The sequence below is a fragment of the Mitsuaria sp. 7 genome (genome assembly GCF_001653795.1).
Classification (GTDB): domain Bacteria; phylum Pseudomonadota; class Gammaproteobacteria; order Burkholderiales; family Burkholderiaceae_C; genus Roseateles.
On sequence record NZ_CP011514.1, the window covers coordinates 2,042,052 to 2,266,753 of the forward strand.

General features: G+C 68.3%; 208 protein-coding genes and 2 pseudogenes (2 of these 210 cut by a window edge). 114 read left to right on the top strand and 96 right to left on the bottom strand.

Annotated features, from left to right (window positions below):
* The 3 genes in view from ABE85_RS09005 to ABE85_RS09015 are tightly spaced (each overlapping or abutting the next) and all read left to right on the top strand, a layout consistent with a single transcriptional unit that may run on beyond the window.
* Positions 1 to 153 carry the final stretch of an efflux transporter outer membrane subunit gene (locus ABE85_RS09005; protein WP_067272891.1) on the top strand. The gene continues 1,338 nt to the left of window position 1, outside the view, so the window shows 153 of its 1,491 coding nt (coding positions 1,339–1,491); its start codon lies beyond the left edge, outside the window; it ends in the stop codon at positions 151 to 153.
* Positions 150 to 1,262: an efflux RND transporter periplasmic adaptor subunit gene (locus tag ABE85_RS09010; RefSeq protein WP_067272892.1), complete on the top strand. Its 1,113-nt coding sequence runs from the start codon at positions 150 to 152 to the stop codon at positions 1,260 to 1,262. Before ABE85_RS09005 ends, ABE85_RS09010 begins: the two co-directional genes overlap by 4 nt.
* On the top strand, positions 1,259 to 4,480 hold the full coding sequence (locus ABE85_RS09015) for an efflux RND transporter permease subunit (protein WP_197507270.1): 3,222 nt from the start codon (positions 1,259 to 1,261) through the stop codon (positions 4,478 to 4,480). Before ABE85_RS09010 ends, ABE85_RS09015 begins: the two co-directional genes overlap by 4 nt.
* Here the strand turns inward: ABE85_RS09015 and ABE85_RS09020 are convergent.
* Positions 4,452 to 5,192, bottom strand: coding sequence for an SDR family NAD(P)-dependent oxidoreductase (locus ABE85_RS09020; protein WP_067272895.1), 741 nt, complete (start codon positions 5,190 to 5,192; stop codon positions 4,452 to 4,454). The genes ABE85_RS09015 and ABE85_RS09020 overlap by 29 nt on opposite strands.
* A 174-nt stretch (positions 5,193 to 5,366) precedes the next feature.
* Here ABE85_RS09020 and ABE85_RS09025 point away from each other — a divergent pair, with 174 nt between their 5' ends.
* On the top strand, positions 5,367 to 5,969 hold the full coding sequence (locus tag ABE85_RS09025) for a TetR/AcrR family transcriptional regulator (RefSeq protein WP_231993266.1): 603 nt from the start codon (positions 5,367 to 5,369) through the stop codon (positions 5,967 to 5,969).
* Between the two features lie 4 nt (positions 5,970 to 5,973).
* Here the strand turns inward: ABE85_RS09025 and ABE85_RS09030 are convergent, their stop codons facing one another.
* From ABE85_RS09030 to ABE85_RS09040, 3 genes are read right to left on the bottom strand one after another with little or no spacing between them, the layout of a single operon-like run.
* Entirely contained in the window at positions 5,974 to 7,308 is a 1,335-nt protein-coding gene (locus ABE85_RS09030; protein WP_067272900.1) for a HAMP domain-containing sensor histidine kinase, read from the bottom strand.
* 2 nt (positions 7,309 to 7,310) lie between these two features.
* Complete coding sequence (locus tag ABE85_RS09035) at positions 7,311 to 8,003, bottom strand: response regulator transcription factor (protein ID WP_067272903.1); 693 nt, start codon at positions 8,001 to 8,003, stop codon at positions 7,311 to 7,313.
* 24 nt (positions 8,004 to 8,027) lie between these two features.
* Entirely contained in the window at positions 8,028 to 8,795 is a 768-nt protein-coding gene (locus tag ABE85_RS09040) for a MipA/OmpV family protein (RefSeq protein ID WP_067272906.1), read from the bottom strand.
* A gap of 220 nt (positions 8,796 to 9,015) precedes the next feature.
* On the opposite strand from ABE85_RS09040, the gene ABE85_RS09045 reads away from it, so the two are divergent.
* Both ABE85_RS09045 and ABE85_RS09050 read left to right on the top strand, forming a co-directional pair.
* On the top strand, positions 9,016 to 10,203 hold the full coding sequence (locus ABE85_RS09045; protein ID WP_082938467.1) for a fumarylacetoacetate hydrolase family protein: 1,188 nt from the start codon (positions 9,016 to 9,018) through the stop codon (positions 10,201 to 10,203).
* Between the two features lie 59 nt (positions 10,204 to 10,262).
* Positions 10,263 to 10,568, top strand: a complete 306-nt coding sequence (locus ABE85_RS09050) for a hypothetical protein (RefSeq protein WP_067272913.1) — start codon at positions 10,263 to 10,265, stop codon at positions 10,566 to 10,568.
* Positions 10,569 to 10,765: 197 nt separating this feature from the next.
* On the opposite strand, the gene ABE85_RS09055 is transcribed toward ABE85_RS09050, so the two are convergent.
* From ABE85_RS09055 to ABE85_RS09080, 6 genes are all read right to left on the bottom strand, one after another.
* Positions 10,766 to 11,527, bottom strand: a complete 762-nt coding sequence (locus ABE85_RS09055; RefSeq protein ID WP_067272916.1) for a VacJ family lipoprotein — start codon at positions 11,525 to 11,527, stop codon at positions 10,766 to 10,768.
* A gap of 64 nt (positions 11,528 to 11,591) precedes the next feature.
* Positions 11,592 to 12,023 carry a hypothetical protein gene (locus tag ABE85_RS09060; RefSeq protein ID WP_157522135.1) on the bottom strand — a complete coding sequence of 144 codons (432 nt, stop codon included), beginning with the start codon at positions 12,021 to 12,023 and terminating at the stop codon, positions 11,592 to 11,594.
* Positions 12,024 to 12,145: 122 nt separating this feature from the next.
* Positions 12,146 to 12,718: a flavin reductase family protein gene (locus ABE85_RS09065; protein ID WP_082938468.1), complete on the bottom strand. Its 573-nt coding sequence runs from the start codon at positions 12,716 to 12,718 to the stop codon at positions 12,146 to 12,148.
* 54 nt (positions 12,719 to 12,772) lie between these two features.
* A complete protein-coding gene (locus ABE85_RS09070; RefSeq protein ID WP_067272920.1) occupies positions 12,773 to 13,078 on the bottom strand; it encodes a cyclic-phosphate processing receiver domain-containing protein in 306 nt (101 codons plus the stop codon).
* 39 nt (positions 13,079 to 13,117) lie between these two features.
* Positions 13,118 to 13,372 (bottom strand): hypothetical protein, encoded by a 255-nt coding sequence (locus ABE85_RS09075; RefSeq protein ID WP_067272923.1) that lies wholly within the window; start codon positions 13,370 to 13,372, stop codon positions 13,118 to 13,120.
* 71 nt (positions 13,373 to 13,443) lie between these two features.
* Complete coding sequence (locus tag ABE85_RS09080) at positions 13,444 to 13,857, bottom strand: Imm1 family immunity protein (RefSeq protein ID WP_082938469.1); 414 nt, start codon at positions 13,855 to 13,857, stop codon at positions 13,444 to 13,446.
* Between the two features lie 363 nt (positions 13,858 to 14,220).
* Between ABE85_RS09080 and ABE85_RS09085 the strand changes: the two genes are divergently transcribed.
* Positions 14,221 to 15,465 (top strand): hypothetical protein, encoded by a 1,245-nt coding sequence (locus ABE85_RS09085; RefSeq protein ID WP_157522138.1) that lies wholly within the window; start codon positions 14,221 to 14,223, stop codon positions 15,463 to 15,465.
* 87 nt (positions 15,466 to 15,552) lie between these two features.
* Here the strand turns inward: ABE85_RS09085 and ABE85_RS09090 are convergent, their stop codons facing one another.
* Positions 15,553 to 15,954, bottom strand: coding sequence for a hypothetical protein (locus ABE85_RS09090; protein ID WP_067272928.1), 402 nt, complete (start codon positions 15,952 to 15,954; stop codon positions 15,553 to 15,555).
* 310 nt (positions 15,955 to 16,264) lie between these two features.
* On the opposite strand from ABE85_RS09090, the gene ABE85_RS09095 reads away from it, so the two are divergent.
* A complete protein-coding gene (locus ABE85_RS09095) occupies positions 16,265 to 16,960 on the top strand; it encodes a PEP-CTERM sorting domain-containing protein (protein ID WP_197507272.1) in 696 nt (231 codons plus the stop codon).
* Between the two features lie 8 nt (positions 16,961 to 16,968).
* On the opposite strand, the gene ABE85_RS09100 is transcribed toward ABE85_RS09095, so the two are convergent.
* On the bottom strand, positions 16,969 to 17,358 hold the full coding sequence (locus tag ABE85_RS09100; protein WP_067272934.1) for a DUF2845 domain-containing protein: 390 nt from the start codon (positions 17,356 to 17,358) through the stop codon (positions 16,969 to 16,971).
* A gap of 249 nt (positions 17,359 to 17,607) precedes the next feature.
* Here ABE85_RS09100 and ABE85_RS09105 point away from each other — a divergent pair, with 249 nt between their 5' ends.
* Complete coding sequence (locus ABE85_RS09105; protein ID WP_067272937.1) at positions 17,608 to 19,080, top strand: hypothetical protein; 1,473 nt, start codon at positions 17,608 to 17,610, stop codon at positions 19,078 to 19,080.
* Between the two features lie 16 nt (positions 19,081 to 19,096).
* On the opposite strand, the gene ABE85_RS09110 is transcribed toward ABE85_RS09105, so the two are convergent.
* From ABE85_RS09110 to ABE85_RS09165, 12 genes are all read right to left on the bottom strand, one after another.
* Positions 19,097 to 19,654: a DUF805 domain-containing protein gene (locus ABE85_RS09110; RefSeq protein WP_067272940.1), complete on the bottom strand. Its 558-nt coding sequence runs from the start codon at positions 19,652 to 19,654 to the stop codon at positions 19,097 to 19,099.
* 30 nt (positions 19,655 to 19,684) lie between these two features.
* On the bottom strand, positions 19,685 to 21,055 hold the full coding sequence (locus tag ABE85_RS09115; RefSeq protein ID WP_231993267.1) for a DUF58 domain-containing protein: 1,371 nt from the start codon (positions 21,053 to 21,055) through the stop codon (positions 19,685 to 19,687).
* Positions 21,055 to 22,035: a MoxR family ATPase gene (locus tag ABE85_RS09120; protein ID WP_067272943.1), complete on the bottom strand. Its 981-nt coding sequence runs from the start codon at positions 22,033 to 22,035 to the stop codon at positions 21,055 to 21,057. Before ABE85_RS09120 ends, ABE85_RS09115 begins: the two co-directional genes overlap by 1 nt.
* Positions 22,032 to 23,339 (bottom strand): DUF4350 domain-containing protein, encoded by a 1,308-nt coding sequence (locus tag ABE85_RS09125; protein WP_067272945.1) that lies wholly within the window; start codon positions 23,337 to 23,339, stop codon positions 22,032 to 22,034. The genes ABE85_RS09120 and ABE85_RS09125 overlap by 4 nt, the downstream gene beginning before the upstream one ends.
* A complete protein-coding gene (locus ABE85_RS09130; protein WP_231993268.1) occupies positions 23,336 to 24,193 on the bottom strand; it encodes a DUF4129 domain-containing protein in 858 nt (285 codons plus the stop codon). The genes ABE85_RS09125 and ABE85_RS09130 overlap by 4 nt, the downstream gene beginning before the upstream one ends.
* The gene (locus ABE85_RS09135) at positions 24,180 to 24,926 is read right to left on the bottom strand and encodes a hypothetical protein (protein ID WP_067272949.1); all 747 of its coding nucleotides are present in this window, start codon (positions 24,924 to 24,926) and stop codon (positions 24,180 to 24,182) included. The genes ABE85_RS09130 and ABE85_RS09135 overlap by 14 nt, the downstream gene beginning before the upstream one ends.
* Positions 24,916 to 25,896 carry a stage II sporulation protein M gene (locus tag ABE85_RS09140; RefSeq protein ID WP_067272951.1) on the bottom strand — a complete coding sequence of 327 codons (981 nt, stop codon included), beginning with the start codon at positions 25,894 to 25,896 and terminating at the stop codon, positions 24,916 to 24,918. Before ABE85_RS09140 ends, ABE85_RS09135 begins: the two co-directional genes overlap by 11 nt.
* A complete protein-coding gene (locus tag ABE85_RS09145) occupies positions 25,893 to 26,630 on the bottom strand; it encodes an RDD family protein (protein ID WP_067272954.1) in 738 nt (245 codons plus the stop codon). Before ABE85_RS09145 ends, ABE85_RS09140 begins: the two co-directional genes overlap by 4 nt.
* Positions 26,627 to 27,145, bottom strand: a complete 519-nt coding sequence (locus ABE85_RS09150; protein WP_067272958.1) for an RDD family protein — start codon at positions 27,143 to 27,145, stop codon at positions 26,627 to 26,629. The genes ABE85_RS09145 and ABE85_RS09150 overlap by 4 nt, the downstream gene beginning before the upstream one ends.
* A gap of 13 nt (positions 27,146 to 27,158) precedes the next feature.
* Entirely contained in the window at positions 27,159 to 27,377 is a 219-nt protein-coding gene (locus ABE85_RS09155; protein WP_067272961.1) for a hypothetical protein, read from the bottom strand.
* Positions 27,374 to 27,853 carry a hypothetical protein gene (locus ABE85_RS09160; RefSeq protein ID WP_157522141.1) on the bottom strand — a complete coding sequence of 160 codons (480 nt, stop codon included), beginning with the start codon at positions 27,851 to 27,853 and terminating at the stop codon, positions 27,374 to 27,376. Before ABE85_RS09160 ends, ABE85_RS09155 begins: the two co-directional genes overlap by 4 nt.
* A 166-nt stretch (positions 27,854 to 28,019) precedes the next feature.
* A complete protein-coding gene (locus ABE85_RS09165) occupies positions 28,020 to 28,424 on the bottom strand; it encodes a hypothetical protein (protein WP_067272969.1) in 405 nt (134 codons plus the stop codon).
* Positions 28,425 to 28,651: 227 nt separating this feature from the next.
* Here ABE85_RS09165 and ABE85_RS09170 point away from each other — a divergent pair, with 227 nt between their 5' ends.
* Entirely contained in the window at positions 28,652 to 30,808 is a 2,157-nt protein-coding gene (locus ABE85_RS09170; RefSeq protein WP_067272973.1) for an ATP-binding protein, read from the top strand.
* A gap of 81 nt (positions 30,809 to 30,889) precedes the next feature.
* Here ABE85_RS09170 and ABE85_RS26880 read toward each other — a convergent pair whose 3' ends face one another.
* Positions 30,890 to 32,512, bottom strand: a complete 1,623-nt coding sequence (locus ABE85_RS26880; protein WP_197507276.1) for a glycoside hydrolase family 25 protein — start codon at positions 32,510 to 32,512, stop codon at positions 30,890 to 30,892.
* Between the two features lie 82 nt (positions 32,513 to 32,594).
* A complete protein-coding gene (locus ABE85_RS09185; protein WP_067272984.1) occupies positions 32,595 to 34,085 on the bottom strand; it encodes a hypothetical protein in 1,491 nt (496 codons plus the stop codon).
* 226 nt (positions 34,086 to 34,311) lie between these two features.
* Between ABE85_RS09185 and ABE85_RS27465 the strand changes: the two genes are divergently transcribed.
* Complete coding sequence (locus tag ABE85_RS27465) at positions 34,312 to 34,959, top strand: hypothetical protein (RefSeq protein WP_157522143.1); 648 nt, start codon at positions 34,312 to 34,314, stop codon at positions 34,957 to 34,959.
* 137 nt (positions 34,960 to 35,096) lie between these two features.
* On the opposite strand, the gene ABE85_RS09195 is transcribed toward ABE85_RS27465, so the two are convergent.
* Positions 35,097 to 35,747 carry a response regulator transcription factor gene (locus ABE85_RS09195; RefSeq protein ID WP_197507279.1) on the bottom strand — a complete coding sequence of 217 codons (651 nt, stop codon included), beginning with the start codon at positions 35,745 to 35,747 and terminating at the stop codon, positions 35,097 to 35,099.
* A 272-nt stretch (positions 35,748 to 36,019) separates the two neighbouring features.
* Between ABE85_RS09195 and ABE85_RS28860 the strand changes: the two genes are divergently transcribed.
* From ABE85_RS28860 to ABE85_RS09200, 3 genes and pseudogenes are all read left to right on the top strand, one after another.
* Complete coding sequence (locus ABE85_RS28860; RefSeq protein WP_082938472.1) at positions 36,020 to 36,280, top strand: LuxR C-terminal-related transcriptional regulator; 261 nt, start codon at positions 36,020 to 36,022, stop codon at positions 36,278 to 36,280.
* A pseudogene (locus tag ABE85_RS26890) lies at positions 36,240 to 36,515 on the top strand (response regulator transcription factor); the annotation flags it as partial. The gene ABE85_RS28860 and the pseudogene ABE85_RS26890, both read left to right, overlap by 41 nt.
* A gap of 49 nt (positions 36,516 to 36,564) precedes the next feature.
* Positions 36,565 to 38,082, top strand: a complete 1,518-nt coding sequence (locus ABE85_RS09200) for a winged helix-turn-helix domain-containing protein (RefSeq protein ID WP_082938474.1) — start codon at positions 36,565 to 36,567, stop codon at positions 38,080 to 38,082.
* Between the two features lie 72 nt (positions 38,083 to 38,154).
* On the opposite strand, the gene ABE85_RS09205 is transcribed toward ABE85_RS09200, so the two are convergent.
* Entirely contained in the window at positions 38,155 to 39,150 is a 996-nt protein-coding gene (locus ABE85_RS09205) for a 2-hydroxyacid dehydrogenase (RefSeq protein WP_067272995.1), read from the bottom strand.
* Between the two features lie 19 nt (positions 39,151 to 39,169).
* Positions 39,170 to 40,675, bottom strand: coding sequence for a DASS family sodium-coupled anion symporter (locus ABE85_RS09210; protein WP_067272999.1), 1,506 nt, complete (start codon positions 40,673 to 40,675; stop codon positions 39,170 to 39,172).
* A gap of 148 nt (positions 40,676 to 40,823) precedes the next feature.
* On the opposite strand from ABE85_RS09210, the gene ABE85_RS09215 reads away from it, so the two are divergent.
* Both ABE85_RS09215 and ABE85_RS09220 read left to right on the top strand, forming a co-directional pair.
* On the top strand, positions 40,824 to 42,422 hold the full coding sequence (locus ABE85_RS09215; RefSeq protein ID WP_067273002.1) for an aspartate:alanine exchanger family transporter: 1,599 nt from the start codon (positions 40,824 to 40,826) through the stop codon (positions 42,420 to 42,422).
* A gap of 130 nt (positions 42,423 to 42,552) precedes the next feature.
* A complete protein-coding gene (locus tag ABE85_RS09220) occupies positions 42,553 to 45,624 on the top strand; it encodes an RICIN domain-containing protein (protein WP_067273005.1) in 3,072 nt (1,023 codons plus the stop codon).
* A gap of 27 nt (positions 45,625 to 45,651) precedes the next feature.
* On the opposite strand, the gene ABE85_RS09225 is transcribed toward ABE85_RS09220, so the two are convergent.
* Positions 45,652 to 46,524 (bottom strand): YihY/virulence factor BrkB family protein, encoded by an 873-nt coding sequence (locus tag ABE85_RS09225; protein WP_067273008.1) that lies wholly within the window; start codon positions 46,522 to 46,524, stop codon positions 45,652 to 45,654.
* Between the two features lie 86 nt (positions 46,525 to 46,610).
* On the opposite strand from ABE85_RS09225, the gene ABE85_RS09230 reads away from it, so the two are divergent.
* Positions 46,611 to 48,005, top strand: coding sequence for a HipA domain-containing protein (locus ABE85_RS09230; protein WP_157522146.1), 1,395 nt, complete (start codon positions 46,611 to 46,613; stop codon positions 48,003 to 48,005).
* A 19-nt stretch (positions 48,006 to 48,024) separates the two neighbouring features.
* Complete coding sequence (locus ABE85_RS09235) at positions 48,025 to 48,870, top strand: PA4780 family RIO1-like protein kinase (protein WP_067273014.1); 846 nt, start codon at positions 48,025 to 48,027, stop codon at positions 48,868 to 48,870.
* Here the strand turns inward: ABE85_RS09235 and ABE85_RS27925 are convergent.
* The 4 genes from ABE85_RS27925 to ABE85_RS09255 form a co-directional block, all read right to left on the bottom strand.
* Positions 48,860 to 50,065, bottom strand: coding sequence for a serine hydrolase (locus ABE85_RS27925; protein WP_067273016.1), 1,206 nt, complete (start codon positions 50,063 to 50,065; stop codon positions 48,860 to 48,862). The genes ABE85_RS09235 and ABE85_RS27925 overlap by 11 nt on opposite strands.
* Positions 50,062 to 51,585, bottom strand: coding sequence for a hypothetical protein (locus ABE85_RS27930; RefSeq protein WP_067273018.1), 1,524 nt, complete (start codon positions 51,583 to 51,585; stop codon positions 50,062 to 50,064). Before ABE85_RS27930 ends, ABE85_RS27925 begins: the two co-directional genes overlap by 4 nt.
* Positions 51,586 to 51,882: 297 nt before the next feature.
* Positions 51,883 to 52,350, bottom strand: a complete 468-nt coding sequence (locus ABE85_RS09250) for an OsmC family protein (RefSeq protein WP_067273021.1) — start codon at positions 52,348 to 52,350, stop codon at positions 51,883 to 51,885.
* Positions 52,314 to 54,356: a tetratricopeptide repeat protein gene (locus ABE85_RS09255; RefSeq protein ID WP_067273024.1), complete on the bottom strand. Its 2,043-nt coding sequence runs from the start codon at positions 54,354 to 54,356 to the stop codon at positions 52,314 to 52,316. Before ABE85_RS09255 ends, ABE85_RS09250 begins: the two co-directional genes overlap by 37 nt.
* A 214-nt stretch (positions 54,357 to 54,570) precedes the next feature.
* Between ABE85_RS09255 and ABE85_RS09260 the strand changes: the two genes are divergently transcribed.
* Positions 54,571 to 55,371, top strand: a complete 801-nt coding sequence (locus ABE85_RS09260) for a MetQ/NlpA family ABC transporter substrate-binding protein (RefSeq protein WP_067273027.1) — start codon at positions 54,571 to 54,573, stop codon at positions 55,369 to 55,371.
* Positions 55,372 to 55,375: 4 nt separating this feature from the next.
* On the opposite strand, the gene ABE85_RS09265 is transcribed toward ABE85_RS09260, so the two are convergent.
* Positions 55,376 to 56,704: an MFS transporter gene (locus tag ABE85_RS09265; RefSeq protein WP_067273030.1), complete on the bottom strand. Its 1,329-nt coding sequence runs from the start codon at positions 56,702 to 56,704 to the stop codon at positions 55,376 to 55,378.
* Between the two features lie 453 nt (positions 56,705 to 57,157).
* Between ABE85_RS09265 and ABE85_RS09270 the strand changes: the two genes are divergently transcribed.
* From ABE85_RS09270 to ABE85_RS09285, 4 genes and pseudogenes are all read left to right on the top strand, one after another.
* Positions 57,158 to 58,378 (top strand): arabinose transporter, encoded by a 1,221-nt coding sequence (locus ABE85_RS09270; RefSeq protein WP_067273033.1) that lies wholly within the window; start codon positions 57,158 to 57,160, stop codon positions 58,376 to 58,378.
* Positions 58,371 to 59,624, top strand: a complete 1,254-nt coding sequence (locus ABE85_RS09275) for an efflux RND transporter periplasmic adaptor subunit (protein ID WP_197507280.1) — start codon at positions 58,371 to 58,373, stop codon at positions 59,622 to 59,624. The genes ABE85_RS09270 and ABE85_RS09275 overlap by 8 nt, the downstream gene beginning before the upstream one ends.
* A 9-nt stretch (positions 59,625 to 59,633) precedes the next feature.
* The gene (locus ABE85_RS09280) at positions 59,634 to 62,732 is read left to right on the top strand and encodes an efflux RND transporter permease subunit (RefSeq protein WP_067273036.1); all 3,099 of its coding nucleotides are present in this window, start codon (positions 59,634 to 59,636) and stop codon (positions 62,730 to 62,732) included.
* Positions 62,725 to 64,077: pseudogene (locus ABE85_RS09285) on the top strand (efflux transporter outer membrane subunit); the annotation flags it as partial. The gene ABE85_RS09280 and the pseudogene ABE85_RS09285, both read left to right, overlap by 8 nt.
* A 40-nt stretch (positions 64,078 to 64,117) precedes the next feature.
* Here the strand turns inward: ABE85_RS09285 and ABE85_RS28360 are convergent.
* Positions 64,118 to 64,927 carry a TetR family transcriptional regulator gene (locus ABE85_RS28360; protein WP_082938476.1) on the bottom strand — a complete coding sequence of 270 codons (810 nt, stop codon included), beginning with the start codon at positions 64,925 to 64,927 and terminating at the stop codon, positions 64,118 to 64,120.
* A gap of 125 nt (positions 64,928 to 65,052) precedes the next feature.
* Between ABE85_RS28360 and ABE85_RS09295 the strand changes: the two genes are divergently transcribed.
* The 3 genes from ABE85_RS09295 to ABE85_RS09305 are packed head-to-tail and all read left to right on the top strand — an operon-like array spanning position 65,053 to position 67,506.
* Complete coding sequence (locus ABE85_RS09295; protein ID WP_067273051.1) at positions 65,053 to 65,709, top strand: O-methyltransferase; 657 nt, start codon at positions 65,053 to 65,055, stop codon at positions 65,707 to 65,709.
* 13 nt (positions 65,710 to 65,722) lie between these two features.
* Positions 65,723 to 66,592, top strand: a complete 870-nt coding sequence (locus ABE85_RS09300) for an SDR family oxidoreductase (RefSeq protein WP_067273054.1) — start codon at positions 65,723 to 65,725, stop codon at positions 66,590 to 66,592.
* Complete coding sequence (locus ABE85_RS09305) at positions 66,589 to 67,506, top strand: MBL fold metallo-hydrolase (RefSeq protein ID WP_067273056.1); 918 nt, start codon at positions 66,589 to 66,591, stop codon at positions 67,504 to 67,506. Before ABE85_RS09300 ends, ABE85_RS09305 begins: the two co-directional genes overlap by 4 nt.
* An 86-nt stretch (positions 67,507 to 67,592) precedes the next feature.
* Here ABE85_RS09305 and ABE85_RS09310 read toward each other — a convergent pair whose 3' ends face one another.
* From ABE85_RS09310 to ABE85_RS09325, 4 genes are all read right to left on the bottom strand, one after another.
* Positions 67,593 to 68,771, bottom strand: coding sequence for a hypothetical protein (locus ABE85_RS09310; protein WP_067273059.1), 1,179 nt, complete (start codon positions 68,769 to 68,771; stop codon positions 67,593 to 67,595).
* Positions 68,772 to 68,814: 43 nt separating this feature from the next.
* Positions 68,815 to 69,468, bottom strand: coding sequence for a helix-turn-helix domain-containing protein (locus ABE85_RS09315; RefSeq protein ID WP_067273062.1), 654 nt, complete (start codon positions 69,466 to 69,468; stop codon positions 68,815 to 68,817).
* On the bottom strand, positions 69,465 to 69,821 hold the full coding sequence (locus ABE85_RS09320) for an antibiotic biosynthesis monooxygenase (RefSeq protein WP_067273065.1): 357 nt from the start codon (positions 69,819 to 69,821) through the stop codon (positions 69,465 to 69,467). Before ABE85_RS09320 ends, ABE85_RS09315 begins: the two co-directional genes overlap by 4 nt.
* Positions 69,822 to 69,888: 67 nt before the next feature.
* Positions 69,889 to 70,260, bottom strand: coding sequence for a DUF5071 domain-containing protein (locus tag ABE85_RS09325; protein ID WP_067273069.1), 372 nt, complete (start codon positions 70,258 to 70,260; stop codon positions 69,889 to 69,891).
* Between the two features lie 160 nt (positions 70,261 to 70,420).
* Here ABE85_RS09325 and ABE85_RS09330 point away from each other — a divergent pair, with 160 nt between their 5' ends.
* Positions 70,421 to 70,762 carry a YciI family protein gene (locus ABE85_RS09330; protein ID WP_067273072.1) on the top strand — a complete coding sequence of 114 codons (342 nt, stop codon included), beginning with the start codon at positions 70,421 to 70,423 and terminating at the stop codon, positions 70,760 to 70,762.
* Positions 70,763 to 70,850: 88 nt separating this feature from the next.
* Here the strand turns inward: ABE85_RS09330 and ABE85_RS09335 are convergent, their stop codons facing one another.
* The 4 genes from ABE85_RS09335 to ABE85_RS09350 all read right to left on the bottom strand — a co-directional run bounded on the left by ABE85_RS09335 (position 70,851) and on the right by ABE85_RS09350 (position 76,651).
* Positions 70,851 to 72,509 (bottom strand): response regulator, encoded by a 1,659-nt coding sequence (locus tag ABE85_RS09335; RefSeq protein WP_067273076.1) that lies wholly within the window; start codon positions 72,507 to 72,509, stop codon positions 70,851 to 70,853.
* Positions 72,506 to 73,990, bottom strand: a complete 1,485-nt coding sequence (locus ABE85_RS09340) for an ATPase domain-containing protein (RefSeq protein ID WP_067273079.1) — start codon at positions 73,988 to 73,990, stop codon at positions 72,506 to 72,508. Before ABE85_RS09340 ends, ABE85_RS09335 begins: the two co-directional genes overlap by 4 nt.
* A gap of 132 nt (positions 73,991 to 74,122) precedes the next feature.
* Positions 74,123 to 74,683, bottom strand: a complete 561-nt coding sequence (locus tag ABE85_RS09345; protein ID WP_082938477.1) for a DUF2878 domain-containing protein — start codon at positions 74,681 to 74,683, stop codon at positions 74,123 to 74,125.
* A 42-nt stretch (positions 74,684 to 74,725) separates the two neighbouring features.
* Positions 74,726 to 76,651: a diguanylate cyclase domain-containing protein gene (locus ABE85_RS09350; protein ID WP_067273082.1), complete on the bottom strand. Its 1,926-nt coding sequence runs from the start codon at positions 76,649 to 76,651 to the stop codon at positions 74,726 to 74,728.
* A 233-nt stretch (positions 76,652 to 76,884) separates the two neighbouring features.
* Here ABE85_RS09350 and ABE85_RS09355 point away from each other — a divergent pair, with 233 nt between their 5' ends.
* From ABE85_RS09355 to ABE85_RS09380, 6 genes are all read left to right on the top strand, one after another.
* Positions 76,885 to 77,982: a pirin family protein gene (locus tag ABE85_RS09355; RefSeq protein ID WP_067273084.1), complete on the top strand. Its 1,098-nt coding sequence runs from the start codon at positions 76,885 to 76,887 to the stop codon at positions 77,980 to 77,982.
* A 321-nt stretch (positions 77,983 to 78,303) separates the two neighbouring features.
* Entirely contained in the window at positions 78,304 to 82,158 is a 3,855-nt protein-coding gene (locus tag ABE85_RS09360) for an autotransporter outer membrane beta-barrel domain-containing protein (RefSeq protein WP_157522149.1), read from the top strand.
* 195 nt (positions 82,159 to 82,353) lie between these two features.
* Positions 82,354 to 83,697: an ethanolamine ammonia-lyase subunit EutB gene (locus tag ABE85_RS09365; RefSeq protein ID WP_409072596.1), complete on the top strand. Its 1,344-nt coding sequence runs from the start codon at positions 82,354 to 82,356 to the stop codon at positions 83,695 to 83,697.
* An 8-nt stretch (positions 83,698 to 83,705) separates the two neighbouring features.
* Entirely contained in the window at positions 83,706 to 84,512 is an 807-nt protein-coding gene (gene eutC, locus ABE85_RS09370; RefSeq protein WP_067273091.1) for an ethanolamine ammonia-lyase subunit EutC, read from the top strand.
* An 87-nt stretch (positions 84,513 to 84,599) separates the two neighbouring features.
* Positions 84,600 to 85,196 (top strand): DUF6088 family protein, encoded by a 597-nt coding sequence (locus ABE85_RS09375; RefSeq protein ID WP_067273092.1) that lies wholly within the window; start codon positions 84,600 to 84,602, stop codon positions 85,194 to 85,196.
* Positions 85,189 to 86,214 carry a nucleotidyl transferase AbiEii/AbiGii toxin family protein gene (locus tag ABE85_RS09380; protein ID WP_067273096.1) on the top strand — a complete coding sequence of 342 codons (1,026 nt, stop codon included), beginning with the start codon at positions 85,189 to 85,191 and terminating at the stop codon, positions 86,212 to 86,214. Before ABE85_RS09375 ends, ABE85_RS09380 begins: the two co-directional genes overlap by 8 nt.
* 47 nt (positions 86,215 to 86,261) lie before the next feature.
* On the opposite strand, the gene ABE85_RS09385 is transcribed toward ABE85_RS09380, so the two are convergent.
* Both ABE85_RS09385 and ABE85_RS09390 read right to left on the bottom strand, forming a co-directional pair.
* The gene (locus ABE85_RS09385; RefSeq protein WP_067273100.1) at positions 86,262 to 86,768 is read right to left on the bottom strand and encodes a hypothetical protein; all 507 of its coding nucleotides are present in this window, start codon (positions 86,766 to 86,768) and stop codon (positions 86,262 to 86,264) included.
* Positions 86,765 to 87,565 (bottom strand): DUF4198 domain-containing protein, encoded by an 801-nt coding sequence (locus ABE85_RS09390; protein WP_067273103.1) that lies wholly within the window; start codon positions 87,563 to 87,565, stop codon positions 86,765 to 86,767. Before ABE85_RS09390 ends, ABE85_RS09385 begins: the two co-directional genes overlap by 4 nt.
* Positions 87,566 to 87,675: 110 nt before the next feature.
* Here ABE85_RS09390 and ABE85_RS09395 point away from each other — a divergent pair, with 110 nt between their 5' ends.
* Complete coding sequence (locus ABE85_RS09395) at positions 87,676 to 87,951, top strand: hypothetical protein (RefSeq protein WP_157522152.1); 276 nt, start codon at positions 87,676 to 87,678, stop codon at positions 87,949 to 87,951.
* Between the two features lie 184 nt (positions 87,952 to 88,135).
* Here the strand turns inward: ABE85_RS09395 and ubiG are convergent, their stop codons facing one another.
* The gene (gene ubiG / locus ABE85_RS09400; protein ID WP_067273110.1) at positions 88,136 to 88,840 is read right to left on the bottom strand and encodes a bifunctional 2-polyprenyl-6-hydroxyphenol methylase/3-demethylubiquinol 3-O-methyltransferase UbiG; all 705 of its coding nucleotides are present in this window, start codon (positions 88,838 to 88,840) and stop codon (positions 88,136 to 88,138) included.
* A 24-nt stretch (positions 88,841 to 88,864) separates the two neighbouring features.
* Positions 88,865 to 89,275: a thiol-disulfide oxidoreductase DCC family protein gene (locus ABE85_RS09405; protein WP_067273113.1), complete on the bottom strand. Its 411-nt coding sequence runs from the start codon at positions 89,273 to 89,275 to the stop codon at positions 88,865 to 88,867.
* Between the two features lie 98 nt (positions 89,276 to 89,373).
* On the opposite strand from ABE85_RS09405, the gene ABE85_RS09410 reads away from it, so the two are divergent.
* Positions 89,374 to 89,682: a metalloregulator ArsR/SmtB family transcription factor gene (locus ABE85_RS09410; RefSeq protein ID WP_067273116.1), complete on the top strand. Its 309-nt coding sequence runs from the start codon at positions 89,374 to 89,376 to the stop codon at positions 89,680 to 89,682.
* Positions 89,683 to 89,693: 11 nt separating this feature from the next.
* On the opposite strand, the gene ABE85_RS09415 is transcribed toward ABE85_RS09410, so the two are convergent.
* The gene (locus tag ABE85_RS09415) at positions 89,694 to 89,927 is read right to left on the bottom strand and encodes a hypothetical protein (protein WP_067273119.1); all 234 of its coding nucleotides are present in this window, start codon (positions 89,925 to 89,927) and stop codon (positions 89,694 to 89,696) included.
* A 147-nt stretch (positions 89,928 to 90,074) separates the two neighbouring features.
* Between ABE85_RS09415 and ABE85_RS27935 the strand changes: the two genes are divergently transcribed.
* The 12 genes from ABE85_RS27935 to ABE85_RS09475 all read left to right on the top strand — a co-directional run bounded on the left by ABE85_RS27935 (position 90,075) and on the right by ABE85_RS09475 (position 102,463).
* Positions 90,075 to 90,473 (top strand): hypothetical protein, encoded by a 399-nt coding sequence (locus tag ABE85_RS27935; RefSeq protein WP_067273122.1) that lies wholly within the window; start codon positions 90,075 to 90,077, stop codon positions 90,471 to 90,473.
* A 2-nt stretch (positions 90,474 to 90,475) separates the two neighbouring features.
* Positions 90,476 to 90,949: a DUF4259 domain-containing protein gene (locus ABE85_RS27940; RefSeq protein WP_067273124.1), complete on the top strand. Its 474-nt coding sequence runs from the start codon at positions 90,476 to 90,478 to the stop codon at positions 90,947 to 90,949.
* Between the two features lie 362 nt (positions 90,950 to 91,311).
* Entirely contained in the window at positions 91,312 to 92,460 is a 1,149-nt protein-coding gene (dgoD, locus tag ABE85_RS09430; RefSeq protein WP_067273126.1) for a galactonate dehydratase, read from the top strand.
* The gene (locus ABE85_RS09435) at positions 92,460 to 93,398 is read left to right on the top strand and encodes a 2-dehydro-3-deoxygalactonokinase (RefSeq protein WP_067273128.1); all 939 of its coding nucleotides are present in this window, start codon (positions 92,460 to 92,462) and stop codon (positions 93,396 to 93,398) included. Before dgoD ends, ABE85_RS09435 begins: the two co-directional genes overlap by 1 nt.
* A complete protein-coding gene (locus tag ABE85_RS09440) occupies positions 93,398 to 94,015 on the top strand; it encodes a 2-dehydro-3-deoxy-6-phosphogalactonate aldolase (RefSeq protein ID WP_067273131.1) in 618 nt (205 codons plus the stop codon). The genes ABE85_RS09435 and ABE85_RS09440 overlap by 1 nt, the downstream gene beginning before the upstream one ends.
* Before the next feature lies 1 nt (position 94,016).
* Positions 94,017 to 95,012, top strand: coding sequence for an SMP-30/gluconolactonase/LRE family protein (locus tag ABE85_RS09445; RefSeq protein WP_082938479.1), 996 nt, complete (start codon positions 94,017 to 94,019; stop codon positions 95,010 to 95,012).
* A gap of 125 nt (positions 95,013 to 95,137) precedes the next feature.
* Positions 95,138 to 96,130 (top strand): arabinose ABC transporter substrate-binding protein, encoded by a 993-nt coding sequence (locus ABE85_RS09450; protein WP_067282277.1) that lies wholly within the window; start codon positions 95,138 to 95,140, stop codon positions 96,128 to 96,130.
* 1 nt (position 96,131) lies between these two features.
* On the top strand, positions 96,132 to 97,643 hold the full coding sequence (araG, locus tag ABE85_RS09455) for an L-arabinose ABC transporter ATP-binding protein AraG (RefSeq protein ID WP_067273134.1): 1,512 nt from the start codon (positions 96,132 to 96,134) through the stop codon (positions 97,641 to 97,643).
* Positions 97,644 to 97,762: 119 nt separating this feature from the next.
* Positions 97,763 to 98,710 (top strand): L-arabinose ABC transporter permease AraH, encoded by a 948-nt coding sequence (araH, locus tag ABE85_RS09460; RefSeq protein WP_067273137.1) that lies wholly within the window; start codon positions 97,763 to 97,765, stop codon positions 98,708 to 98,710.
* 4 nt (positions 98,711 to 98,714) lie between these two features.
* Positions 98,715 to 99,482: an SDR family oxidoreductase gene (locus ABE85_RS09465; RefSeq protein ID WP_067282279.1), complete on the top strand. Its 768-nt coding sequence runs from the start codon at positions 98,715 to 98,717 to the stop codon at positions 99,480 to 99,482.
* A gap of 2 nt (positions 99,483 to 99,484) precedes the next feature.
* Complete coding sequence (locus ABE85_RS09470; RefSeq protein WP_067273139.1) at positions 99,485 to 100,429, top strand: LysR substrate-binding domain-containing protein; 945 nt, start codon at positions 99,485 to 99,487, stop codon at positions 100,427 to 100,429.
* 141 nt (positions 100,430 to 100,570) lie between these two features.
* Positions 100,571 to 102,463 (top strand): NPCBM/NEW2 domain-containing protein, encoded by a 1,893-nt coding sequence (locus tag ABE85_RS09475; protein WP_067273142.1) that lies wholly within the window; start codon positions 100,571 to 100,573, stop codon positions 102,461 to 102,463.
* A 46-nt stretch (positions 102,464 to 102,509) separates the two neighbouring features.
* Here the strand turns inward: ABE85_RS09475 and ABE85_RS09480 are convergent, their stop codons facing one another.
* The 4 genes from ABE85_RS09480 to ABE85_RS09495 all read right to left on the bottom strand — a co-directional run bounded on the left by ABE85_RS09480 (position 102,510) and on the right by ABE85_RS09495 (position 105,222).
* Positions 102,510 to 103,598, bottom strand: a complete 1,089-nt coding sequence (locus ABE85_RS09480; RefSeq protein ID WP_231993269.1) for an alpha/beta fold hydrolase — start codon at positions 103,596 to 103,598, stop codon at positions 102,510 to 102,512.
* Between the two features lie 56 nt (positions 103,599 to 103,654).
* The gene (locus ABE85_RS09485; RefSeq protein WP_067273145.1) at positions 103,655 to 104,266 is read right to left on the bottom strand and encodes a TetR/AcrR family transcriptional regulator; all 612 of its coding nucleotides are present in this window, start codon (positions 104,264 to 104,266) and stop codon (positions 103,655 to 103,657) included.
* A gap of 97 nt (positions 104,267 to 104,363) precedes the next feature.
* Entirely contained in the window at positions 104,364 to 104,657 is a 294-nt protein-coding gene (locus ABE85_RS09490) for a hypothetical protein (RefSeq protein ID WP_067273147.1), read from the bottom strand.
* A gap of 283 nt (positions 104,658 to 104,940) precedes the next feature.
* The gene (locus ABE85_RS09495) at positions 104,941 to 105,222 is read right to left on the bottom strand and encodes a hypothetical protein (RefSeq protein ID WP_067273150.1); all 282 of its coding nucleotides are present in this window, start codon (positions 105,220 to 105,222) and stop codon (positions 104,941 to 104,943) included.
* Between the two features lie 213 nt (positions 105,223 to 105,435).
* Here ABE85_RS09495 and ABE85_RS09500 point away from each other — a divergent pair, with 213 nt between their 5' ends.
* Positions 105,436 to 105,834: a carboxypeptidase-like regulatory domain-containing protein gene (locus ABE85_RS09500; RefSeq protein WP_067273152.1), complete on the top strand. Its 399-nt coding sequence runs from the start codon at positions 105,436 to 105,438 to the stop codon at positions 105,832 to 105,834.
* Positions 105,835 to 105,890: 56 nt separating this feature from the next.
* Here the strand turns inward: ABE85_RS09500 and ABE85_RS09505 are convergent, their stop codons facing one another.
* Positions 105,891 to 106,934, bottom strand: a complete 1,044-nt coding sequence (locus ABE85_RS09505; RefSeq protein ID WP_067273155.1) for a PEP-CTERM sorting domain-containing protein — start codon at positions 106,932 to 106,934, stop codon at positions 105,891 to 105,893.
* Positions 106,935 to 107,529: 595 nt separating this feature from the next.
* Here ABE85_RS09505 and ABE85_RS09515 point away from each other — a divergent pair.
* From ABE85_RS09515 to ABE85_RS09530, 4 genes are all read left to right on the top strand, one after another.
* Positions 107,530 to 107,814, top strand: a complete 285-nt coding sequence (locus tag ABE85_RS09515) for a hypothetical protein (protein WP_157522154.1) — start codon at positions 107,530 to 107,532, stop codon at positions 107,812 to 107,814.
* 348 nt (positions 107,815 to 108,162) lie between these two features.
* Complete coding sequence (locus ABE85_RS09520; protein ID WP_082938482.1) at positions 108,163 to 108,642, top strand: response regulator; 480 nt, start codon at positions 108,163 to 108,165, stop codon at positions 108,640 to 108,642.
* A gap of 6 nt (positions 108,643 to 108,648) precedes the next feature.
* Entirely contained in the window at positions 108,649 to 110,061 is a 1,413-nt protein-coding gene (locus tag ABE85_RS09525) for an ATPase domain-containing protein (protein ID WP_067273160.1), read from the top strand.
* 1 nt (position 110,062) lies between these two features.
* The gene (locus ABE85_RS09530; protein WP_067273163.1) at positions 110,063 to 111,211 is read left to right on the top strand and encodes an ATP-binding protein; all 1,149 of its coding nucleotides are present in this window, start codon (positions 110,063 to 110,065) and stop codon (positions 111,209 to 111,211) included.
* Positions 111,212 to 111,322: 111 nt separating this feature from the next.
* On the opposite strand, the gene ABE85_RS09535 is transcribed toward ABE85_RS09530, so the two are convergent.
* Positions 111,323 to 111,706 (bottom strand): hypothetical protein, encoded by a 384-nt coding sequence (locus tag ABE85_RS09535; protein ID WP_067273166.1) that lies wholly within the window; start codon positions 111,704 to 111,706, stop codon positions 111,323 to 111,325.
* Between the two features lie 443 nt (positions 111,707 to 112,149).
* Here ABE85_RS09535 and ABE85_RS27470 point away from each other — a divergent pair, with 443 nt between their 5' ends.
* Positions 112,150 to 112,353: a hypothetical protein gene (locus ABE85_RS27470; RefSeq protein WP_157522157.1), complete on the top strand. Its 204-nt coding sequence runs from the start codon at positions 112,150 to 112,152 to the stop codon at positions 112,351 to 112,353.
* Between the two features lie 44 nt (positions 112,354 to 112,397).
* On the opposite strand, the gene ABE85_RS09540 is transcribed toward ABE85_RS27470, so the two are convergent.
* Positions 112,398 to 113,768, bottom strand: a complete 1,371-nt coding sequence (locus ABE85_RS09540) for an MFS transporter (RefSeq protein WP_067273169.1) — start codon at positions 113,766 to 113,768, stop codon at positions 112,398 to 112,400.
* A 526-nt stretch (positions 113,769 to 114,294) separates the two neighbouring features.
* On the opposite strand from ABE85_RS09540, the gene ABE85_RS09545 reads away from it, so the two are divergent.
* Complete coding sequence (locus tag ABE85_RS09545; RefSeq protein WP_082938484.1) at positions 114,295 to 114,729, top strand: hypothetical protein; 435 nt, start codon at positions 114,295 to 114,297, stop codon at positions 114,727 to 114,729.
* 187 nt (positions 114,730 to 114,916) lie between these two features.
* Here the strand turns inward: ABE85_RS09545 and ABE85_RS09550 are convergent, their stop codons facing one another.
* From ABE85_RS09550 to ABE85_RS09590, 9 genes are all read right to left on the bottom strand, one after another.
* Entirely contained in the window at positions 114,917 to 115,228 is a 312-nt protein-coding gene (locus ABE85_RS09550; protein ID WP_157522160.1) for a hypothetical protein, read from the bottom strand.
* 277 nt (positions 115,229 to 115,505) lie between these two features.
* Positions 115,506 to 115,793: a hypothetical protein gene (locus tag ABE85_RS09555; protein WP_067273173.1), complete on the bottom strand. Its 288-nt coding sequence runs from the start codon at positions 115,791 to 115,793 to the stop codon at positions 115,506 to 115,508.
* Positions 115,775 to 119,623 carry an ATP-binding protein gene (locus ABE85_RS09560; RefSeq protein ID WP_067273175.1) on the bottom strand — a complete coding sequence of 1,283 codons (3,849 nt, stop codon included), beginning with the start codon at positions 119,621 to 119,623 and terminating at the stop codon, positions 115,775 to 115,777. The genes ABE85_RS09555 and ABE85_RS09560 overlap by 19 nt, the downstream gene beginning before the upstream one ends.
* Before the next feature lie 91 nt (positions 119,624 to 119,714).
* Entirely contained in the window at positions 119,715 to 121,505 is a 1,791-nt protein-coding gene (locus tag ABE85_RS09565; RefSeq protein ID WP_157522163.1) for a hypothetical protein, read from the bottom strand.
* Positions 121,506 to 121,710: 205 nt separating this feature from the next.
* Entirely contained in the window at positions 121,711 to 121,944 is a 234-nt protein-coding gene (locus tag ABE85_RS09570; RefSeq protein ID WP_067273181.1) for a hypothetical protein, read from the bottom strand.
* Positions 121,941 to 122,318, bottom strand: a complete 378-nt coding sequence (locus ABE85_RS09575) for a hypothetical protein (RefSeq protein WP_067273184.1) — start codon at positions 122,316 to 122,318, stop codon at positions 121,941 to 121,943. The genes ABE85_RS09570 and ABE85_RS09575 overlap by 4 nt, the downstream gene beginning before the upstream one ends.
* A 71-nt stretch (positions 122,319 to 122,389) precedes the next feature.
* A complete protein-coding gene (locus ABE85_RS28740; RefSeq protein ID WP_082938485.1) occupies positions 122,390 to 123,937 on the bottom strand; it encodes a methyl-accepting chemotaxis protein in 1,548 nt (515 codons plus the stop codon).
* Positions 123,938 to 124,047: 110 nt separating this feature from the next.
* The gene (locus tag ABE85_RS09585; protein ID WP_067273189.1) at positions 124,048 to 124,908 is read right to left on the bottom strand and encodes a LysR substrate-binding domain-containing protein; all 861 of its coding nucleotides are present in this window, start codon (positions 124,906 to 124,908) and stop codon (positions 124,048 to 124,050) included.
* Complete coding sequence (locus tag ABE85_RS09590; protein WP_067273193.1) at positions 124,905 to 125,945, bottom strand: Gfo/Idh/MocA family protein; 1,041 nt, start codon at positions 125,943 to 125,945, stop codon at positions 124,905 to 124,907. The genes ABE85_RS09585 and ABE85_RS09590 overlap by 4 nt, the downstream gene beginning before the upstream one ends.
* Positions 125,946 to 126,178: 233 nt before the next feature.
* Between ABE85_RS09590 and ABE85_RS09595 the strand changes: the two genes are divergently transcribed.
* The 14 genes from ABE85_RS09595 to ABE85_RS09660 all read left to right on the top strand — a co-directional run bounded on the left by ABE85_RS09595 (position 126,179) and on the right by ABE85_RS09660 (position 148,340).
* Positions 126,179 to 126,823, top strand: a complete 645-nt coding sequence (locus tag ABE85_RS09595) for a nitroreductase family protein (RefSeq protein ID WP_082938486.1) — start codon at positions 126,179 to 126,181, stop codon at positions 126,821 to 126,823.
* Positions 126,824 to 126,988: 165 nt separating this feature from the next.
* Positions 126,989 to 128,797: an ABC transporter ATP-binding protein gene (locus tag ABE85_RS09600; protein WP_067273196.1), complete on the top strand. Its 1,809-nt coding sequence runs from the start codon at positions 126,989 to 126,991 to the stop codon at positions 128,795 to 128,797.
* A complete protein-coding gene (locus ABE85_RS09605; protein WP_067273198.1) occupies positions 128,797 to 130,665 on the top strand; it encodes an ABC transporter ATP-binding protein in 1,869 nt (622 codons plus the stop codon). Before ABE85_RS09600 ends, ABE85_RS09605 begins: the two co-directional genes overlap by 1 nt.
* A gap of 132 nt (positions 130,666 to 130,797) precedes the next feature.
* Entirely contained in the window at positions 130,798 to 132,030 is a 1,233-nt protein-coding gene (locus ABE85_RS09610; RefSeq protein WP_067273201.1) for an ABC transporter substrate-binding protein, read from the top strand.
* 12 nt (positions 132,031 to 132,042) lie between these two features.
* A complete protein-coding gene (locus ABE85_RS09615) occupies positions 132,043 to 133,200 on the top strand; it encodes an LLM class flavin-dependent oxidoreductase (RefSeq protein WP_067273204.1) in 1,158 nt (385 codons plus the stop codon).
* A 392-nt stretch (positions 133,201 to 133,592) separates the two neighbouring features.
* Entirely contained in the window at positions 133,593 to 135,245 is a 1,653-nt protein-coding gene (locus ABE85_RS09620; protein WP_067273206.1) for an ABC transporter substrate-binding protein, read from the top strand.
* Positions 135,242 to 136,426, top strand: a complete 1,185-nt coding sequence (locus ABE85_RS09625) for an ABC transporter permease (RefSeq protein WP_082938487.1) — start codon at positions 135,242 to 135,244, stop codon at positions 136,424 to 136,426. Before ABE85_RS09620 ends, ABE85_RS09625 begins: the two co-directional genes overlap by 4 nt.
* Complete coding sequence (locus ABE85_RS09630; protein WP_067273209.1) at positions 136,423 to 137,271, top strand: ABC transporter permease; 849 nt, start codon at positions 136,423 to 136,425, stop codon at positions 137,269 to 137,271. The genes ABE85_RS09625 and ABE85_RS09630 overlap by 4 nt, the downstream gene beginning before the upstream one ends.
* Position 137,272: 1 nt before the next feature.
* Positions 137,273 to 139,246, top strand: coding sequence for an ABC transporter ATP-binding protein (locus ABE85_RS09635; protein ID WP_082938488.1), 1,974 nt, complete (start codon positions 137,273 to 137,275; stop codon positions 139,244 to 139,246).
* A gap of 37 nt (positions 139,247 to 139,283) precedes the next feature.
* Positions 139,284 to 140,528: an acyl-CoA dehydrogenase family protein gene (locus ABE85_RS09640; RefSeq protein ID WP_067273212.1), complete on the top strand. Its 1,245-nt coding sequence runs from the start codon at positions 139,284 to 139,286 to the stop codon at positions 140,526 to 140,528.
* A 303-nt stretch (positions 140,529 to 140,831) separates the two neighbouring features.
* Positions 140,832 to 143,183, top strand: coding sequence for a TonB-dependent siderophore receptor (locus ABE85_RS09645; RefSeq protein WP_197507281.1), 2,352 nt, complete (start codon positions 140,832 to 140,834; stop codon positions 143,181 to 143,183).
* Between the two features lie 26 nt (positions 143,184 to 143,209).
* Positions 143,210 to 144,472, top strand: a complete 1,263-nt coding sequence (locus ABE85_RS09650) for a lipase family protein (protein WP_067273215.1) — start codon at positions 143,210 to 143,212, stop codon at positions 144,470 to 144,472.
* Between the two features lie 51 nt (positions 144,473 to 144,523).
* Entirely contained in the window at positions 144,524 to 147,181 is a 2,658-nt protein-coding gene (locus ABE85_RS09655) for a TonB-dependent siderophore receptor (protein WP_082938490.1), read from the top strand.
* A 73-nt stretch (positions 147,182 to 147,254) separates the two neighbouring features.
* On the top strand, positions 147,255 to 148,340 hold the full coding sequence (locus ABE85_RS09660; RefSeq protein ID WP_067273221.1) for an LLM class flavin-dependent oxidoreductase: 1,086 nt from the start codon (positions 147,255 to 147,257) through the stop codon (positions 148,338 to 148,340).
* Between the two features lie 285 nt (positions 148,341 to 148,625).
* Here the strand turns inward: ABE85_RS09660 and ABE85_RS09665 are convergent, their stop codons facing one another.
* A complete protein-coding gene (locus ABE85_RS09665) occupies positions 148,626 to 149,852 on the bottom strand; it encodes an LLM class flavin-dependent oxidoreductase (protein ID WP_067273224.1) in 1,227 nt (408 codons plus the stop codon).
* Between the two features lie 339 nt (positions 149,853 to 150,191).
* Here ABE85_RS09665 and ABE85_RS09670 point away from each other — a divergent pair, with 339 nt between their 5' ends.
* The 11 genes from ABE85_RS09670 to ABE85_RS09720 all read left to right on the top strand — a co-directional run bounded on the left by ABE85_RS09670 (position 150,192) and on the right by ABE85_RS09720 (position 163,450).
* Positions 150,192 to 152,855: a TonB-dependent siderophore receptor gene (locus tag ABE85_RS09670; protein ID WP_197507282.1), complete on the top strand. Its 2,664-nt coding sequence runs from the start codon at positions 150,192 to 150,194 to the stop codon at positions 152,853 to 152,855.
* Positions 152,856 to 152,865: 10 nt separating this feature from the next.
* Positions 152,866 to 154,518 (top strand): ABC transporter substrate-binding protein, encoded by a 1,653-nt coding sequence (locus ABE85_RS09675; protein ID WP_067273226.1) that lies wholly within the window; start codon positions 152,866 to 152,868, stop codon positions 154,516 to 154,518.
* A 70-nt stretch (positions 154,519 to 154,588) separates the two neighbouring features.
* The gene (locus ABE85_RS09680) at positions 154,589 to 155,170 is read left to right on the top strand and encodes an NAD(P)H-dependent oxidoreductase (RefSeq protein WP_067273230.1); all 582 of its coding nucleotides are present in this window, start codon (positions 154,589 to 154,591) and stop codon (positions 155,168 to 155,170) included.
* 25 nt (positions 155,171 to 155,195) lie between these two features.
* On the top strand, positions 155,196 to 156,050 hold the full coding sequence (locus tag ABE85_RS09685; RefSeq protein ID WP_231993270.1) for a class II aldolase/adducin family protein: 855 nt from the start codon (positions 155,196 to 155,198) through the stop codon (positions 156,048 to 156,050).
* Between the two features lie 180 nt (positions 156,051 to 156,230).
* Positions 156,231 to 157,496 (top strand): sigma-54-dependent Fis family transcriptional regulator, encoded by a 1,266-nt coding sequence (locus ABE85_RS09690; protein WP_082938492.1) that lies wholly within the window; start codon positions 156,231 to 156,233, stop codon positions 157,494 to 157,496.
* A gap of 91 nt (positions 157,497 to 157,587) precedes the next feature.
* Positions 157,588 to 158,661, top strand: a complete 1,074-nt coding sequence (locus ABE85_RS09695) for an ABC transporter substrate-binding protein (protein ID WP_067273231.1) — start codon at positions 157,588 to 157,590, stop codon at positions 158,659 to 158,661.
* 709 nt (positions 158,662 to 159,370) lie between these two features.
* The gene (locus ABE85_RS09700) at positions 159,371 to 160,288 is read left to right on the top strand and encodes a DUF2272 domain-containing protein (protein ID WP_157522164.1); all 918 of its coding nucleotides are present in this window, start codon (positions 159,371 to 159,373) and stop codon (positions 160,286 to 160,288) included.
* The gene (locus tag ABE85_RS09705; RefSeq protein ID WP_067273237.1) at positions 160,285 to 160,923 is read left to right on the top strand and encodes a hypothetical protein; all 639 of its coding nucleotides are present in this window, start codon (positions 160,285 to 160,287) and stop codon (positions 160,921 to 160,923) included. The genes ABE85_RS09700 and ABE85_RS09705 overlap by 4 nt, the downstream gene beginning before the upstream one ends.
* A gap of 217 nt (positions 160,924 to 161,140) precedes the next feature.
* Entirely contained in the window at positions 161,141 to 161,914 is a 774-nt protein-coding gene (locus ABE85_RS28745) for an ATP-binding protein (RefSeq protein ID WP_157522167.1), read from the top strand.
* 64 nt (positions 161,915 to 161,978) lie between these two features.
* The gene (locus ABE85_RS09715; protein ID WP_067273242.1) at positions 161,979 to 162,653 is read left to right on the top strand and encodes a response regulator transcription factor; all 675 of its coding nucleotides are present in this window, start codon (positions 161,979 to 161,981) and stop codon (positions 162,651 to 162,653) included.
* Positions 162,644 to 163,450 carry a DUF4239 domain-containing protein gene (locus ABE85_RS09720; protein WP_067273245.1) on the top strand — a complete coding sequence of 269 codons (807 nt, stop codon included), beginning with the start codon at positions 162,644 to 162,646 and terminating at the stop codon, positions 163,448 to 163,450. Before ABE85_RS09715 ends, ABE85_RS09720 begins: the two co-directional genes overlap by 10 nt.
* 144 nt (positions 163,451 to 163,594) lie before the next feature.
* On the opposite strand, the gene ABE85_RS09725 is transcribed toward ABE85_RS09720, so the two are convergent.
* Positions 163,595 to 164,452 (bottom strand): hypothetical protein, encoded by an 858-nt coding sequence (locus tag ABE85_RS09725; RefSeq protein ID WP_157522169.1) that lies wholly within the window; start codon positions 164,450 to 164,452, stop codon positions 163,595 to 163,597.
* Between the two features lie 399 nt (positions 164,453 to 164,851).
* Between ABE85_RS09725 and ABE85_RS09730 the strand changes: the two genes are divergently transcribed.
* Positions 164,852 to 165,706 (top strand): LysR family transcriptional regulator, encoded by an 855-nt coding sequence (locus ABE85_RS09730; RefSeq protein WP_067273251.1) that lies wholly within the window; start codon positions 164,852 to 164,854, stop codon positions 165,704 to 165,706.
* 184 nt (positions 165,707 to 165,890) lie between these two features.
* The gene (locus ABE85_RS09735) at positions 165,891 to 167,186 is read left to right on the top strand and encodes an aspartate aminotransferase family protein (protein ID WP_067273254.1); all 1,296 of its coding nucleotides are present in this window, start codon (positions 165,891 to 165,893) and stop codon (positions 167,184 to 167,186) included.
* A gap of 47 nt (positions 167,187 to 167,233) precedes the next feature.
* Here ABE85_RS09735 and ABE85_RS09740 read toward each other — a convergent pair whose 3' ends face one another.
* Positions 167,234 to 167,941, bottom strand: coding sequence for a DJ-1/PfpI family protein (locus ABE85_RS09740; RefSeq protein ID WP_067273262.1), 708 nt, complete (start codon positions 167,939 to 167,941; stop codon positions 167,234 to 167,236).
* Between the two features lie 50 nt (positions 167,942 to 167,991).
* Here ABE85_RS09740 and ABE85_RS09745 point away from each other — a divergent pair, with 50 nt between their 5' ends.
* The gene (locus ABE85_RS09745; protein ID WP_231993271.1) at positions 167,992 to 168,852 is read left to right on the top strand and encodes a GlxA family transcriptional regulator; all 861 of its coding nucleotides are present in this window, start codon (positions 167,992 to 167,994) and stop codon (positions 168,850 to 168,852) included.
* Positions 168,853 to 168,882: 30 nt separating this feature from the next.
* Here ABE85_RS09745 and ABE85_RS27475 read toward each other — a convergent pair whose 3' ends face one another.
* Positions 168,883 to 169,029, bottom strand: a complete 147-nt coding sequence (locus tag ABE85_RS27475; RefSeq protein WP_157522172.1) for a hypothetical protein — start codon at positions 169,027 to 169,029, stop codon at positions 168,883 to 168,885.
* 272 nt (positions 169,030 to 169,301) lie between these two features.
* On the opposite strand from ABE85_RS27475, the gene ABE85_RS09755 reads away from it, so the two are divergent.
* From ABE85_RS09755 to ABE85_RS09780, 6 genes are all read left to right on the top strand, one after another.
* A complete protein-coding gene (locus tag ABE85_RS09755) occupies positions 169,302 to 169,763 on the top strand; it encodes a hypothetical protein (protein ID WP_067273268.1) in 462 nt (153 codons plus the stop codon).
* 39 nt (positions 169,764 to 169,802) lie between these two features.
* Entirely contained in the window at positions 169,803 to 170,471 is a 669-nt protein-coding gene (locus ABE85_RS09760) for a DUF2625 family protein (RefSeq protein ID WP_067273270.1), read from the top strand.
* Positions 170,472 to 170,539: 68 nt separating this feature from the next.
* A complete protein-coding gene (locus ABE85_RS09765; RefSeq protein ID WP_067273272.1) occupies positions 170,540 to 171,799 on the top strand; it encodes a hypothetical protein in 1,260 nt (419 codons plus the stop codon).
* A gap of 83 nt (positions 171,800 to 171,882) precedes the next feature.
* Complete coding sequence (locus ABE85_RS09770; RefSeq protein WP_067273274.1) at positions 171,883 to 172,371, top strand: YfbM family protein; 489 nt, start codon at positions 171,883 to 171,885, stop codon at positions 172,369 to 172,371.
* 179 nt (positions 172,372 to 172,550) lie between these two features.
* On the top strand, positions 172,551 to 172,754 hold the full coding sequence (locus ABE85_RS09775; protein WP_082938494.1) for a hypothetical protein: 204 nt from the start codon (positions 172,551 to 172,553) through the stop codon (positions 172,752 to 172,754).
* A 33-nt stretch (positions 172,755 to 172,787) separates the two neighbouring features.
* Complete coding sequence (locus tag ABE85_RS09780) at positions 172,788 to 173,438, top strand: hypothetical protein (protein ID WP_157522174.1); 651 nt, start codon at positions 172,788 to 172,790, stop codon at positions 173,436 to 173,438.
* A gap of 33 nt (positions 173,439 to 173,471) precedes the next feature.
* On the opposite strand, the gene ABE85_RS09785 is transcribed toward ABE85_RS09780, so the two are convergent.
* Positions 173,472 to 173,783 (bottom strand): ArsR/SmtB family transcription factor, encoded by a 312-nt coding sequence (locus ABE85_RS09785; RefSeq protein WP_377154525.1) that lies wholly within the window; start codon positions 173,781 to 173,783, stop codon positions 173,472 to 173,474.
* 224 nt (positions 173,784 to 174,007) lie between these two features.
* On the opposite strand from ABE85_RS09785, the gene ABE85_RS09790 reads away from it, so the two are divergent.
* Complete coding sequence (locus ABE85_RS09790; RefSeq protein ID WP_067273283.1) at positions 174,008 to 174,979, top strand: zinc-dependent alcohol dehydrogenase family protein; 972 nt, start codon at positions 174,008 to 174,010, stop codon at positions 174,977 to 174,979.
* Positions 174,980 to 175,007: 28 nt separating this feature from the next.
* Here ABE85_RS09790 and ABE85_RS09795 read toward each other — a convergent pair whose 3' ends face one another.
* The gene (locus ABE85_RS09795; protein WP_157522177.1) at positions 175,008 to 177,005 is read right to left on the bottom strand and encodes a hypothetical protein; all 1,998 of its coding nucleotides are present in this window, start codon (positions 177,003 to 177,005) and stop codon (positions 175,008 to 175,010) included.
* Between the two features lie 256 nt (positions 177,006 to 177,261).
* On the opposite strand from ABE85_RS09795, the gene ABE85_RS09800 reads away from it, so the two are divergent.
* Entirely contained in the window at positions 177,262 to 177,834 is a 573-nt protein-coding gene (locus ABE85_RS09800) for a YceI family protein (RefSeq protein ID WP_067273290.1), read from the top strand.
* 6 nt (positions 177,835 to 177,840) lie between these two features.
* Positions 177,841 to 178,989 (top strand): hypothetical protein, encoded by a 1,149-nt coding sequence (locus ABE85_RS09805; RefSeq protein WP_067273294.1) that lies wholly within the window; start codon positions 177,841 to 177,843, stop codon positions 178,987 to 178,989.
* A gap of 66 nt (positions 178,990 to 179,055) precedes the next feature.
* On the opposite strand, the gene ABE85_RS09810 is transcribed toward ABE85_RS09805, so the two are convergent.
* Positions 179,056 to 179,607, bottom strand: coding sequence for a TetR/AcrR family transcriptional regulator (locus tag ABE85_RS09810; protein ID WP_067273297.1), 552 nt, complete (start codon positions 179,605 to 179,607; stop codon positions 179,056 to 179,058).
* Positions 179,608 to 179,694: 87 nt separating this feature from the next.
* Here ABE85_RS09810 and ABE85_RS09815 point away from each other — a divergent pair, with 87 nt between their 5' ends.
* The 3 genes from ABE85_RS09815 to ABE85_RS09825 all read left to right on the top strand — a co-directional run bounded on the left by ABE85_RS09815 (position 179,695) and on the right by ABE85_RS09825 (position 181,596).
* Positions 179,695 to 180,669: an NAD(P)-dependent oxidoreductase gene (locus tag ABE85_RS09815; protein ID WP_067273300.1), complete on the top strand. Its 975-nt coding sequence runs from the start codon at positions 179,695 to 179,697 to the stop codon at positions 180,667 to 180,669.
* Between the two features lie 91 nt (positions 180,670 to 180,760).
* Positions 180,761 to 181,021 carry a hypothetical protein gene (locus tag ABE85_RS09820; protein ID WP_067273304.1) on the top strand — a complete coding sequence of 87 codons (261 nt, stop codon included), beginning with the start codon at positions 180,761 to 180,763 and terminating at the stop codon, positions 181,019 to 181,021.
* Positions 181,022 to 181,032: 11 nt separating this feature from the next.
* Positions 181,033 to 181,596 (top strand): hypothetical protein, encoded by a 564-nt coding sequence (locus ABE85_RS09825; protein ID WP_067273306.1) that lies wholly within the window; start codon positions 181,033 to 181,035, stop codon positions 181,594 to 181,596.
* A 10-nt stretch (positions 181,597 to 181,606) separates the two neighbouring features.
* On the opposite strand, the gene ABE85_RS09830 is transcribed toward ABE85_RS09825, so the two are convergent.
* Positions 181,607 to 182,365: a DUF72 domain-containing protein gene (locus ABE85_RS09830; protein ID WP_067273309.1), complete on the bottom strand. Its 759-nt coding sequence runs from the start codon at positions 182,363 to 182,365 to the stop codon at positions 181,607 to 181,609.
* 144 nt (positions 182,366 to 182,509) lie between these two features.
* On the opposite strand from ABE85_RS09830, the gene ABE85_RS09835 reads away from it, so the two are divergent.
* The 8 genes from ABE85_RS09835 to ABE85_RS09870 all read left to right on the top strand — a co-directional run bounded on the left by ABE85_RS09835 (position 182,510) and on the right by ABE85_RS09870 (position 188,031).
* Positions 182,510 to 182,809, top strand: a complete 300-nt coding sequence (locus ABE85_RS09835) for a hypothetical protein (protein ID WP_067273313.1) — start codon at positions 182,510 to 182,512, stop codon at positions 182,807 to 182,809.
* 184 nt (positions 182,810 to 182,993) lie between these two features.
* Complete coding sequence (locus tag ABE85_RS09840) at positions 182,994 to 183,263, top strand: hypothetical protein (RefSeq protein WP_067273315.1); 270 nt, start codon at positions 182,994 to 182,996, stop codon at positions 183,261 to 183,263.
* Positions 183,260 to 184,393, top strand: a complete 1,134-nt coding sequence (locus ABE85_RS09845; RefSeq protein ID WP_067273319.1) for an acyl-CoA dehydrogenase family protein — start codon at positions 183,260 to 183,262, stop codon at positions 184,391 to 184,393. The genes ABE85_RS09840 and ABE85_RS09845 overlap by 4 nt, the downstream gene beginning before the upstream one ends.
* Positions 184,381 to 185,244: a PIG-L deacetylase family protein gene (locus tag ABE85_RS09850; RefSeq protein ID WP_082938495.1), complete on the top strand. Its 864-nt coding sequence runs from the start codon at positions 184,381 to 184,383 to the stop codon at positions 185,242 to 185,244. The genes ABE85_RS09845 and ABE85_RS09850 overlap by 13 nt, the downstream gene beginning before the upstream one ends.
* The gene (locus ABE85_RS09855) at positions 185,241 to 185,879 is read left to right on the top strand and encodes an SAM-dependent methyltransferase (protein WP_067273322.1); all 639 of its coding nucleotides are present in this window, start codon (positions 185,241 to 185,243) and stop codon (positions 185,877 to 185,879) included. Before ABE85_RS09850 ends, ABE85_RS09855 begins: the two co-directional genes overlap by 4 nt.
* Entirely contained in the window at positions 185,876 to 186,529 is a 654-nt protein-coding gene (locus tag ABE85_RS09860; protein ID WP_067273324.1) for a glycosyltransferase family 2 protein, read from the top strand. Before ABE85_RS09855 ends, ABE85_RS09860 begins: the two co-directional genes overlap by 4 nt.
* Positions 186,474 to 187,403, top strand: a complete 930-nt coding sequence (locus tag ABE85_RS09865) for an SDR family oxidoreductase (RefSeq protein ID WP_067273332.1) — start codon at positions 186,474 to 186,476, stop codon at positions 187,401 to 187,403. Before ABE85_RS09860 ends, ABE85_RS09865 begins: the two co-directional genes overlap by 56 nt.
* Before the next feature lie 88 nt (positions 187,404 to 187,491).
* On the top strand, positions 187,492 to 188,031 hold the full coding sequence (locus ABE85_RS09870; protein ID WP_231993272.1) for a cysteine hydrolase family protein: 540 nt from the start codon (positions 187,492 to 187,494) through the stop codon (positions 188,029 to 188,031).
* Here the strand turns inward: ABE85_RS09870 and ABE85_RS09875 are convergent.
* Together ABE85_RS09875 and ABE85_RS09880 are read right to left on the bottom strand one after the other, a co-directional pair.
* Complete coding sequence (locus tag ABE85_RS09875; protein WP_067273334.1) at positions 188,018 to 188,479, bottom strand: DUF421 domain-containing protein; 462 nt, start codon at positions 188,477 to 188,479, stop codon at positions 188,018 to 188,020. The two genes, ABE85_RS09870 and ABE85_RS09875, sit on opposite strands and share 14 nt — an antisense overlap.
* A 107-nt stretch (positions 188,480 to 188,586) precedes the next feature.
* Positions 188,587 to 189,042, bottom strand: a complete 456-nt coding sequence (locus ABE85_RS09880; RefSeq protein ID WP_157522180.1) for a biopolymer transporter ExbD — start codon at positions 189,040 to 189,042, stop codon at positions 188,587 to 188,589.
* A 151-nt stretch (positions 189,043 to 189,193) separates the two neighbouring features.
* Between ABE85_RS09880 and ABE85_RS09885 the strand changes: the two genes are divergently transcribed.
* Positions 189,194 to 189,913 (top strand): hypothetical protein, encoded by a 720-nt coding sequence (locus ABE85_RS09885; RefSeq protein ID WP_067273341.1) that lies wholly within the window; start codon positions 189,194 to 189,196, stop codon positions 189,911 to 189,913.
* Between the two features lie 25 nt (positions 189,914 to 189,938).
* Positions 189,939 to 190,145, top strand: a complete 207-nt coding sequence (locus ABE85_RS27480) for a hypothetical protein (protein ID WP_157522182.1) — start codon at positions 189,939 to 189,941, stop codon at positions 190,143 to 190,145.
* 187 nt (positions 190,146 to 190,332) lie between these two features.
* Here ABE85_RS27480 and ABE85_RS09895 read toward each other — a convergent pair whose 3' ends face one another.
* Entirely contained in the window at positions 190,333 to 190,638 is a 306-nt protein-coding gene (locus tag ABE85_RS09895) for a hypothetical protein (protein WP_067273347.1), read from the bottom strand.
* Positions 190,639 to 190,899: 261 nt separating this feature from the next.
* Complete coding sequence (locus tag ABE85_RS09905) at positions 190,900 to 191,838, bottom strand: DUF6597 domain-containing transcriptional factor (protein ID WP_082938496.1); 939 nt, start codon at positions 191,836 to 191,838, stop codon at positions 190,900 to 190,902.
* A gap of 107 nt (positions 191,839 to 191,945) precedes the next feature.
* Between ABE85_RS09905 and ABE85_RS09910 the strand changes: the two genes are divergently transcribed.
* On the top strand, positions 191,946 to 192,353 hold the full coding sequence (locus tag ABE85_RS09910; protein WP_067273360.1) for a DUF3224 domain-containing protein: 408 nt from the start codon (positions 191,946 to 191,948) through the stop codon (positions 192,351 to 192,353).
* 81 nt (positions 192,354 to 192,434) lie between these two features.
* Positions 192,435 to 192,905 carry a MarR family winged helix-turn-helix transcriptional regulator gene (locus ABE85_RS09915; protein WP_067273363.1) on the top strand — a complete coding sequence of 157 codons (471 nt, stop codon included), beginning with the start codon at positions 192,435 to 192,437 and terminating at the stop codon, positions 192,903 to 192,905.
* A gap of 82 nt (positions 192,906 to 192,987) precedes the next feature.
* Here ABE85_RS09915 and ABE85_RS09920 read toward each other — a convergent pair whose 3' ends face one another.
* Entirely contained in the window at positions 192,988 to 193,371 is a 384-nt protein-coding gene (locus ABE85_RS09920) for a DUF427 domain-containing protein (protein WP_067273366.1), read from the bottom strand.
* A 113-nt stretch (positions 193,372 to 193,484) separates the two neighbouring features.
* Complete coding sequence (locus ABE85_RS09925; protein ID WP_067273369.1) at positions 193,485 to 195,707, bottom strand: diguanylate cyclase domain-containing protein; 2,223 nt, start codon at positions 195,705 to 195,707, stop codon at positions 193,485 to 193,487.
* A 154-nt stretch (positions 195,708 to 195,861) separates the two neighbouring features.
* Between ABE85_RS09925 and ABE85_RS09930 the strand changes: the two genes are divergently transcribed.
* Positions 195,862 to 197,787 (top strand): DUF2235 domain-containing protein, encoded by a 1,926-nt coding sequence (locus tag ABE85_RS09930; protein ID WP_197507285.1) that lies wholly within the window; start codon positions 195,862 to 195,864, stop codon positions 197,785 to 197,787.
* Between the two features lie 72 nt (positions 197,788 to 197,859).
* On the opposite strand, the gene ABE85_RS09935 is transcribed toward ABE85_RS09930, so the two are convergent.
* Complete coding sequence (locus tag ABE85_RS09935) at positions 197,860 to 198,291, bottom strand: hypothetical protein (protein WP_067273379.1); 432 nt, start codon at positions 198,289 to 198,291, stop codon at positions 197,860 to 197,862.
* Between the two features lie 212 nt (positions 198,292 to 198,503).
* On the opposite strand from ABE85_RS09935, the gene ABE85_RS09940 reads away from it, so the two are divergent.
* Both ABE85_RS09940 and ampC read left to right on the top strand, forming a co-directional pair.
* Positions 198,504 to 199,670 carry an esterase-like activity of phytase family protein gene (locus ABE85_RS09940; protein ID WP_067273382.1) on the top strand — a complete coding sequence of 389 codons (1,167 nt, stop codon included), beginning with the start codon at positions 198,504 to 198,506 and terminating at the stop codon, positions 199,668 to 199,670.
* Between the two features lie 144 nt (positions 199,671 to 199,814).
* Positions 199,815 to 201,011 (top strand): class C beta-lactamase, encoded by a 1,197-nt coding sequence (gene ampC, locus ABE85_RS09945; RefSeq protein ID WP_067282326.1) that lies wholly within the window; start codon positions 199,815 to 199,817, stop codon positions 201,009 to 201,011.
* Positions 201,012 to 201,018: 7 nt separating this feature from the next.
* Here ampC and ABE85_RS09950 read toward each other — a convergent pair whose 3' ends face one another.
* Both ABE85_RS09950 and ABE85_RS09955 read right to left on the bottom strand, forming a co-directional pair.
* Positions 201,019 to 201,396: a DUF5329 domain-containing protein gene (locus ABE85_RS09950; RefSeq protein ID WP_067273385.1), complete on the bottom strand. Its 378-nt coding sequence runs from the start codon at positions 201,394 to 201,396 to the stop codon at positions 201,019 to 201,021.
* A 101-nt stretch (positions 201,397 to 201,497) separates the two neighbouring features.
* The gene (locus ABE85_RS09955) at positions 201,498 to 201,923 is read right to left on the bottom strand and encodes a MerR family transcriptional regulator (RefSeq protein WP_067273388.1); all 426 of its coding nucleotides are present in this window, start codon (positions 201,921 to 201,923) and stop codon (positions 201,498 to 201,500) included.
* An 81-nt stretch (positions 201,924 to 202,004) separates the two neighbouring features.
* On the opposite strand from ABE85_RS09955, the gene ABE85_RS09960 reads away from it, so the two are divergent.
* Both ABE85_RS09960 and ABE85_RS09965 read left to right on the top strand, forming a co-directional pair.
* Positions 202,005 to 203,264, top strand: a complete 1,260-nt coding sequence (locus tag ABE85_RS09960; protein ID WP_067273392.1) for a 2,4-dienoyl-CoA reductase — start codon at positions 202,005 to 202,007, stop codon at positions 203,262 to 203,264.
* A gap of 36 nt (positions 203,265 to 203,300) precedes the next feature.
* Positions 203,301 to 204,914, top strand: a complete 1,614-nt coding sequence (locus tag ABE85_RS09965; protein WP_067273395.1) for a hypothetical protein — start codon at positions 203,301 to 203,303, stop codon at positions 204,912 to 204,914.
* Here ABE85_RS09965 and ABE85_RS09970 read toward each other — a convergent pair.
* Positions 204,874 to 205,875, bottom strand: coding sequence for a ketopantoate reductase family protein (locus ABE85_RS09970; protein WP_067282329.1), 1,002 nt, complete (start codon positions 205,873 to 205,875; stop codon positions 204,874 to 204,876). The genes ABE85_RS09965 and ABE85_RS09970 overlap by 41 nt on opposite strands.
* A 246-nt stretch (positions 205,876 to 206,121) precedes the next feature.
* Positions 206,122 to 209,121 (bottom strand): P-loop NTPase fold protein, encoded by a 3,000-nt coding sequence (locus tag ABE85_RS09975; RefSeq protein WP_067273397.1) that lies wholly within the window; start codon positions 209,119 to 209,121, stop codon positions 206,122 to 206,124.
* Positions 209,122 to 209,243: 122 nt separating this feature from the next.
* On the opposite strand from ABE85_RS09975, the gene ABE85_RS09980 reads away from it, so the two are divergent.
* Positions 209,244 to 210,170 carry a 5'-nucleotidase, lipoprotein e(P4) family gene (locus ABE85_RS09980; RefSeq protein WP_067273399.1) on the top strand — a complete coding sequence of 309 codons (927 nt, stop codon included), beginning with the start codon at positions 209,244 to 209,246 and terminating at the stop codon, positions 210,168 to 210,170.
* Between the two features lie 14 nt (positions 210,171 to 210,184).
* Entirely contained in the window at positions 210,185 to 210,691 is a 507-nt protein-coding gene (locus ABE85_RS09985) for a hypothetical protein (RefSeq protein ID WP_067273401.1), read from the top strand.
* A 62-nt stretch (positions 210,692 to 210,753) separates the two neighbouring features.
* Here ABE85_RS09985 and ggt read toward each other — a convergent pair whose 3' ends face one another.
* On the bottom strand, positions 210,754 to 212,373 hold the full coding sequence (ggt, locus tag ABE85_RS09990) for a gamma-glutamyltransferase (protein WP_231993369.1): 1,620 nt from the start codon (positions 212,371 to 212,373) through the stop codon (positions 210,754 to 210,756).
* Positions 212,374 to 212,485: 112 nt separating this feature from the next.
* Here ggt and ABE85_RS26920 point away from each other — a divergent pair, with 112 nt between their 5' ends.
* Complete coding sequence (locus tag ABE85_RS26920) at positions 212,486 to 214,960, top strand: hypothetical protein (protein ID WP_157522188.1); 2,475 nt, start codon at positions 212,486 to 212,488, stop codon at positions 214,958 to 214,960.
* Here ABE85_RS26920 and ABE85_RS09995 read toward each other — a convergent pair.
* The 11 genes from ABE85_RS09995 to nuoG form a co-directional block, all read right to left on the bottom strand.
* Complete coding sequence (locus ABE85_RS09995) at positions 214,941 to 215,459, bottom strand: DUF1178 family protein (protein ID WP_067273406.1); 519 nt, start codon at positions 215,457 to 215,459, stop codon at positions 214,941 to 214,943. The genes ABE85_RS26920 and ABE85_RS09995 overlap by 20 nt on opposite strands.
* A gap of 12 nt (positions 215,460 to 215,471) precedes the next feature.
* The gene (locus tag ABE85_RS10000) at positions 215,472 to 216,137 is read right to left on the bottom strand and encodes an NUDIX domain-containing protein (protein ID WP_082938501.1); all 666 of its coding nucleotides are present in this window, start codon (positions 216,135 to 216,137) and stop codon (positions 215,472 to 215,474) included.
* The gene (locus ABE85_RS10005; protein WP_067273410.1) at positions 216,118 to 216,453 is read right to left on the bottom strand and encodes a DUF2818 family protein; all 336 of its coding nucleotides are present in this window, start codon (positions 216,451 to 216,453) and stop codon (positions 216,118 to 216,120) included. The genes ABE85_RS10000 and ABE85_RS10005 overlap by 20 nt, the downstream gene beginning before the upstream one ends.
* Before the next feature lie 22 nt (positions 216,454 to 216,475).
* A complete protein-coding gene (gene nuoN, locus ABE85_RS10010; RefSeq protein WP_067273412.1) occupies positions 216,476 to 217,957 on the bottom strand; it encodes an NADH-quinone oxidoreductase subunit NuoN in 1,482 nt (493 codons plus the stop codon).
* Between the two features lie 12 nt (positions 217,958 to 217,969).
* The gene (locus tag ABE85_RS10015; RefSeq protein WP_067273413.1) at positions 217,970 to 219,439 is read right to left on the bottom strand and encodes an NADH-quinone oxidoreductase subunit M; all 1,470 of its coding nucleotides are present in this window, start codon (positions 219,437 to 219,439) and stop codon (positions 217,970 to 217,972) included.
* A gap of 18 nt (positions 219,440 to 219,457) precedes the next feature.
* Positions 219,458 to 221,518 carry an NADH-quinone oxidoreductase subunit L gene (nuoL, locus tag ABE85_RS10020; protein ID WP_082938502.1) on the bottom strand — a complete coding sequence of 687 codons (2,061 nt, stop codon included), beginning with the start codon at positions 221,516 to 221,518 and terminating at the stop codon, positions 219,458 to 219,460.
* A gap of 25 nt (positions 221,519 to 221,543) precedes the next feature.
* Positions 221,544 to 221,855 carry an NADH-quinone oxidoreductase subunit NuoK gene (gene nuoK / locus ABE85_RS10025; RefSeq protein WP_067273420.1) on the bottom strand — a complete coding sequence of 104 codons (312 nt, stop codon included), beginning with the start codon at positions 221,853 to 221,855 and terminating at the stop codon, positions 221,544 to 221,546.
* Positions 221,855 to 222,496, bottom strand: coding sequence for an NADH-quinone oxidoreductase subunit J (locus ABE85_RS10030; protein WP_067273424.1), 642 nt, complete (start codon positions 222,494 to 222,496; stop codon positions 221,855 to 221,857). Before ABE85_RS10030 ends, nuoK begins: the two co-directional genes overlap by 1 nt.
* A gap of 79 nt (positions 222,497 to 222,575) precedes the next feature.
* Positions 222,576 to 223,058 carry an NADH-quinone oxidoreductase subunit NuoI gene (gene nuoI / locus ABE85_RS10035; protein WP_255362648.1) on the bottom strand — a complete coding sequence of 161 codons (483 nt, stop codon included), beginning with the start codon at positions 223,056 to 223,058 and terminating at the stop codon, positions 222,576 to 222,578.
* 15 nt (positions 223,059 to 223,073) lie between these two features.
* Positions 223,074 to 224,171, bottom strand: coding sequence for an NADH-quinone oxidoreductase subunit NuoH (gene nuoH / locus ABE85_RS10040; RefSeq protein WP_067273426.1), 1,098 nt, complete (start codon positions 224,169 to 224,171; stop codon positions 223,074 to 223,076).
* A gap of 13 nt (positions 224,172 to 224,184) precedes the next feature.
* Positions 224,185 to 224,702: the end of an NADH-quinone oxidoreductase subunit NuoG gene (nuoG, locus tag ABE85_RS10045; RefSeq protein ID WP_067273428.1), read on the bottom strand. 1,825 nt of this gene lie beyond the right edge of the window; only the last 518 of its 2,343 coding nucleotides appear in the window; its start codon lies beyond the right edge, outside the window; the stop codon is at positions 224,185 to 224,187.

Sequence of the window (224,702 nt, forward strand, 5' to 3'; positions counted from 1 at the left end):
GAGCGGCTGCTCGCCTGGATCTCGCTGTATCGCGCCGTCGGCGGCGGCTGGGCCTCGCCCGCGCCGGACGACGGCGCGGCAACGCCCCGCCGGCCGGCGCCCGAGACGACGGCTTCCGCCTCCCCCTTCCCCTCCGACCTGCTCCGCCCATGATGACTCCCTCCCTCAAGCTCACCCTGACCGTGGCGGGCGCGGCCCTGCTCTGCGCCGCCCTCGCCGTCAAGTTCGTCGGGACGTCCGCCGCGGCCAGCGATCCCGCCGCCGCGCACAAGGAGACGCCCGCGCTCGCGGTCGCCGTCGCGCGGCTGCGACCCGCGACGCTCCCGATCCGCCTGTCCGCCAACGGCAACGTGACGGCCTGGCAGGAGGCGCTGATCGGCTCCGAGGCCAGCGGCCTGCGCCTCACCGAGGTGACGGTGAACGTCGGCGACGAAGTCCGTCGCGGCCAGGTCCTGGCGACCTTCTCCGCCGACACGGTGAACGCCGAACTCGCGCAGCGTCGCGCGGAAGTCGCGCAGGCGGCCGTGGCGCTCAGCGAAGCCTCGGCCAATGCGCAGCGCGCGCAGGCGCTGCAGGAAAGCGGCGCGATGTCGACGCAGCAGATCCAGCAGTACGACGCCGCCGCGCGGTCCGCGAAGGCGAAGCTCGACGCCGCGCGCGCCATCGAGGAGAGCCAGGCGCTGAAGCTCAAGCACACCCGGGTGCTCGCGCCCGACGACGGCGTCATCTCCGCCCGCGCGGCGACGGTGGGATCGGTGGTGCCGGCCGGCCAGGAGCTGTTCCGCATGATCCGCGGCGGCCGCGTCGAATGGCGCGCGGAGATCGCCGCGCCCGACCTCGCCCACCTCAAGCCGGGGCAACGCGTGCGCGTCACGCTGGTCAACGGCGACGCGGTCGACGGCCGCGTGCGCATGATCGCGCCGTCGGTCGACACGCTCACGCGCAACGGCCTGGTGTATGTCGACCTGCCGCGCCATCCCGCAGCGCGCGCCGGCACCTACGCGCACGGCGACTTCGACCTGGGCAGCAGCGCCGCGATGGTCCTGCCGCGCAGCGCCGTGCAGATGCGCGACGGCCTGCACCAGGTGATGCGGATCGACGCCAAGGACCGGGTCACCCAGGCCCGCGTGAAGGTTGGCCGCCAGTCCGGCGACCTGATGGAGATCCTCGACGGACTCGATCGCACCGATCGCGTCGTCGCCTCGGGCGGCGCCTTCCTGGGCGACAACGACCTGGTCCGCGTGGTGGAAGGGACCAAATGAACATCAATGTCTCCTCGTGGTCGATCCGAAATCCTTCGCCCGCGATCCTGCTCTTCGTCCTGCTGACCGTGCTCGGCCTGATGGCCTTCTCCGCGCTGTCGGTGCAGAACTTCCCCGACATCGACGTGCCGCGCGTCTCGGTCTCCGCCTCGCTGCCCGGCGCCTCGCCGTCGCAGATGGAGACGGAGGTCGCGCGCAAGATCGAGAACTCGCTGGCGACAGTCCAGGGCGTCAAGCACATGAACACGACGCTGACCGACGGCGCCGCCGACATCGCGATCGAGTTCCGCCTGGAGAAGCCCACGGACCAGGCGATCGACGACGTCCGCGACGCGGTGGCGCGGGTGCGCGCCGACCTCCCGGCAGACCTGCGCGATCCGGTCATCAAGAAGGTCGAGATCGTCGGCTCGGCGATCCTGACCTTCACCGTGGGCTCGCCGCGGCAGGACCTCGAGGCGGTGTCCTGGTACATCGACAACGAGGTGAGCCGGGCGCTGCTCGCCGTGCCCGGCGTCGGCGCGGTCAACCGCGTCGGCGGCATCGAGCGCGAAGTGCGCGTGGAACTCGACCCGCGCCGCCTGCTTGCGCTGAACACGACGGCGGCGGAGATCTCGCGCCAGCTGCGCGAGGTGCAGCAGGAAGCCTCGGGCGGCCGTGTCGACCTGGGCGGCATCGAGCAGTCCGTGCGCACCATCGCGACGGTGCAGACGGCCGAGGACATCGCCGCCATCGAGCTGTCCTTGACCGACGGCCGCCGCATCCGCATCGGCCAGGTCGCCACGGTGACCGACACCGCCGCGGAGCCCCGCGCCGCCGCCTTGCTCGACGGCTCGCCGGTCGTGGGCTTCGAGATCGTCCGCGCGCGCGGCTTCGGCGAGTTGGACGTGGCCGAGGGCGTGCGGCGCGCTGTCGCCGGCCTGCAGAAGCGCCGGCCGGACCTGCGCTTCGTCGAGGCGGTCGACTTCACCGGCGAGATCGTCGAGAACTACGACGGCTCGATGCGCCTGCTGGTCGAGGGCGCGGCGCTCGCCGTGCTGGTGGTGTTCCTGTTCCTGCGGGACTGGCGCGCGACCTTCGTCGCCGCGGTCGCGCTGCCGATGTCGGTGATCCCGACCTTCGCGCTGATGCACTGGATGGGCTTCACGCTGAACACGGTGACGCTGCTGTCGCTATCGCTGGTGGTGGGTGTGCTGGTCGACGACGCCATCGTCGAGATCGAGAACATCGAGCGCCACCTGCTGATGGGCAAGTCCGCGTACGAGGCGGCCATGGAAGCCGCGGACGAGATCGGCCTGGCCGTGATCGCGACCACCTTCACGCTGGTCGCCGTGTTCCTGCCGACGGCCTTCATGAGCGGCACGGTCGGCAAGTTCTTCGTCCAGTTCGGCTGGACGGCGGCGGGCGCGGTGCTGTTCTCGCTGGTGGTGGCGCGGCTGCTGACGCCGATGATGGCGGCCTACCTGCTGCGTGCGCCCAGACAAGCGGACAAGGATGGCCTCAAAGACGGACACAAGGACGGGCACGAGGACGGACATAAGGACGGGCACAAGGATGGGCACAAGGATGGGCACAAGGCCGAGCCGCGCTGGGTTCGCGTGTACCTCGGCGGGGCGCGCTGGTGCCTGCGCCATCGCGCGATCACGGTCGGTGTGGCGACGGCGTTCTTCCTGGGCGGCATCGGCCTGGCCTTCCTGCTGCCGACCACCTTCATCCCGCCGGACGACGGCGTGAAGACGCAGGTCACGCTGACGCTGCCGCCGGGCAGCAAGCTGCCCGCGACGATGGCGATGGCCGAGCGCGCCCGCGTGCTCCTGGCCAAGCATCGCCACGTGCATGGCGTGTTCACGGTGATCGGGGTCGCGGGTTCCGGCGGCAGCGGTCCGGGGGGCGATGATGGCGGTGCCGCCAACGTGCGCACGGCCGTGCTGACCTTGCAGCTCACGCACCGGTCGGACCGCGAGGACGGCCTCAAGCAGCAGCAGATCGAGGCGCAGCTGCGCGAGCGCCTGGCCGTGCTGCCCGGCGTGCGCGTGAAGGTGGGCGAAGGCGGCTCCGGCGCCGACTACCAGCTGACGCTGGCCGGCGACGACGCCGAACGGCTGGAGCGCCACGCCGCGCAGGTCGAACGCGAGCTGCGCACCCTGTCCGGCGTCGGCGCGGTCAGCTCGACGGCCAGTGTCTCGCGGCCGGAGCTGCGCGTGCGGCCCGACTTCGCACGGGCGGGCGACCTCGGCGTGACCTCGGCGGCCATCGCCGAGACCCTGCGGGTGGCGACGATGGGCGACTACGCGCAGTCGCTCGCCAAGCTGAACCTGAGCGAACGGCAGGTGCCGGTGATGGTGCGCCTGAGCGACGCCGCCCGCGAGGACCTGGACACCATCCGCCGTCTGCCGGTGCCCGGCGCGCGCGGCCCGGTGCCCTTGGAGCATGTCGCCGCGCTGGACTTCGGCAGCGGTCCGTCGGAGATCCAGCGGCAGGACCGGCAGCGCACGATCACCCTCAGTGTCGAGGCCAACGGACGTCCGCTCGGCGACATCGAGAACGAGGTGCTGGCGCTGCCGGCGCTCAAGCAGCTGCCGCGCGGCATCACGCTGGGCGCGCTAGGCGACGCGGAGGACATGGACGAGATGGCGTCCGGTTTCGGCATGGCGATGCTGACGGGCGTGCTCTGCATCTACATGGTGCTGGCGCTGCTGCTGAACAACTTCGTCCAGCCGCTGACCATCCTGATCGCGCTGGTGCTGTCGGTGCCGGGGGCGATGCTGGCGCTGTTCCTGGCCGGCTCCACGCTGTCGATGCCGTCGATGATCGGGCTGATCATGCTGATGGGCGTGGCGACGAAGAACTCCATCCTGCTGATCGACTACATCGTCATCGCGCGCCGAGATCACGGCCTGGGCCGCATGGAGGCGATCGTCGACGCCTGCCGCAAGCGCGCGCGGCCCATCGTCATGACGACGATCGCGATGGGCGCGGGGATGCTGCCCGTGGCGCTGGGCTATGTGGGCGATCCCAGCTTCCGGTCGCCGATGGCCATCGTCGTCATCGGCGGGCTGATCACGTCCACCTTCCTGAGCCTGCTGGTCATCCCGGTCGTCTACAGCTTGGTGGACGACGTCATCGAGCGCATCAAGCGCGTCAAGCGGATCAAGCTTGACGGCAGGACCGCCTCCGACACGGTCGACGAACTCAGGTCAGCAGTCCGCCGTCCACCGTGATGATCGTGCCGGTGACATGTCTTGCCCCCGGGCTCGCGAGGAAGGTCACCGCCGCGGCGATATCCGCCGGCGCGGCGAAGCGCCCCAGCGGCGTGAGGCCGCGCTGGTAGTCCGCGCTCTCGCCGTTGGCGGGATTCATGTCGGTGTCGGTCGAGCCCGGTTGCACGAGGTTGGCGGTGATGTCCTTGGGGCCCAGCTCCTGCGCCAGTCCTCGGTTGAACGACTGCAGCGCCGACTTGGTCATGTAGTAGACCGTGCCCGGCGATCCGACGATGCGGTCCGCCCCGGCCGAGCCGATGGTGATCACGCGGCCGCCCACACCGAGGTGCGGAATCGCCGCCTGCGTCGCCAGCACGGGCCCGCGGACGTTGACCGCGAGCAGCGCATCGATGTCCTCCACGCCGATGTCCGCGATCGCGCTGTACCGCGCGATGCCGGCGTTGTTGACGAGGATGTCCAGCCCACCCAGGGCCCCGACGGCCTCGTCGACCGAGCGCTTGATGGCGGCGGGATCCGCGCTGTCGGCCTGGATGGCCACGGCGCGGCGGCCGAGCTGCTCGATGGATGCCACGACCGCCTGGGCCCGCTCGGGCGAGTTCTGATAGGTCAGCGCGACATCCGCGCCGTCTTCCGCCAGCGCGACGGCGATGGCCGCTCCGATGCCGCGGGAACCGCCGGTGACCAGGGCGCGTTTTCCAGTGAGGGTGCTCATGATTCGTCCTTTATGCAGTGATCGATGCATTAATCGTAGAATGGTGGCAACGATGGGGTCAAGCTATTTATGAATCGATCACTGCAAAAAGAGATTCCGGGGCCGGTTGAGCCCGTGAGCGCCGCGCCGCGCAGCCGCGGGCGGCCACGTGCATTCGACCGCGAGGACGCCTTGATGAAGGCCATGAAGCTCTTCTGGGTCAAGGGCTATGAGGCGACGTCGATCGCCGATCTGACGGCGGTGCTGGGCATCGGCTCGACCAGCCTGTATGCCGCTTTCGGCTCGAAGGACGACCTGTATGCGGAGACGCTCCGGCTGTACGCCGCCACCTTCGAGGACCTCGTCCTGGGCCGCTTCCGCGAGGCGGCCACGGCGCGCGACGCGGCGTTCGCCTATCTGTGGGACTCGGCGGCCGCGATGACGGGATCGGACTTCGATCTCCCCCACGGCTGCCTGGTCACGCTGGGCGTGGTCGGCAGCGAGGGCCATGAGGAACTCGCCGACCTGATGAAGAGCGCCCGGGGCGGCGCGTTCGAGGTGCTCTCCGCGCGCCTGGCGCAGGCGGTCGCCGACGGCGAGCTGCCGGCCTCCCTCGACATCGTCCACCTCGCGAGGTACTTGCAGACCGTGCAGAGCGGGATGTCGATCCGCGCGCGCGACGGCGCCGAACGGACCGAACTCCAGACCGTGGCGGAGATCGCCATGGCCGGCTGGGATGGCATCGTGGGCGGGTCGCACAAGAAGGCCAAGGACGGCGCACGCGTGAAGCGCCGGTGAGGCTTCAGCGCCCCGACGTCGACGAAGGCTCGGCCTGTGCGCGGGCGACGGCCGCGTCTTCACCGATGGTCAGGGTGAACCGCCAGCCGAGCCGTTCGCAGATCCGGCGCACGATCTGCGTGCCGATGCCGTAGCCGCGCGCGGAGGGGTGCGCGGGCAGCGAGTTGCGGACCTCGATCGCATCGCCGTGGATGCGTACCGCGATGGGCCCGGGGCCGCCGTGGAACAGCGCGTTCTTCAGGAGATTGGCGACCAGGACATGCGCCATCGTCGGCGAGGCCTGCAGCAGCAGCACGTCCCGCAGGTCGACCCGGAGCTCGCGCTCCGTCGAGCCGCTGGTGACGTGCTCGAACAGGGCCGTCACCCACTCCTCGTCGATGCACGTGACGACCTCCGGTCGCACGTCCGACGGTTCGGACGCCTCGGACGGGTCGGACGACAGCTGCAGGAAGGTGTCGATGAGCGCCTGCATGTCGAGCAAGCCGCGGCGTGCCCGCGCGATGGGCCGGGTCTGCTCCGCGCAGGCGTTGGCCTCGATGCGCTCCAGGGCCGCCTGGATGATCGCGGCGGGCGTGCGCAGCTCATGGCTGGCGAACTGCGTGAAGCTGCGTTCCCGGTCGAGCACCTCAGCCGTCCGTTCGAGCGCGCCGTTGATCTGTCCCACCAGCGCTTCCAGCTCCAGCGACGAGCCGGGCGGCAACGGGACCGGCTCCAGACTTCCCGGGTCGCGCGAAACGACCAGCCGCCCGACCTCCTGCATCGGGGACGTCACGCGGGCCGTGATGCGCTTGCAGACCCAGAGCAGCAGCAGGCACAGCGGCGTGAGGCCGATGAGGTACCAGACGAAGACCTCGTTCTCGATGGACTCGTTGGGCTTGACCTCGTAGTGGAACTCGACCACGTAGAACACGCCGCCGTCAGGGCGTGACTGCGTGAGGACGAAGTAGTCCTCCGCCCGGTTGCCGAGCTCGAAGATACCGCGCGCGTCGGGCGCCAGCATCTTCCGGATGTTGGCCGGCAGCCTGCCGTAGTGCGGGTACACCACCGTGACCGGATCCAGCCCCAGGGGTTCCTGCAACGGCTCCTGCAGGCTCCAGTACTCGCCGATGCGGGCCAGGCGGCGTTTGGTCTGCGCCTCCGCGCCCAGTTGCAATGACGCGGCGACGAGGAAGGCGTGCACGACGAAGGTGGTCAGCAGGATCAGCAGCACGGACCGCCACATCTTGGCCAGCAGCGTCCTGGGACGGATGAGCGAGTTCAGCGCTTTCATCGGGTTCGTCGGGTTCGTCGGGTTCGTCGGGTTCGTCGGGTTCGTCGGGTTCGTCGCGTTCGATGCCACGGTCAGGCCTCCAGGCAGAAGCCCTGCTTGCCGCGGGTCTGGATGACCGCCGGCCCGCCGGCGTTCTGGATCAGCTTGCGCAGCTGGTACAGGTGGGCCCTGAGCGCGTCGCTGCCCGGCCGTTCCTCGTCGCCCCACAAGGCGCTCTCGAGTTCCTCCCTCGACACGACCCGCGGCGCATGGCGCATGAGCGTCTGGAGCAGGCGCGTCTGCAGCGGCGTGAGCGTGCAGCTGCCGCCGGACGGCAGCGACAGCCGGCACTGGTTGATGTCGAGCGAGAGCCCCGCGCCATGCACGATGCCAGCGCCGTTCGGGATGGTGAGGAAGCGCCGTATCGCGGCCCGGACCCGGGCCACCAGGACTCTGGAATCGAAGGGCTTGATGATGTAGTCGTCAGCGCCCCGCTCCAGACCGTCCACGACCTGCTCCGGCGAGCCTTGCGCGGTCAGGATCAGGATGGGCGCGCGGAAGCCGTCCGCCCGCAGCCGGGAACAGACGTCGAGACCACTCACGCGCGGAAGCCCGATGTCCAGGACGATCGCGTCGAAAGGCGGCGACGTGGTCTCCACCAGGGCGAGAGCCTGGGCCCCGTCGCTGGCGTAGTCCGGCTCGAAGCCGGCTTCCTCCAGCGTCTCGAGGATGGAGGCGGCCAGGTCGCGGCTGTCCTCGACCAGCAGTACACGTTCGGAATCCATGCCTGATTCTCGCGGCGGATCCGGTCAGAACAGGTACAGGTAGGCGAAGCGCACGCCGCTCTGGCTGGACTTGTCGACGAGCGGGCTGTCCTTGATCTTCGATCCCAGCCCCGTGGTGCTCAGGTCGAGCGACAGCTTGTGGCTGGCCGCCAGCGAGTAGCCGATGCGCAGCCCCGCCTCGATGTTGGTCGTGGACTTGCCGGTGTAGGCCGACCGCGCGGCGGTGGCCTCCGCGGCGCGGACGCCGTAGTAGTAGTCGACGTACTTCTTGTCGAAGGCATGCACGCCCAGGCGCGGCGTGAAGTCGAAGTCCCCGGCCGCGAAGCGTCGCTCGATGCCCAGGCTCATGCGCGTGCCCTTGCTCTGGCCCGCGGCGCCCAGCACCTCCGCCGTGAGCGTCGCGACGCTCGTCGTCCAGCTGGCGCTGCCGCCCAGCCAGAAGCCGCCCTTGCGTTCCGCCATGCCGGCGAGGAACGGCGAGTCGTCGGCCTCGTAGCCGTCGCCGGCATACCGTGCGCGCAGCCCGACGGTGAAGTCCCCGTCGGACACCACCTTCAGGTCGGCCGTGGGGCCCACGACGCGGAACCAGCGGCTCTCATAGAGCAGGAAAGGCAGGACCTCCGCCTTGTCGTCGAAGTCCCGATAGGGCTTCTTGTCGAACATGACGATGCTGCCGAGTCCCCATTGGGAACCGCGCCCGCCGGGGCGCTCGCCTTGCGCCTGCGCGCCGGTCAGGGTCAGCAGTCCGAGCGTGAGCGCGACTGAGCGGACGATGTGTTGGGAGGTAGGCATCGAGGGACTCCGATTGGTTGATGACGCGACCGACGGCTCGCGGTCTGCGGCGGGATTGGGGCATCCGCGTCGTGAAGCAACCGTGAGTGAGCACGGTGGGCGCCGACCGGGAGTGATCACCGGGACTGTTCACCGGGAGTGAGCGTCGTGATCGATGCGCCTCACGGTCACTTCACGCGCTGCTTGATCGAATGGCCGCTTCTCAACGCCGGAGCGCTCCATGCCACTCCTCAAGACCGTTGCCGTCCGGACTGCCGTGGCAGTCGTCGTCGGCACCGCCCTCGCCTACGCCGTCGCCGTCAACATGACCGAGCCGGCCCCGGTCTCGCCGTATGCGGCGCAGAGCTCGACGCCGCCCAGGACGGACGGCGTCCACATCGCGCCGAGGAGCGAGGCGCTCACCTTCGCCCGCTTCCACGTGAACCGCGAGCTGCGACTGATGCGCGTGGACCGCTACGACAACGGCGTGGTCTCGGGCGTCGACATCACCGCGCTGCAGACGTCCGGGGAAGCCGATCCGATCACGATGTGGCAGCAATCCAGCTACGACGCCATCGCGGCCGCCACGGGCGCCGTCGTCAGCGTCCGGGCGGAGGAACTCGCCGTGCCTTTCGCTTCGACCGGCGCGCAGATCGGCATGGGCGGCACCTATCCGGATCACGCGAAGGAGACGCGCATGTCGCGGCCCTTCGCGTTTCCGAAACTGCTGCCCGCGCAGCGCTGGAACATGGACGTGCCCACGCGGTCCTTCCTGCTCGACTACGAGGTGGAGCTCGGCATCGTGGCGCTGGCGCCCCTGAAGGCCGGCGAGAAGGCGCCGTCCTTCGGCCTCGTCCTGGCGTCCGACTACACCGACCGGGACCGGCTGCTGCGCGACATCGGCACGAGCGACGTCAACACCGGACTGCCCTTCTCCGCCGCCAAGTCCATCGTGCCCGCGCTGCCGGTCGGCGCGCTGTTCGTCATCCCCCGCGACATCCGGACCTTCTACAAGACGCTGGACCTGCGACTGCACGTCAACGACCGGCTGCGCCAGATCGCCCGTCCGAAGGACCTGACCTGGGACATCGACCGCATCGTGGACGAGAGCATCGCCCGCGCGAAGCTGGACTTCCCGATGGGCCGCAACACCGTGAAGCTGCCGATCGCCGCCGACAACACCATTCCGGCGCGGACCCTCATCCTCTCGGGGACCACCGACGGCGTGGTCGTCCGTCCGCCGTCCGGCCGCCAGCTCTTCATCGGCATCGTCCAGTGGCTGGTCAGCCTGCGCTGGACCACGCCCGGCCTGATCGTCGAGCCCACGGTGCGAGAGGGCCATGCCAACGGCCACTTCCTCCAGCCCGGCGATCACGTCGTGATGCGCGCCGAGTACCTCGGCGTGATCGACAACAGGATCACGCCGTGAGGCGCGACGCCCTCCACCCAGCCGCTCCCTTTTTCTCCCGCCCCTTCAAAGGATTCACCATGAGCTTCAAGCCCACCGCGAGCCGCGGCTTCGCCTCGCTGATCTTCGCGCTGTCGACTTTCGGCGCCTTCCCTCCGGCGGCGGAGGCCAACGCGGCCACTGAACCGCCGCCGATCTCACGCGCCGAAGTGCTCGCCGAGCTGGCGATCTATCAGGAGTCTGGTCTGGCCCTCGAAGAGCGCGTCGCGGCTGAAGTCGGTCATGAGACCGCCGCGACGGTGGCCGCTCGTGAGCGCCATGCCCAACTGCGACGAGGAGAACGACACGCGGAACTCATCGCGAAGTTCTCGACCGTACGCAAGTGAGAGAGGCGGTGAAAGTCCTCAGCACTTCCACCGCCGCTGGCCCTCACCCCCACCCTCTCCCGCAAGCAGGAGAGGGAGCAAGAAGCGCGCCGATATGACTCTCCTGCCAAGCGGAGCAAGAGAACGACGGACACCGGTCGAACTCCCTCTCCCGCTTGCGGGAGAGGGCGGGGGTGAGGGCCGGGGTCGGTGCAGTATCAGAGTTTCTGCGTCTCACGCTCCGTCACATCGGACTTCGGCGCATCGATCTCGACGCGCGGCGCTCCCGACCGATCCATCTCCCGCTGCGTCCGCCGCTGCAGATAGGCATCCCGCACGAACAGGTACTTGTCGAGCGCCACGTCGTCCACCATCTTCGTCACGTCGAGCAGGTTGGCACGCTTGTCGACGATACCGACGATCGTGAACGCGTTGCGCGCGCCGGCGTCTTCCAACTGCCCGGTCAGGCTGCCGTAGCTGTTGACGGGAATGGACGCGGTGCCGCGCAGGTCGGACGGTCCGAACAGCGGCAGCACCACATAGGCGCCGCCGCCGACGCCCCACACGCCCAACGTGTCGCTGAAGCCGTCGCCGTGGCGCGGCATGCCCCAACCGGTCGCGACGTCCATGAAGCCCAGCAGGCCCACGGTCGTGTTGGTGCCGAAGCGGGCGAAGTCGGACAGGCCGTCCTTGAAACGCCCCTGCAGCAGCAGGTTGGCGCCGGACCACGGGTCGGCCAGGTTGGAGAAGAAGTTGGTCACGCCGCTGCGCACGGGCGTGGGCAGGACCGTCTTGTAGACGGTGGCCACCGGCTTGAGCACGACCTTGTCGAGCCCTTCATTGAAGGCGAAGGTCGCGCGGTTCACGGGCTCGATGGGATCGGGGTTCTGCGGCGTGGCGCAGCCCGACAGCAGCGCGCCTGACACGAGGAGGAGAGCCGGTACGCGGGCAACGCCGGCAGGCAAGGGGAAAGTCGACATGAAAATGCTCCCGCTCCGGAAATGGAGCCGGGAGCATGGTCGGCGCGGTGGTCTTTCTGGAGACTTACCCGTTGAAAGACAGGATCGCCCAGCCCAGGCGGGGAATGACGATGTAGCCCTTCTCGTGGCCCAGCGAGTAGAAGGCACCAGGCGCGCGCAGCGCGGCGTCGACCTGGGAATCCATCTCTTCCGGCAGATGGCCGCAGCCCTCGCTCATGCCGGTCATCCAGCTGTCCGCTGTACCTCCCCCAGGGAGATAGGGTGTCTCCCGCCATCCTTCGCCGAGGAAGTCCACGCCCTCCTCTTCGATCCGCTTCCGGACCGCGTCACTGAGCCTGAAGATCGCCGCGCCGCATCCCTCGCGGAACCCGCTGGCGCTGTTGATCAGGACGACCTCGCCCGCCTCCAGCGACGCGGGCATGCAACTGCGGTACCAGTCCGCTTCGGCGAGTTGACAGCCGCGATGGAGCAGCAGGACGACGAGCAGAGCACTCAAACCACCCACGACAGGAAACGCAAACCTCATTGGACTCACCGATGCAAAGGAAGACGCGGAGTCTCCGTGGCATCGGTGAGGTCAGCATGAAGTGGCGCGATGCGGAACGATCCCGCGTCGACTTACAGCATGCCCGGCCGGAACAGCGACCGACGGCTGATCACCTCACCCGCGACGACGAACGTGCCGTCCCCGGTGTAGTGCAGCGTCTCGGGATGCTTTGGCCGTGCCGCCACGTGGGCCTTCAAGACTTCGAAGACGAACAGGTCATAGCGCTTGATCATCCGGGTGTCATGTAGGCGGCATTCAAAGCTCGCGTGGCACTCGCCGATCAGCGGCGCCTGGACTTGGGCAGCGGGCTGCTTCGTCAAGCCGAACGCCTCGAACTTGTCGACTTCCGCGCCGCTGCAATTGCCGATGCGCACGACGGTATCGGTCAGCGCGGTGGTCGGCAGGTTGATCACGCATTCACGGCTGCGCCGGATCATGTCGTGGCTGTGATTCGCCGACGAGATCACGCAGCCGATCAGCGACGGCGAGAACTCCATGACCAGGTGCCAGCCCATCGTCATCACGTTGTCCCGGCCGCGCCAGTGCGAGCTGACCAGGACGATCGGGCCGGGCTCCAGATAACGGCGGATGTGCTCGACGGGGAAGTCGCGCTTCTTGACGGGACGGGGATTACGCATGGTCATGAAAGATCTCCGGGGAGATCGATCACGGCAGACGGGGCGCCCGGACTTGTCGGCTCATGGCTTCGACTTCTCTGCGCTCAGTCGCTCGATGGACCGGATCCCCGCTTCCATCTTCTCGCGAGCCGACGAATTGGCGGAATGCACCCGCATCCGCGGCGGGACGAAGCCGTGAAGCGCCACGGCCTCCTCGACCCACAGCACCACGTCGTACCCGGTCCCGCGTTCGTCATCGCCCAGGTCGTGATCGAGGCTGATTTCCTCGACGCCGCCGGCCTTCAGCAGCTTGATGACCTCGTCTGGCCAGTACGCGCGCGTCCAGCCTTCGGGGGTGGTCCGTTCATCATCCAGATAGATTCGCATGGGGTGGTCAGTTCACGTCCGTCGGCGTCGTTTCTCGTTTCACGCTTCCTCGTAGCAGGCCACGCACACGATCGCCATCCGATTGAACGCCTTGAAGGCGTCGGTCATGCCGTCTTCCTGCTCGAACTTCTCCTCGCAGGCGTGGCACCAGGCCTGGAAATCGTGCGGATCGCTGCTGTTCTCGATGAAGCCAGCCGGCGCCGAGCCTGACGGCAGCAGGTGTCCGCAGACGACGGCGGAGATGCGGTCCCCATGCGAGCCGCAATTGATCATCATGGGGTCAGTCGTTGTCATGTCTTGTCCGGCTCACAGGGGTTGTCCTGGATCCCGCACAGGGTAGTCCTGGGCATGTCGACCGCCGCTCCTCAAGCAGCACGGCTCGCGTCAACTGACGTATCGCCGTCGTCGCGGCGCCACGCGATCAGATCCGGGCGTTCCCCACCGTTGACGAAGAACTGCGCGACGGCCTTGCAACACAGGTCGACATCGATGCACCAGGCGCGCGGGTACTCGTCCACCTGACCGTTGCCGAGACGGAATTGGGCGGTGCCTTCGGCGCCAGCATCCCCTCCGGAAACGAACCCGTCATCGCCCGGAAATCGCAGGAACATCAGGAACGCCGCGCGCCCGCCCTTCAGCATGCAGAGCGATGGGCCGTCCTCGACATTGATCCACAGTTCGAGCCATTCCCGCGTGGGGACGCCATCGAGCTGCTGTGTGAGCTGCTCGATCGCATCAACATCCAAGTCCTGCCCATTCAACGAGAGCGTCATCGTCATGGGCGGCAAGCATAGCCTCCGCGAATGATCACCGCGGAGAAGCGCTCAGCCCGGCGACACCGTCCCCATCGCCTTCAACGCCGCGATCGTGCCCGCATGCGCATTCACCGGCACGATCGTGCCGGGCTCCAGATAGCGGCTGCGGATGTGCTCGACGGGAAAGTCGCGCTTCTTGGTCGGATGGAGATGGGAGGCAGCCCTCCCCGATCACGGCATGCGGCGTTCCCCGGCCATTCGCCTGCGCCAGCGCCCATCAGGAATTCGGAGGATCGATCTCCGCAATCGACGGATGGTGCGAGGCAAGCACCCGTACTAGCGTGGAACGCGGGACGGACGTCTCTGCCGAAGGGGAGAACAGCACCTATGACCGCCTTCATGAAGAGCCACGACAGGGCCACCGATACGCCACTTTGCGTGCCGTCCGCGTTGCGTGACACGCAGGGAGTCCAGGCGTTGTCTCCCGGCCAGTCACGACGCGACACGTTGCAGGCAGTCGTCGACCGTTCGCCGCGCATGCAGGCGCAGCGTCGGCTCCTCTCAGCCACCGTCGGTGGCGCGCAGCGGCATAGTCCCGTCGCAGCGGAAACAGGAGAGCCTCCGCGGGCCCTCGTGACCACGACGCGGCCGTCCGGCCCGCCGGTACAGCGCGCCGTGATCCCGGTCTATCACCGACGCCCGGCCGACGACACCGCACGACAGAAGGACCAGGCGGAGGTGGACAAATTCGCGCAGGACTCGTCGCTCGGACCCGATGCAGGCACCGTGCGCGCCGAGTTCGCGACGGGAGGATCTATCGCGGCCCTGCAGGCGCCCGAGCGTCTGATCGTCACGGGTCACGGCAACGTGGGCACCCTCAATGGATATTCGGGTGCCGAGATCGCCTCCGGATTGAAGACGCGTTGGGGCCTGTCCAAGCCGTACAACGGCGAGATCGTTCTCAGTTCCTGCAAGGCAGGTGACTCCACGTGGTTCTCGAGCAGTCTGGTGGCGGAGGTCTCCGACAATCTGTTCGGCTACCAGGCGGTCGTCGCGGGCATGAAGGGCAACGTGGTGGCCGGCGGCGCCAACAGCACCGCTCCCGGTGTGGATCGTTCTGTGGGAAGCGATGCCGCCTTGGCCAACTACCGGGCACTCGAGCAGGACTACCGCGACCTCGTCAAGCGCAAGGACGATGAATTCAAGGCCTCGGAAGCCTGGCACGCTGATCTGAGCGCGCGCATCCTGACGCTGACCTTGCACGACATGGAGAAGCGGTTGGCCGAGCTGCCTCAGGAATGGTTGGTGGTGGAAGTGTTCAACGCTGTGCGCGGGTCCAAAACGAAAACAGAGCAACTTGCCGAAGACATCGCGGATCAGAAACGGAAGATCGCGGCCGACGAGTTGACCGCAGACGCAGGCCGACAACGCATCGCTGCGAAGTATCAGGGCGCCATTGACGACATCCTGCAGCGAATCGATGCCACCGGCGTGCCCTTCGGCACGGCTGGAGTGACGGTGCGCCACGGCCCGGCAGACCGTAGCACCCTGTCCAACCATTGGATCGCGTTCTTGCAGAGCGAGGCGGGGGACGGCGAGTCGGGTGACGCCGCCGGGGTGGGAATCGTCTGACGGTGTCGCGATGCGTCACCCTTGCATCCGCTCATCGCGAGCCCTGCCTGAGCGCGCTCAGCCGATCGGTCGCCCAGGGCGTGACACTCACGCCTGCGGCGACACCGTCCCCATCGCCTTCAACGCCGCGATCGTGCCCGCATGCGCATTCACCAGCTCCGGCGATTGGTCGAATCGCTCCGCATACCGCTTCATGAACGGATCCGCGCTATCGCGGTCCAGGCTGAGCAAGCCGCGCAGGCGCTGCGCCACCGGCAGCGGCGTCTGCGTCGCATCCGCGGCGCCTTCGATCGCCTCGTCCAGCATCGTGATCAGCCGGCTCAGCGGCTCCAGCCACTTCATCTCCTCGCCGAAGGCCATGACCTGGAGGAACTCGCCCGCGCTCTGCGGGCCGTGGGCCTTCTGGTAATCGCCGCGCTCCAGCTCGACCAGCGCGCGGTGGAGGTCGAGCAGGCTTGTGCGGAGCTGGTGGCAGTGGTCGGTGGTCATGGCGGGCTTGCGACGGTTGAAATTCGTGGGCCCACAGGGTAGCCGCACACGCCGCGCCACGCATGCCCCATCGGGGTCAGACGGCGGCCTCGCAGGGCGGCGCAAAGAGGCCGGGCAAGGCGCTCCGCGCGGTCCAGCGCCGGGCCCGGCACGCGCCATGCCCGCCCTGCCCCGTTTTTGGATGACGCCGGACGCCTCCGCCGGGTTCCGGCGTCCATGAATCGAGGGGCGTCGCCGCGGCGTCGCAGCCCCGCGCAGGACTAGTGTTGCATCGGTCCCCGAGACCGAGATGACATTCAAGGAGAACCCCATGCGCCTCATCCCGATGGCGAAGGTCCCGCTCGCCGCCGCCCTGGGCGTCGCCGCGCTGCTCACGCTGGCGTCGGCCCCGGCCGCCGCCGAGTACTACCAGTACACCTACACCGGCAACCTCTTCACGAGGACCTACGAGGACCCCTGGGCGCCGATCGGCGATCCGAACGGCGGGCGCACGTTCAGCCTGGTGTCCATCAACGCCGTCGTCACCACGAACGCCCCGCTGGGCAGCACCGTGACGCTGGCGGACGTGCTCAGCTTCAGCATCTCGATGACCAGCCCGGACCCCTTCGGTCCCCACGCCACGCTGAGCTATCCCTTCCCGCCCCCGATCGACTGCGGCGGCGGCAGCTGCCCCAGTCCGAGCTACTCGGGCAGCCTCACGATGTCCGACTTCAACTTCCTGAACCAGCCCACCAGCTGGGACCTGTCGATCGGCACCCAGACCTTCTATCCCACCGGACGCATGGGCTGGCTCACGCTGTCGACGTCGCGGGGTCGCGACATGCTCGATGGCGGCTATGAAACCGCCTATGCCGAATACGGCGGATTGATCACCTCCCCCGGCGTCTGGGCGATGTCCGTCGTCGTGCCGGAACCCGCCACCTATGCGTCGATGCTGGCCGGCGTCGCGCTGCTGGCAGGCCTCTCGCGCTGGCGGAGGACGCGTCGTGACAGGACGCCCGGCTGATCACGCCGTCAGCGCGGCTCCGACTTGCCCTGCTCGCCGAAGCGGATCGAGATGATCCGCCCCTCGCGGAGCCGGATCACGGCGGGCAGGTAGCCCTCGCCGCGCTCGTAGAGCCACTCGTCCGTCATCACGCATTGCACCTGCGGGACCGGCTGCACCAGCGTCTGGCCCTGGAAATACGGGACGGGCGGCGGCGCGTTCGTCAACACCCGTGCGCAGTAGGAATCGGCGATGGCGGGCTGTCCGCAGGCGCGCAACAGGAAGACCTTGGAGTCGCCCTCACGCACGCCGCCCTCGGTGCAGCGCAGCGATTGGGCCTGGGTCGCGCTCCCGGCGACCAGCAGCGCGCCCGCGGCCAGGGCCCGGAGGGCCCAGCCGTGTCGATCGGATCTTGTCATTTCATGCTCCCGCGGAGGTCCCGCTCGCGGGACAGGTCAACCTGGAATGGACAACGGGCGCGCCCTGCCCGTCGTTGACCGACTGCGGGGAATCCCGGCATGCCCCGTACGGAGGTCGCGCACCACCATCGCATGAAATCCGACTTTTGCTGATTTGCCCCGCCAGACCCTGAGCCTACGCTCAGCCACTGAAAGAGGCGTGAACAGCGGCCGGACGCATGCACCGACGGCATCCGCAGGAGTCCCCCGATGAAAGACCGATCCCGGCCGGCCACCGCCGCGCAATGCGAGGCCATTCCCGCAGCCGATCGAACCGAATCCGCTGCCCGGACGCGCGACAACGCGTCGAGCCACGATGCATCGCCGCACGCGGCGGCGCAGCGACGGCTCATCACCGCCACCTTCGGGCCGACCCGCCAGTACAGGCGCGCCCAGACGACGACCGCGACCCCGCCCGGCGCCACGGTGCAGCGCAACGAAGACTCCGCCGAACTGCTGACCGCGATGGCCAAGCCGCAGGTCTTTCCCGGCCCGGACGTCGAGGTGCAGGATCAGATCGTCGAGCGGCTTGAAAGGAAGATCACGCTCGAGGCGGGGAGCGACCAGGAGAGCAGCAAGCTCACCTTCGGCATCAACGGCCTGGGGGGCATCGTGTTGCACGACAAACCGGACGCCGATGTCGAGACCCTGATCAAGCGGTCGCAGCTCGTGGAACTCGACGATGGCGCCGTGAGCAACCGCCACCTGAGGCTCACCGGCGACGACCCGGAACTCCGCGCCATGATCGTCAGAAACACCCTGAAAACGATGGAGCAGGCCGGGCAACTCGCGTACCTCAGGACCAGCGGACTCATCGACGACGAGTTCAAGGTCGTCGTCGAGGTCCACTACTACCGTCAGCGCGATCCGAATGCACGCCAGTTCCACAAGGACACCTTGGGGCAGACGCTGTTCGTCAATCTCAATTTCCTGAACGAAGAACCGATCGCCGGCCCTGAATACATCGTCAATCCACCCACGTCCGAGGAACACGACCGGGACCTGGAGGAAACGATGCCCTTGGAGTTCCGCAAAGACCTGAAGGTCACCCGCGAGCGCCTGGGCCGGACCGACAAGGTCGAGATCGCGGAGGTGATGCCCAAGGGCGTGGTGGCCTTTGTGGACGAGGCGGTCCACCACAAGTCCCCGACCACGGAGCACCGCGCGGCGACCGCGGCTCAGGTCCGCAGCTATCTGCAGCAGCACTTCGCCGTGGACTTCAAGGCATACCTGGATGCCTTCGAAAAGCGAAAGGCGTCGTTCTCCTTCTGGCGCAAGGAGATCGGCTACTACCTGGAGGACTCACGCTCGCAGAACACCGACACGGACAATCTCTGGCAGAAGATCCTGAGCTCCACCGACGATCCGCACGCGAAGCTGGATCGGGTCAAGCTCGTGGCGCTCGATCCCGGGTCTCGACTTCTGAACCCCGACGAACTGGCCGACATCGGCGGCGAGGACCACTTCGGACAAGCGAGCATCCCCGGCCTCCGACGTCAGTTGCCCGAGCAGGACTACCTGACCTCAGACCCGTCGCGCAACGTGACGACGAAACACGAGGGGATGCCGCTCTTGAAGCGGACCATGAGCGACAAGCTGCTGGCCAAGCAATCGCCTCAGCCGATGGCGGGCCGCCGCGCCTTCTTCCGCACCTGGGTGCGTGCGGTGCGCAAGCAGAAGTGAGCGCGCGGCCCGCCGATCAGGGCTGCTGGGCAGGCTGCACCTGCTGCGCCGCCTGCGCCGCGCGCGCCCGGTCGGTGTAGCCCTTGTACGCCGGCAGCGCGATCGCCGCGACGACGCCGATCATGGCGATCACCGGCAGCGCCAGACCCAGGATGCGCACGCCCCAGTTGTTGGCCGGCGGCGGCGGGCCGAAGCGGTTGGCGCCCTTGCTGCCGGGCACGAAGATCCACACCAGCGCGATCAGCGGGATGATGAGCGTGACCGTCCACCAGCCGCTGATGTCCAGGTCGTGACAGCGCTTGATGCCCGTGATGACGCTGAACCAGATCGCGACCGCGAAGAGCGCGATGGTGCCCACGCTCACCGCCACCATGCTGCTCGCCAGCGCGAACAGCAGGCCCAGCGACACCACGTAATGGATCAGCGAGGCGCCCGTCGCATACGCCAGGTAACGCAGCCGGCCGATGCGGCCCTGGGACGAGAAGAGCTTGAGCTCCCCCGGCCCCTCGGACTGGGCCACGTCGGCCACATGCGCCCGCGGCGCCGCGTATTGATTCAAGGTCTGTTCAGTCATGGTTTCCCTCCGTCGATGAAATGGATGTGTTCAGAGCAGCCCCGCCCGCTTGACCTCGTGGTACCGGTTGACCAGCGTGGACGCGAGCTGGCGCGGCTCGACGTCGATGGACAGCCGGTCGTGATCGACCACGCGGGCGAAGGCGTCGTGGCGGGCCTGGGACAGCAGGTGCGCGCTGGCGACCGCGACGGCGTCCTCCGGCCCCGCGATCGGCTGCCCGGCGATGCGGCCCAGCGCCGTCTCGCGCAGGCTGGCCAGCAGCACGAGATGCCGGCGGCGCAGCAGGCGCAGCGCAGGCTGCAGCTCGGGCGAGTCCTCGTCCCGGAAGTTGGTCAGCACGATGACCAGCGAGCGCCGGCGCAGCCGGTGCGACAGCGTCTGCGCCGCGGCCGGGTAGTCCGAATGGTGCCCGCCCGGCTGCAGGTCGTGCATCTTGTTCATCAGCACGTTGAGCGTGCCCATGCCCTTGCGCGGCGCGCAGTCCCGGCTCTGGCCGGCCTCGTTGCCGAAGGTCATCGCGCCGACCTCGTCGCCCTCCGACAGCGCGACGTAGGCCAGCAGCATCAGCGCGTCCAGCGCGTCGTCGAAGTGGCTGGTCTCGCCCACGCCGGCCGACTGCTCGTCCGCGCGCATGCGACGCCCGCAGTCGAGCAGGAACATCACGCACTGGTCGCGCTCGTCCTGGAACTCGCGCACCACCGGCTTGCGATGCCGCAGCGAGGCCTTCACGTCCAGGTGCCGCAGCGGATCGCCGCGCTTGTATTCGGCGAGCTGGCGGAAGTCCGTGCCCTGCCCCCGCTGCACGAAGGTCTTGATGCCGATCTGCGCCAGCCGCCGGTCACCGGACAGCCAGGCATACCGCGCCAGCGCCGCGAAGTTCGGATAGACGCGCAGGTCGCTGGTGTCGCCGACGAGGTCGCGCACCTCGAAGCAGCCCGCGCGCGTGCGCCACAGCAGTTGCGTGCGGCCCAGCCGCGCGACGCCGCGCTGGCGCGCCTTGACGCGGAAGCTCACGCGGCTGCGGCTCTGCGCCGCGAGTTCCAGCGACCGCGGCAGGCCCTCGAAATCGAAGAGCGGATCGAGCTCATCGAAGACCTTCATCCGCCACGCCTGCTCGCTGGCGTTGACGAGGTCCAGCGTCAGCTCGGTCGACGCGCCGATGGCGAAGGCGGCCGGCAGGCGGCGCTCGATGCGCACGCCGCTGCGGCGCCACAGGCGCAGGCTGCGCCACAGGTCGACGCCGGCCACGATCAGCAGCACGCCCGACAGCGCGCCGCCCGCCGGCGCCACGAACGCCAGCGGCGCCCCCGCCGCCAGCGCGACGGCGGCGGCCAGGGCCAGGCCGGCCAGCACCACGATGCTGGCCCGGGTGGGCAGGACGACGCGACGCAAGGTGTTCATCAGAGCCGCGGCGCCTCCACGCTCTCCAGCGCGGCGGCCAGGATCTCGTCGAGGTCGCGTCCTTCGATCTGCGCGTCCGGCGCCATCGTCACGCGATGGCGCAGCACCGCCAGCGCCTGCCTGGCGACGTCGTCCGGGGTCGCGAAGTCGCGGCCCTCGATCAGCGCCACGGCCCGCGCGGCGCGGATCAGCGCCACGCTCGCACGCGGTCCCGCGCCGAACTCCAGACCCGGCCAGTTGCGCGTCACCCGCACCACGCGCACCGCGTAGTCGATGACCTTCGCGTCCACGTGCACGTGGCTCGCCAGGCGCTGGAGCTCCAGCACCTGCACGTCGTCGAGCACCGGCTGCACGGCCTCCAGCGGCAGCTCGTGACCGGCGCGGTCGGCCGTCACCAGCTGCACGATGGCCGTCTCCTCGTCATGCGTCGGATAGCCGATGCGGATCTGCAGCAGGAAGCGGTCGAGCTGCGCCTCGGGCAGCGGATAGGTGCCCTCGGTGTCCACCGGGTTCTGCGTGGCCATCACGATGAAGGGCCGCGGCAGCGCCAGGCTTTCGCCTTCCAGCGTGGCTTGGTACTCCTGCATCACTTCCAGCAGCGCGCTCTGTGTCTTGGCCGGCGCGCGGTTGATTTCATCGGCCAGCAGCAGGTGGGTGAACACGGGGCCCTTGCGCACGCGCAGCTGTCCCAGGCCGGCGCCGGTGTCGTCCAGCACGCTGTGGCCGATGACGTCCGCCGGCATCAGGTCCGGCGTGAACTGCACCCGCGCGTACTTCAGCTGCAGGGCCTGCGCCAGCGTGCGCGCCAGCAGCGTCTTGCCCAGTCCGGGCACGCCTTCGACCAGCACGTGGCCGGAGGCCACGACGGCGACGAGCATCTGCTCCACCGCCTCCGGCTGGCCGACCACGGCCTTGCCGACTTCTTGGCGCAGCACCTGCAGCCAGTGCGCGGCGAGCTTGAGTTCCTCGGGCTTGATCATTGCGAAGGTCTTTCGTCGTGGGGGCGGTGCAAGTTCGGATGCGGATGCTTGTGCGCAGGGCTCAGCAGGAGCCGCCGCGCGGTCTCCAGCAGATGCAGGCGCCCGGGCAGCTCCGCCCGGGTGCAGAACTTCGAGGCCATCGCCGCGTACAGGTCGTCCCGGGCCACGCCGGTCGCGGTCGCGACGGCATGCGCGCGGTCGGCCATCGGCAGGCGGGCATAACCGCGCACATGGCGGATCGCCGCGTCGTCGAGCGCCCGCTGCTGCGCGGCGAGCAAGGCGTCGCGGCCATGGCGATGGAGGTAGGCGCCCATCCCGCGCACCTGCTCCGAGATCGAGCGGCGCAAGCGCGGCGGCGCGGCCAGGCGCGGACCGAAGCGCACCGCGGCGCGCCACAGCGCGGCCGCCAGCGCCAGCGCGCCCAGCACGATGGCGATCCACCCGGAATGCCACAGCCAGGGCGTCAGGGCCTCGCGCTTCTCGTTCAGATAGATCCAGACGGTGGCGCCGGGGTCGGCCTGCACGGTGGCGGCCAGCAGCAGCGCGTTGTCGCAGCCCAAAGGCGACTGGCGCTGGAAGAGCCACGGACTGGCGTTGAGCACGGTCACGCTGCCGCGGCCCTGGATCACGCGGATCAGTTGCTGACCGTGTTCCTGCGTGAGCGTCCAGACCGCCTCGCGACCCGGCTTGACGCGCAGCCGCTTGTTCCAGTTGAACGAGTGGCAGAGATCCAGCGAGTCGATGTCGCCGAAGACCGGCGGCTCGGAGTCCGCCTCGTCGCGGTTCTCGTCTTCGTCTTCGTCGTCCTTGTGGTTCCCGCCTCCAGCCGCCGAAGCCCCGTGCCCGGGTGCCGGGGTCGGCTTGGCCGCGCGGGCCGCGGCGGCGGCGCGGGCCTGCTCGCCCTGACGTCTGACCTTCTCGCTGATGTCGAAGGCAAAGACCGGCACCCAACTCTCGAGCCGCGTGTCGTCCCAGTCCGCGCCCTGCAACAGCACCAGGTGACCGCCACGCTCGACCCACGCGCGCAGCTGCGCGGCGCGTTCGGGCACCAGCTCCCAGTTGGGCGACAGCAGTACCAGCCGCGCGCCTTCCGGCGGCATGCGGTCGAGCTGCTCATGGTGCTCCGCGTGCATGCCGAGCTTGCGCATGATCTGCTCGAACGCGTAGACCGGGTTGTCGCGGGCCTCGCCGGTGGCCGGCCGGGGCACGTCCTCTTCCACCCACTCGGTGTTGTCGGACAGCCACCAGCCGCCGGCGATCAGCACCAGCGCGGCCAGCAGCAGGAACAGGCGTTCACGCGTCATGTCGCGCTCCCCTGCGCCATCCGCGCGTCGAAGTCGGCGCACAGCGCCTCGAAGCGATCGGCGGGCAGCTCGCGCTGCGCATAGGCCACCGTCTGCCAGCCCGAGACCAGGCGCGACAGGAAGTCCAGCGAGGCGGGCGACACCCGCGCCGCGGCCAGGACCAGGCATTCGCGCTCGGTGCTGGCCGAGCGGATCGGCACGCCGTGCCCGTGCACCAGCCGCGAGAGCGCGCCGCGGTACAGCAAGGACAGCGCGGCGCGCTGCTCGCCGCGCTGCCAGAGCGCGCGCGCCGCGGCGCCGATGTCGTCGGGCAGGCTCTCGGGGCGGATGTCCAGCGAGCCCACGTGCGTCGGCGGCGCGGCCTTCAGCGCGCGTCCGCCCTCCTGTCCCTTGAGCCAGTCCCGCAGGCGCAGCAGCACCCAGATCAGCGCCGCGGCGACTATCAGCCACAGCGCCACGCGCAGGCCCGACGAGAGGTTCTTGAACAGCTCGATCCACCAGAGACTGTCGTCAGGCGTCTGGGCCTTCTTCTCCGGCTCCTGGTCCTTGGACTTCTTCTTGAAGCGCAGGACCTTCTTTTTCTCGTCGCCGGCCCACAGCGGATCGGCGCGGACCTCGCCTTCGGCGGTCCACACGGCGTCGGCGTCGATCGCCGAGGCGGCGACCTTCACCGGCACGGGAGCGACGACCGGCGCAGAGGCAGAGGCAGAGGCAGACTCAGAAGCAGACGGCTGCGCCCGCACGCCCGCGCATGCCAGCATCGCAACGGCCAGCAGCAGCGCATGCAGCAGCGTCAGCGGCAGCGCATGCAGCCCATCCCGCAGCGGCTCACGCAACGGTTCAGGTGAACGCACGGCGGAACTCCTGCTCGATGTCCCAGGCCTCGAGGACCACGCGGCGGTTCAGGTACATGGCGAAACCCGCCGCGACGTAGAACGGCTCCAGGAACAGCACCACCAGCGCGTAGGCCGAGGCGGTCGCGATGTCCAGCCCCAGCTGTCCGGCCGCGTGCGCGTCGGGATGGAAGAACCAGTCCCACACGCCGGCGTTGCGGTTCTCCGGCGCGAACCACCAGACCAGCGCGATCAGCGCGTAGCCGAGCACGGCTTCCGCATGCGCGAAGGTGACCTGCAGCGCCGTGGCCGCGCCGCGGTTGTCGTTGAGCATCAGCTTGACGCGCTTGCGCCGCGCGGCGCCGCGCTGGCCTTCGAGCTGCTCGACGGGCTGCGTGTACGCGCGCCACGGCGAGAAGCGCCGCCACAGCAGCGTGCGCAGGAACTGTCCGCCGAAGACCTGGCGCCGGGCGCGCCACAGGTCGCTCCAGCGCGTCGCCTCGCCGAAGACGGCGCGCGACATCACGAACAGCAGGCTGCGGTCCAGCCAGGGCTTGAGCCAGAAGAGGATCAGGATGGGCACGATGCCGCCGAGCTCCACCGTGCACATCGCGAGCACCGCGACGACCAGCAGCAGCAGCGTGAAGCAGCGCCAGATCGACGCCGCCTGCGAACGCACCAGCGCCAGCCCGAGGTCGCAGGCTTCCCCCTGGCTGCGCGGACGCAGGACGATGGCCAGGCCGTCAACGCGCATGGTTGGTCTCCCGGCCCGTATGTCTGCCCATCAGGCCCAGCCACGCCACCACCAGCGCCCAGCACACGGCGGCCACGCCGTACTTGACGTTCGGGGCGACCCAGGCCGCGGAGGACCAGAAGGCCTCGAAGGCGGCGGCGACCAGCAGCAGGAAGAAGGCCGCGTAGACGATGGGCACGGCGGCGCGCGCGGACGCGGCCAGCGCCTCGATGCGGCCCAGGCGTCCGGGCGCCAGCCAGCCCAGGCCCATGCGCAATCCCGCCGCGCCGCAGAGCACGATGCCGGTCAGTTCGAAGGCCGAGTGCGTGGCCACGAAGGGCCAGAAGTTGTGGCCGAGTCCGACGCGCGTCAGATGCCCGGCGACCGCACCGATCACCAGCCCGTTGTAGAGCAGCATGAAGGCGCTGCCCACGCCCGCCAGGATGCCGGCGCCGAAGCAGCGGAAGCCGATGCCGACGTTGTGGAAGATGTAGACGCCGAACATCTGCCAGTCGTCGCCGGCCTCGCGCAGGCGGCCGAGCACGTTCTTGCCGTCGCCGTACATGGCCTCGAAGTCGCGCAGCTGGCTCGCGTCCAGCATCCGCAGCGCGAAGTCCGGACCGGACCAGGCGAGCAGGAAGGCCGCGACCAGCGGCACGGCGAACAGCAGCAGCGCCGCCAGCACGAAGCGCCCTTGCGCGCGCACGGCGCGCGGCAGATCGGCGCGCAGCAGGCGCGAGAGCTGCCGCAGGCCGTAGTCCTGGCGGCGGTAGATGAGCTGGTGCGCGTCCTGCGTCAGCGCTTCCAGCCGCGCCACCAGGTGGATCGGATAGGCGCGCGACTGCGCCAGCGCGAGGTGCTCGCAGACGCGGCGGTACTGCGACGCGAGCAGCGCGCCGTCGGCGCTCTTGCCCAGCTTCGCGAGCGCGAGTTCCGCGGCGAAGGCCTCCCACAGCGGGCCGTAGGTCGCCTCGAAATGCATCGGGGTCATGTGCGTTTCCCCATCAACCATTGCGCCACGCCGAGCAGGCGCTCGGACGCGCCGCGCGGCTTCTCGCCCGGCACCTCCGCCGGCAGCGCGGGCGCGGCCAGCTTCGCCAGTTCCTCGAAGCGTTCCGGCGTCAGCCGTTTCGCGCGACCGGCCCAGGACCGGATGGCGGCCTGCTCGCCCTGGCTCAGCGGGCGCGCCGGCGCGAGCGGGGGCGCATCGGGCGGCGCGTCGTGCAGGACCACGGGCTGGGCGTACACGACGAGCGTGCCGGCGGCCAGGTCGCCCAGGCGCTTGCAATCACGGTTCAGCAGCATGGTCACGATGCCGAAGGCATAGGCCAGCGGCAGGAAGTCCGCGACCCGCAGCAGGTTGCGGGTCACCGAGGCCGCCGGGGTGACGGGCAGTCCGGTGTCCATGACGACGCGCAGGCCCACCGCCTGCTTGCCGGGCGTGGCGCCGGAGCGGCCCAGTTCGAAGGCGATCGGGTACAGCCACTCGATGAGGAACATCCCGATCAGCATCAGGCCGAAGCCCAGGCCGCCCAGGCCGCCGAAGGCGCCCAGCGACATCACCAGGACCAGGTCGAGGATGAGCCGGATGAACAGGTCAAGCAGGAAGGCCATGGTCCGTGACACGAGCCCGGCGGGCCGCAGGGACAGGACGATGCCTTCCGGGGTCTCGGCCGGCGACAGCGTGTCGATGCGCGGCGCGGGCGTGGCGGGATGCGAGCTCAGAGCTTGATCACCTTCGTGTCGGCGATCGTGTCATGCAGGCACTGGCGCGACTCGCGGAAGATGAGCAGGCAGTCGAGGAGCGAATAGATCGCCGCGCTGGCGGCGAAACAGTTCATCAGGATCCCGACCCCGTAGCGAAGGCCGAGCAGGCGCCAGGCGTCCGGCGTCGATCCGTCGGAGCGCACGATACGCACCCGGCAGATCATCTTCCCGACGGTCTGGCCGCGCTTGAGCAGGGGCCACGCTTGCACGATCAGGAAAAGTGGCACGCCGATGATCACGGACGGCAGGTTGAACGCCGTAAGAGACATGCTGTCGAAGTTCTTGAACAGTTCGTCCGCCGCGGGGATCAGCTTCAGGACTGCGGTCATCAACGTCCAGAGGATCAGGGCATCCAGCAGCGCGGCAGCGAGACGGGTGCCACGCCCGGCCAGGACGTCACCGGACTCCGACGTCGCCACGTCGGCCACCACGGCCTGGGGCGGCGCGAAACGGTCTTCGGTGGAAACTGACATGCTTCCCTCCCTCTCAGAATTTTGGAGGGGATTGTGTCAGTGCTTCTAGGGGTTGGTCGATGGGGGCTTCACCGACCTGGGCGGGATCCGCCACACCCTCTGGGGGGATTGCCGCCTCAGGGTTGTCACGCAGGGGCCGGGTCTTGCTCCTCAACATCTCGACCTCCGAATCGGCTTCAGAAGGCTCCATGAAGCCGCGCAGTTCCTGGAACTCGAGATCGGAAAGCTTCATTGCTGGAGAAAGGCTGAGTCGGCCAACTCCAGTACTCGCTCCGAGCGTCCTTGTTCGATGGCTTGTCGGGGGGTCACTCCTTCGAGCCCACCCAGGGGGGTTTCGAGGAAGCTCAGGATCGCCCAGCCGCCGGTGACGCCCAGCGCCTTGGAAAGTGCGGGCAGCAGCTCCCAGAGGGCTGGTTCAAACTGCCAACGTGGCAGGCGATAGCCTCGACGCGTCTGGCTCAGGCCGATGGCGCGCCCCTTCGCGATCCAGGCGTTGATGGTCACCCGTGAGGTGCCTGCGAGAACCGCGGCCTCCTCCGTCGACAACATGTCGTCCGCATTGAGTCGCGCCTGTCGCCACTCTTGGCTTGCGGCGAGCAGCGCCTTGGTCTCTGCCACCGACACGTATGACGACGGCGCGCGCGGGCGCGTCGCCGCGGCGACCTTGGTTCGACGGCGTGGAGGGACAGGTGTTGACGACGGCTTCATGGGCGCTCCGGAGACGTAACGAAAGACTACCTGCGCCGGGGCAGGCTGGACAAGTTCGTTAAGTACGGAAAGCTCGATAAGAGTTCCAGCCGAACGGTCGCCGATGTGCGGCTCGGGTGGCTGCCGTCACTCGAAACTGGGAGAAGCTGGAAATCGCAATGGACGATCAGTTCCGGTCCGGCCTGACCGGAAGTCCGCCAGAGGAACCATCCGCCTCGGTCACGCGGCCGCTCGCCCGCCGGCTGGCGCGGCTGCCGGTAGCGGGCTTGGCGGTTTCAGCCGGCGCGGTGGTCACAGGCGACGACGTGTCGGGAGAATCGACCTCGGGCGCCGGAGCAGGCGTCTGCGTGGCGGCCGGCGCTGGCACTGCCGGAGATACCGTCTGCGCAGCCGGACGCGTCGACGACGCCGCCGGCTGATTCATCGAGGCCGCATCCAGCGGAGGCCCCACAGTCCCGGACTGGCGCCGGCTGGCGTTGGTCGACACCGGCGGTTCGGTCGTCTGCGCGATGGCGGCGGCCGCAAGCAGGGTCACGCAGAACGCGCTCAGGAAGATGCTGAATTGCTTCATCGCCTGTCCTCCAGGGAAACGGAGTTCCGGGGTGGGCGCGGAACTTCGGCGCCGGACGGACCAAGTGGCAATCCGCGCTCCCAGCCAGACCCAGCCCCTCTGAGACCCTGCCGGAAATCCTTCAAGGCCCCTCCACGGCCCCTTCAAGACCCCCATCCCCGGGTCCGCGCGAGGTCGGGCGACAACCCCCTGAAGGTACAGTGCGGGACCCCTTTCCCCCAGTCCCCATGGAACGTCTCGAGCCTTCGTTTCCGACGCTGCAGTCCTGCGCCGACGAGCCCATCCACATCCCCGGATCCATCCAGCCGCACGGCCTGCTGCTCGCGCTGCGCGAGGGCCGCATCGCCGCCTGGAGCGACAACGTGCCGGCGCTGCTCGGCTTCCAGCCGGCGCTGGGCCTTCCGTGGCAAGAGCTGGCCCTGCCCGGCACGGTCCACAGCGAGCTCACCCTGCTCGCCGACGAAGCCGCGCTGACGCCCGGCATGCCGGCCTTCTGCGAGGTCGAGCTCGGCGGACGGCCGCATGACGCCGTCGTCCACGTCCACGACCACCACACGCTGATCGAGATCGAGCCCCGCACCCAGCCGCTGGCGCCGCTCAGCTCGCAGGCGCGGGTCTACGACCGCGTGCGCCGCGCCGGATCGATGGAGGCCGTGCTGCAGGTCGCCGTCGACGCGATCCGCGCGTGGACCGGCTTCGACCGGGTGATGGCCTACCGCTTCCGCCATGACGACAGCGGCGAGGTCGAGGCGGAAGCCAAGTCGGACGCCCTCTCCTCCTACCGCGGCCTGCGTTATCCGGCCAGCGACATCCCGGCGCAGGCGCGCCGGCTCTACCTGCTCAACACGCTGCGGCTGATCCCGCACGTCAGCTACCGCGCGGTCGCGCTGGTCGGCCATCCGGACGCGCCGCCGCTGGACCTGACGCACTCGGTGCTGCGCAGCGTCTCGCCCATCCACGTCGAGTACCTGCACAACATGGGCGTGGGCGCGTCGATGAGCGTCTCCATCGTCGTCAACGACAAGCTCTGGGGCCTGATCGCCTGCCACCACATGAGCTCGCTGCAGGTGCCGTATCCGGTGCGCTCGGACTGCGACGTGCTGGCCAACATCCTGTCGTCGGCGATCGCGACGATCGAGGCGCGCGAGTTTGCGCGTCGTCAGGCCGACACGGCCTCGCTGATCGGCGAACTGGCGGGCGATCTCTCGATCGCGGACGACGCCATCACCGCCCTGCTCGGCCAGTCGCCGCGCCTGCGCGAGGTGCTGCGCGCCGACACGCTGGTGCTGGCGCAGCAGAGCAAGGTGGTCTCGGACGGCGACCTGCCGCAGGAACTGGCGGTGGCCATCGCGACGGTGCCCTGGACCGGCGACATGCCGGCCCTGCGGTCCTGCAGCGACGACTGGCCGCAGGAATTGCGACCGCTGCTCGGCCAATGGGTCGGCGCGATGTGCATCCCCTTTGACGCCAGCAACGGCGGCCGCCTGATCGCGCTGCGCAAGGAGCAGCGCGAGACGGTCCGCTGGGCCGGCCAGCCCGACAAGGTCGTGGCGCGCGGCCCCAACGGTCCGCGGCTGACGCCGCGCGGCTCGTTCACCGAGTGGCGCGAGCAGGTCAAGGACTGCGCCGAGCCATGGACGGAGACGGATGTGCGTTTCGGCAAGCAGTTGATGCTGGAGCTGCAGCGCACGGCCGCGGCGCGGCATGCCGAGGTGGAGCAGGCGCGTCGCAATCTGCTGGCCATGCTCGGTCACGACCTGCGCGATCCGCTGCAGGCGATCCAGATGGTGGCGGGCGTGCTCAAGCGCGAGCCCGATCCGGCGCAGACGGGCCGGCTGGGCGCACGGCTGGACGCGTCGAGCGGACGGATGCACCGGCTCATCACGCAGGTGCTGGACTTCAGCCGGGCGGAAGTCGGGATGCAGCTGCACACCGAGCTGCGCTCACTGGACCTGGAGGCGCTGCTGCTGGACCTGGTCGAGGAAGTACGGATGGGACATCCGGGCTTCGAGATCGTCGCCCGTACGGCGGGGCCGGCCATGGTGAACGGCGACTCCGTGCGGCTGGCGCAGGCGATGTCCAACCTCATCGCGAACGCACGCAACTACGGCGCGCCGGGACGGCCGGTGGCGGTGTCGCTCGAACCGACGGGCGATGGCGGCCAGCGGTTCAGCGTGGCCAACGAGGCCGACGAGATCCCGGCGGTGGTGGCGACCGAGCTGTTCGAGCCGTTCAAGCGCGGCCTCGAGCGCGGCGCCCCGAATCGCAGCGGACTGGGGCTCGGCCTCTACATCACGCGACGCATCGTCGAGGAGCACGGCGGGACGCTGGGCTATCGGTATGAGGCGCCGAATGTGGTGTTCGAGTTCACGGTGGCTGGATGATGACACCCTCCACACGCGTATTGAGCTCGATGCCTGCAACACCGATGCCCTCTCCGGCTCGGGCGGCCTGAACTCGGAGACTCAACGCAGGAGGTCTTCGCGCGCGCCAATGAACCAGTCTAGATCCATCGCCAATTGTCCTTGTTCCGGAAGTTGGTAGTGGTCGGTGCGCTGCCAGAAGCGAAATCCTTGTCTCGCCCACGTTGGAGGCAAACGTGGCTTGTGCTGTGCGGACCAATCCGCGATCCACAGCGGGTACCGTGCAAAGCGATCGTCGTCAAGCCAACGCGTGCCGACGTCCAAGTTGGTGTAGATCAAGGGGATTCGCCCCCCATTGCGTTCGAGGAATTGCAGCGCTCGAAGCAACTCGGCCTGCACCTGTTCCTTTGTGGGCGGATCACCCACCGGAAAGCTGTCGGCCTCGAAGTCCAGTACCGGCGCTATGTCGCTCTTGTCAGCCGTACCCCCCAGCATGTGCAGGTACAGCTGCATCTGACGTTCCACATCAATGCCAACACGAAAAAAGTGATAGCTGCCGCGTACCAAACCATGACGTCGCACGGCGCTCCAGTGGCGATCAAAAGTCGGGTCTGGACTCAATCCGTCGCTGGCGCGCACGAAGACGAAACTGATTCCCGACAAAGGTCCAGTCAAATGATCCACCCAGTCGCCGTTCCATTTTGAGACATCCACACCGTGCAGCGGCAGCACGGGAGCCGGTAGTGGGGACGCCACCTCCGGGTCACTCGGGCCCGCTGCGGACACCGCAGACGCGGCAGAGGTCGCGGCAACTGACGCGATCGCCAGCTCGGACGCCCCATTCGCAGGCTGTGTCGCTACAACTTTCGACAGCACAGGCCAGTGCGCCCGCAGGCATGCGGTGTCGAAGGACAGGAGCCCGCCCAGGTGGAGGCCGGCAAGGGTTGCGCTCAAAAGTCCGACAACCCAGATGCCGATATGCAGATGAACTAAAGCATGCGCGACGCTGGACAGAGCACCCGCCCCTTCGCACAGCGCCCTGCCCCCTTCCAGCAGGCCAAGCACCGACCATCGTCGAGTTGATTGACGTGATGCCGCCGCCGGCTTTCCGGGTGGTGGCGTGCGCGGACTTTCCGACGGCACTTCCGGCGGAACAACGACAGGCATCTGCCCAGGTTCATTGATCTGACGCACGCGGGCGAAGAGCTCTTCCAGCGCACGGGACGCATGCAAGGTTCCGCGCGCCCAGTCGAGCGCCAAGGCAAAGGCATCGCCTTCCAGTCGCACACCTTCGTAGATCACCTCACCTTTCGAGTTTCGCACCTGGTGCGGATCGGCGCTGTATTCGCCCTGTGCGTTGAGGACCAGGCGAGAGCGCTCGGGCTGCACGGCATCGAACGATTCACCGACCACCACCAGCGGCGGAGGTCGATCGCCATCGTCGTACGTCACGGCCAGATAGTTCTCCCGCCTTAGCCAAGCCAGCAACAGCAACAGAGTCATCAGCGCCCGCTGCTCTTCCCGGGCCGCCCCGGCCATCGACAGGCGCGCAGGCCGGACATAGCAATAACCAAAACGGCCAGTCGGCTGCAGAATCAGGGCGCGCCCCGCAGCCCGGCTGAAGAATACCCGCGCGAGAAAATCCGCAGACGGGATTGGGCCCGCGCGAGCCACGAGCACAAGTCGCTCTATCCATTCGATTTCCTGCAACTCAAAGCGACGCATTGACGTTCTCCCTCTTCGCATTCGGATGGCGCCTCAGATGCGCGCGCGCCACGAAGGGCCGCACTTCTACGGGACGTATGCTTCAGCCTCCCGTCGGAGCAGGTGCAGGGCTGTCGGCTGCAGGCTGCGCTGGCGTCGTGTCGTCGCCGGCTATCGCCAGGAAACGACCTGGGAAGTACTTCGCCACCCACATCTGCGCGAGCTGCACTCGAGTGATGGGCTTGGTGTAATACATGATCGGTACGCCAATGCCTCCGCTCAGTGCCTTGTTCACGTAGTCCTCGAAAGCCACCATCATGGAATTGGTATCGATGATGTTGTTTTGAGACTTGTCGATGTCCGCCAGCGCGGAAAGCGCCGCGGTAACGGTCGCATTCTTCATCGCGGCGAGCTGTCCACCGGTGCGTGCTGTATTGGCGGCGTTGTCAACAGAATCCTGATCGCTGGCTGTTGCGTTCTGAAGCTTGGCCAGCGCTGCCATGCTGCTCGCGCCATCGCTGTCCACGAATCCCTTCACGCTCATCTGCACCTGGTTCGACTTGATCGAGGGGATGGATCCCATCGCGTAAAGGGTGCAATGGGAGCTGATGTTCTGGGCGCTCAAAAGATTCTTCGCATCATTCGAGATGCTGCTCTCCACGCCAAAACCACCTTTTTCGCTGGCGATCCAGCTTCCAACCTTGAATGCAGTCTGGAGTTTCGCTGCCATCGAATACATGGCCTCGCTGGACTCCGTGGTCGTGGTATCAAGCACATGCACCATTCCGATGAAGCAGGAGCCATAGACGGCGCCGGACAAGAGTGTGAGTCGCTTGGCTTCATCTTTCTCCGCCTGCTTTGCGATGTCGGCCAGAGAAGTCATGTTGGACGTGTCGATGAACTGGTCCGGGTGGGTGACATTCCAGACTCGGATGGCCTTGTCCACATCGAGGTAAAAGGGCGCGAGGACCTGCGCATTCTTGTGGGTACACGTCGCGCTGATGACCAACGTTCCCGCGATCTCGTGGCGTTGGTGCTGGCTGCTCGCTTGACTCTGCGCGGCCGAGCTAGCGGAGCTGGAGATCGAATCACCCAATTCCTTGGTCTCCTCGCTCACAAAGGCGCCCAGTGTCATCGCATGAGTCTGGCTACTCTGGGAGTTCCTGTCATAGGCGAAGTACTGGACGTTCATCTTGATGGAATCGGCGGAGAGCGGCAGCGACTTGATTTCGGTGCGGTTGTAGTCCACCGGACTTTCCGGTCCAGAGCCGACCGCCTTGATCTGACGCTTGAGAGGCAGGATCTCCTGTTCTGCCTGCATCTTGGCCTTGCTGTACTCCACTGCGGCCGTGGAAAGCTGCTTGTTGATCTCGGCGCGCTGCTTCACCAGATCCGCTGTATCAACGCTCATGTCCATAAGCTCCTGAATGGTCATGTCGAAGCTGCGACGTAGCGTCAACAGGTCATTGAGGTGGTCCTCTGCGTCGTCCGCCGGGCTCTGTTTCTGCGCGATCTGAGCCAGCAAGTCGAGCCGGTCCTGTGTCACCAGGTTTCCGAGCGCGAGAGTCGGGTCGTAAGGAATGGTCGACGGCATCGTGTTCTCCTGAACGGTTGAGAGGTTGGCCTGCGCACGACTCGATGGCCGTGCGGTCGTCAGGAAAAACGCTGTCGATCTCCGTATTGCGTTTGCCGTTCGACGGAGTGAATGCTATGCAGTGTCGGATCCAATGGATCTGAAGACTTCTTAAACATTCGTAATCAATCAATCCAATCAATTCATGGCAATGGCTTCAATGATTCGGAGAAAGCCGAGACTTTTCATGACACGCATCACGGCATTCGACCGATTTCAATTCGTTCTCTGGCACTCGATCATTTCCTGGCGGCACCACATCAAACCGCCGCATTCCATCAACTTTCTACCGGAGATCAACATGCCCGAAGCCAAAGTCTTCGAATCCGCGAATGATCAGTGGTCCAAGCAGACCCAAGGAGGCGGCAATACCATCGAGGTCCGCTATGGATGGTGCGCAGCAGCCAGCGCTCTTTGGACATTGAGCACACTTCAAGGCACACCAGCTGCATCATCCAAGCCGGACCAGAATCGATCCGGAATCCTTCAGGTCAAATATCGGTGGGACGGCAGCCACCAGAGCGACATCAATCTTCTTCAGGGATTGGATCTGAATCCCGAGCACGTCCTCCAGGACAAGAGCCGAGACGAGGCGATCAACTACATGGCGACCACCCCTGGCGTCTACTGGTTCGGCTACACGAAGCGACTGCCCAATGGTCAATGGGAAGGCCATGCGATGGCTGCTGACACTCGAACCCCTGGGCAACCGCTGTTCTACGACATTGAGAGCGGTCTCTATCGATACGCCAGCGTCGCAGAGTTCAAGCAGGGAGTGAGCTCGCGCTATGGTGATGCATCCTGGGAAGTGATCAAGGTCCACTTGACACATTGACGCAGCGCTCGACACGAACCTCAGGTTCGCGTCAACTGTTCGTCGGCAGCCTCGCACTACGGTGTCGAGGCTGAAGTCATTTCAGATGCAGATGCCAAGCAACGCGCACGGCAAGGCGCGACATCACATTCCCACGACTACGGCACCACCAACCCCTCTCGGATCGCATAGCGGGTGATATCCGCAATTCCGCGCGCACCCAGCTTGGCCGAGGCGTGCTCCCGGTGGGCCGCCACAGTTTTGTAGCTCAGTCCCAAATGCAGGGCGGCTTCCTTGGTAGAGAGCCCTTCTGCAAGCAATTGCACGATCTCCCGTTCCTTCGAGGTGAGAAGAACGAACACGCCTGTGGCGGCGGCGCGCCCCGGCCGGTCGATGCAGGCAGCAATCGCCGCGTCGGCCAGTAACGGGCTGAGATAAAGCTGGCGGTTCGTCACCGCCGTGATCGCGCGTAGCAACTCCTCCAAGCCGCAGTTTTTTCCAAGGATGCCTCGCACACCGGCCTCCAGCGCTCTGCGCAGCATCCAGGAAGGCTCTTCGGCAGCGAGGCAGATGATCTGACTGTCCGATGACGTCGCCAAGATGCGCTGAGCCGCGTCCACGCCATGAAGTCCCGGCATCTGCATCTCCATCAGTACGACCTGCGGCATCAGACGAGCGGTCATTCGCACGCCCTCCTGACCGTCAGCAGCTTCGGCGAGCAGCTCGATGTCGGAGCGGGACCCAAGCAACGCGGCCAGCCCCTCACGCAACAGCTGATGGCGAGCCATCACGATCAATTTCGTTCTCACGTCTTCTCCCCTTTGCGGCAGCCTGCGCCACGATCGGCAGGAGGTCGTTTCCGTCGGATGACAGTGTTCCGGTTCGAGCCGAGGAACCATTTGTCTCACGTCATGGGCTGATTCATTCAATGCGGGAACTTCGTTTGCTGAATTGCCCTTAATTTTTCGGGTCCGGAATGAATTACGAGCAGCCGCAGATATCTGAATGACATGAGCCGGACTAACCTTCGAACCAGGAGGAGTTTTCCAATGAGAACGGGCAAGGTGTGAACCCCGCAACGATGACCCTCACGGCACGCGAAACCCAGACCCTTCAATTGACCTCCGATGGCCTGTCTTGCCGAGAAATCGGCAGACAGCTTGAAATCAGCGAAGCCACAGTGCGTAAGCATCGGAGCAACATGTTCGCCAAACTGGGCTGCCGGAACGCCGCACAACTCGTGGCACTCGCGCGCATGCGGGGATGGCTGACTTGCACGCGGAGGCTCTCTTTTCGACGCGCTCTCGGCACGGGAACTGGAGGTAATGCGCCTCGTCGTTGACGGCTACACAAGCAAAGAGATAGGTCGGATTCTGGGAATCAGCGACCTCACGGTGCGAAAACACCGTGAACGCCTGTTACGAAAACTAGGGCTGAGCAGTACCGCTCAATTGGTCGCCCTGATGCCCCATCGAGACTCGTTGCAGGCGCCAGGGAGCGAAGTCCGCGCGCGAAGTCAACTTACGGCATCGGGAGTATTGAGTGACGGCGAGACGGACCACAAGATCGGGTCATAACGCTTCCCGGGTCTAGGGCTCGGGGAACATAGAGATCAAGGGAGTGGAAATGAAAAAGTCGAATGTCGGTGCACCGCAAGCAGGTGAAAAAGTCGAAATGCCCGGCGATGTGCTCCGGTTCGACACCTTCGAAATCCATCCGTTCGAGCGTCGGCTGCTAGTTCGCGGTCAGCGCGCCGCGGTCAGCTCGCGAGCATTTGATCTATTGCTTGTCCTGGCCGAACAGAGCGGCGCGATGGTCGGCAAGGAGCAACTCATCAACCGCGTCTGGCCTGATGTGGTCGTCACCGAGAACAACCTGCACGTCCATGTCTCGGCGCTGAGAAAGCTGTTGGGGCCTCAGGTGATCGGCACCTTGCAAGGCCGCGGGTACAGACTGGTGGCACGCCCCCTGGCCGGCCAGCCCAACGACAACATGACAAGCTGCGATCTTGGCGGAGTTGCTCCCCTGCGGCGCGACAGCCAGATGTTTGGCCGTACCGAGGAACTCACGCTACTCACACAGCTGATGGACAGACATCGCCTGGTGAGCATCGTCGGCCCGGGTGGCGTGGGCAAGACCATGCTGGCCGCCGCAGTGGCTCGATCCAGCCTGGACGATCTCGCACAAGATGTTCGATGGGTGGATCTTCATTCGCTGAGTGAATCGACTCAATTGCCTGCTGCCGTCGGTCGGGCGATCGGTGCTCGTGGTCAACCCCCAACGGACCTCTCCGCCATCGTCCAGGCCTTGCGAGGTCTGACTGTCATCCTGGTACTGGACGGCGCCGAGCACCTCCTGAACGCGGTTGCACAGTTCGCGAGCGCGGTCTTGGATGACTCGCCGGGGATCCGCTTGCTGATAAGCAGTCAATCGGCGCTGCGCTTGGACGGCGAACGCGTACTGCGACTTGCGCCGCTGCCCGTGCCGGCGCCGAACTGCAACATCAATGCCGCCACTGGCAATGCGGCCGTCGCCCTCTTTTCCGGAGAGGCCACGGCCTCGGACCAGCGGTTCGCGCTTGACGATGACAACTTCGAGCTCGTGGTGGATGTGTGCCGCCAGCTCGACGGCCTGCCTTTGGCCATCAAGTTGGCAGCGCAACGAGCCCACGTTTTGGGACTTCCCGCGTTGCGTGCGCATCTTCCCGATCAGTTGCACTTGATGCGCAATGCCAGCCGCGATGCGGTTTGGCGACAGCACACGCTGATGCGATCATTCGAATGGAGTATTAAATTGCTCGACGACATGCAGCGCACCGTCTTATGCAGGCTGGCCAATCTCGAAGGCAGCTTTCTCCTGGAGCAAGCCGTCGAGGCCGCAGTCGGCCAGTCTCTTGAACCGTGGAGTGTCATGGAAGCGCTCGTTACGCTGGTGGACCGGTCTCTGATTCAATTGGAGGGACAGCCGCCGAACCGCTATCGATTACTGGCCATCGTGCGCTGCTTGGCGCGACGCTTGGCAATAGAGAAGGACGGCACCTTGATCTCGCCTTCCTACCCTCCGGCAAGCTCTCCCCCCCTCCTCCTGCCTCTGGACCTCGTGGCACAGGTGCTGCCTACATCTTGTCACGCGATTCGGGCGTGACGCTCAACGCGGGCAAAAGCACACAGGATCGTACGAGGTGACCGGATCGTGACATGTCGCGCGAGTTCCCCCTCAGCACTCCGGAATCCGATTCACCAACGGCTCCCCGCGCTCGAACGCGCTGAGGCTTTCCAGCGTCGTGGCCATGATCTGGCCGATTGCCTCGACGGTGAAGAAGGCCTGGTGCCCCGTGACGATCACGTTCGGGAAGGACACCAGCCGCTGGATCACGTCGTCGTGGATCACCGTGGAGGACAGGTCCTGGAAGAACAGGCTGGCCTCCTGCTCGTAGACGTCGATCGCCAGGCCGCCGAGCTGCCCCGTCTTCAGCGCCTGCGTCGCCGCCTCGGTATCGACCAGTCCGCCGCGGCTGGTGTTCACCAGGATCGCGCCGCGCTTGAGCTGCGCCAGCGAGTTCGCGTCGACGATGTGGCGCGTCTGCTCCGTCAGCGGGCAGTGCAGCGAGATCACGTCCGACTGCGCCATCAACTCGGGCAGCGGCACGTAGCGGCCGCCGAGTTCCTCGAACTCCGGCTTCGGGAAAGCGTCGTGGCCCAGCACCGTGCAGCCGAAGCCCGCCATGATCCGCGCGAAGATCGTGCCGATCTTGCCGGTGCCGATCACGCCCACCGTCTTGCCGTGCAGGTCGAAGCCCATGAGGCCGTCGAGTTTGAAGTTGCCGTCGCGCGTACGCACGCTAGCTCGCACGATCTTGCGGTTGACCGCGAGCAGCAGGCCCACGGCGAACTCGGCGACCGAGTAAGGCGAGTAGTCGGTGACCCGCACGACCTCGATGCCCAGCCGGCGCGCGGCCGCCGCGTCGATGTGGTTGAAGCCGGTCGAGCGCGTCGCCACCAGCAGCGTGCCCTGCGCGGCGAGCCGGGTCAGCACCTCGGCGTCCACGGCGTCGTTGACGAAGACGCACACCGCCTTGCATCCGGCGGCCAGCGCCGCCGTGTCGACGGTCAACCGGTCCTGCACGAACACCAGCTCATGGCCGATCTCCCGGTTGGCCTGCTGCAGCAGGGTCTGGTCGTATCGACGCGTACTGAAGACTGCAGTTTTCATGGTTCCTGCTCCTTGTCTCTCACCACATCCCCAACACCCGCCACCACGCGGTCCCCACGATCGCGAAGATCAGCAGCTCCAGCACGCACATCACCGCGCCCACGCGCCACCACTGCCCCATCGTCACGTAGCCGCTGCCGAAGATGATCGGCGAGGTCCCGGTCGCGTAGTGCGTCAAGGTCATCATGATCGCCGAGCCCGCCGTCATCATCAGCATGAACGGCACCAGGTACGCCCCGGGCACCAGCTGCGCGCCGACCGTCAGGAAGGCCAGCATCATCGCGCTGATATGCGCCGTCGTGCTCGCGAACAGGTAGTGCGAGAACACGAACGCCGCCACCAGCACCGCAGCCACCCAGAACCAGCCCATGCCGCTCGCCACGATCGCGTCGCGCATGCCGATGGAGAACCACGAGATCACGCCGAGCTTGTTCAACTGCTCGGCCAGCATGACCAGCGCGCCGAACCAGATCAGCGTGTCCCAGGCGCTCTTCTCGGACAGCACGTCGTCCCAGTCGATGGTGCCGGTGATGATCAGCGCGAACAGCCCGAGAAACGCCACCACCGTCGGATCCAGCGTCCAGCCCGGGCCGAGGACCATCGCGGGCACGTTCGCCCACAGCAGCAGCATCAGGCCGAAGACGCCGAGCATCACGCGCTCCTTGCCCGACAGCGGCCCCATGCGGGCCAGCTCGCCGCGCGCGTACTCGACGGCATTCGGCGTGGCCTTGAGCTCGGGCGGCGCGAGCAGGAACACCACCAGCGGCATCGTCAGCAGCGCCACCAGCCCCGGCAGCAGCATGCACAGCGCCCAGGTGGTCCAGCTGAGGTGCAGCGACTGCCCGGTGGCCTTGGCGACGTAGTCGACCACCAATGGGTTCGGCGCCGTGGCGGTGAGGAACATCGCCGACGTGATCGGATTGGCGTGGTAGTTGACCAGCGCGAGGTAGGTGCCGACCTTGCCCTGCGTGCCCTTGGCCGGATCGGAGTCGAAGGCGCTCGCGATCGACTTCATGATCGGATGGACGATGCCGCCGCCGCGCGCCGTGTTGCTCGGCGTGAACGGGGCGAGCACGAGCTCGCAGATCGCCAGGCCGTACCCGATGCCCACGGTGCGTCTGCCCATCAGCGCGATGAACATCAGCCCGATGCGGTTGCCCAGTCCCGTCTTCTTGAGCCCGCGCGAGATCAGCACGGCCACGACGATCAGCCAGATCAGCGGGTTGGAGAAGCTGCTCAGCGCGTCGGTGATCGCGCCCTTGGAGGTCGGCGACGTCACCTGCGCCAGCGACAGGATCACGATGGCCATCATCGCCATCACGCCGATGGGCATCACCTTCAGGATGATGGCCACGATGGTGGTCAGGAAGATGGCCACCAGATGCCAGGCCTCGGGCTTGAGCCCGTCCGGGACCGGCACCAGCAGCAGGCCGAACAGCACCCCCGTCGTGATGAACGCCGGAATCAGGCGGAACGGCACCGCCTGCTTGAAATAGCGATAGAGCGCGATCAACCGGGCTGTCATGCGCAGCGTCCTCCCTGGTCCTGTCGGTCGATTGAATCACGAAGGAACGCCCACAGGGTCGATCAACACTGGTGTTGCGTCAAGCTTCGTGCACGAGGCAAGGACTGGCCCCTACACTCGGACGCTCTTCCTCAGGGGGTGGCCATCCATGGATGTCGTCGACCGGTTCGGACTCTTCCTGGCGTCGCAGCCGCTGCTGGCGCTGTTCCTCACGATCGCGGTGGGCTACTGGCTGGGTGCCCGCAGCATCAAGGGTTTCGCGCTGGGATCGGGCGCGGTGCTGTTCGTCGGTCTGGCGATCGGCGCCGCCGCGCCGCAGCTGAAGCTGCCCGCGCTCATCGGCAATCTGGGGCTGATGCTGTTCCTCTACGGCGTCGGCATCGCCTACGGCGCGCAGTTCCTGCGCGGCCTGACCAGCGCGCGCGGCGCCAAGGCGAATGCGGCGGCGCTGCTGGGCGTGCTGGCCGCGCTGGGATTGATGATCGCGGCCGCGCGCCTCTGGCCCGGCGTGGAGCTGCCCAAGGCGCTGGGCGCGTTCTCGGGCGCGGGCACCAGCACGGCCGCGCTGCAGGCGGCGCTCGCGGTGTTCGGGCCGTCGCCGGCGACCGGTTATTCAGTGGCGTATCCGGTCGGCGTGGCGATTCCCATCCTGCTGCTCGGGCTCTACAACGCGTGGCGCAAGCCCCGGCTGGAGCACCCTGCCCCGCCTTCGCTGCACGTGGAGGAAGTCGGCGTCGACGATGTCGCGGTGCTCGGCCGGACGGTGGGCGCCGTCGCGCAGACGTTGCCGGAGGGGGTGGCGATCTCCGCGATCCGTCGCGGCCACCACAACATGGGGGCGACGCCTGAGGTCGAGCTGCAACGCGGCGACGTGCTGCTGCTGAGCGGTACCGATCCGGCCACGCTGAAGAACGCCGCGCTGCGCTTCGGCCACGCCGATCCCGGGCGCATCCTGCGCGACCGCAGCGAATTCGACTACGAACGCTTCTTCGTCTCCAGCCCGCAACTGGCCGGCAAGCGGCTGTCGGAGCTGCAGCTGCCGCCCGAGTGCCGGGCGCGCATCCTGCACCTGCGGCGCAGCGACGTGGACCTCGCGCCGCACGCGGACCGGGTGCTCGAGTTCGGCGACCGCGTCGGCGTGCTGGCGCCGCGCGAGAGCTTCCCGATGCTGAGCCGCTACTTCGGCGACTCGGTGCGCGCCACCGGCGAGGTGAGCTACATCGGCCTGGGCGTCGGCGTCACGCTGGGCCTCGCGGTGGGCGCGATCAGCCTGCCGCTGCCGCTGCTCGGCCATCTCTCCTTGGGATTCGCGGGGCTGCTGCTCGTGGCGCTGCTGCTCGGGTGGCGCCGCCGCACCGGACCGCTGACCTGGGTGATGCCGATCTCGGCCAACCTGGTGCTGCGCAACTTCGGGCTGACGGTCTTCCTCGCGGTGGTGGGGATTTCGTCCGGCTCCACCTTCGCGGCGACGATCGCGGAGAGCGGCTGGCTCTACCTCGCGCTCGGCAGCGCGATCGTCTCGGTGCTGGTGGTGGTCACGCTGCTCGTGGCGACGGTGATCTTCAGACTGCCCTTCGACACGACCGCGGGCATCGTGGCCGGCGCCACCGGCAATCCGGCGATCCTCGCGTTCTCCAACCGCATCGCGCCGACCGACCAGCCCGACATCAGCTACGCGATGATCTTCCCGTCGATGACGATCGTGAAGATCGTGCTGGTGCAGGTCGTGGCGATGTGGGCCCCATAACTCCTGAGAGGTAACACCTCCCTCAACGCTTACCGTTGATTGCAGCTCTTGCCTCTCCCCTGTTGGAAGCGCTTTCATCCTGCGGAAAGAATGGCCTCGATCCCCATTCCAACCTCCGCGAGAGACGAGCATGCATCCTTCTCCCAGCCCGAGCTTCGGCAAGCTCCAGGCCGCGCCGACCGCGATCGCGCTGGCCGTCAGCGTGCTGCTGAGCGCCTGCGGCGGCGCCGACTCCTCCGAGTCGGCGAACGCGTCGGCTGCGGCGACGGACGCCGATCGCGTACGCGCGCAAGCCCTGACCCCCGATCCGGCACCGGTGGTGGCCGCGGGACGCTACGTGCTGATGAACGCGCTGACCGGCAAGTGCGTCGAGGCGGTGCCCGCCGCGGCCGACGGCGGACGCGTCCAGCAGACGACCTGCGGTGACGGCCTGAACCAGGCCTTCGACCTCAGCGTCCAGAGCGACGGCTTCTACAAGCTGACCAGCGCCGCCACGTCGAAGGTGCTCGAGTTGGCCGGGGCCTCGCGCGCCGACGGCGCGGCGATCCAGCAGTCGACCAGCAACGACACCGAGGCGCAGCGCTTCCGCCTGTGGCGCGCCAATGGCAACCGGGTCCGGATCGTCAATGCGTCCAGCGGCAAGTGCCTGACGCTGCCCGGTCGGTCCGGCGCCAACGGGGTACAGATCCAGCAGGCCAGTTGCCTCACCGCGGAGGCCGTGCATCAGTTCTTCCTCTATCCGCGCGACTCGGTGCCGCGCGGCCTGCTGCCGGTGGGGCAGTACAACCTGCGCGGCGTTCAATCGAACCTGTGCGTGGATATCGAAGGCGCAGGCACGGCCGATGGCGTGAAGACGCTTCAAGCGACCTGCGGCAACGCGGCGAGCCAGCGCTTCGAAGTCCGCGCCGCGGCCGACGGCAGCTACGCCTTCCTCAACGTCAACAGCGGCAAGGCGCTCGACGTCAGCGAGATCTCGACCGCCAACGGTGCGCTGATCCATCAATGGAGCTACGTCGCCGGCGCCAACCAGCGCTTCGCCGTCACCGCCAAGGGCGATGCCTTCAACATCGCCGCCAAGCACAGCGGCCGATGCGTGGACGTGAAGGACTTCAGCGTCGCCGTCGGCGGCGTCATCCAGCAATGGGATTGCGGCAACGGCGACAACCAGCGCTGGCGCCTGCAGGCGACCGATGCGCAAGGCCCGGCACCGACGCCCGCCCCGCCTGCGCCTGCGCCGTCACCCACGCCGCCGCCGGCCCCGGCGCCCTCGCCGACACCGCCCCCTCCTCCTCCTCCGCCGCCCCCGCCGCCGGCGCCTCCCCCCGGACCCGCGCCGGCACCGGGCCCAGCGCCGGCCCCTGGTCCCGCACCGGCGCCAGCACCCGTCCCTGGCCGCGGCGCCAACGTGCCCTGGGTCGAGTACCAGGCCGAAGACGGCCAGACCAATGCCCAGGTCCTCGGCCCGAGCCGCCAGAAGTGGGACGCGAACCACATCGAGGCCGAGGCCATCGGCCGCAAGGCGGTGCGCCTGAACCGGACCGGCGACTACGTGTCCTTCAAGACCACCGCGGCCGGCAACGGCGTGGTGGTGCGCTACTCGATCCCCGACGCCCCGAACGGCGGCGGCATCGACGCCACGCTGGGCCTCTACGTGAACGGCGTGCGCGTGAAGTCGCTGCCGCTGACCTCGCGCTACAGCTGGTCCTACCAGGGCGGTCTGATCGGCGATCCGATCGTCGACAAGCCGGCCGGCCAGCCGCACACCTTCTTCGATGAAACGCGCGTCCTGTTGCCCGACAACATCCCCGCCGGCGCGACCGTCATGCTGCGTCGCGACGCGCAGGACACCGCCGGCTTCTACGTGATCGACCTGGTCGACATCGAGCCCGTGCCGCAGGCGCTGACCATGCCGGCGGGCTTCACGTCGGTGACGGCCTTCGGCATCCAGCCCAACGACGGCAAGGACCACGCGGACGACGTGCTGCGCGCCATGCGCTCAACCAGCAAGCTGTGGTTCCCACCCGGCGACTACCTGCTGCAGAAGATCAACGGCGGCAACGTCGGGCTGGACAACCCCGGCATCGAGGTGCGCGGCGCCGGCATGTGGCACACCAACCTGCGCGGTCCGAAGTCGATGTTCTTCTGCTACGGCGCGAGCGCCCGGTGCGTGTTCGGGGACTTCTCCATCCTCGGCGAATCCAAGGCACGCGCCGAGGAATCCGAGGGCGTGCAGAAGGCCTTCGCCGGCCCGATGGGCGCCAACAGCCTGATCGAGAACGTCTGGATCGAGCACGTGGTCGGCGCGATCTGGGTCGGCAACGATCCACCGTACCAGGCCCAGCCGACGCAGAACCTGACGATCCGCAACTGCCGCATCCGCAACACCTACGCGGACGGGATCAACCTGGACAACGGCACGTCCAACTCGCTGGTGGAGAACTGCCACGTGCGCAACACCGGCGACGACGCGCTGGTGGTGTGGTCCATCAAGTGGACCGATTGGGTGAAGGACAAGACCTGGCAGCTGGGCGACGGCTTCATCCCGCCCGCGGGGAAGAATGCGCCGGACCAGGGGCAGGCGGTCAACAACGTGTTCCGCAACAACACGGTGCAGATGCCGTGGCGCGCCAACTGCTTCGCGGCCTACGGCGGCGCGGGCAACGTGTTCAAGGACAGCGTCTGCGAGGACGTGCTGACCTACCCGGGTATCCTGATCGACAACGAGTTCAGCCCCTATCCGTTCGGGCCGGGGACGACGACCTTCAGCAACATCTCGCTGATCCGCGCGGGCGGGCCGATGTTCAACGAGAACACGGGCAACCCGTGGCAGCACGGCGCGCTCAAGTTCTACCTGCGCGAGGGCGACGTGAACGACATCCTGGTGGAGAACGTCGACATCATCGACCCGACCTACTCCGGCATCGAGTTCCGCGGCTTCGGTTCGGCCTTCGTGTCGCCGGGCGAGAAGTTCCACCCGGACCTGCTGCGCGACGCGGACAACGCGAAGTTCCGCAACGTGAGGCTGAAGAACATCCGGATCACGAATCCCGGCCGGTACGGCATCGAGGTGCTCGACAACGGCGGTCGCGGCGCGGTCAACTTCGACGGCGTGGTGGTGACCAATCCGGCGCTCGGTGGGCTGAAGAAGGACAACGCGCCGGAGAGCTTCTTCATTCGCGGGACCGGCAACGCCGGTTGGTGAACGCGGTGCAGTTGATGCTGCGCTGGTTCAGGTGGCGTCCGCGTCGGGGTCGGGGTCTGAGTCCGACTCCGATTCCGCCGTCAACCGCTGCCGCATCACGCCATTCACTTCCGCGCCGTAGATCAGCGTCGTCGCGCTGATGTAGAGGAACACCAGCGTGGCGACCACGCCGGCGAAGCTGCCGTAGAGCAGCGCCAGCTTGCCCGCGCTGCGCAGCGTGTACGAGAGCGTCGCCGCCGATCCCACCCAGAGCGCCGCGCCGACGACGGCGCCGGGAAGCACGGTGCGGATGCGTTGGCGGATGTCGGGCAGCCAGCCGTAGAGCAGCGCGTACAGCACGACCAGCACCGGGAAGGCGACGCCATAGCGCACGCTGTTGCGCAGCCACAGCGTCTCGCGGCCCTTGCCGACGCTCTTCTCCAGAGCTTCCCAGACATAGGGCATGACGATGACGGAGCTGAAGATCGCGAGGATGGCGCCGCCGACGATGAGGGTGAACAGGATGACCTTGAGGCGCGCCCGCCAGAACGGTGCGCCGCGCTCGATCGCGTAGGCGCGGTTCAGCGCGGTGCGCACCGCCTGCATGCCGGAGGACGCCGTCCACAGCGTCACGAAGAGCCCGATGGCCAGCAGCGCCTGGCTGCGCTGGGCCAGCACCTGGTTGACCACAGGCTGCAAGGCGCTGCGCACGAGCGGCGGCGCGTACTCCACGACGCGCCCCGCCAGCGCGGCCGCATCCCCGGGCGAGCCGATGTAGGCCGCACCCGCCGAGAGCAGCAGCAGCAACGGGAACATCGACAGCACCATCGAGAACGCCATGCTGCCCGCCTGGTTGGCGCTCTGGTGCAGCACGTAATTGCGGATGGCCAGGAGCAGGACGCCGAGGACGGGTGTGCGCACGGCAACCCGTCGAACCCAACGCGCCAATCCAGCAAGCCGCGAAACATTCATGTAAAATTCCCTGAACTATTCATGGAGTATTCATCGTGGCCGTTTCAGGCTCTTCCGAGAACGATCTCTCAGCTGCGCTGGAGCGCGCCTTAAGAGAGGGGCCGCGCTCCGGACCGGAGCTTCTCGCAGTGCTCGGAGTCAGCCAGCCAACATTGTCTCGAACTATTCATGGAAGCTCTCTTCCCATCACGAGTTTCCGGATTCGAGGCGTCCGCACGCCGAAGTACGCCCTTCTTCGCCAACTCCCCCAGGGACTCGATCCGCGGCAGCATGTCAACCGGCTGCTGGCCTCTGGCTCCGTCGTGCCTTTTGCGGAGCTGGAGTTCCTCAGCGGCGGCGCGACCTTGGAGCGATCGGCCGATGACAACGGCCGCGTCACGTTCTACGAGGGCCTGCCGCCGTACATCAATTTCGCCTCCCCCTCCGGCTTCCTTGGCAAGCAACTTGCCCAGGAGCTTGCCCGGACGCAGGGCTTTCCGCAGAGCCTGAACGATTGGGGCGACGAGCATCGCATCGCCTACCTGTTCTCGCGAGGCCTCAACCTCCCCGGTAACCTCGTCTTCGGGAACACCTCCCTGCAGATGGAGCTCGAACTCCGCAAGGCCCGGCCCACACCGGTGACCGAGAAGCCGCTTGCCTATCTGGAGATGGCGACAGCCCTGAAGGGCTCGGCCTATGGATCCAGTGCCGGCGGCGAACAGCCCAAGTTCCTCTGGCTCACCGAGGACCTCGGTCATGTGATCGTCAAGTTCGCCAAGCTGGGCAGCCGCATGGCGGAGCTGCTGCCGCTGGAGCACCTGGCCCTCCGATCGCTGGACGAGGTCGGCGTACCGGCCGCTCGTACGCAACTGCTGACGGCCGGCGACTACGTGTTCCTCGAGATCCAACGCTTCGATCGCGTGGGGCTCAACGGCCGCGTGGGGATGCTCTCCGCGGGCGCCGTCGATGACGAGTTCTTCGGCAAGCGCGACAGCTGGTCGGAGTTCGCCGCGCGCTGCGTGGCGTCGAAGTACCTCTCGGCCGAAGACGCCCGCCACGTCCACACGATGGCCGCCTTCAGCGAGCTGATCGGCAACGGCGACCGCCACTTCGAGAACCTCTCGCTGCTCATCGACGAACGCGGCGAGTACCAGGGCATCGCCCCTGCCTACGACATCCTGCCCATGCGATACGCTTCCATCGGCGGCGGCGTGGATCCGGACCTGCGCACTATCGAGCCGAAGGTCGGTCCGATCGGCGCCCGTCCCGAGGTCTGGGAGCGCGCCACCCGCGCGGCGCAGCGCTTCTGGACCGCGGCCCAGACCGAGGTCCTGGCCGCGCCACTGTCGGACGAGATGAAGGCGCTCGCCGCCGAGAACCTGACCGCAGTCTGGGAGTTCGTCGCCCCTCTGGTTCCCGCTCAATCGGCCGCCGCCATCGGCGCCCGATGAGCACACGCTCAAGGCATTCATGAAAGCACCCCCGCGACTCCAATCCCTGATCGAGGAAGGCCTGATCGACACCGTCGTGCGTCAGCTGATGAGCGGCAAGGAAGCGCTGGTCTACGTCGTGCGCTGCGGCGACGAGACGCGCTGCGCCAAGGTCTACAAGGAAGCCACGCAGCGCAGCTTCCGCCAGGCCGTGGACTACACCGAGAACCGCAAGACCAAGAACAGCCGCCAGGCGCGCGCCATGGCCAAGGGCACGAAGTTCGGCCGCCAGGCCCAGGAAGCCGCCTGGCAGAACGCCGAGGTCGACGCGCTGTATCGCCTGGCCGGCGCCGGCGTGCGCGTGCCCCAGCCCTACAACTTCATGGACGGCGTGCTGCTGATGGAACTCGTCGTGGACGAGAACGGCGATGCGGCGCCGCGCCTCAACGACTCGATGTTCACGGCCGAGGAAGCCCGCACCCATCACCGGAGCCTGTTGACGGAAGTCGTGCGCATGCTGGGCGCGGGCGTGGTCCACGGCGACCTGTCCGAGTTCAACATCCTGCTGGCCAGCGACGGCCCGGTGATCATCGACCTGCCGCAGGCCGTGGACGCCGCCGGCAACAACCACGCCAAGCGCATGCTGCTGCGCGACGTCAACAACCTGCGCGACTTCTTCGGCGGCTTCGCGCCGGACCTGCTGAGCACCGACTACGGGCACGAGATCTGGGCGCTCTACGAGAGCGGCGCCCTCACTCCCGACACGCCCTTGACCGGACGCTTCAAGCACGCGACCGGACCGGTCGACCTCGGCGAAGTGATCCGCGAGATCGACGACGCAGCCGACGAGGAAGCCGCGCGGCGCCTGCGGATGCTCAGTTCCTGACGGCCCGTAGCGCGGCCGTGATCGCGTCCCGGATCGGGAACAGGTGGTCGTTGCCGTTGAACTCCGCATCCGGGCTGTTGCCGGTGTGCACGATCACGACCTTCGCGACGGGGTCCACGAAGAGGTTCTGCCCGTTGGTGCCCCAGGCGAAGGAGCGCCCGCCCGCCGCCTGCGGGATCCAGACGTGCAGGCCGTAGAACGGCACGTTCGCGGGCTGGGGCTTGTCCTTGCGCAACGCGCTCATCTGCTCGATCCACGCCCGGGGCACGACCTGGCGCTTGCCCACGCGGCCGAGGTTCATCATCAGCTGCCCCAGCCGGGCGTAGTCCCGCAAGGTCGCGACGAACTGCCCCTGCACGCCCTCCTGCCCCGCCCGGTTCTTGATCCAGTAGGCGGGTGACTCGGCGCCCATCGGCCCCCACAGGCGCGAGGACAGGTAGTCGGTATTGCTCACGCCGGTGCGCGCGCTCAGCATCAGGCCGAGCACGGCCGACACCGCGCCGTTGTAGTTGAAGACCTTGCCGGCCGGATCCTTGTCCTTCTTGCCCGCCAGATAGGCGCGCATGTCGGTGAAGGGCTCGATCATCGGATTCGTGGTCTGGTTGTCCGAAGCCTCGCCGGGCCGGAACGAGTTCTTCAGCGCCACGCCCGAGCTCATGCGCAGCAGGTCCTCGACGCTGTCGTCGGCGAAGGCGCTGCCGCGGAAGTCCGGCAGCACCGCCGAGACCCGCTCGTCCAGCGACAACTTGCCCTCGTCGATCGCGATGCCGATCAGCAGCGCGAGGACGGTCTTGGACATCGACGCGGACAGCAGCGCCGTCGACGGCTTCGCCTGCTGCAGGTAGCGTTCGAACACGACCTGACCCTCGTGCATCACGAGAAAACCGGTGGTGCAGAACTTTCCGAAGTAGTCCTCGAGCGCGACGGCCGTCGCCGAGCCACGCGGCTTGTAGAGCACCGCGCCCAAGGGCGTCCCTGCGGGCAAGACCTGAGGGATGGCGGCGGCGGGCGCCTCGTTGTGGAGAAAGCGCTTCTGGGGATCGAGGTAGACGCCCTGGCAGCCGGAGGGCGCCTGGGCGTGGGCGACACCACCCGGAACCACGATCAGCGCGGCAATCAGCGCAACGAACGGTACCGCGATCACGTGAAGCTGCGCGGGGCCCCGCTGCGGCCGGTAGGGTTGAACCTGCATCATTTGTCGCGATCGTAGCTGCCGGTGCCGATGTACACCGACCGGTTGTCGCCATCGACGGGGAAGCTGAGCAGGCGCTCCTTGTGGCCGTCGTCGTACTCCAGCGAGATCGCGAAGCCGTCCAGCTGATATCTGCCGCGGCGGCTGGCGCCGTCGTCCTTGGCGCGCGTGCCGCTGCTGACCCCGACCGTCCCCAGCCCCGTGCCGACGGTGCTGCTGCCGGTGCTGCTGCTGCCCTTGCCGTCGCCGTGCGACGATCCCGCGACCACCGTGCCCGTGATGGCCTGCAGGCTGCCAGTGCTGGAGAGCGCACTGAAGCTGCGCTCGAAGCGGCCGTCCTTCGTGAAGCGGATGCCGTGCGTGGCCGACGTGCCGCCGGTGATCATGCTGCCGGTGAAGCTGCGCCGGCTGAAGCTGCCCTCCAGCCGTGACTCCTTCGGCCAGGGCCGCACCGCCTCGTGCCCCTCGGGCTTCCAGTCGCCGGCCGGTCGACCGTCGTCGTCCTGCGCCTGCATCGCGTAGCCCTTGCCGGCGCTCCGCCAGCGCCCCCATTGCTGCGGTTCGAGCTGGCGCGACGCGGCGACGTCGAGCTGGTCCGGCGGCATCGCGGTGCGGCGGTAGACGCTGCCGTCCCGCAGCAGGAAGCGGACGTCCTCCTCCCAGCGGGTGCCGTTGATGTTGTTGGCCTCGCCGTGGATCACGACGGCGGCGAGGTCCTTCTCGCTCAAGCCTTTGCCGGGCGCGGTCGACACGCGCTGCAACGCCACTTCCCGGCGCGCCAGCGGCGTCTGCGCCAGCGGCGACGGCGTCAGCCCCGACGGATCGTTGACCAGCGCGGCGTCGGCGAGGTCCATCGACAGGCGGCTCAGCGAGGTGACGACCCCGCGCAGCACCACCTCCTTGCCCAGCCAGGATTCGGCGTTGAACTTCAGGTGGATGAACTGCTCCCCGACCCGGTCGCCCTGCTCCTGCATGAGATAGAAGTTCTCGGGGCGGCGCAGGTCGCGCGCCACGCGCCCCTTGACGTAGACCAGACCGAGCTTGCGCCGGGCGGCCTCCTCGGAGATCACCAGCCAGTTGCCGCGCTGCTCGGTCAGGGCGATCACCTGGCTGGGCAGCAAGACCTGGCCCCGGGCGGGCTCGACGGCCACGGGCAGCGGGGTGATCGGCATCACGAGGTTGGCCTGCACGATCGCGCGCGCTACGGCGCCCGCCTGCGGATAGCGCGCGGCGACGTCCTTGCCGCCGCCCTGCCATTCGCGCGCGAGCGTGGCGCAGGCCTGCGGGTCGCTCAGCACGCGCTGGCGCATGGGCTCGACCAGCTTGTCCCAGGGCGCATCGCCGCTGCGCCGCTGCATCATGCGGGTGAGCACCACGCGCATCGGGGCGATCTGGTAGCGCCCCCGCCAGGCGATCCAGGCGTCCCGCATCGACGGGGCGGCGGTGTCGCCGGTGTCCTGGCACGCGTTGATCGCGGCTTCGGACATCACGTCGAAGCTCACGGCCTCGACGAGCTGGCTCATGGCGGCGGAATCGGTGACCAGGCTCTTCGCGTCAGGCGCGGCGTGGGCAGGACTGGCGATCAGCGCAACGGCACAGGCGGCGGAACAGGCAGCTGAACACGCAGCGCTTGCGGCACGGCCGACACCCGCGGTGTACGCGGTGTACGCGGTACGGGTCGCCCGCGCGGATCGGATGGAGAGGAAACACATGCGATCGGACCCGGAAATTCGGAGGACCGCATCCTGCCCGTCCTTGGCGTTCCGGGCCACAGCCCGGACGGGGAAGCGTCCGTCTGGGACTTGACGAGCCGCCCCGGATTACGCTGTCTGGACCGCCGGCTCGCAGAGCACCGGGAAGTTCAGCGAATTGGCGATGAAGCACTGCCCGTGTGCGTCGTGGTGCAGGCGCCGGGCGAGCTCGACATCGTCGCCCGCCCGCACGGTGACGCGTGGCCGCAGGACGATCTTCGTGAAGCGGCCCTTCTCGCCCTCCACCATCGTGCCCTCGGCCTCGTCCACATAGGCCAGCACGGCGATGCCCGCCTCCGCGCAGAGGTGCAGGTACCAGAGCTTGTGGCAGGCGCTGGTCGACGCCACCAGCAGGTCCTCCGGATTCCAACGGGTCCTGTCGCCGAGGAAGGCCGGATCGGATGAGCCCAGGATGGGCGCCTTGCCCGCCGATTCGATCGCATGGTCGCGGCTGTAGGCCTTGTAGCCGGACGTGCCCGTGCCCTGATTGCCGGTCCACGTCACGGTGACGTGATAGCGGTGTTCCCGATGTGCCATGGTGTGTCGCTCCTGTGGGGCGCGATTGTCTCGCCGACGGCGATGTCACCCTCCTGAGTTCCTGAAAGCGCAGTGAGGTACGCCAGTTCGAGACACCGAGTGAACGCCGGCGTGTCGAACAGCACCGCCGAGTCGCGATTCTCCTGGAGGCGATTCCGAAGTTCGTTGAAACTGTCCCCGTCGGTCGCGAGCGCCACCGCGGTATCGACGTACTCGTCCTGCGTCGCCACCACCAGTTCCGGCAGGCCCACGGCGTGAAGGAGGCTGGACGCCATGCGGCCGGCGAAGGACTGCCCCGCCTGCGTCAGCACCGGCAAGCCCATCCACAACGCGTCGCTGGCCGTCGTGCCGGCGTTGTAGGGCAGCGTGTCGAGGAAGAGATCCGCCGACGCGAGTCGTGCCAGATAGGTCTCGCGATCGCATCGATCCGCGAAGACCAGCCAGGCCGGATCGAGGCCCAGTTCCGCGGCATGGCTGCGGAGGTTCCGGATGGCCTCGTCCTCTTCGGCCAGCAACCAGAGCACCGAGCCGGGCACGCGCCCGAGGATCCGCGCCCACGCCGCGAACATCGATGGCGTCAGCTTCGCGGGGTTGTTGAAGCAGCAGAACACGAACGCATTTTCGGGCAACCCCGCGATGGCGCGCTGATCGCCGCCGGCCGGTCTCGGGCGCTGCCGATCGTTGGCCTGGTACGACGGCAGCACCATCAGCTTCTCATCGACGAAGCCGCGTGTGCGCTCGTCGACGAGGTACCGGTCCGCGACGACGTAGTCGTACAGCGCAGCGCCTGCGGTCCCGAGGTATCCCAGATAGAGCACCTGCACCGGCGCGATCCGGTGCGCGAAGATCGCGCTGCGGGCATGGTCGGTGTAGCCCGTCAGGTCGACGGCGATGTCGATCGACAGCTCGCGGCAGATCTGGACGATCTGCTCGTCGGACGAGTGCTGGACATCGAGGAACGCATCGACGCCGGCGCGCAACCGGCGCTGCATCGGGTCGTCGCTGCCGCTGCCGTAGTTGATGACCGCGACGTCGAAGACCTGCCGGTCGTGCAGCGCCAGCACCTCCGCGATCAGGTAGGCGACAGGGTGGCTGTGGAAGTCGCGGGACACATAGGCGATGCGGATCTTGCGTCCCGCGGGAAAGCCCAAGTGACGCTCGGCGAGCCGGGGTGTCGGCAGCGTCCGCGCAGCCCAGGTCTTCGCCGCGACCTGCTGCAGCGCAGGATCGTCCGTCAGGTGCTGGACGATCAGCGGCTGCGCGACAGGCTCGCCGGCCTCCACGCGCTTGAGAAGCGTCTGCCGCTGCTGCGCATGGCCGCGCCAATCGAAGACATGCATCGCGGCATACAGCCGCAGCCCGGCCAACCATGCCGTCTGCGGCGCCAGCGCGATCGCCGCGTCGAAGTCCGCCACGGCCAGCGAGAACCGCCTGGCGCGGAGATGCAGGTTCGCCCGGTTCTGAAGCGGCGCGGCAAAGCGCGGGTCCGCATCAATCGCGTGGCCGAAGGCGTCGAGCGCGGCGGCCATCGATCCCGTCTTGCGAAGCGCCAGTCCCTTCAGGTTCTGGGCGACGGGGTAGCCCGGATCGTCCCGGTCGAATCGATCCGCCTGCTGCAGGGCGGCGTCCCATTCGCCCGCATGGATCAGCTGATCGATCAGCTCCAGCCGGAAGATGTCGCGCCCGGGGTCGTTCTCCAGGGCGAGCTCGATCGCCATCCGCGCCGAGTCCGCGGCGCCGAGGTCCCGGTAGGCCAGACTCAGTCCGTGGAAGGCCTTCGCATAGGACGGCTTCAGACCGAGGGCCTGTTCGAACGCGGCGATCGCCTCCTGCGGCCGGGCCAGCTCGCGCAGCGTCACGCCCCAGTTGTGGAAGAGCACTTCATCCTGGCTGCCCGCCTCGGCCAAGGCGCGGTAGCTCTCGGCTGCGTCCTGCCAGCGGCCTTGATCGGCCAGCGCATCGGCGGCCGCGCGCTCACGAAACGCCTGTTCGTTCTTCCTGCTCAACGCGAGTCCCCTCCCCGACAGCGGGTCGGGGAATCTTAGAGGGAAGTCATAAGCACCTGCGCATCCCTTCGTAGCCAGCCGGCACCGCCTGGGCGATCCTGACGTCGACCTTTGCCGTGTGCTCTACCGAGCATCTTCAAGCCCGGGAGTCCCGCCTCCCGGGCTCTTTCTCGTTCTCATCGCCCGTTCCGGGATCACTGTTCCACTCATCGACATGGCCACTCGACGTTCCGCCCTCGTCCGCCTCGGCGTCACCGCCGCCGCCGCGCTGCTCTTCTCCGGCGCGAGCCGCGCTGAAGAGATCATCAAGATCGCCGTCACCAACGGCCCGCATGCGCAGATCGCCGAGGTCGCGAAGCAGGTCGCCGCCCGCGACGGCCTCACGCTGCAGATCGTCGAGTTCTCCGACTACGTGCAGCCCAACGCCGCGCTCGACGCCGGCGACGTGCAGGCCAACAGCTATCAGCATCTGCCCTTCCTGCAGTCGCAGATCCAGGCGCGCGGCTACAAGCTCAGCGCGGTCGGCGTCACCGTCACCGCGCCGCTGGGCTTCTACTCGAAGCGCGTCAAGCGGCTCGACCAACTCGCGACCGGCGCCCGCATCGCCATCCCCAACGATCCGACCAACAGCGGCCGCGCGCTGCAACTGCTGCACAAGGCCGGCATCCTCACGCTGAAGTCCGGTGCGGGGATTTCCGCCACGACGCTCGATATCGCGGAGAACCCACGCCAGCTGCGGATCGTCCAGGTCGACGCCGCGCAACTGCCGCGCACGCTGGACGACGTGGACGCCAGCGCGATCAATACCAACTACGCGGTGCAAGCGGGACTCAGCCCCAAGCGCGACGCGATCGCGATCGAGGACGCGAAGAGCCCCTACGCCAACCTCATCGCCGTGAGGACGCAGGACAAGGACCGACCCTGGGTGCCCAAGCTGGTCCGCGCCTTCCAGTCGACCGAGGTCCGGCAGTTCGTCGCGGAGCGCTTCGCGGATTCGCTGGTCGTCGCGTTCTGAACGCCTAGCCGCCTCGGGCATTCATCGGGACGCCGGGCTGGGCGCCGGCAGACGCCGGCGCATCCGCGTGGCGTCCTGCCGATCTCGCCAGACCGAGCGCCGCGATCACGACGAAGGGAACGCCCATCAGCCAGGGCGCCGTCGGTGCCAGCGCGTAGAGCATCGTGCCCAACGCCGGTCCGAGCGAATCCCTGAGATCGACCGCCACGGACGAGGCCGCCAGGTAGGACGCGCGCTGCGTGCCGGGCGCCAGCGCGATCACCGCGGTGGGGACCAGCGGTCCGACCAGCATCTGCGCCACGGCGCACAGGCTGACGGCGACGACCATCGCGGCCAGGGCCGGCGAGAGGGCCAGAACGATGAAGGCCGACGCTGTTGCGCCGCCTGCCGCCAAGACCAGCCACCGGACCGACCTCGCCTGCGTGAGCCGGCTGATCCGCAGTTGCAGGCCCACGGCCAGTGCGGCCCCGAAGGCGAACAGCGCGCCGACGCCCGACGGCGTGAGCGTGCCCGCATCGCGCGCGTACAGCGGGATCAGCGCTTCGATCCAGCTTCCCGCCACCTCGAAAAGCAGGACCCACAGCAACAGCCGGGCCAGGCGACCGTCACGGAATGCGGGCATCAGCGCGGACAGGCCTTCCTCTCCTTCGTCCTCCGCGTCGTCCCCGTCGTCCCCGTCGTCCCCGTCGTTCCCGTCGTTCCCGTCCGACCACTCTTCTTCCTCAGCGATGAGCGGCTCGGCCTCGGCCGCCGCCATCGTCTCGGGCAAGGCCAGCAGCGCGATCAGGCCGCCCAGCAGCAGGATGCCGCCCGCCACCACGAACACGGCGCGCAGCGACAGGAGCGCCAACGCCGCCCCCAGCAAGGGTCCGAGGATGTGTCCGCTGCCGGACGCCACCGACGCGACGCCGAACCAGCGGCGATGCTCATGGGCCGGCGTCGAATCGGCGATCACCGCCATCACCGTCGGATGCAGGACGGACTCGAAGATGCCCGTCAGCAGCAGGACCGCCGCCGCCGCGACCGTGCCATGGACGAAGCACAGCGACCCGATGCCCGTCCCGACGCCGAGCGCGGCGACGATCAGCACGGGCCGGCGGCCGATCCGGTCCGCGATGCCGCCCAGGAACGGCGCGGCAAGGAGCTCGCCCGCCGCATAGCAGCCGATGAGAAGACCGACGGCGCCGACCGGGATGGCGGCCTCGTCGACGGCCCACAGCGCCAGGAAGGGGAGAAGCGCGCCGTCGGCGATCCCGGCGCAGCACAGGAGCAGAAAGCCCAGCGCGGCCGGGCGAGGCGCCGACTGCCAGCGCGTTTGAAGGGGTTTGAACATGGACGTCACCTCCGCGGGCACCCGGGGATGCCGGGGTGCCAGGTCTTGCGTTGGTTGACGTAAACGCTTACGGGAACCGGCGCGGCGTGATCGCCGCATCGGAGGCCGCCATCATGCCGACGTCGCGCCGGTCTGCCTATTCGCATTCGGTACGGACCCGCCCGATCACCGGCGGGTCACCGGCGCAAACCTGAACAGTGGGCGGCCCTGCCCATCGCGCGACCTCGGTCCGCCGCCGGCGGTGCACCGCCCGCGCCACAGGTGAATCAACGCGTCGGCGATGGTTTCGCAGGCCTGCCGTCGTCCGCCTGCGAATGCGAATAGGTAATGCGACGAATCAATCGTATTCTTCAACGCGATCAATCCGTCGCATTACGTCACTGTCCGGACCTCAGCTTCCGACCGCGACGCCCTCCTTACCCGTTCCCATCCTCCCCCTCTTCGCACACGACCATGAACCGCACCCTCGACGCCTCGCGCGGCGCCCCGACCGGGCCCTCGGGCGCCCGCATCTTCCTCCAGCTCCTGCCGCTGACGCTCACCGTGTTCATCGGCTTCCTGACCATCGGTCTCCAGCTGCCCGTCCTTCCCCTGCACGTGCATCGCACGCTGGGCATGGACGAACTGGTGGTCGGTTTCGTCGTCGGCTCCCAGTTCGTCGCGGCCCTGCTTTCCCGGGCCTGGGCCGGCAACTTCGCGGACCTCCGCGGGACCCGTCGCGCCGTCAGGCTGGGCCTGATCCTCGCGTCCGCCTCGGGCATCGTCTACCTGCTCTCGACGGTCTTCCCGACCCGGCCGACGACGGCCGTCTGGTTGATCGTCGCGGGACGCCTGCTGCTGGCGCTCGGCGAAAGCCTGCTGGTGACCGGCGCCATGGGATGGGGCATCGGCCTGGCGGGTCCGCAGAACGCCGGCAAGGTGATGGCGTGGATAGGCACGGCCATCTACGGCGCGTATGCCGTCGGCGCGCCGCTGGGCGTCGCCCTGAACGCGAGCCGCGGCTTCGTGGGCATCTGCGCCGCCGTGCTGGTGATCCCGATGATCGCGTTCGCGGTCATCGCCAGGGCACCCGCGCTGCCGCCGTCGGCCCAACGCCGCGCCCCGTTCCATACCGTCCTCTCCGCCGTGAGCGGTCCCGGACTCGGCCTGGCCCTGTGCAGCGCCGGCTTCGGCGTGATCACGGCCTTCATCTCCCTGCTCTTCGTCTCGAAACGCTGGGGCGATGCATCGCTCGCGTTCACCGCCTTCGGCGCGGCCTTCATCGGCGCGCGCCTCCTCTTCAGCCACCTCCCCGACAAGATCGGCGGCGCCAAGGTGGCGCTGGTCTGCGTGCTCATCGAGGCCGCCGGCCTGCTGGTGATCTGGCAGGCGGACTCCGCCCAGGTCGCCTATCTGGGGATCGCCCTGACCGCCTTCGGCTACTCGCTGGCCTTCCCGGGTTTCGGCGTCGAAGCGGTCCGCCGCGCGCCGCCGCAGGCCCGCAGCCTGGCCATGGGGGCGTACGTCGCCTTCCTCGACATCTCGCTGGGCATCATCAGCCCCGCGGCCGGCGCGCTGGCGCGGGCCTACACCGTCGACGCCGTGTATCTCGCCGGTGCCGTGGTCGTGGCGCTGTCCTCGCTGGTGGCGCTGGCGCTCCTGATCGCCAAGCCGCAAGGAGCCGCCCGTGGCTGAGCCCCGCACCGCCGCGCCCTCGCGCGCCGCCCCGTCGTCCCGTCGCCGGCTGCCGCTGGCGCTGGCACTGACCGCCGTCGCGCTCGCCGCCGTCATGGGGTCGCTCTACGCGTGGCGCACCCTCCGCCAGGCGGTCCCGCCGCCGCCGCCGCCCGGACCGGTGCAGGTCGCCACCGCCCGCGTCACGCTGCGCGAGGCGGGTGCGGAGTTGCAGGCGGTCGCAAGCCTGCAGGCCGTGCGGGAAGTCTGGGTCTCGCCGGACACCGCCGGCAGGGTGACGGCGCTCTCGTTCGAGCCCGGCCAGACCGTCCAGGCCGGCGCCGTGCTGCTGCAGCTCTACGACGCGCCTGAACGCGCGGACCGCGAGGCGGCGCGCGCACGCGCGGCCTATGCGGAACAGCATCTGCAGCGCGCGCGGCTGCTGGTGCCGGACGGCGCCGAGTCCCGCGAGACGCTGGACCTGCGCCAGTCGGAGGCGGACCAGGCCCGCGCCGAAGTGCGACAGCTCGATGCACGCATCGAGCAGAAGACCGTGCGCGCGCCCTTCGCCGGCCAGCTCGGTCTGCGGCGCGTGAATCCCGGCCAGTACCTCCAGGCGGGCGATGCGATCGCGACGCTGACGCAGCTGGATCCGCTCCACGTCAACTTCACGCTGCCGCAGCAGAACCTCGGCGAGCTGTCGATCGGCGGCCGGGTGCGCGTGCAGGTCGACGGCATCGCGCGCGGCGTCGATGCCACGATCAGCGCCATCGAGCCCCGCATCGACGGCAGCACCCGCAACGTCACCGTGCAGGCGTTGCTGCGCAATCCGGACCGCACGCTCAAGTCCGGGATGTATGCGACGGTGCGAGTCCCCTCGTCCTCGACGGCGACAGCGGCAGCGCTGCCGCTGACCGCGGTCGTGACGACGGCCTCCGGGGACACCGTCGTCCGCGTCCGCGACATCGATGCCCACGGCGTCGGAAGCATCGAGGTGGTGCCCGTCACGGTCCTGCGCACGCTGGGCGAGGAGGCGCTGGTGGACACGGCGCCCGGCGCGGGCCGGAGCGCGGATCCGAAGGCGGCACGCCTGGCCGCCGGCGATCTGGTGATCGTCGCGGGCCAGAACCGGCTGAGGCCGGGCGCCAAGGTGCGCACCGGCCCGTCGCCGTCGCCGTCGCCGTCGCCGTCGCCGTCGCCGTCGCCATCGTCATCGTCATCGCCCGCGGCGTCCACGCCCACGGCCTCGCCCGTCCGGTCCCGTTGAGAGGCGCAGATGCGGTTCACTGACCTTTTCATCCGCCGGCCCGTGCTGGCAATCGTCGCGAGTCTCCTGATCCTGCTGGTGGGTCTCTACGCGTCGTTCGCCCTGCCGGTGCGGCAGTACCCTTATCTCGAGAACGCCACGATCACGGTGAGCACCACGCTGCCCGGGGCGACCCAGGACGTGATGCAGGGCTTCGTCACCACGCCGATCGCCCAGTCCATCGCGACGGCCACCGGCATCGAGTACCTCAGCTCGACCACCACGCAGGGCAGGAGCGACATCAAGGCGCGGCTGGTGATCAACGCCAACGCCGACCGGGCGATGACCGAGATCCTGGCCAAGGTGCAGCAGGTGAAGTCCCGGCTGCCCGCGGGCATCACCGACCCCGTCATCGGCAAGTCCACCGAGGGCGGCACGGCGGTCCAGTACGTGGCCTTCTTCAGCGACACGCTGTCGATCCCCCAGGTCACCGACTTCGCCGCGCGCGTGGCGGTGCCGATGTTCAGCGGCATCCCGGGCGTCGGCTCGGTGGAGATCAACGGCGGACAGACGCTGGCCATGCGGCTGTGGATCGATCCGGTCCGGCTGGCCGCCCGCGGCCTGTCCGCGGGCGAGGTCGCCGCGGCGCTGCGCGCCAACAACGTGCAGGCGGCGCCGGGGCAGCTCAAGAGCGCGCTGACCGTCACCGGCATCAGCGCGGCGACGGACCTGCGCGACGTCGACGACTTCCGGAACATGGTGATCCGGGGCGGCACGGCGGACGGATCGACGGGCGGCATCGTCCGCCTGTCCGACGTGGCCACCGTGGAGATCGGCGGCCAGAACTACGACAACGCCTCCTTCGCCACCGGCACGCCCGCGATCTTCGTCGCCCTCTACCCGACGCCCGACGGCAACCCGGTCGACATCGTCCGGCGCGCCGGCGAACTGGTCCCGCGCATCCGCGAGATGGCGCCGCCCGGGCTCACCGTGCGTCCCAACTATGACGTGGCGCGCTTCGTCAACGCGTCGATCGAGGAGGTGCGCACCACGCTGGTCGAGGCCGTCGCCATCGTGGTGGTCGTGATCTTCCTGTTCCTGGGCTCCTTCCGGGCCGTGCTCATCCCGGTGCTCACGATCCCGCTCTCGCTCGTGGGCACCGCCGCGCTGATGCTGGCCTTCGGGTTCTCGCTCAACCTGCTCACCCTGCTCGCGATGGTCCTGGCCATCGGCCTGGTCGTCGACGACGCGATCGTCGTCGTCGAGAACATCCACCGGCACGTCGAGGAGGGGCTGACGCCGATCCGCGCCGCCCTGGTCGGGGCGCGGGAGATCGTCGGCCCGGTGGTCGCCATGACCCTCACGCTGGCCGCCGTCTACGCGCCGATCGGGATGATGGGCGGACTGACGGGGGCGCTCTTCAAGGAGTTCGCCTTCACGCTGGCCGGCTCGGTGGTCGTCTCCGGCGTCGTCGCGCTGACGCTGTCGCCCATGATGAGCTCCGCGATGTTGAGCAGCCGGGCCGGCGACTCGCGCCTGACCCGATCGGTCGAGCGCCTGATGGCCGGGCTGGGCGCCGCGTACGGACGCCTGCTCGCCAGGACCCTGGTCATGCGCGGCGTCGTCCTGCTCGTCGGCGCAGCCATGCTCGCCGCCATCGTGGTCCAGTTCCTCGGCATCCGGCGCGAACTGGCCCCCACCGAAGACCAGGGGGCCGTCATCGTCGTCAACCGCGCGCCGCAGTACGCCGGCGTGGGCTACACGGCCACCTACGCCCGCCAGATCGAGAAGATCTTCGAATCCCTGCCCGAATTCGACAGCAGCTTCATGCACATCGGCGGCACGGGCCGGGGTCAGAACCAGATGTTCGGCGGCGCCATCCTCAAGGACTGGTCGGCGCGCTCCCGCAACTCGGTCGAGATCCAGAAGCAGCTGCAGGCCGCGGGCGCCGCGGTGGACGGCCAGACCTTCACGGCCGTCCAGCTTCCGCCCCTGCCCGGCTCCAGCGGCGGCCTGCCCGTCCAGATCGTGCTGCGCTCCGCCGACGACTTCACGGCGCTGTACGACACGGCGGAGAAGCTGCGCGCCGCGGCCCACAAGAGCGGGCTGTTCGTGTTCGTCCAGAACAACCTCGCCTACGACAGTCCGCAAGCCCACGTGCGCATCGACAACGCCAAGGCGGGTCAGCTGGGCGTGAGCATGCAGGCGATCGCGGACACGCTGGCCGTGCTGGTGGGCGAGAACTTCGTGTCCCGCTTCAACTTCCACGACCGTTCCTATGACGTGATCCCGCAGGTCCGCGGCGGCGACCGCGCCGCGCCCGAGGACCTCGGCCGCTTCCAGGTCAAGACGGCGTCCGGCGCCCTGGTGCCCTTGTCGACCGTGGCCCGGATCGATCGGCGCCCGCAGGCCAACCAGCTGACGCAGTTCAACCAGCTGAACTCGGTGACGCTGGAGCTGCTGCCCCGGCCCACCGTCAGCATGGGCGAAGCGGTCGCCTTCCTGCAGTCGCAGGCGCTGCCGGTCGGCACCAGCGTGGACTGGTTGAGCGACAGCCGCCAGTTCGTGCAGGAGGGCAACCGTCTGGTCGTCTCCTTCGGCTTCGCGCTGGTCGTGATCTTCCTGGTGCTGGCGGCGCAGTTCGAAAGCCTGCGGGATCCGCTCGTCATCCTCGTGACGGTGCCGCTGGCCGTCTGCGGCGCGCTGCTGCCGCTGTGGCTGGGCTTCGCCACCCTCAACATCTACACGCAGATCGGTCTGGTCACCTTGATCGGATTGATCTCCAAACATGGAATCCTGATGGTCAGTTTCGCCAATCACATCCAGGAGCAGGACGACCTGAACCGCGTCGACGCCATCCACCGGGCGGCCGAGGTGCGCATGCGCCCGGTCCTCATGACGACCGCGGCGATGGTCGCCGGGCTGGTGCCGCTCCTGTTCGCCACCGGCGCGGGTTCGGCCAGCCGCTTCTCCATCGGCATCGTCGTGGTGATGGGCATGCTGGTGGGCACGCTGTTCACCTTGTTCGTGCTGCCCACCGTCTACAGCTTCGTCGCCAAGGACCACCGGCGGGCCGCCCGCAGCGCGCGAGAGAACGAACTGGCCGCCACGGAGGTCCGGCATGCATGAGCGGCGATCGCCCGTGGCGCGCATCGCCCTCGCCTGCGCGCTGGCCACGCTCGGGACGCTGATCGGCGGCTGTGCGACGCCGCCCGCCTATCGGCCCCCGTCCCCGCCGTCGACCGCGTCGGGACCGTTCCAGCAGCAGTCGGCCCTGGTGCGGTCCGATGCGCAGGCGCCCGACGACTGGTGGCGGCTGTACGAGGATCCCGTGCTGGACCGACTCGTCCGCGAGGCCCTGAGCGCCAACACCGGCTTGCGCGAATCGATGGCACGCCTGAACCGCGCGCGCGCCGTGGAGGCCGAGTCCCGCGGCGCCCGCTGGCCCGACACCACGGTGTCGGCGGGTGCCTCGTCGGGGCGGAATCCGGCGGCTTCCGGCGGATCCGGCCGGACGCCGGTGCAATGGACCTACTCGGGCCGGTTCGCCGTGGCCTACGAGGTGGACCTGTTCGACCGCGTGGGCAGCAGCATCGCCGCGGCCCACGCGGATCTGCAGGCGACGGAGGCGGCGCGCGACGCAGCGGCCGTGGTCGTCGCGGCCGAGGTCACGCGGGCCTATTCCGACGCCTGCGCCGCGAACGCCTCTGCCGACGTGGCCCGACAGTCGCTGGACATTGCCGAGCGCGTGCTGGCCATGGTGAAGACCCGTCATGCGGCGGGCGCCGCGCAGGAGATCGACGTGCGGCGCGCGGACCTGGCGGTCGCCCAGGCCCAGGCCGCACTGGCGCCGTGGTCGAGCCGGCAGGCTGCGGCGCTGCTGTCGCTGACCGCGCTGCTGGGTCGCACGCCCGCGGACATCCCGCCGCAAGCGCGCGACTGCGCGTCGCCGCCGACGCTGCGCGGCACGCTGCCCGTGGGCGACGGCGCGACGCTGCTCCGGCGTCGTCCGGACGTCCGGCAGGCCGAGCGTCAGCTGTCCGCCGACGTCGCGCGCATCGGCATCGCCACGGCTGAGCTGTACCCGCGCGTGACGCTAGGCGCCTCGGCTGACTACACGCGCAACGACGCGTTGCGAGGCAGCCGCAGCTGGTCCTTCGGCCTGGGTCCGCTGGTGTCCTGGACCTTCCCGGATCGCCTGGCCGTGCAGGCTCGCCTGGAACAGGCGCGGGCCGACGGCGCGGCCTCGCTGGCCCGCTTCGACGGCACCGTGCTGACGGCGCTGAAGGAAACCGAGACCGCGTTGAGCGCCTATGCGTCCGCCGTCGATGAGCAGGCCGCGCTGCGCCTCGCGCGCGGCAAGGCCGAGGCGGTCTTCCAGGGCGCGCAACGGCGCTTCGAGGCGGGCGCGGCCAGCGAGATGGACCTGCACCTCGCCCGCGCCGACCTGGTGGCGATCGCGGCGCAGGGGGCGGCCGCGGACCAGCGCGTCGGATCGACGCGCGTCGACGTCTTCAAGGCGCTCGGCGGCGGCTGGACGTCGACTTCGCCGGCGCCTTGGCCTTCGGCTTCGCCTTCGCCTTCAGCGGCGTCAAAGGCATCGGCGCCGGCGCGGGCTTCGCCCTCAGCCGCGCCTTGACCGTCGTGCCGCCCGCCTCCGGCGCGTCGGAAGTCTGCGACGCCGCCGGCGTGCCGGCGTCCGTCAGGTTGCCGATGTAGGCGCAGAACATGTCCGCGAGCGCGTTCGCGTAAGCCTTGATCTCGGGCCCCGTCCGCGGGCTCGCCGAGAAGTCGTGGCCGACCACGCTCAAGGTCGTGAGGACCAGGTCCGCCGCCAGCGCGCGGGCCGCGACGCCCGCCTCGGGCGCCGCCTCTTCCATGAAGCGCGCCATGGTCTCGTTCACTTCGGACTTGGCCGCCTGCGACTCCGGCGCATCGCGGTACAGCGGGGCGGCGTCGTTGAGCGCCACGCGCATGTCGGCCTCCTCGCATTCCGACTTGATGAAGGTCAGCACCAGCACCCGCAGCCGCTCCAGCGGCGGGCGCTTGCGGTCCTCGAGGATGCGGCGCAGCGTTTCCGTGGTTTCCTGCCATTCGTCGGACTGCAACCTGAACAGGATGGCCGCCTTGTTCGGGAAGTACTGGTAGACGGAGCCCACGCTGACGCCGGCCCGCTCCGCGACCCGCGCGGTGGTGAAGCGCGCGGCGCCTTCCTTCTCCAGAACCTGAATAGCCGCCTGGAGGATGGCGGCGACGAGGTCGGTGGAACGGGCCTGCTGAGGGAGCTTGCGAGAGGAGATCTGGGGCGGTTTGCGTGTGGACATGGCGGAGGAAAGGCGGCTGCGGGAATGCGAATGGCGAATGCGACGTATCAGTCGTATTCTTCAAACACGATGAATTGATCGTATTTAACGCTAGGCACCGCAGTGCCTGCAACCGGAAATTGACCATGACCACATTGACCACGGCGCCCCTGGCACCGCTGCTGACGCGACTGTTCGCGCAGGCGGACGCGGCGACCAGCCCCGCGGCCGCCGCCATCCCGCGGGAAGAACGCCAGCGCCTCATGCGCAGCAAGACCGAGTACCTGTCCTTCTACAGCCAGCTCAAGGACCTCTGGCTGCCGGTATCGCCGGAGACGGGCCGGCTGCTCTACCTGCTGGCCCGGCACGCGAAGGCGCGCCACGTCGTCGAGTTCGGCACGTCCTTCGGACTGTCGACCCTGCATCTGGCCGCGGCGCTGCGCGACAACGGCGGCGGCCTGCTGATCACGACGGAGTTCGAGCCTTCCAAGGTGGCGAGCGCCCGCGCGCACCTGGGTGAGGCCGGCCTGAGCGACCTGGTGGACTTCCGCGAGGGAGACGCGCTCGAGACGCTGCGCACCGGCCTGCCGGCGTCGATCGACCTGCTGCTGCTCGACGGCGCGAAGGCGCTGTACGACGACGTGCTGGATCTGGTCGAACCTCAGCTGCGACCGGGCGCGCTCGTCATCGCCGACAACGTCGACTACAGCCCCGACTACCTGAAACGCGTCCGCTCCCCGGAGAGCGGCTACCTCTCCCTGCCGTTCGACAAGGACGTCGAGATCTCCCTTCGCCTCTACTGATCAAGGAAATACCATGCATGTCTTCGTTACTGGCGCCACCGGCTGGGTCGGCTCGGCCATCGTCAAGGATCTCATCGCCGCCGGCCACCGGGTGACCGGTCTGGCACGCTCGCAGGACAAGGCCGCGGAGGTGATCGCCGCCGGCGCCGAGGCCGTCATCGCGACGCTCGACGACCTCGATGCGCTGACCGTCGCGGCCGATCTGGCCGACGCGGTCATCCACACCGCCTTCACCCACGACTTCAAGAACTTCCCGGCCTGCTGCGAGCAGGACCGTCGCGTCATCGCGGCCCTGGGCACGGCGCTGGTCGGCTCGCAACGCCCGCTGCTGGTCACCTCCGGCCTGTCGGGCATGCCGCGCGGCGCGTCGGAAGCGGACCTCCCCCATCCGGGATCGCCCCGCGTCTCGGAAGCCACGGCCCGGTCCATCGCCGAGGTCGGCGGCAAGGTCGCGACCGTCCGTCTCGCGCCGTCGGTGCACGGCATCGGCGACCACGGCTTCATCCCCATCCTCGTCCGCCTGGCGCGCGAGACCGGTGTGTCCGCCTATGTGGAAGGCGCCGACAACTGCTGGTCGGGCGTGTACCGCCTGGACGCGGCCCGGGTCTACCGTCTGGCCCTCGAGCAGGGGGTGAAGCAGTCGGTCTACCACGCGGTCGCGGACGAGGCGGTGCCGTTCAAGGCCATCGCGGAAGTCATCGGACGCCAGCTCGGACTGCCCGTCGAGGCGCGCGGTCGCGATCACTTCGGATGGTTCGCCAACATGGCCGGCGGCAACATGTCGGTGTCCAGCCAACGGACCCGCGACCTGCTGGGCTGGACGCCGATGGGCCCGAGCCTGCTGGAGGACCTGGATCAGGCCGCCTACTACGCAGGGTCATGAACGCCTTCTCACGGACCCTGCTCGCCGTCGCGCTCTGCGCGCGCCTCCTGCCGGCCGGCGCGCAGGTGTCCCACATGGATCAGCCCATCCTGGGCGAGACGGCGGCCCAGGTCTCCGATCACGTCTGGCAGATCGCGGGATTCCCGAACGTCGCCATCGTGGTCGGCCCTCGCGCGACCCTGGTCGTCGACACCGGGCTGGGACCTCGCAACGGGCGGACGGCCGCGCGGGTGGCGGCGCGACTCTCGCGCCCCAAGTCCCGGCTGTTCCTGACGACGACGCACTTCCACCCCGAGCATGCCTTCGGCGAGGGGGGGTTCCCGGCCGGCACGGTCATCATCCGCAACGCCGTTCAACAGCGGGAGATGGACGAGCACGGGCTCGCGCTCGTCGAGTTGTTCAAAGGCATGACGCCGCTCAACAAGGCCCTGCTGGACGGGGCGGTCACGAGGCCGCCCGACATCCTCTTCGACCGCGAGCTGCGACTCGACCTGGGCGGCGGGGTGACGGCCCGGCTGCTCTGGCTGGGGGCCGCCCACACGAAAGGCGACCAGCTCGTCTTCGTGGAGCCGGACGGCACCCTGATCTCGGGGGACGTCATCCAGAACAGGACCAGCCCGTTCATCCATGGCCAGGGCGGCACGGCCGCCAGCTGGATCGCCGCGATCGACGAGGCCGCCAGGCTGGAGGTGCGCCACCTCGTGCCGGACCACAGCCCGGTCGGCGATCGCACCACGCTCGATGAATCGCGCGCATTCCTGGTCCTGCTGCGCCAGCGCGCGCTGGCGATGAAGCAGCAGGGTCTCAGCGCCGAGCGCGCGGGCGAGCTGCTCACTGCGGAACTCAAGTCGGCCTATCCGGACTGGCACATCGACGACGTGACGTCGTTCGTCCAGGCGGCCTACTCGGAGTGAGCGGAGTGAGCGGAGTGAGGCGGCATGAGGGGCACGGAGACCTTCCGTTCGTCGCCCCCGAACACGAATCGCAGGGATCGCAGGGATCACAAGGGCCAGAGCGTATCGACCGGCCGCTCCAGCACCCGCGCGGCGACGGCGTGGAACACGGCCGGGTCCAGGCGCCCCTCCGCGGCGGTGCTGGCGAGCCAGCGCTCGATGGATCCGCCCTTCTCCGCCCATCGGTCCTGGCGTAGCAGTCCGTACAGGCCGGCGGCGATCACGTGGATGCCGTCGTCCGACTTGCGCCAGCGGTCCGCGGGATTGCGGGCCACGCCGAGCGCCTCGCTGATCAGTTGGTCCAGGGCCTGGCACAGGTCCTCGTCCATCAGGCCCTTCAGCGTCGTGTAGCCCCAGCGGGGATCGTGGTCGCGGACGATCTTCGTGATCAGCGGGTCGCGCCCGAAGGCGGCGAGCGCGGCGGTCGCGGCCGGGCCGTCCATCGGCATCGGCGGATGCAGCATCTCGTGCGCGGCGATGCGCACCGTCGTGGCGGTGTCGTAGTCGGCCGCCTGCAGGAAGGTCTGCCCCTGCACCTTGATGCCATGCGGCTTGGAGAACTGGAGCAGCACGATCTGGATTTCCGGATCGAAGCTGCGGCCGGTCAGCTTCTCCTGCCAGGCGATCACGTCGAAGCCGGCCAGCGCGCGTTGCACCTCGGCGATGCGCGGGTCCAGGTCCTTGCCGATCCGCTCCTTGCGGAACGCCGCGAACCCCGCGCGCTGCATCGCGCTGAAGATCGCATCGATCCGCGGCGCCGCGCGATCGAACCAGGCCCAGTCCTCTTCGTTCCAGTAGCTGCTGGCCTTGTAGCTCGGCAGGATGGCCGTCCGCCGCGATCGCAGCGCGCTCAGCAACGTGGCGATCGAGGCATCGTTGCCGTTGGCCGAGAACAGCACCTGCAGGTTGGGACCGAGCAGACCGAAGCCGTCCTTCGTCGCCTCGTTCCACAGCCGGGCCACGTCGCTGCGGACCGCCTCCGGCAGGCGCGGTGCGAAGGCGGCGGCGTCCTCGGCATAGAAGTCCAGGTAGAGCTGAGTGCCGGACAGCGGACCGAGGAAGGCGATCGCATCGAAGCCCTCGGAAGCGCGGACCTTCCAGCGCGTCCGGTTGCCGGCGGATGGCGCGGCGGATGCCGCCGCAGATCGCGCGTCGACAGGCAGGGTGCAGAGCACGGACGCCACCGAAGCGATCAGCGGCACGGTCAGGAAGGTTCGTCGTTGCATGCCCCGATGCTAGGCATGCGGGGCGGTCCGTTCTTGAACGGACTTAACCCACCCAGCGTGTGGGCGTCCGTCCGGTCAACTCGACGATGGCGCGCGTGAGGTGCGCCTGGTCGGCGAAGCCGGACTCGGCGGCGAGCGCGGCCATCGATCCCCGCCATCCCGGCAGCCGGCGCAGCGCCTGCAGCGCGCGCAGCTCCAGCCGGTAGCGCTTGGGACTGGTGCCGTAGGCGCGGCCGAAGCCCCGGCTGAGCGATTGCGGCGCGATGCCCATGGCGTCGGCCCAATCGGCGAGAACGAGATTCGGATCGGCCGCGAGTGCCGCGGCGAGCAGGTCCGGCCAGTCGTTGAGCCGGGCGACCGAGGGGCGGAAGGTCTGGCGCAACAGCGCAGCGGCCTCGCGAGGGTCGCGCTCGGCGAGCCGGGCGATCGCGTCGGCGTCGTCCACCTGTCCGAACGCCTCGACGACGTCGCCCCCGGGCGCCGGCAGATTGAGCACGCGGGCGCCGGCCCGGAAGAACTCGTTCTGATGAGATTCATGCTCGCCGTGGAACACCGCCTGGCCGGCCTCGACACGCAGCCGCCCGCGGTCGCCCGCCTCCATGTAGCCGCCCGCCAGCACAAGGGCGACATAGGCGTGGCGATGGCGGTGGCGTTCCATCCGCTCAAGCGCGCGATGAACGGAGATGGCGGTCGTCATTCGTTCAAGCGCTCGTCGGCTCGCGGTTCAGCAACCCGACGCCCCGCCAACGGATGGATGTCCAGGCTCCCGTACATGCTGACGACTTCGCCGACGACCACCTGGTAGCCCTTGAGCCAGCGCGTGTGCTGCTGCTTCGCTTCGAGATGCAGCGGATGCGCCATCAACTGGCGCAACGCGGCCATCGACTCCCAGTAGTAGACGTTGGTGATCAGCCCCAGCGCGGCGTTCTCCCAGCTCTCCTCGCCGAGGTAGCCCGGGATCGCCTTCGCCATCTCCGCGATGGCGTTGTCCAGCGCATGGAAGTCGGCGTCGTACTCGCCCTTGTAGAAGGTGAAGGTGGAGGTGAACACGGGCGAATGGAAATGGGTATGGAGATGGCAGAAGGAAGGATGGCGGCGCTGTCGATGGCAAGAGGTGTCACTGCGCCAGCAGGCTGCGCGCCACTTGATCGACCTCTTCCGCAGATTCGGACGGCGTGGGGTCGAACGCGATTCTTTCAAGCACCGGTCGGAGCAGATGGATCAGCGCTGGTGAGCGCGCCACGACGGCCTCGAGGAGGTGGTACTTCCAAGTTTCGTCATTCCCCACAAGTATCCGATCAATGAATGGTGCGAGGGGTGCTCCGACGCTGGCAAGAGCGGGAGCCAGGACTGCCGCAACAGGCCAATTGGCGTCCTGCACCCATGCCAGAAGTGGCGTCGCAACGGGTCGCAGGTGATCCCAGTCGGCGACGGCAGCCCTTTGGGCGGCCGCCACGTCGAACTTGTCGCTTGGCACGATGGAAGTCATTCACGGATTCAAACACAGGCGCGGCGGCCGCGTGGCCAGGCTGGCCCAGCCCGGCGTTCAGTCGCCCCCTCGTGGCGAGGTCCTGCGTCAAACTAAACTGGTTCGCGCTCGGCGATGGCGAGTTATCACCGGGCAGCGAGAGTTCCTGAAAGGAAGCGCTATGTCCAAGTACCTCATCTCCTTCCCCAGCGCCGCGATGGTCGTTCCCGACGGCGAGTGGGACGCGGTGGTCCGCGACTCGCATGCGGTGATCGAGGAGGCCAAGGTGGCCGGCGTCTATGTCTTCGGCGGCGGCATCGATGAGAGCGTCGCGCCGGTGCTCGTCTCGGCGGATGGCAGCGTCGCTGAAGGCGGCTACCCCGGGGGGCCTACGCTCAACGGCGGATTCTGTGTCCTCGAATTGCCGTCGCGTGAAGCGGCCGTCGACTGGTCCGCGCGCATCGCCAAGGCCTGCCGCTGTCGACAGGAACTTCGCGTGTTCTTCTTCGATCCGGCGTCCTGACCGCCAGTCGGGGGTCGGTTCTTGCGTGAGGCTGCTGGCCCTCACCGCTGCCCTCTCCCGCAAGCGGGAGAGGGCGCAAGAGGACCGATCACGCCACCGCCAGGTGCACCGCCTCCGCCAGCGCGTCCACGCGGAACGGCTTCTTCAGGATGGACCGGGCGCCCAGCACCTGACCGACCTTGTCCATGTCGGCGTAGCCCGTCGCCAGGATGATCGGGATCGTCGGCCACGCGTCTTGCACGCGCCGGATCAGCTCCCCGCCGTTCATGCCCGGCATCACGTAGTCCACGATCAGCAGGCTGGGCTGGCTTTCGCCCAGCGTGCGCAGCGCATCCGCGCCGTTGGACACCGCCGTCACCTGGTGCCCCAGCAGCTCCAGGCTCTGGACGATGGAATGCCGCACCTCGTCGTCGTCCTCGACCACCAGGATGTCCTGGCGCGGCGTGACCAGGCTCGAGCGATCCGCCTCGGCCTCCTCCGCCAGAGCCCCGATGGCCAGCGGGAACGTGAGGTGCACCTGCGTCCCCTGCCCCGGCGCGCTGTCGATGCGCACCTGCCCGCCCGACTGCTTCGCGAAACCGTAGACCTGCGCCAGTCCCAGACCCGTGCCGCTGCCCATCGCCTTGGTGGTGAAGAAGGGCTCGAACACGCGCTCGATGATGGACGGCGGGATGCCCGCGCCGTTGTCGGCCACCGTCACGCGCACGCCGGGCACGACCTGACCCTCACGCTCGCACTCGGCCTCCTGCGTGGCGATGGCGATGGTGCCACCCTCCTTCATCGCATCGCGCGCATTGAGCGCGAGGTTGAGGACGGCCATCTCCAGCTGGTTGGGATCCAGCCGCACCACCGGCTGCGGATGCGCCAGCGCCAGCTCGATGCGTACGCGCGAACCGACCGACGTCAGCAGCAGTTCCTGCATGCCGTTGATCGACGCGTGGATGTCGGTCGCCTGCGGCACCAGCGACTGGTTGCGGGCGAAGGACAGCAGCTGCTCGGTCAAGCGCGCGCCGCGCTTCACCGTGCGCCGCGCGCCCTCCACGATCCGTCCCGCCGGCGGCGGACAGTCCAGCCGTGCCAGCAGGTCCAGGTTGGTGCCGATGACGTGCAGCAGGTTGTTGAAGTCGTGCGCGATGCCGCCGGTCAGATGCCCCATGGCCTCCATCTTCTGGACCTGCAGCAGCGCCGCCTGCGCGCGCTCGCGCTCGGCGATCTCGTTCATGAGCCGGTTGTTGGCCATCGAGAGCTCGCGCGTGCGGCTCTCGATGCGGTCCTCGAGCTCGCGGTTGAGCCGCTCCACGGCGTCATGCGCGACCGCGAGCTCGGCCAGCATCGCGCGGTTCGCGTACTGCCGCGCCCGGGCGCGCACGGCCGCCTCCACGGCGGTGTGCAGCGTGTCGGGGCTCAGCGGCCGCTCCAGCAGGATGACGTTGCCCATCAGGTGCAGCGAGGTCGCCGCGTTGTGCGCGCGCCGGCCGGTGCGCTTGCCGGTCAGCACGACGAAGGGGAAGTCCGACCAGGACGGCTGCCGGCTCAGCCACAGGTGCACCGGACTGCCCGGCACGATGGACAAGGCCTCCTCCGTCACGACCGCCGCCGCGGCCCCTTCGTTCAGGGCCGCCAGCAGTTGCTCGGGGGTGTGCACGGGCTGGGCCGTAGCCATGCCCCGCACGACCTCCGCGATCACCTGCGCATCCCGCCCGAACGGCGCCAGGATGATCACCCGGGATTCGAAGGCGTCGCTCATCGAGCGTCGTTGTCGCTCAGCAGCGCCATCTCTCCGGCGTATCGCGAGATGCCGGACACCACGCCCTCGAAGTCCGTCAGGGCCTCGCCCACCTCCACGCCGCGGTCGCCGAGGCGGAACTCATGGATGGTGTTGGCGTGCTTGTTGGTGCGGCTCTTCGCCACCGACACCGCCTTGAGCAGGTTGCCCCGCGCCTCGAAGTAGCGGAACAGCACCACCGCGTCGCTCAGGTAGCTCAGGTCGATGTCCAGCCGGCCCTGCCCCAGGATGCCGTGCTGGCCAAGCACCAGGATGGTCATCACGCCGCGCTGGTTGAGGTAGGTCAGCAGCTCATGCATCTGCAGCATCAGGAACTTGCCGCCGGGCATGGCTTGCAGATAGGCGTTGAGGCTGTCGATGACCACCGTGCGGGCGCCGTCCTCCTCGACCGAACGCCGCACGCGCGCGGCGAATTCGCCGGCCGTGACCTCCGCGGGATCCAGCGCGCTGAGCAGGAAGCGGCCTTCGTCGATGTCGGGCTGCAGGTCGTAGCCCAGGGTCCTGGCGCGGGGCAGCAGCGTGCCCAGGCCTTCGTCGAAGAGGTAGTAGGCCGCCCGTTCGCCGCGCCGCAACGCCGCGTGCACGCAGGCAATGGCGGTGGTGGTCTTGCCGACGCCGGACGGTCCGACGAACAGCGTGTTGCTGCCGCGGGCCAGGCCGCCGCCCAGCGCGGCATCGAAGGCGACGTTGCCGCTGCTGACGTTCTCCGGCACGAAGGCCTTGTGGTGCTCCGCCGCGATCAGGCGCGGGAACACTTCCAGGCCGCCGGTCTTGAGGGTGAAGTCGTGCTCGCCGCTGCGGAAGCCGATGCCCCGCATCTTCGCCACGCGCAGGAAGCGCTTGTCGGCGCCGTACTCGCCCACGATCTGCTGCAGCCACACGACCCCGTGCGCGATGCTGCGCAGCTGCATGTCGCCGGTGGACGCGCTCAGGTCGTCCAGCATCAGCACCGTGCAGTCGTGGTGGGCGAAGAAATGCTTCAGCGCCAGCACCTGGCGCCGGTAGCGCAACGGATCCTGGGCCAGCAGGCGCATCTCCGACAGGCTGTCGAAGACCACGCGCTTCGGTCGGGTCGCCTCGATGCGCGCCATCACGCCCTGCACGGTCTGGTTCAGTTCGAGCTCGGCGGGGTGGATGATGGTCTGCTCCGCCTCGGGACCGAGCTGCTCCGCGCTGACCAGCTCGAAGACCTCCAGCTGGGGGTGGTCCAGGCTCCAGCCATGCGACTTGGCGACCTCCTTCAGCTCATTGCCGGTCTCGGACAGCGTGACATACAGGCCGGGCTCGCCGACCGCGAGCCCCGCGAGCAGGAAATGCATCCCCAGCGTGGTCTTGCCGGTGCCCGGCTCCCCTTCGAAGAGGTAGAGGTGGCCGGCGGGAAGTCCGCCCTGGAGGATGTCATCGAGGCCGGAGATGCCGGTGGAGCAGCGGGTGGGGGTCATGGATCGGACGGCGCGGGCGAAAGAGGTGCATTCTCGTCCAGGCGCCCGCGGAGGCGGTCCGGAGAGGTCGAAAGCCGCGCCGCAGCAAATGGCGTGCCCGCTCGCTCACGGCGGCGTGCCCTCCCCAGACGGTCATGGACGGTCATGCCGCGCAGGAGCGGCGTCGTCCTGCACCGTCAAGCCCCGGGCGGCTTCCGTGAGCAATGGGGTCATGACGGCCCATCCCACGGCCAGCACGGCGAGCGCCTGGATCGTGTCGGGGAAGACGCCCGCCCCCAGTCTCACGGCGCCCAGGTAGGACGCCGGGCCGGAGATGGCGCCGAGCAGCGCCGCCAGCCACGGCCGGCCGTGCAGCCAGGCCAGCGGCCCGCGGACGATGCTGGCGAACAAGGCCCACAAGGCCAGGATCCAGACGGGCGCCCAGCCCTCGACCGGACCGGGGGATGCGTAGACGAGCCAGCCACTGCGCAGCAGGAAGGTGTCCCAGACCAGACCCAGGACGAGCGCACCGGCGATCAGGGCCAGGTCCACGCGTCGCCCGGCGCTGACGCTCAACTGAAGGACGAGGACGACGCCGACGGCGAGCAGTCCCCATCCGACCTGCCCGTTCGCCGCACCGAGCACGCACGCGAACCAGGCGATCTGGAAAACGAGGAACTGACCGACGAGGACCAAGGCTTCCTTCTTCCGCACGCGACACCTCCGTGGGGTCGGAGTGCCCCGGGCGCCCTGACTCTAAGCGACGAGCAGCGGCCGCGTGGACGGCGCCGTCGCGAGCGCCGCGACCGACGCGGCGGTCGACGACACCGACGATCCGATCTGGATGCGTCCCTTGCCGGCGCGCTTGGCCGCGTACATGGCCTCGTCGGCGCCGCGCATGACTGCGGCCATCTCGCAGGATCCCCGGGCCAGCACGATGCCGATGCTCGCGCTCACGGTGACGAGGTGACCGCCGGCGATCCCGATCGGCCGCTCGATCTCCGCCAGGCAGCGCTGGAGCACCGCGCGCGCGCTGCCCACGTCGCCGGTGGTGGCCAGCACGATCCCGAACTCGTCGCCGCCCAGGCGGGCCACGATGTCGTTGGCGCGCAGGGTCTGCTGCAGCCGGGCGCCGACTTCCTTGAGCACCTCGTCGCCGGCCTCGTGCCCATGGCGGTCGTTGACGGGCTTGAAACCGTCCAGGTCCAGGTAGCAGACCGCCAGGCCCGTGTCCGCCCGCGACGCGCCCGCCTGGGCGTCGGCGAGCTTCTCCTCGAACAGGCGCCGGTTCGGCAGGCCGGTCAGGGCGTCCCGGAAGGCCATGCCGTAGGCCTTCTCCTCGCTCTGCTTGAGCGCGTCGATGTCCACCAGCATCCACAGGCTCTCGTCCTCGGAGACCAGCATGCCGCTGAGATCGATCCACAGCGCCGCGCCGTCCTTCTTGCGCATCTGCACCTGGGTGCGGAAGCGTTCGCCGGCGCGCAGGGCGCCGTAGCCGGCCCGGCCGATGTAGTCGAAGGTGGCCTGGTCCAGGTAGAGCTCGCGCATCGGCATGCCGCGCAGTTCGCCGGGGCCGTAGCCGAGGATGCGTTCGAGGGCGCGGTTGTCCCAGAGGATCACGCGCGAGCGCAGGCGCACCATGCCCACCAGGTCGTTCTCCAGCATCAGCGACTGCTCGCGCGCGGTGCGGTCCGCAGCCAGCCGGCCTTCATGCTCGCGCTTCTGTCCGCGATAGAGCAGCACGGAGATGCCGGCGACCAGGGCGATCATCAGCGCCACGAGGCCCGCGAGTTCCGCGACCTGGTGGTACCAGGCGCCGAGGTACTCCCCGGTGCTCAGGCCGGCGTAGACGGTGAACGGGTAGCCCTGCACGCGGCGGTAGGCGGTGATGCGTTCGACCTTGTCCAGCGCCGTCGAGGTCACGTACCACCCCTGCGCCGGGTCGCGACTGAGGTGCTCGCGCAGGGCCTGGGAGACCGTGGCCTCGCCCAACCCCTTGAGCGACCGCGGCTCGGACGCGGAATGGCGGGCCACCAGCAGGAAGTTGTCGTTCATGCGCATCGCCATCGCGCCCGACTGGCCGAGCGCCATCTCGGCGAAGTGTTCCGCGAAGTGTTCCGAGGTCATCTCCGTCAGCACGATGCCGTCGAAGCCGCCGTCGGCGTTGATCAGCCGGCGCGCGATCACGATGCACCAGCCTCCCGCCACGCGGTCCTGCAGCGGCTCGGACACCACCGTGGCATCGCGTGCCCTCGCCTGCTCGAAATAGGCCCGGTCGCCGAGGCGCACGGGCGTCGCCAGCGGGTTCCCGTCGGTGGTCACCAGCCCGGTGGCATCGACCACGCGCACCGCGCTCACATGCCTGAGCAGCTCGCGCTGCTCGGCGACCATCTGCGCCAGGACCTCGGCACGGTCCGCCGCACGCGACGTCTTCGCGTAGCGCTCCGCCACGGTGGCCAGGGCGTTGTCGATGAGGCGCAGCTCGGCGGCCACTTCGCCGCTCATGCTCGCGCTCAGGTTCTCGGCGGTCAGCCGCGCCGCGTCTTCGTCGCCTTCGCGGGCGTTGTGCAGGCTCAGTCCGGCGGCCAGACACAGCAGCAGGCCCAGCATCAGGTTGCCGGCGACCAGCCCGCGGCGCAGGCGGGTGAGTGAGGTCGTGACGATCGTTCGTTGGTGTTGCATGGCGAGGCGGCTTTCCGGCGGGGCCGTCGGCGGGGAACGCCCACCCCTGGCCCAATGTCGGATGTTGTACGTCTGCGCCTTGCGCCGCGCTATCCGGCACTGGATGAAGCTGGTGTAGGGGGACGACTGACGGGGTTTGCCCGATCCGCCGGATCACCGGCAAAGCCTGCCCCCGAGCGGGAACGGCCGGATCGCGTTAGGGTGGCGGGATATCTGGAGCACACCCGCACGCCATGACCGCCCACCACACGCCCTCCTCCGCCATCGTCTCCGTCCAGCCCCTGGGCATGCCCTGGGAGACGATCGACCCGTTCCTGTTCTGCGTCCACCACGACGACGCCTATCCGCCCGGCAACGGCCGCCACGGGCCGGACGCGGCGCTGCTGGCGGGCCGGAAGATGGGCTCGGACTTCTCGCGCCAGGACGGCTGGAGCATGTATCACGGCCAGCAGGTGCCCGGCTTTCCGGCCCACCCGCATCGCGGCTTCGAGACCGTGACCATCGTCCGCAAGGGGCGCATCGACCACGCCGATTCGCTGGGCGCCGGCGCGCGCTTCGGCGGCGGCGACGTGCAGTGGCTGACGGCCGGCAAGGGCATCGTCCATGCGGAGATGTTCCCGCTGCTGCACACCGACCGGCCCAATCCGCTGGAGCTGTTCCAGATCTGGCTCAACCTGCCGGCGGACAGCAAGATGGTGGAACCGCACTTCACGATGTTCTGGTCGCAGGACATCCCGCGGCACACCTTCGTCGATGAGGCCGGACGCGCCACCGAGGTCGTGGTGATCGCCGGCGAGCTGGCCGCGACGGGGACCGGCAACGGCAACGGGAATGGCCATGGGTCGGCGGGCGCGGCCAGGCCGCTGGCACCGCCGCCGGACTCCTGGGGCTCGCGGCTGCATTCGGACCTGGCGATGTGGACGCTGCGCCTGGAACCCGGCGCGACGTGGACGCTGCCGGCGGCGCTGGGCGACGGGACGCGGCGCAAGCTGTACTTCTTCGCCGGCAGCGAGCTCACCATCGAGGGTCAGGTCGTGCCGGTCGGCGCCGCCATTGAAGTGCGGGCCGGCGCAGCGGTCGTGCTGAGCAACGGCGATCAGCCCGGCGAGCTGCTGATGCTGCAAGGCCGTCCCATCGGCGAGCCGGTGGCGCAGTACGGCCCCTTCGTCATGAACACCGAGCAGGAGCTGCGCCAGGCCTTCGAGGACTACCGCCGGACCGAGTTCGGCGGCTGGCCGTGGCCGGACCAGGCACCGGTGCACGGCCACGAGGAGGACCGTTTCGCGCGGCATGCGAACGGGTGGACGGAGCGGCCCCCGTCACAGGACTGAATCATCCCGGGCCAGGCGGCAAGACGGCCAGACAAATCCTGACCCCCTAATGGGGGAGACGCGCCTGGGACCCCGTTGCGCGGTGTCCCTGGCGAATGGCCCGTTCATTTGATTTCCGGCAATTCAGCGCATACCACCTTGTTCATCGGTCTTTTCCGGGGAGCCGATTCAAAGGTTCATGCAAGACTGATTGCCGTCACGGCCCCAAGAGATCTCCAAGGCAATGCATACGCAGTACGTCATCCGCCTGCGCGGATGAGGCGATGCGCCTCAGGCGATCCGGGTCGGCCGACTCAAACCATTGAACATAGGGGATGACTCATGGGTGACAGTCTTTGCCTGAGCCGCGCGCGGCCGTCTTTCACTGCCGTTGCGCAGCGCACCGTGCGCCGGCAGCGACAGCTTCCACGCTTGAACCTGCTGTACCTCGCCGCCCTCGGTGCCATCGGCGCCCTCGCCACGGTACCCTGCGCGGTCCATGCGCAGACGACCACCCTGGACTTCTCCACCGGCTGGACCGGCATCGGCAACAACGTCACCTACCAGACGACGCCGTTCACGACGATCAGCAAGGGCACGCCGTTCACCTTGACGCCGCCGACCGGTCAAGGCATGTGGCGGCTGACGCCGGTCTCCAGCACCATCAACGGGGCCTCCGCCGCGGACTCCGCGCTGGGGCTGACCAACGGGACCGTCGATGCGCTGCTTAACCACAACCCGAATTTCGGCGGCAGCGTCACCAACTTCTCCGTGCTGACGAAGACGATGACGCTCAACGCCGGGACGTATTCGTTCTCCTGGGCGCTCAACGTCACCGATCACGGCTTCAATGACGGCGCGCTCTTCTCGCTGTCGGGCAACGGACTGGAGTACCTCGAGTCCCTGGCCCGGGCGGGCGGTCCGGGGGACACGGCCGGTCCCTCGCCCAACACCTATGTGGCCTACCTCTTCGACACGGCGGACGGCGTCACGCCCTGGCTCACCACGACCTTCAACATCGCGACGACGGGGACCTACAAGGTCAGCTTCGCGGACTACAACTGGAACGACCTCGCCGTCCCGCCGAACTTCTTCCTGGCCAACACCATCGGGACCTACACGGGCAATCCGCTGGCGGGCACCAACGCACCGCCCGCCACACCGGACATCACCTCGGGCACGGTGACCGGCTCCGACCTGGTGAACGGCACCGTCAATCCGGTGTTCGACGGCGGCACGCTGCACACCGACGTCGCCAACGCCGTCTACAGCGCCAACCTGGCGATCAAGGGCACCGGCGGGACGATCGACCAGAACGGCCTGAACTCGACCTTCAGCGGCGTGCTGTCCGACCAGACGACCGGCACGCCGGGCGCGATGAGCTTCGTCAACGCCGGCGCGAGCGGCGGTTCGATCACGCTGACCGGCGTCAATACCTACACCGGCCAGACGACGGTCGGCAGCGGCGCCACGCTGGCGCTGGCCGGCGCGGGCAGCATCGCCACCTCGAGCCGGCTGGTGGACAACGGCGTGTTCGACATCGCCGGGACCAGCGCCGGCGCCACGCTGACGAGCCTGGCGGGCACGGGGTCCGTGGCGCTGGGCGGGCAAGTCCTGACCCTCACCAGTGCCGCGGACACCTTCGGCGGGGTCATCGCCGGCAGCGGCGGCGTGACCCTCGCCGGCGGCACGCAGACGCTGTCCGGTATCAACACCTTCACCGGCGCCACCTCGGTCGCCAGCGGCGCGACCCTGGCGCTCTCGGGCACGGGCAGCATCGCCGCGTCCAGCGGGCTCGCGAACGAGGGCAGCTTCGACATCTCCGCGACGACGGCCGGCGCGACGCTGAAGAGCCTGACCGGCGGCGGCACGGTCGCGCTGGGCGCCCAGACCCTGACGCTGACCGACGCCAGCGGCGGCTATGCGGGCACGATCGCCGGCAGCGGCGGTCTGACCGTGGCCGGCGGCGCGCAGTCGCTGTCCGCCGTCCACGCCTTCACCGGCGCCACCTCGGTCGCCAGCGGCGCGACCCTGGCGCTGACGGGCGCGGGCAGCATCGCCACGTCCAGCGGGCTCGCGAACGACGGCAGCTTCGACATCTCCGCGACGACGGCCGGCGCGACGCTGAAGGGCCTGACCGGCGGCGGCACGGTCGCCCTGGGCGCCCAGACCCTGACGCTGGCCAACGCCAGCGGCGGCTATGCGGGCACGATCGCCGGCAGCGGCGGTCTGGCCGTCGCCGGCGGCACGCAGTCGCTGTCCGGCGTCAACACCTTCACCGGCGGCACCTTGATCGCGAGCGGCGCGACCCTGGCGCTGACGGGCACGGGCAGCATCGCCGTCTCCGGCGGCGTCACGAACAGCGGCACGCTCGACATCTCCGGCACCACCGCCGGCGCCAGCGTGCAGTCCCTCGCGGGCGGCGGCAACGTGGCGCTCGGCAGCAAGACCCTCACGATAGACACGACGGCCGCGTCCTTTAACGGCGCGATCAGCGGCAGCGGCGGCGTGCGGCTCAACGGCGGGCAATGGACCGTCGGCAACGCGCAGGCCTACACCGGACTGACCATCCTGGCCGCATCGACCCTGCACGTGAACGGCAGTCTGGCCGGCGGCGTGGACGTGCGCAGCGGCGCGGTGCTGCAAGGCAGCGGCACGATCGCCGGACCGGTGACGGTCGCGTCGGGCGGCAAGCTGTCGCCGGGCAATTCCCCCGGCGTGATGACGGTGGGCGCCAGCGTCAGCCTGGCCCCCGGATCGACCTTCGAAGTCGACATCAACGGCGCGACGCCGGGCACCGGCGCGGGACACCACGACCAGCTCGTGCTGACCGGCGCCGGCAGCAAGTTCAGCGCGAACGGCGCGCAGCTCACGGTCAATCTCGTCGGCATTTCCGGCCTCGGCACCTACACGCCGTATGTGCCGACGCGGGGGCAGCGCTTCCACATCGTCACCGCGCAGGGCGGGCTGGACGCGACGACCTTCGGCGCCTTCTCGCAGCCCACCGGACTGGCGGCGGGCACACGGCTGCGGGCGCTCTATACCGCCAACGGCGTCGACCTGCTGGTCGTGCCGACGGCCTATCTGGCCCTCGCCCAGGCCCAGGGCGCCAACCTGAACACGCAGTCGGTCGCCGCGGCGCTGGACAAGATCACCGCGGCACAGGACGCCGCCACCGCGACCCCGGCGCAGACGACCCTGTCCGACACGGTCGCCGGGCTCGACGACGCGACGCTGATGGGCACGATGCGCTCGCTCAGCGGCGAGATCCACGGGGCCGTCGCGGCCGCCTTGCCCTCGGCCGGCCAGCGCCTGCAGGACGCGGTGTCCCGGCACCTGTCCGCCCTGGAGACGCGGCAGCGCGGCCTGTGGGTGGACTACAGCGGCGGCAGGAGCCGCTGGACCGCGGACGGCGCCTCGTCGGGGGCGCGCTCGCGCGATCGCCACCAGATCACGATCGGCTTCGACGTGCTGAACGACGGCACCAACGGCGTCGGCGTGGCGCTGTCGCAATCCAACCAGAAGCTCAGCTCCGACAGCGGCGGCACCGGCGAGGTGAAGGACACGCTCGGCATGGCGTACGGCCAGCTCGGCCTGGGCGCCGGGCTGATCCTCGACGGACAGATCGGCGGCGGTGGCGGCAAGGCGCTCAGCAGCCGTGACGATCCCCTGGCGGCGCTCGGCCTGAGCCAGGGCCAGCTGAAGACCGACGCCTCCACGCGCCAGATGTTCGCCGGCATCGGCGTGCGCACGGCGATGAACTACGCGAACGTGCGGCTCGTGCCGTACGCCCGCGTCGAGACGCAGCGGGTCAAGCGCGATGCCGCGGTCGAGGACTCGGGATCGCTGGCCGCGTTGAATCTGGGCAAGCTGTCGGCCGGCGGCGGCCGCATGGAGCTGGGCGTGGGCGTGGGCTCGCCGGACAAGGATCCGGGCACCTCGCGCTTCACCTTCGGCGGGCGACTGGCCGTGGGCCGCGAGTCGGGCGCGCTGCGGCGCATGCTCGTCGATGCGAGCCTGGTCGGCACGGCCATCCAGATCCAGGCGCCGCGCGTCAGCCGCCAATACCTGCGCGCGGAACTGACGGGGACCTGGCTGGTCATGCCCGGCGGCTACGTCTACGCCGGCGTCAGCGGGCAGAGCCGGGAGAACCGCACGGACAGCTCGTTCACGCTGGGCGCCATCGCCACGTTCTGAGGGATCGGAGGGCGTCCAGGCGATGGACTCGCCGGGCCGCCCCTGGTCGCCGAGTCGCCCCGGCGCTGTCACACCCATGAGGTTAAGCTGAGCTCCAAGGAGCCAGCGATGAACGTTTCCAGGGCCTCTGCCTCTTCTCCCTACGGCGGGCGCGTCGGTGCCGTCAGCTACCGCTTCGACAGCCTGCGCGAGCTGATGGCCAAGGCCACGCCGGAGCGCTCGGGCGACCGGCTCGCCGGCGTGGGCGCGGCGTCGGAGCAGGAACGCGTCGCCGCGCAGATGGCGCTGGCCGACCTGCCGCTGAAGACCTTCCTCACCGAGGCCCTGATCCCGTACGAGGACGACGAGGTCACGCGGCTCATCGTCGACACGCACGACGCCGCGGTGTTCCAGGTCATCGGGCACCTGACGGTCGGCGGGCTGCGCGAGTGGCTGCTGTCCGACGCGGCGGACACTGCCGCGCTGACGCGCCTGGCGCCCGGCATCACGCCGGAGATGGCCGCCGCGGTGAGCAAGATCATGCGGAACCAGGACCTGATCCTGGTGGCGCGCAAGTGCGAGGTCGTCACGCGCTTCCGCAACACGCTGGGCCTCTCAGGGCGACTGTCCACGCGCCTGCAGCCCAACCATCCCACCGACGACGCCAGCGGCATCGCGGCCAGCGTGCTGGACGGCCTGATGTACGGCAGCGGCGACGCGGTCATCGGCATCAATCCCGCCACCGACAACGTGGCTCAGGTTTCGCACCTGCTGCGCCTGCTCGCGGAGGTCATCGAGCGCTTCGAAATCCCCACGCAGAGCTGCGTGCTCACCCACGTGACCAACACGATGCAGTGCATCGAACGCGGCGCGCCGGTCGACCTGGTGTTCCAGTCCATCGGCGGCACGGAGGCGACGAACCGCAGCTTCGGCGTCGACCTGGCGCTGCTGGCCGAGGCACGCGCGGCGGCGCTGTCGCTGGCGCGGGGCGCCCTCTTCGACGACGGCCGGCGCGGCCGGCACGTCATGTACTTCGAGACCGGCCAGGGCAGCGCGCTGTCGGCCGGCGCGCACCACGGCTGCGACCAGCAGACCGTCGAGGCCAGGACCTACGCGGTCGCGCGGCACTTCGAGCCGCTGCTGGTGAACACGGTGGTCGGCTTCATCGGACCCGAGTACCTGTACGACGGCAAGCAGATCATCCGGGCGGGACTGGAGGACCACTTCTGCGCGAAGCTGCTGGGACTGCCGATGGGCTGCGACATCTGCTACACGAATCACGCCGCGGCGGACCAGAACGACATGGACGTGCTGCTCACGCTGCTGGGCGTGGCGGGCTGCAACTTCATCATGGGGATCCCGGGCTCGGACGACGTGATGCTCAACTACCAGACCACGTCCTTCCACGACGCGCTGTACGCGCGGCGGGTGCTGGGGCTGCGCGCCGCGCCGGAGTTCGAGCGCTGGCTCGAGCGCATGCGCATCGCACGACCCGGCGCGCCGGGGCATCTGATGGACGGCATGTCTCCGGCCTTCGCAGCCTTGCTGCCTTCGTCGTGAGCGCGGCCATGAGCGACGACACGCCCTGCGACGCGATCATCCCCAACCCGTGGAGCACGCTGCGCCGTCACACGCCGGCGCGCATCGGTCTGGGCCGCGCCGGCGTCAGTCAGCCGACGGCGGCGCATCTGGCGTTCCAGCTCGCCCATGCGCAGGCGCGGGACGCCGTGCATCGCGAGCTGGACCACGAGGCGCTCGCGGCCTCCTTGAACGAGGCGGGGCTGGAAACACTCGATCTGCACAGCGCGGCCAGCGATCGGGCCACCTATCTCCAACGACCCGACCTCGGGCGCAAGCTCGACGATCCGTCGACCGCGCTGCTGGCCGTGTGTGATGCGGGAAATCCGCCGGACCTCGCGCTGATCGTCGCGGACGGCCTGTCCGCTTTGGCGATCGAGCGGCATGCCCTCGCCTTCATCGCGGCGCTCAGGCCGATGCTCGCGCAAGACTGGCGCTGGGCGCCGGTGGCCGTGGTCCGCCAGGCCCGCGTCGCGATCGGGGATCCGATCGGTCACGCACTGGGCGCGAAGCTCGCCGTCGTGCTGATCGGCGAACGCCCGGGGCTGAGCTCGCCCGACAGCATGGGTGTGTACGTCACCTGGGCGCCTCGGCCGGGACGCACGGACGCGGAGCGCAATTGCATCTCCAACGTGCGGCCGGAAGGCCTGGCGCCGGAAGTCGCGGCGGCCCGTCTCGCATGGCTGCTCAACGAGGCGCGGGCCCGTCAGGTGACAGGTGTTGCGTTGAAGGATGAGAGCGCGCCTGCGGCGCAGATGGTCGAGTCGACAGGAACGTTCAAGCTCAACGCCGACTGAGGCGCACAGCAAAGCCCGCACCGTGCGCACAAGCAAAATGTCAGAAACTGAGATAAAATTCTGACATCAAAGGTTCACTCTTCAATCATGAGCACGCTTCCGCGCTCCATCCTGTTGCATGCCCAATCCTTGCCTGAGGGCGGTGTGGTGTCGCCCAAGGAGTTTCTGCATCTCGGAAATCGAGCGGCGGTTGATCAGGCGTTCTCGAGGCTCGCCAAGGAAGGCAAGTTGCTCCGGGTCGCTCGAGGCACCTATGTCATGCCGGTGTCGAGCCGGTTCGGAACGCGCTCGCCCAATTCTGAGAAGGTCATGCAGTCGCTGGCCGCGCAGAGTGGCGAGGTGGTCGCGCCGCACGGAGCCAGCGCAGCCAATACCTTGGGTCTGACACAGCAGGTGCCAATTCGCGAGGTTTATCTGACCTCGGGGCGCAGCCGCAAGCTCAGACTGGGTCGTTATGAAGTGACGGTCAAGCACGCGCCTCGCTGGATGCTGGCGCTGGGGTCCGGCAAAGCCGGTGCGGCGGTCAGGGCCCTTGCCTGGATGGGACCGTCACACGTGCGCGAATCGTTGATCACCTTGCGGCGAACACTGCCGTCTACCGAATGGCGGGCATTGACCTCCGGTCGTGCCGCGCTCCCCTCATGGATGGCCCGCGCGATCGGCGAAGCAGCGATTCATGGCTGAGTCCTACTTCGCCCTGAGTACCACGGATCAAGCCGAAATCCTTGAGATCGGCCAGCAGCGGACCGCGCGCCCTGCCCATCTGTTGGAGAAAGACATATGGGTCGTCTGGACGCTCGACGCATTGTTCGGCTCGCCGGTTGGCATCGATCTGACGTTCAAGGGCGGAACGTCGCTCTCAAAAGCGTACAGGATCATCGACAGGTTTTCGGAGGATCTCGACCTGACATATGACATCCGCAAGTTGATCGCCGACCTGACGGGTGGCGAGGAGTTCCTGCCGGTCAGCCGCAGCCAAGCCAGCAAGTGGACGAAAGCCGTCCGCGACCGGCTCCCGCAATGGATCGCGGAAACGGTACAGCCCGTGATTCAGAAAGCACTTGATCGGGCGAAGCTCGATGCCAGGCTGGAAATCGCAGGAGCAGACAAGGACAAGCTGCTGCTCCACTACCCAGTGGTCAAGCAAGGCACTGAATATGTTGCCCCGGTTGTCACGCTGGAGTTCGGAGGTCGAGCGACGGGTGAACCACACATGGCCATGCCTGTGACGTGCGACATCAGCACCCAAGTCGAGGGGGTCACATTTCCGACTGCATTGCCCGTGGTGATGAGCGTCGCTCGGACCTTCTGGGAGAAGGCCACCGCCACCCACGTCTATTGCGCGCAGGGTCGCATCCGCGGCGAACGGTATGCGCGGCATTGGCACGACTTGGCAGCCATCATGCGGAGCTCACACTTCGAAGCCGCCATCGCAGACCGCGGCGTCGCGCTCGCCGTTGCCGAGCACAAGTCGCACTTCTTCAGCGAGAAGAATGCCACCGGCCACACGATCGACTACTTCGCCGCCGTTGGAGGCGCTTTGCACCTGGTGCCAGAGAACGCCGCACGCGATGCCCTCGCCGCGGACTACGCAAGCATGCTTGAAGAGCAAATCATGGTGGGCAACGCCCTACCCTTCGAAGATCTCATGCGGACCTGCGCGGACGTTGCTGCTCGAGCCAACGCAGCCGCAACAGCCTGAGCCGACTACGTCAGCCCGGGCGCCGGAAGGTCAGGCGCTGACTCCACTCAAGGCGAAACGAAGCTCTCCTTGCCCGCCTTCTTGTCTTCCTCGGCGAGCTTCACATCGGTGTCGTCGACGACGCCGTCCTTGTTGCGGTCGTGCAGGTTGAACATGTTCAAACCGGCGGTCATGAACTCTTCGAGACTGATGCTGCCGTTCTTGTCCTTGTCGAGCACGCCGAAGCGAACCTTGGCCTGACGCATCTGGCGCTGCAGCTCCTCGCGGCGCTTCTCCGAGTCGGCCATCTTGCTGATGCGCTGCATCAAGCGGCCTTCGAATTCACCGAGGTATTCGGTTTCGCTCAACTGGCCATCGGCGTTGAGGTCGATGCGCACGAACTCCACCTCGCGACCGAGCTTGAACTCGGCGAGCAGCACCTTGCCGTCGCCGTTGAGGTCCTGCTCCGTGATGAAGGTCGTGGAGGAATGCGAGGCGGCGAGCGCGGGCAACGAGGCCAGCGAGGCCAGACCCAGCAGGGCCGCGGACAGCGAACGTGGGAAAGTGGTCTTCATGGCTGGGGCTGCACTTCGACGGTCAGGGTGGCCGTGGTGCTGATCCACAGCGCGGGGTTGTCGGCGGAGGCGCGGCGCACGCGCACCTGCAGCAGATAGAGGCCGGCGGTCCTGGGCTTGAAGCTCACTTCGCCGGCGGCGTTGGTGCTGAAGTCCAGCTCGGCCTGCTTCTGGCTCACGTAGTTCTGGCCGTCGGCGATGACGGTCAGCGTCTCGCCGGCCAGCGGCTTGCGGTTCTCGCGCACGCGCACGGTGACGGGCTCGCCGGCATAGAGCTCATAGGGCCTGGTCACCGGGAAGATCTCGACGCCCTCGGTGTCGAAGTCCACCGCGCCGGGCCGGCCGCGGGTGACGTAGACGTCGGCGCGGGTGATGCTCTGCACGTCGATCGGCTGGTCGCCGGGCTTCGCGTCTTCGGCGCGTTCGGAGAACACCACCTTGCCCTCGCGCAGCACGCCCTTGGCCAGGCGCCCCTTGCGCACGCCCGAGGACACCAGGTAGGTGCCGTTGCCGGCGCCCAGCGGCACCTCGAGGTAGCTGGCGTCCTTCAGCACGGCGGCCGGCGTCAGCGGCAGCTTCTTGCCGTCGGGACCGACCACCTGGAAGGTGTCGGACTTCATCGCCACGTCGGGCCGCAGGTCGCCTTCGGCGAAGGAGGCTTCGACGGTCACATGCTTGCGCTGTTCCTCCGCGCTGAAAGTGTTGGGCTTGAGGTACGGCGAGTGGGCCTGAGCGGCTGCGCAAAGCAGCAGCGGGGTCAGGCAGAGACCGATCTTTTTGAGCGTGAAGAGGGACATCGCAATTCGTGCCGGGTTGAGTCGGTCGGCACTATAGATGAGAATTGATCTCAATTGCGAACTATTGTCAACAAGGACAGAGGAAGCTCCCGAGAGAGGACGGGTGCCAGGTGTTGCGCCGAAGCGCGAGACACTCGCGTTTCGACAGGGACGACTTCAATCCGGAGGCCTGCCGTGCGCTGCCCTACCCGCCGCCGGCCTACACCGGGGACGAGGCGCAGGCATTGAAGCGCGTGCTCGAAGCAGTCGATCGCGTCGTGGCGGCGACGCCGCGGAGCATCGTCGACACGGCCGCGACGCTCGCGTTGCCCGAGTGGGCAGCGCTGGGCGCCGCCGCGCGGCACGCGCTGACGGTGATGTCGGTGCGAGGCAGGCTGCCGGAATGAGTCGGGAAGTCGCGCGAAGCGAATTCGCAATGAGGCCGGGCAGCCGGCTTTGCGGCGAAACCGACCTCATGACTAGAAGACATGATTCAGCGAGCGTCTGCCATCACCGCGGAGGTCCTCGATTGATGCGACGATCCCGGCAGTTGTAAATCGGGAAATGCGACATGAGCGAGGACAAGGTCCCTCAGACCTTCTGCATCGCGAGCAGGTAATTCACCCCTGTCCAGCCGAAGAGCCGGAAGGTCCGGGTGATCGGGTTGTAGCGCAGCCCCTTCTCGTCGCGAAGGACCAGTCCGGCCGCGGCCGCCATCGCTTTCAGCTCTGCCGGCTTGATGAACTTGGCGTAGTCGTGCGTGCCGCGCGGCAGCACCTTGAGCACGCGCTCCGCGCCGAAGATGGCGACGAGCCAGCTCAGGGGCGATCGGTTGATCGTGGAGAAGAACACCCACCCGCCTGGCCTGGTCAGCGCCGAGCACGCGGCGACGACCTGCGCGGGATCCGGGACGTGCTCGAGCATCTCCATGCAGGTGACGACGTCGAAGGTGCCCGGAGACTCGCGCGCGAGGTCCTCGGCGGCGACGTGGCGGTAGGCCACGGACGCCCTGCTCTGCGCCGCATGGATCGTGGCGACCTTCAAGCCCTTGTCCGCGAGGTCGATGCCGAGCACATCGGCGCCACGGTGTGCCATCGCCTCGGCCAGGATGCCGCCGCCGCAGCCGACGTCGAGGACGCACCTGCCCCGCAGCGAGGCCAGCCGATCGATCCACTCGAGCCGATGCGGATTGATCGCATGCAAGGGCCAGAACTCCGACCCGGCATCCCACCAGCGGGAAGCCAAGGCCTGGAACTTGTCGAGCTCGGCCGCATCGAAGTTGGTGTGCGTCGTCATGATGTTTTCCTTGTCTGAAGTGAATTACCAGTGCCCCTGACTGCGGTTCCAGCGGTACAGCACACGGGCGAAGACGATGTAGGCCCACGAGCTCAGGGTCCGCAGCCCTGGCAGGCGCAGCGGCTTGAGGAGCCAGCCCCAGCGGGGCTGCAGCGACCATGTCGTCACGAGTGCGGTCGCGCCCACCTGCAGACGGCCGTCGGCGTCGACCAGGTGCAGACGCTCCCGGACGCTTTCCAGATCGAGGCCCAGCGCCGCGAGACGCTCGGGGTGGCGGTGCACGTCCACCCATTCGACATCGCGCTCGCTGATGCGCGCGCGCATGGCACACACGCCGGCGTCGCAGACCGGGCAGGCGCTGTTGTAGTAGACGGTGTGATGCCGGACGGCAGGATCGACGACGGGCGGTGCGGAGGCGATCGGATCGGCGGACATGCGGACTCCTCAAGTGCGGTCCAGCATAGCCTATATTTAGCCAAATAGCTAAATGCCTAATTAGCGAACGCGATGACGGCGGGCGATAAGATGCGGCGATGGACAAAGTCTTCGAAGCGCTGGCCTCGACGCCGAGGCGCAAGATCCTGGCCTATCTCTCCGAGACGGAACTCTCGGCGGGCGACATCGCGACGCGCTTCGATATGACGAAACCGTCCTTGTCCAAGCACCTCAAGATCCTCGAGACGGCCGGCCTGGTGAAGGCCGAGAAGCGCGGCCAGTTCGTCTTCTACAGCCTGCAGAGGGACAGCCTGGCCAACACGCTCACCAGCTTCGTCCAGCAGGTCTGCCCGGTGTCCACGAAGCTGCGCAAGGAAAGCAAGGCCATCGCATCGAAGCGCAGCTGACCGCGCTCGACTCAGGAAAAGTAGGCGCAGTGCCGGGCGACAACCTGCTGGTCTCTCACGATGCACCAGCCAGACTCGTGGCAGTCGCGAAGCCCCACCGTTGCTGACCACGCGTACTCCCAGAGCTGATCGCCGGCCAGCATCTGGCTCGTGAACTTCTTGAGCTCTGCCCGGGCCTTCTTCCCTCGCACCGTCTTCAGATAGCCCGCGATATCGGTGACCTGCTGCGTGAGCAGACGGGTCATGTCTCGCAGGGATTCTTCTTCGCTTGGCATGGTGATCTGTCGACGAGGACGCAAGGGGTCGATCGGTGTGCGTCACGACCGCAGGATCGCGCCGCCGGGTTTTCGAGATTGTGATGCTCGTCCGGGAGATGGCAAGATCCGACCCCCATGTCGAACAGCAACCCCTTCGCGCCGCCCGGCGCCATCGTCGCCGATACGGTGGACCAGGCTCAGTCGACCTCTTCTCGACGTCAGAGCTTGAAGACAGCGAGACGCCTGCTCGTCGCCTCCATTGTCGGATTCGTTGCCTGCGCGGTGATGCGTCGAACCGGACCGGGCGGTGTTCAACTCCTGCTCGGCTTCGTCACCCTGATCGCAGCCATCACAGGGATCGTGAAGGTCTGTCTGGCAACGGAGCTCGGATGGGGCGTGACTGCCCTGGCCTTGGTCGGGTTCTTCATCCCCGGCCTGAACATCGCCGTCTACGCGATCCTCATCGTTCGCGCGACGCGGGAGCTCCGCTCGCCACGGACGGCCTGGTATCAGGCGGACGGATCCGGAAGCTGAAAATGCACCGCCGAGCCGTCCTCATCAGTCTTGTTGCCACGTTGGCGCATGGCACCGCAAGGGCCGGAACCTGGGGGCACGGCAGCTTCGGAAATGATGGCGCGCTTGACTGGCTTGGAGATTTCCTCGACAGACCGTCCGCTGCCTCCATTGAGGCCACGCTCAATGCGGCGCTGACATCCGGTCCGCTGGGGTCGTTTGAAGGCGAGTCCGCGATGGCGGCCGCAGAGGTCGTCGCGGCGGCACTCGGACGACCGGCTCCGGATCTTCGGAATGACTTGCTCGCCTGGCTTCGGCGCACGGATCTTGCGGACTACAAGAAGCTGAAGGCACTCGCAGGACGCGCGGTGAACGCCGTCATCTCCGGCCAGAGGTCCGAGCTGCGTGAGTTGTGGAGCCCCGATCGCGTGGACTTCGCCCAGTGGCAAGCCAGTGCCCAGGAGCTGCTCAAGCGCCTGGGTGAGCCGCGCCGTTGACGACAATCCAGGCAGCGCCAATGCAAGAGATTCCCCCGCATCGAACGGACGTCCATATCCTCGCCGACATCAACTGGGAATCGAAGGTTGATCATGCGATGGCTGAACTCTTCGAAGCCCTCTGGGCGACGACACGCTGCGTCAACGACCGCTAGCAACCGAGGCCGTTTCACAGCCAGGCCGACAGCGACTCATGCCCGGCATGGTCGGCCTGTGCCTCGGTCTTGCGGATGATCATGGTGCCGCGACTCGACCCGTCCCTCGGACGTATTCCAAAGTCGTATGGCAACCGTCGAAGATTGGATGTTTCCCCCCTGGCTGATGCTCCTAAGCTGGGCGGCGTTCCCCAACGAGCCGGCCCCATGCGAATCACGAAGCTGACGACCTATCGCGTTCCACCGCGGTGGATGTTCCTGAAGATCGACACCGACGAAGGCGTGGTCGGCTGGGGCGAACCCGTGATCGAAGGTCGCGCGCGCACCGTCGAGGCCGCGGTGCACGAGCTGTCGGAATACGTCGTCGGCCAGGACCCTTCCCGCATCAACGACCTCTGGCAGGTCATGTACCGCGCGGGCTTCTATCGCGGCGGCGCGATCCTGATGAGCGCCCTCGCCGGCATCGACCAGGCGCTGTGGGACATCAAGGGCAAGGTCCTCGGCCAGCCGGTCCACGAGCTGCTGGGAGGCCTGGTCCGCGATCGGATGAAAGTCTATTCCTGGGTCGGCGGCGACCGCCCCGCCGACGTCATCAACGACATCCGGCGCATGCGCGAGGGCGGCTTCGATACCTTCAAGATGAATGGCACCGAAGAGATGGCCATCGTCGACAGCGCCCGCAAGGTGGACGAGGCGGTGGCCCGCATCGCCGAGATCCGGGAGGCCTTCGGCCACGAGATCGAGTTCGGCATCGACTTCCACGGCCGCGTGGCCGCGCCCATGGCCAAGCCGCTGCTCAAGGCGCTGGAACCGTACCGGCCGCTCTTCGTCGAGGAACCCGTGCTCGCGGAGCAGGCCGAGTACTACCCGCGCCTGGCCGAGCAGACGACCATTCCGCTGGCGGCGGGCGAGCGCATGTATTCCCGCTTCGAGTTCAAGCGCGTCTTCGCCGCCGGCGGCATCGCCATCATCCAGCCGGACCTGTCGCATGCCGGCGGCATCACCGAGTGCGTCAAGATCGCCGCGATGGCCGAGGCGCACGACGTGGCCCTCGCCCCCCATTGCCCGCTGGGGCCGGTGGCGCTGGCGGCCTGCCTGGCCGTGGACTTCGTGTCGCACAACGCCGTGCTGCAGGAACAGAGCATGGGCATCCACTACAACCAGGGCGCGGAACTGCTGGACTTCGTCAGCAACCGCGAGGACTTCCACATCGAGGACGGCTTCATCCGGCCGCTGCGCAGGCCCGGCCTGGGCGTGGTGATCGACGAACAGCGCGTCATCGAGGCCAGCCGCAATGCCCCCGACTGGCGCAATCCCGTCTGGCGTCATGCCGACGGCAGCGTCGCGGAATGGTGATGCCTGAGCGCGCGCGCCTGATCGCGCTGGACTGGGGAAGCACGCGGCTCCGCGCCTTCCTGATGGGCGCCGACGGCGAGGTGCTGGGCACGCGCGAGTCCGACGCCGGAGCCTCCACCCTGGGCGGCACCGACGCGTTCGCCCGGGCCCTGGAAGACCTGGTGGGAAGCTGGCGCGCGCAGCACGCGGGCATCAGGCTGCTGGCGTGCGGCATGGTCGGCAGCCAGCACGGCTGGCGCGAAGTCCCGTATGTGCGCTGCGCCGCCGATGCCGCCGCGCTGGCCGCCCGGGCGCTGCCGCTGGACGATGCGCTCTGGATCATTCCCGGCCTCGTCGACGATGCGGGACAGCCGGACGTCATGCGCGGCGAGGAGACGCAGATCATCGGCGCGTTGGCGCGACATCCCGAGCTGTCGGCGGACGCCTGCCTCGTGCTGCCCGGCACGCATTCGAAATGGGCGCGGGTCCGCGATGGCCGCGTCACCGGTTTCGCCACGCACATGACCGGCGAGCTCTACGCCTTGCTGCGCCGGCAGTCGGTGCTCTCGCGGCTGATGCCGGCCGACGACGGCCCGCCCGCGTCGGACGACGCATTCCTTCGCGGTCTGGACGCGGCGCGGGAGCCCGCGGGGCTCGGCCGTCAGCTCTTCGGCGTGCGCACGCTGGGCCTGTTCAAGCAGTTGCGGTCCGAGGAACTGCCCGACTACCTGTCCGGGCTGCTGATCGGCCACGAGGTCGCGAGCGAGCTGGGCGACTTGCGCCGACCGGAGGCGACGGGCGACGCGGCGTCGCAGCGTCTCGCGCTCGTCGGCGATCCGGCCCTGTGCAGGCGCTACGCGCTGGCCATCGGCCGCTTCGGTGGGCCCTCGCCGCTCCTGCTCGACAACACCGCGCCCGCCGGCCTGTGGCGGCTGGCGCAAATCATGAAGCTCGCCTGATGTTGACGACCGCGCTGCAACACCTGCCCCTGATCGCCATCCTGCGAGGCGTGGGTCCGGACGAGGTGGAGGCCATCGGCGATGCGCTCCACGCCGAAGGATTCCGCCTCATCGAGGTGCCGTTGAACTCGCCGCGCGCACTCGAGTCCATAGCCCGCCTCGCGCGGCGACTGCCGGCCGACACGGTCGTCGGCGCCGGCACGGTGCTCACGGCCACCGCCGTCGCCCAGGTGCGCGACGCGGGCGGACGACTCATCGTCATGCCGCACGCGGACGCCGCCGTGATCCGGGCCGCCAAGGCGCTCGGCCTGTCCTGCGTGCCGGGCGCGGCCACGCCGACGGAGGCCTTCGCCGCGATCGATGCCGGCGCCGACGCGCTGAAGCTCTTCCCGGCGGAGCTGGTCACGCCCGCCGTCATCAAGGCGATGCGCGCCGTGCTGCCGCGCGACCTGCCGCTGCTGCCGGTCGGCGGTATCACGCCGGACACCATGGCCGCGTTCAAGGCGGCGGGCGCCGCCGGATTCGGCCTGGGATCGGCGCTCTATGGTCCGGGGCTAGCCGCGGTCGAGGTCGGGCGGCGCGCGCGGTCCTTCGTCAACGCCTGGCGCGCCCTCTGACATGCCCTCGCCGCAACACACCCCGATGGCGTCCGATCCCTCGTTCGACAGGTCCTCCGACCGGTCGTTCAGCACGTCGTCCAAGACGTCGTCCGAGACGTCGTTCAACGCGCCGCTTGAACTCGTCCTGACGCAGAGCGCGACGCTGGGCGAGGGACTGCAGTGGCACGACGGACGCTGGTGGTGGACCGACATCGAAGGCGCCACGCTGCAGGCCTGGCGTCCCGGCGATGCGGTCACCAGCGTCTGCCCGTTGCCCGATCGGCTCGGCAGCTTCGCGCACTGCCGGTCCGGGCGCATGCTGCTGGGCCTGAGCAAGCGGCTGGCCTTCTCGACGCTGGACGACGCGCTGGCCTTGAGTTCGTTGGAGACCGTGACGCCCGTCGATGCCGCCGAGCCGCGCACCCGCATCAACGACGGCCGCACCGACCGGCGCGGCCACTTCGTGTTCGGCACCATGAACGAGGCGAAGGAACGCCGCACCATCGCGAGCTTCTACCAGTTCTCGATGCGGCATGGGCTGCGCCGCCTGGCCCTGCCCGCCGTCGCGATCGCCAACAGCCTCTGCTTCAGCCTCGACGGCCGCACGATGTACTTCTGCGACACGCTGACCCGACGCATCCAGCAGTGCGCCTACGACGCCGAGAGCGCCCAGGTGGCCGACGTGCGGCTGTTCGCCGAGATGGACCTCGCGCAGGCCTGGCCCGACGGCTCGACCATCGACGCCGAAGGCTGCCTGTGGAACGCCCAATGGGGCGCCGGCCGCGTCGCGCGTTACGACCCCGAGGGCCGGCTGATGGGCGTGTTCACCGCGCCCGCCGCCCACACCAGCTGCCCCGCCATCGGCGGCCCGGGACTGGACCAGCTGATGCTCACCACCGCCCGGCAGGAGCTGAGCCGCGAGGCCCTGGCCGCACAGCCGCTGTCGGGCAGCCTCTTCGGCCTGCGCCTGCCCCGGGCCCTGGGCGTGCCCGACGCCCTGTTCGACGACCAATGAACGACCAATGAACGACCAATAAGCGATCAGCAAACGATCAGTAAACGATCAGTCAAGGAGACAACATGACGACAACAAAGACGACGACAAAGACCACCACCGTCACGACGAGCGGCGCGGCGACGATGCCACGACGCGCCGTCCTCGCCCTGCTGGTCGTGCCGCTGGCGGCGACCCTCGCGCTGCCGCACGCCGCGCGCGCGGCCGAGCCGGTCAAGATCGGTTTCCTCGTCAAGCAGGCCGAGGAGCCGTGGTTCCAGGACGAATGGCGTTTCGCCGAGCAGGCGGCCAAGGACAAGGGCTTCACGCTGGTGAAGATCGGCGTGCCCAACGGCGAGAAGATGATGGCCGCCATCGACAACCTCGCTGCGCAGAAGGCGGCCGGCTTCGTCATCTGCGCGCCCGACGTGAAGCTGGGCGCGGCCGTGAACCGCGCGGCCAAGCGCCACAACCTCAAGGTCATGTCGGTGGACGACCAGCTCGTCGACGGCGCCGGCAAGCCCATCGCCGACATTCCCCACATGGGCATCTCCGCCTACGAGATCGGCAAGCAGGCCGGCCTGGGCATGGTCGAGGAGATCAAGGCCCGCGGCTGGAAGCTGGACGAGGTCGGCGCCCTGCGCGTGGCCTACGACCAGCTGCCCACCGCGCGTGATCGCAACCAGGGCGTGCTGGACGCGCTGAAGGCCGCCGGCCTGCCGCCCGCCAACGTCGTCGACGCGCCCCAGGCCAAGACGGACACCGAAAGCGCCTTCAACGCCGCCAACATCGCCTTCACCAAGAACGCGAAGTTCAAGCGCTGGGTCGCCTTCGGCCTGAACGACGAGGCGGTGCTCGGCGCCGTGCGCGCTGCCGAAGGCCGCGGCATCAAGCAGGACGCGATGGTCGGCATCGGCATCGGCGGCAGCCAGACCGCGCTGAGCGAATTCTCCAAGCCCACGCCGACGGGCTTCTTCGGCACGGTGCTGATCAGCCCCAAGCGTCACGGCTACGAGACGGCCGTGGCCGTCTACGACTGGGTCACGCAGGGCAAGGCGCCGCCGCCCGTGACGCTGACCAGCGGCACGCTGGCGACGCGCAAGAACCAGGCCGAGATCCGGAAGCAGATGGGCCTGTGACATGGCGTCGCTGCGATTCGACAACATCAGCAAGCACTTCCCCGGGGTCAAGGCGCTGGACGGTGTCTGCTTCGAAGCGCGCGCCGGCCAGGTGATGGGACTGCTCGGCGAGAACGGCGCCGGCAAGAGCACGCTGCTGAAGATCCTGGGCGGCCAGTACCGGCCCGACGGCGGCGAGTTGCGGCTCGACGGCGAGGTGTGCCGCTTCAGCTCGGCCGGCGACGCGATCGCCGCCGGCGTGGCCATCATCCACCAGGAGCTGCAGTACGTCCCCGAACTGACGGTGGCCGAGAACGCCCTGCTGGGCCGGCTGCCGACGCGCCTGGGCCTGGTGGACCACCAGGCCGCGCGCCGCCGCGTGGCCGATCAGCTGGCGGCGATCGGCGTGGACCTGGATCCGGGCGCGCGGCTGTCCGAGCTGTCCATCGCCCAGCGGCAGATGGTGGAGATCTGCAAGGCGGTCCTGCAGGACGCGCGGGTCATCGCCTTCGACGAGCCCACCAGCAGCCTGTCGCACCGCGAGACGGAGATCCTCTTCCGGCTCGTCAAGCGCCTGCGCGCGGAGGGCCGCACGCTCATCTACATCTCGCACCGCCTGGAAGAGCTGTACGAGCTCTGCGACGCCTGCACGATCTTCCGGGACGGCCGCAAGATCGTCACGCACGAGGTCATGGCCGAGGTCCCGCGTGAACGCCTGATCGCCGACATGGTCGGCCGCGAGCTGCGGGACATCTACGACTACCGCGCGCGCGAGCATGGTCCCGAGCGCGTGGCGGTGCGGGGCCTGCACGGAGACCTACTGCCCGAGCCGCTGAGCTTCAGCGTGCGCCGCGGCGAGGTGCTGGGCTTCTTCGGTCTCGTCGGCGCCGGCCGCACCGAGCTGATGCGGCTGCTCTACGGCGCCGATACGCGCCGCGGCGGCGAGGTCCTGCTCGACGGCCAGGCGGTGTCCGACGGCGGCCCGCCCGCGTCCATCGCGGCAGGCATCGTGCTCTGTCCCGAGGACCGCAAGGAACAGGGCATCCTGGCGCACAGCTCCGTCGCGGAGAACATCAACATCAGCTGCCGGCGTCACGGTCTGGCGGGCGGCCTCTTCCTGCGGCCGCGGCTCGAGGCGGCGCGCGCCGACGCCTTCATCCGCAAGCTGCGCATCAAGACCCCGCATCGCGGGCAGGAGATCCGCCTCCTGTCGGGCGGCAACCAGCAGAAGGTCATCCTGGCGCGGTGGCTGGCCGAGCCGCACCTGAAGCTGCTCATCCTGGACGAGCCGACGCGGGGCATCGACGTCGGCGCCAAGAACGAGATCTACCGGATCATCCACGACGTGGCGTCGGCCGGCTGCGCCGTCATCGTCGTCTCCAGCGAGCTGCCCGAAGTGCTGGGCATCGCCGACCGCGTGATCGTCATGCGCGGCGGACGCATCAGCGGCGAGCTCGCGCGCGCCGACGCCAGCGAGACAGCCGCTCTCGCGCTGGCGCTACCTGACGGAGCGCCGCCGGCGCCCCTGCATTGACCATGACTACCATGCACTCCACGTCAGAACCCGCCCTGTCATCCGCGGCGCCCTCCACGGTGTCCTCCGCGCCCGCCTCCTCTCCTTCCTCCGCGCCTCCCACGGAACGTCCTCCCGGCATGCACCCCACCGCCCGCGCCCTCCTCAAGGAGCACAGCATGACGCTGGGCTACGGGCTGCTCTTCGTCGTGCTGGCGCTGACCGTCGAGAACTTCTTCTCCACGGCCAACGTCGTCGGCCTGCTGCTGTCCGTCGCCCAGATCGGCATGGTGGCCTGCACGATGATGTTGTGCCTGGCCTCCCGGGACTTCGACCTCAGCGTGGGCTCCACCATCGCCTTCGCCGGCGTGCTGGGCGCCATGGTGCTCGAGCGCACCGGCAGCGCGGCGCTGGCCGTGGGCGGCGGGCTGCTGGCCGGCGCCCTGATCGGCGCGGGCAACGGCGTGCTGATCGCCTACCTGCGCGTGAACGCGCTGATCGCCACGCTGGCCACCATGCTGATGGTGCGCGGCCTGGCCTTCATCGCCTCCAAGGGCCAGGCCGTGGGCATCGACCACGAGGGCTTCATCAGCTTCGGCGACAGCACCTGGCTGGGCCTGCCGCTGCCGATCTGGACGACGGCGCTGTGCTTCCTGGTCTTCGGCGTGCTGCTGAACAGCACCGTCTTCGGCCGCAACACCCTGGCCATCGGCGGGAACCCGGAGGCGGCGCGCCTGGCGGGGGTGCGCGTGGAGCGGCTGCGGGTCTGGATCTTCCTGCTGCAGGGCGTCGTCACGGCCCTGGCCGGGCTGATCCTGTCCGCCCGCATCACGAGCGGCCAGCCCAACGCGGCCACCGGCTTCGAGCTGGACGTCATCTCGGCCTGCGTGCTGGGCGGCGTGTCGCTGCAGGGCGGCAAGGCGCGCATCTTCGGCGTCGTCGTCGGCGTGCTCATCATGGGCACGGTGGAGAACGTCATGAACCTGCTCAACGTCGACGCCTTCTATCAATACCTGGTACGCGGCCTCATCCTGCTGGCCGCGGTCCTGCTCGATCAACTGAAAACGCGCGGTGAGCGCCGCGCCTGACACGATGAGTGCACGTCTGAGAGGCAAGGTCGCGCTGGTGACCGGCTCCACCCAGGGCATCGGCAGGGCCGTGGCCCGTCTCTTCGTCGCGGAGGGGGCGAAGGTCATCCTCAACGACCTGGCCGCCGACGACCACTCGCAGGCGCTGCTGGCCGAACTGGGCGAGGACAACGCCCTCTTCATCGCGGCCGACATCGCCGACGAGTCGGCGGTGCAGGCGATGGTCGCCAGGGGCGCGGACCGTTTCGGTCCGATCACCGTGCTGGTCAACAACGCCGGCCTGGACATCTTCGCCGAGCCGCTGGCGATGACGGCGGCGCAGTGGCAACGCTGCCTCGCCGTGGACCTCGAGGGGCCGATGCACTGCAGCCGCGCCGTGCTGCCCGGCATGCTCGACGGCGGCGGCGGCAGCATCGTCAACATCGCGTCGGTGCACGGTCACCGCATCATCCCGGACGCGTTCCCCTACGCGGTCGCCAAGCACGCGCTGATCGGGCTGACCAAGTCGCTGGGCATCCAATACGCGGCGCGCAAGGTGCGCGTCAACTCGATCTCGCCCGGGCTCATCCTGTCCGAGCGTGTGGTGGAATGGCTCAAGCGCCTGACTCCCGAGGAGGCGCAACGCCAGATCGACCTGCTCCCCTGCAAGCGCATCGGCGAGCCCATCGAGGTGGCCTACACCGCGCTGTTCCTGGCCAGCGACGAGGCCCGGTTCATCAACGCCACGGACATCCTGATCGATGGCGGGCGTTCGCAGCTTTATCACGACTAGGCATGCCCGATCCGCGTTCCGACCGCTTCGTCCGATCCCATCTGAAAGTCCGGCAACTCGTGCTGCTCGTGGAGCTGGGCCGCCACGGCTCGATCCTGCATGCGGCGCAGGCCGCCAACCTGACGCAGCCGGCGGCCTCGAAGCTGCTGGCCGAGCTGGAGCACGCGCTGGGCATGAAGCTGTTCGACCGCCTGCCGCGCGGCGTGGCGCCCACCGACTACGGGGCGGTCATGATCCGTCGCGCCGGGGCGGCCCTCGCCGAACTGGACGCCGGACACCAGGAGGTCATGGAGTTGTCGTCGGGGCTGTCGGGCCGGGTGGCCATCGGCGCGGTGCTGACGCCGGCGACCACCCTGCTGCCGCGGGCCGTCGTCGCGCTCAAGGCCCGGCAGCCGCGGGTCCACGTGACCATCACCGTGGACACCAGCAAGCCGATGATCCAGCAACTGCAGAACGGCGAGCTGGACCTCGTCATCGGCCGGGTGCTGGACAGCGAGTCCGCGGCCCAGCTGAGCTTCGAGCCGCTGTCCGAAGAGCCGCACCGCATCATCGTGCGCGCCGGGCATCCGTTGGCCGGGCGAAGTGATCTCAGCCTGCAGGAGCTCGCCCGCCAGGCCTGGATCCTGCCGCCGGGCGGCAGCATCCTGCGGGACCGGCTCACCGCGCTGTTCCTCAGCGCCGGCCTGGACCAGCCGCACCAGGCGGTCGAGACCTTGTCGCTGCCGGTCGTGACCAGCCTGCTGGGCAGGTCCGACATGGTCGTCGCCCTGCCCGAGGAACTGATCCAGCCCTACCGCGACGCAGGCCTGCTGACGGTGCTCGACTTCGACCTGGGGCTGCGCATGGACGCCTACGGCATCGTCACGCGGCGCGGCCACCAGCTGTCGCCGGGCGCCGAACTCATGCTCGACTGCCTGAGGGAAGAAGCCGCGCGTCGGGTCCTCTGACGCCTTCACCGGCGCGACGCCCGCAGCGCTCGCCAAGCAAGGCAGAAGTTTCGAGCACTTTCGTTCGATCGACAATCGCAAGAGAAAATCTCGTGGAAAACGAGAGACGGCGACAAACGAAAGCATTCGTAGACTGGGGCCATGACAAAGTCCCTCCTGTGCCTCGCCCTCCTCACCGCCTTCGGGGCCCATGCACAGCAGGCGCCACTGCAGCCGACCGGCCGCTGGGAACACCTGCCGGTGGGCACCGCGCCCACGCCGCCCATGGGCTGGTCCAGCTGGAACGCCTTCCGCGTCGACATCACCGAGCAGAAGGTCCTGGATTCCGCGCAGGTCATCGTCGATTCGGGACTGGCCAGCGCCGGCTACCGCAGCATCAACGTGGACGACGGCTGGTGGCTCAAGCGCCGCACCGGCGACGGCCGGCTGCAGGTCCGCACCGGGCTGTTCCCGAGCGCGGCGGTCGCCGGCCAGGACTCGTCGCTGCGGCCCTTCACCGACAGGATCCATGCGATGGGCCTGAAGGCGGGCCTCTACAGCGACATCGGCCGCAACGCCTGCTCGCAGGCCTATGACGCGGACAGCCCCAACCTCCCCGAAGGCACGCCCGCGGAGCGCGAGGTGGGCCTGATGGACTTCGTGGAACAGGACGTGGCGCTGTTCTTCCGCGAGTGGAACTTCGACTACCTGAAGGTCGATGGCTGCGGTCTCTCGTCCTATGGACGCGACCGTGCCCACGTCGCCTCGGGCCAGTACCGGGCGTTCAAGCCCATGATCGTCGAGGGCAACGTCAACCAGTCCGACATCGCGGGCACGAAGGCGCTCTACGGCCGCCTGCGGCGCGCGCTGCACGAGGTGCGGCCCCAGGGCGACTACGTCCTGTCGGTCTGCCTGTGGGGCACCGTCAACGTGCGCAGCTGGGGCCAGGACTACGGCACGATGTGGCGGACCAGCCGCGACATCGCCAGCGGCTTCTCGCAGATGGTGCACAACTTCGATTCCGTGTCCACGCGCGAGTTCTACGCCGGCCCCGGCCGCTGGAACGACCCCGACATGCTGGAGATCGGCAACGGCGACTTCGACGGCCGGCATCTCGACGAGGCGCGCACGCACATGGCCCTGTGGGCGATCGTGGCCGCGCCGTTGATGATGGGGACCGACCTCTCGAAGGCGTCGCCGGCCATCATCGACATCCTGAAGGCGCCGGAGGTCGTCGCCATCAACCAGGATCCCGCCGGACACCAGGGCATCATCGCGTACGCCGACAGCGACCGCCAGATCCTCGTCAAGACGCTGTCCGACGGGCGCAAGGCGGTCCTGCTGTTCAACCGCGGCTCGGAGCCCGGCAAGATCACGCTGACGGCCGCGCATCTGAAGATGGACGCGGCCACGCCCATCGCGCTGCGCAACAGCTGGACGCGATCCGACGACGGCACCTTCACCGGCGAGCGCGTCTTCGAACTCAAGCCGCGCGAGTCGCTGCTGTTGACGGCGACGGGCCGACACGCGCTGCCTCGCGGCTACTACGTGTCCGAGCGGCCCGGCAACGTCTACGTGGCGCGCGACGGCGTCCGCGCCTTGGAGCCCGATCCCATCGGCTACCGCTCCCTCGCGTCCTGGGGCAGCACGGACACCGGCGGAACGCGGCCTGCCTACGCCGGCTGGGGCGGGCCGCGCGCCGATTCGACACCGTATGACCAGGCGCTCCAGGTCCAGGGCCGGCTCTTCCGGCCCGGCATCGGCACGCTGGCCGATTCGCGGCTCCAGGTGCGCGTGCCGGCGGGGTCGCTCCGTTTCACGGCGAACGTGGGCGTCGACGATTCGACGCGGGGCAAGACGTCGCCGGTCAGCTTCGAAGTCTGGGGCGATGGCAGACGGCTCGCATCGACGCCGCCGATGAAGTTTGGCCAGCCGGTCCGCGAGCTCAGTGCGGACCTGCGCGGCGTGAAGCTGGTCGAACTGGTGGTACGGCAGCATGGCAAGGATGCCGACGGGCCGGTGGTGGTGACCTGGGGTGAGGCGCGGGTCGAGTAGGCGGGTGGACAGGAGGACGTGCCACCCATGTCTCTGATGGAGACGTTCAATCAGACGGCCTCGGCGTCTTTCGCATGAACGCGTTGAGTTGAGCCGCCACCTCTCCCGGACTCTCCTCCAGCACGAAATGCCCGACGCCGGGAAGCGTGGCGCCCTGCACGTCGGTCGCCACGAGTCTCATGGTCTTCTCCATGCCGGCCCCGACGCTGTGCTGGCCGCCGATCGCGAGCACAGGGATGGTGAGCGGCGTCGCCGCGCGAAGGCGGTTCTGCTGCAGACCGGTGTCGCTGAATGCGGCGCGGTAGTAGTTGAAGGCGGCCCTCGCACCGCCGGGTTGCGCGAAGACCCGCGTGTACTCATCCAGCGCTTCCGTCGTGAAGACCTCGCGCTTCACCGACTTCTGCGCGAACAGCCAGCCCAGGTAGGCGCGCTCATGGCCCTGCACCAGGATCTCCGGCAGATCAGGCAAGCGATTGAAGGCGAAATGCCAGGACTTCAGATTCGCGTCGTCGCCGGGAATGCCCGCCGGCGCGGGCGGCGTGATGCCGGGCAGCGCGGCCTCCATGACGGTCAAGGTCCTGACCTCGCGGGGCCAGTCCGCGGCGTAGGCGTAGGCCATCCAGGCGCCGACATCGTGGCCCGCCACGTGCAGGTTTCCTTTCTTCGCCAGGCCCTTGGCGGCCACGAATGCATGGATGTCGGCGCTGATCGTCTTGCTGTCGTAGCCCTCCGGCGGGTGATCCGAGTCCCCCATGCCGCGCAGATCGAGCGCCACGACAGGGTGACCTTCCGCAATGAGTCTGGGCATGACGAAGCGCCACGCATACCAACTCTCGGGCCACCCCGGGATCAGGAGGATGGGATCGCCCTTGCTGCCCTCGCCTCCCTCCACGTAGTGCAGCTTGACGCCGTTCACGACCACGGCACCGTGGTGAAGGTCTGCGCTGGATGACTTCGCGTCGCGCTCGATCGCGGGAGCGCCTGGAGCCCCCGGTGAATCGGCTGAGACGAGTGAAGCGGCATTGGCCCAAAGACTCCCGGCGAGGCCGCAGGCGGCCAGCAGGGAACGAAGCAACCTGGATCTGGAATTCAACATGGCGTGCCTTTCAAAGGTTGGAAGGTGGAAGTCGAACAAGCGCTGAATCGACATAAATTAGGATCACATCGATTCCTAATTGATCAAAAAAAAGATCAGCTGATCAGACGCAAGCCCTGTTGCGCGACCAGCTCGAAGAACTTTTTGCCGGGCTCACGGCTCTTGCCGACCAGGCGCATTCCTTGCATGAAGCAGAGCAGAGAACAGGCGGTGGCCTTGCGATCTTCCAACGGTCCGATGGACCCGTCCTCCTGCGCCTGACGCAACAGGTCGACGAGCAGACGTTCGGTGCGCTGCCAGGAGGCGACGACCCGCTGGGCGATCTCGGGCTCATGGACCGACAGCTCCACGGCTGTCGCGATGACCAGGCAACCGCGCTGGCCGTCGCTGCCTTGAGAAAGCCGCGCGTATCGCTCCAGCACGGCCGCGATCCGTTCTTTCCCGGTGCCTGTCGAGCGGGCGATGCTTTCCAGCTTCTCGGCGCCTTCACTGGCGTACAGGTCGTACGCGGCGATGAAGATGCCCTTCTTGTCCTGGAAGGCCTTGTACAAGCTCCCTCGCGAAAGCCCCATGCCTTCCGACAGGTCGACGATCGACGTGGCCGTGTAGCCGCGCTGGCGGAAGACCTCGATGGCCAGCCGCAACGCCTTCTCCACATCGAATTCACGCGGGCGGCCGCGATCACGCGTCAAGGTCTTGGGCTCCATTCGGTAATTATGGAACATTTCGGTTCCAAACATGGAATGCCCATGATCTGGCGTGCGGCATTCTCGTCGGGCGCACGTGCCGCATTCCGACGTCCGATCAGCTCATGTAACGCTTGAAAAGGACCCACGCGATGGCGAGACAGGTCACCTCGACGGCATAGATGTTGAGGATCTGGCGCCAGTTGAGCGGGACGCGCTCGGCGTGGAAATGCTGCTCCGTGCCGTGGCCGGTGACGAGCTGCTCGGTCATCGGATACACGCGCAGCGAGCGGATCGGCAGGATGGGCAGCTGCCAGACGGTGAGCCACTCGGTGGTCACATAGGTGCCGCGGATGTCGACATCGCGCTTGCCGAAGTACTTGGTGCCGGTGCCGTTGTGGAGATGAGGCATGGTTGCGATGGGATCGAGTGAATCGAATGGCGCGATCGGAGCAATCGGAGCAATCGGAGCAATCGGAACGACGTGCGCGGGTGACGCCGCCCGTCGACCAGGCTCACGGCTTGGAGGTCTCGGAGGCGCGGACCTTGTCGTCGACCTTGGGCCCGGCCTGCTCGTCCTGCGCCGCGGGGCCGGCGGTCGGTTTTATTGAGGGAGGGAGTGTGGCGTGGGGATGGGGGGAGGCTGAGAGGCAAGGAATGGGAGGCGTGAAGGGGGTCACGCAGGCCCTCACCTTTCATTTCCCGACTCGACCCCAAAGGAAGGCGAGTCCCGACGACATGAAGGCCAGCAGCGCCTTCTGCAGATCGGTGAAATGGTCGGGATCGTTGCCGATGGTGTAGACGAACGCGCAGGTGAAGATGAACAGCAGGATGGCGGTGACCTGGACTGCCGGCGTCCAGTCCTTGCCAAGGAATGCTCCGACCAGTTTCTGGAGCTTCATCGGGTCGAGTCGCTCGCCTTGGGTCGCCGCGAGATCGAGAAAGAAGTTGGCGATGGACTTGGAGTTGAAGCGCATGGAGGGTCTCCGTGAGAAGCCGCCGAGGGGCGGCGCCTGTGAAACATGGGAGGCCATGCTCCGCGCAAACGCGACTTCGATTTCTGATTTAAATCAAAGACATCTAGCAGTTCATTCCTTGGAGGGAGTGATGGGGGTGTGGCTCCCCATTGAGGGTCAGGACTTGCCGCGGCAGCCCCGGGTCAAAATCAGCGCCGGACAGACGGAGCCTTCATGAGACAGAACGCAGCGATCCTCGCGCTGGCATTGATGCCGATGACCGTTCACGCCAAGTGCGGCGAGCTGACGTATCTCCTGGAGGGGCAGATCGAAGACAGATCCGGGCGACCAGCGGCAGGCGCCTTGGTGGGCGCTTCCTGGATGGAAGGCGGTCAACCGGCAGGTCCCGCCATTGCTGTCGCGGACCGTGCGGGCCGCTATCGCCTGTCAGTGCAGTTCCGCCCCAACGACGACATGCCGCTCCAGGGCGAAGCCTGCGCGGATCGTCTCGACCGCGTGGGCGTCGTGGCGTACTTGGGTCGTCAGCGCTCGACGCCCATTCAGGTCAGCATCTCCGGCATTCGACAGCAGCTGCCGAAGCTCAGGATTGATGGGGCGTCGGTGAGTCCGTGAACCGGAACTCGGCATGCGCGTGAGGATTGTCGGAGCATGCGCAGCGGTGTTGCACTTCAAGCTTGAGACCGGCAGTCCATCCGCCTCGCGCGGCGCGCCAGCAGCGGCAGGACCAGAGCACCCAGCCCCATCAGCGCCCAGGTGGCGGGCTCGGGGACCGCATCGGAGAACGACTGCGCGTAGCTGATGCCCTGCGAGGTCAGCGCCGAGAACCCGTTCACCAGTTGCCCGGACGAGTCCCGCACCGACAGGATGCCGCCCCACGCGGTGATTGCTTCCCCCATCCCCGTGGTGCCATAGGAATACTGCGACTCCAGCCCCGACGGGAGGGAGGATCCATTGGCTTGCATCGAGGCGGCGAAATCGAGCTCGATGGGTCGCCCGAAAGCGAAGGTCAACGCGAAGGTGTTCCTCACGCCGCGCAAGCCGGTCGCGCTGAGGTCGTCGAGCCCGGCGCTGTCAGTCACATGGGAGAACGCCGCTCCGGCCGTCACGGTGGTCGGCCAGGCACCGGTCACCGCGTCGAGGCCGGTGCTGTTCACCTGCAGCGAGGTGTTCCATGTCACGTCGCTGCGCGCGAGGCCGAAAGGCGGCGCGTCGGTGATGTTGCCAAAGGACGCCGAAGTGAACTTGCTCAAGGTCACCACCTGGAACAGCATCGTGCCGACAGTGCCGTCAGCGCAGCCGCCGCATTGGATGATGAAGCTGTCGGTCAACCGGGCCGACGCGCTCGACGAGGCAATGGGCGCAGACTTCAGACGCCCGGTGGTGCGCGTGATGGTTTTCGCGGTGAGGAGCACCCGCCCCGCGATCGCGCTGCCGCTGGCGTTGCTGCTGCTCTGGGAGCCATTGAAATTCGACTGGAAATCAAAAATCTGCGCGGAGGTCACGGTGCCGGCGGGCACGCTGTCCACCACCGATTTGGCGTCGACCGGCGCGGTGAGGTTCAGCGTCCGGGCTTCGCTGCGCGACTCGGCGCTGTAGGTGGCGGCCGTCGCTGCTGAACCAGAGGCGACCAGCGCGATCGCCAGCAGACCTGGCGCGGTGATCCAGGACCTGCGCGGCGCGAAGGCTTGATAGACACGTGTCGCGATGCGCATGGCAGCGGTCCTGAAGTCCGGAGGGCTCGCGCAGGCTAGCACCGGCGTGTCGCCAGGGGTGAAGGCGTCCCTGGGATGCAGGACTCGGTGGGTGCTGGGGTGGTCGAGTTGGGGGTTTGATCCAACGGGCCTCCTCGCGCGTGGATGAACTCTGACAACTTGCAAACATCAGGAGAGCGAATTCAACAACGCTCGGTACAACGTTGATTCGTCGAATGTCGGACTGCCATCTTCCGGCATCGCCCGCTCGGCAGCATCGCCGTGGAAGCAGAAGTTGCGTGCGGTACCCTGCCGAAGGCATCCCACTTGCGAGAAGCACATGGAATTTCGGCGCCCGCGTCGCGTCAACCCGTTCGACAGTCCGTGGCTGTCGCTGACTGCGCATGGCTTGGCCACCGCCGCCCTCCTGAGCGGCTGCTACTTCTCCATTGCCATCGGGGCATGGTGGCCTGGCGCGTTGGCGCTCGCTGCAGCTTCTGCGTTGGAAATTTTCTGGTGGTACTGCCTCTTCAGGCGCTGAGTCCGAAGAGACATCGGCATCGAACCGCATGCTCCAATGTGGCTCAGAAACCGCTGCCGATCCGCACCCAAGACGTTGAACGCTGTGAGCCGCCCTCTCATCCTCATTGCCTGGCTGGTCCTGGCGGGGAGTTCGCTTCTCGGCTTTGCCGTGGTCGGTACCGGAGCGCTCATCACCGGCGATGCTGCGGCGATCCGCATGGGCCTTTTGCTGTGGGTGACGGCTACGACCGCTGCGTTCGTCGGGATGTTCTTTGCGCTGCGGCGAGCTTCATGGGTTGCAGTGGTCTGTACCCTGCCAGCGCCCTTCTGTGTGGCGCTGCTTGCCCGCTATTTTGTTTTGGGCATCAGAACCTGGTGATGCGCTCTCGCTGGTCCTGCAGCAAAGACCGACGGCGCCGGCTGCATTGATACGCTGAGGCCTGACGAATTCGCGCACCCGTGCGCCCATCCGGCCACCGCCGCCGACGAAGGCCGAAGAGGCGCTGTTGCCCATCGCCGGGGATGGTGGTGGAGGTTCGATCCCTGCGGCAGGCGGGATCGCCTGAGTCGGGGGCAAGGCATGCAGCAGGGCTGGAGTACCATGGCCCTGCCGTTGCGCGGCGGGACCGACGTGTCCTTGCCGCAGGATGGGGCGCTTCAGCGGAGCGGAGTCGGGATGGCTCGCCGATGCAGAGGAACCTGGTCGAGACCTCAACCCGCATCATCCATGCCCCAACCGGAACACCGAGCCGAAGATCCGCAGTCCCCCGAGGCCGAGCACGACCTCGGCAACGCAGTGGTCCCTGACGATCGCAGCGCCGTCGCGAGCACGCGGCTGCTGGTGCTGGTCGTCGAGCGGGACCCTCACATCCGCGAGCTGGAAGCGCACTTCCTCCAGCAGGCGGGCTTCGAGGTCGCGTTCGCCGTCGATGGGCGCGAAGCGCTGAGGCAGGCGCGCGAGCGGCTGCCCGACATCGTCATCACCGAAGTGCTGGTGCCCAAGCTCGACGGATTGGCGCTGTGCCGCCAGCTCAAGAGCGATGAGCTCACCAAGGGCATCACCGTGCTGGTCTTCAGCATCCTCGCCGCCAACAGCCGCGCCGCGGAGGCCGGCGCGGACGCCTTCCTCATGAAACCCTTGGCCGAACAGCGGTTGCTCAGCACCGTGAAGTCGCTCATCCAGAAAAGACAGACGTCGAAAGGCTAGCGCAGCATGGGTTCCCACCACGAGGCCGAAGCGTCATCGCCGGCCAGCCAGCCATTGGCGCGCCTGTCCACCGGCAACCCGGATCTGGACTCGATCATGTTCGGCGGCTTCCCCGCCCACTCGATCAACATCCTGATGGGCGAGCCCGGCAGCGGCAAGACCATCCTCGCCGAACGGCTGATGTTCGCCAATGCCGAGGACGACGGCCGCTCCATCCTCTTCTTCACCACCCTGTCGGAACCCGCGGACAAGGTGGTCCGCTACCTGCAGCAATTCGACTTCTACGACGAGACCAAGCTCGGCACCGTCATCCACTACAGCTCCATCGGCCAGGAACTGGCCGAACAGGGCGTGGGCGCGCTGGTGACCATCCTCAAGGAAGCGATCACGGAGCAGCGGCCCAAGATCATCGTCATCGACTCGTTCAAGGCCATCCACGACCTCTCCACCTCGGTGCCGGAGATGCGCAAGATGCTGTACGAGGTGGCCGGCCTGCTGACCGCCTACGAGACCACGGCCTTCCTCGTGGGCGAGTACAGCGAGGACCAGATCTCGACCTATCCGGAGTTCGCCGTTGCCGACAGCATGATCGAACTCGCGCGCAACAAGCTGGGCACGCGCGACGAGCGCTTCCTGCGCGTGCTCAAGCTGCGCGGCAGCGGCTACCTGGAAGGTCTGCACGGTTTCCGCATCACCAATGGCGGCCTGGAGGTCTACCCTCGCCTGGTCAGTCCGGACGAACCGCCGGGTTACGACCTGCTGAAGGAACGCATCCCCACGGGCATCGACGGCCTGGACGACCTGCTGGACGGCGGGCTGCCGCGCGGCCGATCGACCTTCGTGCTGGGCCAGACCGGCGCGGGCAAGACCACGCTGGCCATGCAGTTCGTCATGGAAGGCCTGCAGCGCGGCGAAGGCTGCATGTACGTGTCCTTCGAAGAGAATCCCACCCAGCTCGAAGCGCAACTGCGCAACATGGGGCTCGACACACGGGACGCCCGGCAACGCGGCCTGCACTTCCTGTACGTGTCTCCGGTCGAGCTCCAGATCGACAGCATCGCGTCCGCGCTGCACCGCGTGGTTCGAGAGGGCGGCATCCAGCGCCTGGTGGTCGACGCCGTGGGCGACCTGCTGATGACCACCAGCGATCCGCAGCGCCTGCACAGCTACCTGTACGCATTGGCGCAGCACTTCGCGGTCAAGGGCGTCACGAGCATGTTCACGTACGAGACCATCGGCAAGGACCTGTTCACGGAGACGCGCATGAGCGCGCTGGCCGACAACATCATCCTGCTGGGCATCCAGATCGAGGACCGCAAGGCCAGGCGCACGCTGCGCATCGTGAAGGCCCGCGGCATCGCCCATGACCTCGACGAGCACGAGCTCACGATCTCCTCCTCCGGCGTGAAGGTGGTGTGACATGACCACCGCGCCGTTCCAGGCCGACCGGCGCGCACACCAACTGCGCAAGCTCACGGAGGTGAGCCGCGCGCTCACCTATGCGATGTCGCTGGACGAGGTGCTGGCGCTGACCGTGCGTCGCGCGGCGGACCTGCTGGAGGCACAGCGCGCGGTCCTCCTGCTGACCGATGAAGAGGGCCTGCTGGTGGTGAAGGCCGCGTTCGGGCTGGAGACATCGCAGCTCGAAGGCTTCAAGGAGCCGCTCCACGAGACGCTGATCACGCGGCTCAAGGTCCTGCTCGGCACCTCGGAAGAGGCGCACTTTCTGGGCGTTCCTCTGGTGGTGGGCGGCGAGGTGACGGGGTTGCTCGCCGTGGCCAGGCCCGGCGACGAATCGCAGCCCGACGACGATGAATGGCTGCTGTCCGCACTGGCGGATCAGGCGGCGGTCGCGCTGGAGAAGTCGCGACTGGACGAGACCGCCGAGTTCCGCGAACGGCTGATCGGCATCGTCAGCCACGACCTGCGCAACCCCGTGTCGGTCATCACCATGGCGTCGTCGGCGCTGATGCGCTGGGAGCAGCTTGATCAACGCACGATCAACAAGCTGGTGTCGCGCATCCACAGCTCGGGCCAGCGCGCCGCCGACATGATTCGAGACCTCCTCGACTTCACGCAGACACGGTTGGGCGGTGGCATCCATCTGGGACGTCGACCCGCGGACCTGCATGACATCGTGCGGCGCGTCGTCGAGGAGATGGAGGTCGCGAATCCGGAGCGGCATTTCTCCGTCGTGCATGCGGGGGAGGCATCGGGCGAATGGGATGAGGATCGATTGGCACAGGTGGTGGGCAACCTGCTGTCCAACGCGGTCAGCTACAGCCCGGCGGAGTCGGAGATCCGCATCACCACTGACGCGGGAGCGGGAGGAAGCGCGGTGCTCGTCATCCACAACGAGGGGGATCCCATCGATGACGACGTCCTGCCGCACCTGTTCGAGCCCATGCGGCGCGCATCGGCCGACCTGAGCAACACGCATCGCAGCGTGGGACTGGGTCTGTACATCGTCAAGCACATCGTGGAAGCGCATGAGGGCACGGTCAGCGTGCATTCCAAGGCCGGGGAAGGCACTCGCGTGCGTGTTGAGCTGCCTGGGCACGCTCGATGATGCGAGAGGCCAGGCGCCCTCGTCCGAGGGGGCCTGGCGGCGAGTGACGGGCCTTCTTCAGCGAAGGCATTGCTTGGCCGCGGTCACACCTGCTGCGTCTGAGCATGACGCTCAAGCCGAGGCCTTCTTCCGATCCTCATCCACGGCGCGCTCCACCACGCCGAGCATGCCCAGCCCTTCGCGCAGCGACTCCTTCACTGCATTCGCCACATGCTTGGCGGGATCGCACTCCGCGCTGTTGTCGGCGAGCATGGCCAGCATCGACGCGCCGCTCACCAGCAGAGCGCGGAGATTGGCCAGCGCCGAGCCCGTCGTCAGATCCGCGCGCAGGCAGATCGCATCGGAGCCGATGCGCGGTCCGAAGATCTGCGGCTCCGTCATGCCCCAGCCGTGCTGCAGGTGGATCAGCGTCTGCTGATCGCAGCCCGCGAGCGGATGGCGCTGGCGCATCGGCTTGTCGGACTCGTCGATGCGTGCTTGTTGGAAACTTCCCATGTCGTACTACCCCGGTCAATGTTGGACACCACCGGCTCCGACGTTGAAGGCGACATGCCTTCGGATCGACCGGAGAGGTGGGCGAGATGTTCAACTCACGACGAACCCAACGTGAGGCCGTCCTCGCGGATAGGCCCATCTCGCCCATGACCAGATGATCAGGAGCTAGACACCAGTCTCAGGACCGGCGTCGGGATCGTGGCGGGTTGAATCACCGGGGTCCATGCTCCGTCCGATTCCGACTTCGTTCTTTGATCCTTATCAAAGACTTCCGGAGGTTCGTTCCTTAGGGGGAACGCCGCGGACTTAAGAGGGAGTGACGTCCCACCTGAGGGTCAGGTATTGTCAGCGGGCATTAGCGCCCGATGCGTGACGCATCGAGCGTCGACCGTAAGCACTGAAGGACTCCGCCATGGCCACCAAGAAACCTTGTCCTGCGCACCGTGTACATCGACCCGGATGTCGACGACGGTCTGCGCAACGAAGCGTTTGAAGGCAAGACCAGCAAGAACGACCTGATTCGCAAGTATCTGAAGCTTGGGATGCAGCAAGGAGCTGTCGACGCAGCGTCCTCATCCGGAAAGAAGGCAACGCGCGCGAAGTCATCCAAGGCTGCAGCGACTGGTCCGAGCCATCGGGCAACCTAACTGACGAACCTCGCACTGGGCACGCTCACGCGTCCCCGCGACTTTTAAGCCCGAACCCTCAACCGCGCAAAACTCGCCACCGCTGCCAGCCCAGCGGTCACACCGCCCAGCGCCAGCGCGACGGTCGGGCCGTCACGCAGGCCGGCCAGATGGAAGCACAAGGCGACCAGCGCGGCGCCGCTGGCCTGTCCGAGCAGCCGCACCACACCGATGACGCCGCTGGCGCCGCCGCTGCGGTGCGGGGGCGCGCTGGACATCAGCGCGGTCAGGTTGGGCGCCTGGAAGAAACCGAAGCCCGCGCCGCACAGCGCCATCCACAGCACAAGCATCGGCAGCGAGGGATCGTGGGACTGCAGCGCCAACCCGCACATGCCGACCGCCAGCACCGCCAGGCCGATGCCGCCCAGCAGCCCCGGCGCATGCCGGTCCGACAGCCGGCCGGCGAGTGGCGCGGTAATCGCGACGACCACCGGCCACGACGTCATGAGGTACCCGGCGTTGGCGGCGTCGCGGTGCAGGACTTGCTCGAAGTAGAACGGCAGCGAGACGAAGGCCAGGCCCTGGGTGGCGAATGCGCAGACCGCGGTCACCGCCGACAGCGCAAACATGGGCCTGCGCAACAGGTCCACCGGCAGCATGGGCGTGGCGTGGCCGCGCTGGCGATGCAGCAGGAGCGCGCCGGCGACGACCGTCAGCACGACAGCGGGCAACACCTGCGTCCAGGCGGCCAACTGCGCCATGGAGCCCAGTGCAAAGATCAGCGCCGCAAAGCTGGTGGCCGTCAGGACGGCGGTGCCCACGTCGAAGCCGTGCGGGCGGGGTGGGCTGCTCGGCAATGTCGGCCAGGCACAGGCGATCGCCAGCAGGCCCAGGGGGACGTTGATGCCGAACAGCCAGGGCCAACTGGCCGCGGACAGCAGCAGCGAGGCCACCGTCGGTCCGATCACGAAGCCGATGCTCCCCACCAGCGCATTGATGCCCACGCCGCGGCCCAGTTTGGTCGGTGGGTAGATCTGCCGGATCAGCGCGATGTTCACGCTCATCATCGCGCCCGCGCCTATGCCCTGGAAGGCTCGCGCGGCGGCGAGCAGCTCGACGCTGGTCGCCGCCATGCACAGCCCCGAAGCGACGGTGAACAGCACGAGCCCTCCGAGAAAGACTCGCCGCGGGCCGATGCCATCCCCCAGCGCGGCGAAGGGCAGCATCGTGGCGACGACCGCGAGCTGGTAGGCATTGATGACCCAGATGGCGTCGGCGGCATGCGATTGCAGGTCGGCGGCGATGGTCGGCAGCGCGACGTTGGCAATGGCCGTGTCCAGCGTGGAGAGCATGACGCCCAACAGGACCGCCAGCAGCGCGCTGCGTCCGCGAGGGTCCAGGCCTTGTTTTTCTCGTTGCTGATCGTCGGGCGACATCGAGGGCTGCTGCTCAGGAGGTGGGGATGAGGCGGCCCCCACGGAGCGTCGGACTACGCCGCCCCGGATGGACCTTGACCGATCATCAGCCAACACCTTGGCGCAAGATTCCGGAGGACGCACGACGATGGGGTCGGGGCCACGGCGACCCTTGAATAGAGGGCGCAGTACGCTGCAGAGCGCACAAAACGGCGTGCAGGTGGCAGAAGCGCAGCGTTTGCTCGCCCACCTGGCTGCCATGGTTGGCCCACAGTTCGTGGAAGCCGCTGCAGCTGTGAGCCATGCATTTGGCCGAGGTGACGCCCTTCGCATTCGGAGTTTTGGGACACCATGTTCCGCCGCATGGTCGAGGCTCCGCGAACGATCGTTTTGCAGCGGGAGCGGACTGTCACGGCCACTGGCTCCAAGGGCTGCACGCGGTCAAGAGTGGCCGGAGGAGATTGTCGGGCCTGGGGTAAGCTGCATTCGCTCTGAGCGGCCCAATTTCAGGTTGCCAGGATTGGCCAACTCGTAAGTTGATCCGTACATGCGACGCAACATCCTCGTTCTCATTGCCCTTACTCCACTGGCGACCATGACTGAAGCGCTCTCGCAGGAATTCAAAGAAGGGCAGGTTTGGTCGTACCGAACGCGCTCAAACGATCAAGGCTCCACGCTGTTGATCAACAAGGTGGAGTTCGATGCAAAGCTCGGTTCCATCTTTCACATCAGTGTCAACGGAGTAAAGGTCAAGAACCGTCGCGCGCCTAATGGCATTACGCAAGACCTTCCTCATTTCCCCGTGTCGAGGAAGACCCTCGAGGACAGCGCTCTCAAACTGGTTGGCACCTCTGCGCCAAACCCGGACTACCGCGAGGGCCATGCAACTTGGAAGCAGGCGTTTGAGGCGGGGGAAGCAGGCATCTTCACTATCCCAGTGGCGGAGATAGTTGACTTTATCGAGAAGACAGTGAACCAGTGAGCGTCTGCTTTTGGGGTGCTAGCGGGGCATCACCAGCTTTCCACTTCGGGTCGATTGCCGTCACTAGACAGCGAGCGCCGGCAACCTGCAAAAATCCGCCGACGCATTCGGTCGACTCTTCTGTCGAAATGCATCATCAACGCGGGCCGAAGCTCCTGCCAATGAACGCCGAAATACGTACCTCGTATCAATCATTAGGTCGGCACCTGCCGTAAGCCTCCCGGTACGGCTTGCCGAAGCACTCGGCCAGTCCTGCCAGCACCTTCAGATTCATCGCATTCTCAGCGTCGGCCTCCGTCGCGCGTTGATGAGCCTCGCATTGCGCGTCGAATGCGGCCCGGTCCTTGCGAAATAATGCCACCGTCGTCAGCACGTAGGTGTTCCAGCTGAATCCCCGCGTGTCATTGGCTTCGTCAGGATTGATCGACAGCAAGGCCTGCTCCGCAGCCGCAACATCGTCGCCCAACATCGCCAATGTCTGCGCAAGGTGCCAGCGCACTCCGCGCTGCTAGTACTCGTGGCGTCGCTGGAGCAACTGCGCCTGCTCCAGATAGCAGTTGCCCAGCGAGCGCCACCCCCTTCTCGGTCTGGTCGCACTCCCAGTACGGGAGCTTGATCGCTGTCGGACCAGCCTTCTTGTACATCTTTGGGCGATCGATGGGGTCGGGGGCCAGCAACGGCTGAGTGGACTGTTGCGGCCGGCTTCACTCTCTGATCGATATCAAAGACATTCCGATCGACGATCACCATCGCATCTCGGTCTAAGTCTCTCGCGCTCAAGACACAAGTCGCCCTAGTTCCTCATCCACCGCGCGCCCCAACACGTCGAGCATTCCCAGTCCTTCGCGCAGCAAGTCCTTCATCACGTCGGCCACGTGCTTGGCCGAATCGCTCTCCATCGACGCGCCGCTCACCAGCAGTGCTCGCTGATTGGCCAGCGCCGAACCCGTCGTCAGATCCGCGCGCAGGTAGATCGCATCGGAGCTGATACGCGGGCCAAAGATCTGCGGCTCCCGTGCTCTTTCCTTTGGACCACGGCGGTAGGTTATTTCGGGCCAATCCAATCGCTCAGCGTCGGGTAGACCTTTTTTGGTCTGTCCTCCTGGGCCAACTTTAAGGTCTTCGCCCGTTGCTTAGCGATGGAGCTCATCAGGCCCTTGTCCTGAACCTTCATCTTCACGAAAGCCCGTTTCAAAAAATCGTAGGTTGACCTGAACTTTGGAGGCGAGTCCTCCAGGAGCTTGGAGACCAGTGCAGAGATGCTGGACGTGACTTCTGCCGGCAGATCATCGACCTCGTTGCTCTTCAACAGCGTTGAAATGTTCGACACCAGCAGGTAGTCCGGCTGCAGGCGTTGAAGAAATACTTCCTGGCGAGCTTCGGGGACCCACTCAATCCCCTCCTTCAGCGAGTCGAGCACTGCTGGAGCGATGTCTACCATCCGATCGATCCATCTTGACTTGATGGACTCGTCGACCGGAAGGTCGAAGAGCGCCGCCCACACCTCAGGAAAGAACTCGCCGGAGGTTCGACGTTTGCGCGCGAGAAGAAGCCCTGCGACGCGATTCGCATGATCAGGCCCTAGCACTGAAATCGCGTGCGTCATAGCACTTACTTCGTCGTGGGCCATCGTCCACTCCCAAGACATTTCAAACAATTCGTGCTGCGGTTTCCGGGTGATCGCTAGCACGATCGCCTTCCACTCCTCACTCCTAGACCCATGCACTCCCATGTAATAGATGGTGGGGTGCCCCCCGGTGAATACATTGACGCACGCATTCAACAGCGAAGGATTCACGGCCGCGATCATGTCTTCCGCGGAATCGCTCAGCCTCGGGCTTGCCTGCAGGATCACCTCTTGAATTTCCTCTGGCACGACGAATCGCGTCAAAGCAGAGGCTTGAATCCAGACCGCGTCACGCGCATCCGCAACAAGGTGGCTGAGCAGTAAATTTCGCTCAAGGTCGGATAAGTTGTCCCAGCCGACAACGAGATCCGCAACGACGCGAATCCTCGATGCCGTCCCGGTTAACTCAAGGAGGCGCTTCATTCGGTCCATCCGGCCAGGTCCGATCGACGGCATACCGGATAGCACGATGTCGGAGACCCCGAGCATGTAATCGCTCGGAATCCCGCCGGATACAGCAATCCTCGCAACGAGGTCGATCCAGCGATCGATGATCGCGGTTAGTGCGCCCTCAGAGATGTTACCAATCGCCTTCTCAACGACATCAAAGAGCCGTTCGTCTCTGATGGATGCCCCCAACGGAAGCTCGCCCAACACGACCGGCATCGTCGCTTCGAGAATCGGCCAGGGCGTTGGCGTTCCTCCGTGTTCCCTACGCGCAATGAGCACGAGATCGTCAATCAGTGCAGCAGCGGTGGCGGGCGAACTCGACATCCCTCGCAGGCCCTCAATGAGGTGCTGCCTGCGTTGCTCATCGCACTTCGACCAAGCCTTGACCACACCGCGATATACGGCCTGAGCTATCGATGGACTTCGTTCCGCAAAGATGCGTTCGAGTATGGCAGCGTCATGCCCACGAGGAATGCGCAGCCAAGCTTTGGCGGCGGGCGCCCGAATCAGCGAGACGTCGTAGCTCAGCAACCGAGCTGCCATCTGGGCGGTCATCTCGCTGGGGTTCTCTGCAAGGAATTGGACGGCGCGAGCCGCGGCCTGCGTGGAGACTCTTTGCGGACGGTCGCTGCCCAGTACGTTTAATGTTCCTTCAATCTCTGACTTCGGGATCCTCTCGGGGAAAGGATCGACCGCGAGCGAACCTGCGGCATCGGCTGGCGGGATGCGCGGCTGATCATGAGTCCATACGACGTGGGACAACCGAGGCCAGGTGATCTTCCTTAGCCAATCCGAGACCGCCCCTTGTTCGTCCTCCGGCATCGAGGGCAGTTGCTTCACAAGGAAGGCAAAACACAGTTCTCGTACCGTCGGGAACACTGAGCTCAGTCCCTTCTTGGCGACCTCTACGACACCTGAATCGCCGCTGCTGCCGGATAGGTTCCGATGAACCCACTGGAGATTGGTTGCGGCGGCGATAGCGGATTCGGGCGCCACTGTGAAGATTGCCCGCTCGAGCTGCTGCACTGCGGCATCCCGACTTTTTCTGGTTGCAGCGTCCAACAGTGACTCTGCACTAGCGCGATAGAACGGATGGCTGAACGTGTATGTCTGGTGGACCTCCGACAACATTCGGCGCAGCTCCAGTTGTTCAAGTGCGCCAAGCTCAGGCTCTGAGAGTTGCGGCAGTGGATCGTAGCTAAGCGCTGTCGAAACTTCTGCCGACCTTGTCGGTTCGATACCTGGACCTACGGACATCATGGTCCCCAGGACGTCCGACTCTCCTGGCCGATCTGTTCGCGTCGCATCAAGAATAAACGCCAACTCGGTCTCGCCGACTCGGAGCTCGGGAGTAGAACCGACAGCCAGCGCAGTCAACAGCGGCCCCAGCTTCTCAGCTCTAAGTGCACTTCCCAGGGCCTTCGCGTCCTGACGCGCCAGTCGAACCACTTCGTCTGGGTGCGCTCCAGCAGGGATCTGATGATGCCTGCTCGCGAGATGTACGAGACAACCTGGCTCAAGATCCAAAGCGCCGGTCAAGAGTTCTCTTGACACCTGCTCCTCCAGTTCCGTTGGAACTTGGTGGGATCGGGCTGCGTCTCGCCAGACACGTTGAAGGAATGTTGGCGAGCCAGGCCCGAGGGTGATCCATGCATGACCCGCGGTGAGTAACCCCTGAACCGACGGCTCTCGTGTTGCTTCCAGCAGTCGATCCTGCGCTTGCGCGACGATCAAACGGCGGGACGTGCCCAATCTCGGAATGAGCTGCTCCAGCTGTTGGAGTTCACGCCAGGCATTGTCAGACGTATGCGAACCCCCAAGCGGATCGTCAACGAGGGCGGCTCGTAGCTCATCGACTGGCTCCAACAGGAATCGCCCCCCCTCCGCAACGCCCCCAAAGACTTGAACTCGGAAGCCCTGCTTCTGAAGACCAGCGGCGAGGCTCCGTGCGATGAAGCTCTTTCCGACTCGAGGAGCACCGGAGATCAGAACCGCCTTTCGATTGGCCAACTGCTCCCGAAGCGCCTGCTCTTCACTCCGCTCCACGTGCGCAGCAGAGACCAAAGGATTTGTAGACCGCCCAGAAGCGACCACTGCGGCAATCTCTGGGATGACGTCATTTCCGGTCCGCTTCTCTCGAAAAACGATGTCCTCAATTTCTCGCAGCACTCGATCGATATGGTCGGGCACCACCCGATGCTTGGACAGCAACTCCTCTCGAGTCTCTCTGATGACTTCCTCATCGTTCTGCTGCTCAACAAGAAGTACCCGATGCAACGCTGCCCTAAACGCGCTGCTCGTTATCGATTCGACCACCCTCCCAACGTGAGCGCGTCTTAGCTTGTCCGTTTTTCCGTCAGACTGAGCATTGACTGCCGCATAGGCACGGAGCTCGTCGCGTATGGCAGCCTCAGCGCCAAGCTTGATGATTCCTGGATCCAGCGTGAATCTGTCTGCAGCCAATCTCACAAGATGATCTGCCGTTGCATCAGTACATCGTCCGCCCGCGACAAAGAGAACAGACCGGCTCGGATCAGAAATCAGCTTCTCGATCAACGAGTCAGTCGCCTGACGGTACGGAAAGTGTGTGAGCCAGTCGACAAGTTTGGTCGCGGTTATGGCGCCCTGTTCGCTCTTGACCTGAACGTCAACAGTCAATCTGCTTCCCTGCCCCGTCAAGAGAAGCATCGCATCTTCACCGTCGACGGGCTCGATCTGCATCTCGATGGCGCCCTCATGGGCAGCCCGGATGGCTAGGAGGACACAGACGCGGTCCTGAAACCTGTAGGCCCTCGGCCCGATAATCTCGATGGACATTCGTTGTTCAGCGTGAGTTCATCAGCATTCATCACCGGCGCGCGGGGAACAATGACGAAGCGAAGATTGAAGGAGCAAATGATGCCGTGCGCTAGATCCCGAACAGGCCGTTCCCTTTCAGTTTCTCGGTCAACGACTTCGGAAACACAAGCTCTGCGTCGACATCTCCCCGCTCAAACGACAGTCGCCCGTCGAGGATCCCGTGCAGGTCATGATCTTCCTTTGACTGCGGAGCAAGCTCCCGAACCGCAGTAGCGAGCGCTTCTATCCATTTCGACGCCGGCTCGGAAGCATTCACGACAACGAAGAGCTTTTGGAGTAGCTTCAGAAGCGGACGGGGGGTTCCTCGTATGCTCAACGAGGTAAGCAAGTTTCCATGCGGCCAGATGAGGGTCAGCGCAACGTCCCGCAACTCCAACTTCAGAATGTCGTGGGCAAGCGCATCCGCCAAGTCTGCAACCAAACTATGCATGGCGTCTGGAAATCCCTCCGCCATGCCAAAGACCAGCGGCACCAACTCAAGGCGACCATCGACGGCAAGCATCGAGGCAACCATCGAAAGGTCTGCGCGCTGACGCAACAACTTGTCGACTGAAGCTCCGCCCGTCTCCATGAAGGAGAACGTCCCGGACCGATCAGGCGTGGCTGCCTCTTTTAGTACAAAGGAAAGCTTCTTCGAGGCGGCACCAGGCTGAAGTTGGACGAAGACACTCAATCGCTCCTCCTGCTCCAGTGGCTCGGCCAATGCTGCTGACTCGAAAAGCGCAGAGGCCGTCCGTTCCTTCTCTAGGCCATCGGTCGGTGCGCCGAGATACTCGGGTACCAGTGGATTTCCCCTGAAGTAGTCGCTGAGCAACCGCTTCCACTGGCCGACACTCAAGGCGCCGTCGAAGCGAAATAGTTTTGTGTACTCTGAATGCTTGCCAGCACGGTCTATGTTGAGCTCGATCCTCTCTAGGTACTTCTCGGTCGGGTATGCGCGAATCGCACCGTCGAAATGCGTGACAAGCTGCTCTCGTAGCGAGTACTCGGCATGTGCATAGCGGCATGCATACCGATCCTCAGGCAGACCGGACGACGGGAGGTCCCTCAGCTCTTCCAGTTCGAGCGTTCGAAAGGTCGCGACCCCTCCTTCACCGGAGCGGGATTCAAGCGGCTTCCACCAGACCTGCGTCTTGTCGACGCCTTCCAGCTTGCGCGTTTCCTCATCCGCCTTGTGCGTCGCAACACCGCTGGGAATTGAAGCGATGTCATCGGAATAACGCGGCCCGTGCCAGTACTCGAACTCAAGCAGGCCATGAAGCTCTGCAGGGTGTCCAACGCGATCTGGATCCAAACGTAGTCTTGCGCGGACCAGTTCATCTTTGGCTGCGCGAGAAAAACTATCGAGAAAGTAGTCGTTGAGCTTGTTAACGTGCGACTGACTACGACGGAAGAACCGATGAGCAAAAAGCAATAGCCCATGTTCCTGGTCCATGAAGACGCCGGGCGAAAGCATCTTGACGCGCGTCAAGAGATGCGCGTAATCGACCAGACCATCTTTATCGACATAGCTGCTGTCTAAATCGAACAGCTCCGGGTAGAGCCTCGAGGCTAGGCCATCGCGCACCGCAACTAGGGTTTCGACGCGAAGGAAGATGGTGCTTTGCTCATCCAAGACCTCGGGGACGACTCTCTGCGACAGCTCTGCCCGAAGGCCCTCGGTGCCCTCTGAGTGATGGCAATCCCAGTAGCGCCGACCGAGTTCCTTCAACTCAGCCCAATCCTTGTCTTCCTCTGCCTCGGCCATAAGTCCCACCACGCGAACCATGGCGCCGTCAATGAAATGGCCGAGCGTTGCGCTCCATCCCACGGGTCTAGTCAGGTCATGCTGGAGGTTCATGGGAAAGCCTCTTGGCAGCCCATGCTTGAGTACGTACGCGAGATGACTCTCCTCGGCCGCCATAAGAGCTGAGGCTGTCACTCGAATATTTGCGCGATTAACCTGGTCTGAGTTGAATATTTGTAGGCTTCTTCTTGGCATGATCGACCTCCCTCAGCCGATTCTTCACTCACTCGCCTTTCAATTGCTCTGTCACGCAAGCCGCTCAAAGCGGCGTTCGATCAAAGTTCGCGACACCAGGCCCAAAGGCAGCTATCGCCCTTTCCTTCACCGACTTGAGCGTCAACCGGAGTTCGATGAGGTCATTGCCGTAGTCGGCGACCTCATCCTCGTCCTCCGAGGTCTGACAGATGTTCGCCCACTTGGCGTCCAGCTCCGTCAGCGCTTCGAGAATGCAGTGCGCTTCCCAGCGCGTGAGGTCCAACGTTAGCGATTTCATGCTTGCTTGCCTTGCCTGAAGAACACACGGAACGCCTTCATTCCCAGCTCCTCCAGTAGCCCCTTGTACTTGTCCAAGGGCATGTTAACCGTGGGGGCGATGGTGTAGTGGCCGGGACGGTCGTGGACCAGCTTCAGACCTTGCGGCATCGGCGTGGTCGCATTGAACTGCCACACCCAGCCGCTCATATCTCTTTCAGCCAGCCCCTGCTCGTTGAACACGCTGACGCCTGCATTGTTCGCGACGACCACAACGATGTCGTTGACCTTCGTCAGGTCAACATCGTGTGGTCGGATGTTGCTCAGCTTCGGCGTGGTTGCGTTGCCAAGGCGGAAGACGTCCTCGGGGCAGAGATAGAACGATTTGGGGAACATTGGCCTCTCCTGTTGAGAGGCCAGTGGACCGTCCCGTCGCGTCGACGGCTAGTGACGTAAGCCATCTCCCCTTAAGCCACCCTAAACGAAGCCACCGACTCCGCCAATCGCTGAGCCTGCGCTTCGAGGCTGTTTGCGGCAGCGGCGCTTTCTTCCACCAACGCCGCGTTCTGCTGCGTCACCTGATCCATCTGCGTGATGGCCTGATTGATCTGCTCGATCCCGCGGCTTTGCTCTCCGGCTGCGCCGGAGATTTCATTCACGAGCTCACTCACGCGACGGATCTGCTCGACGATTTCTCGCATCGTCTCTCCGGCTGCGGCGACTTCGCGTCCACCCGTCGCCACCGACACGCCTGACGTCCCGATCAACGTCTTGATCTCCCTCGCCGCACTCGCACTGCGCTGCGCCAGTGCGCGCACCTCACTCGCCACCACCGCGAATCCGCGGCCGTGCTCACCCGCCCTCGCCGCTTCGACTGCGGCGTTCAGCGCCAAGATATTCGTCTGGAACGCGATCCCATCGATCACGCCGATGATGTCTTCAATCCTCTTGCTGCTATCCGTGATCGCATCCATCGTCGCAACGACCCGCCCGATCACCTCCCCCCCACGCCGCGCCGTCCCCGACGCCTCCACCGCCAGCGACGTCGCCTGCCTCGCGCTGTCCGCGGCCTGATGCACCGTCCCCGTGATCTCCTCCATCGAGCTCGCCGTCTGCTGCAGGCTGCTCGCCTGTTCCTCCGTCCGGCTCGACAGATCCAGATTCCCCGCCGCGATCTGGCTGGCCGCCGTCGTCACCGAGTCCACGCCGCTGCGCACCTCGCGCACCAGCCCGCGCAGGCCCTCCACCATGCGCGCCAGGCTCTGCTGCAGCTCCCCCAGCTCATCGCTGCGCGTCACGCGCACGTCCGCCGTCAGGTCGCCACCCGCCACCGTCTCCATCGCACGCCGCACCTCCGCCAGCGGCCGCGTCACCGACCGCGTCGCCATCACCCCGAAGGCAAGACCTGCCACCACGCCCGCGATCACCGCGATCCACAGCACCAGCGTCGTGTTGCGCACCGCCTCCGTGGCCAGCGCGCCGGACTCCGCCATCAGCTCCTCCTGCCGCGCCACCAGCTTCTCCAGCGAGCTCACGTACGCCAGCTGCGTCGGGCGCAGCTTCTGCATCAGCACCAGCTTCGCGCCGTCCATGTCCTCCGTCTTGACCTGCGCGAAGAAGGCGTCCAGCGCCTCCCCATAGGTCTTGCGCACGGTCAAGGACTCGTCCAGCGCCGCCTTCGCCTTGGGATCGCGGATCGTGGGAATCAGATCCTCATAGACCTTCGCCGCACGCTGCCGCGATTCGCGGATCGAGGCCAGCTCCACCTCGCGCTCCTGCGCCGTGTCCAGCAGCAGCACGTTGCGCGCATTGCGCGCCTGCAGATTCAGCTCGTCGAAGATCCGGCTGACCGATCGCACCTTCACGTACCGGTCGCCGATCACCTGCCCCAGCCGACCATCCACCGACGTCAGCCCGCCGTGCGAGGCCCCCGCCATCAGCAGCATGAGCAGGACCATCAGACCGAATGCGACGGCCAGACGCGCGCCTATCCTGAGATTGAAAACCGAAGACATCGAGACTCCCTTGTTGTGTGTCTCGATGGGATCGGCACCAATCTGGTAACCCTGAGGGTCCTTCGCACCGCCTGGGCGTGGAGCGCCCGGATCGGGCGCTATTCGTTGATTTAGATCAAGCAGGACTCCGCCGCTACCTCTTTGGAGATGGCCGCCAATCGAGCCACAGTCGGTCGCACACGGAAGGCGTCCTTCAGCAGGCAGAGCGAGATCTCCGGCAACGGCGGCAAGCCCACCTCGTCGTCGACCGCTTGAAGACCGGTCGGCGAATGGAGCGCCACGCGCGGCAGCACGCCCAGTCCGGCGCGGGCCGCCGCCCACAGCGCGGAGAGGCTGGTCGTCGACATCGCCGGTCGCCAGGCGCGGCCCGCCGCATCGAGCGCCTCCATCGCCGTCTGCCGGAACAGGCACGGCGCGTCCGACACCAGCAGCGGCAGCGGCGCCGCGGGGTCAGGTCTGAACCCCGGCGCCGCGTACCAGCGCATCGGCAAGGTCGCGATCGCGCAGGGATCGCGATCGTCCGCCGGCCGGAACACCAGCCCCAGGTCCAGTTGCCCCGACTCGAGCTCGTCGAGCACGCGGTCGTTCAGGTCCACGTTCACGCGCACCTTCGTGCTGGGATGCGCGACGCGGAAGCGCTCCAGCGTCGTCGGCAGCAGGCTGTCCGCGACGTCCTGCGGCATGCCGAAGAGGATCTCGCAGCAGGGATTGAGCTGGTGCAGCGCCACCATCGCCTCGTCGTTCAAGGCGAGCAGGCGCCGCGCGTAGCCCACCAGCACCTCGCCCTCGTCCGTCAGCACCTGCTGCCGGCCGACCTTGCGGAACAGCTTCAGGTCGAGCCGCTCCTCCAGCGCCTTGATCTGCAGGCTCACCGCGCCGGGCGAGCGGTTCACGCGTTCCGCCGCCCGGCCGAACCCCTTGAGGTCGACGGCCGCGAGCAGCGTCCTCAGCGCCACCAGGTCCAGGATCATCCGAAGCTCCTGCCGCCGACGTCGACGGCCACCTTCGCAATATGCTCAAGGAGCGCGGCCACGTCCACCGACTCGTGCGAGGACACGCCGATCCAGGGCTTGCCGGTGAGGACCTGGTCGACGAAGGATTCGGCCTCGACGCGGAACGCGTCCACCGCGGGCAGGGACACGGTCTCGAAGGTCGCGCCGAAGCCGCTGCCGCGCTTGATGCGCAGCGTCGTCGGCTGGTTGTCGGGCGTGCTGTTGGCGTAGCTGGTCTCGATCACGCCGCCCTCGCAGGCGATCACGGCGTACCGGTGCGCGGCCGCGTGGAAGCTGCACGAGATCTGCGCCATCAGCCCGGTGCGGAACGCCAGGTTGGCGATGACCGCCGTGTCGGTGCCCCGCGGCCCCTGACGCTTGAAGGCCTGGACCTGCTCCGGATACGCGCCCGCGATCGCACGGACCAGGCTGAGCGGATAGGCGCCCGCATCCATCAGCGCCCCGCCCGCGAGCGCGGGATCGAGCCGGATGTCGCCCTGGTTCTCCAGCTTGAATCCGAAGCTGCCCTGGATGGACAGCGGGAGGCCCAGCTCGCCGGACTCGATGATCCGCAGCATCTCCACCGTCTGCGGCTGCGCCCGGTAGGGATAGGCCTCCGCCACGTGCAGGCCGAGCTTCTGGGCCGTCTGGTGGATCAGCCGCGCCTCCTGCGGCGAGCCGGTCAGCGGCTTCTCGCAGAGCACGTGCTTGCCGGCTTCCAGCGCGCGCAGGCACCACTCGGTGTGCAGGCTGTTGGGAAGGCCGATGTAGACGATCTGGACCGTCGGGTCGTCGAGCAGTTCCGCGTAGGAGCCGTACGCATGGGCGATGCCGTGCTTCTCTGCAAAGGCCGTGGCGCTGTCCAGCGAGCGGCTCGCCACCGCGGCGACGTGGAGCTTCGACGAGCCCTTCACCTGCCCGGCGAAGTGGTTGGCGATGGAGCCGGTGCTGAGGATGCCGAAGCCGATGGAGGTGGAGGCGGCGCTGTCGAGGGATTGGGCGAGCAGTGTGGGCATGGGATATCCAGGGGAAGGCAGGAGAAGGAAGACCGGAGTCGACGCCCCGGACTCTAGGGAGCGCCCTCCTCCGCGACAAACGATTAATTCCGGCGGGGTGCTTGAGGAAAGCTAAAGGATGCGGCCGTGCGGCGATCCGGCCCCGATCCGCAGTTGCTTATGCGGCTTTCTGCGTGGCGTACGAGCGTACGGCATGCCAATGTCCGGGCCATTCCGCTGTCAGGAGTTTCCACATGTCCCAAGCCACACCGTCCCACACGCCGTCCACCACGCCCACCATCGCCCTGCCCGCCGCCCGCGAGGCCGACCACCCGATCGATCCGCAGTTCCTGAACCGCTGGTCGCCGCGCGCCTTCACCGGTGAGTCGCTGGACACCGCCACGCTGCTGCGCTTCCTGGAAGCCGCGCGCTGGGCGCCGTCCGGCTACAACGTGCAGCCGTGGCGCTTCGTCTATGCGCTGGCCGGCACGCCCGCCTGGGCCACGCTGTTCGAGACGCTCAGCGTCACCAACCAGAGCTGGGCGCATCGCGCCTCGGCGCTGGTGCTGGTCGTGTCGCAGCAGCGCTGGCTGCCGCCGGGCAAGTCCGCGCTGGAACCCAACGCCACCCACGCCTTCGACACCGGCGCCGCCTGGTCGCACCTGGCGCTGCAAGCCTCGCTCTCGGGCTGGCACGCGCACAGCATCGGCGGCTTCGACCGCGCGCTGGCGCGCAGCTCGCTGGACATCCCCGAGGACTACACCCCGCAGGTCATCGTGGCGCTGGGCCGTCGCGGCGACAAGGCCGTGCTGCCCGAAGCGCTGCAGGCGCGCGAGCAGCCCAACACGCGCCTGCCGCTGAGCGCCATCGCCGCGGAAGGCCGCTTCCCGTTCGACTGAGGCAAGGCCCGACCCCAACCGACGCTGCGCCGATCCGCGCAGCGCTGCTGGGATCCACGCAGCCGGACACCTCGAGAAACGCCTGAATCCATGCGCCCTCGCATGGCCCGGAAGTTGCGACGTTGAGCCCGATGCCCGATCCCGTCGGGCGCTTCCTCATCGTCCATGCCCGCATCCTTGCCCGCATCCTCTCCGGCACCCACTTCGCCGCTGTGGCGCAGCCTGCTGCTCTACCGCGAGATCCCCTGGCACTTCGGCCTCACCGCGCTGCTCTTCCTCTTGGGCAACATCGCCTTCGCCGGCCAGCAGTGGCTGGTGGGCCGCGCGGTCCACGCGCTGGAGCTCGGCGCACCGCACGGCGTGCAGGCCGCCATCGACGGCGTGCTCACCTGGTCGATCTGGCTGCTGGGCGTCGCGCTGCTGCGCGGCGCGCTGCAGTACGGCGCGGGCCTGTCCTCGCTGATCAGCGGCCAGCGCCTGCTCACGCTGCTGCGCGAGCGCATCCTCGTGCAGGTCCAGCGCCTGGACCTCGGCTACCACTGGCGCCACGGCGTCGGTGAACTGGTCACCCGCACCACCCGCGATGCCGACAAGCTGCGCGACGCGCTGATCAACTTCTGGCGCCAGGTGTTCGAGCTGACGCTCGTCGTCACGGCGACGCTGGGCGTGCTCGCGTGGTACCACCCGGGGCTCGCGGTCGTGCCGCTGCTGCTGATCGGCGTCGCGGTGACGCTGTTCCTGCGCCAGACCCATCACCTCGTGGCACTGGACCGCGCCACCGGCGCCGCCTACGACCAGGTCAACCAGGAGCTGTCCGAAGGCGTCAACGGCGTGCGCGTCGTCAAGTCCTTCGTGCTGGAGGCCCGCCGCGCCGCGCATTTCGAGGCGCAGGTCGAGCTCTTCATGCGACAGGCCACCGCCGCGCTGGCCTATGCCTGCGCGCGCGTGCCGCTGCCGCAGGCGGTGGTCGCGCTGGGCCAGGTCTGGATCCTGGTCTTCGGCCTGCACCTGGTGGAGATCGGACGGCTGCACCGCGGCGAACTCGTCGCCGCGCTGCTGATGGCCAACGTGCTGATCTTCCGCGCCGAAGGCATCGGGCGCGTGCTGCAGATCTTCGCGGACGCGCGCTCGTCGGCGGCGCGGATCTGGGAGTTGCTCGACGCCGTTCCCGCGATCGAAGGCGGCACCGCGACGCTGCCGGCGCGTGCCGGCGCGTTGGGCCTGTCGTTGGACGATGTCGGCGTGCGGGCGCCCGGCGGCACGACAGCCATCCTCGACGGCTGCTCGCTGCGCATCGCGCCGGGAGAGATCGTCGCGGTCGTCGGCGCGACCGGCTCGGGCAAGAGCACGCTGGTGAACCTGCTGCCGCGCCTGCTGGACGTCGATGCCGGTCGCATCCGCGTCGGCGACGACGCGCACGGATGGATAGACATCCGCGAGCTGCGCCTGGACGCGCTGCGACAAGCGGTCCAGGTGGTGCCTCAGGAAGCCTTCCTGTTCTCCGACACGTTGGAGGCCAATCTCAGGCTCGCCGCGCCCGACGCCGACGCGCGCGCGTTGGAGCAGGCCCTCCACGCCTCCTGCGCCGACGAGGTCCTCGAGCGTCTGCACGACGGCCTCGCCACGCCCGTGGGCGACCGCGGCGTCACGCTGTCCGGCGGTCAGCGTCAACGCCTGGCACTTGCCCGAGCGCTACTGGCGCGCCCTCGCCTGCTGGCGCTCGACGACGCCACCAGCGCGCTGGATGCGCTCACCGAGCAGCGCGTGCTCAGCCGCCTGCGCGCGTTGAACACCGCATCGATTGCCGGCCCGGACGCCGGCGGCACCACGGTGCTGATGGTCGCGAGCAAGCTCTCCACCGTGCTGCAGGCCGACCGGGTGCTGCTGCTCGTCGACGGCCGCATCGCGGCCGCCGGCCGCCATCACGAACTCACCGGCCTGCGGGCCTATCGCGAACTGCTGGGACTCGACTGATGGCACTCGGCGACATGCGAGGACAGCGGCCGCTGTCCGACATCGAACTCGAACAGGCCCTCGCCCGCAAGGCGCTGGACCGCGGCATGTTCTGGCGGATGCTGCCGCTGCTGCGGCCCGTGCGCCGCGGTCTGGCCGCCGTGGTGACGCTGGAGGCGCTGCTGGTCGGCGCGGTCTTCCTGCGGCCGTGGTTCGTCGGGCAGGCGCTCGACCACGCGCTGGTGGCGGACGGCGCCGACTGGTCGCTCGACACGCGGCTGGCCGCGTGGCTGGGCATCGGCATGGCGCTGACCTGGACCGCGCGCTTCGCGATCTCCGGCCTGTCCCAGTACCTCGCCGGCAAGGCCGCGCTGCGCGTGCTCAACACGCTGCGCATGCAGGCCTACCGGCATGTGCAGGACCTCAGCGTCCGCTTCTTCGACAAGACCAAGGCGGGCCGCATCATCTCGCGCGTGGACCGCGACGTCGACGCGCTCGAGCCGCTGCTGATCCAGGGCCCGCCGGAGCTGCTCTCCGCCGTGCTGCGATGCGGCGTCGCGGCGGTGCTGATCCACGCGATCTCGCCGACGCTGTTCCTCGGCCTCGCGGCGGTGGTGCCGCCGCTGGTGCTCGGACTCTGGGCCTTCAAGAAAATCTCGCAGAAGAACTGGGGACTGGTGGCCGAGGCCCGCGCGCGCTTCACCGCGCATCTGGTGGAAACCGTCTCCGGCGTGCGCATCATCCAGCAGATGGTGCAGGAGGAGCCCAACCGCCGCCGCTACCGCGCGCTGCTGGAGGACTTCAACCGCACGCTGGTCCGCGGCAACCGCAGGGCCGGCTGGTTCCTGCCCTACACCGCGCTGCTGGCCAGCGCCGGCATGGTGATGCTGCTGTGGGGCGGCGCGCACGCGGTGCCGCGCGGGGAGCTCACCTTCGGCCAGGTCGTGCAGTGCCTGTTCTACGTGCAGCTCTTCCTGGGTCCGCTGCAGGAGCTCTCCGACCTGCTGGAGCGCTACACCAGCGGCGCGGCGTCGGCGCAGCGCATCTTCCTGCTGCTCGACACGGAGCCCGAGGTCGCCGATCCCGCCGAGCCGGAGGCGCTCACGCGGGTGCGCGGCGACATCCACTTCGACCGCGTCGACTTCGCGTACGAGCCGGAGCGGCCAGTCATCCGCGGCCTCGACCTGCGCATCGCACCGGGCGAGGTACTGGCCATCGTCGGCCCGACCGGCCACGGCAAGAGCACGCTGGTGCAGCTGCTGACCCGCTTCTACGACATCGGCAGCGGGGCCGTGCGCCTGGACGGCGTCGACATCCGCGCGATGTCGCAGCGGCAGTTGCGGCGACACGTCGGCGTCGTCTTGCAGGAGAACATGCTGTTCACCGGGACCATTCTGGACAACCTGCGCATCGCCGCGCCGGAGGCGGACGATGAAAAGCTCATGGCCGCAGCGCGCGAGCTCGGCGCCGATGCCGTGCTGGAGCGGCTCCCGCTCGGCTACCAGACGCCAGTCGGCGCGATGGGCGGGCAACTGAGCCAGGGCCAGCGCCAACTCGTCTGCCTGGTTCGCGCCTATCTCGCCGATCCGGCGGTGCTGGTGATGGACGAGGCCACTTCCGCCGTCGACGTCCAGACCGAGCGCCGCATCCAGGCCGCGCTGCGACGGCTCTGCGAAGGCCGGACCGCGATCATCATCGCCCACCGCCTGGCGACGATCCGGGACGCCGACCGCATCGCCGTCATCGAGCAGGGACAGATCGTCGAGCTCGGCCCGCACGATGTCCTCATCGCCGCCGGCGGACCGTACTCGCGGTTGTACCGCGCGTATGAGGAAGCCTCCTTCGGCGCCGCCGTGCACGGCGCGGAAAGCAGCCCCGCGCTGGCCTGAAGGCAGCAGCGGTTGCTGCTTTCGACGCGCATCAAGCGCCGGGAAGCCCGATGAACACGGATTTCCCGGCCCTCAAGACCTGGCACGGATCTGGCAGAGCAGCTGGCGTCATCGACACCGCAAGGACACGCCATGAGCACCCCGAACGCCACCACCCCCGCAGCCAACAGCGCTGCACCCGCCGTCGACACCGTCTGGTTCACGCGCTGCCCCGTCCCCACCGCCACCGGCCTCGCCTACCGACTTGGCTGGCTGGACGAAGAGTTCGCTCGCGACGGCATCCAGCTCAAGACGCTGCAGGAAACCGGCGGCGAGCTGGCCCGCCACCACTACGACCACGAGCTGACCACGCTGGTCCGCGAAGGCGGCAACCTGCTCGCCATCCCGGCGCGCGCGCAGGGTGCGCCCACGCGCCTGGTGGGCCTGACCTGGATCGACGAGTTCCAGGCGATCCTCGTCCGTCCCGACTCCGACATCAGCCGCCCGGAGCACCTGCGCGGCAAGCGCCTGGCGCTGCCGGCTTTCCGCCCCGCCGACATCGCGCAGAACCGTCGCGGCCGCAGCATCGCGCGGGGCATGAGCCTGCAGGGCTACAAGGGCGCGCTGAATTCGGTCGGCCTGTCGCTGGACGACGCCCACCTCGTCGAGCTGCCGCCGGCGCCGCCGCGCGAAGGCGATCTCGGCCATCTGGCCGGGTCCGCGGGTTCGCCGACTTCGCCGCGTCTGCCCGGTTCGCCCGCGTCCGCAGCGGCAGCCGCGAACGGCACGGCGGGAGCGCCGCCCCGGCAGGACCTCGGCACGGGCCTGTGGGAAGGCATCCATCCGCTGCTGCGCGGTGAAGTCGATGCCGTCTACGTCAAGGGCGCCGCCGCGCTGGAAGCCGCCATCCGGCTCGGCGCGAAGGTCGGCATCGACCTCGACCAGTTGCCGGAGAAGCGCTTCCGCGTCAACAACGGCACGCCGCGCCCGATCACCGTCCACCAGTCGCTGATCGACGACCACTTCGACCTGTTGGTCCGCTTCCTGACGCAGACGCTGCGCGCGGCCGAATGGGCGAAGACGCATCTGACCGAGACGCTGGAGATCCTGCAAGGCGAGACGCGCGCCGGCAGCGCCGGCGTCTCCGGCGCCTACCGCAACGACTTCCACCTGTCGCTCGCGCCGGACCTCTCCGAGGAACGCGTCGAGCTGTTCCGCCTGCAAAAGAACTTCCAGCTGACGCACGGCTTCCTGGACCGCGACTTCGACTTCGACGCGTGGATCGATCCGCGGCCGCTGGAGGAGGCACGTCGTCGCCTCGCCGAGTCGCTGGCTTCGGGCGACACCGACGCGTCGACGGCCGCCACGCTGCGCGCCGCCGCCTGAGGATCGGACGACATGGCCGTCAAGATCCTCTGGTACCTCACCGCGCCGGACGGTCCCTATCCTTGGGAACCGCAAGGCCGGTGGCACACGGACTTCCGCCACCTGGAGCAGTTGGCCGTGACCATCGACCGGCTGGGCTTCTACGGCGCGCTGCTGGGAAGCAGCGCCAACGAGAGCCTGGCCGTGGCGGCCTCGCTGATCGCGCAGACGCGGACGATGCGTTTCCTCGTCGCGCAGCACCCGGGCGAGCTCTCGCCCGCGGTGCTCGCCAAGTACGCGCAGACCTTCGATGCGTTCTCGGGCGGCCGGCTGCTGTTCAACGTGGTGAACGGCAACGACGCCGGGCTCGCATCGCTCGGCGTGCACTACAAGCACGACGAGCGCTACGACTTCAGCTGGGAGTACTGGGACGCCTTCCGCCGTGTCTACAACGGCGAGACCTCGGGCTATGACGGCCGCTATGTGCAGCTCGCCGCCCGCGCCACCGGGCCCAGTCCGATGAGCGTGTGGAACGGCCCGACGCAACCCGGCGGCGTGCCGCTGTGGGGCGCGGGCACGTCCGCGCCCGGCGTGGCGCATTCGGTCAAGCTGCTCGACGTATACCTGAGCTTCGCCAACACGCCGCCGCTGCTGGGCGAGAAGTTCCGCCGCGTCGGCACGGAGGCCGCGAAGATCGGCCGCACGCTGAGCTACGGCACCCGGCTGCAGGTCATCGTGCGCGAGACCGAGGAAGAAGCCTGGGCCCACGCCGAGTGGCTGCTGTCGAAGTCCTCGCTCGAACACGCGAAACGCTCGGCGCAGCGGCAACTGCCGCCCGGCCAGACGCTCGACACCTTCCAGAGCGACAACCCGATCATCCAGCGCAACGTCGACAGCCTGCGCGCCGGTCGGCTGCCCTCCGCGAAGGACCTCGAGATCTACCCCAATGTCTGGCTCGGCCCCGCGTGGTTCGGCTTCGATATCCTCGGGCCGTCCTCCGGCACCACGCTCGTCGGCAGCGCGGAAAACGTCGCCGCCCGCATCCGCGAGTACGAGGCGCAAGGAACCCACGCCTTCATCCTCTCCGGGTTCCCGCTCATCAGCGAAGCCCAGCGCGTCGCCGACCTGCTGCTGCCGCTGCTTGACCTGGACCACGGGTTCGAGGTGCCACGGCTCAACGCAGCCGCCTGAGCTCAGAGTCTGGCCGGGGCCGGCGGCGAAGCCGAAGCCTCGGCGCTCAACTCACTTCGCTCGCCTCCGGCTCGCTGCGTTCAAACAGAACGCGCCTGGTCAGTCGAGGAGCTTCGGCTTCGCCGCCGGCCCCGGCCAGACTCCCCACGACACCCTGGGCAGCCCGCAACACCCCCTGCGCAAATCCGCGCAGATCGTTGCGGCGCTCCGTGCAGCCGCCCGCCCGACCACCGATGAGCCCCCGGACGACACGCCGTCGACAGCCCCGAATGCCCTGTTCATCGGCATCCTGAAGTCCCTCGGCACCGCATATGCATATTCGGTGGCATGGCACGGATCCTGCGAAACATGCCGCAACGTCCTCCATGGAACCGCCTCCGGCAACGCCCACGATGTCCGACTCCTTCGACCAAGAACCCGATCCGCTGCGCCGCGCCCTGTTGCGCAACAGCTGGCTTGCCGGCGCCGCCGGACTGCTCGGCACCGGACTCCTGAGCGCTTGCGGAGAACGCACCCCGACCACCGCCTCCGGCTCGAATGGCGCCTCAGCGACGGCATCCGGCGCGGCATCGGGTACGGCCCCAGGCGTAGCCACCGCGAATGAGCAACCCCGTCGCAGCAGCGGTGCCGTCCACTTCGGCGTGATCGAAGCGGGACAGGCGGGGAACCTGGATGCGCACAAGCCGGTGGGCAGCGGCGCGTTCCGTGGCTGGGCGCTCTACGCGAAGCTCTGGGAATGGGGACTCGACGGCCTACCGACGCTGGCCCTCGCCGAATCCGCCGAGGTCAACGCCGACGGCACCGAATGGACCATCCGTCTCAAGCCGGACCTGGAGTTCCACCACGGCAAGACCATCGACGCCGACGACGTCATCTTCTCGCTGCGTCGCCTCACCGATCCCGCCCTCGCCTCGCCGTACGCGGCCTACCTCTACTCGCTGCAGCGCGACGCGGTTCGCAAGCTTGATGCGCGCACCGTCCGCATCCCCTTCGCCAAGGGCCAGGGCCTGGTCGCCCTCGCCGAATGCTGGATGAGCTGGGGCGGCATCGTCCCGGTCGACTACCACCCGGTCAACAACGTCGTCGGCGCCGGACCGTACCGGCTCAAGAGCTTCACGCCGGGCCAGCGCTCGGTGTTCACGCGCTTCGAGAACTACTTCAAGCCCAACCAGCCCTGGTTCGACGAGGTCCACATCCACGACTTCGCTGACCAGACCGCGCGACTGCAGGCGCTGCAGGCCGGCCAGATCGACATCGCGCCCGGCATCTCGCCGGAACAGCTGCGCTTCCTGGAAAGCGACACGCGCTTCCGCGTCGTCGCGTCGCAGACGGATGCGTGGCAGTCGCTGGACATGAACCTGTCCAAGGCGCCCTTCGACAAGCCCGAGGTCGCGCGCGCCTTCCGCCTGATCGCCAACCGCAAGGAGCTGGTGGACCGCGTGCTGCAAGGCCGCGGGCGGGTCGCCAACGACCTGTACTCGCCTGGCGATCCGGTCTTCAACAGCGCGATCCCGCAGCGCGAGCGCGATCTGGCCGAAGCGCGCAAGCTCCTCGCGGCCGCCGGTTTCCCCAACGGCCTGGAAGTCGAGCTCGTCACGCCGGGCTCCAAGGCCGCGCTGGTCTTCGCGCAGCAGGCCAAGGAAGCCGGCGTGACGGTGAACGTCAAGCAGGTCGACGCGTCCACCTTCACCGGTCCCAACCGGACGGGTTGGACCTTCAGCACCGGCAGCGGCGTGTCGCGCCCCTTCCTGCTGACGGTGCAGCAGCACGACGGCCCGCGTGCGGCGAGCAACAAGACCCACTTCCGCGATCCGCGCTTCGGGGAGCTGATCACCGCCGCGCTGGCGCAGGCCGACCTCGACAAGCGCCGCGCCCTGGTTCACGAGGCGCAGCAGATCCAGCATGAGCGCGGCGGTCTTCTGATCTGGGGCTTCTCCGACGTGCTGGATGCGGTGTCCACGCGCATAGGCGGCGTCACGCCGGACCGCACCGGTTTCGCGGCCTGGCGGACCGATCGCATCTGGCGCCGGGAGGATGCGGCATGAGCGACCTCACCCTTCCCGCAGGACGCAGCTCGGCGAGCACTGCCCACCCCTCATCACCAACGACGGCGACGCCAGGGTCCTCATCGGCCACGTCCTCGACGAAAGCTGCGCCTTTCCAGCGCCGCGCCGGCATCCGCTGGCGCTGGCCATCGTGGACGCGCTGGTTCCTCGGGCGTGTGCTCGGTGGCATCGGCGTCGTGCTGGCCATCTCGATCATCGTCTTCGGCGCGACGCAGGCGCTGCCGTCGGATCCGGCGCGCATCATCCTCGGCCCCGAGGCGAGCGAAGCCACGATCGCGGTGCTGCGCGAGCAGCTCGGCCTGAACAAGCCCCTCGTCGTCCAGTACCTGCACTGGGCGGGACAGATGCTATCGGGCGACCTGGGCCGCTCGATCGATTCCAACGTGCCGGTCGGCGAGCTGATGCGGGCGCGATTCGCCAACTCGCTGCTGCTGACGATCTGCGTGGCGCTGACGGCGCTTCCCATCGCACTGGCCGGCGGCGTGTGGCTCGCGCTGCGCCGCGACGGTCGCATCGACCGCTGGACGATCTCCGGCCTCGTGCTCATCAAGGCGGTGCCCGGCTTCGCGATCGCGATCGTGCTGGTGCTGCTCTTCTCGACCTCGGTGTGGAAGATCCTGCCCGCGGCGTCGCTGCTGGAGCCCGACCGCGGCCTGCTCGCGCAGTGGCGCTATCTGGTGCTGCCGACGGCGACGCTGGCGCTGTCGATCACGCCCTACCTGCTGCGCCTGGTGCGCGCGTCGATGATCGAGGTGCTGGAGTCCGACTTCATCACCTCCGCCCGCCTGCGCGGCATCCCGGAGCGCCGCATCGTCTGGCGCCATGCGCTGCCCAACGCGCTGATCCCGGCGATCCAGGGCGTGGCGATGACGCTGCGCGTGCTCTTCGGCGGCGCGCTGATCGCGGAGGTGGTCTTCAGCTACCCCGGCATCGGCAACACGCTCAACGCCGCGATCGAGATGCGCGACATGCCCATGATCCAGGCCATCGTGCTGGTGATCACCGTCGGCATCGTCGCGATCAACCTCGCAGCCGACCTGGCCACGGTATTGCTCACGCCGCGGCTGCGCACCGCCGGCCGCATCCGCGCCCGCTCGCCCGGTCGACGCCACGCCCTGCGGCTCAGCCGCGGACAGATCCGACCGAGGTACGCACGATGAGCACGAATACGTCTTCCCGCCGCGGCTTCTGGCGACTCGCGCTCTCGCAGGCGCCGGTGCGAGTGGGATTGATCGCCACCCTGCTGGTGGTCTTCGTCGCGCTCGTCGGTCCGTGGATCGCGCCGCACGAATCGACCGCGCTGGTCGGTCCGACCTACGGTTCGCCGGCGGCCGGCGCACCGCTGGGTCACGACTTCCTCGGCCACGACGTCCTGTCCCGCGTCCTCGCGGGAGGCGGCTCGGTGGTGTGGATGTCGCTGACGACCTCGATCCTGGCGCTCGGCCTGGGCACCGTGCTCGGCGTTCTGGCTGCGTATGCGCGGGGCCGCGTCGACCAGGCCATCGTCTGGGCAGCCGATGTCTTCCTCGCCTTCCCCGACCTGATCCTCGTGCTGCTGATCGTGTCGATGCTCGGGCGCAGCCACGGCATCGTCGTGCTGACGGTGGCGCTGGCCTTCGTGCCGGGCGTGATCCGCCTCGCGCGGGGCGTCGCGCTGAACGTCGCGCGACAGGAATTCGTCGAAGCCGCCGAGCTGCTCGGCTATCCGCGCAGCCGCATCGTGCTGCGCGAGATCCTGCCCAACATCGCCACGCCGCTGCTCGTGCATCTGGGCGTGATGCTGACCTGGGCGGTGGGGATGTTGTCGGGGCTCGCCTTCCTCGGCTACGGCGTGGCGCCGCCCGCCGCGGACTGGGGCCTGATGATCAACGAGAACCGCGCCGGCCTGCTGGTGCAGCCGCTGGCGGTGGCCGCGCCGGTGCTGCTGGTCGCGATCTTCGCGCTGGGCACCAATCTGCTGGCCGAGGGCGCGAGCCGCGCCGCCGCACGGATCGAGGAGCGCTGAGATGTCCGCTGTCTTCGAACTGCGCCCCGTCGATCCGGAAGATGCCAACGGTCGGGCTGCGCTCGCGTCCTCGGACCACGCCGACCTGACCGCACCTTCCTCCGCGTCGTTCTCCGCCAACGAGGCGCCCGCCGGCCCGCCGCTGCTGGAGGTCACCCGCCTGCGCGTCGAGCTGCCGTCGGGCGCCGACATCGTCGACGACATCTCGCTGCGCCTGACCGCCGGGCGCGTGCTCGGCCTCGTCGGCGAGTCCGGCTCGGGCAAGAGCACGATCGCGCTGGCGCTGCTCGGCCACGCCCGCGACGGCGCGCGCATCGCTGGTGGCAGCGTGCGTGTCGGCGAGACCGAGGTCCTTTCGCTCGCTCCCGACGCGCTGCGCCGCCTGCGCGGACGCGTCGTCGCTCACGTCGCGCAAGACCCGGCGGCGGCGCTCAATCCGCTGCGGCGCATCGGCACGCAGCTGTGCGAGGTGCTGGAGATCCACGAGGCCGCCCTGCCCTCCGCTGAGCGTGATCTGCGCGTTCGCCAGACGCTGTCCGACGTCGGCCTGCCCGACGACGCCGAGTTCCTGCGCCGTTTCCCGCACCAGCTGTCCGGCGGTCAGCAGCAGCGGGTGCTGCTCGCGCTGGCCTTCGTCACGCGGCCGCGCCTGATCGTCATGGACGAGCCGACGACCGCGCTCGACGTCACGACGCAGGCCAAGGTGCTGGAGACCGTGCGCGCGCTGTGCCGGCGTCACGGCGTGGCGGCGGTCTATGTGTCGCACGACCTGGCGGTGGTGCGGCACCTCGCGGACGAAGTCCTGGTGCTCTACGCCGGCCGCGTCGTCGAGCAGGCCCCGCTGCGCGCATTGTTCGAGTCCCCGCGCCACCCGTACACCCAAGGGCTGCTCGCGGCGATCCCCGACGTGGCCGAACGCCGCGCGCCGAGCCCGATTCCCGGTCACGCGCCGGCTCCGGGTCGGCGCCCCTCCGGTTGCGCCTTCGCCGCACGCTGCCCGCTCGCGGACGGCGACTGCCGCGCATTGGCGCCTTCGCTGGTCAGCATCAACGGCGTCAGCGTCAGCGTCGGCGCTGGCATCGCTGGCTCGCATGCGCTGGCCTGTCACCATCCCGACGACGGTCCCGCATTCGTTCGCGCCCAGGCGGACGTGCCCGCGCCGGTCGCGAGCGACGCCCAGCCGCTGCTGGAGATCGACCGCCTCAGCGCCTGGTACGGCGAGCGGCAAGTCCTCTTCGAGGCCTCGCTGACGCTGGCGCCGGGCGACTGTCTGGCGCTGGTCGGCGAGTCCGGCTCGGGCAAGACGACCCTGGCGCGCGCGCTGGCCGGCATCGGCGAGCAGGCGACCGGCGCGCTGCGCTATGCAGGCGAGTCGCTGCCGCTCAAGGCGCGCCAACGCCCGGCGGACCAGCGCCGCCAGGTGCAGTACATCTTCCAGAACCCGTACCGCTCGCTGAACCCGCGCCACACCGTCGGCGAGACGCTGTCGACCGCCGCGCGCCACTTCTTCGACATCGACGCCGCCGAGGCGCGCCGTCGCGTCGAGCGCGTGCTGACGCAGGTCGCACTACCCGCGACGACGGCCCAGTCCTATCCCCGCGAGCTCTCCGGCGGCGAGCGCCAGCGCGTGGCCATCGCCCGCGCGCTGATCTGCGAGCCGCGTCTGCTGATCTGCGACGAAATCACTTCCGCGCTCGATGTCTCGGTGCAATCGACCATCCTGGACCTGCTCGCGCGACTGCAGCGCGACGGCCTGGCGCTGCTCTTCGTCACGCACGACCTGGGCGTGGTCCGCGCGATCGCGCGCCACGTTGCCGTGTTGCGCCACGGCGTGATCGTCGAGCAAGGCCCGGTCGAACGCGTGCTCGACGAACCCGTCGAGCCCTACACCCGCCAGTTGGTCGTGGACTCGCCCTCGCTGACCGCCGACACGCGCCGGTTGCCGCCTACGCGCCGCTACCGGTTCTCCACCTGATCGCCTCAACGCCCCAACAACTCAAGGCCCAGCCCGCATGACCGCCATCACGACTCCTCGCGCCCGTCGTCTCACTTCAGAGGCAGAAGCCATCGAAGCGGCCCGCCACGCCGCCGACGCCATCGCCGAAATCTCCGCCGATCCGGCGCAGAACGATCGCCTGCCGTTCCGCCAGGCCGAGATCCTGTCGCAGTCCGGCGTCACCGCGATCTCGCTGCCGAAGGAACTCGGCGGCTTGGGCGCCTCGGTGAAGACGGTCGTGGAAACCGTGCGTCTCATCTCCGTCGCCGACGGCGGCGTCGGCCAGCTGCTGCAGATCCACAACGTGATGATCCGCGGCGTGGGCGTCGGCTTCGCGCCTGAGATCCGCGACCGCCTGGTCGCCGACATCCTCGACGGCAAGCGCTTCGGCAACGCGCTAGCTGAGGTTGGCGGCAAGAACAAGTTCGATCACAAGACCTTCGCCGAACGCCAGCCCGACGGCCCGCTGATCCTGCGCGGCAGCAAGTTCTACTCGACCGGCTCCTACCTGGCCGAGTGGATCTCGCTGAGCGCCGGCTCCACCGAAGGCCCGATCAACGTGCTGCTGCACCGCGATACGCCCGGGCTGGAACTGCTCGACGACTGGCACGCCTTCGGCCAGCAGCACTCGGTCAGCGGCACCGCGCGCTTCAACGACATCGTCGTCGACGAGCGCTTCGTCCCCCGCCGCCCGCAAGGTCCCGGCGGCATGCCGCGCACCGGCCTGACCTGGCCCCAGATCCTGCACGCCGCGATCGACACCGGCATCGCCCGCGGCGCGCTCGACGCCGCCGTCCACCACCTGCGCCACAACACCCGACCCTGGGTCGACGCCGACGTCGACGCCGCCGCGCAGGAGCCGCACATCATCAAGACCATCGGCGAGTACGCCGTCGCCGTGCGCGCCGCCGAGGCGCTGCTGCGCCACGCCGCCGCGCTCTTCGACGAGCACCGCGCCGACCCCGACAGCAAGCCGCTGCAGGACGAGCTGATCCTCGCGGTCGCCTCGGCGCGCGCGGCCTCGGACGACGCCTCGCTGCGGATCTCCAGCGACATGTTCTCGCTGCTGGGCGCGAACTCCAGCCTCACGAAGTGGAACCTCGACCGCTTCTGGCGCAATGCGCGCGTCCACACGACGCATGACCCGATCCGCTGGCGCCTGCATCACGTCGGCAACTACTACCTCAACGGCGTCGATCCGGCCGAGTACGGCGCCGCCCTGCGCGAGCGCCGGGCCAACGCCGGCGCCAGCAGCAGCTGACGACTCCAGCCTCCCCGTATTCCGCACGACGGCGCGGTCGCCTCCGCGTTGCGCCGCCGCATGCATAAAAACATCCAAGGCTTACCGTCCATGTCCGTTTCTCGTGCTTCCCGTTCCTCGCGACGACCCTCGCCGCCGGTCCGCCCGCTATTGGGGTTGCTGATCCTGACCGCCTATGCGGCGGGCCCAGTCGCCTTGGCCCAGTCCGTCGTGGCGACTCGAGATGCCGTCGCATCCGCCGACGCTTCATCCGCAGGCGGCGTACGTGGCGCCGCCGTGGCATCCACGGGGCTGGATGCCGTGGTGGTGACAGGTACCCGCCGCATCGGCACGACCAGTCTCGATGCCTCCGCGCCGGTCGACGTGCTCAGCGCCGAGACGCTGCAACGCACCGGCGCGACCGACTTGTCGCGCGCGCTGATCAGCCTGTCGCCATCGTTCAGCGCGCCGTCGACGCCCAACGGCGGCTTCGCGTCATCGATCCCGGCGGGCGCCTCGCTGCGCGGCCTGTCCTCTGACCAGGTGCTGGTGCTGATCAACGGCAAGCGCCGCCACGTCGGCGCGAACTTCACCCGGCAGGCGCTGGCCGGCGGCCGGGGCGCCGCCGCGGTCGACCTGAGCCTGATCCCCGTCAGCGCGATCGAGCGCGTCGAGATCCTGCGCGACGGCGCCGCCGCGCAGTACGGCTCCGACGCCATCGCCGGCGTGATCAACGTCGTGCTGCGCGCACAGGACAGCGGCGGCGCGCTGACCGTGCGTTGGGGTGGCCTCGCGCACGATGATCGCGGCGGCGAGCAGCACACCATCAACGGTTGGAAGGGCCTCGCCCTGCCCAACGAGGGCTTCCTCACCCTGGCCTTCGACGCCGGCGAGAAGGACAAGGCCAACAATACGCGCCCGGATCCGTCGCTGCCCGTCGGCCATCCGTTCCGCAACTGGGCCTTCGGTTCGCCGGCGGTGAAGGACCAGGCCAACCTCGTCGCCAACGCCGAGCTGCCGCTGAGCGACCAGACCGCGCTCTATGCCTTCGGCACCTGGGGTCATCGCCGCAGCATCGGCGAGAACTTCTACGAGTCCAACACCGCCAGCTCGGTGCTCGCGCGCTCGGTCTACTTCCAGCAGCGTTTCCCGAACGGCCGCGTCCCGATCAACATCTACGAGCTCGACGACGCCGCACTGAACGCCGGCGTCCGCCACGGCGACACGCGCGCGGGCCAGTGGGACTTCGCCGTCAACCTCGGCCAGAACACCGTCAAGTCGACCGACGCCAACGCGATCAACCCGAGCTACGGCGCCAACTCGCCCTCGACGATCTACACCGGCAGCCGCGAGAACACGCAGGCCAACGCGACGCTGGACTACAGCCGCGAGCTGCGCGTGCCGGGCTTCAGCGCGCCGGTGACTTTCGCCGCCGGCCTTGCCTATCGCTGGGAGCGCTACGTCCTCGACGCCGGCGATCCGATCGCCTACACGCGCGGCCCGTTCTACAACCCGAGCAGCGTGCTCGGCGTCGGCGTGCCGGGGCTGTACTCCGGCATCACCGACCAGGACGCACGGCAGCTCTCACGTCGCGTCGGCGGCGGCTACGTCAGCGCGGAAGGCAACGTGCTGGACGGCCTCAACGTCGGCCTGGCGCTGCGCAGCGAGCGCTACTCCGACTTCGGCAACACCACCCACGGCAAGCTCTCGCTGCGCTACGACTTCACGCCGCAGCTGGCGCTGCGCTCCACCGCGAGCAACGGCTACCGCGCGCCGTCCATCGTGCAGTTGGGCTACTCGGCCTTCAGCGTGCAGACGGCAACGATCAACGGCCAGCCGGTCGACGTCCAGCAGCGCACGCTGCTGCCGGGCAGCCCGATCGCGAACCTGATCGGCGGCGTCGCGCTGAAGCCGGAGAAGTCCCGCAACGTCTCGCTGGGTCTCGTGTGGCGCCCGAGCGCCGAGGCCAGCGCGACGCTGGACGTCTACCGCATCGGCATCGAGAACCGCATCGCCCTGTCCGAGAACCTGACCACGGCGACGCTGCCGGCGCTCGCGCCCATCCTGGCGCCGTTCGGCATCAACAGCGCGGCGTTCTTCACCAACGTGCTCGACACCCGCACGCGCGGCGCCGAGCTGACCGGCAAGTACCGCGTCGCGTTGAGCGGCTCGCGGCTGGACCTGAGCGCCGGCTGGGCGTGGAACGACACGCGCATCACGCGCGCCCGCGACGTCACGACGTCCACCGGCGCGGTGATCCCGGCCGCGCAGATCGTCGGCCGCAACACGCGCGGGCTGATCGAGGAGATCACGCCCAAGGACAAGCTGGTGCTGGGCGCCGACTGGGAGGCCGGCGCGTGGACCGTGCACGGCGGCGCGCGCCGCTACGGCAAGTGGACCAACCGCGCCACCAACGCGCTGGACGACAAGACCTACGGCGCGCAGTGGGTGGTCGACACGGAGGTCGCCTACCGCTTCAACGGCGGGCTGCGAGGCCTGACCCTCGCGGCCGGCGCGATCAACCTCTTCGACAGCTATCCCGACGAGAACCCCACCGTCGTCGCCAGCACCGGCCAGGCGGCCACCGGCAGCGGTGCGATCACCAAGTACAGCTTCAACTCGCCCGAAGGCGGCCTGGGCACGCAGCTCTACGTCCGCGTCAGCTACAGCTTCTGACGTCCTCGACTCTCGCAAGGATCGCCATGTCTCTCTCTTCCCGCTTCATTCCCGGACTTGTCGCCGGACTCATCGCCGGACTTCTCTCCATCGGAGTCGCAGCACAAACGTTCGCGCCCAAGCCTGACCCGTCGCAGGGCGACGGACGCGTCTCCGACTTCTACCGCTGGACCGAGGCGATCCCCACCACGCCGGGCCGCGTGCTGCGCACCGAGCCGTTGCCGGCGCAGGTCGGCCTGTCGGAGGCCGCGTCGCAGCAACGCATCCTCTACACCTCGACCAGCGGCTTCGACAGCAAGACCCCGATCGTCGTCTCCGGCGCGCTGTTCATCCCGCGCGGCACGCCGCCAGCCGGCGGCTGGCCGGTGCTCGCCTGGGGCCACGGCACCGTGGGCCTGGCCGACATCTGCGCGCCGTCGTGGTCCGGCCGCTCCTACCGCGACGTGCGCTACCTCAACCGCTGGCTGAAGGAAGGCTTCGCCATCGTCGCCAGCGACTACGAAGGCCTCGGCGTCCCCGGCCCGCATCCGCTGATCAACGTCCCGATGCTGGCCTACGGCATCCTGGACAGCGCCCGCGCGGTCATCCACGACGTGCCGGGTCTTGCCAACCGGGTGCTGCTGGTCGGTCAGTCGCAAGGCGGCATCGGCGTCTTCGCTGCGGCGTCGTACCAGTCGCGCTACGCGCCAGAGCTGGGCGTCAAGGGCAGCATCGGCACCGGCGTGATCTACCGCGATCCCAAGGCCACGCCGATCCCGCTGCAGCGCGACCCCAACAAGGTCGACGACTCGCTCGCCTACGGCTTCTACGGCTTCCTCGTCGATCAGCAGCACGACCCGTCGCTGAAGCCCGAGGACGTGTTCACCGAGCAAGGGCAGTCGCTGGTCGCTCAAGCGCGCGTGGCCTGCCTGTCGACGCTGGCCTCGGATGTCGTCGGCAACGGCCTGACGATCGGCAATTCGCGGCTCGCCACGCCGACCGCCGCGTACCAGCGCTACCTCGCCGGCGCGCCGGGCCGCAGCGCCCGCTACAGCGAGTACCCGACGCTCGCCATCCCGCATCCCGTCTTCATCGGCACCGGCGCGGACGACGTGACGCCGTCCGCGATCAGCCAGCTCGCGCTGATGCGCGACGCCTGCGCGGCGGGAACCGTCGTCGAAGGCCATCTCTACGCCGGGCTCGGCCACAGCGCCACGGTGAACGCCTCGCTGAAGGACTCGGTCCCGTTCGCGAAGAAGGCCATCGCCGGCGAGCCGATCACGCCGCGCTGTACGCCCTCGCTTGAGTGACCCGATCTCCAGACATCCGCTTTCCGCATTCCCGCTTTCAAGGACACCGCCATGACCTCTCGCCTGTCGCGCCGGCCCGTGGGCCGCGCCTTCTCCACCCCGCCCTTGCACGCTCCGACCGCCCGTGGACCGGCCCGTCCGCGCTTGAGCCACTTCGCCCGTGCCGCCTTGCTGCTCGCCGGCGGTGAAGCCGCCTTCGCCCAGGACTCCGCTGATGCCGGATCCAGTACCGCAGCGACCGCCGCAGCGAGCGGAACGGCGGCCATCGTCGTGCCCTCGGTGCTGGTGACCGGCGCGCGCGCCGAGCCGCGCACCGTGCAATCGAGTCCGACGCCGGTCGACGTCTTCTCCGCCGACGCCATCGACGGCGCCGCCCGCGCCGGCCTGCTCGAAACGCTGAACTCGCTGGTGCCGTCGTTCAACCTGCCCAATTGGGTGGGCTTCGGCAACAGCACGCTGGTGCGCGGCGGTCAGCTGCGCGGGCTGAACCCGGACCACACGCTGGTGCTGATCAACGGCAAGCGGCGACACAGCACCGCGCTGCTCGGTGCCGGTGGATTCACCGCCTCCGCGCCGGCTGATCTGTCGCTGATCCCGACCGGCGCCATCGAGCGCATCGAGGTCCTGCGCGACGGCGCCTCGGCGCTGTACGGCTCCGACGCGATCGCCGGCGTGATCAACATCATCACGCGCCAGGACCGCGAAGGCGGCAGCGTGCAGGCGCGCGTCGGCGAGTACTACGAGGGCGACGGCCTCACCCAGCAGTACCAGGGCCACCTCGGCCTGCCGCTGGGCAAGGACGGCCATCTGAGCCTCGCTGCCCAGTACGACAAGCAACGCCCGGTCTTCCGCGACAGTCCGGTGCCCTCGACCTTCCTCTTCTACTTCCCGCGCAACGCGGCCGGTCAACCGATCCTGCCGTCGGGCAGCCTGGCCTCGAATCCAACGCTGCCGGCCGGCGCAACGCCTGACCCTCGCGAAGCCACGCGCAACAGCAACCAGGTCTTCGGTCTTGGCGGTCTGCAGGGCTTCGAACTCGGCTCGCTGAGCGCCGATGCGGGACTGGACCTCGGCGCCGGCATCGAGGTCTACGGCCTGGCGACCTACGCCCACCGCAAGGCGCGCGCGCCGCAGTACTTCCGCCACCCGTCGCGCGACGAGGTCGTCCGCGCGCTCTACCCGGACGGCTTCACGCCCTTCTCCGGCATCACCGAGAACGACCTCTCCGCAACCGCCGGCGTGCGCGGCGGCGAGGCGACGGGCTGGCGCTGGGACGTCAGCGCCGGCGTCGGCCGCGACGACATCGACACGTACATCTACAACTCGGTCAGCCCGACCTACGGCCTGGCGAGCCAGCGCGACTTCTTCCTCGGCAACCAGACCTACACCGCCTACACGGCCAACGGCGACCTGCGCCGCACGCTCGACATCGGCGGCCTGGCCAGCGAGTTGTCGCTCGGAACGGAACTGCGCCAGGAACGCTTCAAGCGCGGCGTCGGCGACGAGCAGTCCTGGGGACACGGCGGCCAGCCGGTGCTTGACGGCCCCAACGCCGGCAAGGCGCTCGGCAACGGCTTCTCCGGCTCGCAGGCCGACACGGGCAACCGTCCCGAGGACGTCATCAACGCCAAGCGCCACAGCGAGGCGGTCTACCTCGGCCTCTCTCTGAAGCCGCTGCGCGACTGGGTCGTCGACACCGCGGTGCGGCGCGAGAAGTTCTCCGACTTCGGCAGCACGACGACCGGTCGACTCGCCACGCGCTTCGAGATCGCTTCGGGCTTCGCGCTGCGCGGCTCGGTGAGCTCCGGCTTCCACGCGCCGCCGCTGGCCGCGCAATCGCAGCGCGCCACCGACATCGCCAACGACTACGCCAACCACCAGCTGCGCGTCTCCTCGCCCGAGGCCATCGCGCTGGGCGCCAAGCCGCTCAAGCCGGAGAAGTCCGACAACCTGAGCCTGGGCGTCGTCGCCTCGCCGCTGCAGGACCTCAACGTCGCGGTCGACGTCTACCAGATCAAGGTCAAGAACCGCATCGCCACCTCGACCAGCTTTCGCGAGGCGCTCTACCCCGGCACCGGCGCGCTGGTGCAGGCGGCGGGCCTGGGCTTCGCGGACGGCATCAACTACTTCATCAACGCCGCGGACACCCGCACGCGCGGCATCGACGTCACGCTGGACGGCGCGTTCAAGGGCAACGGCTGGGGCCGGCTGCGCTGGTCCGCCGCCCTCAACTACAACGAGACCGTCGTCAGCCGCGTCGCCGACACGCCCGCCGTTCTGCAGGCCTACAACGTGCCGGTCTTCAGCGTCGCGCAGCAGAACACGCTGAAGTACCTCGCGCCGCGCGACAAGGAAATCTTCACCCTGAACTGGAGCCGCAACGACTGGTCCGTGCAGACCCGGCTCACGCACTACGGCACGATCAAGCGCGTCGGCTCGCCGGCCACCATCCCCACGACGGGACCGTGGGCCGGCCAGCGCGAGATCGTCTACGACGTCGGCAACCTCTGGACCACCGACCTCGAGATCGCCTGGAAGGTCACCCCGCGCGTGCGCCTGGCGCTGACCGCCAACAACCTGTTCGACCGCAAGCCGGCCACGCTGCCGGATCCGCTGCTCAACAAGTTCCAGAGCTACGCCTACGTCAACAACGGCCCGATCACCGGTGCCGGCGGCTTCTATGCCGTCTCGGCGCGGGTCGACTTCTGATCCCCCCTCCGTTCATCGCTTCAACGATCCGCTTTCAACGTTCCATCGCCCCAACCACCTTGAGGAGCTTCCCATGCCCATCGAATTCGTCGGCGGCCTCTTTCCGCGCAACCAACTCGCCCAGCGCGCATCCAACGCCTCGCCGCGCCTGGACCTGACCTACCTGCGCGACCTCGCCCGCGCGCACGAGCACGCCGGTTTCGACCGCGTGCTGATCGCCAACGGCGGCGGCGACCCGCTGTACCTCGCGGCCTTTGCGGCGTCGCACACCGACAAGCTCGGCTTCATGATCGCGCACCGTCCCGGCCTGGTGCCGCCGACAGTCGCCGCACGCGCCTTCGCGACGCTGGACCAGACGACCGGCGGCCGCATCCGCCTGCACACGATCACCGGCCACGCGCCGGAGCCGGGTCATGGCGAACGGCTCTACGACAAGTCCGAGCGCTACGAGCGCGCCGGCGAGTACCTGGACATCGTCCGCCGCGTGTGGACCGAGGACAAGCCGTTCGACTACCAGGGCCGCTTCTATCAGCTCGAAGGTGCGTTCTCGCCGGTGAAGCCGATCCAGCAGCCGTATGTGCCGATCTCGCTGGGCGGCTCATCGGAAGGCGCGTACCGCGTCGCGGTGGAGCACACCGACCTCTACGCGCTGTGGGCTGAGAGTCTGGAAGACACCGCCGCGCGCATCCGCAAGCTGCGCGAGATCGCGGCCGAGGCCAACAAGCCCGCGCCGCGCGTGAGCCTGTCAGTGCGCCTGATCATCGGACCGACCGAAGAGCTGGCCTGGCAGAAGGCGCGTGAGATCGAGGCGGCGCTGAAGGCCGGCACCGCAGCGCGCGGCCGCATCGAGACGAACGGTCTGAGCGGCGGCGCCGAGCGCCAGCTCGCGTTGGCGGCGAAGGGCGAGGTGCATGACAAGGCCTTGTTCCTCGGCACGTCGACGGCGATCGGCGGTGGTACGGACAGCACGTCGCTGGTGGGCACGCCCGACACGATCATCGAGTCGCTGCTCGCGTACTACGACATCGGCGTCACGACCTTCCTGAACCGGGGCTACGACCCGTTGCCCGATGCCATCGACTATGGGCGCTACATCATCCCCGCCGTGCGCGAGGAAGTGGCGCGTCGGGAACAGACCGCGCAACGCAAGGCGGCTTGATCCGCCATTCCACCTGCCGAGGCTGCTGGCCCTCACCCCCACCCTCTCCCGCAAGCGGGAGAGGGAGTCCGACCGACTCGACTCGCAGCGCCGACGCCTGTTTCTCCCTCTCCCGCTTGCGGGAGAGCAACCGCGTCAAACGAATGCAGCGGTAGACCTTGCTCCCTCTCCCGCCTGCGGGAAAGCAGCCGCGTCAAACGAATGCCGCGGTAGACCTTGCTCCCTCTCCCGCTTGCGGGAGAGGGCGGGGGTGAGGGGCGCGCGCAGCGCGCTGGGTCTAGGCAGTCATGCAGCGTCTTTCTTGCTCGCACCGGTGTGAGTCGCATATGGCGGCACGGTGGTCGCCAGTTCCGCGTGGACGGGATCGTTCTCATCGAACGCCGGCACATCGAAGCCGTGTTCCAGATCCAGCAGCGGCAGCAGCGTCCGCGCGATGCGTTGCGCTTCCGGCACCAGCGGCCAGCCGGAGAGGATGAACGCCTCCGTGCCTTGCGCGTGGAACTCCTTCAAGCGCTCTGCCACCTGCTCGGTGCTGCCGACGATCCAGGTGCCTGCCCACGGATGCAGGATGTCGAAGCCGAACGGGCTCGGCCCGACCCACACGTTGGGATAGACCTCGAGGTCGCGCAGCGCGGGCAGCTTGCCTGCGCGCAGCGCGGCGATGCGGCGATGGACCAGCGGATCGTCGCTGACCACCTCTTCATCGAGCCCCTTCGGACCGAGGTGCCGCGAAGCCAGCCGCACTGCCGTCTCATGCGAAGTCTGGTCGAGGATCCACTGCGCGTGGGCCCAGGCTTCCTCCTCCGTATCGCGGACGATGATCTGCAGCCGTGTGCCGAAGCGCAGCTTGCGCCCATGCGCCGCAGCCCGCGCGCCGACGCGGCGGAACTTGTCGCCCAGCCGCGGCGGCGCATCCGCGAAGCTCAGGTACCAGTCCAGCAACTTCGCCGAATGCTCGACCCCGGGCTCCGACGTCCCCGCGCCCCACAGCGGCATCGTGGGCGTCTGCGTCGGCGGCAGCGGGTTGCGCAGCGGCACCACCGCGCGCGGCGCGATCTGGATGTACTTGCCCTGGTAGCCGTCGTTGGAGCCCGCGTACAGCTGCTGGAACGCGTCCCAGAACTCGTAGCTGTAGGCATAGCGCTCGTCGTGCGGGATGGGCATCCCCATGCTCTTGAGCCCCGCATCGTTCCCGTTCACGACGTTGAACAGCAGCCGCCCCTTGCTGAAACGGTCCACCGTCAGCGCCATCTGCGCGAGCTTGGCCGGCGTGATCAGGCCCGGATGTTGCGCCGTCAGGAAGCGCATGCGCTCCGTGTGCGCGACCAGCAGGCCGGTCAGGCTCAGCGATTCGTGCTGGTCGGTGGCCAGCAGCGCGCCGTAGAAACCGAGCCGGTCGATGTTGCGCGCCTGCGCGACGAGCTGCGCCGGATCGTTCTGCCATGAATGCGCGCGTTCCCACGGCACCGGACCGTCGGGGCTGCTGATGTACCAAAGAATCTTGATGCCCATGGGGCGCTCCTTCTGAATTCGGGATCGGACGCGCGAACTGTCTGCAAGAGACATGCCGGATCGCAGCAACCCCAGCCACCAGGCTTCACGGGGCTTCACGAGGCTCAGACGACCCCGTCCCGGCGATGCCCTGCGCAACGCTGCGCAGCGCTGGCCCGACGGCAGCACGCCGCTGTTGCGATGGCAACAGACCGATTGATCGCGCCAGGCGACGAAGCTTGAAATGCTTATCGGATTGACGGGAATGCCGTATCCATCGGCCCTCCAAGGCCTTTAACGAGCTGGCACGAATGCTGCGAAGGGACGGTTCTCCCTGCCACTCCACCCACGTTCGAGGTCATGAAGACAGCCATCCGCCGCTCCACGTCGCCTTCCCGCTTCCTGCCGATCACCGCCGTCGGCATGGCCTGTGGACTGCTGTGCGCGAACGGCGCTGTCGCACAGACGGTGGCCTCGGCATCGTCCGCCCCCTCCGAAGCAGCCTCGCCCGAACCCGCGGGCGGCGGCTCGCGCGCGCAGCGCATCGAGTCCGTGAGCATCAACGGCAAGCGTGCCGGCTCGGTGCTGCCCGACCGGCCCAGCGGCTCCGTCGACGGCCTCGACGCCGCCGTCGTCGACGTGCCGCGTTCGGTCTTCCAGATCGACGAGCAGCAGCTCCGCCGCGAGCCGCTGCGCAACGCCGACGACCTCGTCCGCTACGCGCCGGGCATCACCCGCAACGGCGGCCAGAACGTTTCGATCGCGCCGCTGATCCGCGGTCAGGCCTCGGAACTCTTCCAGGACGGCCAGCGGACCTACAACGTCCGCCACCCGTTCAACACCAACGCCTTCGAAGGCGTCGACATCGTCGCCGGCCCGCCCTCGCAGGTCTTCGGCCCGAGCAGCCGCAGCGGCGGCTACGCCAACTACCTCGCCAAGAAGCCGGACTTCAGCACCCAGCGCACCACCCTCAGCGGCAGCTATGGCAGCTGGAGCACCAGCAAGCTGACGCTGGACACCACCGGCCCGATCAGCGACACCCTCGCCTACCGCGTCAGCCTCACGCCGCAGCGCGCCGACGACTACTACGACGGCGTCAGCAACAACTACAACGCGTTCTACGGCGCGCTCGCGTGGAAGCCGACCAGCAAGGTCCGCGTCGACTGGAACCTCGCGTACGACGACTACTACGACTTCAATGTGATCCACGGCTGGAACCGCGCGACGCAGCAGTCCGTCGACAGCGGCCAGTACTGGGGCGGCCGTGCGACGCCCATCGTCGCGCAGACCGTCGGCTCGGCCACGCGCTACTACTCGCCGGTCTACGCCTCCGGCGCCTACAACAGCGCGATCACCGGCTGGGTCGAACGCACGCCCAACGCGAAGAACCAGTTCATCGCCGGCCCGCTGCTCACCGGCGCGCAGCTGCCGTCCTTCCTGACCAGCGCCACCAACCCCGGCACCGTCCGTGGCTGGGTCTACGACCCGACGACACCAGGGAACGGGGCGACCTCGATCTCCCGCTCCGACTTCTCCAACCCCAACGACAAGAACACCGCCAAGCGCGCGACCTCGCAGCTGCGCGTCGTGGCCGAGCTGTCCCCGTCCTGGTCGCTGGCCAACAGCACGCTGTTCCAGTACTCGAAGGACACCGGCGACTCGGTCGGCAGCTTCTTCACGCAGTTCAGCGACCACTTGCTGGACAACCGCACCGAGCTACGTGGACGAAACCACTTCGAACTGGGCGGCGTCGGCATCGACCTGCAGAGCAACACCGGTGTGTCGCTGCGGCGCGAGAGCTTCACGACGCTCGCGGCCAACAACAGCTTCTTCACCGCGCCTTATGACCTGACGGCGCCGCTCGGCCTCAAGACGCCGGCCACCATCTACGGCCTGCCGGTGCCCGCGGGATCGGGCTCGTGGATCGGGACGGCGGGCGTGCCGCAGCAGACGTCCTTCGGCTACCTCAACCTGCCGAGGATGTACCCGGTCGCGAACGGGCTCTATGCCGAGGCGGGCGGTTCCGCCACCGTCGGCGGCGCGACCTACACGGCGCGCGGCGACTGGACCAACACGGGCGTCTTCACGCAGCTCAACACGCTGGTCGACGGCCGCTTCGGCCTGAACGTCGGCGTGAGCGCGACCAAAGTCAACGCGCACATCGAGAACCCGCTCGCCGCCACGGCCGCGCAGGTCGCGTCCGACGACCGATCGACCTGGCTGCCCGCCGCGCAGGTCAACCTGCTGTGGAAGCCCACCGAGCAGAGCACGATCTACGCGACCGTCGACCGCTCCTACGCGATCAACACCGGCGGCTTCGCGGACGTGCTGACCTGGGGCGCGAACAACCAGCTCAATCCGCTGGCCTTCCGCAGCCTGTCCAACCTTCGTGAGTTCGGAGCCAAGGCGGACCTGATCCCCGGCCGGCTCTTCGCCTCGCTCGCGTACTACAAGGCCGAGCGCGACCTCTCGCCCGCGCCGGACGGCTCCATCGCGCGGCTGCGCATCCACGGCACCGAGGCCGCGATCCGCGCGCAGCTGTCGAATCAGCTGTCCGCCGGCCTCAACGCCAGCGCGATCAACGCGCGCTACGACTTCGTCAGCTTCGGCTCGGGCGGCTTCTTCTCGCCGTGGGGCTTCGTCGCCGACAACGCCACCGTGTTCGGCGACGGCAACGTGCTCAACAAACGCCCCGCGCCGGGATCGCTGCAGGCACCGGGCATTCCGAAGCACTCGGCTTCCGGTTTCGTCGACTACCAGCTCGAGAACGGTCTGGGCACGCAGCTCTCGGCCTGGTGGACCAGCGCCTGGTACACGAGCATCACGCAGACGGTGAAGGTGCCTAGCGAGCATGCCTTCGACTGGACGCTGTACTACCGCCAGCCGCGCTACGAGATCAGCCTCACGGTCCGCAACCTGACCAACGAGAAGAACTACAGCGCCGGACTCACCGGCACGACCAACGAGTTCCTGGTGCCCAGCCCCTCGCGCAGCGCGCAGGTCAGCGTCGTTTATCACTTCTGAGGAGCCAGGCATGGACGACAACGAACTGTCACGTCGCCAACTGCTTGCCCGCGCGATCGCGCTGGGCGGCTGGTCCGGCGTCGGCGCCATCGGGCTGAGCGGCTGCGGCGACGCGCGCCCGGGCGGCGCGGGAACCGCGTCGGCCTCCGCCAACGCAGGCGGCAATGCAGCAGCCAACGCGACCACGGGCACGGCGGCAAACGCGCCCGCAATCACCGCCTCCGGCCCGACCGGCGCGCCGCGTCGCGGCGGCCGCCTGCGCCTGGGCGTCATCGACGGCAGCCAGGCCGGCAACCTCGACGCGCACAAGCCGACCGCGGGCGCCTCGACGCTGCGCGGCTTCGCGCTCTACAGCAAGCTGTGGGAGTGGAGCCCCGACATGGCGCCGGAGCTGGCGCTCGCGGAATCCGCCGAGGTCTCTCCCGATGCGAAGACCTGGACCATCCGGCTGCGCAAGGGCCTAGAGTTCCACCACGGCAAGACGATCTCCGCCGACGACGTGATCTTCTCGATCCGCCGGCTGACCGACCCGCAGCTGGCCTCGCCGTACGCCGGCCTGGTGTCGGTCGTCGACCGCGACGCGCTGAAGAAGCTCGACGACCGCACCGTGCGCCTCACCTTCCGCGAGAACCGCGGCTACGTGCCGCTGGCCGACGCGTGGGTCAACTTCGGCGGCATCGTGCCGACCGACTACGACCCGACGAAGCCGGTGGGCGCGGGGCCGTTCAAGCTCAAGGAGTTCATCCCTGGCCAGCGCTCGCTGTTCACGCGCTTCGAGAACTACTTCAAGCCCGGCCGACCGTATCCGGACGAGCTGGAGATCATCGACTTCAAGGACCAGACCTCGCGCCTGCAGGCGCTGCAGAACGGCCAGGTCGACGTGGTCAACGCGATCTCGCCGGAGCAGCTCCCTCTGCTGGGCCAGTCGTCGGGGCTGCGCACGGTGATCTCGGAGACGAATTACTGGCAGTCCTTCGACATGAATGTCGAACTCGCGCCGTTCAACGACGTGCGCGTGCGCCAGGCCTTCCGGCTGATCGCCGACCGGCAGGCGCTGGTGGACCGCGCGCTCAACGGCCAGGGGCGCATCGCCAACGACCTGTACGCGCCGCAGGATCCGACCTTCGACCATTCGATCCCGCAACGCCGGCAAGACTTGGCACAGGCTCGGGCGCTGCTGGCTGCGGCGGGGCATTCCTCGCTCAGCGTCGAGCTGGTGACGACGGCCGCCGGCGCGCGCGCCGCGCTGGTCTTCGCCGAGCAGGCCAAGCAGGCTGGCGTGCGCATCGACGTCAAGCAGGTCGACGCCGCCACCTTCGCCGGACCGCGTCGCACCAGCTGGCCGCTGAGCACGGGCGGCTCGCTGGGCCACGCGTGGCTGGTGTCCGCGCTGCACGCGGACGGCCCGCAGGCGGTGGTCAACAAGACGCGCTTCCGCGATGCGCGCTTCACCGAGCTGGTCACCGCCGCAATGCAGCAGCCCGATCCCGTCAAGCGCGCACCGCTGGTGCATGAGGCGCAGCGCATCCAGTACGAGCGCGGCAGCCTGCTCATCTGGGGCTTCGCCAACACGCTGGACGCGGCGAGCACGCGCGTCGGCGGGCTGGAGCCTGAGCACACGCACTTCCCCACCTGGCGCTTCGACAAGCTGTGGCTGGCATGAACCGCGCGGACCGAACCGCTTCCACCGATTTCTCGCTCACTCCGATCTTCATGAAGAAAGCGACTTCACCATGACCCGCATCGTCGCCCTCAGCGGCAGCCTGAGCCGCCCCTCGCGCACCCGCGCGCTCGTCACCGCGATCGCCGAGCGCATCGCCGACGGCCGACCGGCCGGCACCGACGCCCGCATCGACATCGTCGACATCGCCGAGCTCGCCTCCTCGCTGGCCGGCGTCACCAGCTTCGAGCGCCTGCCCGCGCCGGTGGCCGCGGCGCAGGACCTGCTGACGCAGGCGGACGTCGTCGTGCTCGGCTCGCCGGTCTACAAGGGCTCGTACAGCGGGCTGTTCAAACACTTCATCGACCTGCTCGATCCGACGCGGCTGCGCGGTAAGGTGGCGGTGCTCGCCGCCACCGGCGGCAGCGACCGCCACGCGCTGGTGCTGGAGCACCAGTGGCGGCCGCTCGCCAGCTTCCTGGAACTGCACACCGTGCCGGCCGGCGTCTACGTGCGCGACAGCGAGTTCGAGCAGTACCAGCTCGCCGCCGACCGCGTCGCCAGCCAGGCGCGCATCGAGCTGGCCGCCGCGCAGGCGCGCGCGCTGCTCGGTTGGCCGCTCGTCAGCGCGACCACCGTCGCGCTCGCCGCCTGATCCAACTCACCTGTCGGCGAGCACCGTGCCCGCCTTCTCCACCTACGCCTATTCCTGCGCCTGGATCCAGGCCAATGAACAGGCCCCTGCCGAAAGGAACCGCATGTCCACCGTCATCGAACCTTCGACCGCCGTCTCCACCAATGCAAACGCCAACGCCCTCGACACCCCGCCGCCGCTGAGCGCCGCGGCGCAGGAGTTCGTCGCCCAGGTGAAGCAGCAGGCCGCCGTCATCTTCGAGGCCTACCGCGAGACCGGCACGATCACCGCCTTCGGCACGGTCGGTTTCATCGAGCGCATCCCGGGCGAGGACAAGCTCGTCTCAGTCAACTATCCCGGCCCGTTCGACCGGAACAAGCCGCTGACCGCCACGGTGACGGGCTTCGACGGCACCGTCTACGTCGGCGCGGCCGCCAAGGCCGGCCAGGGCCGCTACACCAAGCTGTTCATCGAGCATCCGGAGATCACGACCATCTCGCACGTGCACGCGCCCTACCTCGGCGCGTGGGCGCAGACGCACCGCACCCTGCCGATCCGCTACGTGCCGGTGCAGCGCCACCAGCTCTTCCGCGAGCTGCCGGTCTACATCGACCGCCGCCAGCAGGAGGTCGACTTCATCCTCGACCGCCTGCGCGACAACCCGCATGTCTCCGCGATCCTGGAGGCCAACGGCGGCGCCACTGTCTGGGGCCGCAAGGGCCTGCGCGACACGGCGGAGTTCATCCTGCTGCTGGAGGAAGGCGCGCAGATCCAGGCGCTGGCCGAGGCGCTGGGCGGTTCGCGCGACCTCGGTCCCGGCGTGCTGAAGCAGCAGTGGAAGATGGGCAAGCTCTATGAGCGCGCCCAGGAACTGCATCTGCTGCGCGATACCGACCTGTGATCCGCCGCGACGCCGCATCCGCGAATGCCTCGATGGCCGCCCCGCATGCCACGTGGCAGCGCGCCCTCCGCGGCGCGCGCACCGTCCGCATATGCAACGAGGCAAAACTTCGTTCCTCCGCGGACCGGGGCTTCCTAGCATGGGCTTTTGCCGACGCCATCTCCAGGAGGAAGCCCGACCATGCCACCCAGCGACGCCAACGACACCGGGCTGTTGACCCTGGACAGCGCCTCGGCCGGCCCGTTGTCGATCCGGGCGCGCTCGCTGGCCTTCGTGGATCCGGCGTCGCAGGCGGTGCTGCAGCTGATCGAGCGGGTCGCGCCCAGCGGCGCGCCGGTGATGATCGGCGGGGACTCGGGGACGGGCAAGGAGCTGATCGCGCGGCACATCCACACGCTGAGCGGTCGCACCGGGCCCTTCCTGGCGATCAACTGCGGCGCGATCACGGAGCACCTGGCGGAGAGCGAGCTCTTCGGCCACGAGGCGGGCGCCTTCACCGGCGCGCAGGGCCGGCGCGAGGGCTGGTTCGAAGCGGCGCACCGCGGCACGCTGTTCCTCGACGAAATCGGCGACCTGCCGCTCTCGCTGCAGGTCAAGCTGCTGCGCGTGCTGCAGGAACGCGAGGTGGTGCGGCTCGGCTCGCGCAAGCCGATCCCGGTCGATGTCCGGCTGGTCACGGCGACCAACGTCGACCTGGGCGAGGCGGTCTCGGCGGGGCACTTCCGGCTCGACCTCTTCTACCGGCTCAACATCGTCCAGGTGCGGCTGCCGCCGCTGCGCGAGCGCCTGGGCGACATCGGTCCGCTGGCGCGCCACTTCCTCTCGATCTACAGCAAGCGGCTCGGGCTGCCCGAACCGCGGCTGGGCGACGCGGCCCTGCGCGCGTTGGAGGCGTACGACTGGCCGGGCAACATCCGCGAGCTGGAGAACGTCATCCACTTCGCGCTGCTGGTCGCGTCAGAGCAGGAGATCAGGCCCGAGCATCTGAAGCTGGCGGGTCAGCCGACACGGCGGCATGCGGTCGCGGAGCCTTCGTCATCGGGACCGCCGGGCGCGCCCATCGCCGCGGCGCCGCAGGCGCCACAGTCGCCTCCCCCGTCGACGCCGCAGGGCGCGGGCTTCCACGCGGCGTCCGCCGCTGCGACGGAGCCGCCACCCGCGCTGCTGCGTCGCGCCGTCCAGGCGTTGCTCGAATCACCGCCCAAGTCGCTCTTCAACGACGTGGAGCGCCTGCTCGTCGAGGAGAGCTACCGCGTCAGCGGTCGCAACCAGGTGCGGGCCGGCGCGCTGCTGGGCGTGTCGCGCAATGTCATGCGCACGCTGCTGAAGCGGCATGGATTGATCGGGGACGGCACGAGCCCCGAGGACGCGGAAGAGGCGGACGAGGCGGAGACCTCCGACGACCACGTGCTCACCCACGGACAGGGTCAGGCAGAGGAAGCCTGAGCCTGGCCGCAAGGTCCGGGACATCCACGACGCCCGCGCGATCGCGCGGCGCGCCCGGGCCAACCCCCACAACCAGAACATCGCATCGCCCATGAGCCCTGTGCCCGACATCCTGTGGTACACCCGCACGCCCAATCCGACGCCGCTCGGACTGGCGTCCCAGCTCGGCTGGTTCCACGACGAATTCCGCGCCGACGGCATCAAGATCTTCACGCTGGAGGAGACGCCGGACCCGGTGCTGCGCCAGTCGCGCAACGATCATCACCTGCCCAACTCCTTCCGCCAGGGCGGCAACGTGCCGGCGATCTGGGCGCGCTCGCAGGGCGCGGAGAGTCGCGTCATCGGGCTGAACTGGCTCGATGAATACCAGGGCATCGTGAGCGCGCCCGGCAGCGGCGTGATCGAGCCGCGCGACCTGCGCGGTCGTCGAATCGGCCTGCCTCTGTACAGCAACCGGATCGAGAGCCGGCGCTCGGAGGCGCTGCATGGGTTCCTCGTGGCGCTGGATCTGGCGGGGTTGTCGCTGAGTCAGGTGGAGGTCGTCGACGTGCCCGTCGAGCCTTCCGGTGGGCCTGGCGCGAGTCCGGCGATCCATACCGGCGCGACCAGTCCGGACTCGCAATTGCTGAGCTCGCAGAACGAATACGAGCTGCTGGTCGCGGCGCTGCAGCGCGGCGATGTGGACGCGATCTACTTGAAGGGGGATCGCGGCCTCGAGCTCACGCATGAGACGGGGGCGCACGTGGTCTTCGACATCAGCCGCGATCCGGATCCGCTGGTGCGCGCGCACAACGGGACGCCCCGGCCGATCACGGTGCATCAGTCGCTGCTGGACAACCATCCGGAGATCGTCGCGCGATTCCTGGCGCGCATCGTCGCGGTGAGCGACTGGGCGGCGAAGCATCCGTATGAAACGCTGGCGTACATCAGCCGTGAGACCGGCGGGAAGGTGCCGTGGGTGAAGCGCGCCTATGGTGACGACCTGCCGCGGCGGCAGACGACCGACCTCGCGGATACGGCCGTCGCGGCGCTGGAAGTGCAGAAGAAGTTCCTGCTGAAGTGGGGCTTCATCCAGACGGACTTCGACATCGGCGCGTGGATCGATCCGGCGCCGTTGGAGGCGGCTCGCCGGCTCCTGAGCGAGGCGGCGGTGCAGGCGCTGTAGGCGCTGTAGGCGCTGTAGGCGCTGTAGGCGCTGTAGGCGCTGTAGGCGCTGTAGGCGCTGTAGGCGCTGTAGGCGCTGTAGGCGCTGTAGGCGCTGTAGGCGCTGTAGGCGCTGTAGGCGCTGTAGGCGCTGTAGGCGCTGTAGGCGCTGTAGGCGCTGTAGGCGCTGTAGGCGCTGTAGGCGCTGTAGGCCAGTCTCCCGCAAGCGGGAGAAGAATCAACAAAGGGGTTCAGCACTGCCACGGCCGCTGGCCCTCACCCCCCGCCCTCTCCCGCAAGCGGGAGAGGGAGTCCACTTCCACCGCCGAAGGCGCTGACGAGGCGCTCCCGCAGGAGGGGGAGGGAGCAAGAAGGTCTCCGTACTTCCGCCGCCGCGGGCCCTCACCCCCCGCCCTCTCCCGCAAGCGGGAGAGGGAGTTCACTTCTACCGCCGAAGGCGCTGACGAGGCTCTGCCGCAAGAGAGAGAGAGAGAGAAGGAGCAAGAGGCGCCGGCGCCGCGAGTAGCGCCGGTCGGACTCCCTCTCCCGCTTGCGGGAGAGGGCGGGGGGTGAGGGCCAGCGGCCACGGCAGTGAGGCAGACCCGAGTCTGTGCCCGCCGGAGCGGTTCCGGATTTCCCACCCGCAAGCTCAGCCTTCCTCCGATGCCCCGCACGCCGGGCTGCCCCGACGATGACCTTCCGCGTCCCCATTCCCCGACGCAGGAGGTCCCATGTCACAGCGTCATTGCCGGCGCGTGTTCCACCGCGGCGCGCTCCCTCGCGATCTCTCCCACGCCGTGCTGCTGGCGCTGCTCGCGCTCGTCGCGCTCTGGCTGCAGGGCTGCGCGCAGACGAAGCCGCTCGCGGCCCCACCGCCGTGGCCAGCCGACGATCCGGCGCCGATCTATGAAGTGGAGTCGCCGCGCCCCACCACCGGTCCCGACGCCCCCCTGACCGCCGGCCTGGGCGGCGAGTCCGCCCCACCGGCGCCGTCGACCGAACGCCTGCTCGCTCTCGCCCTGCAGGAGTGGGAACTCTGGGGCCGAGGCCGCTGGGACGCCGCCACCAACCTCACCGAGCACCGGCTCGACGCCCCGCGCCGGCAGGAAGCCGAGCCCTACCTCCACGCCCGCGTGCTGCTCTACTGGATCGGCGTGAAGGGCCCCGACTATCCGCTCCAGCGCACCCGTTTCGACGACGGCTCGCTGCGGCCCTGGAGCGCGGTCTTCATCTCCTGGCTGATGCGCAACGCCGGTTTCGGCGACCGCCAGTTCGAGGCCAGCGAGCTGCACTGGCATTACATCCGCGCGGCCCTGGACGGGAGCCGTCCGGGCCTCGAGGCCCGCGACGCCGCCGTCACCCCGCCGCGGCCGGGCGACGTCATCTGCGCGCCGCGCGACGCCCAGCCCGACGCGCCGGCCACCTTCGCCCAATGGAGTGCCCTGCCCCGCGCGTTACGCGGCCGCATCTGGACCTGGCACTGCGACCTGGTCGTGCAGGTGGACGGCAGCGAGCTGGGCGCCATCGGCGGCAACGTCAGCGACAGCGTCAGCTGGACCCGCGCCCCGCTGGACGCCGGCGGCCGGCTGGTCGCGACGCCGGACCGCGCCTGGACCGTGCTGCTCCGGCAGAAGGGGGTGCCCCCTTGAACCCGTCCGACGCGCCCAACGGGGCCACCGAGTCCGACTGCGTCCCCGTCACCCGCGACCGCAGGGCGGTCGTGCTCGGCTACTGGCAGGCGTCGGTGGGCGTGGCCACGGGCCTGAGCGTCATCGTCGGCGTGCTGATCTCGGTGACCCAGCTCGTCGAATGGGTGGACGACAGCAAGCGCGCCAACCTGACCGAGCGGCTGCAGTCGCTGCAGCACGTCTCCCATCTGCTGGAGCGCGACGAGCGCATCCGGCTGCGCGCCCGCGCCTTCCAGCGCGAGCTGCTCCCCGAGATCGGCCCGCACGCCCAGGAGCTGATCCGCCTGGCCGGCTCCGGCGAGGACCTCTACCTGAGCCAGGACATGGAGAACTTCGCCGCCGTGCACTTCCATTACGAGCAGCTCGGCGCGCTGGTGAAGCTGGAGTACATCGAGTTCCCGCTGGTCTACGAGGTCGTGCCCTTCCCCGACGACTACATGGCGGCCGTCGATCCGCTGCGCAAGGCGCTCGCCGAGCACTGGAAAGGGATCGGCAAGCCCCTTCCGGACCTGGGCTCCAACATCGACTTCCTGAAGAGCTGCTACGACCTGAGCCGTGCCACCCCGCATGAGCGGCCGCATTGCCCCCGCTCATGAACGCCCGGGGCCGCCGCGGGGAAGCACACGGGGAATGTCTCGCAAGCGCCTGTTTCCGGGGCTTCCGGACACCTTCGAGAGACCTTCCGGAACCTGCCGGAGCCTCCGGAAGGTTTCCGGAAGGTCGCGGGAGGCGGCGCCGCCTACCGTCTGTGGCATCGATCCCCCCGGATCGGTCGCCACACGACGACGCCGTACAGGCGCACAGGGAGCTCGCATGAACCTCACCCCACTCCGTCCTCATACCCCCCCGCCGGCGCGGCCCCGTCCCGCCGGTCCGACCGGCCGGCTCACCCGCGAGCACCGGTTGGAGCGATTGACCCGCCTTCAGATGACGCTCGCGGAAGCGCACGCCGATGCGGAACTCCGGGAACGCGAACGCGTCGCCCAGCTGCTGCATGACCAGGTCGGCGGCCTGATCGTCCGGCTGCGGCTGGCCTTCGGGGAGTGGCGCCAGGGCGCGGGCGCCCCGGTCGGCGCGGACCCGGGGCTGGCGCAGGTCACCGAGCTGCTCGGCGAGCTGTCGCGGACGGTCCGCTCGCTGACCTTCGCGCTGGCGCCGCCGGACTGGCACGGCGACCTGCCGACGGCGCTGGAGGCCGTGGCGGCGGAGCTGGGACTGCTCGGACCGCTGGCCATCCATGTCGACGGCGGCGCGATGGGGGCGCCCGGCACGGCCGAGATCCCCGCCGCGCATCGCGCGGTCGCCTGCCGCGTGGTGCGGGAGCTCTGCCTGAACGTCCAGAAGCATGCGTCGGCATCCCGCGTCGAGATCGAGCCGAAGGTCGACGGCGGCTGGTTGAGCGTGCGCGTACGCGACGACGGACGCGGCTTCCCGACCGGTCGGGGCGAGACCGACGCGCACGCGCACGGGCTCGGGCTGAGCGGCGCACGCGCGCAGTTGCAGGCGCTGGGCGGCGCGCTGGTGCTGCGCTCGGAGCCCGGCCGCGGAACCTGCGCGACCTTGTTGATTCCGCTGGATCCGGCGTGATCCGGCGCGTTCCTCCGCCTTCATCGTCACCTTCGTCTTCACGCTCATCGTCAGGGAGATCGTCATGACCCTTCGCATCGTCCTCGCGGACGACCATCAACTCGTGCGCGAAGGCCTGCGCGCGCTCCTGTCCCGCGACGCGGGGCTGGACGTCGTCGGGCTGGCCGAGGACGGCGCCGCCGCCGTCAAACTCGTGCGCCATCTGCAGCCGGATCTGCTGATCACGGACATCGCGATGCCGGGCCTCAACGGGATCGAAGCGACGCGGCGGGTCCGCGCCCACCATCCGTCGGTGCAGGTGATCTGCCTGTCGATGCACGGGGACCAGCGCAGCGTGGTGACGGCGCTGCAGGCGGGCGCGTCGGGGTACGTGCTCAAGGACGCGTCGAGCGAGGAGCTGCTGCGCGCCGTGCGCGACGTGGCCGGCGGGCGTATCTATCTGAGCCCGGGGCTGATGGGCGGTCTGGTGGATGAGATCCGCACGCGGCACCGGCTGCCCGAGGCGGGCACGCCGATTCCGGCGGGGCCGGCGCTGACGGCGCGGGAGCGCGAGATCGTCCAGCTCTTCGCCGAAGACCTGAGCACGCAGGAGATCGCGGACCGGCTCAAGCTCAGCGCGAAGACGGTGGCGACGCATCGCGAGAACGTGACGCGCAAGCTGGGCGTGCGCGGTGTCGCCGGCATGACGCGCTACGCGCTGAGCGAAGGCCTGAGCGAGGGAGGCGTGTCATGCCGCTGATCATCTATGAGGTGCCGAACTGGGTGCTGGGGCTGTCGCTTGTGCTGGCGTGGGTGGTGCTCGGGCTCGGCGCGCAGGCGCTGTTCCCGCGGCGCTGGCGCGAGCGCGCGACGGAGTCGGATCGCAACGTCGCGCTCGCGTCGCTGGGCGTGATCGCGACGATCAACTCGCTGCTGCTGGCGTTCTCGGCGGTGTCGGTGTGGGACTCGTTCAGCGCGGCGGAGCAGGCGGTGAGCCGCGAGGCCACGGCGATGGCGCAGCTGGGGCGATCGCTGGCCGTGTATGGAACGCCGGAGTCGAGGCTCGCGCGGGAGCGCCTGCGCGGGTATGGCCGGAGTGTGATCGGCAAGGAATGGGCGGCGATGCAACACGAGCAGCCGAGCCAGCCGACGCTGGACGCGTTCGATGACGTCTACCGGTCGCTGGGCGATCTTCGTCCGACGACCGGGGCGGAAACGGCGCTGGTCGAGCACATGTGGACCGAGGCGAATGACCTGCTGACGCAGCGACGCGCCCGGCTGGAGGCCAGCGACGGGAAGGTGCCGGTGACGCTGTGGGTGGTGGTGCTGGTGAGCTCGCTGCTCACCCTGGCGCCCGTCGCGGTGCTCCCCGTCACCGCCTGCAGTCGCGGGGCGATCGTGGTGCTGGCACTCGCCTTGGGACTGGTCTTCCATTTCGTCGCGGCCATGGATCGGCCATTCCTCGGCGCGGAACGCGTCACCTCGGATCCGATTGAGAACGCACTCGCCAATATGCAGAGGTGGGATGCGAGGAGTTTGCCGGTGGCGGCGAGATAGCGGCCTCGCCGGCGCATCATCCAAAGGTGGCCGATGGCGCATGAAGAGGACCGGTTGGGGCTACAACACGACAGGATGACCCGATCCCGAAGTACCTGTAGCTGCCAACTGGCGTCGCCCGAATTGCGCCATCGCAGAGCTTTCCTAGCTGCGGGGACTGCAGGTGAGTCTCTGGAAAGACGTGCAGTCATGCCCATTGCAGATCCGCTGATCGGAGATCACGACGGTCAGGCCGTGGTTCGGCTTGGCGACTTCATTGCTCGATGCCCCAAAGCCTTTCGATGCGCAAAAGGCATCCGCGGCCGGCTTGCCGCAATGGGTCGCCCACTCCCGACACCAATCGAGCTGGACGATGTCGCCGCTCTTGAGCTTCAGTTCAGGAGAGAAGACGGTGAGCGATCCATCCGCCGCGCGCTGGGTCGCCATCATCGAATAGCCGCGCGGCGCGCGTGAGCACCTCATGTTCACGTCTGTCACGAAGCGCCCGTCGCTGGAGGTCCAGACGGACAACGAGGTGGCCAATTCGCCCGCCGGACACCTGCCCTTGCGCGGCTTGCCTTTGCCACGCGGCAGGTTGTTGCTTCCTCCGAAAGCGAGGGCCGATTCGGTCACCGTCTGCGGCGGGGCGAGCGTGCTGCACTGCAGGGTCACCCTGTCGGCGAACGCGGCATCGCCCTGACGCACGTTCGCGACTTCCCATGCGCTCACGGCAGACCCCGCGGGACAGCGCTGCGTGATCGCACCGCCGCCCTTTCCGCCAACGGGACGCCCTGCCCGCCCGTCGATGGGCAGGAGGGTCCTCTCGTTCCAGCCGGCGCAGGTCGGCCCCACGGCATCGATCCAAAGACCGGCTTTCCCGGTGAGGCCTGTGACCCACTGGTCCTTGCCGCACGAGGCTTCGGCGCCCACAGTGAGCGAGGCCCACGCAGGGGCGGCGATGGATGCCATGGCGATTGCCAAGGCCCAAGCCAAAGCCCGCATGCGGATGAGTGAACGTGCCATCTTGGCCTCCTCCCTGTGCAGGTGGATCGTGCACCTGCCAGCGAGGACGGACATCCCTAGTTGTGAAGCGTCAAGACCGTGACACCGAGCGGCCGAAGGAACGACCTGCAGCCGGACGCTGAACTACCACCCCAGCGCTCGACCCTTCGACTCCCATTCGAAGTCTTGCGCGAGGACATCGATCGAGCACTGGTCGCCAAGGATCAGGTAGTGCCTGAGCTGCCAGCGCTGCGCTTCGGCAGTTCGCTACGTCGAGTTCTCAGCGACGGGGTCAGGACTTGCCACCGGCGTCGGGAACCACCACGGAAATCCTGTTGCCAAGCGGTCCGACGGGCAGCGCCGGAACGACGCGTAGGATGCGGGATCCCCTCTCCTTCCCTCGCGAAAGCCTCCCCGCCCGTGACCGCCCACCTCGACTTCGACCTGCTCCGCAGCCTCGTCGCCGTCGCCGAGACCGGCGCGCTCAGCAAGGCCGCGGAGCGCGTCGGCCGCACGCAGTCCGCGCTGAGCATGCAGATGCAGCGCCTGGAGGACGTCGCCGGCCAGCCGCTGCTGCACCGCACCGCGCGCGGCGTGACGCTGACCGCCGCCGGCGAACGGCTGCTGGCGCACGCCCGCGAGCTGACGCGCCACCACGACGAGGCCCTCGCCGAACTGCGCGGCGTGGACGTCTCCGGCGTGCTGCGCTTCAGCTGCCCCGAGGACTACGCCGTCGTCTTCCTGCCGCATCTGCTGCAGGGCTTCGCGAGCCTGCATCCGCGCGTCCAGCTCGAAGTCGTCTGCGCGCCGACGCCCCGATTGCACGAGCTGCTGGCTCGCCATGCGGTGGACCTGGCCCTCGTGTCGGTGGAGAACGCGGACGAGCCCGGCGTCATCCGCCGCGAGCCGCTGGTCTGGGTCGCACGGCGCGGCTCGGCGGTCGCCGGCATGACGCCGCTGCCGCTCGCGCTGGGCGCGCAGGACGCGCTGGACCACGTGCTGGCCCGACGCGCCCTCGAGGCCGTGGGCCGGGAGTTCCGGCTCGCCTACGCGAGCAGCAGCCTGGCCGGACTGATCGGCATGGCGCGCTCCGGGCAGGCAGTGACCGTGCTCACGCGGACCTCCGTGCCCGATGACCTGGAGATCCTCGACGAGGACAGCGGCCTGCCGCCGTTGCCGGTGATCGGGGTGACGCTGGCGAGCGGGCGGGAACGGCCCTCGCCGCTGACGGCCGCCTTCGCGGCGCATGTGCGCAAGGTCCTGCCGGCCGCCTGAGCGCCACTTGAGCGCCACTTGAGCGCCACACGTGCGCTGCTCGACCGCTACTCGAGCGTCTCCTGGGCGCCTCCCGCGCGCGCCACCGATGCACGCCGCTGATGCCAGCCATCAGCACTACTCGCTTCCCGGGCGGCCGGGATCTCCGTAGGCTCCTGCCCGTCACGAGTCCAAGGAAGCCGCCATGTCACGCAACGCCGACCCCACGTTCTGGGCCCGTTCCCGCCAGCATCTGATCCGCTACGGCGGCAGCTTCGAGCCGCTCATCATCGAACGCGCGCGGGGCAGCTTCGTCCACGACGCCGACGGCCGCGCGATCCTGGACTTCACCTCGGGCCAGATGAGTTCCCTGCTGGGGCACGGCCACCCGGAGATCGCCGCGGTGATCGCCGACCGCGCGGCCAACCTGGACCACCTCTTCAGCGGCATGCTCAGCCGGCCGGTGGTCGATCTGGCGACGAAGCTGGCCGAGGTCGCGCCGCAGGGCCTCGAACGCAGCCTGCTGCTGAGCACCGGCGCCGAGGCCAACGAGGCGGCGCTCAAGCTCGCCAAGCTGTACACCGGCAAGTACGAGATCGTCGGCTTCGCGCAGTCGTGGCACGGCATGACCGGCGCGGCCGCGTCGGCCACCTACTGCGCCGGCCGCAAGGGCTACGGCCCCGCGTCGGTCGGTTCCTTCGCGATCCCGGCACCCAATCCCTACCGGCCGCGCTTCGGCGGCGCCGACGACTGGCAGGCCGAACTGGACTACGCCTTCGACCTCATCGACCGCCAGTCCAGCGGCAACCTCGCGGCCTTCATCGCCGAACCCATCCTCAGCTCCGGCGGCCTGATCGACCTGCCCGTGGGCTACCTGCGCGCCCTGCAGACGAAGTGCCGCGAGCGCGGCATGCTGCTGATCCTCGACGAGGCGCAGACGGGCGTCGGGCGCACCGGGATGATGTTCGCGTGCGAGCGCGACGGCGTCTCGCCGGACATCCTGACGCTGTCGAAGACGCTGGGCGCGGGCATTCCGCTGTCCGCGGTGCTGACCACCGCGGAGATCGAGGAGCGCTGCCATGAGCGCGGCTTCCTGTTCTACACGACGCACGTCTCCGACCCGCTGCCCGCCGCGGTGGGCCTCAAGGTGCTGGAGATCGTCGAGCGCGACGGCCTGGTCGAGCGCGCGCGCGTCGCCGGCGCGCGGCTGGAGACTGGCCTGCGCGCGCTGCAGCGCGAGTTCGACTGCATCGGCGATGTCCGCGGCCGCGGCCTGCTGCTGGGCGTGGAGATCGTGCGCAGCCAGGCCGGCAAGGAGGCCGCCCCCGAACTCGGCGCGGCCATCACCCGCGCCTGCATGGCGCACGGCCTGAGCATGAACATCGTGCAGCTGCCGCTGATGGGCGGCGTCTTCCGCATCGCGCCGCCGTTGACGGTCAGCGACGAGGAGATCGACCTGGGGCTGTCGCTGCTGAAGCGGGCGATCGAAGACGTGGTCTGAGGCGTCGTCTAAGGTCTCGTCTGAGGCTTCGTCCGAGGCCTCGGTGCTCAGCGCCCCCCTGCGACATCTCCCGCCGCGCGGTGCGCCAGTTGCTCCGCCGCCTGGGCGACGGCGGCCGCGCGGATCGGATATCGGGCCTTTCCGGCCTCCAGGCATCGCTGCACGATGTGCGGCGGCGAGGTCTCCGGCGTGCCGCCGGGGAACGGCGGCTGCGGGTCATATTCGATCTGCAGCTGGATCTGGCGCGCGGTGTCCTCGTCGCGCATCAGCGCGACGGCCTGCAGCGCCATGTCGATGCCCGAGGTCACGCCACCGGAGGTCAGCAGATGGCCGTCCACGCAGACGCGCGCGTCGTCGCGCAGCGCGCCGAAGGCCGGCAGGAACTCCCGCGCGGTCCAATGACAGCTCGCGCGCTTGCCGCGCAGCAGTCCGGCCGCTCCCAGCAGCAGCGAGCCCGTGCAGATGCCCATCACGTAGGACGCGCGGGCGGCCTGGGACGCGATGAATTCGATCCACGGCGCCTGCGTCAGCAGATCGTCGGCGCCCGGACCGCCGGGAACGACGAAGATGTCGCAGGCGCCGGCGCTTGCGAAGGTCGCGGTCGGCGTCAGCACCAGGCCGCGGTCGGAAGTGACCGGATCCAGGCTTGAGGACACCAACGAGACCGTGGCGCCGGGCACCCGCGCGAGCACTTCGTACGGACCGGTCAGGTCGAGTTGCGTGACGCCGGGGAACAGCAGGACATTGACTTGCATGAAGAGGCTCCTTGAGACTCGTCACGATAAGGAAACGACAGGAGGCACGCGTGCCAGAAACGCGCCGGATTGCGCCAATCGACATCACCTTCCTGCTGTTCGAGGGCTTCCAGCCGATCGACCTCGCGGGGCCGTGGCAGGCCTTCGTCTCGGCCAACGAGGAGAGCGGCCAGACGCGCTACCGGCTGGCCACCTGCGGTACCGCGGACGTGGCCGCGACGGTGGGGGCCGGGCTGCGACTGCAGGTCGACCGGGGCCTGTCCGAGTCGCTCGCGGCGGACCTCCACACGGTGATGGTCCCGGGTGGCGAAGGCGTGCACCGCGTCGCCAGGACGCCCGAGATCCTGGCCTGGCTCAGGGCCGCGGATGCGAAGGCGCAGCGGACCTGCAGCGTGTGCACCGGCGCTTTCCTGCTGGCCGAGGCCGGCCTGCTCGACGGCCGGCGCGTGACGACCCACTGGCGCGCCGCCGCGCTGCTGCGGCGACGCTTCCCGGCGCTGCGGGTCTCCGATGAACTGATCTACAGCGAGAGCGGCAAGTACTGGACGTCCGCGGGCGTGACCGCGGGCATCGACCTGGCGCTGATGCTCATCGAGCGCGACTGCGGCCGGACGGTGGCGCAGCGGGTGGCGCGGCGGCTGGTGGTGCCCTTGCGCAGGGATGGCGACCAGCGCCAGTACAGCCAGGCGCTGCGCGCCCAGGACCGCGCGGGCGCGCCCTTCTCCGACCTGATGGATCGCGTGCTGGCGAGGCCGTCACACCCGTGGACCATCGACGAGATGGCGGACCTCTGCCACATGTCCCGCAGGACGTTCCAGCGGAAGTTCACGGCGTCGTTCGGGGTGGCGCCGGGGGAGGCGATCGCGCGATGGCGGGAGGAGCAAGGCGTGAGTCGCAGGAGCCCGTCCTGAGGCAGATATCCGTCCGCAAGCAGATCGGCATCACTTCAGCGCGAGCTCCTTCGGAGCAATTTCCGGAACGTCCTCGCCTTGCAGCTGGGCCTCCACGGTGTGCCCGCCCTGAAGCGCTTCGACCTGCCGGTCACGGGTGCTGTCGACACGAGCCAGCACCCGATCCAGAAGTTCCACTGGGGCGACTACACGGCCAGTCCGGGGGGCCGCTATACCTACGAAGTGCACGCATTCCGAGGCCATCCGATAGCGCTGGTGGACGACGACCTCGGGAAAGCGCTGGAGGAGGCGCCGGCCCAGGTGTTCGGTCTGCTGAACAATGATGGCGTGGCCCCGAATCCGTGGAGGAAGTGCGGGCGAAACCACTCAGGGGTCAGGACTTGTCAGAGACCATCTACGGGGCCACGTGAGGACGTATCCTCCTCCCGGCTTCAAAGGCATCTCTGCATATGGACCTCAGCCTCTCATTCCAGGACAACCAGACCGGTCACAAGGACCTCGTTCTTCGCTTCGCGGGACAGGAACGGATCTGCGATTCGTACTACCTGGTCATCGACGATGGTCTTCCTTCCGTCGGTGAAGACGAACGCAAGATCCGGGCGGTCCTCTTGCGACTCCTGGAGCAATGGCTCGAAGTCGTTCAAGGCTTGAAGGCCGGTGAGATCGGCTATCTCCCCTACGACCTGTCCGACCAATACTCTGGCTGGTTGCGCTGCACCGCCACGCCGGACGGGTACACCCTGGCCCAGGGCTGGTCGACCGTGGAAGGATGGTCGTTCCCCCCTTCCGATGTCGGAGACCTCCTTCACCACCTCGAAGGCTTCCGCGTCGACGGCCCGGTGCTGGAGGTGGCTCGCGACGATCTCCTGTCGGCCATCCGCGCGTCGGCCTCGCTGGCACGTCAGCCATGACCTCCGACCTTCACCAGTGAGCCTCATGGCGCAACCCGCATGAAAAGCCTCGACGAGTTGATCCGGACCGAGGATCCCGCCTGGCCGACGGTGTCGGCGTGGATCGAGTCTTGCCCGAACGTATGCGTCCTTCCCACCGACCCCGCGACTGCTGATGCGGCGCTCCTCGCCCTGCAAGTCACGCTGCGCTCGCCGATGGGCGCGCTGGTCCACCACACGGGCGGACTGCTCGTCGACCACGGCTGGCTGCGCATCCTTGGCGCCGGGGGCCCGCGGATGCGGCGCTCGCTGCCCGGCTGGACGACGGACCACGCGCCGTTCGACGAGAACGGGCGCCCTGGCTTCCTGCTCATCGCCGATGACGTGATGGGCGGCTTCTTCGCCCTGAACGGCGGCGGTCTCGGACCGGACCTCGGGCACGTCCTGTACTTCTCACCCCAGTCGCTGGACTGGGAGGACTTCGCCGCGAGCTACAGCGCCTTCCTGACCTGGGCGCTCTCTTCCGACGTGCCGGACTTCTATCGACCACTCCGCTGGCCCGGATGGGAGCGCGACATTGCGGCCGTCTCGGGTGACCAGGCGCTGTCGGTTCACCCCTTCCTCTGGCTTGAAGGAATTCCCTCGGCCGAGCGCACGCGCCGCCCCATTCCAGTGGGCGAGAAATACCAGCTCACTATGGATGTCGCCTGGCAGATCAGCAATCGCTGAACGCTGGTCGACGCTGAATCGAATCCTTCCTCCACAATCCGCCCCAACCAGACAGCAGGGACTTGCTCATGATGGAATGGATCCGCTGGCATTTCAGCAAGCCGACCGCGGCTGACGTCATCCAACGCGTCGTCAATCGCCTGAACGATGCCGGCGCCACGCAGGTGACCTTCAAGGAAGATTCGCCCGAGGTCACCTTCACGCTCAACGGCACGCAGATGCACTCGCATCTGGCGCATCTGCTGAGTGACGTCCTCCGGGCCAAGGGCGGCCGCGCGCGCGACGCCGAGGTCCGCCGGTACGTGGACGGCGTGATGCTGCGTCCGATGTCCAAGGACCTGCCCGAGCATGCCGAGGACTACGCCAGCGTCCGGTCCCGCCTGATCCCCCTGCTGCGCACGCACGCCGACATGGGCAAGAACGCCCTGAACGCCGCCAACAGCCTGAGCCTGGGCCAGGACGCGCCGCCTCGCGAGACCAACGACACGCCCTGGCGCGCGGTCGTCGGCGACTACGTCGCGATCCTCGGCCTGGACACGCCGGAGAGCACCGCCCGCGTCGCGCAGGGCATGCTCGACCGTTGGGGCGTGAGCTTCGACGACGCCTTCGACGACGCGCTCCAGAACCTGCGCGGGCTCCCGGAGAACGACGGCTGGCAACAGGTCGCACCCGGACTCTGGCAGGGCGCGTGGAACGACTCCTACGAATCGTCGCGGCTCTTCCTGCCGGACGTGATCTACCGCTCCGGCGTGGCGCATCCCGTCGTGATGGTGCCGCTGCGGCACGTGCTGTTCGCGACGGACGCCAACGACCTGGCCGGCCTGACGCTGATGGCCGCCGCGTGCCGCCGGATGCAGCAGGAGCACACCCGCTGGCTGTCCTGCCGCCCGCTGCAGCTCGTCGAGCGCGAGTGGCAGCCCTTCGAGCCGCCCGAAGCGCTTCGCGCGCAGTTCCAGGCGCTGATCGCCGTCGAGGACTCGGAGGACTACACCACGCAGAAGAACCTGCTGGAGCAGCAGCACGCGCAGGATCCGGCCGCCCCCTTCGTGGGCTCGGTCCAGCTGCTGCAGTTCAAGGACAGCGACCGGGTGGTGAGCTACTCGGTGTGGTCGGACGGCGTGGACACGCTGCTGCCGCACACCGACCTGGTGGCTTTCGCCTCGCAGGAGAAACCGGATCAGACGGTGATCGTCGCCTGGGCGGATGCCGTGCGCATCGCGGGGCATCACATGCAGCGCGTCGACGGCCTGCATCCTCCGCGTGTGCGCGTCAGCGTCTTCCCGACCGAGGATGAGCAGGCGCAGTTGAGAGCGGTGCAGGCGCTCTGAGTTCCCCGGTCCGCATCCATTGCGCGATCGCCCCGTGACCCGACCTGGACCGATCGGATGCCAGGCACAAGGAGAAACCCACCATGTCGATGATCGGCAACTGCCTCAGCATCTCGGTCGAGCAGCTGGACGAGCTGTACAAGGACCCGGACCAGGCCGAGGCGCTCGCCTACCCCGAGGACGATGACCAGGACGATGCGCTCGACCTCGACAAGTCCTGGCACCTCATCCACTTCCTCCTCACCGGGAAATCGTGGGGCGGCGACGGACCGCTCGCCCATGCCGTCCTGGGAGGCGATCCGTTGCCCGACACCGACACGGGCTACGGTCCCTTCAGGGTGCTCGAGCCCGAAGCAGTCAAGGCCGCGGCGGCGGCGCTGGCCGACGTCTCCGGCGAGTCCCTCTGGGCCCGCTTCAATGCGAAGAAGGTGGAAGCCGAACAGATCTACCCGATCCCCTGGCGCGGCGATGCCGACGACCGCGACTACGTGCTGCACAACTTCGAGGCGCTCAAGCAGTACTTCCACGATGCGGCAGCGGACGGAAACGGCATGCTGCTCTGGATCGCCTGAAGGCGGTCGCCCCTCGGCGCTCCGGGAGTCGAAGCCCGCGGCGCAGTGAATGGCGCGCGCGGGACCCTTCACGCAAAGGCTTCCAAGACACGATGAAAATTCCGGCAGTCCCCCTTGTTCCGGCACCCGAGACACCCGAATCCCAAGCCATCGTCGGATTCAAGCGGGCAGGTCACCCCATGGGCGCTCGCCATCGGATCGGCGGCGACCCGGAATGGATCCAGGACCCGGACATCCCCGCCTGCGGATGCGCTCAGCCGATGTCCTTCTATGCCCAGATCGATTCCCTCGGCGATGCGGTCTGCATCGGAGACTGCGGGATGGTCTACGTCTTCATCTGCTGGGACTGCCTGACGACCAAGAGCGTCTTGCAGTCGTACTAGCACCAGGCATTGCAGCGCTCGCGCCGTGACGACATGACCAAGGTCGCGAGGACCGGTCCCTTCCAATCGCTAGACTTCGCGCATCGTTCGTCGCCGCGGACCGTCCTCATCCTGCTTCCCCGTTGGCGCCACCACCTGCTTGCCGACTTCTTCGCGTTCAAATACATGCAGCGCCCGGATGCGGTGTGGGCGCCGTCTCCGTTCTCGATGCGCACCTGCCTTAACCACCTCCTCGCCCTGGCGCTCTGTTCTTCGTTTGGCGCTTGCTGGGCGACCTCACGCATAGGGAATGCCGAGGTACTGCTTCAAGACGGGCAACCCTGCTTCTTTCTTTCCAGCAAAGATGTGAAGCGGGACCCGATCGCGAAGCTGCAGGGCATCTCCGTCTCGGATCTGTCCACCCGACCGGTGGCGACTGTCTCATGGGTCATGTTCGACGCCAGCCCCGCGGTGCCGCAGTCCTCCGCCGCCTGCTACGTCTATGGGCAGTTCCCGCCCGCATCGAAGTCGGGCCCTATGAGCACATTGACGAATGGCAAGGTCTACTCGGCCTTCCTGAACGTGTGCCCCAGCGACACGTCCGATCCGACCCGGGGCTATGACGTGAGCTTCTGCCTCGCCGGCGAAGGCGCCGAGCGACGCCTGGTTCCCGCGGAGTTCTGGCGCAACGGTTCATGCCATTGACGGCAACCGCATGAGGCTTGGCCAGCCCCCTGGCTAGAGCTCCCGCGCCATCCGCTTCGCCAGCGCCGCGATGGCCCGCTCGTCGCGCCGGTAGTACGACCAACGGCCCGCCCGCTTGACGGTGACCAGGCCGACGCTCGCCAGGTCGGCGAGGTACTTCGAGGTCGTCGAGAACGCCAGCCCCTGCCCCTCCTGGATCGACGACACGCAGACGCCGTCGACCAGCGGGTCGCCCTCATCCTGGGGCGGGAAGCTCCCGGGCGTCTTGAGCTTGCGCAGGATCTCCAGACGCTGCGCATTGGCCAGCACTTCGAGCACGCGGAGCAACGGCACTTCTTCGGACATAGGCGGAATCAAGCGTTCGATCAGGCGTTTGAGCGGCCAGTGTACGGGCGGCTCGCGCGACGAATAGCAGCACGAACCCGGCCGCGCAAGACCTGACCCATCACCATCGACGGCGAAAGGGTCGAAGCCGGCCGCCTCAACGTATCGATGATTTGCGATATGACAATGGACCCGTTCCGCGGAAATCGGCGGAGCGAGACCCATCCCAACTTCTGCGAGTCCCCATGAAAGCCATCGTCCTGACCGCCTTCGGCGGCGTTGAGAACCTGCAACTGCAGGAGGTCCCCGTGCCGGCCGTCGATGCCGGCGAACTGCTCGTGCGCGTCGTCGCCACCTCCGTCAACCCGCTCGACTACCAGATCCGCCGCGGCGACTACCCGGCGTACGTGCCCCTGCCGGCCGTCATCGGGCACGACGTGTCCGGCGTGGTCGAGCGCGTGGGCGCCGGCGTGAGCGACTTCAAGCCCGGCGACGAGGTCTTCTACACGCCGAAGATCTTCGGCCCCAAGGGCGGCAGCTACGCCGAATTCAACGTCGTCCCGCAGGAACTGGTGACGCACAAGCCGCGCAACCTGACGCATGCCGAGGCGGCGTCCACGACGCTGGTCGGCGGCACCGCCTGGGAAGCGCTGGTCACGCGGGCCCGCCTGCAGCCCGCCGAAACCGTCCTGATCCACGGCGGTGCGGGCGGCGTCGGCTCCATCGCCATTCAGCTGGCCAAGACGATGGGCGCCCGGGTGTTGACCACCTGCAACGCCCGGCAGTTCGAGTTCGTCCGTTCGCTCGGCGCCGATGAGGCGATCGACTACGAGTCCGGCGACTACGTCGACCATGTGCGCGAGCTGACGGGCGCGCGCGGCGTGAACGTCGTGCTGGACACCATCGGTGGCAATACGCTGGAGCGCTCCCCGCACGTGCTGGCGGACGGAGGACGCGTCGTGTCGATCGTCGACATCGCGACGCCGCAGAACCTGGTGAACGCCTGGGGCGTGAACGCGGAGTACCACTTCGTCTTCACGCGGCAGAACCGCGGCAAGCTGCTCGCGCTCAAGGACCTGCTGGAGCGCGAGCGCATCCGGCCGGTCATCGGGGCCACGTTCCGGCTGTCGGAGATGGGCGCGGCGCACACCGCGCTCGAACAGCGTCGGGATGGCGATCGGCCGTTGCTCGGCAAGGTGGTCATCGAGATCAGCTGATCCGGCAGCTGCATGTCGCAAGCCTCGTTCAGACCGGTCGTTTGGCTGCTTCCAGCTTGGCGATGAATTCATCCTCAACGACACCGGCAAGCCTCGGCCCGATATCAGGCTCCCGCGTCAACGCCTGGCGTAGATCGGCGTAATTGCGAAGTGAATACACAAGGGACTGCAACGCAATCACGGCGCCATACGACTCCGCCGGCAGCACCAAGTCACTCAGGGCATCGCCGAGCGCATTGAGATCATGGGTGCCCGGCGACCAGTCTCGTCCACCCAAATGCCCCTTCAACAGCGCGGGCAAGCGGAGCATGGACGCCGCGTGGGCGGCAAGTATCTTCCCCGCGCTTGCGTCGATGACGGCCTTGATTTCGTTGCGGACTTCCGCCGTCTGCGGAAAGGCATCCTCGGCGGTACCGCGCAACATCTCCCGTGTGGCGGGATCCCTCTTCAGCGCGTCGATGGTCAACGGCGCGTCGGCAAACCGGACTTCCGCGGCTGCCACCAGCCGTTCACACAACGTGCGCGACGACACCTGCCAGTTATGCACTGCCTTGAAGTAGAGCGACAGATTGACCGCTGCATTTCCCAGGCTGCCCACGTTCTGACTGGTGGAGATGGCCTTCCGATGCTCCTGTGCGACCTGGGCGGGCCCGCTCCCGGGTGTGTTCTTCGCCTGCTTGAAGCCGTACTCGATGAAGCGTTTCCCGCCGCCGCCCGTGCCGGTCACCAGCGACGCTTCGGGCATGAAATGCATCGACTGCTTGAGCACATCACTTCCACGCGGCAAGGCGTTCAAGCCCAGGAACCGCTTTAGATTTCCCGACTCAAAGGTGTACTTTCCGAATATCTCCCCCTGCGTGCTGTCGTTGGGTGCCTTCTGATTGCTGCGTAACGCTCCGGCATGCACCAGTAGATTGGCTTCGGAAAGATACGGAATGCGTGGATCCACGTCGGACAGTCCGTCCCGCACGTCCTGATCCAGGTCGCTGGCATATTCGGGCAAGGCCATGCTGCTGCCGTCTGGCGCGTCGCCGGGATCGACTGCGTTGTCTCTCCGACGAACGCGATACCCACCGGCGAGCAGGAGAGGAACGGTCTTGCGATGCTTCCATTGATCGAGTATCTCGCTCTGGTAGACGTCATACACGCCACGCCCGCCCTGGTCGGGCGGCGCCTTGGTACTGGGAGCATCGTCGTCGGCCACGTGGTGGTAGACCGCGTCCACCGCCGGACTGCGTTGCAGCAGCAACTGCTCCATCTGACCGGTGACTGGCGCCTTGGCAATGGTTTCTCGGACCGTGCCGTAAGGGATGTCTGCCTTTTCCAAGGTGCCCAGCTTTTCCCTTTCAGAGTCAGGCATGTCGGCCAACTCGCCCCGCATTTCCGGTTCGCTCACCACCTGACGGTTGAGCTTGTTCTGCCACTGTCTGGCCCATCCGAAACTCACGATGGCCACCGGCCAGTTCTGCGGCGTAGCTGCCTCGACTGCAGTCCGGGTTGCCAGCGCCGCGACCTGTCGATTACCCAGGCCGGCCCAGGCATTCACGCCAACGACCAGGCCAAAACGCAGCAGCGCCTCGGCCGGATCAGCAAAGCCTTGCGCGTAGGTTGCGCCGATGGCATCGACTCCCTTGCGTGTGGGCGTCGTCGGAATGGTGGCAAGGATGCCGATGCCTTGGCCTGCGCTCTTGGCCTTCTCGGCCTGCCCCGACGGTTTTGGATCCAGCGTCCTCTCCAGGACGTCCAACACCTGCACGTTTTTCGTGAGCTCCCACCTGGCTTGCGCTTCGGCAGCCGTATGGAAGCGCTGGATGACCGGTGGATTCAAGCCGGCCAACTGCCGGCGTTGAGCCAGCATGCGGGGGCTGTCGGCCAGCGCCTCGACCTGCCGGCGCTGGGCAAGCAGTCGGGGGCTCGCACTTTGAACGCCGGTCTGGTTCGAACCATGCTGCGGCGCAGCGTCGGTGGTCGTCGCCGCGGCGGCACGATGGCTGGATGAAGCCGATGAATGAGGCAGGCGTGACACGATGGAATGTCCCTCTGAAATGCATTGATGCCGGCCCGCGAGGAGGCAGCGTATCCGTGACCCGGGATACTCGGAGTGGTCCACATCGCCACCCTGACTTCAATCGGCAGAATGCGGATTTCGATCTGGAGGCATCGTTCTTTCAACGCACGAGTGGCCATGCTTTCTACGAACCTTGATCCGATCTTGTCGAAATCCGCCGACCTGACCCGTCGTCAAGGCGGCATCACTGCCAAACCTCTTCAAAGGACTACCGATGAAACCGCTGCTGCTCGCCCCCGCCCTGCTCTCCCTGGCCGTCGCCGCTCAAGCCGCGCCCGCGACCTACGACATCGACCCGACGCACACCTACCCCAGCTTCGAGGCCGACCACATGGGCCTGTCCAACTGGCGCGGCAAGCTCAACAAGAGCGCGGGCACCATCGTCTACGACAAGGCCACCGGCGCGGGCAGCGTCGACGTGAAGATGGACCTGGCCAGCATCGACTTCGGCCTGGACGCGATGAACGCCTGGGCGACCGGCGACAAGTTCTTCAACGTCGAGAAGAACCCCAGCGCGACCTTCAAGGGCCGCTTCGACGGCGCCAAGGCCGGCGTGCCGACGCAAGTCGTCGGCGAGCTCACCCTCAACGGCAAGACCCGGCCCCTGACCCTCGCCATCCACCAGCTCAAGTGCGTGCCGCACCCGATGCTCAAGCGCGAGCTCTGCGGTGCCGATGCCTCGGGCAGCTTCAACCGCGAGGAATTCGGGCTGGCCGCCGGCAAGGACTACGGCTTCAAGATGGACGTGACCCTGCGCATCCAGGTGGAAGCCCTCGCGAAGGAGTGAGGCTTCATGACATGCCTTCGGCTTCGCGCCATCGCCGCCATGCTGGCGCTGGTGGCTGCTCCGGCGATCGCGTCATCCGCGACCGCCGGCCAGGACTGCTCGGAGAGCGGCGTCTGGCTGGGCACGATCGGCAAGGCGTCGGTGTCCATGGCCTTCAGCGACGGCACGGGGCGCTACTACTACGGCAACAGCGCGATGGACCTCGTGCTCACCCGCGATGGCGCGCGCACCGACCGTTGGATCGAAACCTCCCTGAAGGGCAAACGGACGGGCCTGCTCACGCTGTCCTGCGGTGACACGCTCACCGGCACGTGGACGGACGCGTCCGGCGCGCGCGCCGCCCCGATCCTGGCGGCACGTCCTGCGCCGCGGCCCGACGACGCTGACGCCGACGTCAAAACTGAGGGCGACGCCGACGAGCAGAAGCCCGATGCCGAAACGGTCGCGGTCGAGGCCTATCTCCGGGCGCGCAAGGCGAATCCGCCGGCCGTGCGCCGGATTGCCGAACGGATGGGACCGCACCGTTTCGTCCGCTATGGCATCCACGACTTCGGCGCCGTGGGCGCGGAGCTGCAGGGCAAGGAACGCGGCATCCAGACGATCAACGGGGTGCTGCGGAAGCAGTATGAAGGCCTGTTGGCCAACGCATGGGGCTGCACGTATTGGGCCCTGACGTTGGGCGGCCCCGGCCGTGCCGAGGAATTCGCCTCCTACGACCGCGTGGCGTTCTGGCACGGATCGACCGTGGTCATCGAGACGTCGGAATCCGCCTGCGGACGCGAAAGCACCATCGACCATCGCAGGATTTCCGCCTACGACACGACCACCGGCAAGTCCGTGGACTGGCCCCATCTGTCCTACGAGCGGCGACGGCCCGCGCCGGCGGCCCTGATGGCGGCCCTGGCCACGCACTACCGCGCCAGCGAGGCGGGCAGGACGGCCCGATGCGAAGGCTTCCTCGGCCGGCGGATCCACATCGAGGGCTGGCCGGAGCAGGACGGCCTGGTCGTCACGCTGGCGCTGGACGTGAACGACCCCAGCGCTGCATCCCTGGCCGAGTGCGAGGAGCGGCTGACGCTCCCGTTCGATGACGCCTTGCCCCTGCTCGAGCCTGGGGACCGGCGGATGCTCCAGGGCCTGCTGGCCCAGCCGTGAGCGCTGTCAATCGGCGGGACATCTGCTGGCTGCGCGCTCACGTCAGGTCTGAAGTCATCATCGCCCTCAACCGCCCCGCGGCGCCAGCGCGGCGATCACCGCGTTGAAGATCAGCTCGCTGGTCGCCTCGACCTCCTTGCGGACCGCTCCCGGCCTGGCGAGCGACAGCACCCCCTGCGACGCCGCCCACACCGCGCGCGCCGCCGCGTCGACCGGGCCGGTCAGCCGGCCCGAGTCGACCAGCCGCTGCACATGGCCGCGCATGACCGCGTAAGGCTGGTCGGACAGCTCCGGTCTCGCGAGCGCATGCCGCGCGAACATCGCCGACAACGCGGGTTGCTCCAGCGCGAAATCCACCGCCACGTCCCAGCCGAAGCGCAGCAGCTGCATCGGCTCCTCCGTCCCGCGGGGCGCCCGCTTGCGGCGCATGAACTCGACCAGGCCGCGCTGGACGAGCGCCCGCTCCAGCCCGTCCTTGTCGCCGAAGTGGTGGTAGAGCGTCGGCGCCTTCACGCCGGCGAGCTCGCAGACGGCGCGCGTCGTCAATGCGGACGCCCCGCTGGCTTCGAGCAGCTGCGCGGCGGCGTCGAGGATGGCGGATTCAGTGTCGATTTCCATGGTTCCCGCGTCGGTTTCCGGAACTGCCTTGACACGCAGTATATCAGCGCTATACGCTTTCTATAACAACGCTATAGAAAGGTTCCCATGACCCGTACCTGCCTGGTGACCGGAGGCTCCGGCTTCGTCGGTGGCCGATTGATTGAACGCCTCGTCGCAGAAGGCTGGCACGTGCGCGCGCTCGCCCGTGGCGACGCCGCGGCGCAAAGTGTACGCAGGCGCGGCGCCGAGCCGGTGCTCGGCGCGCTGGACGACGCGGCCGCCCTCCTCGCGGCGGTCCAGGGGTGCAGCGTCGTCTTCCACGTCGCCGCGCTGTTCAAGTTGTGGGGCGATGCTGCTGAGTTCGAACAGTCCAACGTGGCGGGAACCGCCAGGCTGCTGCACGCGGCCCGGCAGGCGTCGGTGCGCCGCTTCGTGCAACTGGGCGCGGCGGCGGTGGTCCTCGGTGAACCCGCCCCCCGGCTGCATGCGACCGAGTCCTTGCCGCGGCTTGAGCGGCAATGGGCGCCCTACAGCAGCTCCAAGGCGCGCAGCGAGGCGCTGGTGCTCGCGGCCAACCGGCCCGGTCAGTTCGAGACGGTGGTCCTGCGGCCGCCGATGATCTGGGGCGACGGGATGCCGATGCTGGATCACCTCGTCGACGGCGTGAAGGCCGGGGATTTCCGCTGGGTGGGCGACGGCTCGCAGGCGATGTCGACCGTGCACGTGGACAACGTCTGCCGCGCGCTCGAACTCGCGGCGGATCGCGGTGAGAGCGGCCAGGCCTACTTCATCAGCGACGGGGTGGACCAGACGCTCAAGGGCTTCCTGTCCGCGCTGCTGAAGACCCGCGGCGTCGCGCCGCCGACGGCTTCGGCGCCGCTGCGCATGGCCTGGCTGATGGCCGGCGCCATGGAGTGGATCTGGCGCACCTTCTCCCGCCCCGGCGAGCCGCCCATCACGCGCCAGATGCTGAGCCTGATCGGCGCGCCGTTCACGCTGGACATCGGCAAGGCGGAGCGGGAGCTGGGCTATCGGCCGGTGGTGTCGATCGAGCAGGGCTTGCTCGGCATGCGGGGGTGATGGCGGCATCGGCGTGTGCAGCCGCGGGGGAGTCGTCCGGCGCGGCCACGCGCCACGCTGTTACCCTCTCGGCCTCGTCGAAGGCTTGTTCATGCTGCACATCTCCCCCATCAAAATCGCCGCCGGCATCGCGGCTGTCCTCCTGGCCGTGACGGGACTGTTCTATTTCTCCGAGGCCCGCCAGGGCGTGGTGAACATGTTCGCGGCCCGCAAGAAGCCCGCATCCACGAGCGCGCAGACATCGCGCCAGGCCGAGGTCGCGGCCACCGCCTCCGGCGTGCGGGTCATCCCCATCGGCGTGGCGCCCCAGGCGAGCTCCGCGCCCGCGAGGCGCTCGTCGAGCGGCGGTTGAACCGCCCCGCCATGCGCCTGCCCCGTCGCTTCGACGACGCGCTGATGACGCCACCCGATGCGGTCGGTGCAGCCGATGCGGCGTTGTCCGCTTCGCTTCGCGCCTGGTGCGAGAGCGGTGCTTTCCCGACGCTGACGGCGCCGTTGCGCATCGCCAGCATCGCGCCGCACGCCGATCTCGACGGCGTGGCCTGCGAACTCGACGGCAGTCATGAACTGGCGCGCCTGAGTCGCTGGCAAGGCCTGTGGTGGCGCCTGCAGATCCTGTGGCGCGAATGCACGACGACACGCGGGACAGGGCCTCACGATCCGTGGGACTGCGGTTGGTGGCGGGAGGACTCCTTGAGCACCGCCGAAGCGTTCCGACCGCGGCGCGCCACGCTGCTGCTGATCCGTGAACCGGACGCCGCGACCATGGCAGCGCTGCTGGCCACGCTGCGTGGGAACAGTCCGGCCTATACGAAGCCGGTGCGCGTGCTGGTGGTCTCGGCCGAAGCCGCAACGGGCATGGAGCGCCTCTACCTGGCGAATATGCGCCGGGCGCCATCGACGTCATCGACGCCATCGACGCCTTGAGCAAACGCGGTCACGTCGGCCGGCCGAGCAGTGCCTGCAGACGCAATGCGTCGTCCGCCGCCGCACCAGCAGCGGTGTTGTCGAAGACACACCAGACCTCCGTGCCGGCTGGCCATCGCGACACCTCCGCGGCACGCGCGGCCAGCCAGTCGTCCTCATAACGCGACCAGTACATGCGCGGCGATCCATGCCAGCGGTAGTAGACCGTCGCGCCACGCCCGTCCCCCTTCTCTCCCAACCAGCCTCCCGGTTCTCCCGCACCCGCGGGCCTGGCAGGATCGGCGGCGACACGCCCCACACGTTCCTCGATGAGCAGCCGCTCGGCGGCCGGGGTGAACCAGCTCGGATGGCGGGGCTCGCACAGCACGGCGCCCTCGAATCCGGCGTGGACGGAACGGAAGAAGGCGCGTGCCGTCCTCGAGTCCAGGGCCAGCGAAGGCGGCAGCTGCACGAGCAACGCAGCGAGCCGATCTCCGAGCCCGGCCAGCGACGTCGTGAACGCCTTGACCTCCGCGCGCGGCACCTTCAAGCGTGCATCGTGCGTCATCGCCTCCGGCAGCTTGGCCGAGAGGCGGAAGTCAGGCGGGGTCTCCGCCGCCCAGCGTTCGAACGTCGCCGGCCGATGGGTGCGAGTGAAGGTGGTGTTGATCTCCGCGCAGCCGAGGACGCGTGCATAGCGCGCCAGGTGACTGTCCTCACCGGGAAAGGACGCCGCAACGGCCTTGGGGATGCTCCAGCCGGCAGTGCCGAGGCGGACGTTGATCGACATGCGAAGAGTTCTGGACGAAGGGCTCTCCGGATGGCAAACCGCGCGCCGCGCGAACGATGTTCGCCAGGCTTACCCAGGCGGCATGCGCCTTGCCAGTCTCCTGCTGTCGGTGTCTTTGCCGACGCGCACAACGTGGAGACCACCATGGCTCAGCAACCTAACGCGCAGAACCCGCAGCAGTCCCAGAGCGGACAAGGCCAGCAGAAGCAGCAACAGCATCAGCAAGGCCAGCAAGGACAGAACCAGCCCGGCGGCCAGCAGCAAGGCTCCGGATCGCAAGGTCAGCAGCAGTCGCCGCAGCAGGGTCAGCCCAGCAGCGGCCGGCAAGGCCAGCTGAACCAGGGCTCGCAACAGCAGAACCCGCAGACTTCGCGTGATCAGTCCAACCGCGCTTCGCGGGACGACCAGGATCAGGGCAGCGATTCGTCGCGAGACGACCGCTGATCCCACGCCCCTCGAACGGCTTTGCGGCGGCCCCTGCCGCAGCAGGCCCTCATCGAAGCCCCGCCCTGCCGGGGCTTTTTTCCGTCCCGCCCATTCATTGCGCCCATTCATTGCGCCCGTTCATCCCGCCCATTCATCCCCCTGCCTCCGTGACGCGGTGGCGAGCCGCTTGCCTTGGCCACGCATGGACGAACTGCTCAACGCGCTTCAATGGCCTGCGATGGTCGTCACGCTGGCCGCCGCGTGGCTGGTCGGCGGCCGCAGCGCGCGGCGCAGGACCTGGGGCTTCTGGGTGTTCGTCCTGAGCAACGTGCTCTGGTGCGTGTGGGGCGCCTTCACCCAGTCGTACGCGTTGATCGTGCTGCAGGTCGGTTTGTTCGCCCTCAATCTGCGGGGCGTTCGCAAGAACGAGAAGGCGCAGCGGAACGACGACGACGCGGCGGATGCCCGATGACCACGCGCATCCCGGGCATCGCGGGCATCGCCATTGCCATCGAGCGATTGATGTCCCCAATCCCAACCTTCATTGCCGATCCGGCCCGGCGCTTGCGCGCGCTCATCGACGCCGGCCGCGCGGCGCTTCCGTTGCCGGGCCGCGGACAGACGCTCCAGCGATGGTCGGCGCTGGCGGCAGTCGCCGCCGAGGACCTGTCGCTCGTGAAGCTTTTCGAGGGACACACCGACGCGATCGCGATCCTTGCGGACGCCGGACTGACCGACGTTCGCGAGCCCGGTTCGCTCGCGCCTGCCTACGGCATGTGGGCGGCGGAACCGCCCGGGGCGCGCGTGGTGTTCCGCCCGAACGCGGACGGCACGGTCGCGCTGTCCGGCACCAAGGCGTGGTGCTCCGGTGCAGCCGTGCTGGATCGCGCGCTGCTGACGGTGTGGCCGGAGGACGGTGCGCGCGTGGCGTCCGAAGCAGGTCCCTGGCTGGCGGACGTCGACCTCCACCAGCCCGGCGTCACAGTCGATGACTCGCGCTGGAAAGCCGTCGGCATGGCGGACTCCGCCAGCGCATCGGTGACCTTCGAGGCCACACCCGCACGCCTGGTCGGGCACGCGGGGTTCTATCTCTCACGGTCCGGGTTCTGGCAAGGCGGGATCGGCATCGCGGCCTGCTGGCACGGCGCAGCCTGCGCGGTGGGCGCGGCACTACATGCACAGGCCTCCGCAGTGATCGCAGGGGCCTCGCGTGCGTCCGTTTCGTCCGTTGCTTCCAGTGGATCCGGAGCATCTGGTGCGGATCCCGGTTGGCATCGGGCGCTGGCGCTCGGTGAGGTCGATCGCCTGCTGAGCGCCAACGCCGCGTTGCTGCGCGAAGCGGCCGACTGGGTCGATCGCCACCCCGATCGCGATGCGCGCGCCTGGGCGCTGCGCACGCGCGCGGCCAGCGACGAATGCGCGCAACAGGTGCTGCGCGCCGTCACGCGCGCGATGGGCGCGGGGCCGCTGTGCCATGACGAGGCCCTCGCCCGCCTGGCAGCGGATTTGCCTGTGTTCATCCGCCAATGCCATGGTGACCGGGATCTGGTCGCCTTGGGACACGAACTCTTGAAGCAGGCGGGCACCACATGGACGCTCTGACAGTCGATCGGATCATCCCGGAACTGCGGCAGAAGCTGCCGGAGGACGAGCCCGCGGCCCGCCGCCGGATCGAGGGCATCGGCACGCCGGAACGGGCGTGGCGGCAATGGATGCCGCTGTGGGACACGCCGCTGACGTCGCTTGACGCACTGGTGCCTCCCGGGTCGCGGGTGGTGGTGGTCGCGCCGCATCCGGACGATGAAGTGCTGGGCTGCGGCGGATTGCTGTCGATGCTCGCGACGCGTCTGCGCTCGACGGCGACCGCGACCGAATTGCCGACGCTCGCGCCCTTCGTCGCCGTGATCGGCGTCACCGACGGTGACGCCAGCCACCGCGGCTCGACGACCTGGGCGCCGCAGTTCCTCGCCGCGCAACGGCGGCTGGAGCGTCTGAGAGGTCTGCGACACCTCGGCCTGCGCATTCCGGTCCACGGGCTCTGCGTGCCGGACGGGCGCGTGATGTTCCACGAGCGGCGACTGGTCGCCGCGCTGTCCCGCCTCCTGAGGCCGGGCGACGTGGTGATCACCACCTGGCGCCATGACGGTCATCCCGACCACGAGGCCGTGGGCCGCGCCTGCGCCGCCGCCGCGCGACGCGTCGGTGCCACGCTGCTGGAGATGCCGGTCTGGACCTGGCATTGGGCCCGACCCGGCGATGCAGCCGTTCCCTGGCATCGCCTGCGGCAACTGCCGTTGTCCGGACGCGCGCTGGAGGACAAGTGGCTCGCGCTGTCCGAGCATCACAGCCAGCTGATGCGCGACGGGGAGCGGCCGCCCGTGCTGTTTCCCGAAGCCGTGGATCGCCTGCTGCGGTCCTCGGAGTTCTTCTTCGTCGCGGAGCAGCAGGCATGACCGCGCCCGGCCACACGCAGCCGGTCGCGCTCGCCGGGCACTTCGAGGCGCTGTTCCGCGAAGACCCGGATCCGTGGGGCTACCGGACGCGCTGGTACGAGCGGCGCAAGCGCGCGCAGATCCTGGCCAGCCTGCCCTGCGAGTTCTACGCGCGCGCCTTCGAGCCCGCCTGCGCCAACGGCGAACTGAGTGCGGATCTCGCGACCCGCTGCTACAGCCTGCTGTGCAGCGATGTCAGCCCGGCGGCCGCGGATCACGCCCGCCAGCGACTCGCCTGCCTGCCGCATGTCGACGTGCAGACCGGCGCGATCCCCGGCCGGTGGCCTGAAGGCCGCTTCGACCTGATCGTGCTGAGCGAGATCGGCTACTACCTCGATGACGACGCCTTCGACAACACGCTCGAACGCACGGTCACGAGCCTGGAAGCCGACGGCACCGTGCTCGCCAGCCACTGGCGCCATCCGGAGGGCGACTACTTCCGCAACGGGGACGACGTCCATCGACGCATGGCGGCGGTCTTCCAGGAGCGTTTCGGCTGGACGCAGCTGCTGCGTCACGAAGAAGACGACTTCCTCGTCGAGGTCTGGAGCCCGGACGGCCGGTCGGTGGCACGGCGCGAGGGACTGCGGCCATGATCGGCGCGGTCGTCCCTGCCCATGACGAAGAGGCCCTGATCGGTCGTGCCCTGGCGGCGCTCATCACGGCCGCCGGGCATCCGGACCTGCAAGGCGAGGAAGTCCGCATCCTCGTCGTCCTCGATGCCTGCAGCGATCGGACGGGCGAGATCGCGCGCTCGTCCGGCGTCCAGTGCGTGGCCGTCGACGCACGCAACGTCGGCTTCGCGCGCGCCGCGGGCGCGCAGGCCCTGATCGAGCAAGGCGCGCGGTGGCTGGCCTTCACGGATGCCGATTCGGTGGTGGCGCCGTGCTGGTTCTCGCGCCAGCTCGCGTGCCGGACCGAGGCGGTCTGCGGCGTGGTCGAAGTGGACGACTGGACCGGCTTCACGACCGAGGAGCGCAGCGCGTACGAGCTCGGCTACACGGATGCCGAGGAACATCGGCACATCCACGGCGCCAACCTCGGCGTGAGCGTGAGCGCCTATCAGCAGGCCGGCGGTTTCGCGCAACTGTGCAGCCGCGAGGACGTCGAATTCGTCGGACGGCTGCACGCGCTCGGCATGCGCATTGCCTGGACCAACACGGTGCGCGTGGTCACGAGTGCCCGCCAGGATGGCCGGGCACCGGACGGATTTGCTGCCCACATGGGGCGCCTGCGGTGCGCCTAGGAGACTTCACATGAGCTCGTCCGACAAGATCGCCTTTCCCAAGCAGTCGCAACCCTGGCCGGGCCTGGCGCGCGACATGACCCCGCCGCCCGATCACGGCGAGAAAAGCTACGTGGGCCATGGCCGGCTCGCCGGCCGCCGCGCGCTGATCACCGGCGGCGACAGCGGCATCGGTCGCGCGGCCGCCATCGCCTTCGCCCGCGAGGGCGCGGACGTCGCGATCAACTACCTGCCTGACGAAGAGCCCGACGCGCGCGAGGTGATCGCGCTGATCCGGGAAACCGGCCGTCAGGGGATCGCCCTGCCGGGCGACCTGCGCGACGAAGCGTTCTGCGGGCAGCTGGTGGCGGACGCCGTGCGTGAGCTCGGGGGTCTGGACATCCTCGTCAACAACGCGGCCCGGCAGCAGAGCCACGAGTCGATCCTGGACATCAGCACCGAGCAGTTCGACTGGACCTTCAAGACCAACATCTACGCGCCGTTCTGGCTGTGCAAGGCGGCGATCCCGCATCTGAAGGCGGGCAGCTCCATCATCAACACGGCGTCCGTCAACTCGTACGACCCAGGTGAGAACCTGCTGGACTACGCGTCCACCAAAGGCGCGATCCTGATCTTCACCAAGGGGCTCGCGAAGCAGCTGGCCAAGCAGGGCATCCGCGTCAACGCGGTCGCGCCGGGGCCCTTCTGGACGCCGCTGCAGGTCTGCGGCGGTCAGACGCAGGAGAAGCTGCAGAAGTTCGGCACCGACACGCCGATGGGACGCGCGGGTCAACCGGCGGAACTCGCGGGGGTCTACGTGCTGCTGGCGTCGTCGGAGTCGAGCTACGCCACCGGGCAGGTCTATGGCGCGTCGGGCGGACGCGGCGATCCATGATCGGTCCGTGACCATGGCGAACCGTTCCAGACCGCGCAACGTCGATCGGCAGGTCGCGAGCGGGACTGGCATCCCGCGTTCGCGCAAGGTGCTGCTGCTGGTGGACTTCATCAACCCGCTGCGCTTCGACGGCGCCGAGGACATCGCCGACGCGGCGGTCGACGCGGCTCGCGCCGCCGCGCGGCTGAGGAAAGAGTTCCATGCCGAAGGCGCGTGCGTCATCTACGTCAACGACAACTTCGGCCAGTGGCGGTCGGATGTGCAGACGCTGCTGCGCGAATGCCGCAAGAACGGCGGTGCCGCCGCGGAACTGGCCCGGCTGCTGCCACCCGCCAAGGCTGATCTGCTGATCCTCAAGCCGCGGCATTCCGGCTTCTACGCCACGCCGCTGGATCTGCTCCTGGAGCAGTTGGGAGCCAAGGATCTCATCGTCACCGGCCTCGCGACGGACTACTGTGTCAAGTGCACCGCGATGGACGCATATGTCCGAGGCTATCGCGTGGCGGTGCCCGCCGACTGCACCGCCGCCGAATCCACAGCGCGCAAGAACGACGCACTGGCGTGGATGAAGGAGGTACTCAAAGCGCGCATCGCGCCCCACCAGGCAGAGCGCGTCAGTCCTTCTTGACGATGCTGATGCTCCCGTCGCTCTCCAGGACGGCGATCCTCACTTCGGACAGCGCGCAGTCCGACTCGCGCAGGGCTTTCTCCACGTCGAGCTTGCTGAGCCGGTGACGCCGCAGCACCTCGTTGAACCAATGGCCGTCACGGCCGATGAGGACGGGCGATCCTTCGACCAGGCGCTCGAAGCCCTTGTGCCGCGATCCGATGAACGCGATCGTCGCGTTCATCGCGATCAGGGCCGCCGCGAGGATCCACGCGCCGGCGACCGAGTCGTCGCCGCCGCTCAGGCCGTTGCTCACGGCTTCGCTGAGCAGCATCACGACGAGCAGGTCGAACGGCGTGAACTGACCCACCGTCCGCTTCCCCGACAAGCGCACCATCACCAGCAAGGCGACGTAGATGAGCGCGGCTCGCGCCAGCAGCTCCCATGGGCTGATCTGCAAGTCGAACATCGGGCGCCTCCTTCCGTGAATGCCGGACGCGTGTCGTCTGGCGTGGGAGGCAACGGCGACTCCCGAGCGCCGGTGAGACGGTTCTTGCACTGCCGATGACAGGCGCCTCAGACCTTGGCAGGCACGACACGCATCTCGATGGTGCCCTCTATCACGCGGACGTCGCTCACGCCGTGGCGCTGGGCGACGGCCATGACCGCCAGGAATGCGCCGTAGCTCACTCCCTGGTGGGGCATGACGTGGATCATGGGCTGGTTCTCGTAGCCCAGGTCGCGGAGCGCGAGCATCCGGGATTCCAGGGCTTCGCGACTGGCCAGCACCTCGCCATTCCAGGCGACGACGCCGTCCGCTTCGATCGTGACGACCTCGACGCGACGCACGTCTGCGTCGAAGTATCCCAGGCAACCCGGGAACGCGAGGTCGAAGTCGAGGCTGTGGTCCATCGTGCGGATACCCATGATCCACAGCGCCACCAGCGCGAGCATCACGCCGCCGAGTGGCGCCGTGCTCAGGGAGGAGAGCTGCAGCGGTTCCGTGTGGTCCGACGAGGGGCTCGCGCGCATGACTGTTCCGGTCGAGGTGGGGCGACGGCGGCGATCTTTCCAGAAGAATTGGGCCTCGATCGGCATCCCCATAAAATCATCCCGGATTCAGACCATCTCCGGGCTCCGCGGTGAGCCCCAGGCGGGCAACCACTGACCCTCAGTTTGCAAGATGCCCATCGACCTCAAAACCATAGAGCGCCATTTCTTCGACGTCGTCCGACCGCACCCGGCGTTCGCCGGTTGGAAGAAAAAGAAGGCGCGGACCCTCACAGGCCCTGCGAGCGACACGCAACTGGGCATCGAGTTGATCCGCTTCAGGAACTCGTTCGAGAGCGCGCAGTTGATCGCCGTGGCGGCGTTCTGCAGCGTTCCCTTCACGATCCGCCCGGACAGGACGCATCTGCTGACCCGTGACGACTGGGCGAAGGACCGCCTTTTCTGGCGCACGTACCTGATGCCGGAAACAGGCATGACGGCCCAGCCGACATTTGGAAGCGGCGCGGTGGTGCTCCTGCGCGATGAGAGTGAAGCGCTGGCCTGGTCGACGTCGTTGGCTGATGACATCGACGCCTTTGTCCTGCCGTGGCTGGACACCTGCACCAGCGTCGATGCCGTGCTCGACGCCTACACGAGCGAATCCGAGGGCGGCTTGAACCTGCATGTCACCTTGTGGCGCCACGGTGCCCAGGCGGCGCGTACGCAGCTGCTGGACTATCTGCAGACCTGGCAGCAGCAGCCCCCGCTCGACCTGCTCTTCGAGTGGTCCGTCGAGTACGGCTTGCTGTCCGGGCAGGAAGCGGAGCAGCTGGCGCGGGTGCAGATTCCCAAGATTCCGCCGCTGGTGGCCGAGCTGCGCAACGCGCCGATGCCGGGCCACGCTGGTACTTGACTGCGATCCACCGGGTCCCATCGCCATGTCGTCTCCGTTCCCATTCTTCGTCATGCTCTCGGAGTCCATCGAGCTGGAACAGCTGGCCAACGCGCTCGGCGAGCTGATTCCCGCCGGACACCGGGTGGAAGTCGTCAATGGCCGTGACCCGATCCAGGCGCCTATCGGCGACGACGTCGGATTTTTTGCGGGCATTGGCGTATGTCGCCGGGCAATGGCATCTCGCCGATGACTACGCCATCGATGACGATGAAGAGGAGGATGGGTCGCCCAAGCCTCCGGGCCCGTTGAAGCTGATCCGGCCGGTCGTGATGCCGTGGTGATGGAAAACAAGCCGATTGGACTGCCGGGCATTCCGCGTTGACTGCCGATTGACGACTACCCCTTTGCAGCATCAGATTCCGTGCAGGTCGGATCAATCAGCCGTACAGCGCCTGCTCCCAGTCCTCAAACGGTGGCTGAACCACGAATGACGGATCGAACCACTGTTTGACGTAGTCCGTTGCTCGCCTTTGTGCATGGGTGAAGTTCAGCACCTTGCCCTCTGCATCCATTTCGATCACGTTTGCAAAGATTGCAAACGCCATCTCAATTTCGCTTGGAGCCTCTCCGTAAAGGCTCAAATAGTCGACGCCCTCCAACATGTAGTGAGTCCCACTCGCCATGAAGTAGGCGAACGTCCTCAGGGCTCCGCTGAAGTCGTGACTGAGTTTCTGGTTGGTCATGAATGCGGACCTCTGCTCATGTGTCGATGGTCACCTTGACGCCGGCGTCTGTCCCGATCGGGGCCACGCATCACTGAATTATCCTGCGCTGACGCAACTCGAGAATGGCAACATGCATTACCTGATCGTTGACGGCAGGCTCTCCGGCACCGGTGTCCGTGATGCCGTGGAGGGAGGATTTCTGGATCTTGACGAGCTGGGGATCTCGGCCGCGCTCGCCTCGGATCTGACGGCATGGGTGAGCCGTTACGAGAGCCAGCACTACCGGCAGTTCACGGATGCAGATGAGGTGGCAGCGCTCGCGGCCTCCGCATCACGCCGGAGTGCCTCCACATAGCCCCGCGGCGTCTCACCGACCAGCCGCCTGAAATCGCGGATGAAGTGCGCCTGGTCGAAGTAGCCCAGGCGCAGGGCCAGATCGGCATCGGGCTTCGCCTCGCCGCTCTGCAGCAGCGCGACGGCCTCATGCAGGCGGTAACGGGCGATCACCCATTTGGGACTCGCTCCCACGTAATAGTGGAAGTCGCGCTGCAGGCGACGCAGTGACTCTGCGGTGGCCCGACACAGCTGATCGACCGTGGTGATCGTCGAGTCGGAGCCGATCCCGCGGACGATCTCCGCGAGACGCTCCGCACGCGCGTCCACGGCCTCAGGCAGTTTCGAACGCAGCAGATCCTCAATTCGCTCCCGACCCGCGTCCGCCGTTCCGGTCATCGGCGGATCGACCAATCGCTGCACGTCTTCGCCCAGCACGCTCCGGGCTTCAACGTGCTGGTCCGCCAGGGCCGTCACCGGCGACGGATGGAAAGCAGGGAATGCCGCCACCCGGAACTTCACACCGTGGACGCAGCCCTGCCCGCTCAGCGTCCTGGTGAATCGCGCCCGGTGCACGCCCCATAGCCGCGCCTCGCCGTCTTCGACGACCAGGTGGACGTTGGGGTGCGGCAGCGTCGCCTGCACCCGCGGCGGCTGACCGCGGAGGTCCCAGGCCACGAACCAATGGTGCTCTATCCACGGCGCCAGGTCGGGAGACGGCGCCAGCTGTTCATGGACGAAGCGCCCCGGCGCCAGCCCGGGGTGGAGAATGCCTCGTGCGGCGCTGCGTCCGTGTTCCGTCATGCCGTACCGATGTCGCGTTTTTCCTATCGCCCGGGATGCGCATCCGGTGCAATGGGCGCAACGTGCCACTGCTTCCCACATCCATGCGAGCTTTCGCGACCAGTATCGCCGTGATCATGTCCGTCGCCTCCGTGGCGGCCGCCACGCCTCCCGGCGCTCCGCATCCCTCCGCAGAAACGAGGTCTCCCATGACCCAGACCCACACCCTCCGCGGCACCTTCGACGTGCAGATGACCCCCCTGCCCTCGGCGCCCGACGAGGCCGAGGCGAACCTCGGCCACCTGCTGCTTCGCAAGCAGTTCCACGGCGAGCTCGACGCGACCGGCCTCGGCCACATGATGGCCTTCCGCAGCGCGGAGCCGAGCTCCGCCGGCTACGTCGCGATGGAGCGCGTCGAGGGACGCGTGGCGGGTCGCAGCGGCTCGTTCATGCTGATGCACTTCGGCGAGATGAACCGGGGCACGCCCAAGCTGATCGTGCAGGTCGTGCCCGACTCCGGCACCGACGAGCTGACCGGCTTGAGCGGCACGCTCGGCATCGACGTGCGGGACGGCAAGCACTTCTACGAGTTCAGCTACCGCCTGCCGGCGGAGTGAATCCCAGCGCTGGCATCCCACGCCCGATCCGTCCCCCTGCCCATTTGCATAAGCCGCAATGCATCAGTAGCATCCGCCCGCATGACGAGAACCCTGGGCACGCAGCTGCGCCACCTGATCGAGCTGCTGGACAGCGCGGTCGAGCGCTCGTATGAGCACGTGGACGCGAGCTACCGCCCGCGCTACACGCCGGTGATGCGCGTGCTCATGCGGGAGAACTCGTCCACGATCAGCGAGATCGCCATCGCCGCGGGCATCAGCCAGCCCGCGGTGACGCAGACGGTGAGCCGGATGATGGAGGCGGACCTCGTGTCCGTCAGTCCCTCCGAGACGGACGCCCGTCAGCGCATCGTGCAGCTGACGAAGAAGGGCAAGCGCCTGGCGCCCAAGCTGGAGAAGTGCTGGGAAGCGACCGCGCTGGCCGCCCGGAGCCTGGAGGCGGACCTGCAGCTGCCTCTCGGCGCCGTGCTCGAAGACGCGATCAAGGCGCTGGAGCAGCGGTCCTACGACGAGCGGATCGCGGCGGCGCGAAAGTCGCTCGGCGGTCCTTGAGTCCGTCCCTGCCCTGCGCGTCGAATACCTGAAGCGCCGCATCGGACAGTTCCGCGAGTGATCGCCGCGCCCCGGCGCGGCGTCACGGCAGGCTGCTCACCACCAGCTCATCCGACTTCGATTCATCGAACGCCATCCGTTCCTTGAGCCCTTCGTGCTCGTCGAACGGCGTCTCGTACGACCACACGGCGTCCTTCACGCGCTGGTCGCCGACGTCGATGTCGAAGTAGCTCGCCGTGCCCTTGAACGGGCATCCGGTCGAGGTATCCGTGCGTTTCAGCCGGTCCTGCCTCACGTCGCCGCGCGGGAAGTAGAAGCGCGGCGGATGGCCGTCCTCGTCGACCCGCACGACATCGCGCGAATCCGCCAGCGTCTGGCCTCCGAACGAGACCGTCATGCGCTCGGCGACGGGAGACTCCAGCACCTTGTGCTCGGGATGATCGCGATGGCCAGGGGACTTGCTCATGGCAGGACCTTCTTGACAGTGGCTGAGGACACCTCGATGAGCAATCGGCATGCCTCGCCCCTCATCCGAACCTCCTCGGCCCGTCTCGCCCTTCTCCAGCCCTTCTCCAGCCCTTATCCAGCCCTCACCCGCCCCTTGCCATCGCGCTTCCCGCGCAGCATCTCGTGGTCCGCGCGCTCGATCAGCTCATGCGCCCCGGCCTCGTCGTCCGGCGAGAACACCGCGACGCCCGCGGTGACGCCCACGGTCACCTTCACGCCGGACGACAGCAGGACCGGCTCGCCGATCGCGTCGACGACGCGCGCCAGCACCGATCGCCATTCCCCGTCCTCGATGCAGGTCAGGACCAGCACGAACTCGTCGCCGCCGAGCCGGGCCACCGTGTCGAGCGGGCGGATGCTCGCCGCCAGCCGCGCCGCGACCGTCTGCAGCAGCTGGTCGCCCGCGTCATGTCCCTGCGCATCGTTGACCGCCTTGAATCCGTCCAGGTCCAGGTAGCAGACCGCCACCTGCTTGCGCTCGCGCCGCGCCAATGCCAGGGCCTGCTCGATCCGGTCATACAGCAGCACGCGATTGGGCAGCTGCGTCAGCGCGTCGTGGAAGGCCGCGTGCGCCAGGTCCTCGTGCGCCGCCTTCATCGCGGTGATGTCGACCGCCATCGCGAAGACCTCGGTGTCCGACAAGGGCACCGCGCCGAAGTCCACCCACACCGCCTCGCCGGTCTTGCTCCGCATCCGGATCTGCGAGCGGTAGTAGCCGTGCTCGGCCATCGCGGAGTAGACCTGCCGGCCCACTTCCTCGAACTGCTCGTCGTCCCAATAGAACACCCGCGCCGACATGCCCTGCAGCTCGCCCGGGCCGTAGCCCAGCAGCCGCTCCACCGCCCGGTTGCGCCAGGTGATCGTGCGGCGCGCGATCTTCGCCATGCCGACCAGGTCGCTGTCGAGCATGGCCGCCTGCTCGCGCAGCAGTCGCCGCTGCTGCGTGACGTCGCGCCCCGACGCGAACACCAGCAGTTCGCCGCCGATCTCGGTGACGCTCAGCTGCAGCTCCACGTCGATCACCTCGCCGTCGTCGCGCCGGTGCGTGACGTCGACGCGCTGCCGGTCACCCGCCTTGATGCGGGCCAGCCAGCGCGCGATGCTGGCCTCGTCCTGGTTGGGATCCCAGCTCGCGACGTGCCGCCCCTGCAGCGACGCGCGCGTCGACTTCAGCATCTCCGCGAAGGAGTCGCTGAACTCCACCAGCCGCCCCTGCCGGTCGATGATGTGGATGCCATCGGCCGAGACGCGCATCAGCGCCTGGATCCGCTGGCCCTGGTCGGCCAGCGCCTGCATGGTGCGGTCCTGCCGCCGCGTGGCGCGATGGACCTGCCACATGGCCAGCGCCACCAGCAGCCACGCGAGCGCGGCCAGCGAGACCACCGTCCCCGCCTGCTCGCGCCAGGGCTTGAAGAAGCGCTCGTTGTTCACCCCGGCGTAGACGACGAAGGGCCAGTCGTCCAGCGCGCGGTAGGCGCTGGTCCGGCTCTGGCCGTCGATCGCCACCAGCGACACGAAGCTCCCCTGGCGCGGCTGCGCGGCCAGCATCTCGCGCAGCTTGTCCGTGACCTGCGTCTCGCCGACCTGGCCCTGCTCCGGGCTGCCCGGCGCCATCCGCGCGACCAGGCGCAGGTCGTCGCGGCGCAGCGTCATCGCGTCGAGCGGCGCGAGCTCGTAGCGTTCGAAGAGATGCCGGAAATGCTCGACGCCCACGGTCACGTAGAGGAAGCCCACGAACCGTTCGCGCACGACCAGCGGCCGTCCGAAGCCGATCACCCAGTTCCCCGACACCCGCGACACCAGCGGCCCGGTGACCTGCGTCACCGGCTTCGAGAGGTCGCGGGCCTTGATGAAGAAGTCCCGGTCGGCGATCTGCGTGGGCGAGCCGGCGGGCAGCCGCGTGCCCCAGCGCACCAGTCCGGTCGCATCGGCCGCGCGCAGGGCCTCGATGCCGAACAGCAGGCCGAAGCGCGCGTGGAGGATCTCGTTCAGCGCTGCGTCGGAAGCGCCGCCCGGCGCGGCCAGCAGCCGCTCCATCTCGCCGGCGGTCGCGCGCAGGACGGCGTCGACGCGGCCCATCTCCGCGGCGACGTTGAGCTGCGCGACGGCGGCGAGTCCCTCGGACACGTCGCGCGCCTGCGCCGCGTAGGCGCGGTGGGACGTGACCAGCACATGCGCGACCAGCGCGCCCAGCACCAGCGCGACGGTCAGGTTGGCGACGATCAGCCAGGCCGTCATGCGTCGGCGGCGGCGCACGGCGCCGTCGACGAAGAGTTGCGGATCGGAAAGCGGCATGCCTCGGATGGTGCCTCAGGCGGACGTCGTCCGACAGCCGCGCGGTCGCCCCGCACCCTGTGTTTTCCCGAGTCCCATTCTTGGGGGATGACCGCCGCGCCCATCCGGCCTAGCCTCTGACTTTCACCCAGAAGAATCACCGAGGGGGATGGCCATGGACACGAGCATCGGCGTCGACGACAGCGTCGAACCCAGGAAGCGCAACCTCGTGCTGTTCTGCGACGGCACGAACAACACGCTGACCGGCGGGATCGAGGACACCAACGTCCTGAAGCTGTTCGGCTACCTGCGCAGCCAGCAGCCGACGATCGAGACCCTGTCGTATTACGACCCCGGCGTCGGCTCGCCCGACTCGGCGCCGCCCACCGGCCTGCTGGACCTGCTCAAGCGCCGCTGGGCGCGCATCGCCGGGCTGGCCTCGGGCCAGGGCGTCTACGACAACATCGGCGAGGGCTACCACTTCCTGATGCGCCACTTCGACGAGCGCATCGACGACCGCATCTTCTGCTTCGGCTTTTCGCGCGGCGCGTTCACGGCGCGCGCGATCGTCGGCATGGTCAACCTCTTCGGCATCCTGCGCCCCGAGCACGAGGAGCTGATCCCGACGCTGGTCCGGATCTACTTCTCGCAGCCGCCCATCGAGGAACAGGCCGAGGGCCGCAAGAACTGGCGGCGCGCGATGGCCCGCGTCCTGCATCGCGGCTTCGCCAGACCGGGCCAGGAAGGCGCGCGCGGCGCGCAGGGCGGCGAAGAGGCCACGGCCGCGAACCGCAACCGGCTGGCGGAACAGGTGCGGCGCAACTTCGCGCGGCCCGCGGACGTCTTCTGGGTCGGCGTGTGGGACACCGTCGAGTCGGTCGGCCTGCCGCCCTTCGGCTCGCGGGACAACCCCGCCACGGCGACCTTCGCCGACAAGAGGCACATGCTGCACGTCCGCCACGCGCTGGCCTTCGACGAGCACCGCTGGCCCTTCCTGCCGCGGGTCTACGACTCGCCCAGCCGCGTGGACGTGGCCGGCGTGGACCGCTTCGACCGCCTGATCGTGCGCACGCTGCGCCAGCTCTGGTTCCCGGGCGTGCATTGCGATGTCGGCGGCAGCTATCCGTCGCACTCCGGGGAGAGCAGACGCTACCCCCACGGCCGCACCGGCCTGCCGGACGCGTCCATGGTCTGGATGGTCAACGAGGCGGCGGAAGAGCTCGGCGTCCCGCCGCTGTCCGGCCTGCCCGCCGGCAGCGATGCCTTCGGCATGCCGCTGCCCGAGTCCTTCGTGGGCAAGCTGCCGTTGCGCCACGACGCGCTGCACGACACGCCGCTCTGGGCGCTGGCCGGCATGACGGTGCGGCGCATGACGACCGAGATCGTGAGCATCCCCAAGGGCCGGCAGAAGATCCCCGTCGACGTGGTGCCCGCCTCGCCGCCCGCGCCCTTCCAGGGCCCCAGCGTCTGGGACGAGCGGCGCTCGCTGCCGTGGCTGCTGTTCGCGGTCCTTGCCGGCGCGGCCTTCCTGCTGCTGTCCGGCTGGAACCTGCAGCGCCTGCCTTTCCTGCAGTCGAGGCTGCCGACGCCGGGCGGCTGGGAAGAGTGCCTGATGCGCAGCGCGGTGGCGCCGCTGGAATTCGCCCGGCATCAGCTGGGACTGCTGCTCCACGGCTGGCCGCACTACATCGGCTGGATCCGCCAGGAGCGCGCGGCGCTCTTCATCGGTCTGGCGTGGGACCTGGCGTTCCTGCTCGCGGCGGCCTACTTGCTGTCGCGGCTGGCCTCGCGGGTGTTCACGTGGATGGCGGGCTGGCGCCAGCCGGGGGAGCACCGGTCGCGGCTGCTGCTGGCCATCGGCTGGCTGCCGGCGCTGGCCTTCGGCGCCGATGCGCTGGAGGACCTGTCGACGCTGGCCGCCGTGCTGATCGACCTCGTCGGCCTGCCCAACCTCGCGAGCCTGACGCTGCTGGTGATGAGCGCCTTCTCGATGGTGAAGATCGCCGCCTGGACGCTGGGCATCGCGATCTTCGGCGGCGGGCGCGTGCTGCTGGCGGTGCTGCCGGTCAAGACGGTCGGCAAGGTCGGGCGCAAGGCCTGACCCTGCGGCGACCTCATCCGGGATCGGCGCCAGAGCGTCGACGGCCTCGGAGGTCGCGAGGGGCTTGAAAGCTCAGAGCCCTTCCATCGCCTTCTCCTGCGCCTGGTCCTTCAGCGTACCGCCCTTGGGCTTGAGCAGGTCGCGCGCATTGGGAATGCCTGAACCGGGCGTCGCGGGCGCCGGCGGCGCCTTGTAGGCCGGCACGACCGTGATCGCGCCGCCCTTGACCTGCTGTTCGGTGCTGCCCGCCGGGCAGGCGTCGTTGGTGTAGAGCACGCTGCCGTTGACCAGGCAGCGGCGCGGGCGGTTGGTGGGCGGATTCGCCCGCGGGCCGTCCTCCGCGACGGGCGGGCTCTCGGCGAAGGGGTTCCTGGGAATCTCGACCTTCTCCGCCTGGCGCTCCACCTGACGCGCGGCATCGCGCAGGAACGGAATCTCGTCGCGCTTCTTCCAGCCGACAGCGCCCAGAACAACGACCACGATGATGAGCAGCACGGCTCGCATGACTTCTTCTCCCTGATTTTTTCTGGCCGATCGATTGTCACCGCGCCGCAACCTCGCGCAACGAACATGACACACACATCACGACCTCCATCGCTGTCATGTCCTTCCTCTCGACGCTCTACTTCCGACGCCGCTCCTCTTGCTCCCTCTCCCGCTTGCGGGAGAGGGTGGGGGTGAGGGCCAGCGGCCGTCGCACCCCACCGACCGGAACGATGGTCCTTGTGCCGCTGCTGATCGCGACGGCGACGCTCGCGGCCTGCGGCGGGAGCGACGACAACGCCGGCGATCCGGTCAACGGCGGCAGCACGACCGTCTCCAGCCTGCGCCTCATCGGCCAGCAGGTGCTGCCGCGGCGGATGGACTACGCGGGCTCGGTGGTCGGCGGCCTGTCCGGCGTCGACTACGACCCCAAGACCGACACCTACGTGCTGATCAGCGACGACCGCACGACCACCGATTCCGCCGGCGCGCCGCGGATGTACACGGCCAAGCTGAGCTTCGACGCGAACGCCTTCAGCGCGGTGACCTTCACCGGCGTGGTGACGATGAAGCAGCCGGACGGCAGCGTCTATCCGAAGGTGCCGGACGCGAAGGTCGCGGATCCGGAGTCGGTCCGCGTGGACCCGGTCACCGGCAACTGGGTCTGGCTCAGCGAGGGCGACCGCACGCTGACGAGCGTGCCGCCGCGCGTGATCAACCCCTTCATCCGCGAGATCTCGCCGCAGGGCAACCACGTGCGCGAGTACACCCTGCCGGCGATGTTCCAGATGAGCGCGCAGAACACCGGTCCGCGCGGCAACCTGGTCTTCGAGGGACTGACCTTCTCGCCCGACAGCCAGTCGGCCTGGGTGCTGATGGAAGGCGCGCTGCTCCAGGACGGCGCCGCGCCGACGACCACGGCCGGCAGCGCCTCGCGCCTGACGCGCTTCGACCGCGCGAGCGGCGTGGCCAACGCGCAGTACGTCTATCCGATCGAGAAGGTGCAGGCCGCGCCGGTGCCGGCGGACCAGTTCACGGTCAACGGCCCGACGGAGATCCTGGCGCTGTCGGCGACCCGTTTCCTGGTCCTGGAGCGCAGCTTCTCGGTGGGCGTGATCGGCAACCAGGTGCGGCTCTATGAGATCGACACCGCCGCCGCGACCAACGTGCTGACGGCGAGCTCGCTGGCCGGCGCGACGCCGGTGACCAAGAAGCTGGTGCTGGACTTCGAGACGCTGAAGACGCAGCTCGGCGGCATCGCCAACCTCGAAGGCATGACCTTCGGACCGAAGCTGGCCAACGGCAGGCGCAGCCTGGTCGTCGTCGCGGACGACAACTTCCCGACGGCGGACTCGCCGACGGACCGCAACCAGGTGCTGGTGTTCGAGGTCCAGCCCTGAACGCCTGGCGCTGACGCGCGCGTTACGGCGGTCGCCCGTAACGCGCCTTTCGCTTTCAGCGGACGACGACAGCCTCTAAGGTCCGGGATGAACGCCGCGCAGCTCGCGCGGCCCGATTCCAACGACTCCAACGAGGCTTCATCGATGCATGGGATTTCACGCGCCGCGGCGCTCGCCGCTTCCGCACTGACACTGCTGTCCGCGCAGGCCGCGCCTGATCAGGCGCCCGATGCCGCGTCGATCCGGGCGGCCGTCGACGCGGCGGTCCGTCCCATGATGGCGAAGAACGACATCCCCGGCATGGCCGTCGGCGTGACAGTCGGCGGGCGGTCCTTCGTCTTCAACTACGGCGTCGCGTCGAAGGCTTCAGGCAAGCCCGTCGACGACAGGACGCTGTTCGAAGTCGGCTCAGTCAGCAAGACCTTCAACGCGACGCTGGGCGCGAAGGCGCTGGTGGAGGGCAAGCTGCAGCTGTCGGACCACCCGGGCCGCCACCTGCCCGCGCTGAAGGGCCATCCGATCGATCGCGCGACGCTGCTCAACCTCGTCACCTACACGGCCGGCGGCCTGACGCTGCAGGTGCCGGACGCGGTGACCGACGAGGCGTCGCTGATGCGCTACCTGCAGCAGTGGAAGCCCGACTTCGCGCCGGGCGAGAAACGGCGCTATTCGAACCCGAGCATCGGCCTGTTCGGCCGCGCAGCCGCTGCGGCGATGGGGCGCGACTACGCCGACGCGGTCGAGTCGGACCTGCTGCCCAAGCTCGGCCTGCGCGAGACCTGGCTGCGCGTGCCGGCCGCGGCGATGCCCGATTACGCCACGGGCTACGACAAGGAGGAGCGCCGGGGCGGGACCCAAGGTGAGGCCCAGGACATGGCCGTGCGTGTCTCGCCGGGCGCGTTCGACTCGGAGTCCTACGGCATCAAGACGACGGCCGTCGACCTGGTGCGCTTCCTGCAGGTCAACATCGATCCCGGCCGCCTTGACGCGACGACCCGCCAGGCCGTTGAAGCGACGCACATCGGCCACTTCCAGGTCGACGGCATGACGCAGGGTCTGGGCTGGGAGCAGTACCCGTGGCCGGTGGCGCTGGACCAGCTCCAGGCGGGCAACGCGCTCGGCCGCGTGACGACGGCGGTCAAGCCGCTGGCGCACACGCCGGCGGGGCCGCGGCTGTTCAACAAGACCGGTTCGACGCGCGGCTTCGGGACCTACGTGGTGTTCGTGCCGACGCAGCGCATCGGCGTCGTGCTGCTGGGCAACCGCAGCTGGCCTATCCCCGAGCGCGTGGACGCGGCCTACGCGATCCTGGAAAAGCTCCAGGCCAGCAGCGCCCTCTGACTGATGCTCAGCGCGATGGAGAAGGCGCCGAGGCGCCCTTCCCCGCGGCGCGCACCGCCGCGAGCTCGCGGGTGAGCCAGGTCTTGCTCTCGACCGGCGCCGCGCCGCCGCAGCGCACCAGATACGGCTTGCCGCTCATGCTGCTCTTCGAGGCACCCAGGTCGATGAACTGCTCCGCGGTCTTCACGAGGTTCTTGTCCTCGAGGTAGCTCAGCTTGCGCTCGAGGTGGGACTTCGCCTCGGCGGCCGAATGCCAGTCGCCGTTGCGGTTGAACTCGCACGACGAGGCCGTCAACTTGCCGAAGAGCGCCGTGACCTCGGCCTTCGCGGCCGGCGGCAGCGGCTCGGCCGATGCGCGCATCGGCACGGCCACACAGGCGGCCATGACAGCGGCAGAAGCGGCGGCGAGCCGGACGGGAAGCGGGAGAGCACGCATGGGCCATGGACGTCGTTGATGGGGACCCGCGATGTTGCCATGCGGCGCGATCAGGCCTTCTTCCCTACCGGCACGGCACCGTCGAGCGTCGCCGCGATGAAGCCGTTCGCCTCCAGGCAATCGCCGCGCGACCAGCCTTCGGTGAAGGCCTGGGCGAGGCGCTGGAGCTCCACGTCCTGCGCATCGAGCTCGGTGCGCATGCGGGCGATCTCCTCGCGCCGCCGCTGCAGGCTGGCGAGCACCAGTTCCTTCGGCACCCTGCCGTCGCCCTGCGCGAACGCCTGTCTCAGGCTGTCCAGCGTGAAACCCAGCCGCTGCGCGAGCTGGATGACCTGCAGCCGCTCCAGCGCGTCGGTGCCGTAGTCGCGGTACCCGTTGAGCCCGCGCGCGCCTTCCGGCAGCAGCCCGCTCGCCTCGTAGAACCGGATCGCCGAGGTCTTGATGCCGATCCGTTTCGCCAGTTCTCCGATGCGCATCCCCGACTCCATGAAAAGCGCTTGACCTTCAAGCCAGCTTGAAGCTTACGCTGCCGGCATTCCTGAACTCAAGCCCGGACCATGTCGACCGAATCGTCCCCCGCCCTCCATGACCCGCTGGTCCTGCCCAACGGCCAGACGCTGAAGAACCGCATCGCGAAGGCCGCGATGGAGGAGGCGCTCGCCGAGGCCGGCCAACTGCCCGGCATCGGCAGCCAGCGGCTCTACCGTCGCTGGGCCGAAGGCGGCGCGGGCCTGCTCATCACCGGCAACGTGATGGTCGCGCCCGATGCCTTGACCGGCCCCGGCGGTCTGGTGCTCGAAGCCGGCACGCCACGCGCGCCCTACGAGGCCTGGGCCCGCGCGGCACATGCGGGCGGCGCGCGGATCTGGATGCAGATCAACCATCCGGGCCGGCAGGTGTTCGCGGCGCTCGGCAACCCGGGCTATGCGCCGTCCGAGGTCGCCTTGGACATGGGCAAGCACGGCAAGCTCTTCGCGCCGGTCCGCGCGCTGACCGGGCCGGAGATCGCCGTCATCGTCCGCCGCTTCGCCGACACCGCGCGCGCGGCCCGCGAGGCCGGCTTCGACGGCGTGCAGATCCACGCGGCGCATGGCTACCTGCTCTCGCAGTTCCTGTCGCCGCTGGCCAACCGGCGCACCGACGGCTACGGCGGCGCCATCGCGCATCGCGCCCGCCTGCTCCTCGAGGTCGTGCGTGCCGTCAAGGCGGTCGGCGGGCCGGACTTCGCCGTCGCGGTCAAGCTCAACAGCGCCGACTTCCAGCGCGGCGGTTTCGACGAGGCCGACGCCCGCGCGGTCGTGGGCCTGCTCAATGCCGAGGGCATCGACCTGCTGGAGCTCTCCGGCGGCAGCTACGAGAGTCCGGCCATGCAGGGCCGCACAGCCGACGGACGCACGCTGGGGCGCGAGGCCTACTTCCTGGCGTTCGCGCAAGACCTGGCACGGCTTGCCCACATGCCGGTGATGACGACCGGCGGGATCCGCCGGCGCGCCATCGCCGAACACGTGCTCGCGAGCGGCATCGCGGTGGTGGGCCTGGGCACCGCCCTCGCCTACGAGCCGGACCTGCCCCGGCGCTGGACGACGGCGGAGGCCGTGGCCCAGCCCGTCGCCGTGAACTGGAAGAACAAGGCGATCGGCGGCCTGGCGATGATGGCGCTGGCACGACGCCAGTTGCGGCGCATGGCGGACGGCGCCGCGCCGACGCGGCATGTCTCGCCGTTCTTCACGCTGGTGCTGGACCAGTGGCGGGCCTCGCGGCTGAAGCGGCGCTATCTGCGCTGGCGGCAGGACGCGGCGACGCCGGCGCGACAATGAAGGCTTCGCTCCCCGTCGGCCTCACGGCCGCAGTGCATGTCGCCTTCGCAGACGTCCTCCCTGCCCTCCTCCCTCGGCTTGCCGGGCTTGCCGCCGCTGCTCGATGACGTGCTGCGGCAGACGGTCCGCCGGTACCGCTCGCCCGCGTTGCCAGCGACTCTGGAGAACGCGCGCGCCGTCGGAGCGGCGACCGCTCTTGCCGTGGCCATCGAACATGCACGGAGGGCGCTCGCCGCGGGAGACACGCCAGCGGACGAGGTGAAGACCTTGTTCCTCGACGCACTCGCCCAATTGATCGACGAGGCGATGCGCCCGCTCAAGGCGCACGGCAACGGCAGCAACGGCAGCAACGGCAGTGGCGACAGCAACGCAGGCCGCGAAGGCCGCGAAGGCAGCGAGGGCAGCGAGGGCAAGGACCCTCTCGAAGGCGGAGGCGATCCCGCCTTCCAGGCCATGGTCCTGCGCCACCGCTCGGCGGTGGTGCGCGAGTACGCCTCGCTCAGCGCGCACGTCGAGCGCGATCGGCGCGCCGTCCGTGCCGCGGTCAACGCCCTCGCCCATCCCGAGAAGACGCAGCGCCGATCGCCCGGAGCGACGCGCGACGCGCTCCTGGGCCTTCATCTCGCCGCCGACGAAGGCGACTGGGCGCGGGTGTCCGACCTCCTTCTGCCGCTGCGCGAGCTGCCGGACGTCCGCGCCGAGCCGTCGCTCCATCGCGGCGCGGAGCGCCTCGCCGGCGACGAGGCGTTGGGACGCCTGCAACGACTCGACGCGTTGTCTCCGGAGGCACTCGTGGTGCGTTATCGCGCGCTGTGGGACCGGCAAGGCCCGGTCGCAGGCAGCGCGCAGGCGGCCGCAAGCGGCGCCGGCGCCCAGCAGCGCGGCGATGCGGTGGAGGCGCTGGCCGCCGAAGCGCTCAAGGCGCTCGTCCTGCGCATGAACGCCGAAGCCGGCGCTGCGCGCTACCGGGTCGTGACGTCGCTGCGGGTTCCGCCCTCCTTCCCCGGCGACGCGCAGCGCGCGAAGAGCGAGTGGGACGTGGCGCTGCTGCGGCGCCATGACTCCGATGAATCCAATGAGCCCGGTGGATCCGCGACGTTCGCGGCGCCAGCCCATGACTGGGACCTCTGCCTGCTCATCGAAGCCAAGGCCTCACCCGATGCCGCGACGACCGACCTGCCCCGTCTGCTGCGCGGCTTGCGCCTGCTGGCGCAGGCCGACGTCCAGACGAGCTACGCGTTCGCCTCGGACGACGGCGAGGTGCGGCTGCGCGGCGCCTCGCTGAGCGCGCTGCCCACCGAGGAGGCCGGCCTCGCACGCGCCGTGCTCTATTGCTGCGATGGCCCCGAAGAGCGCGCACCGCGCCTGCTCAACGCGGCGAGCCGCATGCAACTGCTGTCCGCCGAGGCCAGCCTCGACGTCGCCGCGCGACTGGAAGACGGCGCGCCGGTCGAGCCGGCGCTGCTGCTCCCGGTCTGGCGGCTGCTGCTGGAAGCCCCGGCCTTCACCTCGGTCCTGCGCCAGTACGCGACGCTGCGCGTCGTGCGCGAGCTCATGGTGCATCCGCGTGACCTGCTGGCGGCGGTGACGACGACAGCCGCGCCAGCCCTCAGTGCCGGCTCCGTCGTTCCACGAGGCCTCGATTCCTGAGGGCGACGAGGCCCAGGATCGTGTCGATGAAAGGCACCTCGACGCCGACATGCTGCGCGATCTCGGAGACCGATCGCACGATGGTGTCCACCTCCAGCGGGCGTCCGGATTCGACGTCCTGAAGCATCGAGGTCTTGAAGGCGCCGAGCCGCTGCGTGGCGGCGATCCGCTCGGCGACGGTCATGCCGATGTCGATCCCGATCCGCTCCCCCACCTGCTGGGCCTCGCGCATGAGGTTCTCGATCAGGCGGCGCGTCAACGGACTTCCCAGGAGCTCGTCGGTCGTGGCCAGCGTCAGGGCGCTGGTCGGATTCAAGGCGAGGTTGCCCCACAGCTTGGCCCAGACCTCGCGGCGGATGTTCCCGCTGGTCGACACCTGGAAGCGCGCATGCCGGAGCAGCGCCGCCACCGCCTCGGCACCGTCCACGTTGCCCCCGTCCGGCGCGCCCACGATGAGCCGGCGCTCGGCGCCCGGCACCACGCGGCCGTGGGCGTCCAGGGACGACGAGAGATAGACGACGCAGCCCAGGCACTGGGCCGGCGGCAACGCGCGCGACACCGCCCCGTCGGGATCCACGGACTGCAGCCGCAGCGGCGAACCGTCGCCGCCGCGTCCTCCGAAGAACCACCAGGGGATGCCGTTCATCAGGGACACGATCAGGGTCCCGGGCCCGATCAGCGGCGCCAGCGTCGGCGCCAGCGACGGCAGCGCGATGCTCTTGGTGCAGAGGAAGACCACGTCCTGCTCGCCGAGCTCGGACGCGCGCCCCACCACACGGGGCGTCTTCACGTTCTCCTTGCCGCCGGGCTCCACCAGTACCAGGCCATGGGTCCTGATCTGCTGCTCCCGGCGCTGATGGGCGAGCAAGCTGGTCGCTATGCCGGCGTCGAGCAGGCTGTGGGCGAGCAGTCCGCCGACGGCACCGGGCCCGACCACGCACACGCGCAAGCCTGTGGTCATCGTCGGGTGGGAGTCGGAGGCGGAGTCGGAATCGGCGTCGGAGTGGGGCATCTTCTTGGCGGGCGAGGAGGCGCGATGGCCGCGGCGATTCTGCGGGAGCACACGTACGGGCCGCGTTAAAACGGGAGCACGAAACGCTTGCGACGCTACCCGTTTAGAGGGATGTCGATCAGCCCCGAGCGCAGGGCGAGCGGCGCCCTGTCGAATGCGTCCACCCACCGGCCCGCAGGGCCCCGACGCGATTGGTCATTTGACGTCGGACCGGACGGAGGACCCGTTGCCGTCGCCTTCTTCCTCCGCAGTGGAATCGAAGGATTCTCCCGGCCGCATGTCGAGCGCCTCCGAGGCGCCCGGCATGCGGATCCCGTCGAGCAACCGCGCGAAGACCTCCACCTCTTCCAGACGCGGCGGCCATGCGGTCCCGAACAGCGCCACGTGCTGCGTGATGAAACGCGCCGCTTCCTCGCCCAGGGGGGCGTCTCCGGCGTCAGGGAACGCCGGCGCGTGGTCGACGGAATCAGTCTCCAGCGACGAGCGCAACCGCGCCAGCCAAGCGGGGCCCAACGCCTCGTGCAAAGCGCCCAGGGCCACGAGCTGCGGCGCCGCCAGCCGTCGATTGGGCCCGGCGCGCGAGGCTTCCACTGCCGAGGCCGATGCCACGTCGTCACCCTTCACGCGGAGACGGCGCAGCCGCGCACGCAGGTCGTCGAGCAGCGTGCGATCGCGTTCCTCGCCCTGCTGGAGCATCTCGAAATAGCGCAGCTTGTTGCCGAAGCGCTTCACCGCGCGCGGCGTGTGGGCGGACTCGCGGACCAGCTCGGTCCAGACCTTGAGCGCGTCGCGGAAGTCCTTGGAGTCGGTGGCCTCGCGATGGCGCCGGCTCGCCGCGCGCAGGAGCAGCAGTCCCGCCAGCGCGGCGCCCGAGTTCAGCACGCCGGCGACGATCCAGGCGTCCGCATGACTGCGCGCGCCGGCTTGCACGAGCACCCTCCCCGCAGGCTGTGCGGGGGAGCGTCCCCAGGCGAGCGCGGGGTCGGACGCCGTGAGACCCGGGGGCGGCGCTTGTTCCGACGTGGACGCATGCGCCCGATCCTGTCCCTGCTCCTTGCCCGGCGCATCGGGGCGCAGCAGCACCCCCAGGCTCACGCCTGCCGCCACCGCGACCGCGAGCGCCAGCCACATCGCGTGGCGGCGGATCCCCGCCATCGCCGCCCCCCGCCAGGATGACGCCGGCGCAGTTTCGGAATCGTCGGTCAGCAGCCGCCACGCCTCGTACGACTGCGCGGTGGGCACCTTGATCTCCAGGTTGATCAGCTTCTGCAGATAGTTGGCCGCATAGGCCAGTCGCTGCTCGCGCGCGGCCTGCTCGGGATCGGCGTTGGCCGCCGAGGCGGCGGCGCTCGCCAGTTCCCTGGCGATGCGCTCGAACGCGATCGCGAGCGCGGCCTGCACCTTGTCGGTCGCCATGCCGAAGAGCACGAAGCACTGCCCCGACGAGGTCAGGAAGTTCACCGCTTCCATGATCTCCAGCACGGCCTCGGGCCGGCAGCGGTCGAGGTCGTCGACGACAACGACGACACGCTCGGGCAGCGCATGGGAGACCTCGCCGAACTGCTCGGCGAAACGCGTGCGGAAACTGTTCTGCTCGGCGGCGAGCCGGGGCTTCATGCCTTGGAGCCCGCCCGCCAGCAAAGCCGCCGGATCGGCGCCGAAGGCCGTCAGCGCCTTGCGCAACGCGGCCAACGTGGTGCCCGCGACCGTCAGCAACGCGAGCCACTCCGCCCACGGCAATGGCGGCGCGTTCGTGGATGCCGTGGTGGATGCCGTCGTGGATGCCGTCGTGGACGCAGGCGTCGGCTCATCCGTCGACGAGGCCGTGGCCTTCGGCGACGCCTGTTCCGTGAGCGATCCCAGCGCCTGCCCGATGCGCTGGAGCATCCGCGTCTCCGCCGCCGGGTCGTTCATCCCCACGTGCAGCGTCACGAGCGCCGCCACCGCCGCACACAACAGCACCGTGAACACCCCATGCTTGCGCGAGCGCAGCCACAGCAGGCGCAGGCGGAAGCCGATCCCGTCGAGGCTGAGCCACGGCGGCAACGCCTGCTTGCTCAAGGCGCCCAGCAGCGCGGCGAAGAGGTGATCCTCCTTCTGGTGGTGCCAGGCGTTGAACCAGATCGGCCGCGTGCCGTGCTTGCGCAGATCTGCGCAGACGAGGCCCATCAGCGAACTCTTGCCCGAGCCCCAGTCGCCGGTGATGGCGAGCGTCAGCGGCGGCTCGGTCGCCGGATTGCGCAGGAAGCGGGAGATGCCCGCGGCGAGCGGCTCGAAGTTGAGCCGGTCCTGCTTAGGATCGGTCAGCGCCGCGTCCGTGGCAGGCGTGTCGGCCATGCCCGCCACACCGCCCGCGGCGCGACTGGCCTGCGTGAACTGCCGCCAGGCGCGCAGGAACACCGGCACCGACAGCAGCAGGGCGAGGCAGTACCAGGGGGCCGGATAACGCGCATAGACCCGGGGATCGCGCCAGCTGCGACCGCCGTCGCGCGAGGTCAGCAGCATGCCGCCATCGCCGACGGCCCAGCCCCGCAGGCCGCCTGCACCGATGTAGCCCGCACGCAGGCCCGCAGGCAGCGGCATCGGCGGTTGCAGGGATCGCCGCGGACGATCCATCGCCGCCCGGGCGTCCGCCGTGCCGAGGTCGCCAGGCTCCCACGACGCACCGCCGTTGCTGGTCCGGATCACGCGCGTGCCGCCGGTGTCCATCGCCCAGGCCTTCATGCCGTCGGCGCCGACGTGCAGCAGACCCAGGCCCGCGGCGGCGCCCGTCGTCTGGCGGCGCCAGGTCTTGCCGCCATCGTCCGTGCGCAGCACCGAGCCGCTCCGGCCCAGCGCCCAGCCGCGCTCATCGTCGTCAGAGAAGCCGACGCTCGTCAGCGGGTCGAGGGCCTGTCGCGTTGCCAGCGGCCCCGACGACCCCGACGCCCTCGAATATTCGGACAGCGCGTTTTCGGACGCCGCGTCCCCGCTGACATCGGGCAGGCGGAGGAACGCGTTGCGCTCGACGGGAAGACGCCACCAGTCCCAGAGGCCGCGGTCCGCGCGCGTGACCGCGAGTGCGGAGTCCACCGGCCCGGGCGGCTGCAACAACGCCGCGGCGCTGGCCACGACGCACCACATCAGACCGGTCCACAGCCAGACGCGGCCACCGCGGCGATGCGTCACAGGCGATCCGGCGGAAGGCGCTTCCATGGCGGGCAACGGAGGGGCGATCCCCACCGTATATCCCGAGCCCTGCGATGACGCATCACCAATTCGGATGACCCCGCGCCGCCGCACAATCCACGCGATCCGACCCACGAGAAAGCTCTCGCATGCGCTTCGCCACGACCCGAATCCACCCCCTCCGCACGGCGCTCGCCGCGCTCATCGCGGTGGGTTCGACGATGTCCACAGGCTCGATGGCCCAAGTCGCCCCGGCGGCCTCGGCGGCATCCGCCGTCGAGCCGCCGATCATCGGCCGCGAAGGCGTGACCGCCACCTTGTGGTTCCAGACCGCCGTGGAGCGGCAAGCCGCCACGCTCGCCGTCTACCGCGCCGCGACCGCCCGCCTCCCCGCCGCCCGCAAGGCCACGCGCGAGACCGCGTCGCTCGAGCAGGCCGAGCAAGGCGGCTTCGCCCGCAAGCCCCCGGCGATAGTGCTGGACGTCGACGAGACAGTCGTCGACAACTCGCCCTATGAGGCGTGGCGGATACTCGCCGGCAAGCCCTACGACAGCACGTCGTGGGCGGCCTGGGTGGCCTCCGCGCAGGCGACGGCGATCCCGGGCGCGCCGGAGTTCATCGCGCGCGCTCGCGCCCTCGGATTCCGCGTCGTTTTCGTCACCAACCGGACCTGCCCCGCCAATGGTCCCTATGGTGCCGATGGCGTTCATGTCTCGTGCCCGCAGAAGGCGCAGACGCTCGCGAACCTGGAGCGGGTGCTCGGCCGTGCCGTCGCCCCCGACGACCTGATGTTGCGCGGCGATCGCGCCGACTGGGCCGAGTCCGACAAGAGCGCCAGGCGCCTTGCGGTCGCGCGCACGCATCGCATCGCCATGCTCGTCGGCGACGACCTCAACGACTTCGTGCCGCGCGCGAAGTACGTCCCGCAGGACCACGCGACACGCTGGGGCCTCACCTGGGTGCCGATTCCCAATCCGACTTATGGATCCTGGGGCGACTCGCTGACACTGCCGCAGCGCTATGACGCGCTGAAGCCCTGGAGCGGCCCGGCCGCCGTCGAATCCGCCACCCGTTGAGCGAAAGAGTCTCCATGCTCGCCGTCCGTCCCCGTTCCCGCTCGCGCCACCTGTGGGGCGCCTCCGCCCTCGCCTTGCTGACGCTAGTCGCCGCCGGTGCCGTTCATGCCGTCAACGCCGTGATGCCGGAGCTGGCCCGGGATCCGATTCCGCTGGACCTGCACGTCGAGGTCAACCGCCGGGACGGCACTCCGCCGACGGACAAGCGCGTGTCCAAGATGCGCCTCGTCACCGAGGAAGGCAAGTCGGCGCTGGTCGTGCTCGGCGGTCGGCCGGATCAACCGACGCCGGACCAGGTCCACGTCGAGATCACCGCCAAGCGCCGCAACGACAGGCAGCTGACGCTGACCTTCGCCGTGTCCGAGGGCGGTCGGTCCTTGATGAAGAACACGGTCATCGTGAAAGAAGGCGTCGAGGCCACCGTCGGGTCGGCGCCCGACGACCTCAGGCAGAGCGAGGTGCTCATCCGCGTGCGCAGCATCACCCTGGCGGAGGTGCCGGGCTACAAGAGCGCCCGCTGACGTGCGACGGGCCCGGCGCCTTCCCGGCGACGGGCCCGTTTCCTCGTCAGCGTTCCCTCCGCTCAATACCCGGCCGCCAGCCCCGAGTTGCGCCGCGGATCATTCGCGCCGTAGAAGCGGTTGTTGCCCACCGGCTTGCCGTTCAAGGACGGCGCGCCGACGATGATCGCCGCGAGGTGGTTCGCCGGGTGCGGCGCGCCCAGCTTGTGGCCCATGCCCTCCAGCACCTTGCGCGTGTCCGGCGAGAACGCATACGGCTCCACGTTGGTCACGTCCGGCAGCCATTGCTGGTGGAAGCGCGGCGCGTCCACCGCCTCCTGCACGTTCATGTCGAAGTCGATCGCGTTGAGCATGGTCTGCAGCACCGCCGTGATGATGCGGCTGCCGCCCGGCGTGCCCACCACCATCACCGGCTTGCCGTCCTTGGTCACGATGGTCGGGCTCATCGACGACAGCGGCCGCTTCCCGGGCGCGATCGCGTTCGCCTCGCCCTGCACCAGGCCGTACATGTTGGGCACGCCGATCTTGGAGGTGAAGTCGTCCATCTCGTTGTTGAGCAGCACGCCGGTCTTCGCCGCCGTGACCTTCGCGCCGAACCAGTCGTTCAGCGTGTAGGTCACCGACACCGCGTTGCCCCACTTGTCCGCGATCGAGTAGTGCGTCGTGTTGCTGCCCTCGTGCGGCGCCACGCCGGGCTTGATGTCCATCGACACGCCCGCCTTCGCCGGATCGATCGCGGCGCGCAGCTTGGCCGCGTAGCCCTTGTCCAGCAGCCGCTGCAGCGGGTTCTTCACGAAGTCCGGATCGCCCAGCGTGCTGTTGCGATCCACGTAGGCATGGCGCATCGCCTCGATCTGGTAGTGCGCGCCCTGCGCCGATCCCCAGCCGAGCTGCCGCAGCGGGTAGCCCTCGAGGATGTTGAGCATCTCGCAGATGATCACGCCGCCCGAGCTCGGCGGCGGCGCGGAGACGACGTGGTAGCCGCGGTAGTCGCATTCGACCGGCGGCAGCTCGCGCGTCTTGTACTGGTCGAGGTCGGCCTGCGTCAGGATGCCCTTGCCCGCCTGGCTGGACCCGACCAGCGCCTTGGCCACCCAGCCCTTGTAGAAGCCGTCCGTGCCCTTGTTGCCGATCTCGCGCAGCGTCTTCGCCAGATCCTTCTGCACGAGCTTGTCGCCGGCCTGGAAGGGCTTGCCCTTGTTCAGGAAGATCGCGCCCGAGGCCGGGTCGGCCATGAAGTCCTTCGTGGCCGTCTGGAACATGTCGACGTCGCCCTGGTCCAGCGCGAAGCCGCGGTCCGCCAGCGCGATCGCCGGCGCGATCAGCGCGGGACGCTTCATCGTGCCGTACTTCTCCCGCGCGTACTCCATGCCCGAGACCGTCCCCGGCACGCCCACCGCGAGGTGCCCGTGCGTGCTCAGGCCCTTGATGACGTTGCCGTCCTTGTCGAGGTACATGTTGGCCGTCGCGGCCAGCGGCGCCTTCTCGCGGAAGTCGAGGAAGGTCTTGCGGCCGTCGGCCAGCTGGATCGTCATGAACCCGCCGCCGCCGAGGTTGCCCGCCGCCGGGTACACGACCGCGAGCGCGTAGCCCACCGCCACCGCGGCATCGACGGCATTGCCGCCGTCCTTCAGCACGTCGACGCCGACCCGCGTGGCGAGGTGCTGCGCGGTCACCACCATGCCGTTCTGCGCGGCCACCGGCGCGGCGGAGGCGGCGAAGGACGGTGCGATCGGCCCGAAAGCGAGAGACGCGGTCACCGCCACGGCACAGGTCAACAAACGGAAAGTCTTCATGAACCGGATCTCCCTTGATGAGTACGGACCCATTCCACATCCGTACGGCTTTGTCCGCAACCCTTCCATGATTCCTTTCTCTCTTTCGTCGGTCGATCTCCAGGACACGATCGGTTTCCGGGACGGCCTCCTGGACGCCGGGACGGCGTCCCCGGCCGCCGAGGACGCCCCGGCGCTGACCGAGCCGCAAATGGATGCGTTGAGAAGCGGTGCGCTGACCTATCTCGAGAGCGCTGAAGGAGAAGCCCTCCTGCAGGCCATGCGGAGCGATCTCTCCCTCCTGGCCCGATACGCGCGCGAGCACTGCCGCCCCGATGCGGCGTCGAGACTGGCGGCCCTGCCGCAGCGGCTGGACGCCGACTACGTCGCGCCCTTCTGGTGGGACGTGCTGGTCGAGGGCCGCCAACATCTGCGGGCACTGGCGCAGGCGATCACGAACGATCTGGTTCCGACCGAGCGGCGCTGCATCGCCTTGGAGAACCTGGCGGACGGGATAGGGAAGACCTGCGGCACCCGCCTGTCGGAAGAACTTCGGGTTGCGCTGACGCCCCTTCGCGGCTATGGAGGGGGACTCCGGACCGAGTACGCGCGCGTCTTTGAGCAGAGTCGCGATGCGCTCATCGTTCGTGAGTGCCGCCAGTTCAATGGCGAATCACCGGATGTGCACGGCGTGGCCCGTGTGCGGAAGGCGCTGCGTCGCCCGCCGCTGCAGTTGGGGCTGACGCTGCGGCACCAGTTCTCGTCACGCAGCTTGCGGCTGGCGGAGTCTCCCGACGTCGCTCGATGCCGCGAGGCCATCGAGCGGGAGTTGACGCCAGCCCATCTGGCCCGATTGCTGGCGGAAGAGTGCCTGGGCATCGTGCACGCGGCATTCCTCGATCGCATCAGGGGTCCTGTCGATCTGGCGAACGACACGCGGCAGTTGGCCATCCTCAACGAGGAAGTGGCCAAGGCCAGCCTGAGATTCGGTTCGCTGAACGTCACCAGTTTCATGGAACTGGATGACGATGCCTTGCCACGGCTGATCGACGACGCGGGCCTGATCGCCATCGACATCCGCCGCCACGCGGCAAGCCAGAAACTGGTCGGACCCGCCGAAGTGCGCCCGTTGCTGACCGTGGGCAACGGACCGTCCCGCGTCGTCTGGCGGGTGGTGGATGAGGCGCTGGATGAGCTCCTGCTCGGCGATGCCGGCGTCGAGGAGCATCAACCCGCCACATCGCGGCGGTTGTGCGACATGCTTGAGACCTGGCAGGCGTGTCCCGATCCGAGGCCGCCTCTGCCCTGGCTCCCTGAGCCGCTTCGACAACGGTTCCTGGTCGACCTGCTGCCGCGATTGTCTGCCGGGCTCATCGACTCATTGCCTGCGTCCTGGTTTCTGGACACGGCAACAGCGCAACGGGCCGGCATCGGCCCAGGCCCGTTGTCCATCAAGGACTGGCTTGAATCGGTCGATCCGGCCACGCTGGACGCCGAGGCCGCCGCGGCGATCTGGCGCTACCTGAGGCTGCATCCGGACACCGGCCAGGCGACGCGTGGCCTCTTCTTCCTGCGGCCGGAGCTGGCCGTGCCGCTGTGCGCGGGTGTCGCTTCGACGGTCGCGGCACTGTCGCGGATGGGTGCGGCACAACAGGCGCGAGAGGCTTCCGTCCTGATGGAGGGACTGGAGCCGGCGCTGAGGATGTTGTCCCAGGACGAATTCCGGGCGCTGCTGCGACACGACGGCCCGCTGCACGCATGGGCCTGGGCGGGCTTCAAGCAGCCGGAACTGCTCTCGCCGCTGCTGTCAGCGCTGGAACGTCTGCATCACTCGGGCACGATGCGAGACGACCACTGGGTCGACCTGTTCAACGTCGGCGATCCGGACCTTCGCAGCGATCTTCCGATGCTGCTTCGCGCCCAGGGTGAGGTCGACGCAGGCGGCCTGCCCGTCTTCGCGGACTGGCTGGAGTCGGTGGCGCCCCGCGTGCTCGGAGACGCCGCACTGCGGGCGCTGACGTTCCCGACGCTGCCAGACAGCCAGGCCGCGACCTGGATGAGACGCCAGGTCCCAGCCTACGCGCGAGCATCTTTCGAACGGTACTTGCAGACCCTGGAGCGTGGCATCGTCTCCGGACGTGTCGACATCTCCGACGTGATGCGGACGCTGACGGTCCGGAACGTCGGGGACACGCCCGGTATCGCCTATCTGTCGTCCCGCAATGGCATCGGTCTCGTCAAGATCGTCATCGAATGGGCGACGCGTCAGGTGCTCGCAGGCCGGATGCCTCAGGCGTGCCTGGAGCGTCTGATCATGGTGTGCGACACCGACCTGCCCAGGCAGCAGTCCCCTGCCGTCCACGACGGGGACTTGGGGCTGGCCCAGGCCGTCGCAGCCCTGTCGGATGCCGCCCGGCGGCAGTCGCCGAGCATCGGAGAGATGGCACGACCACGCATCGGCGCGGCCGAGGCCGCTAGTGTTGCGGCTCCTTGAGCGCGTCGGGCACCGGCAGTGCGACGATGGCTATGCCCTCGTCCGCAAGCTCGCGCGCCTCGTCCGGCGTCGCGCGGCCGCGGATGCCGCGCTCCTCGGCCTCGCCGTAATGGATGCGGCGCGCCTCGGTGGCGAACCGGTCGCCGACGTCCTCGGTCTTGGCCATCAGCGTGCGGACGGCCTGCAGGACCTGCTTCTGCAACTCGATCGCGATCGGCGGCACGCCGTCCGGCACGGTCGGCCCCGAGGGCACGAAAGGCAGCGACGGGGTCGAAGGCGACGTTTCCGATCCACTCGCGCGCGACGACTTCGACGTCGTCGGCTCGGCCGCCGAGGAGAGATTCAGCCGCGGCGCGCTCGGCATGCGCCGCACGGACGCGCTGTTGCACAGCGGGCAGCACAGGAGACCGCGCTCCTGTTGCGACTCGAAATCGGTGGCGGAGGCGAACCAGCCTTCAAAGGCATGGCCGGCCTCGCAGGCCAGGTTCAGTACCAGCATGATGGACCGATGCTAGCGGCTGGACGCCTCGTCCGCCGGCATCCAGTCCAATGGCCATGCACCGGCCCGCCAGCGCTGCAGCCATTGCAGGCAGACCAGCGTCTTCGCATCGGTGATGCGGCCGTCGAAGGCCATGCGGTCGAGCTCGTCCTCGGCCACCGGCAGCAGGTCGAGGAACTCCTCGTCGTCGAGCCGGCGTTCGCCGGCGATCAGGCCGCGGGCGAAGAAGATCTCGATGCGTTCGTCCGAGTAGGCGATCGCGTTGTGCATCACGCCGGCGTAGGCCCACTCGCGCGCGCGGAAGCCGGTCTCCTCGAACAGCTCGCGCATCGCGCAGCGCAGCGGCGTCTCGTCCGGATCCAGCTTGCCCGCGGGGAACTCCAGCACCACGCGGCCCAGCGGATAGCGGTACTGGCGTTCCAGCAGCACGCGGCCGTCGTCGAACAGCGGCACGATCACCGCGGCGCCCGAATGGCGGATGTACTCGCGCGTGGCCTCCCGGCCATTGGGCAGCGCGACGCGGTCGCGCTTCACCTGAAGAAAATTGCCCCGGAGGATCCAGTCGGACGCCAGCGGGGTTTCGCGCAGATGCTCGTCGTCGTCACCAGGGGCGGCCGGCGGGATGCCGATCACGCCCTCGTCATCGGGTCGGTTGGCTTCAGGCAGCTTCTTCGTCATCGAACTCTCGCACCTTGGCCCGCGAGCGGCGCAGGTAGCGCCACACGAAACCCGGGAAGCCCAAGGTCACGAACATCGCCAGCGCGGCGGCGTAGAACTCCCAGCCTTGCGGGAAGCGCTGGCCTTGCGTCGACTCCAGGCCGAAGCCCACGACCAGCGTCACCAGCGCGAGCAGGAACAGTTCCAGCAGGCGCCAGCCGCCGGCCTTGGGATCGCGGCGCGGCCCGACCAGCAGGATGCGCGAACTCAAGTACGGCAGGTTGGCCGCGACGAGCGCGACCACCAGCACCATCCAGACTGAAACGCCTTGATCCATGGTCGTGCTCTCCGGGGGACGATCAGTGCGCCAGCGCGCGGACGACGGCCTGCGTGCACAGCGCCAGCAGACCGCTCGGCACCAGGCCCAGCACCAGCACCGCGGCGCCGTTCAGCGACATCACCACGCGGGCGTCCGCGGGCGCCGTCACCGGGCTGTGATCGGTCGGTTCATCGAAGAACATGACCTTCACGACACGCAGGTAGTAGAACGCGCCGACCAGCGACAGCAGCACCGCGATCACGGCCAGCCAGATGTAGAGCGACTGACCCGTCGTGACCATCGCCTGCAGCACCGCCAGCTTGCCGTAGAAGCCCACCATCGGCGGGATGCCGGCCAGCGAGAACATGTAGATCGCCATCACGAAGGCGAACCACGGGCTGCGCTTGAACAGGCCGGCCAGATCGCTGATCTGCTCGGACTCGAAGCCCTGGCGCGCCAGCAGCATGATCAGGCCGAAGCTGCCCAGCGTCGTCAGCACGTAGCTGATCGCGTAGAACATGGCCGAGCTGTAGGCGTTCAGCGCGTGCATGTCCGGCTGACCGTTCACCACGCCCGAGGCCAGACCCAGCACGACGAAGCCCATCTGCGAGATCGTCGAGTAGGCCAGCATCCGCTTGAGGTTGCTCTGCGCGATCGCGGCCAGGTTGCCCACGACCAGCGAGGCCACCGCCATCACCAGCATCATCTGCTGCCAGTCGGTCGCCAGCGGCAGCATGCCTTCCACCAGCAGACGCAGCGTCATGCCCAGCGCGGCCAGCTTGGGCGCGCCGCCGATCAGCAGCGTCGCGGCCGTGGGCGCGCCCTGGTAGACGTCCGGCACCCACATGTGGAACGGCGCGGCGCCCAGCTTGAAGCCCAGGCCGGCCACGACGAAGACCACGCCCAGCACCAGCACGCCCTTGTTGACGGTGCCGGTCGAGATGACCTCGAACACGCGCGGGATCGACAGCGAGCCCGTGGCGCCGTACATCATCGACAGGCCGTACAGCAGGAAGCCCGAGGCCAGCGCGCCCAGCACGAAGTACTTCATCGCGGCTTCGGTCGAGATCGTGTGATCGCGACGCAGCGCCGTCAGCGCGTACAGCGACAGGCTCATCAGCTCCAGACCCAGGTAGGTGGTCAGGAAGTTGTTGGCCGCTACCATCACGTTGACGCCCAGCAGCACCAGCAGGCTGAGCGTGAACAGCTCGCCCTTGAGGATGTCGCGCGACTCCGCGTACGGACGCGCGTAGACCAGCGTGATGATCAGCGCGACGGCGCTGACGCCGCTCAGCAGGTGGCTCAGCGGGTCCACGACCAGCATGCCCTGCATCGTCTCGGTGGGCGCGTCGCCCATCGCGGCGAAGTGCATCACGCCGACCACCGCCAGGCTGAGCTGCGTCAGCCAGTAGGTCGTCGTGCGGCGCGGATCGGTGACGAACAGGTCCACCAGCGCGACCACGCAGGCCAGCGCCAGCAACAGGATTTCGGGATAGACCGCGACCCAGTTCATGTCGTTCATTGTGTTGGGCCCTTATTGGATCTTGGACACCGCGACGTGCTTGAGCAGCGCGTCGACGGATTGATGCATCACGTCGGTGAACGGCTTCGGGTACACGCCCATGTAGAGCGTCGCGATCGCCAGCACGCCCAGCATCAGGAACTCGCGGCCGTTGATGTCGGTCAGGTTGCGGACGTTGTCGTTGGTCACCGCGCCGAAGTAGACGCGCTTGATCATCCACAGCGTGTAGGCCGCGCCGAAGATCAGCGCCGTGGCCGCCAGCAGGCCGATCCAGAAGTTGTGGCCGACGGCGCCCAGGATCACCATCCACTCGCCCACGAAACCGGCCGTCGCCGGCAGGCCGCAGTTGGCCATGCCGAAGAACACCGCCAGCGCCGCGAACTTGGGCATCGTGTTGACGACGCCGCCGTAGTCGGCGATCTCACGCGAGTGCACGCGGTCGTACAGGACGCCGATGCACAGGAACATCGCGCCCGACACGAAGCCGTGCGAGATCATCTGCACCAGGCCGCCGGCGATGCCCAGCTCGTTGAAGATGAAGAAGCCCAGGGTCACGAAGCCCATGTGGGCGACCGACGAGTAGGCCACCAGCTTCTTCATGTCGCGCTGGACCATGGCCACCAGGCCGATGTAGATCACCGCGATCAGCGACAGGCCGATGATGAACCAGTCGTAGTGGCGCGCGGCGTCAGGCGCGATCGGCAGCGAGAAGCGCAGGAAGCCGTAGGCGCCCAGCTTCAGCATGATGGCCGCCAGGACCACCGAGCCGCCGGTCGGCGCCTCGACGTGGGCGTCCGGCAACCACGTGTGCACCGGCCACATCGGGACCTTCACCGCGAAGGCCGCGAAGAACGCGAAGAACAGCAGTGTCTGCGCCGACATCGGCAGCGGCAGCTTGTGCCACAGCAGGATCTCGAAGCTGCCCGACTGGCTGTACAGGTACAGCAGCGCGATCAGCATCAGCAGCGAGCCGGCCAGCGTGTACAGGAAGAACTTGAAGGCCGCGTACACGCGACGAGGGCCGCCCCAGACGCCGATGATGATGTACATCGGGATCAGCGTGGCCTCGAAGAACACGTAGAACAGCATGCCGTCAAGCGCGCAGAACACGCCGATCATCAGGCCCGACAGGATCAGGAAGGCGCCCATGTACTGGTGCACCCGCGTGTCGATCACTTCCCAGGCCGCGATCACCACGATGATCGAGATGAAGGCCGTCAGCGGGACGAACCACATCGAGATGCCGTCCACGCCCAGGTGGTAGTGGATGTTGAAGCGCGGGATCCAGGTCGCGACCTCGACGAACTGCATCGCCGCCGTCGAGGTGTCGAAACCGCTGATCAGCGGCAGCGTCACCAGGAAGGACAGCACGGCGCCGACCAGCGCCATCCAGCGCACCGCGCCGGCGTTGTTGTCGCGCCCGAGCGCGAGCAGGAGGCCACCGCAGACGATGGGCAGCCAGATGGAGAGACTTAGCAACATTCTTATTCTCCGCCCGCGTCAGAGGCCGAACAGGGCCTTGAATTGGGGCCCCATGTAAGGCCACAGCTGCCAGGTCATCAGACCGACGACACCCAGGATCATCACCAGCGCGTACCAGTAGAGGTGGCCGGTCTGGACCAGCCGCACCAGGCCGGCGACACCGCCCACCGTGCGCGCCGAGCCGTTGATCAGCACGCCGTCGATGACGGCCTGGTCCCCCGCCTTCCACAGGCCGGATCCGAGCGCGCGCGCGCCGCGGGCCAGCACGTTCTCGTTGAACCAGTCCATGTAGTACTTGTTCTCGAGGATCGTCACGATCGGGCGGAAGATGCGCGCGATCGCGGCCGGGATGGCCGGGCTGATCATGTAGAACCAGTAGGCCACGGCCACGCCGGCCACCGCCAGCCACAGCGGCAGCGTCTGCAGGCTGTGCACCGCCATCGCGACGGCGCCGTGGAACTCCTCGCCCAGCTCGCTCATCGCGTGATGGACCTCGTGGTTCACGAAGATCGAGTCCTTGAAGAAGTCGCCGTGCAGCATCGGCTTGATCGTGAAGAAACCGATCAGCACCGACGGGATCGCCAGCAGCACCAGCGGCACCGTCACCACCCACTTCGACTCATGCGGGGTGTGGTCGTGCGCGTCACCGTGATGGTCATCGTGATCATCGTGGTGGTCGTGCTCGCCCGGGAACGGCTTGTGGTGGAAGTTCTCCTTGCCGTGGAAGACCAGGAAGTACATCCGGAAGCTGTAGAACGCCGTCACGAAGACGCCGGCCACCACCGCGAAGTACGCGAAGCTCGCGCCCGGCAGATGCGAGGCGTGCACGGCTTCGATGATGGAGTCCTTCGAGTAGAAGCCCGAGAAGAACGGCGTGCCGATCAGCGCCAGCGAGCCCAGCAGCGAGGTGATCCAGGTCACCTTCATGTACTTGCGCAGGCCGCCCATGTTGCGGATGTCCTGGTCATGGTGCATGCCGATGATCACGGAGCCTGCGCCCAGGAACAGCAGCGCCTTGAAGAACGCGTGCGTCATCAGGTGGAACACCGCCACCGAGTAGGCCGAGGCGCCCAGCGCCACCGTCATGTAGCCCAGCTGCGAGAGCGTGGAATACGCGACGACGCGCTTGATGTCGTTCTGGATGATGCCCAGGAAGCCCATGAACAGCGCCGTGATGGAGCCGATCACCAGCACGAAGCTCAGCGCCGTGTCGGACAGCTCGAACAGCGGGCTGAAGCGCGACACCATGAAGATGCCGGCCGTCACCATCGTCGCCGCGTGGATCAGCGCCGAGATCGGGGTCGGGCCTTCCATCGAGTCCGGCAGCCACACGTGCAGCGGGAACTGCGCCGACTTGCCCATCGCGCCGATGAACAGGCAGATGCAGGCCACGCTCAGCATCATCCACGGCTCGGCGCCGAAGGGATTGGCGAAGCCGATCTTGGCCAGTTCCGCCGACTTGGCGAAGGTCTCGGTGTAGTTCAGCGAACCGCCGTAGGCCACCAGCAGGCCGATGCCCAGGATGAAGCCGAAGTCGCCGACCCGGTTCACCAGGAAGGCCTTCATGTTGGCGAAGATCGCCGTGGGCTTCGTGTACCAGAAGCCGATCAGCAGGTAGGACACCAGGCCCACCGCTTCCCAGCCGAAGAACAGCTGCAGCATGTTGTTGGACATCACCAGCATCAGCATGCTGAAGGTGAACAACGAGATGTAGCTGAAGAAGCGCTGGTAGCCGGGGTCTTCCTCCATGTAGCCGATGGTGTAGATGTGCACCATCAGCGAGACGAAGGTCACCACGCACATCATCATCGCGGACAGGCCGTCGATCATGAAGCCGACTTCCATCTTCAGGCCGCCCAGCACCATCCACTCGTAGACGGTCTGGTTGAAGCGCGCGCCTTCCAGCACGGCCTGCAGCGTGATCACCGAGATGATCAGCGCCACCAGCACGCCGAGGATGGTCACCACGTGGGCGCCGCGGCGGCCCACCTGCTTGCCGAACAGGCCCGCCACGATGGCGCCGGCGAGCGGCGCCAGGGGCACCGCCAGCAGCATGTTCTGAGAGAGTGTTGCAGACATTGTTTTTCTCGCTTCCTGACGCTCGTCAGCCCTTCAGGGCGTCCAGCTCTTCCACGTCGATGCTGCTGCGGTTGCGGAACAGCACGACCAGGATCGCCAGGCCGATGGCCGACTCGGCGGCCGCCACGGTGAGGATGAAGAACACGAACACCTGGCCGGCCATGTCGCCCAGGTAGTGCGAGAACGCCACGAAGTTCATGTTGACCGCCAGCAGCATCAGCTCGATGGCCATCAGCAGCACGATCAGGTTCTTGCGGTTCAGGAAGATGCCGATCACCGACAGCGCGAACAGGAACGCGCCCAGGATCAGGAAATGGTTCAGGCTCAGCGCACCCATCACGCGGCTCCTTCGTTCTTGTCAGCCGCCGGCAGGGACGGCGCTTCGACGGTCGGGGCGACCTTGACGATGCGCAGGCGGTCCGCCTTCTTCACGCGCACCTGCTGCGAGGCGTCCTGGTGACGCGAGTCCTTGCGGCCGCGCAAGGTCAGCGCGATCGCCGCGATGATCCCCACCAGCAGCAGCACCGCGGCGATCTGCACCGGGAACAGGTAGTTGGTGTAGATCTCGATGCCCAGCAGCTTGGTGTTGCCCAGCTGCGCCATGTTGGGGATCTCCGGCGCGTTCTCGACGCCGCGGAAGCCGCCCATCAGCACGGCCGCGATCTCCAGCGCGATGACCGCGCCGACGAGGCTGGCCACCGGCAGGTGCTTCCAGATGCTCTCGCGCACGGCGGTGGACTCGAAGTCCAGCATCATCACGACGAACAGGAACAGCACCATCACGGCGCCGATGTAGACCAGCACCAGCGTGATGGCCAGGAACTCCGCCTTCAGCAGCATCCACAGACAGGAGGCGCTGAAGAAGGACAGGATCAGGAACAGGGCCGAGTGCACGGTGCTCTTGGCCGTGATGACACGGACGGCGGAGCCCAGCAGCACGGCCGAGAAAACGTAGAAGAGCGCGGTAGTGATATCCATGCGATGTCCTGCAAGCAGGCCGCCGGTCGCGGTCCTCTCCCCTCCCCTGTCGGCGAGGTGGAGCAGACCGCGCGACCGGTCAGCGGTACTTGGCGTCGGCCTCCTTGCTGGCTGCGATCTGCGGCTCGTACCGGTCCCCCACCGCCAGGAGCATCTCCTTGGTGAAGTACAGGTCGCCGCGCTTCTCGCCGTGGTATTCGAAGATGTCGGTCTCGACGATGGAGTCGACCGGGCAGCTCTCTTCGCAGAAGCCGCAGAAGATGCACTTGGTCAGGTCGATGTCGTAGCGCGTGGTGCGGCGCGAGCCGTCCGCGCGCACCTCGGATTCGATCGTGATCGCCATGGCGGGGCACACGGCCTCGCACAGCTTGCAGGCGATGCAGCGCTCTTCACCGTTCTCGTACCGGCGCAGCGCGTGCAGACCGCGGAAGCGAGGAGACAGCGGGGTCTTCTCTTCCGGGAACTGCACCGTGATGTTCTTCGAGAGGAAATGCCGGCCGGTGAGGGCCATGCCCTTCAGCAGCTCGGTGAGCATGAAGCTCTTGACTAGGTCCTTGATCACAGCGGATACCTCGGATTACTTCCAGATATTGAACGGCGACTGGATCCACAGACCCACGACCACCAGCCAGATCAGCGTGATGGGGATGAAGATCTTCCAGCCCAGACGCATGATCTGGTCATAGCGATAGCGGGGGAACGTGGCGCGCACCCACAGGAAGCAGGTCACGACGAAGAAGGTCTTGGCGAACAGCCAGAACCAGTTCCAGAACGCCATCGAGTGCTGGATCCACGCGGGGGTGTCGAGGCCGAACAGGCTCCAGGACACCGGGGCCGACCAGCCGCCCAGGAACATCAGCACCGCGAGGGCCGACACCAGGATCATGTTGGCGTACTCGGCCAGGAAGAACATCGCGAACGACATGCCCGAGTACTCGATCATGTGACCGGCCACGATTTCCGATTCGCCTTCGACGACGTCGAAGGGGTGGCGGTTCGTCTCGGCCAGGCCGGAGATGAAGTACACCAGGAAGATCGGCAGCAGCGGCAGCCAGTTCCAGGACAGGATGTTCACGCCGTGGGACGCGAACCAGCCCTGCTCCTGGCTCATCACGATGGCGCTGACGTTCATCGAGCCGGTCACCATCAGCACGACGACCAGGCAGAAGCCCATCGCGATCTCGTACGAGACCATCTGTGCCGAGGCGCGCAGCGCGCCCAGGAAGGCGTACTTCGAGTTCGAGGCCCAGCCCGCGATGATCACGCCGTAGACCTCGAGCGAGGTGATGGCCATCAGGAACAGCAGGCCGGCGTTGACGTCGGCGATCGCGGCGCCGGGGCCGAAGGGCACGACCGCCCAGGCGGCCAGCGCCGGCATGATGGTCATGATCGGGCCGAGGAAGAACAGGCCCTTGTTCGCGGCGCTCGGGACGATGATCTCCTTGAAGATCAGCTTCACGGCGTCGGCGATCGGCGTCAGCAGGCCCAGCGGACCGACACGGTTCGGACCCGGACGGATCTGCGACCAGCCGATGGCCTTGCGTTCCCACAGCGTCAGGTAGGCGACGCAGCCCAGCAGCGGCAGCAGCACGGCGATGATCTTGAGCACGCTCCAGACCACCGGCCAGACCACACCTCCCAGCAGCGAGGCGCCGGCGTTATAGAAGTTTTCCATCGTCGTCTCGTCCTCAGGCCTTGGTCACGGCGATCGCGCCGGTGAACGCGCCCAGCGCGGCGGTCTCGGGGATGCCGGCGGGAATGCGCACCACGGTCGCGGGCAGCGATGCGTCCAGTTGCGCGGCCAGCACGGCCTCGCCGCCGTCCTGCGTCACGCGCACCTGCGCACCCTTCTCGGCCAGGCCGAGTTCGGCCCACAGCGCCTGCGGCAGCGAAGCGATCGCCGCATCACGGCCGTCGCGGGTCAGCTGCAGCGAGGTGGCGCGGCGCACCAGCGCGTCGGTCGCGTAGATCGGCACCGTCGTCAGGCGTTCCAGGCCTTGCGCCGCTTGCACGGGCGCTGCGGCGGCGGACTGCGCCGACACCGCGTTGCCCAGGCGGTTCGCCAGGTCCAGCGACGAGCCCAGCGCCGCGGTGCGGACCTGCTCGGAGCTGTCGAAGTCGAAGCCCTGCAGGCTCAGCAGGTTGCCCAGCACGCGCAGGATCTTCCAGCCCGGACGGGTCTCGCCGCGGGCCTTGGCCACGCCGA

Excerpts from the sequence above, each read along its gene's own strand:
- ABE85_RS09010 (WP_067272892.1), top strand. The coding sequence starts at position 150 with ATGATGACTCCCTCCCTCAAGCTCACCCTGACCGTGGCGGGCGCGGCC.
- ABE85_RS09015 (WP_197507270.1), top strand. The coding sequence starts at position 1,259 with ATGAACATCAATGTCTCCTCGTGGTCGATCCGAAATCCTTCGCCCGCG.
- ABE85_RS09020 (WP_067272895.1), bottom strand. The coding sequence starts at position 5,192 with ATGAGCACCCTCACTGGAAAACGCGCCCTGGTCACCGGCGGTTCCCGC.
- ABE85_RS09025 (WP_231993266.1), top strand. The coding sequence starts at position 5,367 with ATGAAGGCCATGAAGCTCTTCTGGGTCAAGGGCTATGAGGCGACGTCG.
- ABE85_RS09035 (WP_067272903.1), bottom strand. The coding sequence starts at position 8,003 with ATGGATTCCGAACGTGTACTGCTGGTCGAGGACAGCCGCGACCTGGCC.
- ABE85_RS09040 (WP_067272906.1), bottom strand. The coding sequence starts at position 8,795 with ATGCCTACCTCCCAACACATCGTCCGCTCAGTCGCGCTCACGCTCGGA.
- ABE85_RS09045 (WP_082938467.1), top strand. The coding sequence starts at position 9,016 with ATGCCACTCCTCAAGACCGTTGCCGTCCGGACTGCCGTGGCAGTCGTC.
- ABE85_RS09050 (WP_067272913.1), top strand. The coding sequence starts at position 10,263 with ATGAGCTTCAAGCCCACCGCGAGCCGCGGCTTCGCCTCGCTGATCTTC.
- ABE85_RS09055 (WP_067272916.1), bottom strand. The coding sequence starts at position 11,527 with ATGTCGACTTTCCCCTTGCCTGCCGGCGTTGCCCGCGTACCGGCTCTC.
- ABE85_RS09065 (WP_082938468.1), bottom strand. The coding sequence starts at position 12,718 with ATGACCATGCGTAATCCCCGTCCCGTCAAGAAGCGCGACTTCCCCGTC.
- ABE85_RS09070 (WP_067272920.1), bottom strand. The coding sequence starts at position 13,078 with ATGCGAATCTATCTGGATGATGAACGGACCACCCCCGAAGGCTGGACG.
- ABE85_RS09075 (WP_067272923.1), bottom strand. The coding sequence starts at position 13,372 with ATGACAACGACTGACCCCATGATGATCAATTGCGGCTCGCATGGGGAC.
- ABE85_RS09080 (WP_082938469.1), bottom strand. The coding sequence starts at position 13,857 with ATGACGATGACGCTCTCGTTGAATGGGCAGGACTTGGATGTTGATGCG.
- ABE85_RS09085 (WP_157522138.1), top strand. The coding sequence starts at position 14,221 with ATGACCGCCTTCATGAAGAGCCACGACAGGGCCACCGATACGCCACTT.
- ABE85_RS09090 (WP_067272928.1), bottom strand. The coding sequence starts at position 15,954 with ATGACCACCGACCACTGCCACCAGCTCCGCACAAGCCTGCTCGACCTC.
- ABE85_RS09095 (WP_197507272.1), top strand. The coding sequence starts at position 16,265 with ATGCGCCTCATCCCGATGGCGAAGGTCCCGCTCGCCGCCGCCCTGGGC.
- ABE85_RS09100 (WP_067272934.1), bottom strand. The coding sequence starts at position 17,358 with ATGACAAGATCCGATCGACACGGCTGGGCCCTCCGGGCCCTGGCCGCG.
- ABE85_RS09105 (WP_067272937.1), top strand. The coding sequence starts at position 17,608 with ATGAAAGACCGATCCCGGCCGGCCACCGCCGCGCAATGCGAGGCCATT.
- ABE85_RS09110 (WP_067272940.1), bottom strand. The coding sequence starts at position 19,654 with ATGACTGAACAGACCTTGAATCAATACGCGGCGCCGCGGGCGCATGTG.
- ABE85_RS09115 (WP_231993267.1), bottom strand. The coding sequence starts at position 21,055 with ATGAACACCTTGCGTCGCGTCGTCCTGCCCACCCGGGCCAGCATCGTG.
- ABE85_RS09120 (WP_067272943.1), bottom strand. The coding sequence starts at position 22,035 with ATGATCAAGCCCGAGGAACTCAAGCTCGCCGCGCACTGGCTGCAGGTG.
- ABE85_RS09125 (WP_067272945.1), bottom strand. The coding sequence starts at position 23,339 with ATGACGCGTGAACGCCTGTTCCTGCTGCTGGCCGCGCTGGTGCTGATC.
- ABE85_RS09135 (WP_067272949.1), bottom strand. The coding sequence starts at position 24,926 with ATGCGCGTTGACGGCCTGGCCATCGTCCTGCGTCCGCGCAGCCAGGGG.
- ABE85_RS09140 (WP_067272951.1), bottom strand. The coding sequence starts at position 25,896 with ATGACCCCGATGCATTTCGAGGCGACCTACGGCCCGCTGTGGGAGGCC.
- ABE85_RS09150 (WP_067272958.1), bottom strand. The coding sequence starts at position 27,145 with ATGTCAGTTTCCACCGAAGACCGTTTCGCGCCGCCCCAGGCCGTGGTG.
- ABE85_RS09155 (WP_067272961.1), bottom strand. The coding sequence starts at position 27,377 with ATGAAGCTTTCCGATCTCGAGTTCCAGGAACTGCGCGGCTTCATGGAG.
- ABE85_RS09160 (WP_157522141.1), bottom strand. The coding sequence starts at position 27,853 with ATGAAGCCGTCGTCAACACCTGTCCCTCCACGCCGTCGAACCAAGGTC.
- ABE85_RS09165 (WP_067272969.1), bottom strand. The coding sequence starts at position 28,424 with ATGAAGCAATTCAGCATCTTCCTGAGCGCGTTCTGCGTGACCCTGCTT.
- ABE85_RS09170 (WP_067272973.1), top strand. The coding sequence starts at position 28,652 with ATGGAACGTCTCGAGCCTTCGTTTCCGACGCTGCAGTCCTGCGCCGAC.
- ABE85_RS26880 (WP_197507276.1), bottom strand. The coding sequence starts at position 32,512 with ATGCGTCGCTTTGAGTTGCAGGAAATCGAATGGATAGAGCGACTTGTG.
- ABE85_RS09185 (WP_067272984.1), bottom strand. The coding sequence starts at position 34,085 with ATGCCGTCGACCATTCCTTACGACCCGACTCTCGCGCTCGGAAACCTG.
- ABE85_RS27465 (WP_157522143.1), top strand. The coding sequence starts at position 34,312 with ATGACACGCATCACGGCATTCGACCGATTTCAATTCGTTCTCTGGCAC.
- ABE85_RS28860 (WP_082938472.1), top strand. The coding sequence starts at position 36,020 with ATGACCCTCACGGCACGCGAAACCCAGACCCTTCAATTGACCTCCGAT.
- ABE85_RS09200 (WP_082938474.1), top strand. The coding sequence starts at position 36,565 with ATGAAAAAGTCGAATGTCGGTGCACCGCAAGCAGGTGAAAAAGTCGAA.
- ABE85_RS09205 (WP_067272995.1), bottom strand. The coding sequence starts at position 39,150 with ATGAAAACTGCAGTCTTCAGTACGCGTCGATACGACCAGACCCTGCTG.
- ABE85_RS09210 (WP_067272999.1), bottom strand. The coding sequence starts at position 40,675 with ATGACAGCCCGGTTGATCGCGCTCTATCGCTATTTCAAGCAGGCGGTG.
- ABE85_RS09215 (WP_067273002.1), top strand. The coding sequence starts at position 40,824 with ATGGATGTCGTCGACCGGTTCGGACTCTTCCTGGCGTCGCAGCCGCTG.
- ABE85_RS09220 (WP_067273005.1), top strand. The coding sequence starts at position 42,553 with ATGCATCCTTCTCCCAGCCCGAGCTTCGGCAAGCTCCAGGCCGCGCCG.
- ABE85_RS09235 (WP_067273014.1), top strand. The coding sequence starts at position 48,025 with ATGAAAGCACCCCCGCGACTCCAATCCCTGATCGAGGAAGGCCTGATC.
- ABE85_RS27925 (WP_067273016.1), bottom strand. The coding sequence starts at position 50,065 with ATGATGCAGGTTCAACCCTACCGGCCGCAGCGGGGCCCCGCGCAGCTT.
- ABE85_RS27930 (WP_067273018.1), bottom strand. The coding sequence starts at position 51,585 with ATGAGCCAGCTCGTCGAGGCCGTGAGCTTCGACGTGATGTCCGAAGCC.
- ABE85_RS09250 (WP_067273021.1), bottom strand. The coding sequence starts at position 52,350 with ATGGCACATCGGGAACACCGCTATCACGTCACCGTGACGTGGACCGGC.
- ABE85_RS09260 (WP_067273027.1), top strand. The coding sequence starts at position 54,571 with ATGGCCACTCGACGTTCCGCCCTCGTCCGCCTCGGCGTCACCGCCGCC.
- ABE85_RS09265 (WP_067273030.1), bottom strand. The coding sequence starts at position 56,704 with ATGTTCAAACCCCTTCAAACGCGCTGGCAGTCGGCGCCTCGCCCGGCC.
- ABE85_RS09270 (WP_067273033.1), top strand. The coding sequence starts at position 57,158 with ATGAACCGCACCCTCGACGCCTCGCGCGGCGCCCCGACCGGGCCCTCG.
- ABE85_RS09280 (WP_067273036.1), top strand. The coding sequence starts at position 59,634 with ATGCGGTTCACTGACCTTTTCATCCGCCGGCCCGTGCTGGCAATCGTC.
- ABE85_RS28360 (WP_082938476.1), bottom strand. The coding sequence starts at position 64,927 with ATGTCCACACGCAAACCGCCCCAGATCTCCTCTCGCAAGCTCCCTCAG.
- ABE85_RS09295 (WP_067273051.1), top strand. The coding sequence starts at position 65,053 with ATGACCACATTGACCACGGCGCCCCTGGCACCGCTGCTGACGCGACTG.
- ABE85_RS09300 (WP_067273054.1), top strand. The coding sequence starts at position 65,723 with ATGCATGTCTTCGTTACTGGCGCCACCGGCTGGGTCGGCTCGGCCATC.
- ABE85_RS09305 (WP_067273056.1), top strand. The coding sequence starts at position 66,589 with ATGAACGCCTTCTCACGGACCCTGCTCGCCGTCGCGCTCTGCGCGCGC.
- ABE85_RS09310 (WP_067273059.1), bottom strand. The coding sequence starts at position 68,771 with ATGCAACGACGAACCTTCCTGACCGTGCCGCTGATCGCTTCGGTGGCG.
- ABE85_RS09315 (WP_067273062.1), bottom strand. The coding sequence starts at position 69,468 with ATGACGACCGCCATCTCCGTTCATCGCGCGCTTGAGCGGATGGAACGC.
- ABE85_RS09325 (WP_067273069.1), bottom strand. The coding sequence starts at position 70,260 with ATGACTTCCATCGTGCCAAGCGACAAGTTCGACGTGGCGGCCGCCCAA.
- ABE85_RS09330 (WP_067273072.1), top strand. The coding sequence starts at position 70,421 with ATGTCCAAGTACCTCATCTCCTTCCCCAGCGCCGCGATGGTCGTTCCC.
- ABE85_RS09335 (WP_067273076.1), bottom strand. The coding sequence starts at position 72,509 with ATGAGCGACGCCTTCGAATCCCGGGTGATCATCCTGGCGCCGTTCGGG.
- ABE85_RS09340 (WP_067273079.1), bottom strand. The coding sequence starts at position 73,990 with ATGACCCCCACCCGCTGCTCCACCGGCATCTCCGGCCTCGATGACATC.
- ABE85_RS09350 (WP_067273082.1), bottom strand. The coding sequence starts at position 76,651 with ATGCAACACCAACGAACGATCGTCACGACCTCACTCACCCGCCTGCGC.
- ABE85_RS09355 (WP_067273084.1), top strand. The coding sequence starts at position 76,885 with ATGACCGCCCACCACACGCCCTCCTCCGCCATCGTCTCCGTCCAGCCC.
- ABE85_RS09360 (WP_157522149.1), top strand. The coding sequence starts at position 78,304 with ATGGGTGACAGTCTTTGCCTGAGCCGCGCGCGGCCGTCTTTCACTGCC.
- ABE85_RS09365 (WP_409072596.1), top strand. The coding sequence starts at position 82,354 with ATGGCCAAGGCCACGCCGGAGCGCTCGGGCGACCGGCTCGCCGGCGTG.
- eutC (WP_067273091.1), top strand. The coding sequence starts at position 83,706 with ATGAGCGACGACACGCCCTGCGACGCGATCATCCCCAACCCGTGGAGC.
- ABE85_RS09375 (WP_067273092.1), top strand. The coding sequence starts at position 84,600 with ATGAGCACGCTTCCGCGCTCCATCCTGTTGCATGCCCAATCCTTGCCT.
- ABE85_RS09380 (WP_067273096.1), top strand. The coding sequence starts at position 85,189 with ATGGCTGAGTCCTACTTCGCCCTGAGTACCACGGATCAAGCCGAAATC.
- ABE85_RS09385 (WP_067273100.1), bottom strand. The coding sequence starts at position 86,768 with ATGAAGACCACTTTCCCACGTTCGCTGTCCGCGGCCCTGCTGGGTCTG.
- ABE85_RS09390 (WP_067273103.1), bottom strand. The coding sequence starts at position 87,565 with ATGTCCCTCTTCACGCTCAAAAAGATCGGTCTCTGCCTGACCCCGCTG.
- ubiG (WP_067273110.1), bottom strand. The coding sequence starts at position 88,840 with ATGACGACGCACACCAACTTCGATGCGGCCGAGCTCGACAAGTTCCAG.
- ABE85_RS09405 (WP_067273113.1), bottom strand. The coding sequence starts at position 89,275 with ATGTCCGCCGATCCGATCGCCTCCGCACCGCCCGTCGTCGATCCTGCC.
- ABE85_RS09410 (WP_067273116.1), top strand. The coding sequence starts at position 89,374 with ATGGACAAAGTCTTCGAAGCGCTGGCCTCGACGCCGAGGCGCAAGATC.
- ABE85_RS09415 (WP_067273119.1), bottom strand. The coding sequence starts at position 89,927 with ATGACCCGTCTGCTCACGCAGCAGGTCACCGATATCGCGGGCTATCTG.
- ABE85_RS27935 (WP_067273122.1), top strand. The coding sequence starts at position 90,075 with ATGTCGAACAGCAACCCCTTCGCGCCGCCCGGCGCCATCGTCGCCGAT.
- ABE85_RS27940 (WP_067273124.1), top strand. The coding sequence starts at position 90,476 with ATGCACCGCCGAGCCGTCCTCATCAGTCTTGTTGCCACGTTGGCGCAT.
- dgoD (WP_067273126.1), top strand. The coding sequence starts at position 91,312 with ATGCGAATCACGAAGCTGACGACCTATCGCGTTCCACCGCGGTGGATG.
- ABE85_RS09435 (WP_067273128.1), top strand. The coding sequence starts at position 92,460 with ATGCCTGAGCGCGCGCGCCTGATCGCGCTGGACTGGGGAAGCACGCGG.
- ABE85_RS09440 (WP_067273131.1), top strand. The coding sequence starts at position 93,398 with ATGTTGACGACCGCGCTGCAACACCTGCCCCTGATCGCCATCCTGCGA.
- ABE85_RS09445 (WP_082938479.1), top strand. The coding sequence starts at position 94,017 with ATGCCCTCGCCGCAACACACCCCGATGGCGTCCGATCCCTCGTTCGAC.
- ABE85_RS09450 (WP_067282277.1), top strand. The coding sequence starts at position 95,138 with ATGCCACGACGCGCCGTCCTCGCCCTGCTGGTCGTGCCGCTGGCGGCG.
- araG (WP_067273134.1), top strand. The coding sequence starts at position 96,132 with ATGGCGTCGCTGCGATTCGACAACATCAGCAAGCACTTCCCCGGGGTC.
- araH (WP_067273137.1), top strand. The coding sequence starts at position 97,763 with ATGCACCCCACCGCCCGCGCCCTCCTCAAGGAGCACAGCATGACGCTG.
- ABE85_RS09465 (WP_067282279.1), top strand. The coding sequence starts at position 98,715 with ATGAGTGCACGTCTGAGAGGCAAGGTCGCGCTGGTGACCGGCTCCACC.
- ABE85_RS09470 (WP_067273139.1), top strand. The coding sequence starts at position 99,485 with ATGCCCGATCCGCGTTCCGACCGCTTCGTCCGATCCCATCTGAAAGTC.
- ABE85_RS09475 (WP_067273142.1), top strand. The coding sequence starts at position 100,571 with ATGACAAAGTCCCTCCTGTGCCTCGCCCTCCTCACCGCCTTCGGGGCC.
- ABE85_RS09485 (WP_067273145.1), bottom strand. The coding sequence starts at position 104,266 with ATGGAGCCCAAGACCTTGACGCGTGATCGCGGCCGCCCGCGTGAATTC.
- ABE85_RS09490 (WP_067273147.1), bottom strand. The coding sequence starts at position 104,657 with ATGCCTCATCTCCACAACGGCACCGGCACCAAGTACTTCGGCAAGCGC.
- ABE85_RS09495 (WP_067273150.1), bottom strand. The coding sequence starts at position 105,222 with ATGCGCTTCAACTCCAAGTCCATCGCCAACTTCTTTCTCGATCTCGCG.
- ABE85_RS09500 (WP_067273152.1), top strand. The coding sequence starts at position 105,436 with ATGAGACAGAACGCAGCGATCCTCGCGCTGGCATTGATGCCGATGACC.
- ABE85_RS09505 (WP_067273155.1), bottom strand. The coding sequence starts at position 106,934 with ATGCGCATCGCGACACGTGTCTATCAAGCCTTCGCGCCGCGCAGGTCC.
- ABE85_RS09520 (WP_082938482.1), top strand. The coding sequence starts at position 108,163 with ATGCCCCAACCGGAACACCGAGCCGAAGATCCGCAGTCCCCCGAGGCC.
- ABE85_RS09525 (WP_067273160.1), top strand. The coding sequence starts at position 108,649 with ATGGGTTCCCACCACGAGGCCGAAGCGTCATCGCCGGCCAGCCAGCCA.
- ABE85_RS09530 (WP_067273163.1), top strand. The coding sequence starts at position 110,063 with ATGACCACCGCGCCGTTCCAGGCCGACCGGCGCGCACACCAACTGCGC.
- ABE85_RS09535 (WP_067273166.1), bottom strand. The coding sequence starts at position 111,706 with ATGGGAAGTTTCCAACAAGCACGCATCGACGAGTCCGACAAGCCGATG.
- ABE85_RS09540 (WP_067273169.1), bottom strand. The coding sequence starts at position 113,768 with ATGTCGCCCGACGATCAGCAACGAGAAAAACAAGGCCTGGACCCTCGC.
- ABE85_RS09545 (WP_082938484.1), top strand. The coding sequence starts at position 114,295 with ATGCGACGCAACATCCTCGTTCTCATTGCCCTTACTCCACTGGCGACC.
- ABE85_RS09560 (WP_067273175.1), bottom strand. The coding sequence starts at position 119,623 with ATGTCCATCGAGATTATCGGGCCGAGGGCCTACAGGTTTCAGGACCGC.
- ABE85_RS09565 (WP_157522163.1), bottom strand. The coding sequence starts at position 121,505 with ATGAACCTCCAGCATGACCTGACTAGACCCGTGGGATGGAGCGCAACG.
- ABE85_RS09570 (WP_067273181.1), bottom strand. The coding sequence starts at position 121,944 with ATGAAATCGCTAACGTTGGACCTCACGCGCTGGGAAGCGCACTGCATT.
- ABE85_RS09575 (WP_067273184.1), bottom strand. The coding sequence starts at position 122,318 with ATGTTCCCCAAATCGTTCTATCTCTGCCCCGAGGACGTCTTCCGCCTT.
- ABE85_RS28740 (WP_082938485.1), bottom strand. The coding sequence starts at position 123,937 with ATGTCTTCGGTTTTCAATCTCAGGATAGGCGCGCGTCTGGCCGTCGCA.
- ABE85_RS09585 (WP_067273189.1), bottom strand. The coding sequence starts at position 124,908 with ATGATCCTGGACCTGGTGGCGCTGAGGACGCTGCTCGCGGCCGTCGAC.
- ABE85_RS09590 (WP_067273193.1), bottom strand. The coding sequence starts at position 125,945 with ATGCCCACACTGCTCGCCCAATCCCTCGACAGCGCCGCCTCCACCTCC.
- ABE85_RS09595 (WP_082938486.1), top strand. The coding sequence starts at position 126,179 with ATGTCCCAAGCCACACCGTCCCACACGCCGTCCACCACGCCCACCATC.
- ABE85_RS09600 (WP_067273196.1), top strand. The coding sequence starts at position 126,989 with ATGCCCGCATCCTTGCCCGCATCCTCTCCGGCACCCACTTCGCCGCTG.
- ABE85_RS09605 (WP_067273198.1), top strand. The coding sequence starts at position 128,797 with ATGGCACTCGGCGACATGCGAGGACAGCGGCCGCTGTCCGACATCGAA.
- ABE85_RS09610 (WP_067273201.1), top strand. The coding sequence starts at position 130,798 with ATGAGCACCCCGAACGCCACCACCCCCGCAGCCAACAGCGCTGCACCC.
- ABE85_RS09615 (WP_067273204.1), top strand. The coding sequence starts at position 132,043 with ATGGCCGTCAAGATCCTCTGGTACCTCACCGCGCCGGACGGTCCCTAT.
- ABE85_RS09620 (WP_067273206.1), top strand. The coding sequence starts at position 133,593 with ATGTCCGACTCCTTCGACCAAGAACCCGATCCGCTGCGCCGCGCCCTG.
- ABE85_RS09625 (WP_082938487.1), top strand. The coding sequence starts at position 135,242 with ATGAGCGACCTCACCCTTCCCGCAGGACGCAGCTCGGCGAGCACTGCC.
- ABE85_RS09630 (WP_067273209.1), top strand. The coding sequence starts at position 136,423 with ATGAGCACGAATACGTCTTCCCGCCGCGGCTTCTGGCGACTCGCGCTC.
- ABE85_RS09635 (WP_082938488.1), top strand. The coding sequence starts at position 137,273 with ATGTCCGCTGTCTTCGAACTGCGCCCCGTCGATCCGGAAGATGCCAAC.
- ABE85_RS09640 (WP_067273212.1), top strand. The coding sequence starts at position 139,284 with ATGACCGCCATCACGACTCCTCGCGCCCGTCGTCTCACTTCAGAGGCA.
- ABE85_RS09650 (WP_067273215.1), top strand. The coding sequence starts at position 143,210 with ATGTCTCTCTCTTCCCGCTTCATTCCCGGACTTGTCGCCGGACTCATC.
- ABE85_RS09655 (WP_082938490.1), top strand. The coding sequence starts at position 144,524 with ATGACCTCTCGCCTGTCGCGCCGGCCCGTGGGCCGCGCCTTCTCCACC.
- ABE85_RS09660 (WP_067273221.1), top strand. The coding sequence starts at position 147,255 with ATGCCCATCGAATTCGTCGGCGGCCTCTTTCCGCGCAACCAACTCGCC.
- ABE85_RS09665 (WP_067273224.1), bottom strand. The coding sequence starts at position 149,852 with ATGGGCATCAAGATTCTTTGGTACATCAGCAGCCCCGACGGTCCGGTG.
- ABE85_RS09670 (WP_197507282.1), top strand. The coding sequence starts at position 150,192 with ATGAAGACAGCCATCCGCCGCTCCACGTCGCCTTCCCGCTTCCTGCCG.
- ABE85_RS09675 (WP_067273226.1), top strand. The coding sequence starts at position 152,866 with ATGGACGACAACGAACTGTCACGTCGCCAACTGCTTGCCCGCGCGATC.
- ABE85_RS09680 (WP_067273230.1), top strand. The coding sequence starts at position 154,589 with ATGACCCGCATCGTCGCCCTCAGCGGCAGCCTGAGCCGCCCCTCGCGC.
- ABE85_RS09690 (WP_082938492.1), top strand. The coding sequence starts at position 156,231 with ATGCCACCCAGCGACGCCAACGACACCGGGCTGTTGACCCTGGACAGC.
- ABE85_RS09695 (WP_067273231.1), top strand. The coding sequence starts at position 157,588 with ATGAGCCCTGTGCCCGACATCCTGTGGTACACCCGCACGCCCAATCCG.
- ABE85_RS09700 (WP_157522164.1), top strand. The coding sequence starts at position 159,371 with ATGTCACAGCGTCATTGCCGGCGCGTGTTCCACCGCGGCGCGCTCCCT.
- ABE85_RS28745 (WP_157522167.1), top strand. The coding sequence starts at position 161,141 with ATGAACCTCACCCCACTCCGTCCTCATACCCCCCCGCCGGCGCGGCCC.
- ABE85_RS09715 (WP_067273242.1), top strand. The coding sequence starts at position 161,979 with ATGACCCTTCGCATCGTCCTCGCGGACGACCATCAACTCGTGCGCGAA.
- ABE85_RS09720 (WP_067273245.1), top strand. The coding sequence starts at position 162,644 with ATGCCGCTGATCATCTATGAGGTGCCGAACTGGGTGCTGGGGCTGTCG.
- ABE85_RS09725 (WP_157522169.1), bottom strand. The coding sequence starts at position 164,452 with ATGGCACGTTCACTCATCCGCATGCGGGCTTTGGCTTGGGCCTTGGCA.
- ABE85_RS09735 (WP_067273254.1), top strand. The coding sequence starts at position 165,891 with ATGTCACGCAACGCCGACCCCACGTTCTGGGCCCGTTCCCGCCAGCAT.
- ABE85_RS09740 (WP_067273262.1), bottom strand. The coding sequence starts at position 167,941 with ATGCAAGTCAATGTCCTGCTGTTCCCCGGCGTCACGCAACTCGACCTG.
- ABE85_RS09755 (WP_067273268.1), top strand. The coding sequence starts at position 169,302 with ATGGACCTCAGCCTCTCATTCCAGGACAACCAGACCGGTCACAAGGAC.
- ABE85_RS09760 (WP_067273270.1), top strand. The coding sequence starts at position 169,803 with ATGAAAAGCCTCGACGAGTTGATCCGGACCGAGGATCCCGCCTGGCCG.
- ABE85_RS09765 (WP_067273272.1), top strand. The coding sequence starts at position 170,540 with ATGATGGAATGGATCCGCTGGCATTTCAGCAAGCCGACCGCGGCTGAC.
- ABE85_RS09770 (WP_067273274.1), top strand. The coding sequence starts at position 171,883 with ATGTCGATGATCGGCAACTGCCTCAGCATCTCGGTCGAGCAGCTGGAC.
- ABE85_RS09775 (WP_082938494.1), top strand. The coding sequence starts at position 172,551 with ATGGGCGCTCGCCATCGGATCGGCGGCGACCCGGAATGGATCCAGGAC.
- ABE85_RS09780 (WP_157522174.1), top strand. The coding sequence starts at position 172,788 with ATGACCAAGGTCGCGAGGACCGGTCCCTTCCAATCGCTAGACTTCGCG.
- ABE85_RS09785 (WP_377154525.1), bottom strand. The coding sequence starts at position 173,783 with ATGTCCGAAGAAGTGCCGTTGCTCCGCGTGCTCGAAGTGCTGGCCAAT.
- ABE85_RS09790 (WP_067273283.1), top strand. The coding sequence starts at position 174,008 with ATGAAAGCCATCGTCCTGACCGCCTTCGGCGGCGTTGAGAACCTGCAA.
- ABE85_RS09800 (WP_067273290.1), top strand. The coding sequence starts at position 177,262 with ATGAAACCGCTGCTGCTCGCCCCCGCCCTGCTCTCCCTGGCCGTCGCC.
- ABE85_RS09805 (WP_067273294.1), top strand. The coding sequence starts at position 177,841 with ATGACATGCCTTCGGCTTCGCGCCATCGCCGCCATGCTGGCGCTGGTG.
- ABE85_RS09810 (WP_067273297.1), bottom strand. The coding sequence starts at position 179,607 with ATGGAAATCGACACTGAATCCGCCATCCTCGACGCCGCCGCGCAGCTG.
- ABE85_RS09815 (WP_067273300.1), top strand. The coding sequence starts at position 179,695 with ATGACCCGTACCTGCCTGGTGACCGGAGGCTCCGGCTTCGTCGGTGGC.
- ABE85_RS09820 (WP_067273304.1), top strand. The coding sequence starts at position 180,761 with ATGCTGCACATCTCCCCCATCAAAATCGCCGCCGGCATCGCGGCTGTC.
- ABE85_RS09825 (WP_067273306.1), top strand. The coding sequence starts at position 181,033 with ATGCGCCTGCCCCGTCGCTTCGACGACGCGCTGATGACGCCACCCGAT.
- ABE85_RS09830 (WP_067273309.1), bottom strand. The coding sequence starts at position 182,365 with ATGTCGATCAACGTCCGCCTCGGCACTGCCGGCTGGAGCATCCCCAAG.
- ABE85_RS09835 (WP_067273313.1), top strand. The coding sequence starts at position 182,510 with ATGGCTCAGCAACCTAACGCGCAGAACCCGCAGCAGTCCCAGAGCGGA.
- ABE85_RS09840 (WP_067273315.1), top strand. The coding sequence starts at position 182,994 with ATGGACGAACTGCTCAACGCGCTTCAATGGCCTGCGATGGTCGTCACG.
- ABE85_RS09845 (WP_067273319.1), top strand. The coding sequence starts at position 183,260 with ATGACCACGCGCATCCCGGGCATCGCGGGCATCGCCATTGCCATCGAG.
- ABE85_RS09850 (WP_082938495.1), top strand. The coding sequence starts at position 184,381 with ATGGACGCTCTGACAGTCGATCGGATCATCCCGGAACTGCGGCAGAAG.
- ABE85_RS09855 (WP_067273322.1), top strand. The coding sequence starts at position 185,241 with ATGACCGCGCCCGGCCACACGCAGCCGGTCGCGCTCGCCGGGCACTTC.
- ABE85_RS09860 (WP_067273324.1), top strand. The coding sequence starts at position 185,876 with ATGATCGGCGCGGTCGTCCCTGCCCATGACGAAGAGGCCCTGATCGGT.
- ABE85_RS09865 (WP_067273332.1), top strand. The coding sequence starts at position 186,474 with ATGGCCGGGCACCGGACGGATTTGCTGCCCACATGGGGCGCCTGCGGT.
- ABE85_RS09875 (WP_067273334.1), bottom strand. The coding sequence starts at position 188,479 with ATGTTCGACTTGCAGATCAGCCCATGGGAGCTGCTGGCGCGAGCCGCG.
- ABE85_RS09880 (WP_157522180.1), bottom strand. The coding sequence starts at position 189,042 with ATGCGCGCGAGCCCCTCGTCGGACCACACGGAACCGCTGCAGCTCTCC.
- ABE85_RS09885 (WP_067273341.1), top strand. The coding sequence starts at position 189,194 with ATGCCCATCGACCTCAAAACCATAGAGCGCCATTTCTTCGACGTCGTC.
- ABE85_RS27480 (WP_157522182.1), top strand. The coding sequence starts at position 189,939 with ATGTCGTCTCCGTTCCCATTCTTCGTCATGCTCTCGGAGTCCATCGAG.
- ABE85_RS09895 (WP_067273347.1), bottom strand. The coding sequence starts at position 190,638 with ATGACCAACCAGAAACTCAGTCACGACTTCAGCGGAGCCCTGAGGACG.
- ABE85_RS09905 (WP_082938496.1), bottom strand. The coding sequence starts at position 191,838 with ATGTGGGAAGCAGTGGCACGTTGCGCCCATTGCACCGGATGCGCATCC.
- ABE85_RS09910 (WP_067273360.1), top strand. The coding sequence starts at position 191,946 with ATGACCCAGACCCACACCCTCCGCGGCACCTTCGACGTGCAGATGACC.
- ABE85_RS09915 (WP_067273363.1), top strand. The coding sequence starts at position 192,435 with ATGACGAGAACCCTGGGCACGCAGCTGCGCCACCTGATCGAGCTGCTG.
- ABE85_RS09920 (WP_067273366.1), bottom strand. The coding sequence starts at position 193,371 with ATGAGCAAGTCCCCTGGCCATCGCGATCATCCCGAGCACAAGGTGCTG.
- ABE85_RS09925 (WP_067273369.1), bottom strand. The coding sequence starts at position 195,707 with ATGCCGCTTTCCGATCCGCAACTCTTCGTCGACGGCGCCGTGCGCCGC.
- ABE85_RS09930 (WP_197507285.1), top strand. The coding sequence starts at position 195,862 with ATGGACACGAGCATCGGCGTCGACGACAGCGTCGAACCCAGGAAGCGC.
- ABE85_RS09935 (WP_067273379.1), bottom strand. The coding sequence starts at position 198,291 with ATGCGAGCCGTGCTGCTCATCATCGTGGTCGTTGTTCTGGGCGCTGTC.
- ABE85_RS09940 (WP_067273382.1), top strand. The coding sequence starts at position 198,504 with ATGGTCCTTGTGCCGCTGCTGATCGCGACGGCGACGCTCGCGGCCTGC.
- ampC (WP_067282326.1), top strand. The coding sequence starts at position 199,815 with ATGCATGGGATTTCACGCGCCGCGGCGCTCGCCGCTTCCGCACTGACA.
- ABE85_RS09950 (WP_067273385.1), bottom strand. The coding sequence starts at position 201,396 with ATGGCCGCCTGTGTGGCCGTGCCGATGCGCGCATCGGCCGAGCCGCTG.
- ABE85_RS09955 (WP_067273388.1), bottom strand. The coding sequence starts at position 201,923 with ATGCGCATCGGAGAACTGGCGAAACGGATCGGCATCAAGACCTCGGCG.
- ABE85_RS09960 (WP_067273392.1), top strand. The coding sequence starts at position 202,005 with ATGTCGACCGAATCGTCCCCCGCCCTCCATGACCCGCTGGTCCTGCCC.
- ABE85_RS09965 (WP_067273395.1), top strand. The coding sequence starts at position 203,301 with ATGTCGCCTTCGCAGACGTCCTCCCTGCCCTCCTCCCTCGGCTTGCCG.
- ABE85_RS09970 (WP_067282329.1), bottom strand. The coding sequence starts at position 205,875 with ATGACCACAGGCTTGCGCGTGTGCGTGGTCGGGCCCGGTGCCGTCGGC.
- ABE85_RS09975 (WP_067273397.1), bottom strand. The coding sequence starts at position 209,121 with ATGGAAGCGCCTTCCGCCGGATCGCCTGTGACGCATCGCCGCGGTGGC.
- ABE85_RS09980 (WP_067273399.1), top strand. The coding sequence starts at position 209,244 with ATGCGCTTCGCCACGACCCGAATCCACCCCCTCCGCACGGCGCTCGCC.
- ABE85_RS09985 (WP_067273401.1), top strand. The coding sequence starts at position 210,185 with ATGCTCGCCGTCCGTCCCCGTTCCCGCTCGCGCCACCTGTGGGGCGCC.
- ggt (WP_231993369.1), bottom strand. The coding sequence starts at position 212,373 with ATGGTGGTGACCGCGCAGCACCTCGCCACGCGGGTCGGCGTCGACGTG.
- ABE85_RS26920 (WP_157522188.1), top strand. The coding sequence starts at position 212,486 with ATGAACCGGATCTCCCTTGATGAGTACGGACCCATTCCACATCCGTAC.
- ABE85_RS09995 (WP_067273406.1), bottom strand. The coding sequence starts at position 215,459 with ATGCTGGTACTGAACCTGGCCTGCGAGGCCGGCCATGCCTTTGAAGGC.
- ABE85_RS10000 (WP_082938501.1), bottom strand. The coding sequence starts at position 216,137 with ATGACGAAGAAGCTGCCTGAAGCCAACCGACCCGATGACGAGGGCGTG.
- ABE85_RS10005 (WP_067273410.1), bottom strand. The coding sequence starts at position 216,453 with ATGGATCAAGGCGTTTCAGTCTGGATGGTGCTGGTGGTCGCGCTCGTC.
- nuoN (WP_067273412.1), bottom strand. The coding sequence starts at position 217,957 with ATGAACGACATGAACTGGGTCGCGGTCTATCCCGAAATCCTGTTGCTG.
- ABE85_RS10015 (WP_067273413.1), bottom strand. The coding sequence starts at position 219,439 with ATGTTGCTAAGTCTCTCCATCTGGCTGCCCATCGTCTGCGGTGGCCTC.
- nuoL (WP_082938502.1), bottom strand. The coding sequence starts at position 221,518 with ATGTCTGCAACACTCTCTCAGAACATGCTGCTGGCGGTGCCCCTGGCG.
- nuoK (WP_067273420.1), bottom strand. The coding sequence starts at position 221,855 with ATGGGTGCGCTGAGCCTGAACCATTTCCTGATCCTGGGCGCGTTCCTG.
- ABE85_RS10030 (WP_067273424.1), bottom strand. The coding sequence starts at position 222,496 with ATGGATATCACTACCGCGCTCTTCTACGTTTTCTCGGCCGTGCTGCTG.
- nuoH (WP_067273426.1), bottom strand. The coding sequence starts at position 224,171 with ATGGAAAACTTCTATAACGCCGGCGCCTCGCTGCTGGGAGGTGTGGTC.